Source organism: Streptomyces sp. NPDC111628, from assembly GCF_055635195.1.
Genome location: NZ_JBVKBZ010000003.1, coordinates 876,010 through 1,102,678 on the forward strand (window position 1 = coordinate 876,010; position 226,669 = coordinate 1,102,678).

Consider the following 226,669-nt stretch of genomic DNA (forward strand, 5'->3'; position numbering starts at 1 on the left):
ACGCGCGACGAAGGAACTGCGCGCCGCAGGCTGGAACGTGACCCGCTCCGCCGACCACCAGGGCCAGAACCTCACTCCGCAGGAGCGGGAGATCGCTCAGCTCGCCGCCTCCGGCCTGACCAACAAGCAGATCGCCAAGCAGCTGTTCATCTCGCACCGCACGGTCGGCGCCCACTTGTACCAGGTCTATCCCAAGCTCGGCATCACCTCACGGGCCGCACTCAGGGACGCCTTGTCGGCACGAGAAACGTCCTCTCCGCAGTCGTGACGGGTCCGGGCGGCGACAGCTTCCCGTCAAGGGCCGCCGGCGGCGGGGTCGTCGGGCCCGGGAAGCTGCCACAGCGCGAGACGGACCGGCCTTGAGCCCTTGCGGGCGGCCACGACGGCCACCACCGACTCCGCGATCTGAGCGGCATGGGTTGCGGAGGCCGGCGCCCGCTCCCCCGTTGCCGACGGAGGAGTGCCCACGGCGTCCCCGTATGCCTCTGCGGTTGCGGCGTCGTCCGGCTGGAGTGGCGCCCGGGCACCGGGTGCATCCGGGTCGACCGGCCTGTGGGTGAGGAAGGTGACGTCGATCCCGAAGGGTGCCAGTTCGGCCGCGTAGCTCTCCGCGAGTTGCTGTTGTGCCGCTCGCACGGCGCGCCCCGGTCCAGAGAAGGGCTCCGGCCCCGCCCCGGCATCGGCAACCGCCCAAAGCAGCAGTCCCGCCCTGCGCTCGCGCATCAGCGGCAGAACGGCGCGGACTACGCGCTGCGTCGTCAGGACGGCGTGGTCGTAGACCTGCCCGAGCTGATAGGGCGTGAAGGATTCGGCGGGCCCGAGCGTCGTGGGGGCCACAGTGTGGATCACCACGTCGATCGAGCCCGACTCGGCCACGATGTGTCGCACGGCGGCGGCCGTCGAGTGCTGGTCGACGGCTTCGTACCCGACCGTCCGCAATCCCGTGGTATCCACGAACAGGGCATCGTCCGTGACCACGCCGACCGGTCCGGGCCAGGTGTCACTCTGGTCCACACCCACGTACACGGTGTGTCCCGCATCGGCCAGCGCCCGGGCGATGGAGACGCCGCAGACGTCGGTCCCCCCGGTCACGAAGATGGTCTTGGTCATCGGCTTCCCTGGCTGAGGTATGTGGTGCTGTCGGTCCCCACCGCCGAAGGCAGGAGCGGACGTCACCCGGTGCAGCGTGCGGTGTGGGCGGTGCCCATACCAACAGCTCCGAGGGATCCGCACATCGGTTATATGACCTACTAGCGTTCCGCTCCCTCGCCTAGGTCGCCTCCCTGGCCGCCACACCGGCCGCGGAATGCGCGACACGGGCGCGCTCGTACCGAACAGCCGCCCGGCAGCGGAGTCCGCTTTGGACGGGCCGGGCGCGCTGACGGGCCTTCACCGGCCTCGACGGGCTGCCCACCCCGGGGTGCGACCACTACCGGTGGCGGTAGCGAGGGCCGGAATGACAGTAGGGCCTCTAGGCCGTTCGGCAGATGCCCGTCCGAGCCGACTCGCCGGACACTGGCGCACCACACCACCTCGGATCAGGAGGCACCGACATGTCCACCACACGTACGACCACGGCCGGTATCGGCATCCCGGACACCCGACTCGCCCACGAAGCGACCGAACTCATCCGGGACACGACGCCTGATCTCGTCTACCACCACTCCCGCCGCGTCTTCCTGTTCGGTGCCCTGCAGGGGCACCGGCGGGGGCTGAGCTTCGACCCGGAGCTCCTCTACATCGGTGCGATGTTCCACGACGTCGGGCTGGGCGAGTCCTTCCGCGGCAGCGGCCGACGCTTCGAGGTCGACGGCGCGGACGAGGCCCGCCGCTTCCTGCAGAGCCATCACGTGCCCGAGGACAGCGTCCGGCGGGTCTGGACGGCCATCGCGCTGCACACGACACCTGGCATCCCCGAGTTCATGGAGCCGGAGGTCGCGCTGGTCACCGCCGGTGTCGAGTACGACGTGCTCGGCATCGGATACGACGACATCAGCGAGGCGGACCGGGCGGAGATCACCCGACTGCACCCGCGGCCGGACTTCAAGAAGAACATCCTGCGGGCTTTCACCGAAGGAATCGCCACCAAGCCCGAGACGACGTTCGGCAACGTCAAGGCCGACGTCCTGGACCGCTTCTCGCCGGGATACCGACGCGAGAACTTCGTCGACGTCATCGAGAACTCCGCCTGGCCGGAGTGACGGCCCCCGCACCACCGGCCCCGTACCCGAACCACCCAGCGTCCCACAGGAGATACCTCCCTTGAGTGCCGATCCGACCGCCTCAGAGCTTGACTGGACCGAGCTGGACCAGCGGGCCGTGGACACCGCCCGTGTCCTGGCCGCCGATGTCGTACAGAAGGTTGGCAACGGTCATCCGGGTACGGCGATGAGCCTGGAGCCGGCGGACCTGAAGTCCGCCCGGATCTGGGGATCCAAGACCCCCGGTCACCCGGAGTACGGGCACACCAAAGGTGTGGAAACCACCACCGGGCCGCTGGGCCAGGGGGTGGCCAATGCGGTGGGCATGGCGACGCCGGCCCGCTACGAGCGCGGCCTGTTCGACCCGGACGCCGCCGAGGGCCGGGCGGCGGCCATGCGCTCGCCATGAACGCGGCCAAGCACGGCGTAGGCATATTCGTCACGGGCCGGAACGCGACGGCCGGAAGCTTCGACACTGGCGTCGAGATCGGCACCGCAACCGTCGCCTACTCGATCCCTGATCCGGGCACTAGGAGTGCCGGCACACGGCGCGGCCGCCGTCCAGGCGGACGACTGCGCCGCTCACGCCTGCCCCCCCCCCCACGCCGGGAACGGGGCCGCGGCGCCCGTACCCGGTGCAGCGGGGCGGTGCCGCACGCCCGTACTCGGATCAGCCGGTCTCACCCCGGGAGGCGCGGCGCCGGTACCCACGGTCGGGGTGCTCGGACGTCAGACCGGCGCGCAGCTCGCGCAGGAGTTCCGAACCGTTGGTCGCGCGGTCGCGGTCCTGCGCCGCGACCCCCAGCAACAGACAGTCCGTCACCAGCAGCGAGCTGAATCCCTCCGCCGTGTACCCGGTGCCGGAGTGCACGGCGGGCAGCACGACGGTGACCCGGCCCGCGAGAACGGAACCGAGTGAATCCGTGATGAGGATCGTCTTCGCGCCGACCGAGCGGGCGTGGTCGAGGACGACGTCGAGCTCCGTGGTCAGGCGGGCGGGCGCGTACAGGACGACGGCGTCCTCTGCGCGCAGGCCGAGCAGGCCGTCGGCGAGAAGGAATCCGGCCGCGCCGACCAGACGCGCCGGACGCCCGAGGCGGGGCAGTTTCATAGCGAGGAACCGAGCCGGGATCTCGGCCAGACCGAGACCGAAGGCGACCACTTCCCGCGCACCGGCCAGGATCTCGACCGCCGTGGCGAAATGATCCTGCGGCATCAGCCGGAAGGTCTCGGCGAGGCGCTCACCGGCCTCGGAGGAGACGTGGTTGAGCAGACTGGCGGTCTCCTGCCCCGCGCTGTCGATGCGCTGGTTGAGCCGCACGGACGGCCTGGTGCCGTGGATCATCTGCTGTCCGATACTGCGTTTCAGGTCGGGCAGACCCGAGTAGCCGAGATTCTTGGACGTCCGGACCACAGTCGCATCGCTGGTCCCGACGGCCTGGCCGATCTCCTCCGCCGTTGCGAAGATGATGGACTGGGCGTGGTCGCGCAGGTATTCGGCGACGCGCCGCTCGGCCGGGGGCATCGCGGACAGTCTGCTGTCGACACGCCGTCGCAGCGAGTCCTCCGGGCCCGTGTCCGCGCCTGCCTCGACGTCCGTTCCCGGTTTGGTGGACATGGCTCTCTCCCTTGCACTCACTGTGCAGTCCCTGCGAGGTGTGTAGTCCACACTACCGACTTGGCGACGACGCCGGTCGCGGACCGCTCCCTTCGCCTGCGCGGCATGTAGCAGCCACTACTCACCCGTGTCCGCGTGCACTCCGGCCCCTAGTGATCCATTTCGTTTCCAGGCGTTGACTTTTACGTAGCAGCTACTACTCTCATGCCCATCCCGTAACGCACACTACGAACTCCTCTCGCTCCGTACACCGGTGTTCGGACGGCCGTGCGGCCCGGCCCCTCCGCCGACCGGTTCCCCGTCCTCCCACGGACCCCTCCCCCGGCCCCCGCCCCGTCGGCTTCCGGCCGCAGGCGCTCCCCGCAGTGCAGGACGTCCGCAACACCCTCACCCATCAGGCTTGACAGGAGACATTTCATGATCTTGCACCCGTCCCGGGCCTCGGCCAGACGCGCAGCAGGTGCCGTCTCACTCACCGCGGCGCTCCTGCTCGTCGCCGGTTGCGGCGGCGCCGACCAGAAGGGCGCGGGAAACGGCGCCGGCGCAGCACCGTTGCACCTGGTGCAGACCACTGCGAAGGCCACGGGCGGCGTGGACCGGATCAACTGGCTGCTGGAGAAGGAACCCGACTCCTTCGACCTCGACCTCCAAGCGAGCAACCAGGCGCGCACCGTCATGGCCAACGTGTGCGAGCGCCTGTTCCAGATCGGACCCGACCTCTCCAGCGCACCGCATCTCGCGGAGAAGGCCGAGTGGAAGAACGACAGAACCGTGGTGCTGACGTTGCGGCATGACGTGACGTTCCACGACGGGTCGCCGATGACCGCGGACGACGTCGTGTACAGCCTGAAGCGGCACAGCGCCGACGGGGCCGAGGAGTCGGACAAGTTCAGCAACGTCGAGAGCATCACCAAGACCGGCGAGTTCGAGGTCACGGTCGGCCTCAGTGCCCCTGACGCGCTCTTCGTCCAGTCCCTGGCGGGCGACGCCGGCATCGTGCTCAATCGCGCCGTCGTCGACAAGCAGGGCGAGGACTACGGCACCCCCGGCCACACGGACGCCTGTTCCGGGCCTTTCGTGCTCGACAGCTGGCAGTCGGGCACGTCCGTCACCATCGCGCGTGCCGCGGACTACTGGGACACGGACAACCGTGCCCTGTCCAAGACGGTGGTCTTCCGATGGGCGACGGACAGCACGCTCGTCAACAGCTTCACCGCGGGCGAGGCCGACGGTTCCTACGTCACCTCCTCCACCGGTCCGGTCGTGGCCCTGCAGAAGCAGAAGGGCGTCGACGTCTACTTCGGTCCAAGCAGCCGGGCCTGGTCGCTCATCCCCACCGACCGCGGCCCGATGACGGACAAGAACATCCGCAAGGCCCTCTCCCTCGCCCTCGACCGGCAGGGCGTCGCCAAGTCCGGTTTCAGCGGCGTCGTCCAACCGTGGGCCTCACCCGTCGGCCCCGGCGCGTGGGGTTACGAGAAGGAGAAGTTCGAGGCGGCGCAGAAGGGCCTGGAGCAGGCCGCTCCGGCCAGTCCCTCGGACGAGGACCTGGCGAAGGCGAAGGAACTGGTGAAGCAGGCAGGCAGCAAGGCCGCCGAGACCATCCGGATGGTCAGCGACGGCACGCAGGGCCGCTCCGTGATCGCCAACGCCGTTCGTGCGGCGGGGCAGAGCATCGGCCTCAAGGTGGACATCACGACCGTCCCGCCGGCCCGCTTCCAGGAGTACTACAGCGACGAGAAGGTCCGCTCCACCATCGACATCATCGCGGACGACTGGTACATCTCCACCGCCGATCCCCTGGGCTTCTACGACAACGCGCTCTCGGACAGCAGCGACAACTGGGTCGGCTTCTCCGATCCCCGGTACGACGCCCAGGTCACCAAGGCGCTCGGCACGCGTGACGCCGCCGCCCGCGCCGACCTCGCCATCGACGTGCAGAAGCGCTTCATCGACAACATGGTGTGGATCCCCATCGTCCAGGTGCCCTCCACGCTGATCCTCAGCGACCGGCTGACCGGTGCTCCCGCGTCCGGGATCGCCCCGTACAGCCCTTGGGCGGCCAAGCTCGGCAAGAAGGGCCAGTAGCGTGCCCGCACTCATAGCCCGCCGCGTCGCCAGTCTGCTGGCGACGCTGCTGGCCACCTCGTTCGTCATCTTCGTCGCGGTGTACGCCGCCCCGGGCGACCCGGCCGTGTTCCTCGCGGGCGGCAAGGAAGGCCTCACCCCCGAGAAGCTGGAGGCGGTGCGGGAGCAGTACCACCTGAACGAGCCGCTCGTCTCCCAGTACGGCCGCTGGCTGTGGGACTGCCTCCAGGGTGACCTGGGCCGTTCGTTCCAGTACCACGACGAGGTCGTCGACCTGCTGTCGTCCCGGCTGCAGACCACACTGACCCTGGTCGCCTTCGCCGCGGCCTTCCTGTTCGTCCTCGGCGTGGGTGCCGGAGTGCTGGCCGCGGTGCGCCGCGGCTGGGTGGACTCCGTCGTGGTCGGCGGCACCACCCTCGCGGCTTCCGTGCCCTCGTTCGTCGCGGCGATCGCGATGATCTCGGTGCTCGGCGTGAAGCTGGGCTGGTTCCCGGTCACGGGCAGCGGGGACGGCTTCTGGGGCACCTTGCACCACCTGACCCTGCCTGCGTTCTCCATGGCGGTCGGTTCGATCGCCCTCATCAGCAGGGTCACCCGGCAGGCGATGCTGGACGCGTTCTCCTCCGAGCACGTGGAGGTGGCACGCGCCAGCGGACTGCCGGAGCGGCAGATCGTCGTGCGCCACGTACTGCGGAACTCGCTGGGACCGATCCTCACCATGTGCGGGCTCGTCATGGCGGGCATGCTCGCCGGAACCGTCGTGGTGGAGACCGTGTTCGGGCTGGCGGGCATCGGATCGCTGCTCGTCGGAGCCATCAACGTGCACGACTTCCCCGTGGCACAGGCCGTCCTGCTGCTGATGGTCGTCGGCTACATCGTCGTCACCACGGTCGTCGACCTCGTACACCCGCTGATCGACCCGCGGGTCGGGCTGAAGAGGAGCGGAGCATGAACGCCGGCCAGCAGGCGGCCACGCCACCACGGTCCCTGGCGAAACTCGCCCCGCGCCCACGCCCCGGGCGGAGCAAGGGCGGCAGGGCGGTCCCCCTCCCCGTACTCGTCTGTTCCGTCTTCCTGGGCCTAGTGGTGCTCGCCGCTCTCGTCGCACCTCTCCTCGCCCCGTACGCACCGGACACCGTCGACCTGGGCAACTCCCTGACGGGCATGAGCTCGCAGTACCCGCTCGGCACGAACGCCTCCGGGCAGGACCTGCTGTCGCGAGTCCTGTACGGCGCCCGCTCCAGCCTCGTCGCCCCGTTGCTCCTGCTGTCGCTCGCCACGGTGCTCGGCGTGACCCTCGGGACCGTCGCCGCCTGGCGCGGCGGCTGGGTCGACGGCCTCCTGTCGAAGGTCACCGACGTCATGTACGCCTTTCCCGGGCTGCTGTTCGTCGTCATGATCGTGGCCGTCTTCGGACAGGGCATCACCACAGCGGTCCTGGGCATGGCCCTGGCCTTCACCCCCACCATCGCCAAGTACACCCGCAGTCTCGCGCTGTCGGAGCGGGCCAAGCCCTACATCGACGCCTACCGCGTGCAGGGCATGGGAGGGGCCCGCATCTGCGTGCAGCGGCTGGTGCCCAATCTCGGCCGCTCGCTCGTCGGATACCTCGTGGTCCTCTTCGGAGAGTCGCTGATGAGCCTGGCGACGCTCAACTTCCTGGGCTTCGGCGCACAACCGCCGAGCTCCGACTGGGGACTGATGGTCCAGGAGGGACAGGCGTCGATCGTGCAGGGCGCGCTGCTCCCCGCTCTCGTACCGGGCATCGCGATCGCCGCCGTCGTGGTGGCGTTCAACATCGTCGGAGTCTGGATCTCCGACCGACTCGGCAGCAGAAAGTAGACGGCCATGCTTCTCGACATCGACAACTTGACCCTCAGGCTCGCCGACCGCGAGGCACGCCCTCTGCTCACGGAGGTCTCCCTCCAGGTCGCCGCCGGTGAGGTGGTCGGCCTGGTGGGTGAATCGGGTTCGGGCAAGTCGACCACGGCGCGCGCCGCGCTGCGCATGCTGCCTGCCGCCGCCGACGTCACCGGCACCGTGCGTCTGAACGACCGGGACGTGCTCGGCATGAGCCCGGCGGAACTGCGTACGCACCGTGCGCGCAGCGTCTCCATGATCTACCAGGACCCGAGGGCGTCCCTGAACCCGGTCCGCAGGATCGGCGACTTCCTCACGGAACGACTGGTCCGTGTCCTCGGGCAGACCAGACGCGAGGCGGACGACAACGCCGTACGGCTCCTCGCGGACGTGGGCCTCAGCGACCCCGGACGCAGGCTGCGCCAGTATCCCCACGAGCTGTCGGGCGGCATGCTCCAGCGTGTGGTCATCGCCGCCGGGCTGGCCACGAACCCCGGGCTACTGCTCGCCGACGAGGCGACCAGCGCGCTCGACGTCACCACCCAGGCCGAGATCCTCGTGTTGCTGAAGGCACTGCAGACCGAACGAGGGATGGGTCTGCTCTTCATCACGCACGACCTGCACCTGGCCGCCGCGTACTGCGACCGCGTCTACGTCATGTACGCCGGACGGGTCGCGGAACACCAGAGCGCCCGGGGCCTGTTCACCCACCCCCGGCATCCCTATACCCGCGGCCTCCTCGACTGCTCCCCCGCGCTCGGCGAGTCCAGGGAGCTGCGGCCCATCCCGGGGCGGCCCCCGTCCTTGTCCGACAGCCCGCCGGGATGTCCCTTCGCACCGCGGTGCGCCCACACCGAGGAGGCCTGCACGTCCTGGACGCCGGAGCTCCGGGCCATGGCCGACGGTGTCGACGTGTCCTGCCGTCGCGCCACCGTACTCGACAGGAGCCTGGTATGACCGGCACGGACGAGCTCCTCACCGTGACGTCGCTGCGCAAGACCTTCGCCCTTCCCGGTGGAGGACGTACGACAGCCGTCGACGACGTGTCCTTCGACCTGCCCAGGGGTGGGTCCCTGGGCATCGTGGGCGAGTCCGGATCCGGCAAGACGACCGTGGCCAGGATGCTCGTCGGCCTGGTCCGGCCCGACTCCGGAGCCATCTCGGTGGCGGGTGAGCGGCGGTTCCCGGAGCCGGCCGGGCACAGGGGCGGTCCGCGGACGCGGACCGCTGCCCGGCTGCGCAGGGCACAGCAGATCCAGATCGTCTTCCAGGACCCCTACGTCTCGCTCGACCCGCGGCTGACCGCCGCGCAGTGTCTGCACGGTGCGCTGAGGCTGCACGGGCAACGAGACAGAACCGCGGCCGCCCGGCGGGTCACCGAGCTGCTCACCCGGGTGGGGCTCGGCGAGGCCGAGGCGGACGCCCGGCCGCACACGATGTCCGGCGGGCAGCGTCAGCGGCTCGCCATCGCCCGCGCCCTGGCGGTGGACCCCGCCGTGCTGGTACTCGACGAAGCCGTGGCGGCACTGGACGTCTCCATCCAGGCGCAGATCCTGCTGCTGCTGGAGGAGATCCGCCGGGACACGGGGGTGGCTCTGGTCTTCGTGAGCCACGACCTGGCGGTCGTCCAGCACGTCACCGACGAGGCGGTCGTCATGCGCAAGGGCCGCGTCGTCGAGCACGGGCCGACCCGTCAGGTCCTCGACAGCCCCGAGGACCCGTACACGCAGCGGCTGCTCGCCTCCGTCCCCCACCTCGGCTGGGACCCGGCGGCGACCGACACGCCTCATCCGCACCCCACGAACACGAGGAACCTCCTGTGAAGCCCACGGCAGACATCTACGACGACTACGGCGACAGACTGCGGTCGTGCAGCATCCAGTTCCGCGACCTCGGTGCCCGAACGGCGTTCGAGGGCGTCGTCGCGACCGTACGCTGCCGCGACGACAACGTGCTCCTCAGAGCGGCTCTCGGCGAACGGGGGGCCGGCCGGGTCCTGGTCGTCGACGGGGGCGGCTCACTGCGCACCGCACTGCTCGGCGACACCATCGCGGAACTGGCCGCGGGCAACGGCTGGGAGGGCATCGTCCTGCACGGCGCGGTCCGTGACGCCGAGGCGCTGGCCCGGGTGCCCGTCGGGGTGAAAGCCCTGGGCACCAACCCTCGCAGGAGCCGGAAGGACGGCGCGGGAGAGACCGGCGTGGCCGTGTCCTTCGGTGACGTCACCTTCAGGCCCGGCAGCCGTGCCTTCTGCGACGCGGACGGCATCCTCGTCCTGGACGGGGACTGAGGTGGACGCAGCCCACGGGATGTCCTCGAACAGCTACGGAAGCCATGCCCGTCTCGACCTGGGAGGCCACTCCTTCCACGTCCACCGGCTGGACGCGGTGCCCGGCTCCGGCCGTCTGCCCGTGAGCCTGCGGATCCTGCTGGAGAACCTGCTCCGCAGGGAGGACGGCCGAACGGTGACGGCCGATCACATCGCCTCCCTCGTCGCCGGATCGGCCGGCCGGAAGGGGAGTTCCGTGCCCTTCCACCCCTCCCGGGTGTTCCTCCACGACACCAACGGGGTCCCGGTGCTCACCGACATAGCCGCGCTGCGCGACGCGGTGGCCGGGGCCGGCGCGGATCCGCGCAAGGTCAGTCCGCGGATACCGGGTGACCTGACGGTGGATCACTCGATCTCCACCGAGGTGTCCGGCCGTGCGGACGCGTGGCGCATCAACGCCGAACTGGAGTACGCCCGTCACACGGAACGCTTCCGCTTCCTCAGATGGGGCGAGCGCCTGGGCGGTCTGCGGGTCGTACCGCCGGGCACGGGCATCATGCACCAGATCAACCTGGAGTTCCTCGCCCGGGTGGTGGAGCGGCGCGACGGATGGGCCTTCCCCGACACCTGTGTGGGCACGGATTCGCACACCACCATGGTGAACGCGCTGGGGGTGCTCGCCTGGGGCGTGGGCGGTGTGGAGGCCGAGGTCGCGATGCTCGGGCTGCCGCTCGACATCGTCGTGCCGCCGGTGCTGGGCGTTGAACTGGTGGGTGCGCTCTCCCCCGGTGTGACCGCCACCGACCTGGTGCTGACCGTGGTGGAGACATTGCGGGCACGCGGTGTGGTGGGCTGGTTCGTGGAGTTCACGGGACCGGCCGTCGCGGGTCTTCCCCCGTCCCATCGAGCGACCGTCGCCAACATGTGTCCGGAGTTCGGCGCGACCGCGGCCGTCTTCCCGATCGACCGCGCCACGCTCGACTACCTGCGGCTGACCGGGCGGCCGGCCGAACACGTGGCGGCCGTGGAGGTGTACGCGAAGGAACAGGGCCTGTGGCACGAGCCCGGCAGCCGGCCGCGCTACGACGACGTGCTGACCGTCGACCTGTCCTCGGTCACCACGTCGCTGTCCGGTCCCCGCCGACCGCAGGACCGGGTGCCGCTGGCGGAGGTCGCGGCGGGCGCGGCGGCCGCAGTCGCGGGGATCCGGGGAAACCGGCGGGACGGCAGGCCAGTTACTCCGGCTGCGTCACCGCACGGGGAAAGCCGTCCGCGTCTGCCGGAGGACGGCGGCGGGGCCGTCCGCGACGGCGCGGTGGCGGTCGCCGCGATCACCTCGTGCACCAACACGTCCAACCCCCACGCCATGATCGCGGCGGGCCTGCTGGCACGGAACGCCCGCGCTCGCGGCCTCACCTCCAAACCCTGGGTGAAGACCAGCCTGGCCCCCGGGTCCAGGACCGTCACCCAGTACCTGAGCGACGCCGGGCTGACCGGCCCGCTGGACGAACTCGGCTTCCACCTCGTCGGGTACGGATGCATGACCTGCATCGGCAACTCAGGTCCGCTGCTGCCGAGCGCGGCGGCGGCCGTCGACGGATCCGGCACGGTCCTGGCCTCCGTGCTGTCGGGCAACCGGAACTTCGACGGGCGGATCAACAACGACGTATCACTCAACTACCTGGCCTCGCCGCCGCTCGTCGTGGCCTACGCCCTGGCCGGATCGATCCTGCACGACCTGACCAACGAGCCGCTGGGAACCGACGCGGACGGTGTGCCTGTGATGCTCGCCGACCTGTGGCCGGGCGACGCCGAGATCGAGGCGATCGCCGACGCCTGCCTCCGACCGGGACTGTTCGCCGACGCCTACGCACAAGCCGAACAGGGTGACGAGCGCTGGGAGGCCGTGCCTGCTGCCGAGGGCGAGCTGTTCGACTGGCCGGTGGATTCGACCTATCTGCGCCGCCCGCCGTTCCTCGACGGCGTCGACGCCATCCCAACCCCAGCACGTGACCTCACCGGTGCCCGGGCGCTCGTCCTCCTCGGCGACTCGGTCACCACGGACCACATCAGTCCGGCCGGCCGCATCCCCGCGCACAGCAGCGCAGGCCGCTACCTGTCCTCGCTCGGCGAGTCGGAGCTGAACACCTATGCCTCCCGCCGGGGGAACTTCGAGGTCATGGTGCGCGGCGCGTTCTCCAATCCACGGCTGCGCAACCTGCTGGCGCCCGCGCACCGCGGGGGCCACACGCCCTGCTTCGCGCAGGACGGCGCCGTTCTGACCGTCCACGAGGCGGCACGGTCCTACGCCCGCGCCGGAACACCTCTGCTGGTGGTCGCGGGTGAGGAGTACGGGACGGGTTCGTCCCGGGACTGGGCGGCGAAGGCCACCTCCCTGCTGGGCGTGAACGCCGTTCTCGCCCAGTCGTTCGAGCGCATCCATCGCTCGAACCTGGTCATGCTGGGCGTTCTGCCGCTGCAGTTCCTCGACGGGCAGGGCGCCGAGTCCCTCGGCCTGGACGGCACCGAGGAGTTCGACGTCCTCGGCCTGGCGGAGGCCGTCCGGTCACCGGGCGCGAAGGCCGTCGTGAGGGTGCGGCCCCCCGACCGACGGGAGGCATTCTCCTTCCCCGTCCTGGTCCGGATCGACACCGGGCAGGAGGCCGTCTACTACGCCAACGGCGGCGTCCTGCCCTACGTCTACCGTCAGTTCGTGCGAGAAGACGTTGGCTGAGCAGTCCGCCCCTGTGCACGCGCCGGCTCCCACCGTCGACACCCTCCTGAAGGGGTACGGCCTCTTCTCCGACCAGGGCAGCGCCGGCCTGTCCGGTGTGTACCTGGTCGAGCACGGCCGAAGACGGATCCTCTTCGACTGCGGCCACGCGGGACGCGGACGCGCTCTGCACCGGGCGCTGGCACGCAGGGGGCTGAACGCCCAGGACATCGACACCCTGGTGCTCTCGCACGCACACTGGGACCACATCCAGAACGCCGACATGTTCCGGGACGCCGAAATCCTGATGCACCCCGAGGAACTCGGCCGCCTCGACACGGCACCGCCACGTGATCCGGTCGCACCGCCCTGGTCGGAGGCGATCCTGCGGGGACGAGCCGTCCGCCCGGTGACGGACGGCTGCGAAGTCGCTCCGGGGGTGCGGGTCGTCGGCCTGCCGGGACACACCGCGGGGTCGATCGGTCTCGTGGTCGACACCCGAGCGGGCACGTCCTTGCTGTCCGGTGATGCCGTCTCGTCGGCGAAGGCGCTGCGTGCGGGACGCTGCACGGTGGTGACCGCCGGAGCGGACACGGCGGCGCGGACCGTGGAGCGGGTGCGATCGGTCGCGGCCTTCGTGTATCCGGGCCACGACCGACCGTTCACGGTGGTGGACGGAAATCCGGGTCGCTATCTGCTGCCCCGCGCCGACATGGTGTCGACGCCCCCCGATCCGCTGACCGCGGAACCGTCATGACTTCGACCGGCGGTGTCCGGCCGTCGGCCGCGGTGCGGCCCGGACGGCCTCGCCGCCCCATGGGCCACAACGGTAGAAGGAGGACCTGGTGACACTCATCATGCTCTACGGCGACAGTATGCTCGCCCGCTTCACCAAGGCGCGGATCGACCGTCTGGAGGACCAGGTCGGTGCCGGCGCGATGGTTCTGAACTGCGCCGCAGGCGGCTGGACGAGCGTGGACGGGGCGCGCCGGGCGGGGGCGGTCGCCGGACTGGCACCCGATGTCGTCGTCCTGTCGTTCGGGACGAACGACAGCGTGCCGGAGCGGCGGGTCGGGCTCGACGCCTTCGCCGTGAACGTCCGACGGATCGTCGCCGCCTTCCCTCGCGCGCGCGTACTGGGCTTTCTCCCGCCGTCCGTGGTGGAGAGGGCGGGCGTCGGCCCGCGAGGGCGGACGAACGGTTCGCTCGCCAGGTACCGGGCGGTTCTCCGGGACGCCGTGGGTCACGACCGCTGTGTGGAGACGGATCGCATCCTGGCTCCCCTCGTCGCGTCCGGCATGCCCGTACACGTCGACGACCTGCACCTCACCGACGATGCCTACGAACCCGTGATCGCGGCCGTCGCCCGGCGGATCAGGCCGGACAGCCGTTGACAGTTTCGTAGCAGATATTACGATCATTGCTTGACACGTAGTATCGACTACGAACATTCTTCGTCAGCGGCCTCTCCCGTACCGATACGGCCTCGCTCCCTTACTCCCCACTCCCACTGAACGGAGACTCCGTGCCGAACGCGCAGAGTGACAGCGCCCTCCCCGACCGACACAGCGCGCACAACTACCACCCGTTGCCCGTGGTCGTCGCCTCGGCCGACGGCGCCTGGATGACGGACGTCGAGGGACGGCGCCACCTCGACATGCTCGCCGGCTACTCGGCGCTGAACTTCGGCCACGGCCACCCACGTCTCATCAAGGCCGCCCAGGACCAGTTGGAGCGCGTCACGCTCACGTCGCGGGCGTTCCACCACGATCGCTTCGGCGAGTTCTGCGCCCAGCTCGCCGACCTGTGCGGCATGGAGATGGTGCTGCCGATGAACACGGGCGCTGAGGCGGTGGAGACCGCGGTGAAGACCGCCCGAAAGTGGGGCTACCGCGTCAAGGGAGTGGCCCCGGACAGGGCCAGGATCATCGTCGCGGCCGGCAACTTCCACGGCCGCACGACGACGGTGGTCGGCTTCTCCACCGACGAGACCGCCCGCGCCGATCACGGCCCCTACGCCCCCGGCTTCGACATCGTCCCCTTCGGGGATCTGGCGGCACTGGAGGCGGCGATGACGGACGAGACCGTGGCCGTGCTTCTGGAGCCCGTCCAGGGCGAGGCCGGCGTGGTGGTGCCGCCGGACGGCTACCTCACGGGCGTGCGCGAACTGACCCGTTCCCGTGACGTGCTGTTCGTCTGCGACGAGATCCAGTCGGGGCTGGGCCGGACCGGCCGCACGTTCGCCTGCGAGCACGAAGGTGTCGTGCCGGACATGTACGTGCTGGGCAAGGCACTGGGCGGCGGCGTCGTCCCGGTGTCGGCCGTCGTGTCGTCGGCCGCGGTCCTGAGTGTGCACCGCCCCGGGGAACACGGCTCCACGTTCGGCGGGAACCCCCTGGCGTGTGCGGTCGCCCTCGAGGTGATCGCGCTCCTGCGCACCGGCGAGTATCAGCAACGGGCGGCGGAGCTCGGTGAACACCTCCACCGCGAACTGGCCTCGCTCACCGCGGGCGGCGCCGTGCGGGAGGTACGCGGCCGTGGCCTGTGGGCCGGTGTGGACGTAGCGCCGGACCGCGGTACGGGACGCGACATCTCCGAACGGCTGCTGGCACGCCGGGTGCTGGTCAAGGACACCCACGGCAGCACGATCCGACTCGCGCCACCGCTGGTGATCTCCAAGGAGGACCTGGACTGGGGCCTGGAGCAGCTGCGCTCCGTACTAGCCGGCTGAGGCCCAAGGCCGACGGCCCTGCATCCACCGGACATTCCCTCGTGGCGGCGGGCCCCCTCGGCGCAGCAGAAGCCCCGCCCCCACTTCGACAGCACGACAACGAACCGAGGAGCTTCCACCATGCCCCTACTGCGGAACCTCGACGCCCAGGGCGCGCACTTCGCCGGCAAGACACCCTTCTTCGCCTCGCGGCACGACCAGCGGCTGTCCTACGCCCTTTACGTGCCCAAGGAACACACCGCGCAGGCGGAGCCGCTTCCGCTGGTCGTCATTCAGCACGGGACCGGCCGGTCGGCGGAGCTCTACCGCGACCAATGGGCCCAGTTCGCGATCGACAACCGGTGCGTCATCCTCACGCCGCTCTTCCCGGCCGGCCTGGTCGAACCCGGTGAACTGCACAGCTTCAAGTTCCTGGAGTACAAGGGGACCCGTTTCGACGAAGAGCTCCTGCACATCGTCGAGGAGGTCGGCGAGCGGTGGAACACGGAGTCGGAGCAGTTCCTCCTGCACGGGTTCTCCGGAGGAGGCCAGTTCGCCCAGCGGTTCGCCTACGCCCACCCGCGCCGGCTGGCCGCCGTCTCGATCGGAGCGCCGGGCCGGATCACGCAGCTCGACGACTCGCTCCCCTGGTGGCTGGGTACCGGAGGGTTCGAGGAACGCTTCGGCATCAGAATCGACACAGCGGCTCTGCGGGAACTTCCGGTGCAGATGGTCGTCGGCGCCGACGACATCGAGACCTGGGAGATCAACAACGTCGGCGGCCCCAACTGGATGGACGGCGTCGAGAAGACCGGGCGTACGCGCATCGAGCGGCTGCAGGTACTGAAGGAGAACTTCGAGGCCCAGGGCATAAACGTACGTTTCGATCTGGTGCCGGGCGTGGGACACAAGGGCACCGGAGTCATCCCCGCGGTGCAGGAGTTCATGGCCGACGTCCTGAGTCGTCGTGCCTGATGCCGCCCCTCACGGGGCATCTTCCTCCGACCGGACGGACCGGAAGCCCACGAACACGACCAGAACGGTGACCATGGCGAACGAGTTGCCGCCCCTCGGCATGCGCCCGATCCACACGCTGCTCAACGACCTGGCGGACCGCGGCATGCGTCTGCACTCCCTGCTCGTCCACCGTCACGGACGGACCGTGCTGGATCTGTGGCAGTGGCCGCACGATCCTTGCCTGAAGCACAAGATGCACTCGGCCACCAAGTCCTTCACGGGGACCGCCGTCGGCTTCGCCGAGGCGGAGGGCCTGCTGCGGCTGGACGACCCCGTGGTGGAGCACCTGGGTGGCAGACTGACGACGCCGCCGGGCGAGCACCTCAGCCGGATGCGGATCCGTGATCTGCTCACCATGCAGACGGGCCAACGCAGGGGACTCTCCGGCGCGACGACGAGACTGCGCACGACCGGCTGGGTCGACGAGTTCCTGGAGGAGCCCGTGGTCGAACCGCCCGGCCGCAACTTCCTCTACAGCAGCACCACCAGCCATGTGCTCTCCGCCGTCGTGCAGGAGGTTTCCGGCGAACCGGTGGACGTCTACCTGCGGCCGCGGCTCTTCGAGCCGCTGGGTATCACCGATTTCACCTGGGGCCACGATCCCGAAGGGGTGGCCAGCGGCGGCAACGGTCTGTCGCTGCGACCGCACGACCTGCTGTCCTTCGGGATCCTGCACCTTCAGGACGGTGTCTGGGAGGGACGGCGCGTGCTGCCGGCGGGCTGGGTGCAGAAGGCCTCGGCGCTCCATGTCCGACGAGCGGTCAGCGGCGAATGGAACGGCAGGGAACTCGTCCCGCCGCCCCCGGACGTCGTGGCCGACTCCGGCTACGGCTACCAGTTCTGGACCGCGGAGAACGGCGTGTACAACGCGTCGGGCATCTTCGGCCAGGAGTGCATGGTCTTCCCGGAGCACGGCGGCGTGGTGGTGGTCACCGGCGCCATGGGCGGGGGCACCTACCACGACCTGCCGGGCATGCTCCGGCGGACCTTCCTCGCCGCCTTCGAGCCCGACGCCGACCGTGCCGCCGAACCGGCTGAGCACGAGGCCGTACGTCTGTGGGCCGGCGCGGCGCGGAAACCGCAGCGGCTGAGCGACACGGTCCGACGACGGGGATTCACCGCGGCGTACGACTTCGACGCCAACGAGCAAGGGCTGAGGTCTCTCGCCCTGCGGGTGGAGGACGACCGCGTGCGGGTCGTACTGGAGGACGAGCGTGGCCGACACACCGTCGACCACGGCGTGGGCCACTGGCTGCGGCAGGAGACGCAGGCCAGTTCCTGGCGGCTGCACCACGCCTACCAGGACCCCTCCGCTCCGATCCTCGCGGGCGCCGAATGGCCGGCGGACAGCGACACGGAGCTCCGGCTCACCTGGCACTTCCTCGAGTCACCGTTCATCGACCTGATCACGCTCTCGCTCGGACCGGACGGCATCACGGTCCGGCACCAGGTCAACGTCAACTCGGGTGCCACCGAGCTTCCGGCGGCGACCGGGCGGCTCCGCGGCACGGTGCCGCTGGACGGTGACGTCGTCCTTGCCGCCGACCGGCGCACCTGACGTCCGGGGCCGGCACGGCCGGACCGCGTGCCGGCGGGGCCGGACACCTTTGCCCTGTCCGGCCCACCTGACCACGGCAGTCGTGGATCACTGCTTTCGTGAAACGGGGTCCTGCGACGGGACCGAGGCGGTCGCGGTGACCGGGGCCTGCCACGGAACGCCCGGAACGACGAGCGGGCTGCCCGTGATCGGGTCCGGGACGACGACCGACCTCAGACCGAACACCGCCTGGACCAGATCCGCGGTGATGATGTCGGACGGTGCCCCCTCGGCGATGATGCACCCGTCCTTCATGGCGATGAGGTGATCGGCGTAGCGGGCGGCCTGGTTGAGGTCGTGCAGGACGGCGACGACGGTGCGGCCACGCTCGTGATTGAGCCGGCGCACGAGGTCGAGCACCTCCACCTGGTGAGCGATGTCGAGGTAGGTCGTGGGCTCGTCCAGCAGGAGCAGTTCGGTCTCCTGCGCCAGCGCCATCGCGATCCACACCCGCTGCCGCTGCCCCCCGGAGAGTTCGTCCACCGGGCGGTCGGCGAGGGGAGCGGTGCCGGTGTGCTCCAGAGCCTCCGAGACTGCCCGTTCGTCGGCTTGCGACCACTGCTGCCACCACTTCTGGTACGGCTGGCGGCCGCGCGCCACGAGGTCCGTGACGGTGATGCCGTCCGGCGGTGTCGGGCTCTGCGGCAGGACGCCGATGGCCCGGGCGATCCGGCGGCCGGGCAGACCGGCGAGCTCCGCGCCGTCGAGCAGCACCGAGCCCTTGCTCGGCTTGAGCAGGCGGCCGAGCGCACGCAGCAGCGTGGACTTGCCGCATGCGTTGGGACCGACGATGACCGTGACCCGTCCGTCGGGGATCTCCAGGTCCAGCCCGTCGACGACGGTGCGGTCCTCGTATGCCAGAGTCAGGGACTGGGCGGCAAGTCGGCTGTGGCTCATGAGGTGCCGCCTCCAGAACGGCTGCGGTTGCGGGCGATCAGCCACATCAGGTAGGGGGCGCCCACCACTGCGGTCAGCACACCGACGGGAAGTTCCACGGGCGAGAACAGACGCCGGGCCAGCAGGTCCGCGACGACCACCACCAGTGCTCCGGTGAGCGCCGAGGACAGCAGCGGTATCTGTGCGGTGCGGGACAGACGGCGGGCGATCTGCGGGGCGAGGAGGGCCACGAAGTCGACCGGGCCGCAGGCACCCGTCGCCACCGACGCCAGCACGATGCCGAGCGCGGTCAGACCGAGCCGTACCCGGTTCAGGCGGATGCCGAGCGCCGTGGCCGTGTCGTCGTCGAGGGACGCCCCGCGCTGAGCCCTGGCGGCCCACAGCGTCGCGGGCATCGCGACGAGCAGGACCGTCGCCAACGGCGCGGCCTCCTCGTAGCCGCGGCTGTTGAGCGAGCCGGTCAGCCAGACCTTCGCCTGCTGAGCGACGAGGAAGTCTCCCTTGGTCAGGAGCAGCTGGGTCACCGAGCCGAGGGCGACGGAGACACCGATGCCGATGAGGACGAACCGCGAGGCGTGCATGCCGCGGCGCCAGGCGAAGAGGTACACGAGCAGCGCCGCCGCGAGACCGCCCGCGATCGAGACGTACGGGAGGGTCGTGTGGGCGACGAGGCCGAAGCTCATGGCCGCGACCGTCGCCGCTCCCGCGCCGTGCGTCACTCCGATGATGTCCGGGCTGGCCAGCGGGTTGCGTGCAACGGTCTGGACCAGCGCGCCCGCGACCCCGAAGGCGGCTCCCGCGAGCAGACCGACGGTCAGACGGGGCAGTCGCAGGGTGCCGACGACGAACTGGTCGGGGCTCGGCCTGCCGAGCAGGACGTTGACGGCCTCGGCCGGGGACACGAAGGACTCCCCGACGCACAGGTACACCACGACGGCAGCCAGCAGCAGCACGGCGAGCAGGGCCGCGACGAGCGTCGCCCTGCGGTGGACGAGGAAGCTGGTGCGACCTGGGCGCAGCACGATGTGCCCGGCGGGGCGTACGCCGGTGGTCGCGGTGACGGCCGGCCGGTTCACGAGGCCACCACCGTCCTGCGCCGCACCAGCGCGATGAGGAACGGAACCCCCAGCAGGGCGGTCATGACAGCCACCGGCACCTCCGCGGGCGGGAAGACGCTACGGCCGAGCACGTCCGAGACGAGTATCATGACCGGCCCGAGCAGGGCCGCCACGAGCAGGACCCACCGGTGTCCCGTACCGACCAGGGCGCGGGCGATGTGCGGAACGGCCAGGCCGGTGAAGGCGATCGGGCCGGCGGCCGCCACCGCGGCTCCCGTCAGCACCGTCGCCGCCACCGCTCCCGAGGCCCGCACCAGGGCCACGTTGTGTCCGAGTCCCTTGGCGGCCTCGTCGCCAAGGGCGAGGGCGTCCAGGCCGCGGGCCAGCATCACGCTCAACACCAGCCCCGCGAGGACGAACGGCCAGATCCGGCCGATGACGTCGCTGCCCTGGCCGTCGATGGAACCCACCTGCCAGAAGCGGAACTCGTCCAGGGCTCGGGCGTTGGTGGTGACGATCGCGGAGACCACTGCGGCGAGGAAGGCGTTCATCGCGGCACCGGACAGTGCCAGCTTCACGGGGGAGGCACCGCCCCGGCCGCCCGCGGCGACGGCGTAGACCGCGACGGCGGCCAGGGCCGCGCCGGCGAGGGCGAACCAGACGTACCCCGTGAGCGTGTGCACGCCGAACAAGGCGATCGCGCACACCACCCCCACGGACGCACCCTGGCTGACGCCGAGGATGCCGGGTTCGGCGATCGGGTTGCGGGTGACGCCCTGCATCACGGTCCCCGCCACGGCGAGGGCCGCGCCGGCGAGCACGCCGACGACCGTGCGCGGCACGCGCATCGCCCGCACCACCTGGGCGTCGTCACTGGCACCTCCGTGCACCAGCGCCCGTACCACCTCACCGGGTGCGACCGGGCGGCTGCCGACGGCCAGGCTCAGCAGGAGGGCGATCAGCAGCATCACCAGGCATCCCGCCAGCCAGACGATACGGCGACGGGTCGGTCGCGCCATGGGCCGAGCTCACTTTCTTCCTTCTTCGCGCTTCAGGTGTCCTGGCGTCTCACGCCGTGAGGTACTTCTGCAGATCCCCGAGGACCACGTCGGCCGCGGTGACTCCGAGCCCGAGGTACCAGGTCTCGTCCGGGACGTCGAAGGCGTGGCCGTTCTTGACCGCCGTCAGGTTCTTCCACAGCGGGTTGCCCTGGACTTGGCTCTTCTGCGTGGCCTTCGGGTCGCCGTACACCCCGGTGAAGATGTAGTCGGCGTCGGCCTGGTCGATGTTCTCGGCGCTGATCTCCGTCGCCAGGTCGGCGATGTCCTGGTTCTTCGGCCGCGGAATCCCGATGTCCTTGAGGATGGTGCCGATGAAGGAGTAGTTCGCGTAGAGGCGAATCCTGCCCTTGGTCATGTAGCGCAGCATCGACACGGTCGGCTTGTCGTCGCCCAGCTCGGCTGCGAGTTCCTTCACCCTCTTCTCGTAAGCTGCGAGGTTCTTCTCGGCCTGCGCGGTCTTGTCGAGGGCGGACGCGTTGAGGAGGTAGTTCTCCTTCCACGTGAAGCCCGGACGAATGGAGAAGACGGTCGGCGCGATCTGTGACAGTTCGTCGTAGGAGTTCGCGGCGCGCAGTTGGCTGCCGAGGATGAGGTCCGGCTTGAGCCGGGCGATGGCCTCGAGGTTGAGGCTGTTGATGGTGCCGACGTCGGCCGGCTTGCCCGCTTCGTCCTTGAGGTAGGACGGAAGTTCCGGTGAGCCCTCGCTCGTCGCGAGGCCGACGGGCTTCAGCCCCAGCGAGACAACGTTATCGAGCTCGCCCACATCCAGGACCACCACTCGTTCGGGCTGGTGCTCGATCACCGTGCTGCCCATGGCGTGACGAAGGGTGCGCGGCCACTGGCCGGGCTCGGCGTCCGTCCCTAGCGCGGCGGTCTTCTCGGCGGCGTCGCCGAAGTCCTCGCCCCCCTGCGCGACGGACTTGGCGTCCTTGCCGCCGGCCGCCGCGGCGCCGGTGCCTCCCTTGCCGGTGTCACCGGCTCCGGCACACGCCGAGAGGGACAGCAGAGCCGCGAAGGCGACAGAGACCGCGGCCATGCCGCGCCGTCGGAGAAGCATGGGCACTCCCAGCAGTGGTTTAGCACTAAACAAAGGTGAGGCACACCTTATTCGCAAGGACCAGAATCTCGCCAACTCGGGGGCCGAAAGCCGTACCATCGCCTCCTGTCCCCCGACGAACGTCGGCGTTCAGTCGCCCGTTCGGCGTGTCTTCTCCTGACCGACGGATGACAAGTGGGTGCGCAGGCAGGCCGACGCCTCCTCGCGCCGTCCACCCAGGAGGAGGTCGGCGATCCGCACGTGCTCGGCGCAGCGGACGGCGGCGCGGTCGCGCTGGAGTGTGCGCCGGTACTCGATGAGGCGGCGCAGACGGTCCACGCGGCGCAGGGAGTCGATGAAGAAGGAGTTGCGGCTGCACGCCATGACGACTTCGTGGAAGCGGCTGTTGAGGTCGTACAGCTGGGCGTTGCCGATGGTCCGGATCTCACCGTCCACCAGGCGCTGTTGCTCGGCACGGACGGTTTCGAGGGCCTCGCGGTCCAGGACGAATCCGGGTTCGAGGATGGCGGCGGTTTCGATGGTCAGCCGGAAGCGGTAACTGTCCCGGTAGGACTCCATCGAGGTGAGCATGGGCTGGAACTCCCAGCCGTACCCGGGCAGCCGTTCGATCCAGCCCTCCACCGCGATGCGGCGCAGCACGTGCGTGAGCTCTCCGGGCGTGAGGTCGTAACGCCGGGCCAGGGCGTTCTCGGTTACCCGGTCGGGCAGTCGGCCGTCGAGGCGGTCGGCGGCGATCAGCAGGTAGGCTTCCTCGGCGTCGTGCCCCGCCCCCGCGCCCGCGGACGCCTCGGTGAGGGGCGGTCCGGTGAGGGCGACGGTGTAGCCGCCACGTGCGGCCGGGGCCACGACACCGTCGTCCGCCAGCAGGCGCAGGGCCTGGCGGACCGGGGAGCGGGAAACCTTGAGACGGTCGGCCAGCGACCGTTCGACGAGGCGGGTGCCGGTGGTGAGGCCGTTCGCCGCGATGTGCTCCACGATACGTGCCGCCGTCCGGCGCGTGAGTGGGGTGGGCCCCTGGGCCGCCGTGGGTGCGGGCTCGGACGGCCCGTCCTGAGCCGAGGGCGCGGTCATCGTCTGGTGCCTCCGCGAGGACAAGGGCCGGCCGGGACCGGCGCGACGGTCCCGGTCGTCGGCGTCATGATGCAAGGACGGAGTATACGTGTTCGACCTGCGGCGCAGCGGCGAAGTGCGGTCCGGCAAGGGCACGCCAGCGAGCGAAGCCCTCGGAGCCGCGGAACGTGACGGTGTGGTGCTCGACCGTCTCCCACCGGACCATGAGCCGGTACCGCGTGGGGTGCTCGACGCTACGGTGCAGTTCGACCCCGTCGCAGCCGTCGGCCGCGAGGAAGAAGGGCAGAGCCTTGGCGACGGCGCTCTCGAACGCCTCCTCCTGCCCCGGGCGGATCTCGATCTGGGCCAGTTCGGTGATCACGGGTGCGTCCCTGCTCCTGTTCCGTGTCGGTGTCCGTCGTGGGTCCCGCGGGCGGCCTTGTCGTGCTCGGCATCGACGCGCGCGGTGACGCCGGTCCCGACGACGGTGCGGGTGGCGTCCACGGTGGCGTAGATCCACAGGATGCGCATCGGCTCGGTGGCGGACGCGTTGCGGAACCGGTGGGGGGTGCCCGCGGGGACATACGTGGTGTCGAAGCGGGTCACGCGGTGTTCGGTGCCGTCGATCTCCACGACGGCGTCGCCTTCGAGGACGGTGACGCTCTCCGGGCAGTTGTGCGTGTGCACGGCGATGCCCGCGCCACCGTCGAAGAGGGTCTGGCCGGTGAGGAAGACCTCCGCGCCGACCGCCTTGGTGACCAGGGGGATGGTGCGGGCGCCGCCGCCGCGGCTGAAGGCGGTCAGTTCGGCGGGCCGCAGCACGGCGGGCGGGAAGGAGGCGAAGCAGGGCTCGTCGGTGGGGCGGTGGTGCACGGGGTCCTCCATCTCAGGCGGCGGGGCCGATCCAGACGGTCTTGGTGTTGACGAACTCGCGGATGCCTTCGGCGCCGAGCTCCCGGCCGTAGCCGGACTTCTTGATGCCGCCGAAAGGCAGGCGCGGATCGGAGGCGACCATGCCGTTGACGAACACGGCACCGGCGTCGAGGACACGGGCCAGTCGGCGGGCACGGTCCAGATCGCCGGTCCACAGGGCGGCGCCGAGGCCGTACTCGGTGCGGTTGGCCAGGGCGATGGCCTCGTCGGCGTCGGTGACGCGGGTGACGGCCGCGACGGGGCCGAAGGTCTCCTCGTCGAAGGCGGCCATGCCGGGGCGGACGTGGTCGAGGACGGTGGGCGGGTAGTAGCAGCCCGGGCCGTCGGGGACCTCGCCGCCGAGGGCGAGGACGGCGCCGGCGTCGACGGTGCGGCGGACCTGGTCGTGCAGGGTGTCGCGGAGGTTGGCCCGGGCCATGGGTCCGATCTCGGTGTCCGGATCGGTCGGATCACCGACCCTCAGGGCCGCCGCGGCGGCGATGAAGGCCGCCACGAACGCGTCGGCGACGCTCTCCTCGACGATGAACCGCTTGGCGTTGACGCAGGACTGACCGACGTTGACGTAGCGGGCCCTGACGGCGGTGGCGGCGGCCTGCGCGATGTCGGCGTCGGCGAGGACGATGTACGGGTCGGAGCCGCCGAGTTCGAGGACCTGCTTCTTCAGTACGGCCGCGGCCTGGGCGGCGACGATGGCGCCGACCTCGGTGGAACCGGTGAGGGTCACCGCGGCGACGCGCGGGTCGGCGATGATTCCGGCGACCTGGTCGACCTCGATCAGCAGGGTGCGGCACAGTCCTTCCGGGGCGCCGGCTTCGTGGACGACCTCTTCGACTGCGAGGGCACACTGCGGGACGTTGTTGGCGTGCTTGAGCAGGGTGCCGTTGCCCGCGGCGAGCGCGGGGGCGGCGAAGCGGAAGAACTGCCAGAAGGGGTAGTTCCAGGGCATGACGGCGAGGACGACGCCGAGGGGGTCGTGCACCACGGCGCTCTCGGTGGCATTGGAGGCCACGGGCCGGTCGGCGAGCTGGGCCGGGGCGTGCTCGGCGTAGTAGTCGCAGGTCATGGCGCACTTCTCGATCTCGGCGCGTGCCTCGGTGATGGGCTTGCCCATCTCGGCGGTGATCAGTGCGGCGTAGTCGTCCTGGCCCTCGCGCAGGACGCGTGCCATCTCTCGCAGCAGAGGGGTGCGGTCGCTGATGGTCCTGCGGCGCCAGGCGGCCTGCGCGGTGGCCGCCGCGTCGAGGATGCCGTCGACCTCTTGTGGTGACCGCGGAGCGTGGCGGGTGATTTCGGCGCCGTTGGCAGGGTTGGTGGAAACGAACATCAGGCGGTCTCTCCGGTGTGCTCGATGGTGCGGCTGATCTCAGTGGCGAAGTCGGCGGTGCCGAGGCTGCCGCCGATGTCGCGGGTGCGGGTGGCGGGGTTGTCGAGCACGGCGCCGACGGCGCCGGTGATCAGGGCCGCGGCCCGCTGGAGGCGGTCGTCGCCGTCGCGTCGGCCGCGCCAGCCCAGCAGCATCGCGGCGGACAGGATCAGGGACGTGGGGTTGGCCATGCCTTGGCCGGCGATGTCGGGGGCGGATCCGTGCTGGGCCTGGGCCACGCACAGGGTGTCGGAGACGTTGACGGAACCGCCGAGGCCCAGGCTGCCGGAGAGTTCGGACGCCTCGTCGGAGAGGATGTCGCCGAACATGTTGGTGGTGACGACGACGTCGAACCGCTGCGGGCTGCGGATGAGCAGCGCGGCGGTCGCGTCGACGATCAGCTCTTCGAGCTCGACGTCGGGGAACTCCTCGGCCACCTTGCGCACCTCGCGCAGGAACAAGCCGTCGGACAGCTTGACCACGTTGGCCTTGTGAACGGCCGTCACCTTCTTGCGGCGGCCGCGGGCCAGCTCGAACGCGGTCCGGGCGACCCGCCGGCTGGCCGTCGCTGTGACCTTGCGGATCGAGAACGCCGAGCCCTCGTCGGGCATGAACTCGCCGGTGCCCGCGAACATGTTGCGGTCCGAGTAGAAGCCCTCGGTGTTCTCCCGGACGATGACCAGGTCCATCGGCTCGCGCAGGATGCTCAGGTCGGGGTGGGAGCGGCAGGGGCGGATGTTGGCGTAGAGCTTGAACGCGGTGCGCAGTTCGGCCGAAGGGTTGATGCCGCCCTCGGCGCGCGGCGGGTAGTCGAGGTGCGAGACCGGCCCGAGCAGCACGCCGTCGGCCTCAGGAACGCGCTCCAGCACCGCGTCCGGCAGCGTCGAACCCGATGCGCCGAGGGACGCGAAGCCGATGTCGTGAGTCTCGTAGGTGAGGTTCAGGCCGAGTTGCTTGTCGGCGGTGCGGAGCACGTCGAGAGTGGCTGCGGTGATCTCGGGGCCGATGCCGTCGCCGGGCAGGACCAGGATGTTCACGGGGTGCCTTTCATCGAGGAGCGCGGGGGATCGGTCACAGGCCGATGGTGTGGGGCCACGGGGGCCGGGCTCACGGTGACGCCGTCGCCGATGCGGGTGGCGACCCGGGCGAACGGCACGCGCCGCATCCGTCGGCCCCCGTGAGGAAGGCCAGGGCAGCGAGCACGACGAACGCGGATGCGGCGGAGCTTGCGAGGGCGGGCACAGGGCATCCTCAAGGCGGCTCAGAGGGGGAGGCGGAGTCGGTCGGGTGGCGCGGCGCCCCCGGCACATCACCGCTGCGGATACGCTAACCGCCGCGCTGGTTTTTTGGAAGGGTGTTGTACCAAAAGGCGACTGGAGCACGTGGAGGTGCTGTCCCACCGCGTCACATCCGCCATCCCTCCCCCAGGGCTGCTGCCAGCCTCAGTTGCACAGCCGAACAGGCGGCGCGCGGCATGCTGCTCGACCTCTCGCGTCCTTCCCGGGCTCCGTTCCGGGCCGGGCAGTACGGCCTGACCCGCAGTGAGGCGACCCTCCTCAGGGGGGGGCGACGGACGTCCACCACGCGGGCTTCGACGCGCATGTGCAGGCCGCCAGGTTCCAGGGTGCCGCGCAACACACGGGTCACCTTCGTCACCACATCCCCGTACTCCGGTAGGGAGGACAGGAACGACAGGGGGTCACGCAGCAGGGGAAGCACGTGCCCGAGAAGGGGAAGGCCGCCGGGGACTCGGCCGGTGTCGGTGGCGCGCGCGGTGGTGCCGGAGGTCATGGTGCGCTCCTATCGGGGGTGTGCATTCCGTCTAGGCGAGCGTGTGCGGGGAGCGGTGGTGGCACGGCGGGCCCGCACAGGGTCATCGGGTGAGCAGGTCGTCGACGTGGCGGAGCGGCCGGTCGTCGGCGGAGGGGCTAGTGACGTGATGGCGCACAGTGTCCAGACGGTCCCAACGCTCCATCCCGGACGCCCAGGAGCCCTGGTCGCGCACGACTCTGCGCAGGGCCTCCGTCGCAGGGTCCGTGGGGTCCAACGAGCCCATGAAGTCCTCGGCCGCGGCCTGATGCGCCGTGACTCGCTCGTCGATCATGCGGACGACCTCGGCGACGGCCGCGTCCCGACTGAGGCCGTGGTGCTCGCGCAGGACCACGACCAGGTTGATCGAGTCGTCACCCGCGTCCTCAGCGGGGAGCGAGTGAATGTCGTTGATCCAGCACATGATGTCGGCGGTTGAGGTGACCAGTGTCTGGTAAGCGCTGCCGTAGTAGACCGGTGCGGGGATCTCGACGTGTTCCGCGACCTCCATGAGGTCGATCGTGGGGAAGACCGTGGAGGCGTCGCGACGCAGCTGCGTGTACTGCTCGGGGTCGGGCGTGATGCCCGCGGACCGGTAGGCGTTCTCCCGCGCGTGTCCGGTCAGCCACCGCTCCAGGTCTAGGGTGAAGCGGCGGGCCCACTGCGGGGAGGGCCCGGGAAAGGTGCGTCGGCACAGGTCTCCGAGCGCGGCGAGCACCGGGTGGGCGTCCGCCCCACACTCGCCCCGGCCGTTGATCACCTGCAGGGCGGTGTACCGCAGGCCCTCGTACTCAGCTGTGCGTTGGGTGGCCACGGCGTCGCTCTGGATGTCGTCCGCCAGCCGCACCTCGAAGAGCGGGCCTTCGGCGCGGCACGCCGCCAGCCATGCCGCGGGGCACGCATCAGGGCCGGGGCGTGTCCGAGGACGGGGACGGCTCGTGGCGCCAATGGCACCGCGCCTTCTTCACTGGGTGTGCAAGGGAGCTGTGAGGTGGACATCGCCTTTTCCTGGGCGAGAGGACTGTCGGCACATTCTGTCGTTTCGGGCTTTTGATGCTCGAACTCGGCAATTCACTTCCGTTTTACGTTCCCGCCGTCGGTCGACATTTCTGGACGTATATTTCCGCGCGTCGGAGGCCCATAGGTCACATGACTACTGAATTCGCTTGGTGGTGATCTGCCTCGACTTACTGCGTACTCTGTGAAATAGGATCGGCAGCCATTCGGGCCGCCGCCACGATCCGCATCAATCGGAACACTTCGCCACTTATCGCATGAAAAATCATTACAGCCACTAGGTGTAATGTATTAGGCGTGACGACTTGGGAGCCCCCTCAAGGCCGCTGCACACCGCGATCGACCGCCTCGGTTGAATGGAGCAAGGCTCGATGACTTCCCCCCACCCCCTCCGCCTCGGCGCCGAACCTGTCGTGGGACGGGACCGGGACGTCGAACGCATCACCGCGTTTCTGAGCAGCCCGGACGCAGGGCGGGCTCTGCTGCTGTCCGGCGAGGCGGGCGTGGGCAAGACCGCGATCCTGGACGTGGTGACCAGGGTTGTCTCCGAGGCCGGGACGCGCGTGCTGCGTGCGGACGGTGTCCAGTTCGAGGCGAACGTCGGCTACTCCGGGCTGAACCAGGCGCTCCTGCCCCTCCGGGACGCGATCGACGGTCTCGGCGGTCTGCACCGGGATGCCCTCCAGGTTGCCCTGGGTCTCGGTGCCGGCAGTCCTCCGGAACGGCTGGTCGTCTCCAACGCCGCGTTGGCGCTGCTCCAATCGGTAGCCGAGAGCAGTCCGTTGCTGCTCGTGGTCGACGACCTCCCGTGGATCGACCGGGCCAGTGCCGGGGTCTTCGGCTTCATCGCCCGGCGTCTCTCCGGCAGCCGGGTCAGCTTCCTGGCGGCCTCCCGTACGGGGGCGGACGGATACTTCGAGAGCAGCGGCCTCCCGACGTACCCCATGCAGCCACTCGACGAGTCGTCTGCCACCAGCCTGGTCGACCTCCGCTTCCCGGGCCTCGCCCACCCGGTGCGCCGGCGCGTCCTCGAAACCGCGCGGGGCAACCCGTTGGCCCTGTTGGAGCTGCCCAGCGCCCTGCGATCGAGCCAGCGCACGGCCTTGGAGGGTCTGCCGACGGTCCTGCCGCTCGGTCGACGTCTGCAGTCCCTCTTCCTCGCTCGCATTCAGAGCCTGCCCGCACCGACGCGGCATCTGCTGCTGCTTGCCACGCTGAGCGGAAGCGGGGACCTGGGAACCCTGTACGCCGCCGCGCGGGAGCTGAACCGCGACGCCGACCTGCAGGGCCTCGCTCCCGCGGAACACGATCAGCTCGTACGCGTGGAGGAACAGTCCCGGCGACTGGTGTTCCGTCACCCCCTGATCAGCTCGGCCGTCGTCGAGGCGTCCACCGGCGGCGAACGCCGTGCGGCACACCAGGCACTGGCCCGGGCACTGACCAACGAACCGGAACGCCGGGCCTGGCATCTCGGGTCGGCGACCATCGAACCGGAGGAGCGAGTGGCCGCCCTTCTCGAAGAGGCCGCCCACCGCATCCTCGACCGGGGAGACGCCGTGGCCGCCGTCGAGGCCCTCACCCGTGCCGCGGATCTCAGTCCGCTGGGGCGGGACCGAGCACGTCGGCTGGCGGAGGCCGCCTACATCGGCGCCGACGCCACCGGAGCGCTGAGCAGCGCATCCGAGCTGCTGGCGGACGCACGCCGGGCAGATCCGCAGCACGGCAGGTCGTTGCACTCGGCCGCCGCCGCCGTGCAGCTCGTGCTGAACGGCGACGGCGACGTGGCCACGGCACACCGCCTGCTGGTCGGCGCGATCCAGGAGGGAGTGCATGGCTACGACGCCGACGACGTGTCCCTGATCGACGCGCTGCACCTGCTTCTCCTGCTGTGCTTCTACGGGGGCGAGGAAAGACTGTGGGCGCCCTTCCACACGGCGCTCTCCCGCCTGCGGCCCGAGGCCCCGACGCTGTTGTCCGTCGCGAGCCGCACGTTCGGTGACCCCGCCCGCGCCGGGTCTGCGGCGCTGGAGCAGTTGGACCACATCCTCGACGCCGGCTTGGAGGAGACCGATCCCGCACGGATCGTGCGCATCGGAACGGCGTCGATCTACGCCGACCGCTTGGCTGCGCTGCGCGAGCCATCCTGGCGCGTCGTGCGGCAGGGACGAGACGGTGGCCCGGTACGCAGGCATCTCGGCGGTCTGATGCACCTGTGCCTGGACGGCTACCACTCGGGAAGATGGACGGAAGTCGCGCAGCTCGCCGAGGAGGGACTCGAACTGTGCGACGCGTCCGGCTACAGCTTCTTCACCTGGTACTTCCAGTACAACAAGGCAATCGTCGCCGCGTCCCGCGGAGAGACGGAGACCGCCCGGGCGCTGGCTGGGCGGATGACGGACTGGGCATCGCCGCGTGGCGTGCGCTCGGCCGTCCACTACGCCCACCAGGTGCACGCGGTCGCGAGCATCGCGAGCGGCGGCTTCGACGACGCGTTCCTCCACGCGAGCGCCGTCAGCCCCGCGGGCACCCTGCCCGCGCACACTCCGCATGCCCTGTGGCTGGCCCTCGACCTGGTGGAGTCGGCCGTGCGCACCCATCGCCGGGCGCAGGCGAGCGCACACGTGGGAGCCCTTCGAGCAGTCCGCGCCGAGGGCCTCTCGCCCCGACTCGCGCTGCTCGTCGGTGGATGCGAGGCGCTCACCACCGAGGACGACGACGTGGCCGCGCGGCTCTTCGCCGAAACGTTGAGCGCGCCGCACGTGGACCGGTGGCCGTTCGACACGGCGCGCGTGCGACTCGCCCAAGGAGAACGGCTCCGTCGTGCCCGCGCCACCACGGATGCCAAGACGCCCCTGTTGGCGGCCCTGAAGAGCTTCGAGGAACTGGGCGCGCGTCCGTGGGCGCAACGAGCGGCACACGAGTTGCGTGCGGCAGGCTGGAACGCACCGCAGGCCGGCGGCGCCCGCTCCGGTCAGGAACTCACGCCGCAGGAACGCGAGGTGGCACAACTCGCCGCGGCCGGCCTCACCAACAAGCAGATAGCCGAGCGCCTGTTCATCTCCCACCGCACCGTCGGCGCCCATCTGTACCAGGTATATCCGAAACTCGGCATCGCCTCCCGTGCCGCGCTCAGAGACGCCCTGACCTCGTTGGACGCGCCCCGGAACGACACCTGACGTCGTGGCCCGTGGCCCGCCGCCGACCTCCGGCCGGTGCAGAGAGGCTTCAACCGACCGCTTGACGCATCACCGGACGTACCGGGCGCAGAAGGTTCGGACCAGTTGGTCGCAGGCGCCGCGGGTCCGCCGTTCGTGCTCGGCGACCTCACCGCGCAGGACGTCGACGTCCAGGGCCCCTTCACCGACCGTCGGCACCCCGCCCGTCGCGGCCCACCTCTCCGTCCAGCTCGCGAAGCTGTCGACGGTGGTCTCCGGATGGAACTGCACGCCCAGCGCGTTCCCCCGGACGAACGCCTGGGATCCGCTCGCGTTGCGGGCGATCTCCATGGCGTCGGGTGGCACGGTGAAGGAGTCGCTGTGCAGTTGCATCCAGGGACCGGGCGGGACCAGGTCCGGATCGTCCGACGCCACGAGGGTGAAGCCGCGCTCCGGGCGGCGGGCGGGGGCGACGCTCCCGCCCAGTGCCTGGGCCAGCAACTGCGCGCCGAAACAGATGCCCAGTGTGGGCAGTCCGCTGCCCACCCCAGCCGTCACGAAGGCCCGCTCGTTCGCGAGCCAGGGCACACTCATGTCGTTCACCGACTCGTGGGAGCCCATGACGACGAGCAGGTCGTAGGCGTCGAGGTCGGGGACCGTGTGTTCCGGTCCGGCGAAGGAGAAGACGTGGGCCTCCACACCGCGTTCGGCGAGTGCGGGAGTCAGCGCCCCGGGCACGCGCTCGCGTCGGCTCGGCGCGGCGTCGTGCACGAGCACCAAGGCTGTTGAGGTCATGTGTGTCCCACCTTTCTGGAGCGGGGAGTCGGCCGGAGACCACGTACGTCCGACACGCACGGGGTGGTCAGAGGTCGAGCACGAGCCGATCCGAGGCGGCACGGCTGACGCAGATCATCATGGTGCTTCCGCTTGCGTGCTCGGCGGCGCCCAGCACCTCGTCCCGGTGGTCGGGGGTGCCGGCGACGACCCGGGTCTCGCAACTCCCGCAGTAGCCCTCCTCACAGGAGTAGGGGACTTCGGGGCGCACGTCCCGGACCGCGTCCAGGACCGAACGGTCGGCGGGCACGGTGATCACCGTGCCCGAGCGGTCGAGTTCGACCTCGAAGGAACGATCACCGTCCGTGACAGGCGGCGTCGCCCCGGAGTCCTTCGAGAAGCGCTCGACACGGACGTCGAGGCCGCCCCCTGCCACGGCGCAGGCGCCCGAGACGTCCGCGACCAGCGAGGGCGGGCCGCAGCAGTAGACCGCACTCCCCGCCGGGAGCCGGCCGACCAGGGGCGCGAGGTCTGGCCGGCCGTCCCGATCGGTCCGGACGACGGTGACCCGATGCGTGTCGAGATCCAGAAGTTCGTCCACGAAGGGCATGGCTCCGTGACGTCCGCAGTACAGCAGGCGCCAGTCCTGTCCGGAGCGCGCGAGAGCGCGTGCCATGGGAAGCAGGGGGGTTACGCCGATGCCTCCCGCCACGAGGAGGTGGTGCCTTGCCCGGGCCAGGGGGAAGTGGTTGCGCGGGCCTCGGACGGTCAGCTCCCGGCCCACGAGAGCCGTGGTGTGGATCTCCCGCGAACCTCCCCGGCCCTCGATCTCGTGCCGGACGGCCACCGTGTAGCTGGTCTTGTCCAGGTCGTCCCCGCACAAGGAGTACTGCCGGACGGTCCCGGAGGGCAGCACCAGTTCGAGGTGGGCTCCCGGCTCCCAGGCGGGCAGAGCCCCTCCCTCCGGGTCGACCAGGGTCAGCGTGACCACCCGGGGTGCCTCGGCGCGTATCTGCTTGACCAGGAGAGTCCTCGTCTCGCCTGGCCGGGATGGAGTGTCAGACATGGTCGATCCGTTCCTTCTCCGACCTGTGTTCGGGGCTGCGACTCAGAAAAGCTCGAAGTACTCGCTGTGCTCCCAGTCCATGACGGCAGCGTTGAAGCGAGCCAGTTCATGGCGTTTGATGCCGACGTAGTACTCGACGAACTGCTTGCCGAAGGACTCCGTGAACTCGCTGTCGTCGACGAGCGCCTGGAGCGCCTCCGCGAGTGTGCCCGGCAGCCTCGGGGCCTCCGTCTCGTAGGGCTCGTCGGCCGCCGGTCCGAGGTCCCATCCCTGCTCCATGCCGTTGAGCCCGGCGGTGAGCTGGGAGGCGACGTAGAGGTAGGGGTTGGCGGCGGGCTCGCCGACACGGTTCTCCACGTGTGTGGAGCCGTCGGCCGCCGATCCGCAGACACGGAGCATGGCCGCTCGGTTGTCGTGCGCCCACAGAACCCGGTCGGGGGCCATGGAGTAGGACTGGAACCGCTTGTACCCGTTGATGGTGGGCACGGCGAACGCCGAAGCCGCCGCGGCGTGCCGCAGTTGCCCGGCGAGGTAGTGACGTCCCGCCTCGGACAGGAGGGCGCCCGGGTCGTCCGGCACGAAGGCGTTCTCGCCCTCGCGCTCGCCCCGGAACAGCAGCGACTGGTGCAGGTGCCATCCGCTGGAGAAGACGCGGGGCATCTTCGGCCGGCACATGAAGGTCGCGTGGTAGCCGTGCCGGCGTGCGGTCTGTCTCAGGGCGCTGCGCAGCAGCATCACCGTGTCGGCGGCGCGCACGCCGGTCTGCGGACTGAGCGTCACCTCCAGCTGGCTGGGGCCCAGCTCCACCTCGAAGGTCCGCAGCGGTATGCCGAGCCGCCGCAGGGTGTCGCCGAAGACCGTGATCATCGGTTCGAGGGAGTCCGCCCGGTCCTCCGAGAGCAGCTGGTAGCCGGGGTTGAGCAGTTCGACGCCGTCCGGGCCGGAACCCCCGGTGCCGTCGGACACCGTGCGGAAGAGGTGGAACTCCAGCTCGGCGCCGACCATGACGTCGTAGCCCATGTCGGCGGCCCTCTGGACGGTGCGGCGCAACAGACCACGGGTGCACAGCGGGACTGGTTGGCCGTTGCTGAAGTAGAGGTCGCACAGCAGCCAGCCCGTCCCGTCCGCCCAGTCGAGCACGTGGAAGGTGCCGGGGTCGGGCACCATGACCACATCCCCGGCACCGGCCATCTCGGCGATGCCGCATCCGCCGTCGGGCGAGAACGCCTGGTAGACGGTGGTCCCCGAGGTGTCCTTCGACAGGAGGGTGGAGACCACGGTCAGGCCCCCGCGCAGGACGGACGCCAGTTCCGAGGCGGCCACCGTCTTGCCGCGCAGCAATCCGTGCTGGTCGGCGAAGACGATGCGCACGGAATGCAGACGTTCCGCCGCCACCCGTTCGAGGATGTCGCCGGCCGCCCGTGTCTGGTCGTCGGAGTACAGGCCGTGCCGTTCGATGAATCCCATGGATGCACTCACTCCGCGTGGTGGGGCAGGGGCGGCAGCAATGCGTCGTCGGGCTCGGGCTGCGACGACCTGACTCCGGCGGGACCACTGTCCCGGGCGGCGTCGGAGTCCTGGGCCCACGGACTGTCGCGCCGCAGCGAGTCGATGGCCCCGGTCCAGAAGGTCTCCCACTCCCCCGTCGGACCGATGCCGTCGAGCGGGATGGGGCCCCTGCTCTCCACGTCGGCGGTGTCCCGCAGGAGCAGGTCCGGACTCCTGCCCTCGGCGACCGCGTCGATGGCGGCCAGCAGCATACGGCGGTAGGTCACGATGGCCCTGTCGGAGCGGCTCAGATGTTCACGGGTGCGGTCGTGGATCAGGCCCTGCCCCTCGACGGCCATCTGGTCGTGCACATTGATGTCCGGGCCCAGGCCGGTGTACGTGGCCGTACGCTGTTCCTCGGGATCGAACATGTACTGGTTGCCGCGGTTCCGGACCGGCTTGTAGTCGGGGAGGGTGATGCCGTCCAGCCGCTGCTCGCGCATCTTCTCCCGGTCCACCGGCTCGTCGAGGCTGGTGAACATCGCGTACCAGTAGCAGGAGGTGTCGTCGACCGGCACGTGCCACTGAGTGATCGCCATGGAAGCGCTCAGCGGGATGGTGATGCCGTGCGGGAAGACCTGGTGCGTAATGCGCACGTGGGTGGCGCTGCCGTCGTGCCCCTCCCCGTCGATCCTCCGCAGCGCGACGATGCGCTGGCCGTACTCGGTGCGGGCGTTGAGGATCTCGGGCCTGCCGTACTCCCGCAGGATCCGCGTCATGGGCAGGTCGGTCCCGAGCGAGACGTTGCGGAACTGCTTGCCGTAGGAGTCGCCCGAGTCGTCGTCCTCCTCGAAGCGGTGCAGGTAGGAGGCATGGGCAGGATCGATGCCGACCTCGAGGGCCTGAAGCCAGTTGCAGTCGAGGTAGCCCTTGAAGGCGAAGGTGTACTCCTCGGGGGCGAGGAAGCAGTCGAGCGCGGGCAGGTGCGGCGGCTCGCCGGGGCCGAGGTAACCCCACACGATGCCGTTGCACTCGCGGACGGGATAGGACGCGATGCGGACCCGGGAGGCCAGTTTGCTGCCCTCGGGTTCCGCGGGAGTCTGAAGACAGCCGCCGGCCTTGTCGAACAGCCAGCCGTGGAAGTAGCAGCGCAGCCCGCCGTCCTCCAGCCGGCCCAGGGAGAGGTCCGCCCCCCGATGGGGGCAACGCCGCTCGATCAGGCCCAAGGTGCCGTCCTCGTTGCGGAACAGGACCAGGTCCTCACCGAGGAGCTTCACCGTGACGACAGGCCGCGCGCCCGCCAACTCCTCGCTCAGGGCGACGGGTTGCCAGTAGCGACGCATCCACTCACCGGCGGGGGTGCCGGCTCCCGTCTCGGTCATCCGCCGGTTTTCGTGTGCTAGCATCCAGACTCCAACGTTCGATTACCGCACATAAGTTCGCTTTTCTGGTGCGTGGACAGTACGACTGGACAGGGGAAGAACGCAATGGCTCGACTGAACGACGACGACTCGGCGGCCCGGCGACGGCGGGAGCTGGCCGGTACGGCCAACCCGGCGGACTTCTCCGAAGCGCTGGCGCGCGGCCTCGCCGTACTGTCGGTCTTCGGCAAGGAGCGCAGACGTCTGACCCAGGCCGACCTGGCACGCGAACTCGGCCTGTCCCGGGCCACGGTGAGGCGGGCCGTCCTCACCCTGGAGCACCTCGGCTACCTCACCGCCGACGGGCGCGCATACGAACCGACCCCCCGCGTCCTCGGACTCGCCGAGGCATACCTCGCGTCGAACACCGTCAGCACCGTCGTACAGCCCGTCTGCGACCGCGTGTGCGAGGAGTTCAAGGCGTCGTGCTCGGTGGCCGTCCTGGAGGGCGACGAGGCCGTCATGATCGCCCGCGCCATCCGCCAGTCCATGCTCATCGTGGGAAGCGGGGTCGGTTACCGCGTCCCCGCCCGCACCTCGGCCCTGGGCAAGGTGCTGCTGGCTCACCTCGGTTCCCCCGCGAAGACCTCGTCCGCGGAAGGGCCCGACGAGGAGACCCTTCGGGAGATCCGGGAAGCCGGCTACTGCTACGTCGCCAACGACGTCGAGCCGGGGTTCCACTCGATAGCAGTGCCGATCACCCGCTGGGACGGCCGCGTGGTGGCGGCGCTCAACGTGGGCTCTTCCCTCGAGCAGTTGTCGCCGCAGGACATGTTCGGAAGCGTTCTCGACGCCCTGCGGTTGCATGCCGAGGCACTGCGCGGGCAACTCGTGTGAGGCGGCGCCGCCTACGGCGAGCCCACGGTGTCAGCCCGGCGCCACGGAGGAGACCGGCGCGTCCTGCGCCGCGTCACGGCCGGGATCGACGACCAGGGCGGCGATCAGGCCTCCGACGGCGATCAGCACGCCCATCACCATGAAGGCCGTGTTGTAGCCGTCGACCTGGTTGTCCGCGGCATCGATCAGGGCCCCCGTCGCCCAGGGCGCGAAGATGCCGGATGTGCTCTGCAACCCGATGAAGAGGCTCAGGACACTCGTCCGCTGGGACGGGGCCGCGGAGGTCCCGATCGCGGCGTAGACGATCGGAAGGGCGAGGAGCGTGAGGCAGTAGCCGACGACGAGCAGCCCGTACGCGAGATAGCGCTGCCCTCCGGCCAGCGGCAGAACGGCCAGGAACACGCCGCCCACGGCCAGGGAGACCGTGGGCACCAGGCCGCGGGCCACCCGGGGCGCAACTCCCGAGGCGAGGAGACGGTCGGTGAACCAGCCGGCACCGAGCATGAACGCCATGCCGATGATGCTGGGCAGGCCGAACAAGAAGCCCGAGGTGAGCGGCGAGAACCCCAGACCGGCCTCCAGATACGAGGGGAGCCAGCTGAGGATCACCGCGATCAACGCGTACAGCGGGTAGGTCGCGAGGAGCAGCAGGATGAACGTCCGGCTGGTGACGACCGCGAGGAAGGTGCGTCGTCGTGCCGCCCGGTCCGCGGCGGCGTCTGCCGCGGAAGCCGAGTCCGCGAGGCGCTGCGGGGCGGCGTAGGGGCCGATGCGTCCGACGGCCAGCCACAGACCGCACCAGACAAGCCCGGCCACGGCCACGGCCAAGAAGCCGGTGCGCCAGCCCTGATGGACGATCAGCAGGGTCAGAACCGGTGCCGCCACCAGCTTGGCGAGCGAAGGTCCCGAGGTGAGCACCGAAGTCGGCAGCCCCCTGCGATGCGGAGGGAACCAGCTGTAGGCGGCGGAGTTCGCCACGGCGGTCGCCGGTCCTTCGGCGGCGCCGAGAACGATCCGCGTTCCCAGCAGCACGCCGCTGCCGGCGAACAGGAAGACGGGCAACTGGGTCGCCGCCCACAGCAGGGACATGATGAACAACAGCCATTTCAACGATATGTGCCGGGTGGCGAGGAAGCCGATCCCGATCGCGCTGACGCTGTACACGAAGTAGAACGAGCTGCTGATGAGCCCGAACTGCGACGCCGACAGCCCCAGTTCCCGCATGACGGGCTGCGCCGCCAGGGCCAGGATGGTGCGATCGGCGAAGTTGACGATCATGAAGACAGCCAGCAGGACGAGCACACACCATGCTCTCAAGGGCCGGTAGTCACGGTCCCGTTCGTCCGCCCCCACGGGCTGCAGTCTCGGTTTCCAGGCTGTTGTCACGGCATTTCCTTCCCGGGCACCGGATGACCCGGCACCATGAGGGCGGCTCGGCGGGCGGCGGAACGGGCCGCCGACGTGCGTGGGTGCGGGCAGCGGCAACGCACGGTACGTGCGGACGACGAGGCGAGGAGGGCGGCCGAAGCGGCGGACCGCTCACTCGGCGGTGGGCGCCCACAACGGCTCCGAGACGGTCGCGCCGATGTGCCGGCCCCACCCGTTTCGGCTGGTCACCTCGTGAATGGGCCGCCGGTTCGCAGCCACGCCCCAGCGGCCGAGCGGATAGCCGAGAGCGAGCATGACGTTCATCCTCCAGCCGTCCCCGGTCGGCACACCGAGGAGCTTGTGCACGGTCTCCTCCTCGTAGCGCAGAACCGTCGTGATGACACCGCCCACGCCCTCGGCACGGGCGGCGAGCAGGGTGCTCCAGATGGCCGGATAGATGTTCGCGCCGCCGTGGTCGTCGATGGAGAAGACGAACAGCAGGAGGGGGATCTCGGCGAAGTGCTCCGTGAAGTAGTCGCCGGACGCCTTGATCTTGCGCATGGTGGCGGCATGCGCCTCGGGATCGTGGATCGTCTTGCCCAGTGCGCCTCGCGCCATGTCCGCGTACTCCTGCACGCGGCACTGCACGTAGAGCTCGGCCAGCTGGGTCTTGATGGCCGGATCGTCAACGGCCAGGAAGTGCCACCGCTGGGCGTTACCACCGTTGGGCGCACGGATCGCGGCGTCGAGAATGCGGCACTGCGACTCCAGCGGGATGGGGTCCTTGCGCATTCGGCGCATCATCCTGGTGGTGTACAAAGCCTCGTAAACGTCCATCCAGTATCTCCTGGGACTGCCGAGACGGAGAGATCGCGGGACTCCGCGGTATGGTCGACAGAGAATGTTCGACTACCGCACGTAAGTTCGCGGTCGAGCGATGCGACGGATGCTAGAGCCGCGCCGTCGATGGACGCAATAGGTTCGGTCGTGCTCCGTCGCCGCGGTCAAGCCCCGCGGAGGCGCTCAGCCCTCTTCGCCGGCGGCGACGGCCGGCCAGATCGTTGCCACGACGCGCTCGGCGAACCCCTCGGGAACGTCTCCGCCGGTTCGGAGATAGTCGGCGAAGTAGCTTCCGAAGCAGAGGCTCACGACCATCTCCAGGTCGGCGTCCTCGCGCACCGCGCCGCGCCGCTGCAGGGACACGAGCGCCAGGAGCAGCTCCTCGCAGCGAGGCTGTATGCCCAGCTCACGCAGTTGCTCCATCAGACCGGGCGCTCGCTCCACCTCCGCCATGAAGTTGCCGTGCAGGGCCATCGCCCGCTCATTGTGATAGCGGGGGTCGAGGCGTCGCACGGCCTCGGTCAGCGCCTCGCGCGGCGCCAGGTCGTCCAGGTCCAGCGGCGGATAGGCCTCGCGCTGCATCCGTAGCCCGTACTGGATGGCGTCGATGACGAGGTCGTACTTGTTGGCCCACCGCCGGTAGAGGGTGGGCCGGGTGACGCCGGCGTCCGCGACGATGTCACCGATCGTCAACGACGAGTATCCTTCCGTCGCCAGCCGACGGCGGGTGGCCTGAATGATCGACTCCTCGATCGCCGGATCCCGCGGGCGTCCGGCGGAAGGCCCCTGCGACGCCTCCGCACGGCGTCCGCGCTTGGCACCCCGTGCGTCCGGTCGGGTCGTCTCCGCGCTCGCCATCCCATGTCCTTCCCGAGTCTCGGGCCCGTCGGAGCCCGGTTCCATCCTGCCTTCTTTTTCGTTACAGCTCCTCACCGTGCCTCGACCCTCGCATTTCATTACACATCTTGACCGTAATGAAATACATCCCTACCGTGTCCCGCACCAAGGCCGACAGGCCCGGTCCACCACGAGGAGATCACCATGTCCACGGCGCAGGAGCTGATCGACCGGAGCATTCCCTTCGTGGAAGAGCTGAGGAACCGCACGGCCGGGGCTGCCTTGGAGACATGGCTCAACGAGACACATGGACCAGGCACATCCGTCTACGACGACCTGGCGCGCCTGGCCTCCGAGGGAGTGCGGGACGGCTGGGCGGCCAACGTCGAGGTCGACGGCCCCAGGTACCGGCGCAGCCGGATCGCCGAGCCTCTTCCCGAACTGCACTACTTCAGCATCACGGCGGTGTACATGGACAGCGTCGAGCGCTACCGCGGGCAGTACCACCAGCATCCCTACGGCGAACTCAACCTCGTCGTGCCCCTCACCCCGGGGGCCCGCCTCATGGGCCCCAGGGGCTGGTGCGGCGCGGGCTGGACCGCCCCCGACCCCGGCAGTCATCACTACCCCGAGGTCGAGGGCGGCGCCCTGATCGCACTGTTCTACCTGCCGGCCGGGCGCATCTCGTACGACATCTCCCCGCCTCGGGCCTGACCGAGTCTCGCGGCCAGGTCTTCCGGATCGACGGACATGATTCCGGCACCGGCGTTCACCGGTACGAAGATCCCGTCCGAAGGGTCGTCCAGCAGGCCCGGGTCGTGCATGCCGTCGTCGATCCAGGCCCACGGCCGCCCGTCGGCGAGGGCACGGATGGCGGGCAGTTTGCGGAACTGGACGGGCAGGAAGGGCCAGGGACGTTCCGGCAAGTCGAGCACGTGCCGCAACGCCGGATGGGCGTTGTGCGACCAGGCGCCGGCCCACACGATGTCGAAGTTCTCGACGAGTCGCCCCAGGACCGCGTCGGCGCCCACAGGGATCTCGACCCTCCTGGCCCACCGGTTGCCGTCGGAGTGGACCACGACGTTGTGGACCGGCACCGTCGGGCGGTCCAGGACGATGACGCCGTCCACGTCGATGACTGCGAGGGGCCGTTGCGTCACGGCGGTCACGGTGTCTCCTACAGGTCGAGGACGAGACGAGCGGAACGACAGCGGGAGACACAGACGAGCATGGTGTCCCCGGCCTGTCGTTCCGCCTCGGACAGCAGCGAGTCACGGTGCTCCACGTCCCCGGCGATCACGGGCGTCTCGCAGGTGCCGCAGACACCGTCCTCGCAGGAGTAGGCGACGGGCAGGCCGGCCGATCGCAGGACGTCGAGCACACTCTGGTCGGGGCCGACCGGGGCGCGCACGCCGGAACGCCGGCACACCACCTCGAAGGTCGTCGCGGGTCCGCCGGCGGTCTGCGGTCGGGCGGCGAATCTCTCCAGCAGCAGAGGTCGCCCGTGCCCGGCGCAGCTCGTCTCCGTCGCGCTCAGCAGCGGCTCGGGCCCGCAGCAGTACACCACGGTGCCGGGACCGGTCGTGCCGATCGCCTCTTCCAGGTCGAGGAGGCCGAACTCGTCCTCCGGCCGGACGAGGACGCACTCGCCGTAGCGTGCCAGCCGGTCCAGATAGGCCATGGAAGCCCGGCGCCGGCCGCCGTACACGAGCCGCCACCGCGCCCCGCGCTCATGCACGGCCGCGATCATCGGAAGCAGCGGCGTGATGCCTATCCCCCCGGCGATGAACAGGTAGTCCGGTGCGTCCACCAACGGGAAGTCGTTGCGCGGGGCCGAGACCGGAAGCAACGCACCGGGCCTGAGCCGGCTGTGGATGTGGTCGGAGCCTCCCCGGCCGCCGGGTTCGTGCAGCACCGCTATGGTCAGCGACCGATCGTCGTGGGGATCGCCGCAGAGCGAGTAGCTGCGGCGCAGACCTGGCCCCAGATCGACGTCGATGTGCGCGCCCGGCTCCCATACGGGCACCGTCCCGCCCCCGGGGTCGGCGAGTTCGAGCGAGAGGACTCCCTCCGCCTCCCGGGTCATGGACCGTACGCACAACTGCCGTTCACGCCGACCGTGATCCGCCGCCGACGCCGACCCGGGCCCGGGCCCGGGCCCGGGCCCGGGCAGCAGCATCCCGGCGGTCACCGGGACGCTCGTTCCTCGCGCACGGCCCCTGCGGTACCGGCCGCGCCCGTGAAGTAGCTGCCCGCCTCGACGTGGTAAGTGGCGCTGTCCCCGCCCCGCGTCACTCCGACCGGGTCGTCGCCCCGGGCGACCGCCTTGGCCTGCTTGCTCATCATGCGCCGCAGCATGGCCACACCCTGGTCGGTGGTGGTCAGGAACTCGCGGGAGTGGGTGGCCACGCTGCCCTGGGACTTCTGGGCCTCGTAATCGCCCGGGTAGCGCTGGTGCTCCGCTTCGGTCAGCTGGTCCCACCACTTGTCGTCGCCCATCCTGCTGCGCTCGCCGAGCAGATAGCCGGGATGGTCGGCCCGGAACAGGGTGAAGACCTTGAAGTGGGTGTCGTCGAAGGGCACGGCCCAGCCGACGATCGGCGTGGGCCCCAACGCGGTCAGTTTCGGCCCCGGGATCAGGCGGACGTTGGGGAAGACGCAGTCCGTAACCCTGGTGAGGACGCGGCCGTCGGGGAACTCCCGGACCGATGTGACGCGCACGCCCTGCTCGGTGAAGGCGAACGTGCACTCCGGCAGGATGGCCATCTCCGGGATGAACTGGTTGCCGGAGAAGCGCGCGTGCAGGATCGGCACGTGAAAGGGGTCCATCACGTTCTCCCAGTGCTGGAGCCAGTTGAAGTCCAGCTCGGCGGGTCCGCCGGCCCCGAAACTCCTGTCGTCGGCGTACACGGACTCGCCCTCGCCGAGGTCCTCCAGCACGTCGTAGCGCGGGAAGGCGGGTTTGCGGTCCGACGGCCCCATGTAGGCGAAGATCAGCCCGTGGTACTCACGCAGCGGGTACCAGGGCTGGCGGACCTTGTCGCGGTGCTTGCCCAGCTCCGGCTCGCAGGGCTGCTCCAGGCAGTGGCCCTCGGTGTCGAACACCCACCCGTGGTAGCAGCAACGAATGCCGTCGTCCTCGACTCCGCCGTAGAACAGCGACGCGCCCCGGTGGGCACAGTCGGGTGCCAGCAGGCCGGGCCGTCCGCCGCGGGTGCGGAACAGGACGAGGTCCTCCCCCAGGATGCGCAGCCGTTTCGGTGTCGTCGTGGCGTCGCCGGAGAGTGCCACCGGCTGCCAGTACCGGCGCAGTACCTCACCGTACGGAGTGCCCGGTCCAACCTGTGCCAGTTCCAGCAGCGACGTTCCGGGGCGGCGCCCGTAGGCGGTGCCGACGTCCATGAGTACTCCTCGCTCAGGAGGTCCCCGCGGCCGGACGCGCCGGCCGACGAACGGGGACACCAGGGGGTTGTGGCTGAACGCCGTCCACTTAACGAGGCCGGGGCCGGTCACCTCTACGCCGGCTCCATTGATTGAGAGATCACAGCACTGTGCCCCGCTGACGCAGGGCCCGTCCAATGCCGCGGGCGGCAGCCAGCAAGACCGGCACGAGCATGATCGGACGCATCTCACCGGCGGGGACGACGACACCGATGGCCGCGCCGGTTCTTCCGTCCCCGCCGGTCACCGGGACGGCGACACTGACGGCCCGGGTGTTGACGAAGCCGTCGCACACGGCGTAGCCCTTGCACCGGGCGTCGGCCCACAGTCGGCGCAGTTCGTGCGGGTCGGACGGAGTGCGGTCGTTGAAGCGGGGCAACGGGCCCGACAGCACCTCCTCCTGAAGCCGGGTGTCCGCATGCGCCAGGAGAACGGCCCCACCCGCGGCCGCGTGGGCCGGCACGCGCCGCCCGGCGTGGAGGAGGAGACCCTGCAGTTCTTCCCTTGCCTTCAGCCACTCCAGCACGAGGACGTCCCTGCCCTCGAGCACGGTGAGCTGGGTGTGCTGCCGAGTCGCGGCGTGGACGTCTTCCAGGTAGGGCATGGCGGCCTCGCGGAGGTCGAGCGCCCGCGCGCCGAGTGCACCGATCTCCCAAAGGTGCAGACCGATGCGCACGCGGTGGCCCTCCTCGCGTTCGAGGAACCCCGCTTCCAGCAGTTGCGTCACCAGACGGTGCGCGGTGGGCACCGGAAGCCCGGTCCTTCGGGCGATCTCCGCGACGGTCAGGAACCGGCGGTCGTGCGCGAACGCCTCCAGTACCCGGACCGCGCGGGCGAGCACCGACTCTCCGGTCGTCCAGCGTGCCATCTCCGCCCCCGTCGCACAGGGCCGGACGGCCGGCCGCAGGGTTCCGCATCACGGTGACTCGGGGCCGTCGGCCGGTGACGCGGCGGCCAGGTCCGGGAACCATGGAGGCGGCGGTGCCATGGTGTCGTCCCGCCCGCTTCCCGGGCAAGTGGTCCGCATCCCCCTTCCGAGGACTTCGACTCCCTGTCATACGACTGATGCCCCGCCGCGCAGCCCGCGACAGCATGCGAGGACCGCATCGGTCGGCCCGGCGGGGTTGTGCGGGCCGACCGGCGCACTTGACGTCATCCCACCCCACCGAGGAGTTCCCATGTCCCGGACCATTCTGGTCAGTGGCGCGTCCAGCGGCTTCGGCGCCTTGACGGCACGAGCTCTGGCCGATGCCGGCCACACCGTCTACGCCGGTATGCGACAGACCACCGGACGCAACGCGCAGGCCGTCGCCGAGGCCCACGCGTACGCCGAAGAGCGGGCCGTGCGGCTGAGAACGGTCGAACTCGACGTCTCCAGTCAGTCGTCCGTCGACCGGGCCGTGGCCGCCGTCACGCGCGAGGCGGGCCGTATCGACGTCGTCGTCCACAACGCCGGCCACATGGTCACCGGTCCCACCGAGGCCTTCACCCCGGAACAGATCGCCCGGATCTACGACACCAACGTGGTGTCCACGCAGCGAGTGAACCGCGCCGTGCTCCCGCAGATGCGCGACCGCCGGGACGGGCTGCTGGTGTGGGTGGGCTCGTCCAGCACCTACGGCGGCACGCCCCCGTACCTCGCGCCCTACTTCGGTGCCAAGGCGGCGATGGACCACTTGGCCAAGAGCTACGCCGTCGAGCTCTCCCGCTTCGGAATCGACACGGCCGTAGTCGTGCCCGGGTCCTTCACCTCCGGCACGCATCACTTCGCCCATGCCATGCTTCCGCAGGACACCGATACGGCGAAGGCCTACGAGCCGGTGTACGGAAACCTGGCGCAGGAGGTGGGCGAACGCCTGGCGGCCCTGGCACCGGCCGACGCCGACGTCCGGGAGGTGGCTCGCTCCATCGTCGACCTCGTGGACATGCCCAAGGGCCGACGGCCGTTCCGGACCACTGTCGACCCCGCCGACGACGGTTCCGAGCGCGTCAGTGACATCGCCGACCGGGTTCGGGCCGACTTCTACGACCGAATCGGCCTCACCGACCTGCTGACCGTGCGGGCCGACAGCTGACCCGCCCCCGACGGGTCCCCCGGTGCGGGTACCCGTCGGGCCGTCCATGCCGGCCGGCGATGCCGCCCGTCCGCCTGGAGGCGAGGCGTGCACATCCCGCCCCGGAACAGGGGAACAGGCCGCTCACGTCAATCGGAGACCGACGGGCGGTTCCTCCCCGGCGCGGACGATCGCTCCGTCGACACGCAGCCCGGTGACGGGACAGAGATACGCGCGGTAGCGCATGTGCCGCCCCGCTCGCCCCGTGGCGGGTGTGAACTCCGGCCCGAGTTCGGAGACCGGGCGCTCCAGTACCGCACAGTGCCGGGTGAAGTCGCCGTCGGCGGGCCCGAGTTGTGCTCGGCCGGTGAGGGAGACGAAGGTGAGAACGCCTTCGTGCTCCTGAAGACCGAGCTCTCCGCCGATGACGCGCACCGGTGCCTTCGGGTCGGCGACACCCAGGAGTACCCGCGGGGGTGCCGCCTGCCGCAGCCGCTCGGCGAGGGCCGAGGCACGGGCCGCGGCGGTCGACGGCTCGTCCACGGCCCGGCCCCCCGCGTCGACGACGACCGCGTACACCCGCAGCGCCACGTCCCTTCTCAGGGCCCCGGCGCGGACGTCGCGCAGGACGGCGGCGGGGTCTCGCTTCAGCGGATCCCCCCAGCCTGCGCCGTTGGCGCCGGTCCACTCCCAGACGTCGGTCGCGCCGACGGCGAGCAGGGGGCCCTTGGCCTGCACGGAAGCCCAGTCACCGTCGAGCTCGTGCAGGTTCTGCGGCACCCGGCCACCGCTCAGCCGGTCCAGGACGTCACTGCTCCGCCGCAGGCGGAACCTTGCCATGGTGCCCGGACTGCCGCCGAACGGCCCGGCCAGGGCCGGGAACGACTCGTCCATGTAGAGGGCAATGCCGAGGCGGGGTTCGGACCACGGGACCGTCGCCTGGACGAACCCCCGGCCACCGCGGTACTCGCCCGCACCGTCCGCCCGGACGGGCAACGCCCTCCGGTACAGGAACAACATCGGCCAGAGCTGTTCCAGCTCCTCCACGTTGCCGGCCGTACCCTCGGGGATCCAGAAATGCCCGCCGAAGTCGACGCCGTCGTCGTGGGGCGTGGCGCTCAGTCCGCCGATCATGTTGGTGACGTCCGGCGCGATGAAGGGCCGGCCGGCCTGCTCGCCACCGGTGATCACCGCGTAGAACGCTGGGTTGGCCGGTCCGATCGCCATGCGTTGCAGCTCCGGCGACGCGCAGGAGAGCATCTTGGCCACGACGCTTCCCGAAAGGCTGATGAGCGTCTCCATGGTGTAGGCGCCGGCCGGGCTGATGGCTGCGGGGAAGTCCGCGCAGGACAGGGTTCCGGGTACCGGTTCGAGCGTCACCCGGCGGTGCACGCCGCCGTATGCGCCGCCGAGGTCGGCGGCCGTCGCGGCGGTCAGGGCACAGAGGAAGGCGCCGAGCAGACCCGCGTAGGCGACGTTGATGGCACCCGCCTGCGGGTCGGTTCCCCGGTTGTCGACCCAGAGGCGTTCTCCCTCTTTGCGTACGGTGAGCTGGTAGGCGTAGATCCCGTCGTCGCCCGGGCCCTTGCCCTCGGTGAAGATCCGGTGCGACCACTGACCATCGGGTATGTGGCGCAGGCGTTCCACGAAGGTGCGTTCCGATGCGTCCAGTACGGCTGTCATGACGCCCTTGACGACGTCTGCGCCGTACCGGTCCACCAGTGCGAGGATGCGGTCCGCAGCCACGGAGTTCGCGGAGATCGCCGCCCGCAGATCCAGGTGCGCGTGGTCGGGGAGCCGGGACTGGCGCAGGAACAGTTCCTCGACGTCCGCCTGTACCCGGCCGCCGCTGACAATCTTGACCGGTGGGAGCGCCGGCGGGTCGCTGAACATGTCCGGCGCGTCCATGCAGAAGCTGCCCATGCTGGTGCCGCCCACGTCAGCGTGGTTCAGGACGTTGGCCACCCAGCAGAACAGTGCGTCCCCCACGAAGACGGGCGCTGCGACCACCACGTCCGGCTGGTGCGGGGACCCGACGTAGGGGTCGTTCGAGAGGAACATGTCACCGGGGCGGATGCCCGGGTTCTCGCTGCGGTTCTCCAGGATCCACTTGATCGTCAGAGACTGGGAGGTGGAAAAGTACTGGATGTAGGGTCCCAGATACACCAACTCGCCGTCCTGCAGGGCGATCGACGGCTGGAAATCGCGGGTGAGCATGGTGATGGGCGAGACACACAGCCGCTGGAGCGTCTGTCCGTGCTCCACGTTGACGTTGAGCAGCGCGTACCGGACGACTTCGAAGGTGATCGGATCGATGTCGGTGTGCGACCGGTCGTGCAGTTCCAGGGTGGGCGACATGGCGAGCCGCGGGCCGGGTACATAGCCCCGGGCCCGGCCGTCCCAGACGACTGCGTCGTCATCGGTCATCGTGTGTCTCCTCCGCTCGCTACGCCGGGAACGAGGTCCTCCGGAAGGCGCAGGCTCAGATGGCCGTGCTTCCCGGTGGCCAGTACCGCTCCGGGCGGTACGCAGACCGTGGTGTGGGCGAGTTCGACCAGCGCGGGGCCCCGTATCTCACCCGTCCGGGCGACCGCGTGCCGGTCGTGGACGTCGGTGGCGAGCCACTGGTGGTGTGTGGGCCAGTAGACCTCACAGGTCTCCCTGACGCCGTCGCCGCTCGGCTCTACCGTCGGCGGTTGGGCCGGGTACCGTGACGGCTCCCGGGCCTCGGCGCGCAGCGCGAAGACCTCCGCCGTGCCACGCACTCCCGAGCCGCCTGCGCCGTACCGGCGGGCGTACTCAGCGGTGAACCGCTCCAGCACGAGTCGGCCGGTCTCCGGTCCCACGGGGAGCGGAACGGGGACCTCCACGCTGTTGGCCAGTTGCTGTTCGAAGCGCATCAGCGCGTGCACGCTGATGTCGAACTCACCGGTCGTCGTGCCGACCTGTTCGCCCGCGGACCGAACGCGCCGCACCGCTTCGTGGACGGCGGGGGCCAGGTCGTCACCGAACGGCGCCTTGACGACGCGTTCGACCTCGACGCACCGCAAGGTGTCGGCGGTGGCGATGCCGTAGGCCGAGAGGGTCGACGCTCCGTCGCCCAGTGGTACAAGCACCTCGCGTACACCGGACTCGGCCGCGAAGCCGAAGGCGTGCACGGGGCCGGCCCCGCCGTAGGCGTAGAGGACGAAGTCCCTTGGATCCAGGCCGCGTTCGATGGTCTGGCGACGGACGAGAGTGGCGGCGTGCACGTTGTTGACGTTGACGATGCCTGCTGCCGTCTCCTCCACCGACAGGCCCAGCTCTGCGGCGAGCCGGGTCACCGCCGCCCTGGAGCGGTCCGGGTCGAGCCGCATTCGCCCGTCGAGGAAGGCGCCGGGACGGATCAGTCCGAGGACCACGTCCGCGTCCGTCACGGTCGGTTCCGTTCCGCCGCGGCCGTAGCAGGCGGGCCCGGGCTCGGAGCCCGCGCTGTCCGGCCCGACGCCGAGGGCGCCCGTCATGGGGTCGGCCCGGGCGATGGTCCCGCCTCCGCAGGCGACGCTGCGCACGTCGAGGTGGGTCATCCGGTAGGTGTGCTGTTCGATCACCTTCTCCTCGGCCGTCACCGGTCTGCCGTCCTCGACCAGCCCGATGTCGAAGGAGGTGCCGCCCATGTCCGTGGCGATCACCCGGTCGTGGCCCGCGGCCCGGGCCAGGGCCGCCACGCCCGCCAGCCCTCCGGCCGGGCCGGAGTCGATAGTGCCGAGAGGAGCGCCTGCGGCCTCCGCCGAAGGCAGGACTCCGCCGTTGGCCTGCATGAAGGCCACTGGTGTCGCGAGCCCGCCCTGTTCAAGCCGTTCGGCGAGGCGGCCGAGGTAGTGCAGGAACACGGGGCCCACATAGGCGTTGATCACTGTGGCGACCATGCGCTCGTACTCCCCCAGGCGGGGGGACACGCGTACCGACTGGGACACATAGGTCGCCGGGGACACCTCGGTCACCAGTTCGGCCACCAGCTGTTCGTGAGCCGGATGGGCGAACGACCACAGCAGGACCACCGCCACGGCGTCCAGTTCGTGGCGCGCGATGAACCGGCTCACCTCGGTGCGGACGTGCGAGGGGTCCGGCGCCACGACGACGGCGCCGGTACGGTCCACCCGTTCCTGCAGTTCCAGTACGGCTCCGGGCACGATCATCGGCCGGGGCAAGGCCCCGTGGACGCGGAACACGTCCTCGATCGGGCGACCCGCCACTCGCCCACGCCCGCGCATCATCGCCAGCGCGTCGCCGTGGCCCACCGTCGTGACCAGGCCGACCCTGGCACCTCTGCGCTCCAGGACGGTGTTGGTGCCGATGGTCGTTCCATGCCCGAGACGGCGCGTGTGTGACAGAAGGGACCGCACATCGCTGCCCACCGCCTCGCCGAGCCGGGTCAGCGCCTCGTGGACGCCGCGGACCGGATCGTCGTTCGTCGTGAGCGCCTTGACGGAGAGGGACCGTCCTCGCGCGTCCGTAAGGACGCAGTCGGTGAACGTGCCTCCGATGTCGATGCCTATCGAGTAGTCGTCCGTGTTTGTCGTCAGCAAATGCTTCCCCCATCCCAGCAGAACCGAGTGTCAATTGATTTCATGAGTCAACTTCTGGTGCAACGGCCTCGTCCGTCCAGGACCCGGCGGTGGTAACCACCGGCCGCACATCGGTCACATGACTGCCGGCCGCTCCGCCCGGCGCGCGGCCTCGTGGTGAACCGAGGGCGCCGCGGCTCCGTCGCCCTCCACCATGGCCGTGCCGACCGACCTATACCCGGCGCTCGAAGCATGGTCATTCGTCAGATGGTGCCTGCACGGACACGCCCATAGCTTTTCCAACGTAACGCGGCACCGACGCCGTCGACTTGGGCCGCCTCTCATGTCAGCGCACCTTGCGACGGCCTCGTCACCCGCCCACCGGATCTGTTCAGAAGGGCCCCTTTCATGACGCACGCCGCTCCCCTGCCGGACCTGCCCGACACCGCCGTCAACAGCCTGTTCACCGCCGAGGACACCGCTCTCCTCCTCATCGACCACCAGCCGCAGATGGTGTTCGGCGCGCGCAGCGCGGACCCTCAGCTCCTGGTCAACAACGTCACGGCCCTCGCTCGGACGGCCAAGACGTTCGGCATCCCCACCGTGCTGACCTCCATCGCCGCGGATACCTTCGCCGGCCCCCTGGTCCCCGAGATCACCCGCACGCTGCCGGACATCGAGGTGATCGACCGGACCTTCATCAACGCCTGGCAGGACGGAGCCTTCCGTGCCGCCGTCGAGGCCACCGGACGGCGTCGCCTGCTCATCGCCGGTCTGTGGACCGAGGTGTGCCTGACCTTCCCCGCGCTGTCGGCGGTGGAGGCCGGGTACGAGGTCTTTGCCGTGATCGACGCCTCCGCGGGTTCCAGCACCGCTGCCCACGACGCCGCAATCGTGCGCATGTCGCAGAAGGGCGTGGTACCCGTCAGCGTCGCGAGTGTCCTGTCGGAGCTGCAGCGCGACTGGGCACGTGCCGAGACCTACGATGCTGTCAACGACATCGTCCGTGACCACCTCGGCGCGTGGGGACAGGGTGTCAACTACGTCCTCGCCGGGTTCTCCAAGAAGTAACCGAATGCCGTGACCGGAACTCCCGCCTCGCTGCTGTGACGCCCGGTCGCCGTGCGGGTGCTGTGCCGCTCGGCGTCCCAGGACGGCGAGCGGCCTCCCGCCGGGGGCATCACCGCTGGTCATCGACCCGGCCCGTCGGGTCCGGGCGAGCGATGCCGACCGCGCCGAACTCGTGCCGGCGAACCAGGCCGCCGCCCCACGTGTCCTCTCCCGTGCCGACGACCGGGGAGAGGTGGGCAGGGGTGTCGCGAGCCCCGTCAATGATCTCGCCCCAGTCACCAAGGAGGGACCATGGAAGTCCACGAAGCGCTCTACACCACGAGGAGCATGCGGAGGGTCTACCCGGACCCCATTCCGCTCGAGACACAGGCCAGGATCGTCGATGCAGCGATCCGGGCGCCCAACGGGGCGAACACGCAGCGCTGGCACTTCCTGGCCGTCGACGACCCCGAGATCATCGCCGAGGTCGGAGAGATCTATCGCCGGTGCAGGGCCAGGGAGTGGGTGGATCTCAAGGCGGGGCTGCTGGGCAAGGCGTCCTACAGCGCGGAGGCGCACGCGGAGACGATGCGCAAGATCAAGGCCTCCGGGGAATACTTCTCCGAGCACTTCGCCGAGATTCCGCTGCTGCTGTTCGTCTTCGCGATCGACGACCACGGCGGCGCCAACATCTACCCCGCGGTCTGGAGTGCCCTGCTCGCCGCTCGCGCAGAAGGTGTGGGCGGCGTCCTGACCACGGTGCTGCGCTACGAGCCCGACTCGGTGATGTCGCTGCTGAAGGTACCCACCGAGGAGGGGTGGCGCATGAGCGCGATGCTCACCCTGGGCTACCCGCGCGGCAGGTGGGGGGTGGCCGTCGACCGACGGCCCGCACATGAGGTCAGCAGCCGGAACGCCTGGGGACAGGACTTCGGGATCGCCGTCCCGGAGCCCCTGTGGCCCGCCGCTCCCGGCACCACCCCAGCCACCCCCGGCCCCTCCGCCGGCTGACGGGCGGCCGGCCGGGTTCGCCCGGCCGGCTACGGCGCGAGGAGCGGCAACCGGCCCAACGGGCCGGGCCGGCATCAGCGCCACCATCCGGGCCGTCCCGGGTTCTCCGGCCCTCGCATCGAACCTTTCGCGGGGATGGCTCCGTGTCCTCGGTACAGCCGGCGCACGGCGGACGACGCGAGGAGGACGCGATGGGTACCCCGTGGCACAGGACATCCTCAACCCACCGCCGTGGAGCCCGGCGACACGCCCCGGGCCCGCAACGCCTGCAAGGCATAGTGCTGACGCGATTTGACCGTCCCGGCGGGCACGCCGAGTACGCGGGCCGTCTCCTTGATGGTCCGGCCGCGCAGGTAGATGTGCAGCAGCACCTCCCGATGGTCATGGGAGAGCCGGCGCAGCAGGGAGGTCGCCTCGACCGAACTCAGCACCTGCTCGGAATGGTCGGGCAGGACGACGTCGCGGTCGTCCGTTCCGATGCACTCCCGGCGCACGGAGGCACTGCGCATGCGGTCGACGATCAGATTGCGCGTCACGGTCAGCAGCCAGCCGCGTACGGAGCCCTCGGTGCTGTAGAGCCGTTCGGCATGGGGCCAAGCCCTGATGAACGCCTCCTGGACTATGTCCTGCGCCGTGTACCGGTCTCTGAGCAGGTTCTCTGCGTAAGCGAGGAGCGCCGCCTCGTGGTCGGACATCAGACGGCCCAACCATTTGTCATGTGCAGGCAAAGGGCGGCGCGTGGCGATGGTGGTGGTCATTTTCCAGTTCCTGAAATGCGTTCCGGTGCGCCCTTCTCCCTCGCGTCGGCATCCGTGGGTCGCGCGCGCGTGCGCGGCGGGCGGAGCCCAGCGGTCGACCGGGACGCGGGGAGGGGCGGGTGTGCCCCCGACGAGGCGGCGCGGTCAGCGTAAGCGGGAGCCACTTCCGAAACAGTGACGATTCTCTGACGCCGGAAACGGTGACAGGAGGCACCGGCCCGCCGCACGCGTAGCGTCTCGTCAGCCTCGTCAGCGGCGGGCGAGCCCAGCCTCGGCAGCAGGAGGCACGGCGCCCCTCAGGCTCTCGCGTACGGTGTCGGCGTCCGGATGGCCGATCTCGTCGAGAATGACCAGCGCCTGGCGTTCGGTCTCCAAGGCCCGCCCGTCCTCGCCGGCCGCCCGCAGGGTCGCCCCGATGTGCGCGAGGGTGTCGGCCTCCAGGTACCGGTCGCGGATCGCTCGATAAAGGCGCAGGGCGTGCTCGTAGCACCGCAATGCCTGGTCGAACTCGTGGAGGTGATGGTGCGCGTAGCCGAGGCTGTCCCACGCCGCGGCCTCACCGTTGAGGTCCCCGATGTCGCGGTGGACGGCCAGCGCCCGACCGCACTCCCCCAGTGCCTCGCGGTATTCGCCCATCAGGATGCGGGTCCAGCCGACCTCGTTGGCGACGCTGGCCTCACCGCTGCGCCGCCCGGCCTCACGGTAGAGAGCCGCGGCCCGCGCGTAGTGACCGAGCGCCTCCTCGTGGCGTCGGCGCGCATTGGCCAGGAAGGCCGAATACCGATGGACGCGGGCCTGCCCGGGCCGGTCCGCGATGCCGTCGAACAGCCGCAGGGCCCGGTCGAGATGACGGGCCGCCTCGTCCCAGCGTCCCTGCCGTCCCTGGACGAATCCGAGCGCACGATGGGAATGGGCCTGCCCACGCAGGTCTCCCAGGCGTTCCGCGGCCTTGACCGCCGTCGTCTGTGCGGCGACCTGTTCCTGGCGGCGTCCGCTGCGGTCGAGGTCCAGCTCGATCGCGGCGGCCAGTTGCCAGCTGTGCTCGAGGCAGCCGCGTCTGGCGCTCTGCTCGATCGCGGCGAGCAGTACGGACCGGCTGACGTCCATCCACTGTGCCGCTCCCGTCGCGTCGGCGAAGTCGGTGACGGTCACTCCGGGCAACGGCGGCCCAGGCGTGATCCGTTCCCGGCTCGGAGCGAGGGCGCTGTCCGCCGCGTGCGCGCTGTGCAGGTAGTGCTCGAACATGCGCCGCTGAGCCGCCTCGAGTTCGGCGGGAGGGTCCAGCGCCTCGCCCAGTTCGGTGCCGTAGGCGCGCAAAAGCTCGTGGCAGTTGAAGCGTCCCGGCGCGACCTCCGACACCAGGTGGGCCCGGCCGAGTTCCGCGAGCAGGGGACGGACCCGGGCGGGGCTCCGGCCGGCCAGGCTCGCGGCGGCGGCGACGCAGCAGTCGTTGCCCGGGTGCAGCGCAAGCAACCGGAAGAGGTGCGCTGCCTCGGTACTCAGGAGCCGGTAGGACCACGAGAAGGCACTGCGGGCGTCCGCGGTGGGCGCCTCACCGGTGAACGCCTGCAGACCCGAGCCGCTCTCCGCCAGTTCCTCGGCGATCGTGGAGAGCGGGAAGGATCGGTGAATGGCCGCGCGGGCGCTGACCACGGCCAGAGCGAGCGGCAGACCACCGCACATGGCGACCGTCCGCCGGGCGGCTGACGGCTCGCGCGCGATCCGGTCCTCGCCCAGCCGGGCCCCGAGGAAGCGCAGAGCGTCCTCCTCACCTAGCACGTCCAGAGTCACGGAGTGCGCGCCCTCCTGGGCCACCAGCCCCTGGAGCTGATGACGACTGGTGACGACGACCAGGCTCCCGGGCGAACCGGGCAGCAGTGGACGTACGTGCTCGGTGTCGCGCGCGTTGTCCAGGAGGATCAGCAACCGGCGCCGGGCCAGCAGACTGCGGTACAGGGCCGACTGCGCGTCCAGCCCCACGGGGACACGCTCGACGGGCACCCCCAGTGCGTCGAGGAAGGACCGTACGGCCTCGGCGGAGCTCACCACCGTGCCACTGGGGTGGAATCCTCGCAGGTCGACGTACAGCTGCCCGTCCGGAAAGCGGTCGGCCACGTGGTGTGCCCATTGCACTGCGAGTGCGGTCTTGCCGACGCCGGCCATGCCGCCGATCGCGCTGATGGCGACGGTGGAGGCGGACTCGTCCGGCAAAAGCTCGTGGAGAAGGGCCAGCTCGTCGAGTCGCCCGGTGAAGGAGGGAGGCGGCGCCGGCAGCTGGGCCGGCCGGACCACGGGGGCGGTCCGGGCGGTCTCATCCGGCTCGGCGCGTACCTTCGTACCGGAGGACTGCTCCACCCGGTGCCGGGCGCCCTTCGTGGAGGCCGACCCGCCGACGTACGCCTGCGACAGGACCCGCTGCTGCGCGGCCTGGAGTTCCGACCCGGGCTGGACTCCCAGGTCGTCGGCGAGCCGGACCCGAACGCTTCGGTAGACCTCCAGGGCTTCGGCCTGATGGCCGGTGGCGGCCAGCAGCGTCATCAGCCGTGCTTGCAGGGCCTCGTCGAGTTCATGCTGTGCGGCGGCCTGCCGCACGATCGCCAGCACCCGGGCGCGCGGTTCCCGCCCGGCGTCCACGGCCGCCTCGGCCGCGTCCTTGACCGCAGTCAGGTACTCACCGTCGACGGCGCGGAAGACCGGGTGGGCCCGTACCTCGAGCGGTATGCCGGAGGCCGTGGGACCGCGCCACATGTCCAGCCCCTCGATCAGAAGACGCGCGACCTCGGAGGGCTCACGGGCTCCTGCGGCACGCTCCCGCAGCCGGCGGAAACGGAGAAGATCGAGCGACTCGTCGTCCGCCTCGAAGCGGTAGCCACCGGCCCCTCTCACCAGCCACCGCGACGCGCCTCTGGACGGCAGGTCAGGTTCGAAGCGACGACGCAGTGCCCCGATGTGGCGGTGTACGACGTTCACGGCGCTGTCGGGCGGGCTCTGCTCCCACAGGGCGTCGATCATGTCGTGCAGAGCGACCGGGTGGCCGGGCTGCGCCAGGAGCAGCGCGAGCAGCGCGCGTTGCTTGGGCGGCCCCAGCTCGATCTCGATCTCGCCCCGCCAGACCCTGAGCGGGCCCAGGACGGTGAAACGCGTACGCACAGTGTCCCTCGGAGCGACGGCGACGTGGAGGAGGGCCGATGTCCGACCCCGGATGAGAGTCGGTGGGCCAGGCCCGCTCCGCTCGGCGGAATCGGGCAGCAGTGAGCCTACCTCCATCCGCGTGGCACGCCGCGGGTACGACGAATTCGTCAGAATCGGGGGTGGTCGCGCTCGGCTCCGGCACGCCCCGGACACCTCGTCGCGCGGCGGGCGCGTGCCGGAGTGAACCCTGCGGCCCCGCTACGACGTGTGCCTCGCAGCACCTCATGGCCGAAGCCCGTGTCGTGGGAGTTCGCCCCCCGTGCCGATCGTCCACGGGGCACGTTCGCGCAACTGAGCACCGTTCACGAGGAGTACGCAGTGTCATCCGTCATCGTGGGACGCACCGGTCCGTTCACTGGTCAGAGTGCGCCGATCGACGGCACGCCGCTGACCATCGGCCGCCGGAGCGACAACGACATCGTCATCGTGAGTCCCAACGCCTCGCGTCTGCACGCCGAGATCGTCACGGAGGACGGTGCCCACGTCCTCTACGACCGCGACAGCCGAAACGGAACGCACGTCAACGGCCGACGCGTCACGCGACACGTACTGTGCCCCGACGACTGCATCGGGATCGGTGACGAGACCTTCCGCTACGAAGCGCAGGACTCGGCCGAGACGATGATCGACCTTTCGCTGTTCGACGCCCCGAGCGTCTCGGCCGTGGCGCCCGGGACCCTCCGGGTCACCGTCACCGGAGGCGGACCGGTCGGCCTCGCGTTCGCCCTGGCCCTCGTGGAAGAGCTGCCTGGGCGGGTGTCCGTCACCGTCTACGACGGCCGCTGGGTGGGGCGGGGATCCGAGGTCGTGTGGAAGGACGAGAGCCTCGGCAACACCCGTCGTCAGCAGGTGGTCACCGTCCAGAGCAGGCAGTACACGGCTTTGCCGGACGACGTACGGGCGGCGCTGTTCGATGCGGGTGACTACTCGGAGATGTGGCCGGTCGGTCCGGACTCCGTGGACGGCCGTCCGCCGCGCAACATCCGGATCGCCCACGCCGAGGACGAGCTGTTGGCTCTGGCGAACCGGAAGGCGGACATCACTCTGGTTCCGAAGTGGTTCGACGCCGCGGAGGAACGGGACCGGATCCTGCACCAGCACATCCTCGTCATCGCCGAGGGCGGGCGATCACGTACCCGGGACCACTACGCCCACCTCTTCGGTGCGGCCGACCCCTCGATCTACTCCCTGAACGGTGAGCATCTGCAAGACGTCGTGCTCGGGCTGCGGGTCAGTTCCGGGCTGCCGGACCCGATGAGCGTCCTCGTCACGGTTTCGCAGAACAGGTTCCTGCTCAACTCCCTGCACGGCGAAGGCTTCCTCAACATGCGGCTCACGCGTGCGGAGGCCGAGGAGGTGATCGGCATCGATCCCGTTCGCAAGACCTTCGAGGAGTGCGTCGCCGCCCGCCCCTGCGTCATGGGCCGAACCGCGGAGCACGAGTTCTCCTGCCCCACACACGGAACCCTCTTCCTGCCCGCCCTGCTGCGCGGCTCGCCCCTGTGGGGGCGTGTCCGGGAGGCACTCAAGCTCTTCGCCGTGGCCGAGGACGACCTCACGGCGATCACTTCGTTCCGCCTGGACATGGTCCAACGGCCACGCTTCACGGCCCAGCTGACCCGCCCGACGGAGACCTCTGAGGGAACCTTCGGATTCCTGCTGGGTGACGCGGCGAACGCCATCCACTTCTGGCCCGGGCGCGGCCTCAACAGCGGCCTCGCGTCCGCGACGTCACTCGCCCGCACGCTCGGCCGAGCCTGGCGGGGACGGCCTCTGCGCGACGCCGACTTCCTCCGGCACGAGGCGGCGATGTCGATGCTCCAGTACCGGCACAAGAGCCGGGCCTGGAACGCCATGGTGACCACCGACGAGCAGGGCGCCATCCACGCCGTCAAGGACGTCATCGCCCGCAGCATGGAACCCGGCCCGGACCAGGAGACGCAGCGCCCTGTTCTCGACCTGCTCTTGGCTCGCATGGGCGCAGTGCGGGAGCGGCTCACGGACCGGCTCCCCGGGATGCCCACCGACGAGGCGCTGCGCGAACACCTGTCGGCGCTCGCTCCCGACACACTGCGCACCCTCTGGGAGAGCGGAGCGTGGGACACCCTGAGCGTCGGCGGAGAGGAGGCCGACATCGACATCTTCTACCGGTCCGACGCTCCCGTGTACGTCCCACGGCCCGACCCACGCGTCAGCCTGCCGGCACACGTGCCTCAGGAGGCCGGCTTCCTCAACCCGTACGACGCCCGAGAGATCGCTGGAGCCGGCTGAGGGCGGAACCGGGGCGGTGGGTGCCGTCCGCGACATCCCCGGCAGGTCCTGCCTTCTACCCGGCCGCCTTGACGACCGGCAGCGCGTACTCCCACAGCCTGTCCGCGGCAGCCGGGTCGAGCGACCACTTGGCGACGAGCCCGAGGAGGTTACCGACTCCGCGGGCCATCAGCTGAGGGCCGCCGTCGACGACACTCGCCTCCTGGTTGTCCTCGAAGTATCGGCCGGTAACGCCGTCGAGCAGCGGGGACGCGGCGAGCAGGGCAGTGGTGGCGGCGCCCTGTTCGGGCGTCTTGAAGTAGTCCGGAGTGAGCAGGTTGCCCTCCTCGTCCATGGCCTGCAGCGCCTGCATGGCGGCCCGATCCAGGTGGCGGGACAGGCGGGTGTGGATGGTTCCCGGGGCACAGGCGTTGGCGGCGATGCCGTCCTCGGCCCAACGGCGACTGAGTCCGACCGCGAGCAGCACGTCGGCCGTCTTCGACTGCGCGTAGGCGAGGAAGGGATCGTAGGGCCGCCGTTCGAACTGGGGGTCGTCGAAGTCGAAGTCCGCGATCAGCTGCGCACCGGAGCTGACGACGACCACACGGGGCTTCTCGGCGGCCTTCAGGGCCTCGTGCATCCCCAGGACGAGGGCGAAGTGGCCGAGGTAGTTCGTGGCCAGTTGCATCTCCCAGCCCTGCGCGTTGACCTGCCGGGTGGGCAGCATCATCACACCGGCGTTCGCGACGACGGCGTCCACCGGCCCGTCCCAGCCGCGGCAGAAGGCGCGAACTGAGTCCAGGTCGCTGAGATCGAGCGCGGCAGCCCGTGTCCCCGGCCATTCTCTGAGGAGCGGCTCGGCGGCCGATGGGTCCCGCGTGGCGATGGTCACCGTGGCACCGGCGGCGGCCAGGGAACGGACCGTTTCGGTCCCCAGGCCGGACGCCCCGCCCGTGACCACGATCCGCCGCCCGGTCAGGTCGACCCCTGCCAAGACCTCGGCGGCCGTGGCACGGATGCCGAAGGGGGTGGAGAAGGACGTCATGGTCTTCCAATCTGTAGGCGCGAAAGGGCTTCCCGCGAAGCATCCGGTGCGGGGCGGTGATCCTCACCGTGGCACACAGGCACACAGGCACACAGGCACACCGTGCCGAAGCCGCCGCTATTGCTCGCTCACGTTCCCGTGGTCGGGGCGGAGCGCGTCCGTGATGTCTCGTAGGTGATTCATCTGTTCAGCCGTCAGCCGTTCGGCGAAGTGCCGCTTCACCGCACGCACGTGCAGAGTGGTCGCCTCACGGAACCGGGCGGCGCCCTCTGCCGTCATCCGGATGTCGGTGCCGCGGTTGTCCAACGCACACATGGAGCGCGTCAGGAGACCGCCGCGTTCCATACGGCCGACCTGGTAGGTCAGCCTGCTGCGCTGCCAGCCGACGACCCTGGCCAACTGGGACGGGCGGAGGCTGCCGCCCGCCGCCTGACTCAGCGCGCGCAGGATCTCGTACTCCACCGGCGAAAGGTCGGACTGCGCCTGGAGGACGGCGTCGAGCCGGCTCTGCAACTCCCTGGCCCCTCGAAGGTAACGCTGCAACGCGCCCACTGCCGCGGTGCCGACACCGCTGTCGGCCACGTGCGTATCGCGCCCGTCACGACCTCCGATCGCTGCGCCCACCGCACCACTCACTTCCGCCGGCACGTCCATCACCTTCCGTTCCGTCCTGACGGGGTCGACCGGGTTGCGCACGGACGGCTCAGTGAAGAACCTGACGCACCCGCGGGAGGCAGCCGAAATGATCCGGCCAGATATACTTTACAGCACTTACTCGTAAACCAAGCATGCGGACGACGCGTGACATGACAGCCGACCGAAAAGGACGCACACCATGACCGAGATCGTCGCGGGAGTGGCGGTTCCCGAGACCGCGACCGCTGTCGAGGCCACCCGACTGATCCGGGAGACCGCGAGTCCTCTCCTCTTGCATCACTCTCGACGGGTCTTCTTCTTCGGCGCCCTGCACGCTCGCGAACGTGGGCTCCAGCCCGATGTCGAGCAGCGATTCGAGCTGGACGGCGCCGCCCGCGCCCGCACACTCCTGCTGGAGCGGGCTTGCCCACCGAGGCTGCCGAGGTGGTCTGGATGGCCGTCGCCCTGCGCACGACACCGGGCATCCCGGGCCGGCTGGGTCCGGAGATCGCCGCGACGCACCACGGCGTCCTCACCGACGCGGTCGGCCGAGGGCTGGACCGGCTGGACCCCGCCGCGGTGGAGGAGATCACCGCAGTCCACCCTCGGGGTGACTTCAAGAGCAAATTCTTCGAGCCCTTCGTGGAGGGGCTCAGGAACCGGCCCGACACCGCCTACGGGACCGTGAACCAGGACGTACTCGAGCACTTCGTGCCCGGATTCCGCCGCACGAGCATGGTCGAACGCGTCGTCCACGCGCCGTGGGCGTCATGACGGACCACCCGGGGGCGTGTCCGCTTTCGAGGCACTGATGGCCATCCAGTAGCGGACGCAGGTGGCCTGCTCCACGCAAGGTGGAGGGAAACACTACGGACACCGTTCTCCGGGAGGCAGTCATGGCAGAGGAAATCGCCGGCATCGAGATTCCCGACAGCAAGCTGGCGCGGCAGGCCACCGACCTCATCCGCGACACCACCCCACCGCTGATCTTCCACCACTCGCGCCGGGTCTACCTCTTCGGCAGCCTCCAGGCCGCCGCCCGGGGCATCCGGCCCGACCCAGAGCTGCTGTACGTCGCCGCGCTCTTCCACGACACCGGGCTGGTGCCGCCCTACCGTGGCGACGACCAGCGCTTCGAGATGGACGGCGCCGACCAGGCACGGGCGTTCCTGCTGACCCACGGCTTGGACGAGGCCGACGCGGACACCGTGTGGACGGCCATCGCCCTGCACACCACACCCGAGGTCCCGTACAAGATGGCGCCCGAGATCGCGGCCACCACGGCCGGCGTCGAGACGGACGTACTCGGCCTTCACCTGGCCAACATCACCCAGGCGCAGATCGACGCCGTCACCGCCGCCCATCCCCGGCCCGACTTCAAGAAGCAAATCCTCAAAGCATTCACCGACGGCTTCAAGCACCGCCCGCAATCCACCTTCGGCACGGTCAACGCGGACGTACTGGAGCACTTCGTGCCCGACTTCCGGCGCACCGACTTCGTCGACGTCATCGAGAACTCCGCCTGGCCGGAATAGCCCCCCTCCGGGCCCGCCGGTCCATGCGTGCGAGAACGCACACCGCACCGCCCGGCGGCCTCTCTCCCCGTCCCACCGTTCCAAGGGAGACCACCATGACCGCAGTCGAGATCCCCGCCGCCATCGGCGCGTTCATCGACGCCACCAACCGCGGTGACCGGGACGCCTTCGCCGCCGCCTTCACGGGGGATGCCCACCTGTACGACTGGGGACGCGAGTTCCAGGGCCGCGACGCCGTGCGCGGCTGGGACCGTACCGACAACATCGGTGTCCACGCCCACTTCGAACTGCTCGAAGCGACGGCCGGTCCGGCGGCCGACACTCACGTCGTCACCCTGAAGGTGACCAGCAACCGGTACAACGGCACCGGCCCCATGACCTTCCGCATACGGGACGGTCTCATCGCCGACCTCCGCATCGGCTGACATCCACGTCAGGGAAGGACGCACCCCTGGTCAGCGGATCCATCCGCGCGGTTTCAGGGGCACAGCCGGTAGCCCGGGGGCGGACAGTGGGGCCCCGTCGTAGCCCTTGACCTCCCCGAACCGTGTCCCTTCCGTCCAGTCCCGCCGGGCCTGTTCGATCTGCTGCTGCGACCGTCCGATCCAGTTCCAGAACCACTGCGTCGGCCGATGTTTCCGCAGGTCAAAGACTTCGGGTCCTGTAAAGTCAGCAAAAGTCAGCATCAGAGCACTCAGACACAGGCGTGATCTCGACCGCTTCATGCGTCCCAGGACTCGCAGGGGATCTGCGAGCAGCTCTCCGACGCACGTCGCAATCGAGAAGACGCGCTCACGGTCCTCAAGCGGAGGCCGCGCCTGCCCCGGCCCATAGGTTCTTCGGCCCCCGCCTTGTTGGTCAGCGCACACGACTGAGCGTGCAGACGGCGCTTCTGCCAACGCAGGCAGTTCAGCAAGCGCAACCGTGCCGGATCTAAACGTCGGCTGCGCGTGCGACGCCGGAAGCCTGCAGAGAGCCCACACACGGGCTCAAGTCAGACCTGCCCCTACCGCCAGCGAAGCGGTCCTGGATCGGCTGTCCCCGATTCGCTCCGCTCCCCGAGTCCATGGCCGACCGCTGAAGTACGGGAGTTCGCCGCATTGAGATGACCACTCACCGCTTACCGTCCGCCATCGAGGAGCCCGGCGATATCTCGGGCCGCGTCGCGGGACGGCCGTCCGACGCCAATGAGCGTGGCGGAGGCGGGGCCCGTCCAGTCGCCGTAGCCGAGTAGGTGCAGCCGGGGCTCCATCACTGCGCGCGTGCCCTGAGTGGCGATGTGGCCGCGCGGACCGCGCAGGCCGAGGGGTGCCAGGTGCGAGAGGGCCGGGCGGAAGCCAGTGCACCAGATGACCGCGTCGGCGGGTGCCCGCGTGCCGTCGGCCCAGACGACGCCGTCCCGGTCCAGGCGTACGAACATGGGCGACGCCTTGAGCCGCCCTGCGTCCCGGGCCTCGCGCACCGGTGGTACGGCGACGATGTCGCCGAGCGAGGCGACTCCTCCCGTGTCGGTGCGGCCGGCGTCGAGGGCGCGGCGGCGGGCGGTTGCCGCGTCGAACAGGGCTCGGCCGTCGATGTCGTCGGCGAGGTAGCGGGGTGGGCGCTGGGTGACCCAGGTCAGCTCGGTGTCGTACGCGAGGTCGGCGGCGATCTGGGCGCCCGAGTTGCCGCCCCCGACGACGATCACTCGCTGCCCCGCGAAGTCCTGCGATCTGCGGTAGGACACGGTGTGGAGTTGACGGCCCGTGAAGTCTCCTCGGCCCGGGACCGCAGGGAGGAAGGGGCGCCACCAGGTGCCGGTCGCGCTGATCACCGCGCGGGCGTGCCAGGTGCCGGAGTCGGTCTCTACCCTCAGCAGCCGTCCCTCGTCGTGGACGCCGGTGACCTGGACCGGCCGCCGCACGGGGAGGTCGTACCGTTTCTCGTAGTCGCTCAGGTAGGCGACCACGTGCCCGGCCTCGGGGTACTCCTCGCCCGGCTGCGGCGGCATGAGGCGACCGGGGAGGGAGGAGAAGGCGGCAGGGGAGAACAGGTGGAGCGAGTCCCAAGTGTGCTGCCAAGCTCCGCCCGGGGTGGCCTGGGCGTCGAGGACGACGAAGTCCAGGTTCTGGCGTCGCATGTAGTAGCCGGCGGCGAGCCCTGCCTGGCCACCGCCGATCACCACCACGTCGGTGTGCTGTGTCATGCCGCCTGTGCCGCCGCGCACGTAGTGCACTGGACAGTGCGGGCCGTGACCTCGCCGGGTCGTCCGAGGAGCGGTCCCTCACGCACGACGCGGTGGGCGACGAGCGTGTGCTCGGGGCAGACGGCGGCTCCGCAGTCGCGGCAGACGCCGACAGCCGTGCTGGTCGTTCCCCGTGCGCGGCAGTCCAGGCAGTGCATCAGTAGTCCCTGCCCTCAGTGGTCAGAGCGGACGGGGTGAACTTCCTGCGCCAGGCCAGGGACACGTAGACCAGGCCGATCAGGACGGGCACCTCGATCAGCGGTCCCACGACGCCGGACAGGGCCTGGCCGGAGGTGACGCCGAAGGTGGCGATGGCGACGGCGATGGCCAGCTCGAAGTTGTTGCCGGCGGCGGTGAAGGCGAGGGTGGCCGTGCGGTCGTAGGCGAGGCCGATCGCCTTGCCCAGCAGGAAGGTCCCGGCCCACATCACGGCGAAGTACACCAGCAGCGGCAGTGCGATGCGGGCGACGTCGAGCGGCTGGGAGGTGATGGTCTTCCCCTGCAGGGCGAAGAGGATGACGATCGTGAAGAGCAGGCCGTAGAGCGCCCACGGGCCGATTTTCGGCAGGAAGTTGGACTCGTACGTCTCGCGGCCGAGCTTCTTCTCGCCGATGCGGCGGGTGAGGAAGCCGGCCAGCAGCGGGACGCCGAGGAAGATGACGACGTTCAGGGCGATCTTCCACATGGAGATGTCCAGGTGTTCGCCGTCGCCCAGGCCGAGCCAGCCGGGCAGCAGGTCGAGATAGAACCAGCCGAGCAGGCCGAAAGCCAGAACCTGGAAGACCGAGTTCAGCGCGACCAGGACTGCCGCCGCTTCGCGGTCACCGCAGGCCAGGTCGTTCCAGATGATGACCATGGCGATACAGCGGGCCAGGCCGACGATGATCAGGCCGGTGCGGTACTCGGGCAGGTCCGGCAAGAAGATCCACGCGAGCGCGAACATCACCGCCGGGCCGACGATCCAGTTGATCACCAGCGACGAGGCCATGAGCCTGCGGTCGCCGGTGACGGCGTCGAGCTTGTCGTAGCGGACCTTGGCCAGGACCGGATACATCATGATCAGCAGGCCGAGGGCGATGGGCAGGGAGATGCCGCCGATCTCGACCTTGGCGAGGGCGTCGTTCAGGCCCGGGACGGCTCGGCCCAGGCCGAGTCCCACCGCCATGGCGATGAGAATCCAGACGGCGAGGAAGCGGTCGAGCGTCGACAGCTTCGCGACGACGGAAGACTCCTCGGCGGTCGTTGCGGGGGCTTCGGTGCGAGTCACGGACAGGCTCTCTTGTTCTCGGCGGCGGTGCGGGCGGACTCGGCCAGGTCGGCGAACTGGCCGGCGAGCGAGGCGATGACGTCGGGGCGAAGCTTGTAGTACGTGTAGCGGCCACACGGCTCGGTCTCGACGACCCCGGCCTCACGCAGCACTTTCAGGTGGTTGGAGAGGTTGGTCTGCCGGGCACCGGTCTCCTCCACTAGGTGGGTGGTGCACAGCGTCTCCTGGGCGAGCAGGGTCACGATCCGAAGCCTGAGCGGGTCCGCCAGAACCCGAATCAGGTCAGTGTCGACTGACGTCATCATGTACTGATACTCTCACATCAGTGGTGACTGACACCACCGTGTGCTGAAGTCATTCGCGCCTGATGTCGTTGCGAGACAAGTGAGACGCCCTGATGTCCGACAACCCCTCCGTGCTGTTCGTCTGTGTCCACAACGCCGGCCGATCCCAGATGGCTGCCGCGTGGCTGACCCACCTGGCCGGGGACCGCGTCGAGGTCCGTTCCGCCGGATCCAACCCGGGCGAGAGCGTCAACCCGGCCGCCGTCGAGGCCATGCGTGAGGTCGGCATCGACATCTCCGCCGAGGTGCCCAAGATGCTGACCGTGGACGCGGTCCAGGAGTCCGACGTCTGTATCACCATGGGATGCGGCGACACCTGCCCGGTCTTCCCCGGCAAGCGCTACCTCGACTGGACGCTGGACGACCCCGCCGGCCAGGGCGTCGAGGCCGTCCGCCCGATCCGCGACGAGATCAAGGTGCTGGTCGAGGGCCTGATCAAGGAGATCGCCCCGGAGCCGCGGTCATGAGCACCACCACAAACGTGCGCGACGTCATCATCATCGGCTCGGGCCCGGCCGGCTACACCGCCGCGCTCTACACTGCCCGCGCCAGCCTCAAGCCCCTCGTCTTCGGTGGTGCGATTTTCGTCGGCGGCTCGCTCACGACCACGACCGAGGTCGAGAACTTCCCCGGATTCCCCGACGGTGTCCAAGGCCCCGAGCTCATGGAGAACATGCGGGCCCAAGCCGAAAGGTTCGGCGCCGACATGCTCGACGACGACATCGTCGCCGTCGACCTTGCCGGTGACATCAAGTCCGTTACCGACACCGCCGGTACCGTCCACCGTGCAAGGACGGTGATCGTCGCCACGGGCTCCGGATACCGCAAGCTCGGCCTACCCAAGGAGGACGAGCTGTCCGGGCGGGGCGTCTCCTGGTGCGCGACCTGTGATGGCTTCTTCTTCCGGGACCGCGACATCGTGGTCGTCGGCGGCGGCGACACCGCCATGGAAGAGGCCGCCTTCCTCACCCGCTTCGCCCGCTCGGTCACCGTCGTACACCGGCGCTCCGTCCTGCGCGCCTCCCAGGTCATGCAGAACCGCGCGTTCTCCGACGACAAGATCTCCTTCGCCTTCGACAGCGAGGTCGCTGCGCTCCACGAGGAAAACGGCATGCTGTCCGGCATGACCCTGCGCGACACCCTTACCGATGAGAAGCGTGAGCTGACCGCGACCGGCCTCTTCATCGCCATCGGCCACGACCCGCGCACCGATATCTTCCGCGGACATTTGGAGCTGGACCCCTCGGGCTACCTGAGGGTCGCCTCTCCCTCCACCAGGACGAACATCCCCGGTGTGTTCGGTGCCGGAGATGTGGTTGATCACACGTACCGTCAGGCAATCACCGCCGCCGGCTCCGGCTGCGCGGCGGCCCTGGACGCCGAGCGCCATCTTGCCGCGCAAGGGCGCGCCGAGCGGGCCGAACCGGACAGGGCTCTCGCAGTCGTCAGTAGCTGAACTCCTGCATCCAGCAAGCTTCGCCGGCCCCTCCGCTGGAAGAGGGGCCTCAGCAAGCCCGGCCTACCCGCCGGCGGGAACAGGTGGCGTCAAACCCGGTCGGCTCGAAGTCTGCCCGCGCCCACATGATTCGTCACCCAGTCCACGACCGTCGCCATCGAAGTCCCCGGCGTAAACAGCGCCGCGACGCCCCCTCCGAGGAGGCTCGCAACATCGTCCTCGGGAATGATGCCGCCCCCGAAGACGACAATGTTCGATGCCTCCTCCTTCCGGAGCAGCTTCACGACTTCCGGAAACGCGGTCATGTGTGCTCCGGACAGTCCGATGCCATCAGCGTCTTCCTGGACTGCCGTGGCGACGATCTGCGCCGGCGTCTGGTGCAAACCCGTGTAGATGACTTCCACACCGGCATCGCGCAAAGCTCGTGCCACAACCTTCGCCCCCCCGATCGTGACCGTCGAGACCGGGTTTGGCCACGACGACCCGCAGCGGTAACAACCGCATCAATGAACTCCTCACACACAGGCACTGATTGGGCCGCCCGTCCTAAACATCGGAAGGCGTGTAGGTTCCCCAGACCTCCCGAAGTGCGTTGCACACCTCGCCGACCGTCGCGCGGGCGCGCAGCGCGTCCTTCATCGGGTACAGGACGTTGTCCTCGCCCTCGGCCGCCTTCTTCAGGGCGGCCAGTGCCGAGTCCACCGCCGGCTGGTCGCGTTCCGCGCGGAGCCGGGCCAGGCGTTCGGCCTGCTGGGCCTCGATGGCCGGGTCGACGCGCAGCGGCTCGTAGGGCTCCTCCGCGTCGAGCTGGTAGCGGTTGACGCCGACCACGACCCGCTCGCCGGAGTCGGTCTCCTGGGCGATGCGGTAGGCGGAGCGCTCGATCTCGCTCTTCTGGAAGCCGTGCTCGATGGCGTTGACCGCGCCGCCGAGGTCCTCGACCTTGCCCATCAGCTCCAGCGCCGCCGCCTCGACGTCGTCGGTCATCCTCTCCACGACGTAGGAGCCGGCGAAGGGGTCGACGGTCGCCGTCACGTCCGTCTCGTAGGCGAGCACCTGCTGGGTGCGCAGGGCCAGGCGCGCGGACTTGTCGGTCGGCAGCGCGATGGCCTCGTCGAAGGAGTTGGTGTGCAGGGACTGCGTGCCGCCCAGGACCGCGCCCAGGCCCTGCACGGCGACGCGGACCAGGTTCACCTCGGGCTGCTGGGCGGTCAGCTGCACGCCCGCGGTCTGGGTGTGGAAGCGCAGCATCAGCGACTTGGGGTTCTTCGCGCCGAACTCCTCCTTCATCACCCGGGCCCAGATCCGGCGGGCCGCGCGGAACTTGGCGACCTCCTCCAGGATCGTCGTGCGGGCCACGAAGAAGAAGGAGAGGCGGGGCGCGAAGTCGTCCACGTCCATGCCGGCCGCGACCGCGGTGCGCACGTACTCGATGCCGTCCGCGAGGGTGAAGGCGATCTCCTGCGCGGGAGACGCGCCCGCCTCGGCCATGTGGTAGCCGGAGATCGAGATGGTGTTCCACTTCGGGATCTCGGCCCGGCAGTACTTGAAGATGTCCGCGATCAGACGGAGGGAGGGCTTGGGCGGGAAGATGTACGTCCCGCGCGCGATGTACTCCTTCAGCACGTCGTTCTGGATCGTGCCGGTGAGCTGGTCCGCGCTCACGCCCTGCTCCTCGGCGACGAGTTGGTAGAGCAGGAGCAGCAGCGAGGCCGGGGCGTTGATCGTCATCGACGTGGAGACCTTGTCCAGCGGGATCCCGCCGAACAGCACGCGCATGTCGTCGAGGGAGTCGATGGCGACGCCGACCTTGCCGACCTCACCGCTCGCGATCGGCGCGTCGGAGTCGTGGCCCATCTGGGTGGGCAGGTCGAAGGCGACCGACAGGCCCATGGTGCCGTTGGCGATCAGCTGCTTGTAGCGGGCGTTTGACTCCGTCGCCGTGCCGAAACCGGCGTACTGGCGCATCGTCCACGGCCGGCCGGTGTACATCGACGGGTAGACGCCCCGGGTGAACGGGTACTTCCCGGGCTCGCCCAGCTTCTCGGCCGCCTCCCAGTCCGCCAGGGCGTCGGGCCCGTAGACCGGTTCGATGGGCAGCCCGGACTCGCTGGTCCGAGCACTGGCCGACTCGCGCGCCATTCTGAGGGGATCCTTCCTGGAAGACATTCGCCCCGCCCTTCACGTGACTGGCCTGCTACTCGGCCACGTACGTCCGATAGATCCAGCCGTAGACACGCAGGGAACGCCCGTCGACCTCTCGCACTTCTGACGTCGCCTCGAAGTGCTCGTAGCGGTTCTCGACGTTGAGTTTCACCCGGTCCGTGAGCGGTTCCACCTCGTGCATCCGCTGGTCCTCGGGAATGTCTTTCCCTCCTGCCAGGAAGATGTTGGGCTCCGCAGCACGGTCGCCGTCGCTTCGCAGGATGTTGTTGGAGTGGGCCTGAGCAGTCGTGAGGATGGTGCTGGTCATGTGCGAGTCCTCTCATGCAAGGGCACTGTGAACAGCCGTACCGGCGGGGGGGAGCGGGCAGCCCGACGGGTGGCGCTGCCGAATTGGAGGGCGCGGAGGTCCCCGGCGCATCAGTGCGCCAGGGAACGTGGTGGCCACGAGGGCGCCGCATGGAGCCGGCCGCGACTAGGCTATATCGACTGTTGCCGAATCAAGGATTAGCTTGGCGTCGATCTATGGCGGGTGTCAACCACTTGCCGGGACCCAAGTGCAGCGAGTTCTTGGGGGACTACTGGTGGTGCCTTCAGGAGATTCAAGGCACACCAAGACGCCCCGAAGCGCGGCCGGGGCAAACACAGGAACAGGCAGCACGAAGAGTGAGCCACCACCCTCGACGGACCGCCAGCCGCAGGGGCGCCACCTCGGGCCGGGGCATGCGCAGCACGCAGAAATCACATGGCGCGGCAGACCTCAGCCGCACAGACCAGGCGCGACGGACACGCCACGACGCGGATCAGTCGCGGACGGTAAGAATTCCGGACAGGGCAGCGAGCACCGACGGAGCGAGCCGGTAGTAGACCCAGGTGCCGCGCCGCTCGGACAGCAGTAGGCCGGCCTCGCGGAGCTTCTTCAGGTGATGGCTGACCGTGGGCTGGGAAACGCCGACGTCGGCGATGTCGCACACACAGGCCTCCCCGTCAGGGTGGGAAGCAACCTTGGAGAACAGCCGCAGCCTCACCGGATCACCCAGCGCCTTGAACATGGCGGCGGTGACCTCGGCCTCCTCGTCGGTGAGCTCCCGGTCCGTGAGGGACGGGCAGCACGGTGGAGCGGAGGCGGTGGCCGCCAACTGCGCTAGCTTCGACATGCATCTATGTTGACACTCGTTTCCTCTCCTGCCAAGATCGATTGATTTGATGAGCGTCTAATCAGCACTGGGGGCACGACAAGCATGCGTACCGCCGATATACGGGCAGCTCGCACAAGGACGGCCGTCGTCACCGGAGCCAGTAGCGGCATCGGGGCGGCAACGGCGCGGGCGCTGGCTCGCGAGGGATTCGAGGTCGTCCTGACAGCCCGCCGGGCCGACCGCCTGGAGGCCGTCGCCAAGGAGATCAGAAACGACGGGGGAACGGTCCAGGTGTCTCCCCTGGACGTGACCGACCGGGAGGCCGTCCTCGCCTTCGCCGCCCAGTTTCCGGCGTGTGACGTGCTGGTCAACAACGCGGGTGGTGCCTACGGAACGGAGCACATCGAGAACGCCGATCCTGGTGACTGGCGGTCGATGTACGAGGTGAATGTCGTCGGCGCCCTGCACATGACCCAGGCCCTGCTGCCGGCCCTGAGAGCCTCTGGTGACGGGGTGGTGGTCGTGATCTCGTCCACCGCGTCGTTCACCTGCTACGAAGGAGGGGGCGGTTACAGCGCCGCCAAGCACGGCGCTCACGTACTGGCCGAGACTCTGCGTCTGGAGGTGTGCGGGGAGGCCTTGCGGGTGGTCGAGATCGCTCCGGGGATGGTCCACACCGAGGAGTTCTCCCTGAATCGCTACCGCGGTGACCTGAACAGGGCAGACGCCGTCTACGCGGGTGTTCCGGACCCGCTGGTCGCCGATGATGTCGCCGACGTGGTGACGTGGGCGGTGACCCGACCGCCTCACGTGAACATCGACCTCCTTGTGGTCCGCCCCAGAGCACAGGCAGCGCAGCACAAGGTGCACCGCACCACCTGACCGACTCTGCCGACGGGTCGCCTCCCCCCAAGACCGGGAGAGGCGACCCGTCGGGGCGGTTCAGCAGCCTTGGGCGCCGGGCGCGTCGAACATGTCGGCCGCGTAGGCGGCCAGCTGCAGGGCCGCGGTGTGGTCGATGCCGAGTTCCGTCGCGGCGGACAGCACGGCGTCCGACGCCGTCGCCGACGTGCCCAGGTGCTTCGCGGTGACGTGGAGAAGCTGCTCGTGCTGATCCTTGGTCAACCCGAGACGCAGGGCGAGCGCCTCTCCCCCGGCAGTCACCGAGCACACTCCGGTCTCGGGCAGCTGCAGTTCGACCGACTGAGCCGCTTCGAAGTCACCGGCCAGCGCGGCGGCGATGGAGCGAACCTGCTCGTAACCGGTGAGCATGAGGAAGGTCGGAGCCCGGCCGTAGCTCTTCATGCCGACGGTGTAGTAGCCCGGTTCGGGGTGGGCCAGTTCGCGGTAGCCGTGCGGGGTGACGGTTCCGCAGGAGTGCTGGTTGGGGTCGATGAGCGGGGCGAGGGCGCGGGGCGCGGACATGATCGGGTCGAGCTCCAGGCGCAGCTCGTCGACGATGCGGTAGTCGGGCCTGAAGCCGGTGGCCGCGACGACCCGGTCGGCGGTAAGGCTTCGCTCGGTGCCGTCCAGGTCCCGGGAGACGAGCTCCACCTGGTCGCGCGAGGGGTCGTCGCCCAGGCGGCGGACGGCGTGGGTGCGGAAGTTGGCGGCAAGAGTCACGCGGCCGGTTTCCACGAGCATCTTCAGGCCGGAGCCGATGGCGCCACGTGCGGGCAGCTCGTCGTCACTGCCACCGCCGAAGGAGCCGGCCGGGTCGGCGCCGCGGATGGCCCAGGTGATGGTGATGCCCGGTGCGGTGTCGGCCAGCTCGGCCAGGGCCAGCAGAGTGTTGGCTGCCGAGTGGCCGGCGCCGACCACGACGGTGTGACGGCCGGCGTGCTGGTCGCGGTCCCCTCCGAAGACATCGGGCAGGCCGTGGTTGATCCAGGCGGCGGCGTCCTGCTCTCCGTGGGCGGGCAGGCCGTTCGCGCCGACGTGGTTCGGCTGACGCCAGGTGCCCGAGGCGTCGATGACGGCGCGCGCCAGCACTTCCTCGCCGTCGGCCAGGCGCAGGACGAACGGGGCCGTGTCCCGGTCGGCGGTGCGCAGACGGTCGATGCCCAGCCTGCTGATGGCGGTGACCTCGGCGCCGTAGCGGATGTGGGAAGCCAGCGCGGGAAGTTCGGCCAGCGGTTGGAGATACTGCTTGACGAGATCCCCGCCCGTGGGCAGGGCGGACGCGTCGGGCTCCTCCCAGCCGACGGCCGCGAGCAGTCGGCGGGCAGCGGGATCGGTGTTGAACTCCCATGGGCTGAAGAGCTGGATGTGGGACCAGGCCTGCACGGCTGTCGCCGCAGCGTCTCCGGCTTCCAGGACGACGAAGGGGACGCTGCGTTCGGCCAGGTGCGCGGCAGCAGCCAGCCCGACGGGGCCGGCGCCGATCACGGCGACTGGGAGGCGGTCGGAGCCGAGGTCAACCACTGTGCGGTGTCCTTTCACGAAGGGAAGGGCGGCAGTCAGGCATCTCGCGTGGGATCGGACGAGGAAGCCGCGAGATCCTCTGCGGTGTCCGCCTGCTTGTCTTGTTCGATGCGCTCCGCAGCCCGCCGCCGGAATTCAGCGATCGCGGCACAGCAAGAGCCGGTCTGCTCAGCGTCGAGGCCGATGGAATCACTCATCGCAAGCGGCTCCTGTCGCGGCGGCTCGGAGGGCGACGCGAAGCAAGCGCATCACAACCGCCTATATAGATAAACAACGAATTAGAGTTCCACTTTCACTCCTGCTTCGATGAATGTCAACCTCACGCCACAGTCTGCCGCAGTGTGACGAGCGTCACCTCGCGCCGCGTTGCGCGGGCGACCCACGCCGGGTCAATCTCGATACATGTCGAAACAGCGGGGGTAGTGGCACCAGGGCAACCGCCCAGTGCCACAGCGACATCGGGAAGCAGCGGCTGTGCCGATAGCCGCGCCCGGCCCGTGAACGGTCAAGTGCGCTCGCCCCGCACATGACCGCTCAGCCGGGACCGGATCCTTCCCGCCTCACTCTCGTTCTGTCCTCGGTGCGATCGCCCGCCACCGGGCCGGCCCAGCTGCCGGTCTGCCGCGCCCGCACCGCAGTTCCTTCCGTGCTGCTTCACCAGTGAACGGCTTCGTCATGCCCGGAAGGACATTCATGCCTCACGATTCCACCCGCGCGGCTGGGTCTGCCAGTGAACCGATCGCCATCATCGGCATGGCCGGACGGTTCGCCGACGCCACCAGCCCTGAACAACTCTGGGACATGCTGCTCCAGGGCCGCGACGCCATCACGGACATCCCGCCGGACCGCTACGACGTCGACGCCGTCTACGACCCCACGCCCCGCACGCCCGGCCGCACGGTGAGCCGGTGGGGCGGCTTGCTCCACGACATCGACGCCTTCGACGCGGAATTCTTCGGCATCTCCCCCCGAGAGGCCGACCGCATGGACCCCCAGCAGCGGCTCCTCCTGGAGGTCGCCCACGAAGCCCTCGAAGACGCGGGTCAGCGCCTGCCCCGCATCGCGGGCACCGACACGGGCGTCTTCATCGGCCAGCTGGGTGGGGACTACTGGCATCTGCAGTACGACGACCGCGATCAGCTCGACCTGTACGCCATGACCGGTGCGGCCGCCCGCGCCATCACCTCCGGCCGGCTGTCCTACGCATTCGACCTGCGGGGACCCAGCTTCACCGTCGACACCGCCTGTTCCTCCGCGCTCGTGGCCGTCCACAACGCCGTCCAGGCCATCCGGCTCGGCGAGTGCCCCCTGGCGATCGCCGGCGGGGTCAACCTCGTACTCCTGCCGGAAGAGGGGGTCGTCTACTCGGGCGCCGGCATGCTCGCCTCCGACGGCCGCTGCAAGTTCGCCGACGCCTCGGGCGACGGCTTCGTCCGCAGCGACGGCATCGGGGCCGTCATCCTCAAGCCGCTGTCGGCCGCTCTCGCCGACGGCGACCGCATCCGGGCGGTCATCCGCGGATCCGCCGTCGGCAACGACGGCCAGAGCAGTGGCTACCTGGTCACGCCCGCCGTCGAGGGCCAGCGTGACGTGCTGCGCCGCGCCTACGCCAACGCCGCCGTGGACCCGGCCGACATCGACTACATCGAGGCCCACGGCACCGGCACCAGCGTCGGCGACCCGGTCGAACTGCAGGCCCTGGCCGACATCGTCGGCGCCCGGGCCTCGGACGATCGCTGTCTGGTCGGCTCAGTGAAGACCAACATCGGCCACGCCGAGGCAGCCGCCGGAATCGCCGGTCTCATCAAGGCCGTGCTCTGCCTGGAGAACAAGACGATCCCGCCCAACCTGCACCTGAAGAACCCCAACCCCGCCGTCGACTGGGCCAACCTGCCACTCGCCGTACCCACCCACGCCACCCCTCTGCCGCAGCGGGACCGGCCCGCCATCGCCGGAGTCTCCAGCTTCGGCTTCTCCGGAACCAACGCCCACCTCGTCCTCGAAGCCGCCCCCGAGCCGCGCACCACCGCCCGGGACACAGCGCCGGACGCGCGCAGCGAGCTGCTGGTGTTGTCCGCGCTCAGCCCCGAAGCCCTGTCCGAAGCAGCCCGCAGCATGGCCGACCACCTCGAAGGCCCCGGCGCACAGCAGAAGCTGCGGGACATCGCCCACTCCGCGGCGCTGCGCCGTACGGCTCACGAGGCCCGCCTCGCCCTTCCCGTCGAGAGCCACGCCGAGGCCGCCGCCGCGTTGCGAGGGTTCGCCGACGGCGACAACGAGCCCGGCCTGTCCTTCAGCGACTACACCGACTCCGAGGCGACGCCACGGGTCGCGTTCGTATTCCCCGGACAGGGCTCGCAGTGGCCAGGCATGGGCCGCGAGCTCCTGGACACCGAGCCGGTCTTCCGCCAGGCCATGCGGGACTGCGACGAAGCCATCAGGACGGAGAGCGGCTGGTCGGTCATCGAGCTGCTGCGCTCGGCGGACGAAAAGCGGCTCAAGGAACTCGACGTCATCCAGCCCACCCTCTGGGCCATGGAGATCGCCCTGGCCGAACTCTGGCGCTCCTGGGGCATCGAACCGGACGTGGTCATCGGCCACAGCATGGGTGAGTCCGCCGCCGCTTACATCGCCGGCGCTCTCTCGCTCTCTGACGCCGCCGCGGTGATCTGCCGCCGCAGCCGACTGGCCAAGCGCCTTTCCGGCCGGGGCACCATGGCCTGGGTCGCTCTTCCCGCCGACGAGGCAGCGGCAGCGCTGGTCGGTCACGAGGACACGCTGGCCGTAGCCGCCATCAACAGCCCCACCTCCACCCTCCTGTCCGGTGATGGTGAGGCCCTCGACCAGGTACTGGCCGGCCTCGACGCGCGCGGTGTCGACAACCGGCGGGTCAACGTGGACTTCGCGTCACACTGCCCGCAGATGGACGCTCTTCAGGAGGACCTGCTCTCCGAGCTGTCCCACCTCACACCGCGGCCAGGCATCATCCCCCTGCACTCCACCCTGCTGAACAAAGTCATCGACGGCTCCGGCATGAACGCCGAGTACTGGGTGCGCAACATCCGCCAACCGGTCGACTTCGTGGGCGCGGTACAGGGCCAGCTCGACCTCGGCGACACCGTGTTCGTCGAAGTCAGTCCTCATCCGCTGCTCGTGTCAGGAATCCGCGAGACCAGCCGTTTGGCCACCGGCGCCGACACCACCGCCGTCGGCAGCCTGCGCCGGCACTCGGACGAACGCGGCTCCCTGTTCACCTCCGCCGCCGCCCTGCACACAGCCGGTGCCCGTCTCGACCTCGGCAAGCTGACCGCCGACGGGAGCTACGTGGCCCTGCCCACGTATCCGTGGCAGCGCACCCGCCACTGGATCAGCCCCGCCCCAGCCCGTCCCACGGCCGCCACCGCGGCGCCTGCCGAGCCTGCAGCGGGTGGGGAGCAGGCGACGCACCCGCTGCTCGGCAACCCGTCACCCGCCGAGGGCGCGACCCGCATCTGGCGGGGTCCACTGCGGCTCGCTGACCACCCCTACCTGCGCGACCACTGCATCCAGGACACCATCATCCTGCCTGGCACCGCCCACCTGGAGCTCGTCAGCGCTGCCGCACGCACCGAACTGGGATCCGGAGCGCTGTCGGTGAGCGAGGTGCACTACCACCGGGCCCTCTTCCTCGACGAGGACGGGCCCGCACCAGAGGTCCAGGTCACTGTCACTCCGCGCCCGGACTCCTCACTGCACTGCCGCATCCTCAGCCGGGAATCCGCCGACGACGACTGGGTGCTGCACACCGAAGCAACTGCTCACGCGGTGGTCGGCGACACCCCCCGACCGGGCGAGTCGCTCCAGTCCATTCGTGCCCGCCTGCCCCAACACCAGGACGCCGTCGACTTCTACACGTGGAACGCCGCCCGCGGAAACCAGTGGAACGGCACCTTCCAAGGCATCACCGAACTGTGGCGCGCCGACGGCGAGGTCCTCGCCCAGCTGTCCTGCCCGGCCGCGCTCCTCGACGGACTCGCCCACCACCACTTCCACCCGGCTCTCCTGGACGCGAGCGGGCACGCCATGGCCGCCACCCGTGAGCTGACTGCGCCCGGTGACGAAGGCGTCTTCGTCCTCGGCGGCATCGACGAGGTCCGCTTCTACCAGCAGCCGCCTGCCTCCTTGTTCAGCCACGCCAGGCTGCTGCCGTCCCTGCGCGAGGACTCGTTCACCGCCGACATCGACATCCGCGCCGACGACGGTCGTCTGATCGCCCAGATGCGCGGACTGCGCCTGCAGTACCTGGCCGGCCACGCTCCCGCCCTGCTCAACCCCCGTACCGAGGATTCCGTGACGCCATCCCGCACCCCCGGCTCCCCGGCCGCCCCAGCCGGCGGCGACCGTGACACCTGGCTGCACACACTCACTTGGGACGAAGCCCCCCTTCCCGCCCCGGCCACGGGCACCACTGACCCCGACGGCTTCTGGTTGCTGTTGACCGACAGCGGGCCCACCGGGCGCGCCCTGGTGCGTGAACTGAACGGCCGCGGCCAGCGCGTCGTCGCCGTCACCGCCGGCGCGGGCCAGCTGGCAGGGGGCGGCGACCGCTACCGCATCGACCCCGCCAAGGAAGAGCACTACCGCGAGGTCCTGGCCGATGTCGCCCGCTACGGTGCCTGCCGCGGCATCATCCACCTGTGGGCCCTGGACGCCCAGACCGGCCTGGACGCCAAAACCACCGAAATCCACCGCACCCAGGTGCTCGCCGCGCACAGCATCCTGCACCTGACCCGGTCCCTGGAGAAGGAACCGCTCGGCAACCCCCCGCTGTGGCTGGTCACCCAACTCGCCCAGGCCACCGGCACCGGGGAGCGGGTACGCCACCCCTTCCAGGCCATGCCGTGGGGGCTGGGCCGCACGCTGGCTGCCGAGGCACCCGCACTGAACCCTCGCCTGGTCGACCTCGACCGTTCCCCGGCCAGTGTCCCCGCCCTGGTGGAGCAACTGCTCCACCCCGACCAGGAGAATCAGGTCGCGTGGCGCAACGGCCGGCGCCTGGCAGCCCGGCTGCGCCCCGCGGCGGCCGCCACCCCTGCGCCGCAGGCGCTGTCACTGCCCACACCCGGCGTCATCGACGACCTGCAGCTGACCGCCGCCCCCTCGCGCGGCCTCGCCGCGGACGAAGTCCGTATCCAGGTCAGCCACGCCGGGGTCAATTACCGCGACGTGCTCCTGAGCCTGGGCATGTATCCCGGACAGGACGACAGGCCGCCCGTGATGGGCTGGGAGTGCGCCGGCACGGTCAGCGAGACCGGCTCCGGCGTGACCGACGTCGCGGTGGGCGACCAGGTCATCGCCTTCGCCGAAGGGGCATTGGCCTCCGAGGTCGTCACCCGCGCCTGCCTCACGGCACCCAAGCCGGCCAGGCTGACCGCGGCCGAGGCCGCGACCCTGCCGGCCGCCTACCTCACCGCCTACCACGCCCTGCACGACATGGCCCGCCTCGAACGGGGCCAGAAGATACTCATCCACACCGCGACCGGGGGCACCGGCCGGGCCGCGCTGAACGTCGCCCGCTGGAAGGGGGCCCGCGTCTTCGCCACCGCCGGCAGTGACGCAAAGCGGCAGCTGCTGACCGAGCTCGGTGTCGAGCAGGTCGCCGACTCCCGAAGCCTTGCCTTCGCCGACGTCTTCAAGCCGGCTGTCGCAGAGGGCTTCGACGTCATCTGCAATACCCTGGCCGGGGACGCCATCGAGGCGAACCTGTCCCTGATGGCCCCGTACGGGCACTACCTGGAACTCAGCAAACGCGACATCCTCGACAACAACGCGTTGCCGCTGGGTGCCTTCGCCCGCAACCTTTCCTTCCACGCCATCGACGTCGTGCACATGATCCAGCACGCGCCTGAACGCGCTGGCCGTGTGCTGCGGGCCGCTGCCGCCCTGGTCGACGAGGGCGCGCTGGAGGCACTGCCGCACACGGTGTATCCGGTCGCGAAGGCCGCCGACGCCTTCCGGTTGATCGCCCAGGCCCGGCACACCGGCAAGATCGTGCTGTCCTTCGGCCAGTCATCCGTCACGGCCGGCGGCCCACGCGGCCGCTCGGTCACCGTTCACGCCGACGGTACTTACCTGGTCACCGGAGGTGCGGGCGGCATCGGCGGACAGCTGGCTCTGTGGCTGGCCGACCAGGGCGCCCGCCACCTGCTGCTCACCGGCCGCAGTGCGCTGCCCGAGCAGGACGCGGTAGTAAGCGGGACTCATCCGCAGGCCGCCGCCGTCGCCGTGCTCCGGCAATTGCGCGAGCGCGGGGTGAACGTGGCGTACAAGGCTGTGGACGTCGCCGACGCCCAGGCCATGCGGGCGATGCTGGAGTCGCGACGCCGCGCGGGGATGCCGCCTGTGCGTGGGGTGTTCCACGCGGCCGGGGTCATCGACTACACCCTGCTCAGTGACATGAGCGGCGCCGAGATGGATCGAGTCCTGGCGGCGAAGGTCTCTGGGGCGTGGAATCTGCACCGGCTGCTGCGCGAGGAGTCGGTCGAGGCGTTCGTCCTGTTCTCTTCCGGCTCCGCGCTCCTCAGCTCCCCCATGCTGGGCGGGTACGCGGCAGGGAACGCGTTCCTCGATGCGCTGGCGCACCACCGGCACGCCCAGGGCCTCTCCGGCACCGTCGTCAACTGGGGGTTCTGGGACAGCGTCGGGATGGTGGCGCGCAAGGAGCAGGAGGAAGAGCGCACGCTGCTGCCGCACGGCATGAACTCGTTCAGCCCGGACGACGGTCTGTCGGTGCTGGGCAGGATCCTGGCCGAAGGCAGGCTCCACACGGCGGTGTTGCCGGCGGACTGGCAGGCTTGGGCCCGCGCCTACCCGAGCGCCGCTGCTGCCCCTCTGGTGCAGCACCTCACCAACAGCGATCAGTCGGCGTACCCGGCTCCCGCTTCTGAGAAGCAGGCCGCCGAACCCCGCCCGTTGTCCCAGGTCGCCGATCCTGACGTGTCCCGTCGTGTCGCATCCGCGCCAGCCGGGGCTCCGCCCGCCTCTGCGGCGGTCGCCGAGCCCACGGCTACTGCCCGGATCGCACCGCAGGCCACTGCTCCTGTACAAGCAGCGCCCAGCAGCGAACTGCTCGACTTCCTCAAGCAGGAGGTTGCGGTCGTGATGGGGCTGCGGCCCGAACGGGTCAACGTCAACCGGCCGCTGAGCCGGCTCGGCATGGATTCCCTCATGGCTGTCGAACTCCGCAACCGCGTCGAACGCCGCTACCAGGTCAAACTCCCCATGGTGCAACTCCTCAAGGACGGCACCATCACCACCGTCGCCCAAGCCCTGGCCAACGAACTGAACTCCGCAGACGCCTCGGCCTGACCGAGCGAGGGACGAGGACCGACTTCATGAAGACCACTGACATTCGCATCGCCGGGCTGGGCACGTACATCCCCGAGATCGTCGACGCCCGGAAGGCCGTCGCGCTGGGTCTGTACGACGCCGACGACTACGAGTTCTACGGATGGACCGGCGCCGCCGTCGCCGACGACATGCCCGCTCCGGACATGGCGGTCGCCGCTGCCCGGCAGGCCATGGAACGCTCCGCGCTGCACCCGCACGACATCGACTTCCACATCCACGCCTGCGGGCACGAACAGGGCCCCGAAGGCTGGTCGCCGCAGCACTACATCCTGCGTCACCTGACCGACCGCGACGTGCCCTCCTTCCGTGTCTGGCAGGCCTGCAGCGGACTGATCGGCTCACTGGAGCTGGCCGCCTGCTACCTCAAGGCCGTACCCGAACGCAGCGCCGCTCTGCTCACCGGCGCCGACAACGTCGGAACCCCCAACTTCAACCGGTGGGCCTTCGGTATCCAGAACGGGGTGCTCGGTGACGGGGGCAGTGCGATCCTGCTGTCGAAGTCCGAGGGCTTTGCGAGCCTCCTGTCCATCAACACCGGCTCCACGGCGGAGGTCGAGGAGCAGTACCGCGGTACGGAACCGCTCTTCCCCCCGTCGCTGACGGTCGGCCGCGGCATGGACTTCAAGGAGCGTCTGGCTGCCGCCGGCGGGCTGGAGGAGACCGTCGCCGAGGTCGTGCGCCGTCAGGGCGAGCTGCGCACGGAGATCGCCCTGCGCACCCTGGCCGAAGCCAACCTGGAACCGAGTGACGTCACCAGGGTCTGCCACGTGTTCACCGGCCAGGAGAGCTACCTGAAGGTCATCCTCGACCCCATGGGCCTCTCCCCCGACCAGGGCCTGCTCGACTTCGGCCGCAACCTGGGCCACATGACGGTCAACGACCAGATCGTCGGCCTGACGCACCTGGTGGAAACCGGGCAGGTCGGCCCAGGTGACCACGTACTGATCGTCGCCCATGGCGGCGGGGTGTCCATCACTTGCGCCGTCGTACGCATCGACCAGCGGCCCGACTGGGCCGCCGGCTGATCAACCCCGCCCGCCTGCCGGTCCCGCGACGGGGCCGGCAGGCGGCATGTCCGCTCATTCGCACCACCGTCCTGGGGGGCACGCGTGCAAAACCTCGCCTCATCACCCTTGCTCGACGCCGAGGCCCTGATCTCCGGCTTCGGTCTGCTGGGCATCATGGCCACTGTCTTCGCCGAATCCGGCCTGATCGTCTGCTTCTTCCTGCCCGGCGACTCGCTGCTGTTCACGGCGGGGCTGCTTGTGGCCAACGACCAGTTCCTCCACCAGCCCCTGTGGCTGGTCATGCTCGCCATCGCCGCAGCCGCCGTCCTGGGCGACCAGTTCGGCTACGCCTTCGGCCGCAAAGTGGGCGGGGCTCTCTTCCGCCGCCCCAACTCCCGCTTCTTCAAACAGGAAAATGCCGAGCGGGCCCAGCAGTTCATGCTCAAGCACGGTCCCAAGGCCCTGGTGATGGCCCGCTTCATACCGGTGTTCCGTACCTTCATCCCCATCACCGCCGGCATCGGGCGCATGACGTACCGCACGTTCTTCCTGTTCAACGTGATCGGCGCGGTGCTGTGGTCGGTCAGCCTGACTCTTGTCGGCTACTACCTGGGCCAAGTCGCCTTCGTCCGCGACAACATCGAAGGCATCGTCATCGGCATCGTGCTCATCTCCGGCATTCCCATCATCATCGAGGGCATCAAGATGCGACGCCGCGCCCGCAGCGCGCCCGCAGCGGGCCAGGAGATGCCCGTCACGCCGTCCACCACCCCCGAAACGGAGCTGCCCCGTCCATGATCACGGCACAAGAATTCTGCGACCTCCTGGCCGACCGCGGCTTCACCCTCGCCAGCGGCGTTCCCTGCTCCCACTTCGGTGGACCGATCGCGCACCTGAGCACCGAGCCCGGTCGCTACGTACCCGCCCCGAACGAGGGCAGCGCGCTCGCCGTGGCCGCCGGCGCCGCCCTGGGCGGGCAGCGCGCCTACGTGATGCTGCAGAACTCCGGTCTGGGCAACCTCATCAATCCGCTCACTTCCCTGGTGATGACCTACCAGCTGCCGATCCTGACCTTCACCAGCCTCCGGGGCTGGCCCGACCCCGCAACGGACGAACCCCAGCACGCCGTGATGGGGCCGGCGACTCCCGGCCTTCTCGACAGCGTCGACACCCCGCACCACACCTTGTACGCGCGGGACGGGGTCGAGGAGTTCACCGCGATCCTGGAGAAGGCGGAAAAGGACCTCGCCGAGCAGCGGGCGCCGTTCGTTCTGGTTGAACGCGGCGCCATCGGCAAGGCCGCGGCGGCCAACTCCCCTCACACCGAGGGACTGCCCGCCGCGGAAGCCATCCGCCTCGTCACCTCTGCCGCGCCGCAGGCGGCCGTCGTCGCCACCACCGGATTCACCGGCCGTGACACCTTCGCCGTGGCCGACACGCCCAGCACCTTCTACATGCAGGGCTCCATGGGCCACGCCTCCTCCATCGGCCTCGGCGTGGCGCTGACCCAACCGGAGCGGACCGTGGTGGTCCTGGACGGGGACGGAGCCCTCCTGATGCACCTGGGCGCCCTGTCGATGATCGGCGGCGAGGCGCCTGCCAACCTGATCCACGTCGTGCTCGACAACCGGGTGCACGAGTCGACGGGCGGACAGGCGACAACCTCGGCGACGACCTCGTTCCCCGAGATGGCGAAGGCCGCCGGATACGCCGACGCGGTCGTCTGTGACCGGGAGGAGGACGTGCGGGCAGCGATGCTGCGGGCCCAGGCCGCTCCCGGCCCGCACCTGATCTGTATCAAGACGCTGCCTCGCACGGGCGCGATCCCGCCCCGCGCGACCAATGCCCTCAGCACGCTCGACATCCGGGACCGCTTCCAGAACGATCTGCGGCAGTAGCAGGGGCGGCACGCCACAGGGGCCGTGTTCCACTCGTCTGCGTGGAACACGGCCCCTGTGGCGAGTGGCGGGCTCAGGCGCCCTGCACCGCGGCCGGCTGTCCGGCCCCCGTCTGGAGGCAAGCCGCAACCGTCTCAGGGTCCATGGCGGCAAGGCTGGCGAACATGCGCAACGGCTCGGCCAGCGTCTGACAGCACATCACGTACTGATTGCTGCGGCCCTTGGGAATCGCCTCTACGAGGTTCTGTTCACGCAGCGGGGCCAGGTGATGGCTGACCAGGGTCTGACTCAGGCCGGTGGCCTCCTGCAGTTCCTTGACGGTGCGGGGACGTTGCGCGATGAGCAGGATCAGCGTCAGTCGCGTCTCGTCCGCCAAGGCCCGCAACTTGGGTGCCAGCATCTGTGCCCGCTCGCGTTCGCTGAGCCACTGGTCAGGATCGCTGACCGCCACCCTGAGCTTCGACGGCCGGGCCATCGCCACCTCCCTCTCACCCGCGGGCCGGGCTGTGGAGTCGATCCTACGCACTGTCCGCTCCCCGGTCTTCAGGACGTAGCGGCGGCGTCGGCGCTGTCGCTGCGGGCGGCGGCTTCGGACTGGGCTGTGCCGTCCTCGTCGGCAACACGAGCTCGGGGCAGAATAAAGGCGGCGGCCAGGGCGCCGACCGCCGCGACACCCACGGCGATCAGCAGCGTGCCGGTGAACCCGCCCACGAAGGACTGCTGCGCCGCGTCCAGCACGCGCCGGCCCGTGTCGCCGCCGAGCTGCTGGGCCACCGCGGAAGCGCCCGCCAGGGACTCGTGTACCGCTTCTCCGGCCTCGCCAGGCAGCTGAGCCGCCTGGGGCAAATCGTCACGGTACAGCGTGGCGATCACGCTGCCGCTGATCGCGATGCCGAGCGCACCGCCCACCTGCATACCGACATCGGCGACGGCCGACCCGGCGCCCGCCTGACGGGCGGCGGAGACCACCAGGATGGCATCCACGGCGGCGGGCAGCGCGATACCCATGCCCAGGCCGAACACGGCCAGGCCGATCAGTGCCTGCGTCTCGTCGTCGACGCTGAGCCCGGCCAGAACACCGAGTCCCGCAGCACACAGCAACAGGCCGACCACCACCGTCGTCTTCAACCCCGTGCGCTCCACCAGCTTCGCGGACAGCGGCGCGCCGACCATCATCGTGCCGATGGCGAGCATGCGCAGGCCCGCGCCCAGGGGGTCGAGCTCGAGCACCGACTGCAGGTACTGGGTGAGCAGGTACAGGCCGCTGTAGAGGCCGAAGGAGGTGCAGGCGATGGCCAGCGCGCCACCGCCGTAGCGAGCGTTCAGGAACAGGCCGACGTCGAGCATCGGATGGGCCGTCTTCCGCTCCCACAGAACGAAGGCGACCATCAGCACCACGCCGACGAACAGGGAGCCGAGGGTGATGATGTCGCCCCAGCCGTTGTGCGGGGCTTCGACCAGGCCGTAGACGATGGCCACCAGTCCCGCCACCGAGAGGAGGGCTCCGACCAGGTCCAGTCCGGGGTGGCCTTCGGCCTTGGACTCGGGGATGAGCTTGGCTCCGCCGATCAGGGCGATGGCCGCGAGGGGGACGTTGATGAGGAACATCGATCCCCACCAAAAGTGTTCGAGCAGCAGACCACTGACGAGCGGGCCGAGCGGCACGCCGACCGCGGCGGCGCCCGACCAGATGCCGATCGCCTTGCCCTGCTCCTCGCGCGGGAAGACGTCCTTGATGATGGCAAGAGTGGCGGGCATCATCAGCGCTGCCGAGATGCCCATGAGGGCCCGGAAAGTGATCAGCATCTCGGCGTTGGTAGCGAACGCGGCGCCCAGGCTGGTCAGGGCGAAGGCCCCCAGACCGACGGAGAGAAGCCGCTTGCGGCCGAACCGGTCCGACAAGCCGCCGGCCATGAGCAGCAGTCCGCCGAATGCCAGGGCGTAGGAGTCCACCATCCACTGCAGTTGGCTGCTCGTGGCATCCAGGTCCTTCTGAATGCTGGGCAGCGCCAGGTTCAGGATCAGGGTGTCCAGGCCGATCAACACGAGACTCAGGCACAGGATGTTCAGGATCTGCCATCGGCGCGGATGGCCGGCGGAGCTGGTCACTTGCTTCTCCTCAAACGCAACAGGTTGGAGTCCCGGGGAGCGGCTGTGGCCGGCCGTCGCACGGGGGTATGACGAGCAGGCCGGCCATCAGCCAAGCCCAAACTAAACAGCACTCATCGCTATCAACAGTCATCACTGTTAATAACGGCCTGGTTTGTGCGCCGGATCCGGCCAACTCGCGCGGCCTCCCACGACCCGGCAGGGCAGGTTCCGTTTACCGCACTGGCGTGCACGGAAGCACTCACGGTGACGGATCACCGCCGAGCGGGACTCCTGCCGCCCCCTCCGGTCCGCTGGCACCGGAGCGCCACCGTGACGGCTGGTCAGAGCACCTCCTTACCGCCCCTGGCAGCCGACGCAGCGGCAGTCCCGTCACATGACAGAGATGGCGTGATCGTTTCCAGGCCGACCCGGAAACCCTCGAATACTTTGACCGCCATCGATAAATTGAGCGAGAAGCAGCACGGGGGGCCTGCAGAGGGCTCCCACACGGGGCACACCAGGGGGCTGGCAGACATGCGTACATCCGGTAGGCAACAACTCGCAGCCCAGCCGCCCACACGGCGGTAGTTCCCCGCTTTCCTTCCTCACGGGACCCGTGCGTGGCGGCACGGTCCTGACATCACCTCAGGCACGACCACACCCGCGCAGCAGAACGCACGGCACGCGCTCTGCCGCGCCCCTTGGGCTGGAACCGTCACTGGCGAGACGGATTCGCCCTCCTGAACCGTTGAAGGGGAAAACGATGTCAGCCTCTGCACAGCCACGCCTTGCCCTGGTGGGAGACCGCGGCAATCACGACGAGCCGTCCCACCCCAAGATCGACGCGATGCGTGAGCAGTGGGACCTGACCACCGAGTGGATACCGACCACCGACATACACGACGCCTCGGTTCTCAACGGCTTCGACGGCATATGGGTCGTGCCGGGAGCCCCGTACTTCAACCAGAAGGGCGTGCACGTCGCCGTGCGCCACGCCCGTGAGAACGGGCTGCCCTTCCTGGGCACCTGCGGTGGCTTCTTCAGCGCCCTGATCGAACACGCCCAGAACGTGCTCCACCTCCCCGAGGCGGCCGGCGTCGACGAGGACCCCGAAAAGCTGATGCCTCTCGTCACCCCGCTGAAGTGCTCCTTCCGCGGAGAGAAGGCTCCCTTGACCGTGATGGAGAACTCCCGGCTGGCCGGCATCTACGGCACGACCGAGGTCGAGGAGATCTTCCACTGCGACTACGGCCTGACCGACACCTTCATGAACGCGGCCAACCAGGGCTCACTGAGGCTGAGTGCCTGGGACAGCGACGGCGCACCGCGTGCCCTGGAGATCACCGGCCACCCCTTCTTCCTCGGCAGCCTCTTCCAGCCCGAGCTCTCCTCCGCTCCGGGAAGCGAACACAAGATCCTCAAGGCGTTTCTGGCCGCCGTAAGCGCGAAGGCCGACACCGACGCTCTGCCGATGCCCACGACCTGACCACCACGGCACATCCGCATCCGACAAGGCCGTGCGGCACGCCCGCACGGCCCGGGCACCGCCATGCCCGCCTCGTACCCCACACCAGGCGGAAGGATCCCCACGTCTTCATGAAGCACGATCAGCACGGCCTGTCCCGGCGCGGTTTCGTCCGCGGGAGCGTCGTCGGCGGTGCAGGCCTTGGAACGCCCGTCCTGCTTCCGGTGGTCTCTGCACGAGCCGCCGACGCCTCAGGCTCCCTGGGAGAGCCGTCCGGTACGGGCGGAGGGTCCGGCGCGGATTTCACCGACCAGTCCGCCGCCTTGACCCCCGACAAGACAGTCGCCACCGCCTGTCAGTTCTGCAATTCCAACTGCCGACTCAACATCGATCTCAAAGCGGGCCGCGTACTGGCCGTGCGAGGCGAGGACAGCGACCCGGTCCAGCAAGGGCAGGTATGTGTCAAAGCCGAGCTGATGTCGCAGCTCGTCTACAACACCGAGCGGCTGACCCGTCCACTTCGCCGCGTCTCCGGCGCGAAGGGCTCTCCCCACTCCAAGTTCGAGGCCGTGAGCTGGGAGGAGGCCCTGCACACCATCGCCAAGAAGTTCCTGGCGCTACGGGATGCAGGCCAGGCCCACACCATCGCCAACCGCACCACCGGCCGGATGCCCCGAGGCACCGGATCTCTCGTGGCCCGCATGTTCGCCATGCTGGGCAGCCCCAACAACACGGATGTCGGCCCGGTCTGCAACGACGCCGGCGGCAACGCCCTCGCGATGACCTTCGGACTCGGCAACTTCACCAACGGCTACGGAACCGACGGCGCGACCGGCAAGGACGACCTCGGCTCAGCGCGCCACTACCTGTTCCTGGGGACCAACCAGGCCGAGACACACCCGGTCACCTTCGACTACCTCCTGCGCGGCCGCAAGGAGAACAACGCGACCCTGACGGTCGTGGACCCGCGCCTGACGCCCACCGGAGCCGCCGCCGACCGCTGGGTGGCGCCGAAGCCGCACACAGACCTCGCACTCCTACTCGCCATGCTCCACCACATCGTGCAGGAGAAGCTGTACGACAAGGCGTTCGTCAAACGCTGGGTAGCAGGGTTCGACGAGCTGCGCCGACACCTCGCGAAGCACCAGTACACCCCCGAGTGGGCGGCAAAGGTAACCGGAGTCAAGGCCGATGTCATCACCAAGATGGCGGTGGAATACGCGACGGCGAAACCGGCAGCACTCTTCTGCAACGCGGGAATCTCCCACCAGCTCGGCGCCTTCGACACCTACCGGGTGGCCACGTTCCTTGCTGCGGTGACCGGCAACATCGGGCAACCCGGCGGCGGCTGCAACTTCATGCACAACACCTGGCCCGGCGACCTGCAGTTGCCACCCCTGGACGCCGACCTGCCCGAGCGGCGCGAGGCGCTGCCGGTCGGCCCGGACTACTTCGCCGAGTCCATCCTCACGGACAATCCCTACCGACTGCGCGCGGTGGTGACCCAGGGCAATCCGCTGGTGTCCTCGGCCAACACCACCAAGGTCAAGAAGGCATTCGAGCAACTCGACTTCTACGTCTACACCGGCCTGTTCATGGAAGAGGCCGCTTACTACGCCGACATCATCCTGCCGGTCTGCAGTGGCCTGGAGATGGAAGGCGTCTACATGCGCCGCGACGACCGAGCCATTCGCTGGCAGGACCAGGCCGTCGACCGAGTGGGCGAATCCCGGCCGGACTGGGAGATCTGGGTCGGGCTCGCGCACACGCTGGCCGAACTCGACAGCCGTCGGCCAGCCGCCGAGTGGCGTGCGGCGTTCCCAAAGCGGTGGATGAACTACCGGGAACTGTGGGACGACTTCGTCACCCACACCCCCGGCGTGGGCGGAATGACCCGCATAAGGATGCGACAGCGCACCGAGCCGCTGCGCTGGCCGTGCCCCACCGAGGACCACCCCGGCGTGAGCACCCTCTACCTGGACCACCCCAGCTGGTACCAGGCGGCCGAGTCACTCGACCCGGCCAACCGAGGCAAACGCTTCCTCACCCCCAGCGGCAAGGTCGAGATCTCGACACCGGCCCTGGAGAAGAAGCTGGCGGTCACCGGGCACAGCGCCCTGCCAATCTTCTACACACATCCCGAGGTCACCGGCAGGAACCCCACCCTGTCCTACAGTCGCAAGTTCGTCACCAACCCCATCAACCCGCAGGCAGTCACCCATCCCGTACGCCTGGGAGTCCCCGGAAGCGACGCGGTGCACCGTGACTTCCCGCTCATGGGCATGACGGGCCGGCCCAGCGTCGTCCACTTCGCCGAGGTGACCCACTGGACACCCACGGGCAAGCAGCTCAACGGCATCCGCTTCATCCAGATCCACCCCGACACGGCACGGCGTTCCGGTATCGCCGACGGTGACGAGGTGACCGTCGAGAGCCCTCGCGGATCGGTTACCGGTACCGCACTCCTCTGGGAGGGGATCCGAGCGGACACCGTGTTCGTCCCCAACACCTTCGGGCCGGCCCAAAAGCAGGGTGACCTCTTCGACGACCCCCGCTACGAGGCGGCCAACACACTGCCCGACGACCGCTTCTACGACAACCTGTCCGGCCAGCAGGCCTTCAAGTGCTTCGCCTGCCGGGTCGTCAAAGCCTGACGCATCACCGAGCACAGGCATCACCTCACCCGTCCCCACTGCAGGAGGTATCGCATGTCCGCAACGCCCGACCCACGGCTCAAGGCCGAGACCCTCACGATCCGAACCCTCACCGGTTTCGACGAGACAGTCCGCGTCCTGGGGTCCAAGAGCTACACCAACCGATACCTCGCCATCGCTTCGCTGTCCGGGCAGGAAACGGTCATCGACAACGCGCTGTTGTCCGACGACACCGTCTACTTCTCCCGCGCCATCGAGACCTTCGGTCACGTCACCTGCGACATCGACCACGCCGCCGCCCGCATCCGCGTCACCCCCACGGGCAAGCCGATGCGCGCCCCGAGCGAGGACATCTTCGTCGGTGGCGCGGGCACGCCGCTGCGGTTCCTGATCTCCATGGCCGGCCACGCCGACGGCACGACGATCATCACCGGTAATGCCCGCATGCAGGAGCGCCCCATGGGCGACCTGCTCAAGGCACTGCCGGCACTGGGCGTGGACGCCACGGCGGTCCGCGGCAACGGCAGCCCGCCCGTCCGCGTCGTCGGCGGCTCCTTCAAGGGCGGCGCCACCTCCATCAGCGGAGCCGTCTCCAGCCAGTTCACCTCAAGCCTCATCATCAACGCCCTGCGCGCCCAGACCGACACCGAGATCACCATCAGCGATGACCTGGTCTCCAAGCCCTACGTGGAGATGACGCTCGCCGCACTGGCGGAGATGGGCGTGAGCGTCGACCGGGACGGCTACCGACGTTTCACCGTCCCGTCCGGTCAGCAGGCCCGCGGCGGCCAAGTCACCGTCGAGCCGGACGCCTCCGGCATGTCCTACTTCCTGGCGGCCGCCGCCATCCTCCAGTCGCGCGTCGTCATTCCGGGCATCGGTGCCGGCTCCCACCAGGGAGACGTCCACCTCGTCCAGGCCCTGGAGCGAATGGGCTGTCGCACCGAGGTAGGCGACGACTCGATCACGGTCACCGGAGGCCCCCTGCGCGGCATCGACATCGACATGGAGGCCATGCCCGACGTCGTGCCCTCACTGGCCATCGTCGCCGCGTACGCCGAAGGCACCACCCGGATCACCAACATCGCGTCCCTGCGCGTCAAGGAGTGCGACCGCATCGCCGCCGTCACCACCGAATTGCGCAAGATGGGCATCGACGTGGAGGAACACGCTGACGCGATGTACATCACCGGCGGCAATCCGCACGGCGCGGTCATCGACACCTACGACGACCACCGCATCGCCATGACCTTCGCCATCGGCGGTCTGCGCACCGAGGGCGTGGTCATCAAGGACCCGGGATGCGTCGCCAAGTCCTTCCCCGCCTTCTGGCAGACCCTCGACACCCTGCACCCGGACCTGGAGAGCACCAAGTGAGCACACCCGAACCGGTGCTCGCCGGCCCGGGCATCCTCCTGGTCCTCGACGGCTGGGGCTCCGCCGACGCGGCCGACGACAACGCCCTGAGCCTCGCACGCACCCCGGTGCTGGACGAACTCGTGGCCCAGCACCCGAGCACGCTGGCCGAAGCTTCCGGCGAAGCGGTCGGTCTGCTCCCCGGTACGGTCGGCAACTCGGAGATCGGCCACATGGTCATCGGAGCCGGAAGGCCCCTCCCCTACGACAGCCTCCTGGTCCAGCAGGCCATCGACAGCGGCACCCTGCGCAGCCATCCGCGGCTGGACACTGTGCTGAACGAGGTCGCCGGCTCCTCAGGCGCGCTGCATCTGATCGGTCTGTGTTCGGACGGGCAGATCCACGCCCACGTCGAGCACCTGAGCGAGCTGCTGGCCGCCGCAGCCACGCACCAGGTGGAGCGCGTCTTCATCCATGCGATCACCGACGGCCGGGATGTCGCCGATCACACGGGCGAGGCGTATCTGACACGGGTGGCCGAGTTGGCCGCTGCGGCCGGAACTGGGCAGATCGCCACAGTCATCGGCCGCGGCTACGCGATGGACAAGGCCGGCGATCTCGACCTGACCGAGCATGCGGTCGCCCTGGTCGCCGACGGGCGCGGCTCCCCGGCCGACAGCGCCCACTCGGCGGTCCACTCGAGCGAACGCGGCGACGAGTGGGTCCCCGCCTCCGTGCTCACGGAAGCGGGTGACGCGAGGGTCACCGACGGGGACGCGGTGCTGTGGTTCAACTTCCGGAGCGACCGTATCCAGCAGTTCGCGGACAGGCTCCAGGAGCACCTCGCATCCACCGGCCGCACGGTGAGCATGGTGAGCCTGGCCCAGTACGACACCCGCACCGCGATACCCGCCCTCGTGAACCGCGCGGACGCCTCCGGCGGTCTGGCCGATGAGCTCCAGGAAGCCGGGATGCGCAGTGTCCGCATCGCGGAGACCGAGAAGTTCGAACACGTCACGTACTACATCAACGGCCGGGACGCGACCGTACGCGACGGCGAGGAGCATCTGCGGATCACAGGTGAGGGCAAGGCCGACTACGTCGCCCGTCCCCACATGAACCTCGACCGTGTCACGGAGGCGGTGGTCGAGGCGGCCGGACGCGTCGATGTCGACCTGGTCATCGCCAACCTGGCCAACATCGACGTGGTCGGGCACACGGGCAACCTCGCCGCCACCGTCACGGCCTGCGAGGCGACCGACGCCGCCGTGGACCAGATCTTGCAAGCGGCCAGGAACAGCGGCCGATGGGTAGTGGCCGTGGGAGACCACGGCAACGCCGAAGCAATGACCAAGCAGGCTCCGGACGGCAGCGTACGGCCCTACGGCGGCCACACGACGAACCCGGTCCCGCTGGTGATCGTCCCCAACCGGACCAACACGCCGGCACCCACGCTGCCGAGAACGGCCACGCTGGCCGACGTGGCCCCCACCATCCTGCACCTACTGGGACACAAACCCGGAGCCGTCATGACAGGAAGGCCCATGCTGTGAGTCCACTCACCCCCATACCCGACCACGCCCTGTGGCATCGAACTCCGGCCCTGTCCGACTGCCTGACGCAGCCCCACATCGCGGCCGCCTTCGATCAGGACGCTCTCGTCCGCGAGCTGGAGGCCGACGGCATCGAAGGAGTACTGCACGAGCCCGCCGACCGCTCGCGAGCGGTGCTGGGCCTGCACAACCCGTCCACGACCGAGAGCCGCGTCAATCTCCGCGCCCTGCTGCCCGAACACGCCCACTGCACCTGGCACTTCCTCAGCGGCTCCATGCACACCAGCGAAGCGGCCGACGGCCTGCACCTCCACCTGGCCGCATCCGACACCGTCTGGCTGACCACCACCACATAGCGAGGGCCTCGCCACCAGATCCCCCCCGCAGCCTGCGCGAGCAACCCTCCCAGGGGAGATTCCTCGCGTTCTCTTTCAGGGCACCGCCAACCCCGAAGGATCTGACATGCACGCCTGCACGCACTCAGCGTTCGTCCACGCCCCACCCAGCACTCGGGACACCCCTCCGTCTGCCATTGGCATGACTGACGGGGGCAGTCCGCCTACCAGCCCAGTCCTTCCTCGTCTGTCACACCGGTGACCGTCCTGAGGGCGTCGCATCGCGCCCTGTTCCCCTGCACCCCGAGTACCACGGTCACGCGCAAAGGAAGGGCCTCAGAAATGTTCAGCAAGAAGCGCCGCCTCGCATGCCTCGCAACTTCGGCACTGGCGGTCATGTCGTTGGCCGGTTGCGCCGACGGCGGATCCGGAAAGAGTGGCGCCCTGCAGGTCAGCGGGTCCACCACCGTGGCTCCGGTCGCCGCCGACGCGGCCGAGGCACTCAAGGCCGACGGACTCGACATCACCGTCGCCACCCAGGGCGGTTCGGCCGGCGGCATCTCGCAGCTCGCCTCTGGGCAGATCACCATCGCCCTGAGCTCGAAGCCCCTGTCCGAAGAGGACAAGGCCGCCAACCCCGACACCGACTTCGTCTCCACACAGATCGGCGCCGACGCCGTCGGCATCATCGTCACCAAGCAGGTCGCCGACGCCGGGGTCAAGAACCTCACCGCCGACCAGGTGCGTGACCTGTTCGAAGGCAAGATCAAGAACTGGTCCGAAGTCGGCGGTCCGGATCTCGACGTCTTCGTCTACGACAAGGAGCCGGGGCGAGGCACGCGGGAGGTCCTCGACAAGTACATCTACGTGGACGAGAAGGCCCCGCCGCCGCCCGAGTCCGGCAACTTCGCCATCGTCGGCGGCAACCTGGAAACCCGCAACAAGCTGGAGTCCACGCCTGGGGCCGTGGCACCGCTGTCCACCAGCTTCGTCGAAGGACGCGACCGCCTGGCCGCGGTCACGCTGGACGGGATAGAGGCGTCCCCCGAGAACATCGCCACGGGCAAGTACCCCATGTCCCGTCCCCTGTACATGATCACCGACGGCAAACCGGAGGGGACCGCCAAGAAGTTCATCGACTACGTACTCTCCGCCAAGGGCCAGGCCTTGATGACCAAGCACGACTACCTGACCCTCAAGGAAATCGGGAAGTAGTCGATGACCACCAAGACCCTGACACGGCCGCCCGTCGCACCCGACGTCGGCAGCCGCCCGCGCGCCTCCAAATGGATCTGGAGTTGGCTCTACGGCGGGGCCGTCGCCGTGGCGGCCCTGCTCCTGACCGTCATCGGATACCTCGGCGCAGGACTGGCCAGCGGACACGTCAACTGGCTTGAAGTGCTGACCGAAAAGGCGTGGAGCCCGACAAGCTCTGTGTACGGCGGCCTGGCAATGATCTACGGAACCGCCGTGGTGTCCGCCCTCGCGCTGGTCATCGCCGTGCCGATCAGTTGGGCCGCAGCCGTCGCACTGTCGGAGTACCTCCCGCCCCGTCTGTCCCGGCCACTACGCATGTGCGTGGAGCTACTCGCAGCCGTACCGTCCATCGTCTACGGCCTCATCGGCATCATGGTCGTCCGCCCTGTCATTGCGCAGATCGCCGACGTACCCGGCGGCGACAGTCTCGCTGCCGCCGGCATCGTCCTCGCCGTCATGATCACTCCGACGATCGTGGCGGTCAGCGTCGACTCACTCGCTGCTGTACCGGACCGTGTCCGCGAGTCCGCGTACTCCCTCGGCCTGACCCGCCGGGAAGTGGTCCGCTCAGCAGTACTGCCGCTTGCCCGGTCCGGCATGCGAGCGGCTGTGCTGCTCGGACTGGCCCGAGCACTGGGCGAAGCCATCGCCGTCTTCCTGGTCGTCGGCCGGGCAGATGGACGACTGCCCACCAGTTTCGGGGGGTTCCTCGACTCGCTGTCCCACCCCGGCCAGACTCTGACGACGAAACTCGCCGGTCCGGAGCCCGTCCTCGCCGGGACCTCAGGCCCCCACTTCGCCGCGCTGTGCGCACTCGGTCTCATCCTCCTGGCGCTGGTGGCCGCCGCGACCATCTGGGGCACACGAAGTCGCACCCGCAAGAACGCGGCGGAACGCACTCCGCGTTTCCGGGGGACATCTCGGATGCGGTTGCAGCGGGACCGGCTGGTCATGACGCTGCGGCTGGGCGCCCTGCTCCTACCCAGTGCCCTCCTCCTCGGCATGCTCGGTCTACTGGTGACGCGAGGGAGCTCGGCGTTCAATCCGTCTTTCTGGTTCTCATCAGCGACGGGCGCGGCAGGAGGAGGCGTCCGCGACCAGATCGTCGGCACCGTGCTCCTTATCATCACCACCGGCATCCTGGCCCTGCCCCTCGGATTCGGTGCGGGCATCCTGATCGGCGTCCACGCATCCGAGCGCACCGCGCGAGTGCTGCAGACCTTCACGGTCGTCCTCGGAGGGGCTCCGACCATCCTGCTGGGCCTGGCCGGATTCGTGATCCTCTCCACCACCATGGGCTGGGGCCGGTCGTGGCTGGCCGGCGCGATCGTACTCGTTCCCGTCGTGGTGCCGGTGATAGCCCTGACGACATCCGCCCGCGTCAGGAGCATCCCCCCGGAACTCAAGGAAAGCGCCATGTCCCTCGGCCTGACGCGCGCGCAGTTCGTCCGCTCCGTCGTCGTTCCGTACACCTGGCCCGCAACGATCACCGGACTGCTGCTCGGACTGGCCCGCGCCGCCGGCGAGACCGCCCCGTTGATCTTCACTGCGACGGTCTTCTTCGGCGCACCCGCCCTACCGAGCGGCATCGTGGAAGCGCCGGTGCAGGCACTACCGACCCACATCTTCACGCTCTCCCAGGATTCGGGAGACCCACAGGCCGTCACCCAGGCATGGGGAAGTGCCATGGTGCTGGTCATCATCACAGCCGTACTTCTCAGCGCGGCGGTCGCGCTGCGCAACCGCTTTGAGGGGGAACGATGGACAACGTGATCACCGTGCGCGAACTCCGCGTGCGCAGCAGGGACAAAAGCCTTGTCGGCCCCGTCTCCTTCAGCCTCAAGCACGGATCGACCACGGGCCTGTGCGGACCGTCCGGGGTCGGCAAATCCACGGTTCTGCGCGCCCTGGTGGAACTGCTCCCCAACGGACTGACCCGCGATGGGGAACTGCGGGTGCTGGACCGCACGATCGCCCCCGGCAAGGGAGACGCCGACCTGAGGTCGAAGATCGTCCTTGTGCCCCAGACGCCTGTCGTCTTCGGGGGCAGCATCCTCGACAACGCCCTGTTCGGGCTCCGCCATCTTCTCCGCGCCTCCCAAGAGATCCTGCGCGAGCGAGCGGAGAAGGCGCTGGAGGAAGCCGGTCTGTGGAAGGAGGTCGCCGACCGGCTCGACTCACCCGCGCAGAATCTTTCCGCAGGTCAGCGCCAACGACTCTGCCTTGCCCGGGCTCTGGCCCTGGAGCCGGCCGGACTGCTGCTCGACGAGCCCACCAGCGCCCTTGACGAACGCAGCAGGGACAAGGTCGAACAGTCCATTTCGGCGCTGCGCGGAAGCCGTGCCGTCCTCCTGGTCTCCCACGACCCGGCGCAGGTGGAACGCCTGTGCGATACGACCGTCCACCTGGACCAACCCGTGACGGCATCCACACCTGCTGCCGTGGGCTGATCGCCAGTAGGTGGACGGAAGTCTGCCAACGCCCACAGTGTCTCGATCGCCCCTCACCTCGCGTCGTTGCACCGCACCGCACCGCTTGGAGAGGAGCCTCGGTCCCGACGGCGGATCCTTACGCGCCGACCTGGCTGCGCTGATGCAGGATCTGCATCAGCGCAGCGCGCACACCCGCACCCAGCTTGTAGTAGACGAGCCGACCGTCACGTCTGCTCTCGATCAAGCCGATACAGCGCAATCGTTTCAGGTGATGGCTGACGGTGGCCGGGGACACCCCGACGTCCGCCAACTCATGCACTGGGGCTTCACCCCCGGACTGCTCGGCGAGCTTCATCAACAGCTGCAGACGAACGGGATCTCCCAGGGCCTTGAAGACATTGGACCACCAGACCATGTCGGCCGCAGTCAGCTCCAGACACGTCCCGTCACAAGCGGAGCCCGCCCCTTTCTGACACATGACATCTCCCTCCCAGCGTCCCTTCTGGGATCCGTTACCGGTGGGCATGTCCTGGCACCCAGGGGCCGCAGCACACCGTCCGAGCGCGCACCTGCGGACGGGCAGAGCCGACCGGTTCAGGTGGTCTGCGACAGCAGTCCCGCCATGGCCGACAAAACGCCGGGCGCAACTCGGTAGTACACCCAACTGGCACGGCGCTCCGACTCAAGAAGTCCGGCCTCTCTCAGCTTGCGCAGGTGGTGGCTGACCGTAGGCTGAGAGACTCCGACATCCTGAATGTCACAGACACAGGCCTCGCCGCCCGGCCGAGCAGCGATCTTCGAAAACAGCCGCAGCCGGACGGGATCGGACAGCGCCTTGAACATCACGGCGATCTTTTCCGAGTCCGCAGCGGACAGCTCTTCCTTGCCCAGCGGCTGGCAGCACCAGGACGCGGTGGCGTTCACGTTGGTGGAGTCCAGAGCCAGATTCGACATGCCTCTATGTTGACAGGCATCTAATCATTTGCCAAGCAGCAAGCGGAACCCCTCTGTGCCCGATCGGGCGCAGGATAGATGAACTTCTATGTTGACGGATGTCGATCCCGGATGCATCCTTGCGGCATCGACAAACATCGAAGCCGAGGAGTCATCGTGACTGCGCTCGCCGTCCTCACCCCGCCCGTAGTCGTCATCGGCGCCGGACCCATTGGGCTGGCTGCCGCAGCTCATCTGCTGGAACGGGGTCTGCGCCCGCTCGTGCTGGAAGCAGGCCCCACCGCCGGCAGTGCCGTCAGCGAGTGGGCACACGTCCGCCTGTTCTCCACCTGGGGCGAGGTCGTGGACCCCGCCGCCGAAAAGCTCCTCACCCCCACCGGGTGGAGCAGGCCCGACAGCAGCACCTACCCCAGCGGCGGTGACTGGGTGAAGCACTATCTGCAGCCGCTTGCCGACACCCTCGGCGACCAGATCCGCTACGGAGCCCGAGTCGCCGGCGTCTCGAAGGCCGGTCGGGACCGCGTCGTGGACGCCGACCGCGACGCACAGCCGTACGTCGTCCAGGTGAGGCACACTGACGGCCGGGAAGAAAGGATCACCGCCTCTGGGGTGATCGACGCCTCCGGCACCTGGTCCCTGCCCTCCCCCGCCGGCAGCAGCGGTCTGCCCGCCCTCGGCGAGCACATGGCCTCCGACCATGTCACCTACCGCGTCCCCGACCTCACCGACCCGGCGGTGCGCGCACGCTACGCGGGGAAGCGCACCGCGGTCATCGGCTCGGGCGCCTCGGCATTCACCGCGCTCGCCTCACTGGCCGAACTCGCGCGATCGCAGAACAGCGCGACGACAAAGGCGGTATGGGTACTGCGCCGCGGCCTCTCGGGCTCCACCTACGGCGGCGGTGAAGCGGACCAGCTGCCCGCACGCGGTGCCCTCGGTCTGGCTGCCAAGGCCGCCGTCGATGAGGGCCACGCCGAGGCGGTCGCCGGCTTTCGCACCGAGGCCGTAGAACTCGGTGCTGAGGGCCGACTGATCCTCGTCGCGGAGGACGGACGACGGCTCCAGGCAGTGGACGAGATCATTGTCCTGACCGGTTTCCGCCCCGACCTGTCCTTCCTCTCCGAGGTCCGCCTGCGCCTGGACGAGCGCCTGCAGGCACCGGTCGAGCTCGCTCCGCTGATCGACCCCAACCAGCACTCGTGCGGCACCGTCTACCCGCACGGCCATCGGGAACTGTCCCACCCGGACTCCGGTGTCTACCTGGTCGGCATGAAGAGCTACGGGCGAGCTCCCACGTTCCTGGCGATGACCGGCTACGAGCAGGTCCGCTCGATCGCGGCCGCCCTTGCCGGCGAAACCGAAGCTGCCGACCGCGTCGAACTGGTCCTGCCGGAAACCGGCGTGTGTGGAGGCTCCGGACTCTTTAACACGGACGGCGCCGCCGAGCCCGAAACGGAAGGCTGCTGCGCTCCGTCCGCTCCGCAGCTGGTCCAGTTGTCCACCATCTCCCCCGGACCGGCCACTACCCCCGGCAGCAGTTGCAACGCCTGATCGTCCCCACCCGCAGCCGTTGCGGCCGCGGGAGCGCGCACCATTGCACCGGCAGGAGGAATGTCCCATGTCACGGATACAACTCGCCCTGCGAGTTCCCGACTTGCAGTCAGCCATCGCCTTCTACAGCAAGCTCTTCGACACCGAGCCGGCCAAGCTCCGTGATGGCTATGCGAACTTCGCCGTCACCGAGCCGCCGCTCAAGCTCGTTCTGATCGAGGGAGAAGAGGGCGCGGACACCCGCCTGGACCACCTCGGTGTCGAGGTGGCATCCACCGAGGACGTTGCGGCAGCCACCGCCCGGCTGAGCCAGGCAGGGCTGAGCACTCGCGAAGAGAACGACACCGCCTGCTGCTACGCCCTGCAGGACAAGGTGTGGGTGCACGGCCCCGGTCAGGAGGCGTGGGAGGTGTACGTCGTGAAGGCGGACGCGGACACCCTGGCCAAGCAACCCGGCAGCACGTGTTGCGCACCCACCCACGCCGTCCAACCGGGACCGCAGGCCACCACAACCAGTTGTTGCTGACCGGCGCATGAGCTACCGCTCCATGGCCTCCCCCGCGGCCGCCCTCGACCAGCCGGCGCGGCCGCGGTCGGCCCTCCCCGCCCTGTGTCTGACGCAGATCACCAGCTGGGGCATCGTCTATTACGCCTTTCCCGTCCTCAACCCACAGATCACCATGGCCACCGGCTGGAGCGCCACCGCGACCACGGCCGCGTTCTCCGCAGCCTTGCTGATGTCCGCCGTTGCCGGCATCCGCATCGGCCGCATCCTCGATGCCCGAGGCCCTCGCACAGTTATGACCGTCGGTTCGGTGGTCGGCACAGTCAGCTTGGTCATCATCGCCAGCGCCCCCAATCTGACCCTGTTCACCGCGGGATGGCTACTGTCCGGCTTCGCCATGGCTTCCACCTTCTACCAGCCCGCCTTCGCGGCACTGACCCGCTGGTGGGCCCCCAACCACGTACGTGCGCTGACGATCGTCACTCTCGCCGGCGGCCTGGCATCGACCGTCTTCGCACCCCTCACCGCCCAGTTGGCCAACCACTTCAGTTGGCGGCACACCTACCTGCTGCTGGCTCTCGTCCTAGCCACGGTGACGGTGCCCGTCCACGCCTACGCCCTGCGCGGCCCATGGCCTCCCGCCCCACCTCCGAGCACAACAGGTGAGACCGCGTCCACGGCCGTCGTCACGCGTAGCCGTCCCTTCCTCCTTCTGGCAACGGCTCTGACCCTTTCGGCGTTCGCAACGTACGCCGTCGTCATCACCCTCGTCCCCCTGCTGCTCGACCGCGGCTACACCGCTGCCGAAGCCGCCTGGGCCCTGGGGCTGGGCGGAGCCGGCCAGACCCTCGGACGCACCCTCTACGCCGCGCTGGCCCGCCGCAGCTCCCCCGCTCTACGCGCAGCAGTGCTGATCGGCATGGGTGGAGTGACCACCGCAGCCTTCGCGCTCATTCCCGGCCCGTACGGGCTGCTTGCGGCGCTGGCCGTCATCGCCGGCACAGTCCGCGGCAACCTGACCCTGCTGCAGGCCACCGCCATCACAGACCGATGGGGCGCCAATCGCTACGGCCGCCTCTCCGGCCTCCTCGCCGCCCCCACGACGACCGCCTCCGCACTCGCTCCGTTCGCCAGCACCGCCCTGGCCGCCCCTCTCGGCGGCTACCCCCACCTGTTCGCCGTTCTCGCGTTGACCTCGGCCGCCGCTGCGCTCATCGCCTGGTACACGGCACCAACTACGGCTGCCACAAAGCCATAGCCACCAAGGACCGAAACGGAGAGGCCTGCATTAGCAGCTGCCCAACATGAGGTGAACTCGCAGTCCGGCCATATTCGATCGTGTCAAGGTGATCACACTGCGTCTATGGTTGACGGGTGACTGTCATAGATCTGCAGATGTCGGATGACGGGTTCCTCGAAGGTGGCTCGTGCGGGCCCGGGCTGAACTGCCAGCCCCTGGAGCGATCAGAAGCCGAACAACTGTCCACGATACTGAGATCCATCGCCGACCCCACCCGCCTGCAATTGTTCCGACTCCTGGAACGGGCCCCCGATGGCGAGGCCTGCGTGTGCGATCTGGCGGACAGCCTGGGGCTGCGCCAGTCCACAGTCAGTCACCACTTGAAGATCATGACTGAGGCAGGGCTCCTGGACCGCGAACGGCGCGGTACTTGGGCCTGGTTCTCCGTCAATCACGAAGGACTGCGTCGGATCCGCTCCATCCTGGACCCGGCTCCCCATGCCACGACAGGGCCGTGATTCACGGGGATCTCTCTCAGAGGCTCACGTACGCGGTACGACCAGCCGCCGAGAAGCCTGCTACGAGCGCTCCGATACGGCTCTCCTCCAGGAAGGCAGCACCATAAGCCTCACCATCACAGCCATTGACACCGCTTGTAGAACCCCCACAATACGATGGGCCAAGCAGCGAGTCCGTGCGGCAGAGCGTGTGCCGGTCACCCACAGGCTCGCTATCCACCCGGTGGTCATCCAGCCACGCTGACGACGCCACCGCGCCCAGAGGTCAGCCACAAATGCCACCGGAACATGATGACGCGTCAGTAGAGTGAGCAAAGGGTTAGCAAATGTCCTGCCACAGCCACCCACAGATGGCCACACCCTCGACAGGCATGGCGCAGCGCATCGAGCTAACAGCACGCCCTGCCGCCCCTCGCCCGCAAGGTACCCATGAGGGACGACGGAGGACGGCCGGCCGACTGGCCGGCATCAGCTCATCGGCCATTCCCGCAGGTCAGCGTTCCCTTCCGCGCGGCTTCAGTGGCACCGTCGGCAGCGCAGGGGCAGGCAGCGGGACGCCGTCATACCCCTTGACCTCACCGAACCGTGTCCCTTCCATCCAGTCCCGGCGCGCATGTACGATCTCCTGCTGCGACCGTCCGATCCAGTTCCAGAACATGATCAGCTCCTCCTCGAACGGCTCGCCGCCCAGCAGCATCAGGCCCGCGTCCGCGTCGGCCCGCAGCGGCAGTTCGGCGCGGCCGCAGCCGAGGTAGAGCATCGAGCCCGGCACCAGGGGCACACCGTCGACGTGTGCCTCGCCGCTCATGGCCAGTACGGCGTATTCGAAGTCCCGTTCCAGCGGCAGGCGTACGTCCGTGCCGCCGGTGAGGGCCAGGTCGGCGCCGACGAGGGGGGTGTACGTGGTGCCGGGCGAGGTGGCGGTGTCGAGGGTGCCGAGGAGCACGGTGGCGGCCAGGCCCGGGGCGGTGACCCGGGGCAGCTCGGCGTGGAACTCGAAGTGGGGGTCGGTGTGGCGGTGGGCGTCCGGGAGGGCCACCCACAGCTGCGCGCCGTGCAGGAGGCGGGCGTGCGGGCGCGGGCTCTCCTCCGAGTGGCTGATCGCGTGGCCGGAGGTCATCAGGCCCAGCTGGCGCGGGCGGATGGTCTGCAGGCTGCCGGTGGAGTCGCGGTGCAGCACCTCGCCCTCGTGCAGCCAGCTCACCGTCTGCAGCCCCATGTGCGGGTGCGGCGGCACCTGCATGCCGGGCTCGTCGGCGATGTCGTCGGGGCCGTAGTGGTCGACGAAGCACCAGGCGCCGACCATGCGCCGGCCCAGGTTGGGCAGCAGTCGGCGGACCTCGGTGGACTCGCCGAGCTTGACGTGGCGAGGGCTGAGAAGTTCCCGTACGGGCTCCGTCACCACGAAGCCGCGGCCGCCGCAGAGACTGGGTACGGCCTCGCGATCAAGGTTGCTCATGCCGCCCAACCTAGACCCGGCGGGGCCTTCCCGTCAGACGGACCGCGGGCCGTCACCGTGGCGGGCGACGGCGCCCCCACGAGTACCTCCACGCGCGCCTCCATCAGTAGTGGAATGTTCAACCGTGTGGCGTGGTTACAGGGGCCGAAGGAGGTCTCAGTGGACATGACGTACTACGACCACGGAACGCCGGCGGAGCGCTGGGAGCGCGCGCGGATGTTCTTCGACGCCAAGGACTACGCCGCCGCGGCGCGCGTCCTGGACGGACTGGTCGCGCAGGTGCCCGAGCAGACCGGCCCGCGGCTGCTGCTGGCGCGCTCCTACTACCACTCGGCCCAGCTGCGGCGGGCGGAGGCCGAGCTGCGGATCCTCGTCGAGCGCGATCCCGTCGAGCACTACGCCCGGCTGATGCTGGGCCGCACCCTCGAACGGCAGGGGCGGCAGGAGGAGGCCGACGCGCAGTTGCGGATCGCCTCGGCCCTCGCGGGCGACTTCGCCGAACTCTGAGCGCGGACTCGGAGCGCGCACGCGGAGCACAAACGCGGGGCGCGGACTCGGAGCGTGGCATCCTGACGCGATGGGAACTGCGAGTGAACGTGCCCCGCTTGCCGAGCGGGTCGAGGAACTGCTCGCCGTCGGCGGCCCGTTGCCCGTCGTCGCGGCCGGTGATCCGGTGCTGCGGCGCGCGGCGGAGCCGTTCGACGGGCAGTTGGCCCCCGCGCTCCTCGCGAGGTTCGTCGAGGCGCTGCGGCTGACCATGCACGCGGCGCCGGGTGTCGGACTGGCCGCGCCGCAGGTCGGGGTGGGGCTGCGGATCGCGGTGATCGAGGATCCGGCGCCGGTGCCGGAGGAGGTGCGGGTGGCTCGGGGGCGGGTGCCGCAGCCCTTCCGGGTGCTGGTCAATCCCTCGTACGAACCGGCCGGCGCCGGGCGGGCCGCGTTCTTCGAGGGCTGTCTGAGCGTGCCGGGCTGGCAGGCGGTGGTGGCGCGCCACGCCGAGGTGCGGCTGCGGGCGCGGGACGAGCACGGACGGCCGGTGGACGAGGTGTTCGCGGGCTGGCCGGCCCGGATCGTGCAGCACGAGACGGACCACCTCGACGGCACGCTGTACCTGGACCGGGCCGAGCTGCGCTCGCTGGCCTCGAACGCGGCGATGGCGGAGCTCTGGTCCCAGCCGACGCCGCAGCACGCGGCGTCGGCCCTGGGCTTCGAACTGCCCGGCCCGGCGGCCTGACCGCCCGCCCGCACGGGCTTGCGGCACCGCCCGCCGGGACTGGGGCCGGCCCGGCCGGACCGTCAGTTGTCCCGATAGGTCTCCAGGAGTCGCAGCCACACCTCGCTGATCGTCGGGTACGACGGGACCGCGTGCCACAGGCGGCTGATCGGTACCCGGCCGGCGACGGCGATCGTCGCGGAGTGGATCATCTCGCCGACGCCCGGGCCGACGAAGGTGACGCCGCGCACGATCTCGTCCTCCAGGTCGACCACCATGCGGGCGCGGCCCTTGTAGCCGTCGCCGTACAGGCTCGACCCCGCCACCGCGATCGGGACGTCGACGGCGCGGACGCGGTGTCCCGCCTGCTCGGCCTCGGCCAGGGTCAGGCCGACGGACGCGGCCTCGGGGTCGGTGAACACCACCTGGGGCACGGCGTCGTGGTCGGCGGTCGCGGCGTGCGCGCCCCAGGGGTCGGACTCCAGGATCGGCACCCCGGAGGCGCGGGCGGCGATGGCGGCACCCGCGATGCGTGCCTGGTACTTGCCCTGGTGGGTGAGGAGAGCGCGGTGGTTGACGTCGCCGACGGCGTAGAGCCAGTCACTGCCCTCCACACGGAGGCTGTCGTCGACCGGGAGCCAGGAACCCGGCTTCAGGCCGACGGTGTCCAGCCCGAGGTCGCCGGTGCGCGGCGTCCGGCCGGTGGCGAAGAGGATCTCGTCCGCCTCCAGGCGGTCGCCGGTGTCGGTGACGGCGAGGACGGTGCCGTTCTCGCGGGTGACGGACTCGACGGAGACGCCGGTGCGGATGTCCACGCCGACCTCGGTGAGCGCCTCGGCGACCAGTTCCCCGGCGAACGGCTCCATGCGGGCGAGCAGGCCGCCGTCGCCGCGCACCAGCATCGTCACCCGGGAGCCGAGGGCCTGCCAGGCGGTGGCCATCTCGACGGCGACGACTCCGCCGCCGACGACGATCAGCCGGCCGGGCGCGCTCTTGGCGCTGGTGGCCTCGCGGCTGGTCCAGGGGCGTACCTCGGCGATTCCGGGCAGCGGGGGCAGCGCGGCGGCGCTGCCGGTGCAGACGGCGACGGCGTGCCGGGCGGTCAGGGTGCGGCGGGTGCCGTCGGAGGCGGTCACCTCCACGGCGCGCGGTCCGGCGAGCCGCCCCTGTCCGCGGTACAGGTCGGCGCCGATGCCCTCGACCCACTGGACCTGGCCGTCGTCCTTCCAGTGCGAGGTGAACTCGTCCCGGCGGGAGAGGACGTGCTGCGGGTCGAGGGGTTCCTGGAGCGCCTGGGCGAGGCCGGGCAGGCGGCGGGCGTCCGCACGGGCGAGGACCGGACGCAGCAGGGCCTTGCTGGGCATGCACGCCCAGTAGGAGCATTCGCCGCCGACCAGTTCGCTCTCCACGATCGCGGTGGACAGCCCGGCCGCGCGGGTGCGGTCGGCGACGTTCTCTCCGACGGGACCCGCGCCGATCACCACGACGTCGTACGTGAGGGAATCCGATTGCGTCATGGGGTCAGTCTGGTGGGTGGTGTGCGCCGTGGCCACATGGGTACGTGCGCGGAATACCCACCACGTCGGCAGTGTTGTGCCGACGGCTTCTCCCCCGAAACCAGGAAGAGGGATCACCTCATGACCAGCACCGTGGAACTCACCAAGGAGAACTTCGACCAGACGGTCACGGACAACGAGTTCGTACTGATCGACTTCTGGGCGGAGTGGTGCGGTCCGTGCAAGCAGTTCGGGCCGGTCTACGAGAAGGCGGCGGAAGCCAACCCGGACCTGGTGTTCGGCAAGGTGGACACCGAGGCGCAGCCCGAGCTGGCGCAGGCCTTCGGCATCCAGTCGATTCCGACGCTGATGATCGTGCGGGACCAGGTGGCCGTGTTCGCGCAGCCCGGCGCGCTGCCGGAGGCGGCCCTCACCGACGTGATCGGCCAGGCGCGGAAGCTGGACATGGACGAGGTCCGCAAGTCGGTCGCCGAGCAGCAGGCGCAGGCCGGGCAGAACGGCCAGGAAGGCCAGTAGGGCCCGTAGCGGGCGGTTCGGCCGCCGGTCAGCTCGACTCCCGGTGCACGACTGTCGCGCCCAGCACCTTGTGGCGTTCGGGCGCGGCGCCGGGGTCGTGCACCGCGCGGTCGACGAGTGCGGCCAGGTCGCGGCCGGCGGGCAGTTCCAGGTGGACGGTGCTGAGCCGGGGCCTCAGCAGCCGGCCCAGCATGAGGTCGTCGGCGCCGATCACGGCGGCGTGGCCGGGGATGTCGAGGCCCTCGTCCTGGAGGGCCCGCATCAGCAGCATCGCGTACTCGTCGTTGTACGCGAACACCGCGTCGAGCCCCAGGGGGCGCCAGCGTGCCGCGAGGCGGGCGGCGTCCCCTTCGTCGTAGGCGAGGGGCAGCTCGGTGACGGTGGCGTCGGTGCCGGACACGGCCTCGCGGGCGCCCGCGAGGCGGGGCGCCGAGAAGACGTCCAGGCCGCCTTCCGCGGGCACGACGACGCCGATTCTGCGGCGTCCGCGGTCGTAGAGGTGGCGGGTCGCGCCGCGGCCGACGCCCACCTGGTCGGTGAGCAGCGCGTGCGCTCCGTCGACGGCCTCGGGGCCGAGGGTGACGACCGCCCGTGCGCCGGAGCGTTTGAGGACCTCCACGCCCTGCGGGCCGAGGTCGGAACCGGGTGCGAGGACGGCGACCGGACGGAGTTCGGCCCAGGCGCGGGCGGCCTCGTCGCCGTGCAGGCCGACGGAGCCGTACTGCACGACGGTGTAGTCGAGGCGGCCGAGCGCCCACTGGAGTTCGCTGAGGAACCGGCTGTAGAGCGGGCCGGCGGGGAAGGACGGCGCCGGCATCAGGACCATGCGGCTGTGCCCGGCGCGCAGGGAGCGGGCCGCGGCGTGCGGGACGTAGCCCAGTTCCCGGGCGGCCTCGCGAACGCGGCGGCGGGTGGGCTCGCTGATCCGTACGGTGCCGGTGTTGTTGAGGACGTAGGAGACGGTCGCGCGCGACACGCCGGCCAGGCGGGCCACATCGGCGCTCGTGGGCACCGAGCGCGGTGCGGAGGGATCGGAGGGCGGTGGATTCGGTATCTGCACCATGACGTACGGCATCCTGGCAGAAGCCGGACGCGGGGCGGCGGGCGGGGCAACGCCGTCCACGGCGTACGGAGTTCAGGCCGACGGCGCGACGGCCGGGGGCTCGGCCCCGGGGGCCGGGGTGTCGGTGCGGGTGAGCCGCGCGACCAGGTCGAGCCAGCCCGCCCGCACGCGTTCGGCGGGCAGCCCGCACTGCTGGGTGAGGTGGTGGATCAGGGCGGCGTCGAGGTAGGCCATGAGGGTGTGCGAGAGCAGTTCGCTGTCGGCGTCCGGCACGGCCTCCCGCAGCAGCAGGGCCACATGGTGGCGCAGGAAACGGCGCGGCGGGAAGGTGTGGCGGCGTTCGGCGCTGGGTTCCCCGGCGAGGAGGAGATCCAGTTCGTCGATGGAGCGGCGCAGCAGCGCGCAGCCGAAGGCCCGCAGCCGCTCGACCGGGGGTGCGCCCGGGCCCAGGGGCGGCGGACCGCTCAGCAGGGCGGCCTGGAACTTGCGCTCCGAGTGGTCGAGCAGTGCCGCGAGGAGCCCGGTGCGGTCGCCGAAGCGGCGGAAGACCGTGCCCTTGCCCACACAGGCCGCGGCGGCCACCGCCTCCATGGTGAGGGCGCCCGCGCCGTGCTCGGCCACCAGCCGCTCGGCGGCCTCCAGGAGCCGGGCGCGGTTGCGCGCGGCGTCGGCGCGCAGGCAGGGCTCGTCCTCGTCGATCCCGGTGCCGAGTTGCAGCAGCTCGGGCGGACCGGCGTTCTCCTGGGGCTGCGGGAAGGGCGGCGGGGCAGCGGGCATGAAGCCAGCGTAAAGCATCGGGAAGAGAACTGGACCGCGGTCCGTTTGAGATGTTAGAAATTAAACGGACCCCGGTCCGGATTGTTACCGCAGTGTTTCGGCACGCCCGCCGACACGTGTTCCACCAGTGGGAGTACTCATGTCTGTCCGCATCCTTGCGCTCGTCGGCAGCCTTCGCGCCGGTTCGCACAACCGCCAGCTCGCCGAGGCGGCCGTCAAGTTCGCGCCGGAGGGCGCCGAGGTGCACCTGTTCGAGGGGCTCGCCGACGTCCCCTTCTACAACGAGGACATCGACGTCGAGGGCAGCGTCCCGGCCGCCGCCGCGAAGCTGCGCGAGGCCGCCCAGGGCGCACAGGCCTTCCTGCTCTTCTCGCCCGAGTACAACGGCACCATCCCGGCCGTCCTGAAGAACGCCATCGACTGGCTGTCCCGCCCGTACGGCGCCGGCGCCTTCACCGGCAAGCCCGTCGCCGTGGTCGGCACCGCCTTCGGCCAGTACGGCGGCGTGTGGGCGCAGGACGAGGCCCGCAAGGCCGTGGGCATCGCGGGCGGCAAGGTGATCGAGGACCTCAAGCTGTCCATCCCCGGCTCGCTCACCCGCTTCGCCGAGACCCACCCGGCCGACGACGCCGAGGTGGCCGCCCAGCTGACCGAGGTCGTGGCCCGGCTGCACGGCCACGCGGACGACGCCATCGCCGCCTGACCGGCGCGAGAGCACGTCGTACGGGACCGGAGCTCGGCCGAGCTCCGGTCCCGCCGTGTGTCAGGCCACCGCCGCGGCGGCCAGCGTGCGCAGCTCCTCCAGCGCCGCCGCGACCGCCGCGCGACGGTGGCCACCGCTGCGCGTGCAGGTCAGCAGTTTGCGGTGCGGCCGGCCGGCGCAGGGCACGCGGACGATCGGCAGCTCGGGGGTGAGCCGGGCGAGCCGCGGCACCAGCGCGACGCCGAGCCCGTGCGCGACCAGGTGGGCCGTGACGTTCCAGTCCACCGCGAGATGCACCACGTCGGGGGTGAACCCGGCCGCACCGCAGGCCGCCACCATGTGCGTCCGGCAGGGACTCTGCGGCAGCGGCGCGATCCAGGCCTCGTGGGCCACGTCGGCGAGGTCCGCCTCCTCCCGTCCGGCCAGCGGATGGTCCACGGGGACGACCAGGTCGAACGGCTCGTCCAGGAGCGGCCGCTGCTCGAAGCGCGTGTCGCCCGAAGGCGGACTGACCGGAGTCGCCTCCACCACCGCCAGATCGCTCTCCCCCTCGAAGAGCAGGTCGAAGCTCTCCGCCACCTCGACCTCCCGGATCCGCACCGACAGCCGGGGGTGCCGCTCGCGCAGCCGCGCCGCCATCGGGGCCAGCAGGACGGCGACGGCCACCGGGAACCCCGTCACCCGCAGCGGTCCGGCCGGGGCCCCCTCCCCCGCCCGCAGATCCTGTTCGGCCTCGTCCCAGCGGGCCTCGATCGCGTCGGCGTGTTCCAGCAGGCTCTCCGCGGCGGCGGTGAGCCGCACCCCGCGCCCCTGCGGCTCCAGCAGGTCGACGCCCAGGTCCCGGGCGAGCTGCCGGATCTGCTGCGAGGCGGCCGAGGTGGTGAAATGCAGGGCGCGGGCCGCCGCGGTGACCGTGCCGTAGTGGGAGACCGCCCGGAGCACGTGCAACCTGCGCAGATCAATCATGAAGTGCACGCTTCACGGTGGAGTCCGTAAAGTCAACCTGGACGTGAACGGATCCGTGGCCGCACCCTGTCAGTGGCGCCACGGTGGGACCGAAGTCCCACACCGGCATCCCGACGTACCACTGACACCCACTGACGCCCACTGACGCACGAGGAGTCGCCATGCCCAGCACGACCGGTCTCGTCTGCCCGCACTGCGGGTGGCCCGACGGTGCCGAGCCCTTCCAGGTGCTGTCCGCGCACCCCACCGGGGCGGGCGGCACCCTGTGGACCCGGTGCGCCTGCGGTTCGCTCCAGGCCCGTGTCGTCGACGGCCACGGCACCCGCGTGGTCTCGCGCGGCCGGCCCACGCCCGCGGGCTGCTGAGCGGCTCCGGCAACTGCGGCGACTACCAGGGCAGCGGGCCCGCCGCGTCGAAGTAGCCCCCGGTGGGTCCGTCCAGGCCCAGCCGGGCCATCCGGACGATCACCTCGGCGCCCTGCGCCACGGTCTGCGTACCGGTGTTCCCGTTCAGGTCGGTCGCGGTGAAACCGGGCTCGACCGCGTTGATCCGCATCCCGGGGAACGCCTTCGCGTACTGCACGGTCAGCGCGTTGACCGCGGTCTTGGACGCCGGGTAGGCGAGGCCCGGGTAGCCGTACCCCGGGCTCTGGGGCGAGGTGAGTCCCGTCAGGGAGGCCAGGCCGCTGCTCACGTTGACCACGACGGGCGCGGCGGAGCGGTGCAGCAGCGGCAGGAACGCGTGGGTGACACGCACCACACCGAAGACGTTGGTCTCGAAGACGGTGCGCAGCAGGTCCGCGGTCGTGCCGTCGGCCCCGGTCACGGAGTTGAGCTCGCCGCGCTGCTCGATGCCGGCGTTGTTGACCAGTACGTCGAGGCCGCCGTCGGCCGTCACGGTCCGCACGGCGGCGGCGACGGAGGCGTCGTCGGTGACGTCGAGGACGAGGGGCCGCGCGCCCAGTTCCGCGGCGGCGCGGCGGCCGCGCTCGGGGTCGCGGGCGGCGGCGTAGACGGTGTGGCCCGCGGCGAGGAGGCGGCGGGCCGTCTCGAAGCCGAGGCCCTTGTTGGCTCCGGTGATCAGTGTGGTCGTCATGAGGAAAGCCTGCGGCGCGCCGGGGCGGACAGCCAGGCGTCCGGTCTTCCTGGGACCACGGGTACCAGGAAGACCGGACGCCCGCGGTGTTCACTGGGGGCATGACGGCTACGGAGTTCGGGCGGGCGCTGCGGCTGCGCAGGGACCGGGTCTCCCCCGAGGCGGCGGGGCTGCCCGCGGGCGGGCACCGGCGGGCGACGGGGCTGCGGCGCGAGGAGCTGGCCCTGCTGGCCGGCATCTCCGTCGACTACGTCACCCGCCTCGAACAGGGCCGGGCGGCCAACCCGTCAGCCCAGGTCGTCGAGGCGCTCGTACGGGCACTGCGGCTGCCGGCCGAGGAGCGCGCGCATCTGTTCCGGCTCGCCGGGCTGGCGCCGCCGGGTCCCGAGACCGTTCCGGCGTACATCCCGCCGAGCGTCCACCGGCTCCTCGACCGGCTGGCCGGCACCCCGGTGGCCGTGTACGACGCGATGTGGACGCTGCTGCTGGCCAACCCACCCTATGCGGCGCTGATGGGTGATCCGTCCGAGTGGCACGGCGCGGAGCGCAACGGCGTGTGGCGCAACTTCGTCGGGCCGGGCAGCCGGGCCCGGTACACGCCCGGGGAACGCCGGTCCTTCGAGTCGGCGCTCGTCGCGGACCTGCGGGCCACCGCCGCCCGCTATCCCGCCGACCGGCGGCTCGGCCGGCTGGTCGCGGAGCTTCGCGCCCGCAGCGAGCGGTTCGCCGAGCTGTGGCGGGCGGACGCGGTCGGCCGGCACGAGGCGGCGCGCAAGACCATCGACCATCCCCGGGTGGGACCGGTCGTCCTGGACTGCGACGTGCTCGGTGTGGCGGGCAGCGATCTGCGGATCATGGTCTACACGGCCGAACCGGACACCGCCGACGCGGAGCGGCTCGCCCTGCTCACGGTCCTGGGCACCCAGGATCTGGTGGAGTAGCCCGCTCGAGTGGCCGCCGTCATGCCCGCTCCTGCCGCCGCGTGGCCCACAGGCTGGTCGCCGTGGTCACCGCGAGGACCAGCACGATGAAGCCGAGCGAGAAGGGGATGCCGATCTCGGGCACGTGGACGCCGGACTCGTGCAGGGCGTGCAGCACCAGCTTGACGCCGATGAAGCCGAGGATGACCGACAGGCCGTAGGAGAGGTGCACCAGCTTCTTCAGCAGACCTCCGATGAGGAAGTACAGCTGCCTGAGGCCCATCAGGGCGAAGGCGTTGGCCGTGAACACGATGTACGGGTCCTGGGTCAGCCCGTAGATGGCGGGGATGGAGTCCAGGGCGAAGAGGATGTCGGTGAATCCGATGGCGAGCATCACGACCAGCATCGGGGTCATGACCCGCCTGCCGTTCTCCTCCACCCACAGCCGGGTGCCGTGGTAGCGGTCGGCGACGCCGAAGCGGCGCTCGATCGACTTCAGCAGCTTGTTCTCCTCGTACTCCTCCTGCTCGTGCCCGCCCTTGCGGGCGTCCTGGATGAGCTTCCAGGCGGTCCAGATCAGGAAGGCGCCGAAGACGTAGAAGACCCAGGAGAAGGCGGAGATGATCGCCGCGCCGGCCGCGATGAAGGCGGCACGCAGCACCAGCGCCACCAGGACGCCGACCATCAGCACCCGCTGCTGGTACTGCGAGGGCACCGCGAACTTCGCCATGATCAGGACGAAGACGAAGAGGTTGTCGACGCTCAGCGACTTCTCGGTGAGGTAACCGGCGAAGAACTCCCCGCCCGGCCCGCCACCGCCGAACACGAGCAGCCCCACGCCGAACAGGCAGGCCAGGACCACCCAGACGGCCGTCCAGATCCCGGCCTCCCGGAGAGACACGTCGTGCGGCTTGCGCCCGATGAAGAAGTCGGCGGCGACGAGGACGCACAGGCCCGCGACGGTCAGCAGCCAGACGCTGAGGGTGACGTTCACCGGTGCTCCTCGTGCGGTACGGGTCGCGTACGGACGGTCCTTGGTCAGGGTGTTTCCGGGATGCGGCGCAGGCAACCCGACACGGTGCGCGGCTCCACGCGCCGAAGTCGGCGCGCGCCGGCCGATTCCGACGTGACGGGAGCCCCGGATGACCCATCGGCCCTCGCCTCCCCACCCCGACCGCCGGGGCCCGCGCATCGGCGTACTGGGTTCCTACGGCGGCTTCAACACCGGCGACGAGGCGATCCTGACCTGTGTGCTGGGCTGTCTGCGCGTCCGGCGGCCGGACGCGCACCTCGTCGTGCTGAGCCGGAACGCGGAGCACACCCGCGCCCATCACCCCGACGCCGACGAGGTGGTGCCCTGGGAGGGGGTGAGCCGCAACCACGTCCTCGACGTGCTGCCCGGCCTGGACCTGCTGGTACTGGGCGGCGGCGGCATCCTCTACGACGGCGAGGCGCGGCGCTATCTGCGGCTGGTGCGGGCCGCGCAGACCCGGCACGTACCCACGTTCGCCTACGCCGTCGGGGCGGGGCCGCTCACGGACCCGGAGGACCGGGACGCGGTGCGCACGGTGCTGGCGGAGATGGACGACGTCGTGGTGCGGGACGAGGAGTCGCGGCTGGTGCTGGAGGAGGTCGGCCTGGAGCGGGAGGTGGCGGTGACCGCCGACCCGGCGCTCCTGCTGGCCCCGGAGCCGTTCACCGAGGCGATGATGCGCGACGAGGGCATCCCGACCGGCACCCGGCTGGTGGGGATGTCGGTGCGCGAGCCGGGGCGGGCCGCCGAGAAGCTCGACGAGGGCGACTACCACGCGCTGCTCGCCGACGTCGCGGACTTCCTGGTCCGCCGGCTGGACGCGCGCGTGGTGTTCCTGCCGATGGAACGGCACGACGTACGGCACGCACACGCCGTGCTGTCCCACATGACCGCCCCCGACCAGGGCCGCATCCTGCACGGCGACTACAGCCCGGGGCAGGTTCTCGGCTTCATGCGCCATCTCGACGTGGCCGTGGGCATGCGCCTGCACTTCGTGATCTTCGCCGCGCTCACCGGCGTACCGGTGCTGCCGCTGCCGTACTCCGGCAAGGTCTTCGACTTCGCGCGCCGGCTGGGCGCCCCGGCGCTGGTGGGGGTGGCGCGGGAGCAGGTCGGGCTGCTGCTGGCGGAGGTGGACCGGCTGTGGGACGAGTACCCGCGGCGCCGGGACGACCTGCGGGACCGGATGGGCGAACTGTCCGCGTCGGCGCGGGAGACCTGCGCGCGGTGCGGGTCCCTGCTCGACGAGGTCGGTGCCGCACGCGGGTCGGGCGGCACCCCCGCGGCGGATGAAGGGCCCCACCACGCAGAGCCGCGGCCGCTGAACGCCTGACCGGAGGGTGCGCGATGCCGATCCTGGAAGAGCCCCACGAGTCCCGCACCGTCACCCTGCCGCCGCGGCCCGCCCGGCACGGGGGCCGCTGCGACGTCCTGGTGGTGGGCGGCGGCCCCGCCGGGTTCGCGGCCGCGGTCGGCGCGGCCGACGCCGGGGCGGACGTCGTGCTGGTGGAGCGGTACGGCTTCCTCGGCGGCAACGCGACCGCGGCGCTGGTGATGCCGCTGATGTCGTTCCACAACGAGCACAAGCAGGCCGCGTTCACCGAGGCCGGGGACACCTCGCGGCTGCTGCCCACCGACCACGGCGAGGGCGAGCCGGTGGTCGCGGGCGTCCTGTGGCGGTTGCTCGACCGGCTCCTGGGCCGGGGCGGCTGTCTGCCGCCCTCCCCGAGGACCGGGTACACGGTGCCCTTCGATCCGGAGCTGTTCAAGTTCTCGCTGCTCGAGATGGCGGACGAGTCGGGGGTGCGGATGCTGTTCCACTCCTTCGCCTCCGGCGCGCTGCCGCTGGACGACGGCTCGGGCCGGCGGGTGGTGTTCGAGACCAAGTCGGGGCCGGTGGTGATCGACGCCGGGGTGGTCGTGGACGGCACGGGCGACGGCGACGTGGCGACGGCCTGCGGGGCGCCGTACGAGATCGGACGGCCGGAGGACGGGCTGGTGCAGCCCATGACGCTGATGTTCCGCGTCGCCGACTTCGCCCGGCCGGACTTCGCCGCGTACGTGCGCGAGCACCCCGACCAGTGGCGTGGTGTGCACGGACTGTGGGACCTGATCGAGGAGGCCAGGAAGAACGGCGAACTGCGGCTGCCGCGCGAGGACATCCTCTTCTTCGCGACCCCGCACCCGCACGAGGTCGCCGTCAACAGCACGCGGGTGAACCGGGTTCTCGGCACCAGCGTCTGGGACCTCACCCGCGCCGAGTACACGGCACGGCACCAACTGGCGGAGATCGACCGCTTCCTGCGCACCCGCGTGCCGGGCTTCGAGGAGTCGTACGTGGTGCAGAGCGGCACGCACATCGGTGTGCGGGAGAGCCGGCGGGTGGTCGGCGACTACCGGCTGACCGGCCACGACATCCTGGCGGCGCGCACCTTCCCGGACGTGATCGCGCACGGCGCCTATCCGGTCGACATCCACAACCCGCGCGGCTCCGGCACCGTCCTCAAGCGGGTCCCGCGGGGCAGTTTCTACGACATTCCGCTGCGTTGTCTGCTGCCCCGGGACACCGACCGGCTGCTGGTCGCGGGCCGCTGCATCTCCGGGACGCACGTGGCGCACTCGTCGTACCGGGTGATGCCCATCGCCATGGCGACCGGGCACGCGGCCGGGGTGTGCGCGGCGCTGACCGTACGGCACGGGCGCGGGCCGCGCGGTCTGCCCTACCGGCTGGTCCAGCGCGAACTGCTGCGGCAGGGGGCCCGGCTGCGGACGGAGCCGGACTAGGGCCTGTCTGACAATTCGCGTCGTCGCCCGAAGGGCGGCCGCGCGGCGTCAGGTGCGTGCTCTGGGGGGTCCCCCGGCCGGAGGCTGGGGGAGTGCCGGCCCCTGACCCGCGTACTGGCCGTACTCGGGTCTGGGGCCGGTGCGGCGAGAGTGCGTGCATGGCGTCGCGCGGCAGACGGGAATTGTCAGACAGGCCCTAGCGCCGGGCCGGGTCAGCTCGCCCAGTCCAGCAGGCGTTCCCGGTGCTCGGGTGCGCGCAGGTGGGTGAGGGACTCCTTCTCCAGCTGGCGGACGCGTTCGCGGGTGAGGCCCACGTGCTGGGCGACCTGTTGCAGCGTGCGGGGGCGGCCGTCGTGCAGTCCGTAGCGCAGGCTGAGGATCAGGGACTCGCGGGGTGCGAGGGTGCCGACGGCCTCCCGCAGCTCCGCCGCGAGCGCCTGGAACTCGGCGACCTCCGGGGCACGCAGCACCTCGGTGTCGGGGATGAGGTCGCCGACGACGGTGTCGCCGGTCTCGTCCACGGGGGTGTCCAGGCTGACCGCGTCCCGGCCCACCCTGCGCAGCCATTCGATCTTGTCCGCGTCGATGCCGCTCTCGGCGGCGACCTCCTCGGTGGTCGGCTCCCGGTCGAGGCCCGCGCGGAGCTTACGTTCGACCTTGGCGAGCTTCTGGAGCTGCTCCACGACGTGGACCGGCAGCCGTACCGTGCGCGCGTGGGTGGCCAGGCCCCGTTCGATGGCCTGGCGGATCCACCAGGTGGCGTACGTGGAGAACTTGAAGCCCTTGGTGTGGTCGAACTTCTCCACGGCCCGGATCAGTCCGAGGTTGCCCTCCTGGATGACGTCGAGGAGCGGCAGCCCGCGGTGGGCGTGGCGCTTGGCCATCGACACGACGAGCCGCAGATTGGCCCGCACCATGTGGTCCTTGGCCTCCTGGCCGTCGTGGACGGTCTCCTCCAGCGTGCGGCGCCGCCCGGGCGTGGGGGCGGGCTCGCCGGTGTCGGCCGTCTCCAGTTCCTCCCTGGCCCGGACTCCCGCCTCGATACGGGTGGCGAGCCGGACCTCGTCCTCGGCGGTCAGCAGGGGGGTGGCCCCGATCTGGGTCAGGTACTGGCCGAGCAGGTCGGGTTCCTCGTCGGGTTCGGGGATCCGGGTGCGCAGCCGCGCGGTGCGGGTGGTGGCGCGGCGGTCCTCCCGGGTGCGTGCCGTCGGTGTGCGTGCCGTGGGCGCCATGTCGTTTCCTCCGTCCCCTTCCGGATCACGGGCTTGCGGGCCCGCGTCCGTTTCTCATCCGGCGGATCACCACCAGCAGGTCGACGGCCGCCAGCAGGGTGAGCGCCGCACACACCACGGCGACGACCACGAGCATGCCGCGGCCGGGGCTGTCGCCGGGAGCGGTGTCCGCGGCCCACACGCCGAAGAACACGGCCCCCGCGAGGAACAGCGGCAGGAAGACCGCCGACAGCAGCAGTCTCAGCCGCAGGGCGCTCCGTGCGTGGACCGGTTCGCTCATGACGGCCTCGTGTCAGTGGCCGGGTGCGGCCCGGCTGATGTCCGCGAGCGCGGAGTGCGGGTCGTCGGTGGCGGCGAGGTCGCCCAGGGTGACCACGCCGACCGGGACACCGCCGTGTTCGACGACCGGGAGCCGGCGCACGGCGTGGCGGGCCATCAGCTCGGCGGCGCGGTCGGTGGTGTCGTCGGGTTCGAGGGTGACGACCGGCGAGGGCGTGCACACCGCGCCGACCGTGGTGGCGTCGGGGTCCCGCCCGTCGGCGACGCTGCGCAGCACGATGTCGCGGTCGGTGAGGACGCCGAACAGGTCGCAGTCGTAGGTCACCAGGACGTCGCCGACGTCCTCCTCGCGCATCAGCCGGGCCGCCCGGGCCACCGTCGTCATGGGCTCGACGGCCACCGCGGCCGGTGACATCACGTCTCGGATGCGCCGTGTCATCTCGCGCCTCCCGGGTTCGGTATGTGTCGGTACGGGACTGCCTGCGGGCCGCGTAGCCCGCGCCAGGGCCGGTAAACCGTTCCGCGACGCCGGGCTCAGCCGGGGTCGATCAGGGCCAGCCCGATGTCGGGACGGTGGGTCTTGGCCAGCTCCGCCGGGCTGTCCCGGACGACGACCTCCAGGGTCGGCCAGACCCGGCCGGACAGCAGGTGGCCGCCGCGGGTGGAGCCGTCGGACAGGCCCAGTACGGCGTGCAGGTGCGGGGTGGGTCCGTCGTCGGCGACGGCGATGTCCCCGATGAGGGACAGCACCTCGCACTGCTCCCGCACCGGGATGTGCCGGTAGTCCCTGGTCTGCCGGTCGAACCAGCCGACGACCGCCTCGGAGAAGGCGCCCACGGCGGTCACCTGGGAGGCCCCCAGGGACCGGTCGCGGGCGAAGGCGGTCAGCTCGGCGACCGCGTCCTCGCCCTGGTCGAGCACCACCACGTACACGGCGGACGGACCCTCCTGCACCTGCTGCCACTTCATGGCCCGGCGGGTACCCGGCGCGGGCCGGGGCAACCCCGGTCAGCGTCCCGGCCCGGGGCCCGGCGCGAGGTCCGCCTCCAGGGCCCGTGCGGCCGCGTTGAGCGTCGCCACCAGGGACGGCAGGCGGTGCGGGTCGTAGCGCACGCTCGGCATCGACACCGACAGGCCCGCCACCGCCCGGCCGCCCTCGTCGCGCACGGGGACGCCGACCGCGACCAGCCCGCGCTCGGAGCGCTCCTGGTTCACCGCGAAGCCGCTGCGGCCCACCCGCTCCAGCTCGGCCCGCAGCGCGCCGAGGTCCGGGAGGTCGCCGGGTCGGTCGCGGTGGCGCTCGGGCGCGTACACGTCGGCCAGTTCGTCGTCGGTCAGCTCGGCGAGCAGCAGCAGTCCGGTCGTGGTGCGGTGGGCGGGGAAGACCATGCCCTCGCGGGAGCCGACCCGCAGCGCCTGGGTGCACTCCTCGCTGGCGATGAAGCGGGCGGTGTCGCGGGTGCGGATGGTCAGGTTCGCCGTCTCGTTCAGGAGGCCGACGACCCGGTGCAGGTGGGGCAGGGCGGCGGCGCGCAGCAGGGAGACCTGGGAGCGGGAGTGCGCGGCCAGTTCCAGGACGGGTCCGGCGTGGTAGCGGCGGTCGTCGTCGCGCACGGCGAAGTCGCGGTAGACCAGCATGGCCAGCAGGCGGTGCGCGGTGGAGCGGGCGACGCCGAGGCGTTCGGCGATCTCGGAGACGGTCAGCGCGCCCTCCAGCTGGAGCATCGTGGCGGCGCGCAGGGCGTGGTCGACGCTGGCGATGGCGTAGGCGGGCCGGTTCTTGAGCGGCTTGTCCACGGGGACCCCCGGGCGGTGAACGGTGCGATTCTGCTGTCCAGAATCTACCTGTCCTCCCTGCGGACTCGGCGCACGCTGAGCCGGTGACTTCCACCAACGCTTCCCAGACCGTCTCCCCGGACGCCGTCGCGGGCGTCCCGGACGACTCCTCCCCCGTCCGACTGCGGGCCGTGTCCGCGGCGGACCAGCCCGAGGTCACCCCGGCGCTCGAGGAGCTGTACCGGGGCTTCGAGCAGGAGCTGCTCGTCCCGCTGTGGACCGAGATCGGCGACCTCATGCCCGCCCACCCGCGCTCCCGCGCCGTGCCGCACCTGTGGCGGTGGGAACGGCTGCGCCGGCTGGCCGCGCGGGCCGGCGACATCGTGCCCGTCGGGCGCGGCGGCGAGCGCCGGGCCATCGCGCTGGCCAACCCTTCGCTGGGCGGGCGGCCGTTCGCCACGCCGACGCTGTGGGCGGCGATCCAGTACCTGATGCCGGGCGAGGACGCCCCCGAGCACCGGCACACCCAGCACGCCTTCCGTTTCGTCGTCGAGGGCGAGGGTGTGTGGACGGTCGTCGGCGGCGACCCGGTCGCGATGCGGCGCGGCGACTTCCTGCCGCAGGCCGGCTGGAACTGGCACGCCCACCACAACGCCACCGCCGAGCCGATGGCCTGGATCGACGGCCTGGACATTCCCTTCCAGTACGTCACCGAGGCGCAGTTCTTCGAATTCGGCCGCGACGCGATCGGTGACGCCGAGCGCACCACCCCCGCGCGCTCCCGGTCCGAACGCCTGTGGGGACACCCCGGGCTGCGCCCCGTCTCCGCCGCAGCGACGGGCCCCGGCTCCCCGCTGCTCGCCTACCGCTGGGAGCACACCGACCGGGCGCTGGCCGACCAGCTCGCCCTGGCGGCCGAAGGCTACGGCGGGACCGTCGGGCCGGGGCACGCGGCCGTCCGGTTCAGCGATCCGGCGTCGGGCGCGGACGTGCTGCCCACGATCCGCGCCGAGATGCACCGCGTGGCGCGCGGCGCCGAGACCGCACCGGTCCGCGAGACCGGCTCGTCCGTCTACCAGGTCTTCGACGGCTCCGGGACCGTCACCGTCGGCGACGCCTCGTGGTCGGTGACCCGCGGCGACCTCTTCGTCGTCCCGTCCTGGCAGCCGTTCTCGGTGCGTTCCGAGGCCGGTGCCACCGACTCCGACTCCGGCGCCCTGGACCTGTTCCGTTTCAGCGACTCCCCGGTCTTCGAGGCACTGCGCCTGGACCGCACCCACGTGGAAGGACCCACCCGATGAAGCTCGCCACCCTCCGTGTCGACGGCACCACCCGGGCCGTGAAGCTGGACGGCGACGTCCTGGTCGACCTCGGTGTCCCGGACGTCGGCGCCCTGCTGGACCGGGACGGCTGGGCCGAGCGGGCCGCCGCGGCCACCGGGACGGCGTACGCCGTCGAGGGCGCCGACCTCGCACCCGTGGTCCCCCGGCCGTCCAAGGTGGTGTGCGTCGGGCTCAACTACCGCAACCACATCCAGGAGATGGGCCGCGACCTGCCCGAACACCCCACCCTGTTCGCCAAGTTCGCCGACGCCCTGATCGGTGCCCGCGACGACATCGCCCGGCCCGCGGAAACGGAGAAGTTCGACTGGGAGGTCGAGCTGGCGGTGGTCGTCGGTGCTCCCGTGCGCCGCGCGAAGGGGGCAAAGGCGGAGGCGGCGATCGCCGGGTTCACCGTGCTGAACGACATCACCTGCCGGGACTGGCAGTTCCGCACCCGGGAGTGGCTCCAGGGCAAGACCTGGGACTCCAGCACGCCGGTCGGCCCGTACCTGGTCACCCCGGACGAGCTGCCCGGCGGCGTCCGACCCGCGCTCGACGTCCGGCTGAGCGTGGACGGCGAGGTGATGCAGTCCGACTCCACGGCCGACCTGCTCTTCGACCCGGTGCACCTGGTGGAGTACGTCTCGACGGTGGTGCGTCTGAACCCGGGCGACATCATCGCCACCGGCACCCCCGGCGGTGTCGGTCACGCCCGTAGGCCCGAGCGGTACCTGCTGGGCGGCGAGACGGTCGTCGCCGAGATCGACGGCATCGGGCGGCTGGAGAACCGGGTGGTCAAGGAGAAGTCGGCCTGATGCCCCGTACGTTCGAGGAAGCGCGCCGGTGGGCCCTGCTCGGCACCCGCCTGCTGACCGGGGCCGCCGACGCCCCGCTGGAGGCGCCCAGTGCCCTGCCGGGCTGGACCCGGGGGCACGTGGTCGCGCACGTCGCCGCCAACGCCGACGCGCTGGGCAACCTCGTCCACTGGGCGGCCACCGGCGAGGAGACGCCGATGTACGCCTCGCCGGAGGAGCGGCGGGCCGGGATCGACAAGGGCGCGCTGCTGCCCGCCGCCGAGTTGCGGGCGTGGCTGCGCGACTCCGCCCGGCGCCTGGAGTCCGCGATGTCCGCGCTGACCGCGGAGCGGTGGCGGGCACCGGTCGTCACCGCCCAGGGCCGGACGGTGCCCGCGACCGAGCTGCCCTGGATGCGCTCCCGCGAGGTCTGCGTGCACGCCGTCGATCTGGAGGAGGGCGTCGCCTTCGCCGACCTGCCGGCCGGTTTCCTCACCGCGCTCTGCGAGGACGTCGTCGCCAAGCGGGCCGCGGGCCCCGGCCCGGCGCTGGTCCTGACCGCCACGGACACCGGCGCCCGCTGGGAACTGCCCGGCCCGCACGGGGCGGTGGAGGTCACCGGCCCGCTGCCCGGGCTGACCGCCTACCTCACCGGCCGGGCGCACACCCTCACCACCGGCCGCGGCGAACCGGCCCCCGCCCTGGGCCCCTGGCTCTGAGCGCGGCGGCCCACACCTGCGCGGCCCACGACCTACGGAAGTGACGATGAACCCTGCGACACCAGCCACCCCGGGCACCCCCGACGCCCTCGTCGTCGGCGGCGGCATCGGCGGCCTCAGCACCGCGTTCGCACTGACCCGGCAAGGGCTGCGGGTCCGCGTGCTGGAGCGTGCCAAGGAGTTCGGCGAGGTCGGCGCCGGCATCCAGCTCGCGCCCAACTGCACCCGCATCCTGGACGAGTACGGGCTCCTCGGCGAGGCGAAGAACCTCGGCGTGCTGCCCCGGAACATGGTGATGCGCGACGCGCTCGACGCCCGGGAGCTGACCCGGCTCGACCTGCGGGACCTGGAGCGGCACTACGGCTTCCCGTACCTGGTCATCCACCGCAGCGACCTGCACGGCATCTTCCTGCGCGCCTGCCGCGCCGCCGGTGTGGAGCTGCTGACCGACCGCACGGTGACCGCCTACGAGCACACCGACGGCGGCGCCCGGGTGCGTCTGGCGGACGGCCGCACCGAGGAGGCACCGCTCGTCGTCGCCGCCGACGGGCTGCACTCGGTGGCCCGACGGCAGCTGGTCGGCGACAACGTGGTCAGCTCCGACTACGTCGCCTACCGTGCGGCGGTCCCGATCGAGCGGGTCCGGGACAACGGTGTCGCGGAGGACGACGTCACCGTGTACGTGGGTCCGCGCTGCCACTTCGTGCAGTACGCACTGCGCGGCGGGGACATGTTCAACCAGGTCGCCGTGTTCCGGTCGCCGAAGGCCGTGGCGGGCCGGGAGGACTGGGGCACGCCGGACGAGCTGGACGCGGCGTTCGACGCCACCTGCGACACGGTCCGCAAGGGCATCCCGCTGATGTGGCGCGACCGCTGGTGGCAGATGCTCGACCGGGACCCGATCGAGACGTGGGTGCACGGCCGGATCGCGCTGCTCGGCGACGCCGCGCACCCGCCGCTGCAGTACATGGCGCAGGGCGCGATCATGGCGATCGAGGACGGCTGGGTGCTCGCCCGGCACCTGGCCCGCCACGGCGCGGGCACGGCCGGCGGTCCGGACTGGGACGCCGTGCTCACCTCGTACGAGGGGGTCCGCGTCGAGCACTGCCGCCGGGTGCAGTCGACCGCCCGCGCCTGGGGCGAGCTGTGGCACCTGGAGGGTGACCAGCGGCTGAGGCGCAACGCGATCATGCGGGAACGGGACGCCTACGACTACGGCTTCACGGACTGGGTGTACGGCCCCACCGCGCTGAGCCCCGACGAGGAGCCCGCGCCGTTCACGCCGATCCCGCTGGCCTCGGCACGCCTGTGACGACCACGGCCCCGCCGGGCCGCTCCGGTGCCGTCACGCCTCCAGGGCACGGCGGATCGCGTCGAGCCAGCCGTCGACCGGCCCGAAGGTGAGCAGCCCGCTGCCCGCGCCCGCGAGTTCACCGGACGCGGGCAGCAGCCTGTCGTGGGTCCGCCGCAGGGCCGGGCGGTCGTCGAGGGCGAGGGCGAGCGCGGCCTCGGCGCAGCACAGCGCCTCGTAGAGGAGGTCGGGCGGCGGTTCGGTCAGGGCCCGCAGGGCGTTTCGGGCCTCGGTGCCGCGGCCCTCGGCCAGCAGGGCGAAGGGCTCGGCCCAGGGCCGGTACGGTCCCCAGTCCGCGCGCGGGTCCACCTCCGCGGGCCGGCCGTGGGCCAGGCGCAGGCCGAGCAGGGCCAGCGGCAGGAGTCCGCGTTCCAGGCCGGGCATCCCCGCGCCGTCGAGTCGCGCGGCGGCCGACCGGTAGGCGGCCTCGGCGCTGTCGTGGGCACCGTCGGACGGGCCACCGGTGGCGGCCCTGCGCAGGGCCAGGTACCAGGCGGTGAAGACGGCCACGAGGGGCCGTTCGTGCCGTTCGGCGAGACGGTCCACGGCGCTCGCGTGCTCGTCGGCGGCCGTGAAGTCGGCGCGGGCCGAGCGGGCCTGGAGCCGGATCAGACGGCCGAGCACCTCGTAGTTGACCAGGCCGTGCCGGGAGCCGAGGGCGACGAGTTCGGCGCCGATCGCGTCCCGGCGCGGCGCCAGTCCGGCGCGGGTGCAGGACTGCATGAAGACGCCGTCGAGGGCGAACGCGAGCAGGGCGGGGTCGTCCAGGCGGCGGGCGATGTCCTCGGCCTCGGCGGCGGCCCGCGGCCCGCGCGGGGAGCGCACGCCCCGCGACTCCAGGGCGACGGTGGCCAGCAGACGGCAGCGTGCCGCCTCGGTGGTGGGGCCCTTGGGCAGGGCGCCGAGGGTGCGTTCGGCGGCGTCGACGAGGCGCCGCGCCAGTGCGGGGTCGTCGCTGCGGGTCCAGTTGGCCGGGACGTCGTAGGCGCCGATCACCCGGGCCGTCAGTTCCGCGTCGCCCGTCTCCTCCGCCGCCTGGACCGCCGTCATCCGGTGCTCCCGGGCCGCCTCCAGGCCACCGCCGCCGGTGACGGCGAGGCTCCGCAGCAGACCGACGGTGGATTCCAGGCGGGCCCGGGAACCGGCGGCGACCGTGCGGTCGTACGCCTCGGTCGCCCGGGCCCACAGCCGGGCCGCCGCGTCCGCCGGTTCGCCGGGCGGGTCCAGGTCCGGGTCCTGGGCGAGGATACCGGCCTCCAGGCGGCGCAGCCGCGGGCCGGGGTCGATGCCGAGCCGCCCGGCCAGCAGGGCGCGGGCCCGGCGCAGCACGGCGAGGGCGTCCGCCTGCCGTCCGGTCCGGTACAGGGCGAGCGCGAGCAGGCGCCAGGACTCCTCGCGCCAGGGGTGCTCGGTGAGGTGCGCGTCCAGGTCGGGGACCGCCTCGGCGGCGCGGCCGAGCTCCACGAGCAGCTCCGCGCGCCGTTCGACGGCGCGCAGCCGCAGCTCGGTGAGCCGGGAGCGTTCGCCGCGGGTCCAGTCCGCCGCGCCGAACTCGGCGTAGGCGGGTCCCCGCCACTCCCCCAGCGCCGCCCGCAGCCGCTCGGGGGCCCGAGCGGCCGGCAGCCGGTCCGCCTCGGCGACGGCGGCCTCGAAGCGCCAGGCGTCCACGGTGTCCGGCCCGGTGCGAAGGGCGTACCCGGGGCCCTCGGTGACCAGCAGCGTGGCCGGGGCGCGCGGCGGGCGGTCGGGTTCCAGGGCGCGGCGCAGATCTCCGACGAAGGTGCGCACCGCGCCGACGGCCCGCGGCGGCGGGGCGTCCCACAGGTCCTCGACCAGGCGGGCGACCGGGACGACCCGCCGCCGGGCCAGGATCAGCCGGGCGAGCACGGCCCGGTGCCGGGGGCCCCTGAGGGCGAGGGCGTGGGGGCCGCGTCGGGCGGTGACCGCTCCGAGCACACCGAACGTGACCGCTTCCATGTTCCGTGTTCCGTCCGCTCCGATCCGCCACCGCGCGTGCGATCACCACGGTACGCGTGCGGGCCGGTCCCCGGCCGGTTGCTGATCGGCTGCCGGTCGGTTGCTGATCGGTTGCTGATTCGGGCGCGGCAGCCTCGAAGGCGTCACCAGGACGGGTGACAGGACGTGTGACAAGAGCAGGTACAGAGAGGCGCTGACCACCATGACCACCCTGACCACCGGGGAACCGGCCATTCCCGGCTTCACCCACGAACGCGTGACGGTCGCCGACGGCGTCGGCCTGCACGTGGCCGTCGGCGGCACCGGCAGCCCGGTCGTGCTGCTGCACGGCTTTCCCCAGACCCACCTGATGTGGCGGCACGTCGCCGCCGACCTGGCGGCCGACCACACGGTCATCTGCCCCGACCTGCGCGGCTACGGCGACAGCGACAAGCCCGCCGACCCGGACGGCACCGCGTACGCCAAGCGGGCCATGGCCGCCGACGTGGTCGCCCTGGCCCGGGAGCTGGGGCACGAACGGTTCGCGCTGGCCGGTCACGACCGGGGCGCGCTGGTCGCGGTGCGCGCCGGGCTCGACCACCCCGACGCGGTGACGCACCTGGCCGCGCTGGACGTGCTGCCGACGCTCGACATGTGGGACGTCCTGCACGGCACGACGGCGGCGGTGGGCTTCCACCTGTATCTGATGGCGCAGCCGCCGGGGCTGCCGGAGCAGCTGATCGGCGCCGCGTCGGACGCGTTCTTCGGTCACTTCCTCGACGTCTGGACCCGGGACCCTGAGGCCCTGCCCGCCGACGTCCGCGCCGCCTACCTCAAGGCGTCCCGCGAGGCGGTGCCGTCCATCGTGGCCGACTACCGGGCCTCGGCCGGTATCGACGTGGACCACGACCGGGCGGACCGGGAGCACGGCAACCGGCTGCGGATGCCGGTGACCGTGCTCCAGCAGGACTGGGGTGCCGCTCTGGGGTACGACGCCGCCGCGGTGTGGCGGGCGTGGGCCCCGGACCTGCGGCACGAGACCGTCGGCTGCGGGCACTTCATGGCGGAGGAGGCGCCGGACGAGGTCGCCGGGGCGCTGCGCGAGCTGCTCACCCGGTAGCGCCCACCTCGGGAGGTGTGCACAACGATCGGTTGTACGTGCCGCCCGGCCGGTTGTTTGATCCGCCCGGCCCCGGCTCGCTTGGATGTCGGGCGTGACGGAGTCGGGTGTGGTCGAGTCGGACGTGGTGGGCGGCGGGTCGTTGGGGCGGGGGTTCGGATGGCTGTGGGGTGCGTACGCGGTCAGCGCCTTGGGCACGCGGCTCGCCTTCGACGCCTTTCCGTTGATCGCGGTCATGGTGCTGGACGCCGGTCCGGCACAGGTGGCGGCGCTCTCGGCGGCCGGTCTCGCGGTGGGCGCGGTGGTGGCCGTGCCGCTCGGGCCGTGGGTGGAGTTCCGGCGCAAGCGGCCGGTGATGATCGCGACCGACCTGCTGCGGTGCGCGGTGCTGCTGAGCGTGCCGCTCGCGTACGCCTTCGGCCGGCTCGGCTTCGCCCAGCTGCTGGTCGTGTCGGTCGTCGTCGCCGCGGCCGACATCACGTTCAGGGCCGCGGCCGGTTCCTGTCTCAAGGCGCTGGTGCGAGGGCCGGACCTGCTGCGGGCCAACGGCCGCCTCGAGGCGACGACCTGGACCGCGGCCATGCTCGGCCCCCCGGTCGGCGGGGCGGCGATCGGGCTCTTCGGCCCGGTGGTGACGGTGGCGGCCGACGCGGTCAGCTATCTCCTCTCGGCGCTGGGCATCCGCGCGATCGGGGGCGGGGAGCCGCACCCGCGGCGCGCGGCGGCGAGCCGGCTGCGCGCCGGTGACCTGCTGGACGGCTGGCGGTACGTGCTCGCCTCACCGGCTCTGCGGCCGCTGTTCCTCAACACGGTCCTGGTCAACGGGCTGATCATGGCGACGGCACCACTGCTGGCCGTGCTCATGCTGGGCGACCTGGGCTTCGCGCCCTGGCGGTACTCGCTCGCCTTCGCCGTGCCGTGTGTCGGCGGTCTGGTCGGCTCGCGGCTGGCCGGACCGCTCGTGGCCCGCTACGGAGAGCACCGGGTGCTGGTGACCAGCGGCGTGCTGCGCGTGTGCTGGCCCATCGGGCTGACCTTCGTCGGTCCGGGGGCCGGAGGGCTGGTGCTGGTGATGGCCGTCGAGTTCGGACTGATCACGTCCGTGGGCGTGTACAACCCGGTGTACGCCACCCGGCGGCTGGAGTTGACGCCCGCGGACCGGGTGGCGCGCACGCTGTCGGCCTGGACGGTCAGCGGGAAGCTGACGACCGCGGCGCTGACCGCGCTGTGGGGCCTGCTGGCCGGCCTGACCGGGACGCGTACGGCGGTCGCGCTCGCGGGCCTGCTGCTCCTGGCGACCCCGCTGCTGCTGCCGCGCCGGCCCCACACGCCCGCTCCCTCCGCGGCCCGGCCCACCGCCGACGGCTGAGGCTCCACGGTCCCGCCCACGACACCGCACCCCTGCCCCCGTCGCCCAAGCGCGGACGGACCTGGCGAACCGGACCCGACGGCCGCTGCGCCCCACGCACGCTCCGGCCCGTGTCCGCCCGGCCCCGAACCTGGCCGCCCGGACACGAACGGCCATCGGGCACCCGGCGTCCCCCCGCACACACCCCCGGCGAGACGCCCGCACCCAGACCGGGCAAGCACCGCAGGCCCCGCGTCCCCGGCCCGACAGCCCAGGCCCCACACCCACCAGGTCCGGCCCCGAACCAGCCCACCGACCGCGAACGCGCATCCGCCCGCCCCCGGACCAGCACGCCGGACACGCAGGGCCGTCGGGCGCCCCACCCCTCACACCGTCGGAGACACGCCCACCCCTCACATCCCCGCCGACGCGTCCGCGCCCAGGTCCGGGAAGCGCCGGCGGGCCTCGGCGAACAGGGCCGGGTAGTCGGTGCCGTGGGTGACCGCGGCGGCGAAGAGGGCACCGAGCGCGGCACGCAGGGGGTCCGGATCCGCGGCGGCGCGCAGGGCGGGCAGCGCCAGGGCGCGGCACAGCGGGGCGCCCCGGCCCGCGCCGGGCGGGTCGGGCGCGGTGAGGGCGGTGCGGGCGTCGGTGAAGAAGCGGTCCCAGGCCCCCCGGGGATCGTCGAACGGGGCCGGCAGGGGCGCACCCCGGTCCAGCGCGGTCAGCGCGGGCGCGATCCAGTCGACGCCGTCCAAGCCGGCGGTGGTGAGGGCCCGGCGGGCGGCCCAGCGGGCGAGGCCGCGCTGGGTGGCCGGGCACGCCGCGTCGACGGCGTCGAGCAGCTCCCGGTCCAGTGGTACGAGCCCGCGCGCGTCGGCACCGGCCTCCCGCACCCGTCGGCTGGGCAGCCGGCCGCCCCAGGACCGGATCTCGGCGCGCTCCCGCTCGGTGCGCGCCCCGGAGACGGGCGGCTCCAGGGCGCGCGCGTAGCGGTGCCGGTGTGCCGCGCTGCGCGAGGTCTGCCGGACGACCCGGTCCGCGGTGGGCGGGGCCGGCCAGAACTGCAGCAGGTACTGGCCGACCGGTCCCGCGTCCCGGGCCGTGGCGGACCCGGCCCCCGCACCGCCGTCCATGCCGCGCCCGCAGTAGCGGACCCGGTGGTCGGCGGGCGGCAGGGCCCATTCGCACAGTGCGCCGCGGCCGCAGGGCAGGACGGCGGTCGAGGCGGTCAGCGGGCGGAAGGACGCCTCCACCACGTCCTCCCAGCGGTCGTCGAGGGGCGGCGCGGCGCCGTGCACCTCGACGGTCAGGGCGACTTTCCCGCTGCTCAGGCCCGTACAGAGGAAGAGACAGCCCGGGACGGCCGCGCCGCACAGACCGTTGGTCTGCCCGGCGCAGGCCTCCGACGGCACCGGCGCCCACGGCTCGCGACGGCTGTCCACGTGGAACCGCCCGTGGGCGACCGGTAGTTCACCCCTGTACACCGTCCGCATCCGCACGGCCAGTCCCCCTCGCATCCGGCACTTCGTGGCCACCAGTATGCGGAGGGGGTCTGACAACGGTCCCGGCCGTTGGCCGGTGACGGCCTCGGGGACGCCGGTCAGCAGGCCCCGGGCACGTCCTCGGTGACGCCGTTCAGCGGCGAGGCCGGGTCACTGCCGTAGGGGCGGGTGAAGGCCTCCATGCCGTGTCCGGAGGGGTCGGTGAAGTACACGCCCCGGCCGCCGTCGTTGCGGTTGATCCGGCGCGGGTGCCGGCCGGGCGGGTCGGCCTGGATGGGGATCCGGCCGTCGACGAGGCGGGCGAGGATGCCGTCGAACTCTTCCTCGGAGACGAGGAACGCGTAGTGCTGCACGGGGATGTCGATGTCGACGGATGCGAAATCGAGGGTGACGCCGTTGGCGGTCGTCACGGGCAGGAACATTCCGGCCGGTTCGCCGACCTCGAGACCGAGGATGTCGGCGAGGAAGTGGGCGGACTTCTCCCTGTCGTGGGAGAGAACGATGGTGTGGTTGAACTCGACTGACACGGGTCAATGCCTCCACGGGCATCTTCGCGGCGCCTCCATGCCTCACCCGGACGGTGACCGACACGCGATGCCGCGTGATGATCATACGCCCCGGGTCCGCCTCCACGTCCACCCCCGATCTGTCCCTGCCTCCACCCCGACCCGCCCCTGATCCGCCCCTGATCCGTCCCTGAGATGTGTCAGAAATCTTTGACAGGTACCTCCGGCCCCTGTCAGCGTTTCCTGACAGGTACGACGGAAAGGGGTGCGATGCCCGAGGCCCCACCTCCGGCACCGACCGGTGACGAGTTGCTCAAGGTGCTCTCCGCGCTCGGCAACCCGCACCGCATGCGGATCGTCGCGGCGCTCCTGGAGAGCCGGAACTACGTCAGCGCACTGGCCCGCCTGATCGGCATGGGCCGTCCGCTGCTGCACATGCACCTGCAGCGACTGGAGGCCGCGGGCCTGGTCGCCGGCACGCTCGAGGTCGCGGAGGACGGCAAGACGGTGAAGTACTACGACGTCACCCCGTTCTTCTACGAGCTCACCCCGCGGGTCGTCGCGCAGGCGGCCGCGACGATCACCGACACCACCGAGACCGACCGGACCGCCGGCCGGAGTGCGAAAGAGGAAGCGAAGTGAACGAGGACGTGGTGACTCTCGCCGCAGGGGCCGAGGAGCTGGGGGTCCTGGTCGGCGCCGTGGGCGCGGCCGGGTTCTTCGGCCTGATGATCGTGATCGTCTGGCAGGTCGCCGCCACCTGGCGGGCCCGGATGCTGGCGGCGCGCGAGGAGCAGTACAAGGAGCTGGCCACGCGGTACGCGCGACTCCTGGAGGACACGGTGGAGTTGCAGCGCCGCACGGCGGAGGAGCAGCGGCAGACCCTCGACGAGCTGACCCAGACCCGGCTCGCGGTCGGCTCGATGGAGAAGATGATGCGCGAGATCGAATAGACACCGCCACCGGACACCGCCGCACACGTACGGCCGGGAGCGGCAACTCCCGGCCGTACCGCGGCGGAACACACCCGACATCGCCAGATGTCACACCGGAGACACACATTCGTCCCGTACACCGCGGCAGGTCGGCACACCTGAGCGCCGCGGTGCGGGTCCCGTGCGCCCTCGTGCCGGTCGACGACCGGCGGGCGCGTTCCCCATGAAGGAGATTACTCATGCGTGCGCTGTTGCGGCGTGTGGCCCGTGCGCCCGGTGGGCGGCGCGGCAAGTGGTACGTCCTGGCGGCCTGGCTGATCGTGGCCGTCGCGCTGGGTCCGCTGGCGGGCCGGCTGGGCGACGTCGAGGACACGAGCGCCAACGCCTTCCTGCCGCGTGGCGCGGAGTCCGCGCGGGTCAACACGGAGCTGGAGAGGTTCCGCACGGACCCGCTGATGCCCGCCGTCGTCCTGTACACCGGTGCGGGGGCGAAGGAGCAGGCGGCCGCCGACCGTACCGTGCTCGCCCGGTACGCCGCCGCGGGCGAGGAGGTGTCGCCGCCGATCCCGTCCGAGGACGGGAAGGCGCTGATGACGGTGGTTCCGCTGGACAGCGAGGACGACGTCACCGCGACGATCGACGAACTGCGGGCGTCCGTGGGCGCGAACGCGCCGCCCGGCGTGGACGTCGCCGTCGGCGGACCGGCCGGTTCGCTCACCGACCAGGTCGCCGTCTTCGACAGCCTGGACTCCACCCTGATGCTCGCCACCGGCCTGGTCGTGGCTCTCCTGCTGCTGATCACGTACCGCAGCCCCGTGCTGTGGCTGCTGCCGCTGCTGTCCGTGGGCTTCGCGGCCGTCCTCACCCAGGTCGGCACCTATCTCCTGGCCCGGTACGCCGGGCTGCCGGTGGACCCGCAGAGTTCGGGCGTGCTGATGGTGCTCGTGTTCGGTGTCGGCACCGACTACGCGCTGCTCCTCATCGCCCGTTACCGCGAGGAGTTGCACCGCCGCACCGACCGGCACGAGGCGATGCGGATCGCGATGGTCCGCTCGGGACCGGCGGTCCTCGCCTCGGCCGGCACCATCGCGGCGGGCCTGGCCTGTCTGGGCTTCGCCGACATCAACTCCTCGCGCTCGCTGGGACTGGTGGGTGCCGTGGGCGTGGTCTGCGCCTTCCTCGCGATGGTCACCGTGCTCCCGGCCCTCCTCGTCGTCACCGGCCGCTGGGTGTTCTGGCCCTTCGTGCCGAGGGCCGGTACGCCCGCCCGGGCGTCGCGCACGGTGTGGTCCCGCATCGGGTCCGCGGTCGCCCGGCGTCCCCGCTGGTCGTGGCTGATGTCGGTGGCCGTCACCGGTGTCCTCGCGCTCAGCACGGCCGGCCTCTCCATGGGGCTGACCCAGGAGGAGATGTTCCAGGACAAGCCGGAGTCGGTCGTCGCCCAGGAGCGGATCTCGGCCCACTACGCGTCGGGCGCCTCCGATCCGGTGAAGATCGTCACCGCCACGGCGCACGCCGACGCGGTACGGCGGGCCGCGGCGGACGTCGAGGGCGTGGCCCGGGTGGAGGCCGGCGGCGACCGCACGCCCGACGGCGGCCGCACCCAGCTGTCGGTCGTCCTGGCGGACACCCCGGACAGCGAGCGTGCCAAGGACACGGTCGGCGACCTCCGGGACGCCGTGCACCGGGTGGCCGGCGCCGAAGCCCTCGTGGGCGGCACCACCGCGCAGTACCTGGACACCGAGCGGGCCGCGGGCCGCGACCTGACCACGGTCGTTCCGATCGTGCTCCTGGTGGTCCTGGCCGTGCTGGTCGGGTTGCTGCGCGCCCTGGTCGCCCCGCTGCTGCTCCTGGCCACCGTGGTGCTGTCGTACCTGGCGGCGCTGGGCGCGTCGAACCTGCTCTTCGAGCACGTACTGGGCTTCGCGGGTGTCGACTGGTCGATTCCGCTGATGGGCTTCGTGTTCCTGGTCGCCCTGGGCATCGACTACAACATCTTCCTCATGCACCGGGTGCGCGAGGAGACCACCCGGCTCGGGCACGCCCGGGGTGTGCTGGAGGGCCTGACCAGTACCGGCGGTGTGATCACCTCCGCCGGCGTCGTGCTCGCCGCGACCTTCGCCGTCTTCGCGGGGCTGCCGCTGGTGACCATGGCGCAGCTGGGCGTCCTGGTCGGGATCGGCGTGCTGCTGGACACCTTCCTGGTGCGTACGGTGCTGGTGCCCGCCCTCGCGCTCGACCTGGGCCGCCGGTTCTGGTGGCCGGGCGCGCTGTTCCGGCGCCCGGCGCGGCAGGAGGCGCCGTCCGTCAGCCCGACTGGGAGCTGTCCTTCAGCGCCCCCCAGCCGTGCCAGCGCTCCACCTCGATCCAGGCGCTGACCCGGGGACGCTCCCGGTTCGGGTACGGGTTGCCCGTGTAGTGCCGGGAGAGACGGTCGATGCCGGCGAGGTCCTCGTCGTCGCGCGTCTCGGCGACGCGGCCGATGAGGGTGACGTGGGTGTACCAGTCGTCGCCCGAGAGGACGGTGAGGGTGACGCGCGGGTCGCGGCGCAGGTGTCCCAGGCGCACGCGGCCCGCGTCGAGGTTGATCAGCACCCGGCCGTCGTCGTCCCACGCGTACCAGGTGGGCGTGGAGACGGGGGCGCCGTCCTGGCGGAGGGTGGCCATGACGCACGGGTTGGGGCGGCGCAGCAGTTCGACGGCCTCGGGCGGCAGCGGCGGCTTGGACATGCGGACTCCTCGCGGTGTGGTCTGGTCCGGCACCGGGGCCGGACGCCGGTGTCGGTGTCGGTGCGGGTGCCGGGGTGTCTCGTGCACCCGGTACCCAGGGTGGGCTCAGTCGGTCGCCTTCTCCTCGAAACTGGCGAAGTAGGCCGCCGCCATGTCCTCGTCGCCGTGTCCCTGGGCGGCGGCCCGGGCGAAGCGTTCCGCACCGGCCGCGGCGAGGTCCAGCCGGACTCCGTTCGCCTCGCCGGCCTCGACGATCAGGCGGGCGTCCTTCTCGGCGGTGGCGACGGCGAACTGGGCCGGCGTCAGGGCGCCGTCGCGGATCAGCCCGGCCTTGGCCCGCAGATAGCCCATGTCGAGCGGACCACCGGCGATGGCGTCGAAGAAGCCGTCCGGGTCCACACCCAGCGCCTTGGCGAGCGCCAGGACCTCGCCGACCGCGTTGGTGGCGGCGAGGACCCAGCTGTTGGCCACCAGTTTCAGCCGGGTGGCGCTGCCGGCCGCACCGTCCTCGCCGGTCCACACGGTGCGCGAGCCGACGGCGTCGAACACGGGGGCCACGGTGTCCCGCGCCTCGCTCGGCCCCGCCGCCAGCACCAGCAGTTGACCGGCCTCGGCGGGCTGCCGGGTGCCGAGGACGGGGGCGTCGAAGAAGACGAGGCCCTGGTCGTGGGCGTAGGCGGCCAGGTCGGCGACCGCGTCGACGCCCGCGGTGGTGGACTGCGCCCACACGGTGCCGGGACGCAGGCCGGGCTCGGCCCGCCGCATGACGTCGAGGGCGGCCGGGCCGTCGTAGAGCATCGTGAGGACGACGTCGGCGCCGCTCACGGCCTCGTCCGGGCTGCCGGCGACGTGCGCGCCGTCGGCGGCCAGCGGCTCGGCCTTGTCCCGGCTGCGGTTCCAGACGCGGACGGCGTGTCCGGCGCGGGCGAGGTTGCGGGCCATCGCGGCACCCATGATGCCGGTGCCCAGGACGCTCACGGTGAGCTGGTCGGTCATGACGCCGCCTTCTGACTCGTACTGTCTCGTGTCGCCGGTGGCCGGGCTCCTGCGAGCCGGGCCCGGGGGCCAGCCTGCCACCGGACGCGGGTCCCCGCGCGTCCGCGCGGACCCGTCCCGTACGGTACGGCCGTGAACGCCTTCACCGACGACATCGACAGCAACGGCGAGACCGCCCCGGGCCGTTACGGACCCGCCGCCACCACCGAGGCCGACCCGCGGGAGGTGGGCCGGGTGCGGACCGAGTACTCCCCCGCGCACGACGGCGATCCCGATCCCGGCGAGATCGTCTGGACGTGGGTGCCCTACGAGGAGGCGGACGGCCGCGGCAAGGACCGGCCCGTGCTCGTGGTGGCCCGGGAGGCGGCCGGGACGGTGCTGGCCGTGCAGCTTTCCAGCAGGCGGCACGACGGGGACCGGGAGTGGGTGCCGATCGGCAGCGGGCCGTGGGACCGCTCCGGGCGGGACTCCTGGGTCGACGTGGACCGGGTCCTGCGGCTGCACGACGCCGGGATGCGCCGCGAGGCGTGCGCCCTGGACCGGATGCGCTTCGACCTCGTACGGCAGCGGCTGCGGGAGCGCTACGGCTGGAGCTGACCGGGACCGCCGGTGCCCTCCGGGAAGGCGCGCTCGAAGGCGGCCCGCACGGTGGCGCCGGGGGTGCGGTCCAGGATGCCGAACACCACCTGTTCGAAGGCACCGGCGAACCGTCCGCCGGGCCCGAGCAGTGTCCGGAACGCGCCCGCCACCCGGGCGGGGTCGTTGCGGAACACGCCGCAGCCCCAGGCGCCCAGGACCAGCCGCCGGTATCCGTGGGCCGCGGCCGTCTCCAGCACCCGCTCGGCGCGCCCGGTGAGGGCGGCGGGCAGGCCAGCGGCGCGCTCCGGGGCCGTGCGCAGCACCACGCCCGCGTTGGGTGCGGCGGAGGTGAGGAATCCGGCCGTGAACGGCTCGTCCAGCAGGCGGCCCCGGTCGTCGCGGAAGACGGGCACGCCGGGCGAGTGGACGACGCGGTCCGTGTAGAACGGGTCGCGGTGGGCGCGGTGGTGGTCGTAGAACTCGCGCGCCCGCAGCAGGCAGGTGTACAGGGCGGAGGCCCGGCACAGGGCCTCCTCCTGCGCCTGGGCGCCGTTGAGGTAGCCACCACCGGGGTTGCGCGCGGAGGCGAAGTTCAGCACGGCGACGTCGCCGCCGCCGAGCCGCCGGGCGGCCTCCAGGCTGCTCTCGCCGGTGACCTCGAAGACCGTGCGCGCCCCGGCCGGAACGGACACCTCGACGGTCCCCGGCCCGTACATCCGGGTACCGTCCCGGGCCGCCCCGATCGCCGCCGCGAGGGGCACCTCTCGCCCGTCGGACGTGCGGTAGGACCCGGCCGCGACGATCTGCTCCGTCTGCTGTGCGATGCCCCGCAGGCGCGCGCTCACGGCGCCACCCCCGTGGACGCCGTGACCGCGCGCGGCGCGGTCTCCCCCGTCGTGCTCATGCGGGAATCCTGGGTGATGCTGAGGGGGCGGTGCAACGGAGTTTCCCGACCGGCGAACGACGTGGAAAGCGCTCGGCAACGGGCGGTTCACGGAGATTACCGAGCGGGAACGTCCCGAAATGCATCCTTGTGCGGAGCGGCACGAGGGTCTTGGGTGGGACGAGTGTGCCGGCCCGGCCCACCGCAGAGGGGCCGGCGGCATGGTGGAATCTCAGGAGGATCCCGACATGTCCGATTCGGTTGGTGGCTGTATCCGGCCACGTACCGCGGTCAGTGAGGCCGAGGTCGAGGCGCTGGTCCGCGGCATCTGCTTCAAGACCGGTCCGCCCAGGCTCCTCGGTGTCGAGGTGGAATGGCTCGTCCACGAGCTGCGCGCGCCGCGGCTCCCCGTGTCACCCGAACGGCTCCGTGCGGTGTACACCGCGCTGCGGGCCGTGCCCCTGAGGTCGGCGCTGACCGTCGAACCCGGCGGCCAGCTGGAGCTGAGTTCGCTCCCCGCCGCCTCGCTGACGGAGTGCGTCCGCTCCGTCGCCGCCGACCTCGACGCCGTCCGCGCGGTACTGCGCGAGGACGGTCTCGCCCTGGTCGGCCTCGGCCACGATCCCTGGCACCCGCCGCGCCGCTACCTGCGGCAGCCGCGTTACGACGCCATGGAGTCCTTTCTCGACCGCACCGGCCCCGGTGGCCGCTTCATGATGTGCGCCTCCGCCTCGGTGCAGGTGTGCGTGGACGCCGGGCACGAGGAGCCGGGGCCACTGGGTCACGTACGCCGGTGGTGGCTGGCCCATCATCTGGGCGCGGTCCTGCTGGCCGCGTTCGCCAACTCCCCGCTGTCCGGCGGGCGCCCCACCGGCTGGCGGTCCACCCGGCAGCTGCGGTGGACGCAGATCGGCGCCGGACGCGCGGGCGGTCCCCCGCTGGACAGCGACCCGCGCGGCACCTGGGCGCGGCACGTGCTGGACGCCCCGGTGATGTGCGTGCGCCGCGAGGGCGGCCCCTGGGACGTGCCGGAGGGCCTGACGCTGCGGGAGTGGACCCGCGAGCTGGTGCCCCGGCCGCCGACCCGGGAGGACCTCGACTACCACCTCACCACGCTCTTCCCACCGGTGCGTCCGCGCGGCCATCTGGAGCTGCGGATGATCGACGCGCAGCCCGGGGACGACGGCTGGATCGTGCCGCTGGCGGTGACCGCCGCGCTGTTCGACGATCCCGAGGCCACCGAGACCGCCTACCGGGCCGTCAAACCCCTGGCCGAGCGCACCCTCGGCCTGCCCGCGCCGCACAACCCGCTGTACGAGGACGCGGCCCGGGACGCCCTCACCGATCCCGAGCTGCGCGAGGCGGCCGTCACGTGTTTCACCGCGGCACTCGCCGCGCTGCCCCGGCTCGGCGCGGGCACCGAGGTGATCGACGCCGTCGCCGGGTACCTGGAGCGCTACGTCCTGAGGGGCCGCTGCCCCGCCGACGATCTGCTGGACATGCCGGGCGGCGCGGACCGTGGCCCGCACGGGAGGGAGACCCGCTCATGACCGACCCCACCGACGTGACCACGACCACAACGCCGGAGGCCCTGCGTGAGCGGGCCCTGACCACGCTGGTCACCGCCCGCGAGCGCACCACGCTGCTCACCAGCTGCGTGGAGGGCCCCGACCTGACCGCCCAGGTGTCGCCGCTGATGTCCCCGCTGGTGTGGGACCTGGCGCACATCGGCAACCAGGAGGAGCAGTGGCTGCTGCGCGCGGTCGCCGGGCAGGAGGCGATACGCCCGGAGATCGACAGCCTGTACGACGCCTTCGAGCACCCGCGCTCCGAGCGGCCGAGCCTGCCCCTGCTGTCGCCCGCCGAGGCCCGCAGGTACGCGGCGGACGTGCGCGGCCGGGCCCTGGACGTGCTGGAGCGCACCGCTTTCGACGGGACGCGGCTGACGGAGGCGGGCTTCGCCTTCGGGATGATCGCCCAGCACGAGCAGCAGCACGACGAGACCATGCTGATCACGCACCAGCTGCGCACGGGGCCGCAGGCGCTGACCGCGCCCGACCCGGACCCGGCGGGGCTGTTCACCGGACCGGCCGAAGTCCTGGTGCCGGGCGGCCCGTTCAGCATGGGCACCTCGACCGAGCCGTGGGCCCTGGACAACGAACGCCCCGCGCACCGGCGCGAGGTGGCCCCGTATTTCATCGACACCGTCCCGGTGACCAACGGCGCCTACCGGGCCTTCATCGACGACGGCGGCTACGACGACCCGCGTTGGTGGACCCCCGAGGGCTGGGACCACATCCGCCGGCACACCATCACCGCCCCGCTGTTCTGGCGCCGGGACGGCGGGCAGTGGCTGCGGCGCCGCTTCGGGGTGACCGAGGCGGTCCCGGCCGACGAGCCGGTGCTGCACGTGTGCTGGTACGAGGCCGACGCGTACGCCCGCTGGGCGGGGCGCCGGCTGCCCACCGAGGCCGAGTGGGAGAAGGCGGCACGGTACGACCCGGCCGGCGACCGCGCCATGCGCTATCCGTGGGGCGACGCCGATCCGGGCCCGGAGCACGCCAACCTCGGACAGCGGCACCTGCGCCCGGCGCCCGCGGGCAGCTACCCGGCCGGCGAGTCGCCGCTCGGTGTACGGCAGTTGATCGGTGACGTGTGGGAGTGGACGTCGAGCGACTTCGCCCCGTACCCGGGCTTTGGGGCGTTCCCGTACCGGGAGTACTCGGAGGTGTTCTTCGGCCCCGAGTACAAGGTGCTGCGCGGCGGTTCCTTCGCCGTGGACGCGGTGGCCTGCCGGGGCACGTTCCGCAACTGGGACTATCCGATCCGGCGGCAGATCTTCTCCGGGTTCCGCACGGCCCGCTCGGCGGAGGCCGTCTGATGTGCCGTCACCTGGCCTACGTGGGCCCCGCGGAGCCGCTCGGCGGCCTCCTCGTGACGCCGCCGCACGGTCTGTACCGCCAGTCCTGGGCGCCCCGGCACCAGCGGTACGGCACGGTCAACGCCGACGGGTTCGGCGTCGGCTGGTACGCCGAGGGCGACCCGGTGCCCGCCCGGTACCGGCGGGCCGGCCCGATCTGGGCGGACCAGTCCTTCGCCGACCTCGCGCGGGTGGTACGGACCGGCGCGCTGCTCGCGGCCGTCCGGGACGCGACGCTGGCCGGCGCCGACGCGGAGGCGGCCGCGGCCCCGTTCGCCGCCGGTGCCTGGCTGTTCAGCCACAACGGCGCCGTGGCGGGCTGGCCCGCCTCGCTGGCTCCGGTGGCCGCGACGCTGCCGCCCGGGGAGCTGCTGTCGCTGGAGGCGCGCAACGACTCGGCGCTCGTGTGGGCGCTGGTCCTGGCCCGGCTGCGGGCCGGGGACGACGAGGGCCGGGCGCTGGCCGAGACGGTGCTGGAGGTCGCCGCGGCGGCCCCGGCCTCCCGGCTCAACCTGCTCCTCACCAACGGCTCCACCGTCGCCGCCACCACCTGGGGCGACACCCTGTGGTACCTGTCCCGCCCGGGTGGCGGCACGGTCGTCGCCTCCGAGCCGTACGACGACGACCCCCACTGGCAGGAGGTCCCCGACCGCACCCTGCTCACGGCGAGCCGCACGGACGTGCGACTCACCCCGCTCAAGGACCCGGGCGGGACCGCCGCCCCCGCCCTCGGCCCGACCGACGCTTTCGTCTCTGCGAAGGAGCCCCGTACGTGAGCCAGTTCCGTCTGACCCGGACGCTGCCCGAGGACGCCACGGACGCCGCCCTGCGCGCCGACGTCCTGGCGGGCCTGACGAGCACACCCAAGTGGCTGCCGCCGAAGTGGTTCTACGACGCGCGGGGCAGCGAGCTGTTCGAGGCGATCACCGCGCTGCCCGAGTACTACCCGACCCGGGCCGAGCGGGAGATCCTCGTCGACCGGGCCGGGGAGATCGCGTCGGCGACCGGCGCCCGCACCCTGGTGGAGCTGGGCTCCGGCTCCTCGGAGAAAACGCGCGTGCTGCTCGACGCGCTCACCGAGAAGAACGGGCTGCGCGGCTACGTGCCGGTCGACGTGAGCGAGAGCGCCCTCACCCAGGCCGGGCAGGCGCTCGTCGCCGAGCGTCCCGGCCTCCAGGTGCACGCGCTGATCGCCGACTTCACGGGCGGGCTGACGCTGCCCGACACACCGGGCCCCCGGCTGGTGGCGTTCCTCGGCGGCACCATCGGCAACCTGCTGCCCGAGGAGCGCGCCGAGTTCCTGGCCTCCGTGCGCTCCCTGCTCGCCCCGGGCGACACCCTGTTGCTGGGCACGGACCTGGTCAAGGACGAAGGGGTGCTGGTCCGCGCCTACGACGACGCGGCCGGGGTGACGGCCGAGTTCAACAAGAACGTGCTGTCCGTGGTCAACCGCGAGCTGGAGGCCGACTTCGCGCCCGCGGCCTTCGGTCACGTGGCGCTCTGGAACGCCGAACGGGAGTGGATCGAGATGCGGTTGCGCTCGCGCACCGCGCAGACCGTGAAGATCCAGGCGCTCGACCTGGCCGTGGACTTCGCGGACGGGGAGGAGTTGCGCACCGAGGTGTCCGCGAAGTTCCGCCGGGAGGGCGTGCGGGCCGAGCTGGCGGCGGCCGGGCTCGACCTGGCCCACTGGTGGACGGACGGCGAGGGCCGTTTCGCCCTGTCGCTGAGCGTGGCGCGCTGAGTCAGGGGCGCCGGCCCGCGCCCCGTCGCCCGTCGGTCAGCGCGTGTTGACGTCCAGCAGTTCGGTGATGCGGTCGGAGGCCTTCCGGGCCTCCGACTTCGCCTTCGCCCCCTTGAGCACGTTCGTCATGTACTCCTTGATCGGGTTGTCCGCCTCGACCGCGCCCCACCGCGGCGTACCGGGGGTCGCCCGGCCCTGTGCGGCACCGGCCGCCATGGCCTCGATCCCCTCCTCGCCGGAGACGTCCTCGGCGAGCGACTTCTTGTTGGGGACGTAGTTCATGGTGCGGGCCAGGTCGGTGTTCCACTTGGTGCTCACGAGCGCCTCGACCACGGCACGGGCGCCGTCCTCCTGGTCGGTGTTCTTCGGGACGACGAGGTCGGAACCGCCGGTGAAGACGGCGCCGGGCTTGTCGGCGCTCTTGCCGGGCACGGGGAAGAAGCCGATCCGGCCCTTGAGTTCGGGGTTCTCGCGCAGGATGGACTGGGCCTGGCCCGGCACCGCGATGATCTGCGCGACCTGTCCGTTCGCGAAGACCCCGGCCTGCGGCGGGTGTTCCTCGTCGGCGTCGACCGGGCCGTCGCCCAGAGCCTGCAGTTCGCGGTAGAAGTCCATGCCGCGCAGGGCCGCCGCGGAGTCCAGGGCGCCCGTCCAGACGCCGCCCTCGCCGTCCTGGGTGGCGAGTTCGCCGCCCTCGTCCCAGATGAATCCGGAGAGCGTGTACCAGTCCTGCCCGGCCAGGTAGATGCCCTGGCCGCCGTTCTTGTCGAGCTTCTCCGTGGCGGTGAGCCACTCCTCGCGGGTGCGGGGCGGCTCGCCCACGCCGGCCTGCTCGAAGAGGTCCTTGCGGTAGATGACGACGCGGTTGGCGGCGTACCAGGGGATGCCGAACTGCTGGGACATCCACTGCCCGGGTTCGGCGAGGCCCGGCAGCCAGTCGCGGATGCCCCAGTCGCGCATCGACTCCAGGGTCAGGTCCTGCAGCCGGCCGCCCTCCGCGTACTGCGGGACCTGGGTGTTGCCGACCTCGACGACGTCGGGGCCGTCCGTGCCGTCGGCCTTCAGCGCGGCCTGCACCTTGTCGCCGATCCCGGTCCACTCCTGGATGCGGACGTCCAGGTCGAGGTCGGGGTGGTCGGCCTCGAAGCCCTCGGTGAACCGCTTCAGGAAGTCCTGCGAGGCGCTGTCCTTCATCAGCCACACGGTGACGGTGCGCCGCTCGCTCCCGCCGTCCTGCGAGATCAGGCCGCAGCCGCTGAGCACGGTGGCGGACACACAGACAAGGGCGAGGAGGCGACGTCTCACGAGGGGTCCTTCTGACTGACGAACAGAGGGCGCAGGCAGGTGTGTCCTGCACACGCGAAGGGAGACCCGACGTGGGGGACGAGCCCGAGGCTCGAACGGGTGTCTGGGATTTTGGTATGGACCATTACAAAGGTCAAGGGGAGGTACCGGAGGGTTTCCACCCCGAACGCCGATGCCTCGCGCTCCGTCCCGTCTTGGGGCACGGTGGAGTGACGCAGGGCACACCGCTGCCCCGTGGAAGGGAGCATCGCATGTCGAACCACACCTACCGGGTCACCGAGGTCGTCGGCACCTCGCCCGACGGCGTCGACCAGGCCGTCCGCAACGCCGTCACGCGTGCCTCGCAGACCCTGCGCAAGCTGGACTGGTTCGAGGTGACGCAGGTGCGCGGCCAGATCGAGGACGGGCAGGTCGCGCACTGGCAGGTCGGGCTCAAGCTCGGCTTCCGCCTGGAGGAGTCCGACTGACGGCCCCGGAGCCTCTTCCGGCCACCACGTCCCTCAGGTGCGGCCCTCACGCTCCTGTGCCACGCGCAGCTCGGCCGACCGGGCCGCCCAGCGCGCCCGGACCACGGGGAATCCGGACCGTTCGGCGTCGTCGCAGACCAACTCGTCGTCGTCCACCAGGACCCGGACCTCACGGGTCCGAGCGAGCCGCCGCAGGATCTCCAGCTTGGTGCGCCGGGCGGGCCTGCGGTCGGCGTTGCCGCGCATGTGCACGGCGCCGTCCGGCAGGCCGTGTGCGGCCAGCCAGTCGAGCGTGTCGCGCCGGCAGCGCTCGGGCCGTCCGGTGAGGTAGACGATCTCGCACTCCTTCGCGCTCTCCCGCACCAGCGCGATGCCCTCCGCGAGCGGCGGATCGTGCGGCGCGGCGGCGAAGAAAGCGTCCCAGTCACGGGGCCTGCGCTCCAGGAACCGCTGCCGGTGCGCGGTGTCGGCGAGGGTGTTGTCCAGGTCGAACACGGCCACCGGGGGCCCACTGCTGTCGCTCACCCGCCCACCCTAGAGCGCGCCGCCGGGAATCTGTGCGGCGCGCGGGCGTTGAAGACGGTGTGACCTCTGCACTCGCCAACACCCGCTTCTCCGTCCTCGACCGCTCCCGCATCCGGGCCGGCCGCAGTGCCGGGGAGGCACTGCGCGACACCGTGGAGCTGGCCCGGGAGGCGGAGCGGCTCGGCTACCACCGGTTCTGGGTGGCGGAGCACCACGGCGTGCCCGGAGTGGCCGGATCGGCGCCGACCGTGCTCGCGGCCGCCGTGGCCGGGGCCACGAGCCGTATCCGCGTCGGCACCGGGGGCGTGATGCTGCCCAACCACCGGCCGCTGGTGGTCGCCGAGCAGTTCGGCGTGCTGGAGTCGCTCTTCCCGGGCCGGATCGACATGGGGCTCGGCCGCTCGGTGGGCTTCACCGACGGCGTCCGCAGGGCGCTGGGCCGGGAGAAGGACGACGCCGAGGACTTCGACGCGCAACTGGCCGAGCTGCTCGGCTGGTTCCGGGGCACCTCGTCCACGGGCGTGCACGCGCGCCCCGCGGAGGGGCTGACCCTACCGCCGTTCGTGCTCGCCATGGGCGAGGGCGCGGCCGTCGCCGCCCGTGCGGGCCTGCCGATGGTCATCGGGGACCTGCGCGACCGGGACCGGATGCGCCGCGGCATCGACCGCTACCGCGCCGCGTTCCGCCCCTCCGAGTGGAGCCCGGAGCCGTACGTCGTCGTCTCCGGCACCGTAGCGGTGGCCGCCACGCCCGAGGCGGCCCGGGAGCTCCTGGTCCCGGAGGCGTGGTCCATGGCCGAGGCCCGCACGCGCGGCTCCTTCCCGCCGCTGCCGCCGGCCGAGGAGGTCGAGGCCCGGTCCATGACCGGCAAGGAGCGCGACCTGTACGAGGCGGGTCTCGCCGGCCACATCACCGGCACCGAGGAACAGGTCGCCGACGAGCTGGAGACGCTCGTGAAGGAGACGGGCGCGCAGGAGGTGCTGGTCACCACCAGCACGTACGACCGTGCCGCGCTGCTCGACTCCTACCGGCGGCTCGCCCGTGTCACCGGTACGGGGCCGCTCGGCGCCCCGGCGTAGAATCGCGGGGTTTGTCCCACCCACCGTACGGAGCGCCCGCGATGCACAGCCCCCACGACCCGTACGTGCGCGTGCGCGACGCCCGCGAGCACAACCTCAAGGGCGTCGACGTGGATGTCCCCCGGGACGTGGTGGCGGTGTTCACGGGCGTCTCCGGATCGGGGAAGTCGTCGCTGGCCTTCGGAACGGTCTACGCGGAGGCGCAGCGCCGTTACTTCGAGTCGGTCGCGCCCTACGCCCGGCGACTGATCCACCAGGTCGGCGCGCCCAAGGTCGGCGGGATCACCGGGCTGCCGCCCGCCGTGTCGCTCCAGCAGCGGCGGGCGACGCCGACGTCCCGCTCCTCGGTGGGGACGGTCACCAACCTCTCCAACTCCCTGCGGATGCTCTTCTCCCGCGCCGGCACGTACCCGCCGGGCGCCGAGCGGCTGGACTCCGACGCGTTCTCGCCGAACACGGCGGCCGGGGCCTGCCCGGAGTGTCACGGGCTCGGCCGGGTGCACCGCACGACCGAGGAGCTGCTGGTCCCGGATCCGTCGCTGTCCGTCCGGGACGGGGCGATCGCCGCGTGGCCGGGCGCGTGGCAGGGCAAGAACCTGCGGGACGTCCTGGACGCGCTCGGGTACGACGTGGACCGGCCCTGGCGGGAGCTGCCCGCCGAAGCGCGGGAGTGGATCCTGTTCACCGACGAGCAGCCGGTGGTCACGGTCCACCCGGTGCGGGACGCGGGCCGCATCCAGCGGCCGTACCAGGGCACGTACATGAGCGCCCGGCGCTACGTACTGAAGACGTTCGCGGACTCGAAGAGCGCCACGCTGCGGGCGAAGGCGGAGCGCTTCCTGACCAGCGAGCCCTGCCCGGTGTGCGGCGGCGGCAGGCTGCGGGCCGAGGCGCTCGCGGTGACGGTCGGCGGCCGCAGCGTCGCCGAACTGGCCGCGCTGCCGCTCGCCGAGCTGCCCGGCCTGCTGCCGACCGAGGGCGAGACGGCCAAGGTGCTGACCGAGGACCTCACGTCCCGGATCGCGCCCGTCGTGGAGCTGGGGCTCGGCTATCTGAGCCTGGACCGGACCACTCCCACCCTGTCGGCGGGCGAGTTGCAGCGGCTGCGCCTGGCGACCCAGCTGCGCTCCGGGCTGTTCGGCGTCGTGTACGTCCTCGACGAGCCCTCCGCGGGTCTGCACCCGGCCGACACGGAGGCGCTCCTGACGGTCCTTGAACGGCTGAAGGCGGCCGGCAACTCGGTGTTCGTGGTGGAGCACCACCTCGGTGTGATGCGCGGCGCCGACTGGATCGTGGACGTCGGCCCGCTGGCCGGTGAGCACGGCGGGCAGGTGCTGTACAGCGGCCCGGTCGACGGACTGGCCGGGGTCGCCGGGTCCGCCACCGCCCGTCACCTCTTCGACCGCTCCCCCGCGCCCGCCCGCGAGCCGCGCACCCCGCGCGGCGCGGTGACGGTCGGTCCGGTGACCCGGCACAACCTGCGCGGGGTGACCGCGCGGTTCCCGCTCGGGGCGCTGACCGCGGTGACGGGCGTGTCCGGCTCGGGGAAGTCGACGCTGGTCGGCGAGGTCACGGAGGACCTCGCGGGGGTGGACCGGCTGGTCTCGGTCGACCAGCGGCCGATCGGCCGCACCCCGCGCTCCAATTTGGCCACCTACACGGGCCTGTTCGACGTCGTGCGCAAGGTCTTCGCCGCCACCGACCGCGCGCGGGAGCGGGGTTACGGCGTGGGCCGGTTCTCCTTCAACGTGCCGGGCGGGCGCTGCGAGACCTGCCAGGGCGAGGGTTTCGTCAGCGTCGAGCTGCTGTTCCTGCCGAGTACGTACGCGCCGTGCCCGGACTGCGGCGGGGCCCGCTACAACCCTCAGACGCTCGAAGTGGCCCACCGGGGACGGAACATCGCCGAGGTGCTGGACCTGACGGTGGAGGGCGCGGCGGAGTTCTTCGCGGACACGCCGTTGGTGGCCCGCGCCCTGGCCGCCCTGCTGGACGTCGGTCTGGGCTACCTCCGGCTCGGCCAGCCCGCGACCGAACTGTCCGGCGGCGAGGCGCAGCGCATCAAGCTGGCCGGCGAGCTGCAGCGGGGCCGTCGCGGCCACACCCTGTACCTGCTCGACGAGCCCACGACCGGTCTGCACCCGGCCGATGTCGCGGTGCTGATGCGTCAGTTGCACGGTCTGGTGGACGCCGGGCACACGGTGGTCGTGGTCGAGCACGACATGAGCGTGGTGGCAGGGGCCGACCACGTGATCGACCTGGGACCGGGCGGCGGGGACGCGGGCGGCCGGATCGTCGCGGCGGGGTCGCCGGCAGAGGTGGCGCGCGTTCCGGAGAGCGCCACCGCGCCCTATCTGGCGCGGGCTCTGGACGGCGGGAAGCGCCGGTGAAGTCCGTTCACCGGCGCACGGTCCCGCGTTGACGACGGGGGACGGTCACTCGCGGCCCCGCCGCTTGCCGCCCCGGCCCGTCTCCTCCTCCGTGAAGGACTCGGTCTCGGCCTCGATGCGCTCCTTGCGGACCTGGCCGCGCACCGTCTCGTTCTCCGTGAGCTCCTCCGTGGTCATCCGGACGCGCTCCACCGGCACCGTCTCCGTCTCCACGACGGGGCGTTCCGCGTGCAGCGTGACCTCGTGCTCGGCCTCGCTGATCTCCGGCCCGGCCAGGGCGTCGCCACGGTTGGCGTCCGTGATGGGCTCGCGCACCACGCGCACTTCCTCGTGGGTCACCGGAACGGTCTGCTGGACCTCTTCCGTGACCACGTACTTGCGCAGCCTGGCCCGGCCCGACTCGTGCCGTTCGACGCCGACGTGCAGCTGCTCCTCGGAGCGGGTCATGGCCTCGTCGCCGCGCATGCCCTCGCGTGCCATGGCGTCCTTGCGGCCGGTCATGCCGCCCGCGGTCCCGGCGGTGCCGCCGGTACCGGCCGCAGCGCGCATGTCCTTCCCGCCCGCCTCGCCGGTCCGGCCGGCCATGCCCGCCGCACCCGCCGCTCCGGCGGCTCCGGCGGCTCCGGCCGCGCCCGCGGTGCCCGGTCCCGCGGCCGTGCGGCCGTCGTCGGTGCGCTCGGCCTCGGACAGCACGCTGTCCCAGTTGATGCCGTAGTAGTCGTAGAGCCGGTGCTCCTCGGTCTCCGACAGATGGCCGCCCGAGTCGACGTCGACAGAGGGCGCGCCCTTGACCTGGTCCTTGCCGTAGGGAACCTCGAGGTGGTCCTGCACCAGTGCGGCGTCCCGGATGGGCACGAAGGACTCGGTGGAGCCGAACATGCCCGTCTTGACGCTCACCCACTCGGGGCGCCCGGTCATGTCGTCGAAGAAGACATGCTTCGCGTCGCCGATCTTGTTGCCGTCACCGTCGTAGACCGGTTGGTCCAGGACGTTGGCGATCTCTTCACGGGTGATCATCTGCCATCACCCTCCTTTCGAGTGCCTGCCTTCCGGTTGTCCGCATCCAGCGGTACGGAAACGGCACAAACCTCACAAAGCACACATACTTTTCGAAGGTGCTTTCCCCTGGTCACCGTGGACCGCGTGCTCGGTGGCCCGGGCCAGGGCACGGCGGTCACCGTGGCGGCCGGGCGGTACGAGCGGCCGCACCTCCACCTCGGCGGTCAGTCCGCGCGCCGACGCCACCCGCCACAGGGAGGCGAGCAGCGTGTCCACGCCGACGAACGCGGGCGTCGTGCTCAGCTCCCGCTCCCCGGCCCGGTAGCGGATCCGGACCGGCTGGACCGGCACCCCGGCGTCCAGGGCGGCCTGGAACACCGCCCGGCGGAAGGTTCCGTGGGCCCGTCCGCACCACGTGCTGCCCTCGGGGAAGGCGGCCACCGCGGCGCCCCCGCGCAGGGCCCGCGCGATCGCGTCGACCGTGCCCGGCAGGGCGCGCGGCCGGTCCCGTTCGATGAACAGCACTCCGGCGCGCGCCGTCGGCCCGCCCGCCACGGGCCAGCGCCGGATGTCGCTCTTGGCCAGCATCCTCGCGGGGCGTACGGCGGCCAGCAGCGGGATGTCGAGCCAGGAGACGTGGTTGGCGACGAGGAGCAGCCCGCCCCCGGGGACGGCGGCCCCCGTGACGCGGACCCGGACCCCCGCGGCCCGCACCACCCACCGGCACCAGCGCCGCACCAGGACCGCGGGCAGCCTGCGCCGCAGGCCGGAGGGGGCCAGCACGACGGCGATCCCGGCGAGGAGCAGCACGGCGACCGCGGTGAGCCGCAGCACGGCGCGCGGTACGGCCGCCGCGGCCGGGGACCGTTCCACGCACGCGGCGGGGGTGCAGGGTGCGAGGGGCAGCCAGCCGCTCATCAGGCCGGGGCCAGCGAGAGGAAGTGCCGCAGGTAGCGCGGGTCGACCCGGTTCATCGGCAGCAGCACGTACAGGTCCGCGACGCCGAAGTCCACGTCGTGCGCGGGTTCCCCGCAGACCCAGGCGCCGAGCCGGAGGTAGCCGCGCAGCAGCGCCGGCAGCTCGGTACGGGCGGCGGGCGCCGCCGGGCGCGGAACCCACGGCAGCAGCGGCCGTACCCGGTACTCCTCGGGCGCCAGGTGCTTGGTCCGCACCCGGTCCCAGGCTCCGGCGGCGAGGGCACCGCCGTCGGCGAGCGGGAGGGAGCAGCAGCCCGCCAGCCAGGCGTGGCCGCGGTCGGTCATGTAGCGGGCTATGCCGGCCCAGACGAGTCCGATGACGGCGCCGTCGCGGTGGTCGGGGTGCACACAGGACCGGCCGACCTCGACCAGGGAGGGCCGGATCGTGTCCAGGGACGTGAGGTCGAACTCGCTCTCCGCGTACAGCCGTCCGGCGACCGCCGCGCGCTCCGGCGGCAGCAGCCGGTAGGTCCCGACGACCTGCCCGGTCGTCTCCTCGCGCACGAGCAGGTGGTCGCAGTAGGCGTCGAAGGGGTCGACGTCGTACCCGGGCTGCGGGCTCGCCAGCAGCGCGCCCATCTCCCCGGCGAACACGTCGTGCCGCAGCCGCTGGGCGGCCCGGACGTCGTCCTCGTCGCGGGCGAGGGCGACGGTGTAGCGGCGGGGCGCGGCGGGCTTCGGGGGACGGTCAGCGGTCAGTACGCCGGTCATGGGTGCTCTCCTGGTCGTGAGAACGGGGTCGTGGGGACGGCTCGTCCCAGTTCTTCCGACGCCGGCTGTACTGCACATGACGACTGCCGGGAGCGCGGATGTGCGCTTCCTGAATGCCGGGCGCGAAAGCGAGACGGGGCCGGGGGGAGCACCTCCCCCGGCCCCGCCCGTCCGCACTTTGTCGGCGAACGTCGTGAGGGCTACTTCTTGGCCACCTTGCGCGTGGCCCGCAGCCATTCCTTGTTCATGCTGGTGATGGACACCAGGGGAATGCCCTTCGGGCACGCCGTCGCGCACTCGCCGGTGAGCGTGCAGCCGCCGAAGCCCTCGTCGTCCATCTGCGCCACCATGTCCAGCACCCGTGTCTCCCGCTCGGGCGCGCCCTGCGGCAGGACGTTCAGGTGGTTCACCTTCGCGGACGTGAACAGCATCGCCGCCCCGTTCGGGCAGGCCGCCACGCAGGCGCCGCAGCCGATGCACTCCGCGTGCTCGAAGGCGAGGTCGGCGTCCGGCTTCGGCACCGGCGTGGCGTGCGCCTCCGGTGCGGCCCCGGTGGGCGCGGTGATGTAGCCGCCGGCCTGGATGATCCGGTCGAAGGCCGAGCGGTCGACGACGAGGTCCTTGACGACCGGGAAGGCGGAGGCCCGCCACGGCTCGATGTCGATGGTGTCGCCGTCCTGGAAGGACCGCATGTGCAGCTGGCAGGTGGTGGTGCGTTCGGGGCCGTGGGCGTCGCCGTTGATGACCAGCGAACAGGCGCCGCAGATGCCCTCGCGGCAGTCGTGGTCGAAGGCGACCGGGTCCTCGCCCTTGAGGATGAGCTCCTCGTTGAGGGTGTCGAGCATCTCCAGGAAGGACATGTCGCTGGAGATTTTGTCCACCTCGTACGTGGACATGGTGCCGTCGGCGTCGGCGTTCTTCTGCCGCCAGACGCGCAGGGTGAGCTTCATGCGTAGCTCCGCTGGGTGGGGTGGACGTACTCGAAGACCAGGTCTTCCTTGTGCAGGGTGGGGGCGTCGCCGGTGCCGGTGAACTCCCAGGCGGCGGCGTACCCGAACTCGTCGTCCCTGCGGGCCGCCTCGCCGTCGGGGGTCTGGGACTCCTCGCGGAAGTGGCCGCCGCAGGACTCGGCGCGGTGCAGCGCGTCGAGGCACATCAGCTCGGCGAGTTCCAGGTAGTCGACGATGCGGTTGGCCTTCTCCAGCGACTGGTTGAACTCCTCGCCGGTGCCGGGGACCTTGATGCGCCGCCAGAACTCCTCGCGGATCTGCGGGATGCGCTCCAGGGCCTTGCGCAGGCCGGAGTCGGTGCGGGCCATGCCGCAGAACTCCCACATCAGCTCGCCCAGTTCGCGGTGGAAGGAGTCCGGGGTGCGGTCGCCGTCGACGGACAGCAGCAGGTTCAGCCGGTCCTCGGTCTCGGCCAGCACCTCCTGCACCACCGGGTGGTCGTCGTCCACGTCGTCCTTGTGCGGGGTGCGGGCGAGGTAGTCGTTGATGGTGGCCGGCAGCACGAAGTAGCCGTCGGCCAGGCCCTGCATCAGCGCCGAGGCGCCGAGGCGGTTGGCGCCGTGGTCGGAGAAGTTGGCCTCGCCGACGGCGAACAGGCCGGGGATCGTGGTCTGGAGGTCGTAGTCGACCCACAGGCCGCCCATCGTGTAGTGCACGGCGGGGTAGATCCGCATGGGCACCCGGTACGGGTCCTCGTCGGTGATCCGCTGGTACATGTCGAAGAGGTTGCCGTACTTGGCCTCGACGGCCTTGCGCCCCATGCGCTTGATCGCGTCGGCGAAGTCCAGGTACACACCCTGGCCGCCGGGGCCCACTCCCCTGCCCTCGTCGCAGACGTTCTTCGCGGCGCGGGAGGCGATGTCGCGCGGGACCAGGTTGCCGAAGGACGGGTAGATGCGCTCCAGGTAGTAGTCGCGCTCGTCCTCGGGGATCTTGTTCGCGGGCCGGTCGTCGCCCTTGGCCTTCGGCACCCAGATCCGGCCGTCGTTGCGCAGCGACTCGCTCATCAGGGTCAGCTTGGACTGGTGGTCGCCGGTGCGCGGGATGCAGGTCGGGTGGATCTGCGTGAAGCAGGGGTTGGCGAAGTAGGCCCCGCGCCGGTGCGCCCGCCAGATCGCGGTCGCGTTGGAGTTCATCGCGTTGGTGGAGAGGTAGAAGACGTTGCCGTAGCCGCCGCTGGCCAGGACGACGGCGTCAGCGTAGTAGGTGTCGATCTTCCCGGTGATCAGATCCCGGGCGACGATGCCGCGGGCCCGGCCGTCCACCACGATCAGGTCGAGCATCTCGGTGCGCGGGTGCATCTCGATGGTGCCGGCCGCGATCTGCCGGCTGAGCGCCTGGTAGGCGCCGAGCAGCAGCTGCTGTCCCGTCTGGCCGCGAGCGTAGAAGGTGCGGGAGACCTGGACGCCGCCGAAGGAGCGGGTGTCGAGCAGACCGCCGTACTCGCGGGCGAAGGGCACGCCCTGCGCCACGCACTGGTCGATGATCTCGACCGAGATCTGCGCCAGCCGGTGCACGTTGGACTCGCGGGAGCGGAAGTCGCCGCCCTTGACGGTGTCGTAGAACAGGCGGTGGATCGAGTCGCCGTCGTTGCGGTAGTTCTTCGCGGCGTTGATGCCGCCCTGGGCGGCGATGGAGTGGGCGCGGCGCGGGGAGTCCTGGTAGCAGAACTGGACGACGTGGTAGCCCTGTTCGGCCAGCGTCGCGCCCGCGGAGCCGCCCGCGAGGCCGGTGCCGACGACGATGACGGTCTTCCCGCGCCGGTTGGCGGGGTTGACCAGCTTCGCCTCGAAACGGCGCGTGTCCCAGCGCTCGTTGACGGGTCCGGCCGGGGCCTTGGTGTCGGCGACCGGCTCACCGGTCGTGTAGTCGGCGTAGGTTGTCATGTCAGCTCACCACTCCGGTCATGACGCCCACGGGTACGGCGACGAAGCCGATCGTGAGCAGCAGCGCGAGGACGTTCGCGGTCGTCTTCAGGGCGCGGTCGCGGGTACGGCTGCCGGCGCCGAGGGTCTGGGCGGCGCTCCAGAAGCCGTGCTGGATGTGCAGGCCGAGGGCGAGCATCGCGACGATGTAGATGACGTTGCCGTACCAGGTGGAGAAGGTGTCCACGACGTTCTGGTAGGGCTTGCCCGTCTCGAAGCCGCCGGAGTGCACGGTGCCGGTGGTCAGATCGAGGATGTGCCAGACGATGAACAGAGCGAGGATGATCCCGCCCCAGCGCATGGTGCGCGTCGCGTAGCTGGAACGGGCCTTCTTGTGCACGTACTTGCTGGGCCGCGCCTTGATGTCGCGGCGGCTGAGCTGGTACGCGGAGACGGCGTGGGCGACGACGGCGACCACCAGCACGACGCGGATCAGCCAGAGCGTCCACTCGTAGTGCATGAACGGCTCGCCGACCGTGCGCAGCCAGTGGGCGTAGTGGTTGAACTCCTCGACCCCGAAGTAGATCTTCAGGTTCCCGATCATGTGGGCGACCAGGTAGAGCAGCATGACGAGACCGCTGACCGCCATCACTGTCTTCTTGCCGACGGTCGAGTCCCACACGGTGCGCGCCATGGACGGCCGTCGGTCCGTCCGCGTTGCCAGAGCCATGTCACCGGACGTTACGGGCCCGGCACCTCATCGGTCCAAGACATGGAACGCCTGGATTCCATAGGGCTTGCCTATCGACGTCGTATGCTCGCGGTATGCAGTTGCAACAGCTCCAGTACTTCGTGGCGGTCGCCGAGACCCGGCACTTCACCCGGGCCGCCGAGGTGGTCCACGTGGCGCAGCCCTCGCTGTCGCAGCAGATCAAGGCGCTGGAGCGGGAGCTGGGCGCCGACCTGTTCCTGCGGGCCCGCGGGAACATCACGCTCACCGACGCCGGCGAGGCGCTGCTGCCGCTGGCCCGGCGCATCCTGGCGGACGCGGACACCGCCCGGCACGAGGTGCTGGAGCTGGCGCAGCTGCGCCGGGGCCGGGTCAGGCTGGGCGCGACCCCGAGCCTGTGCACCGGCCTGCTCCCGGACGTGCTGCGCGCCTTCCACGACCGCTATCCCGGCATCCAGCTCCTGATCGAGGAGGGCGGCTCGCACGACCTGGTGCGGGAGCTGGCGCGCGGGGCGCTGGACCTCGCCCTGGTCGTGCTGCCGCTGCCCACCGCCTCACCGGCGCTGACCACGGTGGAGCTGCTGCGCGAGGACCTGGTGGTGGTGTCCTCCCCGGAGTCGCCCCGGCCGGGCGGCGGGCGCCGTGCCGTGCGCATCACCGACCTGGAGGGCGAGCGTCTGGTGATGTTCCGGCACGGTTACGACCTGCGGGAGCTGACCGTGGCCGCGTGCCGCTCGGCCGGGTTCGAACCGGACTTCGCCGTGGAGGGCGGGGAGATGGACGCGGTGCTGGGCTTCGTACGGGCCGGGCTCGGCATGGCGGTCGTCCCGCGGATGGTGGCCGCCCGCTCCGGACGCGGACTGCGGGTGACCCCGCTGGCCCGGCCCGGCCTGTACCGGACGATCGCCCTGGCCCACCGCAGCGACGTGGCTCCGCCGCGGGCGGCGCGGGAGTTGCAGCGGATGCTGCTGGAGCGGTGAGGGACCGCCCCCGTTCAGTGGCCCGGAGCCGCTGTCAGGCGAGCGTGGCCGGCCTCAGGACCTCCTCGCACCAGCGGCGGAAGCCCGTGGGCGCGGTGTCCGGGGTGCTGGGCTCGGCCGCGCCGTAGAAGCCCTGGGCATCCATCGCCGAGGCCATGTCGGCCAGACCCTGGGCCCCGCTCTCGCTCGCCCCGAACCGCAGGGCGGAGGCCTTGTACGCCTCCGGGGTGGTCTCCCGTACCCGTACCGGACGGCCCAGTACGTCGGACAGCACCTTGGCCATGCCCTCCGGGGTGAGGTCGTCGGGGCCGACGAGCGGTACGTCCGCGCGGCCGGTCCAGGTGTCGTCGAGGAGCAGACGGGCGGCGGTGGCGGCGATGTCGGCGGTCGCGCAGGTCCGCAGCACGCGGTCGGCGGCGTACGCCATGCGGAACTCGCCGGTGTCGCGCAGGGCGGCCGCCTGCCCGAGCAGGTTCTCCATCAGGAAGGGCGGGCACAGCGCCCGGTAGTGCACGCCGGTGGCCGCGATCCGGTCATCCATGGCGAGCGAGGCGGAGACCGGTCCGGCGTCCTTGGCCACGCCGCGGCCGAGGGTGGAGACGGCGACGACCCGTGGCACGCCCTGCCGCGCGATCACCTCGCACAGCGGCAGTGTGAAGTCCCGGAAGTGGCCCTCGACGCTGTCGGCGCCGGGCGCAGGCGGCACCAGCCAGAACACCTGGTCGGCACCCTCGCAGGCCGCGCCCAGGACCTCGGGGTCGGCGTGCGAGCCCTGGAACACCCGGGCCCGCTTCCGGGCCCGTGCGGTGAGCCGGCCGGGATCGCGGGCGATGACGCGCAGGGCGGTCCCGTCGTTCCGGGCGTCGAGGCCGTCCAGAACGTTGTCGAGGACCTGTCGGCCGATTCCGCCGGTCGGGGTGGTGATGACGATCACGAGCACAACTCCGGTTCAGGGAGGGAGAAGAGAGGGGTGCGCGCCGGGCGGGAGGCCTGCTGCCGTTCACTCTCCGGCGCTTTCCCATCCTGTGCGCCGGGCGGCCGGAACTGAAGGATCGATCGGGTCCCGCTTGTTACCCTGAGGGCAATACCGAGCGGCGCCGGAGGGAGGCGGAACATGGAGTCGCGTCCCCTGCGCTACTTCGTGGCGGTCGCCGAGGAGCTCAACTTCGCGCGCGCCGCCGAGCGGCTGGGCATCTCTCCGCCGCCCCTGTCCAGGGCGATCCGCCGCCTGGAGTCGGAGCTGGGCGTCACCCTGTTCGAGCGGACCACCCACAGTGTCACCCTGACCCCGGCCGGGGACGTGCTGCTCGCCGAGGCGCGCGTCGCGCTGGACGCCCTGGAGGCCGCCGGGCGGCGGGCCGGCCGGGCGGCAGAGGGGCCGAAGCTGGTGCTGGCCGTGAAGGCCGACGGGGACGCGGGCCTGCTGGAGCCGATCCTCGCCCGCTACGCGTCGGAGCCCGGGTCCGTGCCGGTCGCCGTCCGGCTGTGCGGGTGGCAGGAGCAGCCGCGGCTGCTGCGCGCCGGCGAGGCGGACGTCGCCCTGGTCCACGCGCCGTTCGACGGCACCGGCCTCGACACCGAGACACTGGCCGCCGAACCGCGCGTCGCCGTCCTCGCCGCGGACCACCCGCTCGCCGCCCGCGACCGGCTGGAGCTGGCCGACCTGGGCCTCGACGCGGGCAGCGTGGAACGGCACATCGACGCGGCCCGGCGCGGCCACGACGACCTGGCCCAGGTGCTCACGGCCGTCTCCCTCGGCAAGATCGTCACCCTGCTTCCCGCGTCGGTGACCGCCCGCTACCCGAGGCCGGGAGTCGCCTACCGCCCGGTCCTGGACGCCCCGCCGGTCGTCCTGGCCCTCGCCTGGCCCCAGCAGTCCCGCTCGACGGCGACCGCGGCCCTGGTCCGCGTGGCGACGGAAGCCGCCGAGGCCGCCCGCGCCGGGACGTGAACCGGGTCGTCGGTACCGGGGCAGAAGACGGGGCGTCCGCGCCGGGAGGAGAACGGAGACGCCCGCGCCGGGAGGGGAGCCGACGCACCCGCGCCGGGGCGTGAACCGAGCCGTCCGCGCCGGGGCAGGAGCCAAGCCAGCCACGCCGGCCGCCCTGCGGCAAGGCGCAGGCTGGGCCGCCCCGGGGCCGGGATGCCGCACGGGCACATACGGCGCCGCATGGCCCGATCCGCCCGGGACGAAGCCTGAGCCGGCCGTGACGGGTCCCGGACGGACCGGCGGCCCCGCTCAGCCCGTCGCGTCCACCAGGGCCAGTTCGTGCAGCCGCTCGGGTGGGCCGGGGCGGGCGTAGTACCAGCCCTGGGCCGTGTCGCAGCCCAGTATGCGCAGTTGCTCGGCCTGGGCGCCGGTCTCCACGCCCTCCACGGTGACCGCGAGGTCCAGGCTGTGGGCCAGGGCGACGATCCCCTCGACGATCTTCAGGTCGACGGGGTCGGCCGGGAACTGCTGCATGCTCTGCGTGAACGAGCGGTCCAGCTTGAGGACGCTCACCGGCAGCCGGCGCAGGTTGGCGAGGTTGGAGTAGCCGGTGCCGAAGTCGTCCAGGGCGATGTCGACGCCCATCTCGGCCAGCCGGCGCAGCGGCTTCAGCAGGTCGTCGTCCGCGCCGATCAGTGCCGACTCGGTGACCTCCAGGCACAGCGCGTCGGGCGCGACGCCGGTCCGCTCCAGGATCTCCACGGTGTCCTGGACCAGGCCGGGGTGGGTGAGCTGGCAGGGCGAGAGGTTGACGTTGATGCGCAGCGGGCCCGCGGCCCCGCTCTCGCCGTACCGCTCCCGCCAGACGCGGGCCTGCCGCACGGACTGCTCCAGGACCCAGCGGCCCAGCGGCACGATCAGCCCCGTGTGCTCCGCGAGCGGGATGAACCGGTCCGGGCCGAGCACCCCGTGCTGCGGGTGCAGCCAGCGCACCAGCGCCTCGGCGCCGCGCACACTGCCGTCGCCGAGGTGGACCAGCGGCTGGTACTCGATGAAGAACTCGCCGCGCTCCAGCGCCGCGGGCAGCGCCGTGGTCAGCCCGTGCCGGGTGATGACGCGGGCGTCGGCCTCCGGGTCGGCCAGCTCGAATCGGTTGCCGCCCGCCGACTTGGCCCGGTACATGGTGATGTCGGCGCTGCGCAGCACCTCGGCCGGGCTGCGCTCCCCCGCCGGGCCCTCGACGATGCCGATACTGCCGCGCACGGTCAGCTCGCGGCCGTCGACGCTGACCGGGGCGAGCAGCGCGTTCATGATGCGGCCGGCCAGCTCGTCGACCTCGTGCCGGGTGTCCGGACCGGTGGTCAGCGCCACGAACTCGTCGCCGCCCAGCCGGGCCACCATCTCGCCGGGCGCGGTGGCACAGGCCTGGAGGCGGTCGGCGACCTCGACGAGCAGCCGGTCGCCGGCCGCGTGGCCGAGGCTGTCGTTGACGGTCTTGAAGCCGTCGAGGTCGAGGTAGCACAGGCCGAAGCGCTGGCCCGGGCCCGCGTTCAGGGCCTTCTCCAGGCGTTCGAAGAAGAAGCTGCGGTTGGGCAGGCCGGTGAGCGCGTCGTGCGTGGCCTCGTAGCGCAGCCGCAGGTTGAGCAGCCGCCGCTCGGTGGTGTCCTCCATCAGCGCGAGCTGGTACTGCGGGATGCCGTCGGCGTCGCGCAGCAGGGAGACGGTGAGGTTGGTCCACAGGACCGTCCCGTCGGGCCGGTAGAAGGCCTTCTCCACGTGGTAGTGCTCGCGCTCGCCGCGCACCAGCTCGTCGTAGAGCCGCCAGGTCTGCGGCGCGTCGTCGGGGTGCGTCCACTCGGTGGCCCGGCGGCCGCCCAGCATGGGGTCGGCGATGCCGAACATGCGCATCAACGCCTCGTTGACCTGGAGGACGTTGCCGTCCAGGTCGGCGATGCCGATGCCTATGGCGGCGCCCTCGAAGACCGCGCGGAAGCGGGCCTCGCTGGCGTGCAGGGCCTCGGCCACCACGCCCTGCGCCTTCAGGGCGGCCTGCGCGATGGCCTCCTGCTCGGCGAGGGTACGGGCCCGCAGCGCCCCGGCGAACCCGGCCGCCATCGCGTGCTGGAGCCGCGCCGAACGGGCCCGCAGGTCCTCCGGGTCGCCGTCCTCTCCGCAGTAGAGCACCAGGTAGGCGTCGACGCAGTCCAGCGTCCGGGAGAGCGCCTCCGGGTCGGTGCAGTGCGCGTCGACGAGGGCGGCGCCGACCGCCCTGGCCTCCCCCGCGTCGAAGCTCCGGGCGCGCAGCACGTCGCTCAGCCGGCGGGCCAGCGGCAGCAGTTCCGCCTCGAACTCGGGCCGGGTGGACGACGTCGAGGTCACCGGGAACACGGCCCGGCTCCAGATCGTCGCGAACCGCCGCAGCCTGTCCTCCGGCCCGTCCGGCTCGGCGCTCACGCCGTACGCCCCACGCCGGCGAACCCGGAGAACGCGTACGGGTCCTCTTCCTCCGGCTCCCCCTCCGGCTTCCAGCGCGGCATCGGAACCAGTCCGGGTTCCACCATGTCGTACCCCTTGAAGAACCGCGCGATTTCCTCGCGCGAACGCATGATCAGCGGATTGCGGATGTCCTTGTACACGTCCACCGCGCCCCCGGCCCGCTCGGCGGGCAGCGGGATGTTCTCGTACGAGGCGTGCGTGAGGACGAGCAGGCTGCCGGGCGCGAGCGCGTCGCTCAGCTCGGCCACCGCAGCGTACGGGTCGTCCTCGTCTTCCACGAAGTGCAGTATGGCAACCAGCAGCAGGGCGACCGGTCGATTCAGGTCGATCAGCCGCTCCACCTGGGGACTGGCCAGGATCTCCCGCGGCTTGAGCAGGTCGCCGGCCACGACGTCCGCGTGGTCGTGGCCCGCCAGGACGGCCTCGCTGTGCGCGACCGCCACCGGGTCGTGGTCCACGTAGACCACACGGGAGCCGGGGCGGCTGCGGCCGGCCACCTCGTGGACGTTGCCGAAGGTCGGGATGCCGGAGCCGATGTCGAGGAACTGGTCGATGCCCTCGTCGGCCGCGAAGCGCACGGCCCGGCGCATGAACGCCCGGTTCGCCTGCATGATCTTGGGGAGCCCCGGCATGAACTCCATGGCCCTGCGGGCCGCTTCGCGGTCCACCTCGAAGTTGTGCGAACCGCCCAGGTAGAAGTCGTAGATCCGGGACACGCTGGGCACCGAGATGTCGATGCTGCGAGGGGCCCAGGCGGGACGCTCCATCTAGCTCTCCAAGGCATAGGCGATCCGGTGTTCGAGCTGAGGCTACTGATCGCCCGCCAAAGGGGCGAGCCCAAACGGAAATTGACCGTCCGTTCCCGGTCACTGCCCGAGGCACGTGCCGTGGGCGAAGGCATGCCAAAGCACACGAACGGGACCGTCCCCTCCGCTGGGCACGGAGGGGACGGTCCGCTGGTCGGACGCCGAAGGGCGGCGGGCGGGAGGTCGCTACTTCTTCGGCGCGCCGACCGGCTTTCCGTCGGGCTTGACGGCGTACCAGGTGCCGCCGACGCCCTGGCCGTTGGTGTCCCCGGCCTTCTTGTCGCCGGCGAAGGTGTAGATGGGCCAGCAGTCGATCGTCTGCTGGGCGGCGCCGTCGGGCCGGGTGAAGCTCATCAGCCCCTTCTTCTCGACGCCCTTGGTGTCGTTGGCCTCGACGGGCGCCACGACCGGCCACTTCTCCAGACAGGCGCCGGTGCAGGCGGACACCGGCTTCGGCCAGGCCTCGTCCTTCATGAAGCGGTAGACGGTCATGCCGTTCTTGTCGACGACGATCTCGCCGAGCTTCGGGTCCTCGCGGGTGGACAGCCCGGCGGCCGGCTCGGCCTTGGCCTTCTTGCCGTCGGCGGCCAGCGCGTACCACTTCTTGCCGACGCCCTGGCCCTTGACGTCTCCGGCGGCGGTGTCCTTGGCGTAGCGGTACGCGGGCCACCCGCCGATCGTCAGCTGCTTGGTGCCGTCGGGGCGGGCGACCTCGCCGAGCAGGTCCTTGTCGATGCCCTCGCCGGCGAGGGCATCGTCCGCGGCGACCGGCGGCCAGGTGGTGGCGCAGTCGTTCTCGCAGGTGGTCTTGGGCGGTTCGGCGGTGTCGGCGTCGAAGCGGTAGAGGGTACGGCCCGCTCCGTCGGTCACCAGATCGCCGATCTCGGCGTTCGCCGCGACGGACAGCTTGCCCGCCGGCTCCGGCGCGCTCGCCGAGGCCGGTCCTGCGCCCGGGCCGGTGCCGAGTCCGTCACCGGCGCCGGTACCGAGGTCGCCGACGTCGCCGGGAGCGGCCGTGGCACCCACGTTCTGGCTGCCGGTGGGGGCGCCGCCGTCCTGGCCGCACGCCGTCGTCAGCGCCAGCAGCGCCGCGGCGCCCGCCACGAGTGAGGCGCTCCGCCAGGAGGTCTTCATCGTCAATCCCCGATCGTCACGAAGGTGTTGGGGCGCCCTGGTGGGCCGCCGCACGACACTGGGTACGCACGGCGGAGCCCGTTGTGTTCAACCGGTCGCGGGTTTTCTTCCGGTCCGCCACCGGCGCGCGGTGCCTCGTACAGGTTTCCGGGCCCCGGCGCGGGCCCCTCCGCCGCCGTCAAACCCCTGGTGGGGCCATGTCCCTCCTTCGGGGCAATCGCCGGGCACTCGGGCGTGGGACGGTGCGCCAGGCTTCATGATCTGCGTCGTGCATGGACCCGAACCGACCCGATCCGCCGCTGCCGGACGGGTGTTGGCCCTGGTGACGTTGACGTTCACCCTCGTCGGCATACCGGCCGGCGCGGCCCGGGCCGACGCGTGTGCGTACGCGTCGACCGGACCGGACGGCACCGACGCGGTGGCGGTCGCCGGGAGTGCCTCCTGGCCCACCTTTCCGCCCTGCCCCAAGCCGACACCGACACCGCCGCCGACGCCGACGCCCCCACCGGAGCCCGAACCGACGCCTCCCCCGCCCGAGCCCACTCCTCCGCCCGCCCCGAAGCCGCCCCCGCCGAAGCCACCGGCGCCGGAGCCCGAACCGCCGCCGCCTCCCGCCCCGCGGCCGGCGCCGCCACGGCCCGCCCCTGAGCCGAGCCCGACGCCGACGCCCGCTCCCGCCCCGCCGCCGGTCCGTTCCGCGGCGCCCGCCCCCGCGCCCTCGGTCACGCCCACGCCCCGTCCGTCGCTCAGCCCGGTGCACTATCCGCGCCACCGCGCCGCCCGGGCGCCGCAGCGTTCCTCGCGCGGGACCACGTCGCCGCTCGTCTTCGTCCTGCTCATCACGGTGCCCGCGGTGGTCGCCGTCGCCGCGCTCCGTGCGCGCTGATCCCTGGAGCCTCTCTTGCCGGAATGGCTTGTTCTCACCCTCGCGATGCTGGCCGCCTGCGTCGTGGTGGTCATCATCACCCTCCTACGGCACCGCACCGCGTCCGACGACGAGGACATCACCGAGACCCCGGACGTCATCGAGTACATGACGATGTGGATCGGCGTGGTGTACGCCATCGTCCTGGGCCTGGCCATCGCCGGTGTCTGGGAGGCACGCAGCGCCGCCGAGGCCGACGTACAGACGGAGGCCGTCGCACTGCACGAGGTCTCGGAACGGGCCCGGGTCTACCCGCCCGACGTCCGTGACCGCATCCGGGCGGATGTCAACGCCTATGTCGGACACGTCGTCACCACCGAGTGGAAGGCCATGGCCGACCACGGAGAGGTGACCGACCGCGGCACCGAGCTGCTCGACCGGGTACGCGCGGACGTCACGGACTACGAACCGAGGTCGGACTTCGAGGCGCAGGCGTACCAGCCCCTCGTGGACCAGGTGGCCCTCGCGGACCAGGCCCGCAACGCCCGTGCGCAGTCGACCGGTGCGACCATGCCGGGGGTGGTGTGGTTCGGGCTGATCGCCGGCGCCGTCATCACCATCGGGATGGTCTTCGCCCTGCAGATCCGGCGCACGACCCGCGAACTGGTCCTCGCGGGTCTGTTCTCCGCGCTGATCGCCTTCCTGCTCTTCCTGATCTGGGACTTCGACGCACCCTTCAGCAGGGGCGTCGCGGCGTCGACCGACCCGTTCCTGAGTCTGTTCCCCGGCGCGGGGGACTGACCGGACACCGAGGAGCCACCCGCCTGCGGGGAGCGACCCGCCGTTGACACGACACCGGGGACGGTGACGGCCGACACGCCGTCACCGTCCCCTGAGCGGCCCACACTCTTGCCCCATTCGCGCGACTGCGATCGCGGTGACGTGCACGGCTTCCTAGCGTTTCGGACATCGAGGTGCATTCCTGGCGCGAGCGGAACAGGTCCGCCGCTGCTCCTCGGGGACCCGGAGGATTCACCATGCGCGCGATACCCGTCGCCTCGGTCGCACTGCTGGGCGCCGCCGCCCTCTCCGCCTGCGTGCCGGCCGGGGCCGTGGGCTCGAACACGTTCGGCTTCACCGTCAGTCCCGCCACCGTGGCGCCCGGCGGTCAGGTCACGCTGAGGGTGGGTCGTACCGAGGCGGGCTGCCGGGGGCGGGTCACCGTGACCTCGCCGGTCTTCGACACGGTGACCATCCCCCGGGACGAGTCGTCCGCCACGGCGCGGGTCGACCGGGACGCCCGGCGCGGGGCGGTGTACCGGGTGACGTTCGCCTGCCGGGACAAGACCGGCACGGTGGACCTGACGATCGCGGGCGGCGGCTCGCACCACCCGACCGACGAGCCCTGGCACGACAAGGGCGTGCACGCCGGTCGGGGCGGCAGCGTCGCGGGGTTCGACCTGAAGCAGACCGGGCTCGGCGCGGCGCTCATCGCGGGGGCGGTGGGCACCGCCTACCACCTCTCGCGCCGCCGTTCCGGCGAGGACCGGGCCTGACCCGTCCGCATCACGCACGGCACTTCGCCCCGGATCCCACCGGATCCGGGGCGAAGTGCCGCTGCCGTCCTGCGCCGTGCGCTCAGATCCGCCGCTCGGACCGGCGGCGCATCCAGAAGAGTCCGCCGCCGGCGACGGCCGCGGCGACAAGCCCGCCGCCGATCGCGATGTCGGTCGAGGTCGCCCCGCTGGAGCTGCTGCCGCCGAGGCCGCCGCGGACACCGCCGATGACGGTGAAGGCGGCCGGCCGGGTCAGCCGGCGGCCCGAGCAGTTGACGGTGATGTCGTACGAGCCCGGCCTGGCGTCCTGCTTGATGGTGGCGGTGCCTTTGGACGTCTCGTTGGCTCCTCTGACCGGGGTCAGGTGGGTGGTCCGGAAGGCGTCCGAGGTCATGGTGCCGCCCTGGGGGCAGCCGTCGACCGTGACGGTCATCTGGCCGCCGCGGGCGATCACGCTGGGCAGCGCGACGATGTTGCTCGGCTGGTTGTGGTCGCCGCCCGCGGTGGCCGTGGGGGCCGCCAGTCCGAGGACAGCGACGGCGGCGCCGGCTGCCGCGAGGGCACGAGTGTTGCGCATGTGATCCTCCGCGGAAGACGCCCCGGGTCCCGTCCCCGGTCGATCGGCGAGAAAGCGCCTCCCAGAAAGACCCTCAGTTGCCCTGCCCGCAGCCGCATTTCGGGAATGGTCCGTCCTGGTGAGCGGCTTGCCGGGCCGAAACCGCGCGAGTGGATATCGCCGCAGGTCACGCCCCGTCAGAAAATCTTGCCGGTCGCCTCCCGGATGGCGCACGCAAGGACGCGCCCGCCACCCGTTCGCCGCCGCCCCGTCGCCGGTCCCCCGCACGGCGCTTAGCGTGCTCGTATGCGCGGATGATCCGGCGACGGCCGGGTCGAGAGGGGATGGCGAATGTACGACTCCGAGTTGGCCGATGAGGAGGAGCGGCGGCGGAAGCGCGCTCCCTGGGGCGTGATAGCGCTTGTTCTGCTGACCGGTCTCGCGCTCATCCGCAACGGCTCCGGGGAATTCGACGTGGGCCCCCCGCAGCCCGCGTCGGCCGCCGCGTCGGACACCCGCTCGGCGACCGGCGACGGTGCCGCGGCCGGAGTGAGTCCGCTGCCGTACTCGGTGCCCGACCAGGTCTCCATCCCCGCCATCCAGGTCGACGCGCCGGTCATGGGGGTCGGTCTCGACGCGGACGGCTGGGTCGACGCGCCGCCGCCCGAGGACCCGAACCTGGCCGGCTGGTTCACCGGCGCGGTCTCACCGGGGGAAAAGGGCACCGCGGTCGTGGTCGGCCATGTCGACAACCAGCAGGGCCCCGCCGTCTTCTACGGACTCGGGGCCCTGAAAAAGGGAAACAGGGTGGAAGTGCACCGCCAGGACGGAAAGACGGCGGTTTTCGAGATCTACGGCATCGAAGTGTTCGAGAAGAACAATTTCCCCGGCGACCGGGTCTACGGCTCGAAAGGCAGCCCCGAACTGCGGGTCATCACCTGCGGCGGCGGTTTCACCAAGCAGAACGGCTACGACGGGAACGTCGTCGCCTTCGCCCGCCTGGTCGAGGTCCGCTGAGCGTGCCCCGGCCGGGCGGGCCCGGCAGCGGTCAGATCAGGCGCCGCCGGGGGACGGTGAGGTGGTAGCCGGAGTCGAGCAGTTCGGGCAGATAACGCCGCAGGGCCCGGACACTCTGCGAACGGTCGCCCCCGGCGTCGTGCGAGAGCACCACGACACCGGGGGCCGCGCCTTCCTCGACCCGGTCGACGATGGCCCCGGTGCCGGGTGTCGTCCAGTCCAGGGTGTCCACGGTCCAGGCGAGCGGCTCCATTCCGAGTTCCGCGCCGAGCTGGAAGGCGGCCCGGTTCCACGCGCCGTACGGGGCCCGGAACCAGCGGGGCGCCTCGCCGTAGGCCTGCTCGACGACCTCGCTGGTGCGCTCCATCTCGGAGCGGATGCGGCGCCGGGAGAGTTTCGTCAGCAGCGGGTGGGACCAGGTGTGGTTGCCGACCACGTGCCCCTCGTCGGCCATCCGGGTCAGCAGGTCCCGGTTGTAGTCCGCCATCTCCCCGCACACGAAGAACGTCGCCCGCACCTCGTACTTCGCCAGGGTGTCCAGGATCCGCGGGGTGTACTCGGGGTGGGGTCCGTCGTCGAAGGTGAGCAGCATGGTGCGGCCCCGGCCCGTCATGCGCAGGATCGGCTCGCTGCGCACCGGGGGCCGGCCGGGCGCGGCACGCGGTGCGCCGTATCCGGTCAGGGGCTGGAGCCGGTAGGCCGAGGCCCTGAGCGGGCTGCGCTGCGGGGGGCCCGGGGCGGGTACGGGGGCGGGCGGCCGGGACGGTCCGTGTCCCAGGCCCGCCGCGAGTGCGCCGCCGGCGCCGGCCGCGCCCAGGGCCGCGACGCCGGTGAGCAGGGTGCGGCGGGTGAGCAACTGGTCCTTCTTCATGACTCATCAGTCGCCCGGTCACGGTGCGCCGCACCTGAGCAACACCGGTGCGGCGGCATGAAACCACCCGCCCGGCTCAAGATCACCGGGGACTCCGATAACCTCGCCGCGTGACGGAACAGCACTCCCATCAGTTCGAACGCGGCACGGACGGACCGAAGGTCATCGTCGTCGGTGTGGACGGCTCCGACTCCTCGCTGCGGGCCGCGGCCTACGCCGGGGGGATGGCCAGGCGGCAGGGCGCCCTGCTCGCCGTGGTGTACGTGCAGCCGGTGCTGGCGGGTGGTGCGGCGCTCGGGGCGTCGGTGGCGGAGACGACCGACGAGATCGCCGAGGAGCTGGTGGCCCAGATCCGGGAGGCGACCGAGCGGGTGAAGGGGATATTCGACATCCGCTGGGAGTTCCACACGTTCCGCGGCGACCCGTACAGCGGTCTGAAGCAGACGGCCGACGAGCTGAAGGCGGACGCGGTGGTGGTCGGCGCCTCCGAGCAGGCCGGTCACCGGTTCGTCGGCTCGGTCGCGGTGCGGCTGGTGAAGGCGGGGCGCTGGCCGGTGACGGTGGTGCCCTAGGGGGTGTCGTCTGGATCTTGCCGGGGTCGGCCACAAGGCACCGTAGGCCGCGGCCGGCCTGATCCAGACGACACCCCCTAGCACCGGCCGGGTCGGTGTGTGCGTCTTGGGACCTTTGTGCGTCGTGACTTCCGTCACGGACGCGTGTGCGTCATCATGATCCACCGTCAGCCGTTTGCCGTTCACGAAGAGGTGAGGCGCATGGCCCGGTTCCGCATGGGTGAGGGTGTTCTCCGCCGCAAACCCATCGAACACATCGAGGAGACGGAGAGCGGCGGGGGCCTGGTGCGCTCGCTGGGGCTGTGGCAGCTCACCGCGATCGGTGTCGGCGGCATCATCGGGGCCGGCATCTTCACGCTGGCCGGCACGGTCGCCAACGGCACGGCGGGGCCGGCGGTCCTGATCTCCTTCCTCATCGCCGGTGTCGCGAGCGCGGCGGCCGCCCTGTCGTACGCCGAGTTCGCCGGGCTGATCCCGAAGGCGGGTTCCGCCTACACCTACGGCTACGCGGTCCTGGGCGAGCTGGTGGGCTGGTTCATCGGGTGGGACCTGCTCCTGGAGTACACGGCGATCGTGGCGGTGGTCGCGATCGGCATCTCGGGCTACTTCAGCTTTCTGGTCGGCGAGATGGGTGCCGACCTGCCGAACTGGATGCTGGGGGCGCCGGGCACCGGGGACGGGCACAAGGTCGACCTGTTCGCGGCCGTGCTGTGCCTGCTGATCGCGTACCTGCTGACGCTGGGCATCAGGAACGCCGCCCGCTTCGAGATGGTCGTTGTGGTGCTGAAGGTGCTGGTGGTGCTGCTGGTGATCGGGGTCGGCGTCTTCCACATCAACAGCTCGAACTACCACCCCTTCTTCCCGTTCGGCGTCGGCGGGGCGTTCACCGGTGCGGCGACGGTGTTCTTCGCGGTCTTCGGCTACGACGCCATGTCGACGGCGGCCGAGGAGTCGAAGGACGCCCAGCGGCACATGCCGAAGGCGATCATCTACTCGCTGATCATCTCGATGGTGCTGTACGTGGCGGCCTGTCTGGTGCTGACGGGTATGCAGAACTACAAGGAGATCGACCCGGAGAGCGGCTTCTCGACGGCGTTCAAGTCGGTGGGGCTCAGCTCGCTGGCCGACATCATCGCGGTGGGCGCCATCATCGGCATCCTCACGGTGATGTTCACGTTCATGCTGGGCGTGACCCGGGTGTGGTTCTCCATGTCGCGCGACGGGCTGCTGCCCAAGTGGTTCGCCAAGACGCACCCGACGCGGCACGTGCCGACCCGGGTCACCTGGATCGTGGGGTGCGCGTCCGCCGTGATCGCCGGGTTCCTGCCGATCGGCGAGGCGGCGGAGCTGACCAACATCGGCATCCTGCTGGCGTTCGTGGTGGTGTGCGCGGCGGTGATCGTGCTGCGCTACCGGCAGCCGGAGCTGCCGCGCACCTTCCGTACCCCGTGGATGCCGTTCGTGCCGGCGCTGGGCATCGTCTTCTCGATCTGGCTGATCACGTTCCTGCAGTGGCAGACCTGGGTGCGGTTCGCCGTGTGGTTCGTGGTCGGCCTGGTGATCTACTTCGCGTACTCGTACCGGAAGTCGGAGCTGGCCCGCCGTTAGAGGGTGCGCAGGAACTCGGCGACGATGCCCGTGAACGCCTCGGGCCGCTCCATGTTCGGGTAGTGCGCGACCCCCTCGACGGTGACGGAACGGCCGTCCGGGACCGTACGGGCGAGCCGTTCCGCCTCGGCGACCAGCTCGGGCGCGTCCAGTGCGCCGTTGACGGTGAGGACCGGGACGTCGATCTTCGGGACCCGGGGCCAGGTGTCGGTCAGGGGCACGTGGTGGTTCTCCTCGTCCGGGGTGTGCTTGGAGAGGGTGCCGAGGGCCATCTCGCGCACCCTGCGCAGCACGTCCGGGTCGACGTCGTCGAGGCCGCGGCGCTCCCCCGGAACGAAGCGCAGGAACGCCGTGAGCCAGCCCTCGACGTCCCCGGCGCCCAGTGCGGCGGCCTGCTCCGCCTGCACCCCTCGCACCCAGGGGTTGGTGTACTCGAACTCGCTCGTGGACGCCCCGCAGGCGACCACCGCACGGACCAGCTCCGGGTACTCGAGGACCGTGTCGGTGGCGATGGCCCCGCCCATGGACACGCCGACGAGTACCGCGGGACCGGTGTCGAGGTGGCGCAGCAGCGCGGCGAGGTCGTCCGCCCAGCGGAACGGCCTGCTCGCGTTGGCCGAGGCGCCGTGTCCGCGGACGTCGGGGGCGATCACACGGTACTCGCGGGCCAGGGCCGGGATCTGGGCGTCGAACACCCGGTGGTCGGTGAACCCGGAGTGCAGCAGGACGACCGGGTCTCCTGTGCCGGTGTCGCGGTAGGCGAGGTCGCCGTCGGCGGAGGTGAAGAAGCGGAGGTCCGAAACAACAGTCATGACAACCAAGGTGTCATGTGAGGTCGACTTTGGCAACCTGGGTGTCATGATGGCGGGGTGAACGACATCGACGCACCCCTCCCCCCGGACGCGCTCGCCCAGCGCCTCACCGAGGTCTACGACCTGGTCGGTCCCCTCTACCGGCGCGCTCAGCGCGGCGTCGAGCAGGGCCTGGCCGCCGACGGTCTGTCCGTGGGCGTCCGCGCCGTGCTGACGATGCTGCGGCGCGGCGGCCCGATGACCGTGCCCCAGATGGGCCGGGCGCAGGCGATCAGCCGTCAGTTCGTCCAGCGGATGGTCAACGACGCAGTTGCCCAGGACCTGGTGGAGAGCACCCCGAACCCGGCGCACCGCCGGTCGTCGCTGATCCGGCTGACCGCCCGGGGCCGGGACACGATCGACGCGGTCCTCGACCGGGAACACCAACTGCTGCGCGCGGTCGGCTCGGACCTCTCGGACGCCGACGTCGCCACCTGTCTGCGGGTGCTGGGCGCCATGCTGACGGCCCTGGACCACGTGGCGGACGCCTGACCTACTCGCCCATCACCAGTCCGTCCTCGGCGGCGCCCCGGCTGAGCACCACGTCGCGGATGCGGTCACGTACGGCGCGTACGTCGGCACCCTCGTCGATCGCCCGGTTGAGGTTGACCACCCGGCCGGCGTCGACGTCGAACAACTGCGGGACGAACTCGGCCTTCGTCACCTTCCAGCGTTCGCCGGCCCGGTCGGGCGGGGCGAAGGTGAAGCGGCCGACGGCCGACTGGTTGCCGCGCGGATCGCGGACGCCCTCGTTGTTGACCATCTCGCCCGCGATCTGGTCCCCCATGCCGTACACCACCCAGGTGCCGTTGACCTTCTCGTAGGCCTGCGGGACGTGGGCGTGGGTGCCGAGGATCAGGTCGATGTCCGGACGGTCGCCGGTGCGGGACGCGGTCAGGCTCCGGGCGAGGGCCAACTGGTCCTGGTCGGGCTCGTCCTGCCATTCGGTGCCCCAGTGCATCGACACGACGACGACGTCGGCGCCGGCCTTCCGGGCGGCCCGCGCGTCCTCGACGATGCGCGCCTCGTCGATCAGACCGACCGCCCAGGGCTGGTCCGCGGGCAGCGGGTGGCCGTTGGTGTGGAGGGTGTAGGCGAGGTGGGCCACCTGGGCCCGGCCCGCGCGCAGCACCGTCGCGATGTCCGCCTCGGCCTCGGTGCGCGCCGTCCCGGCGTGCCGTACGCCTGCCCGGTCGAGGGCGTCCAGGGTGCGGCGGATGCCGTCCGCGCCGTCGTCGACGCTGTGGTTGGACGCGGTGGAGCAGCCGTCGTAGCCGGTGGCGGCCAGCGCCCTGGCCACCTCGGGCGGGGACTTGAAGAGCGGGTAGCCGCTGTAGTCGCCGTTCGCGCCGTAGATGGTCTCCATGTGGCACAGGGCGAGGTCGGCCCGCGCGACGACGGGCCGGGCGCCGGCGAGCATGGGGCGGAAGTCGTAGCCGGTGCCGCCGGCGTCGAAGCGGGCCCGCTCGATGATCGAGTCGTGCGGGAGCACGTCTCCGGAGGCGACCAGGGTGAAGGCACCTTCGACGGCGGCGGGCGGAGCCGGAGCCGGCGGTTTCGGCGGTTCGTGGTCGCGGGCCTGACAGGCCGCGCCCGCGGTGAGGAGGGCGGTCAGGGCCAGGGCCACCTGCCGGCTGCGTGTGATCATCCGTTCACTCCGCTGGGTCGCACACACCGATGAAAAGTCACATTTACGTATGAACAGGTAAAGAGTCACGGCCCGTCACACGCGGCTCCGACACGCCCATTAGCCCGTCCGGCGTGCGCGAACGGGGTGCCCGGACCACACGCCCACCGCACGCCGACCGTTCGTCGAACCGTTCGTCGACGCGATCGACCGTCCGCCGCACACCCGTGCGTACGCCCTGTCCCCGCACGGTCCCCTGCGGTGCCATACGGCCATGACGGCCGGAATCACCCTCACGGACACTGCGAACGGGACGACCGCCGAGCACGAGCTCGCCGCACTGCAACGCGAGCACGGCCGGCCGCTCTTCGCGCTGCTGCTGCGGCTCAGCGACGGCGACCGGCAGCGCGCCGAGGACCTGGTGCAGGAGACCCTGGTCCGCGCCTGGCAGCATCCCGAGGCCCTGCGCGCCGACGACTTCGACTCCGTACGGCCGTGGCTGCTCACCGTGGCCCGGCGGCTCGCGATCGACGCCCGCCGCGCTCGCCAGGCGCGCCCCGCGGAGGTCGGCGACGCCGTGCTGGAGAACGCGCGCGTCTGCGCGGATCACGCCGAACGGGCCGCCGCCGCCCTCGATGTGCGGGAGGCTGTGAAGACACTCACTCCGGAGCACCGTGAAGTCCTGGTGCTGGTGTACTTCCAGGGGGCGAGTGTGGCGGAAGCCGCGGCCGCCCTCGGCATCCCACCCGGTACCGTGAAGTCCCGCGCGTACTACGCGCTGCGCGCCATGCGCAGGGTGCTACCGGGATACGCCGCCGACCTGCGGTGAAACCGACCTTTTGGTCAAGCCTCCGTAAAGCGCCTTGCCCAGGACCCCGGTTGAGCAGTCGGCTGTCCTCATCCGTGTTCCGGACGGGGGTCCATGACCCGGTCGGGCGACGCGCACGCACCGGAGGAAGGCAGGAAGGGATGCTGCACAGAGGTCAAGAGAGCACGGACGGCGCCGGCGGGGGCGAACTGAGCGTTCCCATGGCCTGGTTGTACGCCGAGTACATCGCCGACGAGCTGCTGCGGACCGGCGATCTGATGCCGCCGACGTCCTTCGAGTTCCGCGCCGGACGCGACGCGCTGGCGCTCACCGTCTTCCTGTCCGACACGGAGAACGAACTGAGCGGCATCCGGGTCGTCACCCACCTGGAGACCTGGCTGTCCCTGACGGCCTACGACCAGCCCTGGCACGAGTGGGTGCACGGGCGGCTGGCCGAGGTCACGGCCGACGCCGTCGCCGCCGGACGCCACTCGCCGGACCTGGAGCTGGCCCGGGCGGCCTGGCGCTGGCTCCAGGACACGGAACTGCTCGCCCCGGACCTGAACGCGGTGCCCGGTGGTGCGCCGGTGACCGGAGAGGACGAGGGGCCGAAGGTGTGGACGCCCGCGTGGCAGCTCGGGCTGCCGCTGGGGCACCTCGCCATCCACTTGTTCTAGCCTCCCCGGCCGGCCTCATCCAGCCTCCCCGGCCGGCCCCACGAACTTTCCCGCGGGACGGACCAATCCACGCCCCGGACCGCTCCGAACACCTTGGTTGCGATTCCGGGGTGGCTTGAGTGATTCGGCTGTCGGGTGCGTACGGGTGGGAGCAAGGAGTAACCCCACCCGCACCCAACGGTACGAGGATTCGGCATGAGGTCCCTGGAGAGGCATCGTGACGTCGGCGCCTACGCGCTCGGCGTACTGGACGAAGCGGAGGCCTTCCGCTTCGAGGACCACCTCATGGAATGCCCCCGGTGCGCGGCCCAGGTGACCGAATTCGGTCCCGCCACCCGTCAGTTGATGCTGTACCGGCAGGCGACACCCCGTATCGTCCACCCCCTGACCAGGCCGGGACCGCGACTGCTCGACCGGCTGCTGTCCGAGGTGACCTCGCGCCGGCGGACCGGCCGGCGGCGGGTGCTGTACGCCGTGGCCGCCGCCGTCGTGTGCGCCGCGGCCGGGCCGGGCGCCGTGCTCTACGCGAGCCAGGGCGACCCGGCGGCGCCGGTCACCGCGACCGACGCCCGGTCCGGGGTGTGGGCGCGGATCACGGCCGAGGACGAGACCTGGGGCACGGACGTGCGGCTCGAGGTCAAGGACGGGGGCGGCCCGCGCTCCTGCCGGCTCGTCGCCGTGGGCCGCGACGGGTCCGAACAGACGATCACCAGCTGGATGGTCCCCGGGCACGGCACCCGGCCGCACACCATGCACGGCGGGGCGGCCCTGCATCCCGGCCAGATCGACCGCTACGAGGTGCGTACGGCGGACGGCGAGCACCTGGTGACGTTGCCGTCCGGCTGACCGCGGCCCCCGGCGACCGCCGTCACCGGGTCGGACACCGCTACTTCAGCAGCCGGGACATCCTGCGGTCCGCGAGCGGTTTGCCGCCGGTCTGGCAGGTCGGGCAGTACTGGAGCGAGGAGTCGCTGAAGGAGACCTCGCGGATGGTGTCGCCGCACACCGGACAGGGCTCTCCGGTGCGGCCGTGGACCCGCAGCCCGCTCTTCTTCTCGGCCTTCAGGCGTCCGGCGGCCATGCCCCGGGAGCGTTCCACGGCCTCGGTGAGCGTGCCGCGCAGGGCGGCGTACAGCCGGGCGGTCTCCTCGTCGGTCAGGGAGGCGGCCAGTTTGAACGGGGACATCTTCGCGGCGTGCAGGATCTCGTCGCTGTACGCGTTCCCCACGCCCGCGATCAGGCTCTGGTCGCGCAGGGCGCCCTTGAGCTGCCGCCGCTCACTGGTGAGGAGAGCGGCGAAGCGTGCCTCGTCGAAGTCGTCGGCGAGCGGGTCGGGGCCGAGCCGGGCCACGCCCGGCACCTGCCGCGGGTCGGCCACGACGTGGACCGCGAGCCGCTTCTGCGTGCCCGCCTCCGTCAGGTCGAAGCCGGCGCCGGTCTCCAGGGCGACCCGCAGCGCGAGCGGGCCCTTTCCGGGTTTGGGCAGGCCGCTGGGGAGGCTGTCCTTCCAGTGCAGCCAGCCGGCCCGGGCCAGATGGGTCACCAGGTGCGGGCCGCCGGCCGTCTCCACGTCGAGGAACTTGCCGTGGCGGTGCACGGCCGCCACGCGGTGCCCCTCCAGCGCCGTGAGCGGGGGGTCGTACGTCTTCAGGACGCTGATCGCCACGGGCAGGACCCGGACGATCTCGCGGCCGGTGAGGTGCTCGGTCAGGAAGTCGCGGAGCGCCTCGACCTCGGGCAGTTCTGGCATACGTCCAGAGTGCCACCGGCCACCGGCGGCGCCAGCGGGTTCAGCCCGCCCCGTGCGCCACCACGAACTCCGCCCAGACGACCTTGCCGCCGCCGCGCGCCTCCACGCCCCACGCGTCGGCGAGCGTGTCGACCAGGAGCAGCCCCCGTCCGGACACGCCGTCGTCCCCGGCCTCCCGGCGGCGCGGCAGGGCGCTGGAGGAGTCCTCGACCTCGACCCGCAGCCGCCGGTCGGTTCCGGTGAGCAGCCGCAGGGTGACGACGGCGGAGCCCTCGGTGTGCATGAGGGCGTTGGTCATCAGCTCGTCGGCGACCAGTTCGATCTCGTCGCTCTGGCCCCGCGCGCCCCAGGACCGGACCGCGGCGCGGATCATGTGCCGGGCCTCGGTGAGGCCCTCCGGGTCGCCCGGGGAGACGTGCTGCTGGACCCGGCCGAAGGTCCGCGGAGCGCCCAGGCCGTGCCGGCGCAGTACCAGGAGCGCGACGTCGTCGTCGCCGCGCCGCTCGTCGACCACGTCGATCAGCCGGTCGGCCAGGTCCCGCACGTCCTGCGGCCCGGAGGTGATCAGCGCGGTGAGGACGTCCATGCCCTCGTCGAGGTCGGCGCCGGGCTGCTCGACCAGACCGTCGGTGCACAGCAGCAGGGTGTTGCCCGGGTCCAGCTCCAGGGTGGCGACCGGGTAGGCGAGGCGCCCGAACTCGGCGGACAGGCCGAGTGGCAGCCCGCCCTCGACGCGCACGAGCCGGCAGGTGCCGTCCCCGAAGCGCAGCAGCGGGTCGATGTGCCCGGCACGGACCACCTGGACCACTCCGGTGCCCAGGTCGGCCTCCGCGTACAGGCAGGTCGCGAAGCGGTCGGTGTCCAGCTCGTGCAGGAAGACGGAGGCCCGCGCCATGACCGTGGCCGGGGGGTGCCCCTCGGCGGCGTAGGCGCGCAGCACGATGCGCAGCTGGCCCATGACGGCGGCGGCGTGCGTGTCGTGGCCCTGGACGTCGCCGATCACGGCGCCGACCCGGCCGCCGGGCAGCGGGATCAGGTCGTACCAGTCGCCGCCGATGTCCCGGCCGAGCGCGCCGCCGATGGAGGCCGCGCGGTAGCGGACGGCGACGTCGCAGCCGGGCACGCTGGGAATGGTGCGCGGCAGCATGGCCTGCTGGAGGCCCTCGGCGAGGTCCATCTCCTGCTCGTAGAGCATGGCCCGCTGGAGGCTCTGCGCGATGCCGCTGCCCAGCGCGACCAGGACGTTGCGGTCCTCCGGGGAGAAGCCGTGCCGGTCGCTGTAGAGCAGCCCGATGGCACCGATGGGCCGGGCCTGCGCGATCAGCGGCAGATAGGCGGCGGCGGTGATGTCGAGGTGGGTGATGTCCTTCCACAGCCCGGGGTAGCGCTCCGCGAACTCCTCGGGCGACTCGATGAAGCGGGGGCTGAGGGTCCGTACGGCCTCGCTCATCGGGTAGGGCTCGTCGATCCGGGTGACCCGGGTCCCGGGGATGAAGCTGTTCTCGGGGCCGTCGGCGACCAGCCGGATGCGGCCGGCCTCGACCAGGCCCATCACCAGGCTGGTGGCGCCCAGCCGGGTGAGGCCGTGGGTGTCGCGCAGCACGTCGATGACGTCGTCCACGGTGCGGGCGTGCGCGAGGGCGGCCGTGGCGAGCTGGACGACGTTGGTGAGTCGGCGGCGGGCCTCGTCCTGCACGGCCTGGTCGCGGCTGGCCGCGGTCTCGGCCATCTCCTGGGTGGCGTCGCGGACGATGCCGATGATCCGGCGCGGGCGGCCGGTCTCGTCGCGGCGGATGTACCCCTGGGTGCGGGTCCAGCGCAGGGTGCCGTCACGCCGGCGCAGGCGGAAGTAGGTGCCGTAGTTCTCGCTGCCGTCCTTCATGGCCTGGGCGACGATCGCGTCCATGCGGCGGCTCTCCGCCGTGGGCACGCGCAGCGCCAGCGACTCGGGGCGCCCGTCGTACTCCTCCGGGCGCAGGTCGAACACCTCGTGGGCCTGGGCGTCCATGTGGAACAGCCCGGCGTCCAGGTCCCAGTCGAAGCTGCCCATGCGGTTGAGCGCCAGAATCGGGTCCGGGTGGGCGGGCCAGTCGTCCGGGAGTGACGGGGCGCTCGCTCCCCGATCAGACATGGACCCCACCTTGCCAGGATTTGTCGGAATCTTCGACTCCTGGTCGCCGGACAGGCGTGAAAGGGTCCGGAGGGGGCCGGCGGCCGAGCGGGGGTACCCGGAGCCGGGAGCGGGGGGAGCGGGTACGAGAGGAGCCCGGCCGTGGAGTGGTTCACCGCACCCGACTACTGGCTGGCCCGGCTGGTCTTCCAGCGGGCGCTGGCCGTCGTCTACCTGGTCGCGTTCCTGACGGCCGCCCTGCAGTTCCGGGCGCTGCTCGGCGAGCGCGGTCTGACACCGGTGCCCCGCTTCGTCGAGCGGGTGCCGTTCCGGCGGGCGCCGAGCCTGTTCCAGTGGCGCTACTCCGACCGGCTCCTCGCGGGCTGCGCCTGGGCGGGCTGCGCGGTGTCGGCGGCGCTGGTGGCCGGGCTGGACTCACTGCTGCCGCTGTGGGGCGCGATGCTGCTGTGGCTGGTGCCGTGGGCGCTGTATCTCTCGATCGTCAACGTCGGACAGACCTGGTACTCCTTCGGCTGGGAGTCGCTGCTGCTGGAGACCGGCTTCGTCGCCGTGTTCCTGGGCAACGAGGAGGTGGCGCCGCCGGTCGTGGTGCTGTTCCTGCTGCGCTGGCTGCTGTTCCGGGTGGAGTTCGGGGCGGGGCTGATCAAAATGCGCGGTGACGAGTGCTGGCGGAAGCTGACCTGCCTGGACCACCACCACGAGACCCAGCCGATGCCGGGCCCGCTGAGCTGGTTCTTCCACCACCTCCCTGGGCCCCTGCACCGGGTCGAGGTCGCCGCGAACCACGTCACGCAGCTGGTGGTGCCCTTCCTCCTGTTCGCCCCGCACCCCGTGTCGACGGCCGCCGCGGCGCTGATGATCGCCACCCAGCTGTGGCTGGTGCTCTCGGGCAACTTCTCCTGGCTCAACTGGGTCACCATCGTGCTGGCCCTGTCGGTGGTCCGCTTCCCGGCCGACGCCCCGGCCGTGGCCGCCGCACCGCTCTGGTACGAGGCCGTGGTCCTGGCGGTGGCGGCGCTGCTGGTGTTCTTGAGCCACCGGCCGGTGCGCAACATGATCTCCCGCCGCCAGGTGATGAACCGCTCCTTCGACTCGCTCCACCTGGTCAACACCTACGGCGCCTTCGGCTCCGTCAGCCGGGTCCGCTACGAGGTGGTGATCGAGGGCACCGCCGACGAGGTCGCCAGGAAGGACGGCGACTGGCGGGAGTACGAGTTCAGGGGCAAACCCGGCGACCCGCGACGCTGGCCGCGCCAGTTCGCGCCGTACCATCTGCGTCTGGACTGGCTGATGTGGTTCGCCGCGCTGTCGCCCTCGTACGCCGGGTCGTGGTTCGGCACCCTCGTGGAACGGCTGCTGGAGAACGACCGCGCCACGCTGCGGCTGCTGCGCCGGTCCCCGTTCCCGCCGGACGCGCCGCCGCGCTTCGTGCGCGCCCGGCTGTTCCGCTACCGGTACACGACCTGGCGGGAGCTGCGGGAGACAGGCGCGTGCTGGGAGCGGACCTATGTGCGGGAGTACCTGCCGCCGACCCGGCTCACCCCTTCTCGGTGAGCCGGGCCCGGCGGAGGCGGCGGCGCTAGGCGCGCTTGAGCCGCAGGGTCATCAGCTGGAACGGACGCAGGCTTACGGCGATCCGGTCGCCGTCCGCCCGGGGGGCCTCCGTGTCCGCGAGCGGGCGTTCCAGCAGGTCGGTCACCTGCACGTCCGTGACCGCGAACCCGACCGTCAGCGTGGCGCGGGCCCGGCCGCCGTGGGCCTCGTGGAAGCGGACCACGACGTCGCCGCTGCCGTCGTCGGCGAGCTTGACGGCGGTGACGACGACCGCGTCCCGGTCGACCGTGACGAGCGGGGCGACCTCGGAGGCGGCGCCCGTGAGGCGCCGCTCGGGCAGGTTGATCCGCCAGCCCTCGCGCACGGCGTCGCCGATGCCCGCGCCGGGCACCAGCGCGTGCCGGAAGCGGTGCACGCCCTGGTCGGTCTCGGGGTCGGGGAAGCGCGGGGCGCGCAGCAGGGAGAGCCGGACCGTGGTGGTCGTACCGGCGTCGGCGTCGCCGCGGACGGTGCGGGTGACGTCGTGGCCGTACGTCGAGTCGTTGACGAGTGCGACGCCCCAGCCGGGCTCCTCCAGGTGCACGAAGCGGTGGTTGCAGGCCTCGAACTTGGCCGCCTCCCAGCTGGTGTTGGTGTGGGTGGGCCGGTGGAAGTGCCCGAACTGGGTCTCCGACGCGTACCGTTCGGCGTGCACGTCGAGCGGGAAGGCCAGCTTGAGGAACTTCTCCGTCTCGTGCCAGTCGACCTCGGTGTCCACCTCCAGCCGTCGCTCCCCCGGCGCCAGGGTCAGCACCTGGGTGACACGGGAGGAGCCGAAGGAGCGGACGATCCGCACCGAGGCGCCGTCGTCGCCGGGGGCGACCTCGTCGGCTTCGGTGAGGTCGGTGACCGTGTTGCGGTAGAACTCGTCGACGTCCCAGGCGTCCCACATGTTCGGGAAGTCGGGGTGGAGCTGGAGCAGGTTGCCCGCCCCGCCCGGCGCGATCGTCTCGCGGTCGGCGGCGAGGTCGTACGCCGACACCACCAGGCCCCGGTCGTCGATCTCGACCCGCAGCAGGCCGTTGTCCAGGACATGGCCGCCGCCGGGGCGGGAGCCGAGGTCGGTGTGTCCTTCGGTCGCGGGGGACGTGGCGGCGCCCGCCGGGACCCCGGCCCGCGCGTGCGGTGCGGAGTTGAAGACCAGCGGGGTGTCGCCCTCGCCGGCCAGGGCGCGCTGGGCGGCGTCGATGATGCCGTTCAGTTCGGCGGCGACCCGGTCGTAGGTGGCGCGGGCCTCGCGGTGCACCCAGGCGATGGAGGAGCCGGGCAGGATGTCGTGGAACTGGTGCAGCAGGACCGTCTTCCAGATGCGGTCCAGGTCGTCGTACGGGTAGGGGAAACCGGCGCGCACGGCCGCCGTGGCCGCCCACAGCTCGGCCTCGCCCAGCAGGTGCTCGCTGCGGCGGTTGCCCTGCTTGGTCTTGGCCTGGCTGGTGAGGGTGGCGCGGTGCAGTTCGAGGTACAGCTCGCCGACCCAGACCGGTGGGGCGGGGTTCTCGGCCTCGGCCTTCTCGAAGAAGGCGTGTGGGGTCTCCCACTCGACGGTCGCGGAGCCTTCGAGGTCGCGCATCCTGGCCGCCTTGGCGACCATCTCGCGGGTGGTGCCGCCGCCCCCGTCGCCCCAGCCGGTGGGGGCGAGGGAGTGCCGGGCGACGCCCTTGTCCTTGAAGTTCTTCGCCGCGTGGGCGATCTCGCTGCCCTTCATCGAGCAGTTGTAGGTGTCGACGGGCGGGAAGTGGGTGAAGATCCGGGTGCCGTCGATGCCCTCCCAGCGGAAGGTGTGGTGCGGGAACTTGTTCGTCTGGGACCAGGAGATCTTCTGCGTCAGCAGGTACTTGGCCCCCGCCGCCTTGATGATCTGCGGGAGGCCCGCCGCGAAGCCGAAGGTGTCCGGCAGCCACGCCTCGTCGTTCTCGACGCCGAACTCGTCGAGGAAGAAGCGCTTGCCGTGCACGAACTGCCGGGCCATCGCCTCGGAGCCGGGCATGTTGGTGTCCGACTCCACCCACATGCCGCCGGCCGGCACGAACCGCCCGTCCGCCACGGCCTTCTTGACCCGCGCCCACACCTCGGGCCGGTGGTCGCGCACCCACGCCCACTGCTGCGCCTGGGACATGGCGAAGACGAAGTCCGGCTCGTCCTCCAGGAGGGCGGTCATGTTGGAGGTGGTCCGGGCCACCTTGCGCACGGTCTCCCGCAGCGGCCACAGCCACGCCGAGTCGATGTGCGCGTGCCCGACGGCGCTGATGCGGTGCGCGGAGGGGACGGCGGGGGCGGCCAGCACCTCGGTGAGGCGGGAACGCGCCTGCTCGGCCGTGCCGTTGACGTCCTGGAGGTCGATGGCGTCCAGCGCCTTGTCGACGGCGCGCAGGATCTCCCAGCGGCGCGGCGACTCCACCGGCAGCTCGGCCATCAGCTCGCCGAGGACCTCCAGGTCGAGCACCAGGTTCCACACCGTCTCGTCCAGGACGGCGAGGTCCATGCGGGTGAGGGTGTACTGCGGTTCGCTGCCCGCGGTGTCCTTGTCGCCCAGCTGGGTCGGCACGAAGGGGTGGTAGTCGAGGATGACGGGGTTGGAGGCCGCCTCGACGTGCAGGCGCACCTCCTCGCCGCCCTCGACGGGGGCGCCGATCCGCACCCACTGGTTGCGCGGGTTGAGGCCCTTCACCGGGGTGCCGTCGGGGCGGTAGACCAGGCCCTCGCACTGGAAGCCGGGCATGTTCTCGTCGAAGCCCAGGTCGAGGATCGCCTCGACGGTCCTGCCGGCCCACTCCTTCGGCACGGTGCCGGTAACGCGGAACCAGCTGGTGCCCCAGGGCGCGCCCCAGCGGGCGCCGACCTCGATGGGCCGCGGTTCGGCCGCGAGCCCCTCCTCGACGGGGACGGGCTCGCCGGGCGCGTTCCAGACCGCCACGTCCAGCGGTACGGACTCGGGGTAGAGGGCGGGGCGGACACGCTCGTCGAGGACGCGCTTGAGGCGGGCTTCGACCAGGCTGCGGTCGTCATGCATGCGGGTGCTCCGGGGTCGGGGGGCGGGTGGTTGCCCGGGGTTGGGTGGGCGGTGGCGGGGGCCGACGTCAGGTACAGCTCCCCAGCGGGACGCGCTTCGAATCGTGCGGCGCGCTCGTCGTACCGGGCGGGGCTGGGGTCACGGGGCGGTCACCTGGTCGGGGACGACGACCTCGGTGATGCCGCGGGCCGCGAGGTGCCCGGGGTCCGCGGCGCGGGTGTCGAGGACGGTGGTGGGACGGGCGCCGTCGGCGACCAGCCGGAAGAAGGCGTCGAAGACGGCGCCGCCGGGGGCGCAGGCCGAGCGGGCGGCGGGGTCGGCCGGCACGGCGAGGGCCGTGGTGCGCGGGGCGGGGGCGGGGCGGGCTCCGTCCCGGGCGGCGCGCGCCGCGCTCGCCAGGACCCGTGCCGTGTCCTTGGGGCGCCGGTCGTTGGTGAGGAGCCCGAGTCCGTACTCCAGCTCCGGGAAGTCGGCCAGCGCCCGGGACACGTCGTGGGAGCACCACCAGGTGACGCCCCACAGGTCCGGGCAGTCCAGGGCGTTCTCGACGGTCGCCTCGGTGAAGGCGGCGGCGTGCTCGGCGGGGACCAGGGGCGCGGGGGCGCCCACCTCCTGGAGCCAGACCGGGCGGTGCGGGTCGTCGGCCCATGCCTTGCTCAGCTCGATCAGATAGGCGCCGTGGTGCTCGCTGGGCACGGAGGTGCGGCCGTGGCGCTGGGCGGTGCCGTTGAAGACCCAGGAGTGCACCGCCGTGACGGCGCCCTGCCGGGCGGCCTGGGTGGGGGTGAAGGGCTGGTCGTCCTGGTACCAGGTGGCGTCGTACTCGGCGTGCAGGTGCATGCGGCCCGGGGCGCCCTCCTCGCAGGCGGCCAGCATCCGCTCCAGCCAGGCGTCGATCTGGGCGCTGGTGGCGCGGTCCGGGTCGGGGTGCGGCCCGGCGGAGAACTGGTTGACCTCGTTGCCGAGCGTCATGCCGAGGAAGTTGGACCGTCCGGCCAGGGCGGCGGCGAGGGTGCGCAGGTAGGCGGCCTGGCCCTCGACGACGTCGGGGTCGGTGAACAGGTTGCGCCGGTGCCAGGTGCGGGTCCAGGCCGGCACGTAGTCGAAGCTGCTCAGATGGCCCTGGAGGCCGTCCACGTTGACGTCGAGGCCGCGTTCACCGGCCGCGTCCACCAGCGCCACCAGGTGCTCGACCGCGCGCTCGCGGATCAGGGTGCGGTTGGGCTGGAAGTAGGGCCACAGCGGGAAGACGCGGACGTGGTCCACGTCCAGCGCGGCGATGGAGTCCAGGTCGGCGCGTACGGAGTCGAGGTCGAAGTCGAGCCAGTGGTGGAACCACCCCACGCTCGGGGTGTAGTTGACGCCGAAGCGCACGGCAGAAGGCATGCGGTGTCCTTGAGAGGGGGGAAGCGGGTGGTTCAGCCCTTGACGGCGCCCTCGCCCACGCCGCGGAAGAAGTACCGCTGGAGGCAGGCGAAGAGGATGATGAGCGGCGCCACGGCGATGATCGTGCCGGCGGCGACGAGGCGTTCGTCGTTGGCGAAGGTGCCGTGCAGGTAGTTCAGGCCGATGGTCAGGGTGAACTTGGACGGGTCGCTCAGCACGATCAGGGGCCACAGGAAGTCGTCCCAGGCGCCCATGAAGGCGAAGATCGCGACGACGGCGAGGGTGCCCTTCACCGCGGGCAGCGCGATCCGGTAGAACCGCTGCCAGACGTTGGCGCCGTCGACGAAGGCGGCCTCCTCGATCTCGTAGGGGAGGTTGAGGAAGGCGTTGCGCATCAGCAGCACGTTCAGGGCGCTGACGCAGCCCGGCAGCACCACGCCGACCAGGGTGTTGTTGAGGCCCAGCTCCCGCATGGTGGTGAACTGGGCGATGATGATGCCCTCCACCGGCACGAGCATGGCCAGGATGAACACCAGGGTGGCGACGCGCCGGCCGCGGTAGCGCAGGCGGGCCAGGGCGTATCCGGCGAGGGCGGCGCCGACGCAGTTGGTGACGACGTTGGCGGCGGCGACCTTCAGCGAGTTCAGGGCGTAGTCCCACACCGGGATGGTGTCGGCGACCCGCTCGTAGTTGTGCAGGGTGGGGTCGGAGGGCAGGAACTTCGGCGGGGAGCTGAAGATGTCCTCGGTGGGGCCCTTGAGCGAGGTCGACAGCTGCCACAGGAACGGGCCGATGGTCAGGGCGAGGACGCCGAGCAGCAGCAGGTAGCGCAGGGCCAGTTCCCACCCGCGTACCCGGCGGCCGTGCTCGTCGGTGATGCGCGGTTCCCGCTTCCGTTCCCGGTCGGTGGCCCGGGTCCGCCCGGCGGGCCGGGTCTTCTCGGCGATGCTCACGCATCCTCCTTCCGGTCGGCGCGCAGGACGAGCAGCATCAGGACGACGGTGACGACGAAGACGACCACGGAGATGGCCGAGGCGTAGCCGACCCGGCCGGTGAGGCCGGTGCCGGTGCGCTGGACCAGCATCACGAGGGTGGTGTCCTCGCCGGCCGGTCCGCCGCTGGGGCCCGCCATCAGGTACACCTCGGAGAAGACCTTGAAGGCGGCGACCGAGGAGAGCGCCGCGACCAGGACCATGGTGGAACGGACCGCGGGCACCGTGACGGTGAGGAAGCGGCGGACCGCGCCCGCGCCGTCCACGGCGGCGGCCTCGTGCAGCTCGCGGGGCACGTTGGCCAGCGCCGCCAGGTAAATGATCATGTAGTAGCCGAGGCCCTTCCAGACCGTGACACCCATCGCGCTGAGCAGGATCAGCCACTGGTCGCTGAGGAAGCCGACCGGACTGGCACCGAGCGTCTCCAGCAGGGAGTTGACCAGTCCACGCTCGTCGAGGAGCCAGACCCAGATCAGCCCGACGACGACGATCGAGGCGACGACCGGGGTGTAGAAGGCCGAGCGGAAGAAGGTGATGCCGGGGATGTTCTTCTGCACCAGCATCGCGAGCAGCAGCGGCAGCAGGACCAGCGCGGGGACGACCCCGAGGACGTACAGGGAGCTGTTGCGCAGGCCGATCCAGAACATGTCGTCGTGGAGCAGCTCGCGGAAGTTGGCGAGCCCCACGAACTCGCCCGGGACCAGCGTGCGGCGGTCGGTGAAGGAGTTGATGAGCGTGGAGACGAACGGGTACAGGATGAACGCGCCGGTGATCAGCAGACCGGGTGCGGCGAACAGCCAGGGGCTGGCGGGCAGCTGCCGTCGCACGCGCCGGGCGCCGCCGCCCTTGCGGGCGTCCGGTGTGCCGGTGGTGAGGGTGGGACTCGCCATGATGTCTCAGCCCTGCTGCTGGAGGAGCCGGTCGCACGCCTTGACAGCGTTGTCGAGGGCTTCCTTCGGGCTCTGCTTGCCCTGGAGCGCCTTGGCGACCTCGTTGCGCAGCTCGGTCTTCATCTGCTCGCTGAACAGTACGGGCGTGTAGTTGACGGCCGTCTTCAGCGACTTGGCGGCGGCGACCCGGACGCGGGTCTCGTCGGTGCCGTCCTCCTTGGTGAAGTACGGGTCGTCCAGCGAACCGGCGGTGCTCGGGAAGATGGCGACCTGCTTGGCGAACGACATCTGGTGCGCCGCGTCGGTGACGTAGTGCGCGAAGGCGACCGCGGCCGGCTTGCGCTGGCTCTGCGCGTTGACCATCAGGCCCATCACGTACATGTTGACGTGGCCGGTGCTGGTGATCTGGTCGGTGATGCCGATGTTCTTGTACAGGTTCGGCGCCTGCTTCTTGAAGTTGGCGAGGTCGAGCGCGCTGCCCGGGTTCATGGCGACGGCGCCGGTGAGGAACTTCTTCCCGGAGGACTCGGGGGTGGCGGTCAGCGCCTGCGGGTCCAGGGCCTTGGCGTCGTACAGCTCCTTGTAGCGGGTGAGGAGTTGGACGCCCTTGGCGTCGTTGAACGCGAAGGCGGTGCCCTCCTTGTTCATGAGCGGGACGCCGTAGCGGCCGAAGTCCTCGATGGTGGGCACGTTGGCGAGCGTGGCCACCTCGCCGTCGGTCTTGTCGGCGATCTTCAGGGCGGCGTCGAAGACCTCGTCGTAGGTCTTCGGCGGCTGCTCGGGGTCGAGTCCGGCCTTCTCGAAGAGGGACTTGTTGTAGAAGAGCGGGCCGGTGTTGAGGTACCAGGGGAAGGCGTACGTGCCGTCCATGCCCGGTATGCGGTGGCTGGCCCAGGCACCTTCCAGGTACTCCTTCTCGTACTGCCCGGCGGCCTTGTCCAGGTCGAGGGCGAGGCCCGCCTTGGCGAGCGGTGCGACGAGGTCCGGGGAGACGTTGACGACGTCGGGCAGGGTGCCGCCGGCGGCGTCGGCGCTGATCTTGTCGGCGTAGCCCTCGCCGGGCTGGTCCACCCACTTGACGTGGGTGTCGGGGTACTTCTTCTCGAAGTCGGCGATCAGACCCTCGAAGTAGTCCTTGAAGTTGGCCCGCAGGTTCCAGGTCTGGAAGGTGATGTCGCCCTCGACCTTGCCCGAGGCGTCGGTCGAAGAGCCGCCGTCGCCTCCGGAACCGCAGGCGCTGAGCGGCAGGACGAGGGCGGCGACGGCGGCGACGGCGAATGTTCTGCGCGAGGTGGGCACGGTGACACGTCTCCCTGAAGGACGTCGGCGGTGGGATGCCAGCGACCATGCACGGCGATTCCGCGGAAAGTCAATGGATTCACGCAAACTAAAGCAGAAGGAACAGCATTAGTCCAGGTCAGAGCGGTATGGACGGGCACTTGCCAGGAACTACTAATGCGCTTTAGGATCTTCGCACTCAAGCGCTTTAGCTGAGACAGCTCTCACCACTCGCACCGAGGAAAGGAGCGCGCATGCCGGCCAAGCGGCCCGCCGCGCGCCGGCCGACGATGAAGGACATCGCGCGCCGGGCCGGGGTCTCCGAGAGCGCGGTGTCGTTCGCGCTGAACGACCGGCCGGGAGTCTCCGAGATCACCCGGGACCGGGTGCGCCGGGTGGCCGAGCAGCTCGGCTGGCGGCCCAGTACTGCGGCACGCGCGCTGTCCGGGGAGGGTGCGGCGACGGTCGGCTTCGTGCTGGCGCGGCCCGCGCACACCCTCGGCGTGGACTCCTTCTTCCTGCAACTGGTCTCGGGCATCCAGGAGGTGCTGGCGGAGCGGCACCTGGGGCTGTTGTTCCAGGTGGCGCAGGACGTCACGGACGAGAGTGCGGTGTACCGGCGCTGGTGGGCCGAACACCGGGTGGACGGTGTCCTCGTGGTGGACCCGCGCACCGACGATCCGCGCCCGGACCTGCTCGACGAACTCGGCCTGCCCGCCGTGGTGATCGGCGGGGCCCCGGACGAGCGTCATCCGGGGCTGTCGACGGTGTGGGCGGACGACGCGGGTGCGATGGCCGCGCTGGTGGACGCGCTGCACGCGCTCGGACACCGGCGGATCGTGCACATCGCCGGGCTGCCGGGCCTCGCCCACACCGAACGCCGTATCCGCGCCCTGCGCGCGGAGGCCGGGCGGCGCGGTCTGGGCGAGGTCGAGTCGGTGACCACCGACTACTCGGACGCCGAGGGCGCGGCCGTCACCCGCCGCGTCCTGGAGGCGCCCACTCCCCCGACCGCCCTGATCTACGACAACGACGTGATGGCCGTCGCCGGGGTCGCCGCCGCGGCCGAACTCGGCTTCTCGGTACCGGCGGACGTGTCCGTGGTGGCCTGGGAGGACTCGGCACTGTGCCGCATGGTCAAGCCGTGGCTGTCCGCCCTGTCCCGGGACAGCGTGGAGTTCGGCCGCACGGCGGCCACGGAACTGACCGCCCTCCTCGACGGCGGTCCGGCCCGGACGGTGCGGGTACCGGTGCCCAGGCTGATCGAGCGGGACAGCACGGGAGTGGTGCGGCCCTCGGTCTGACGGCCGCGGCCGGGTGCCCCGGGCTCCGGCGAGCGGGCCCCCGACGGGCGGCTGCCGGACCTCCGGTCGCTCAAGGGCGGGGCCGGTCCGAGCCGCGGGCACGTGCACGCCCCTGCGGCGCGGACGCGGGTGACGGCCGATCACCGGTGGGACGACGGTCACGGCTGGCGGTGCTCTCGAGGCACGCGCCCGGTGCGGGCGGAGTGCTGTCCTGCCCAATGCTGTCCTGCCCAATGCTGTCCTGCCTAATGCTGTCCTGCCTACTCATCGGTAAGGTCGCGTTCCCGTTCCCACACCCTAGGAGCCCTCCGTGACCGACTGGGCCGGCCGGACCGCCGTCGAGATCGCCGCCGCCGTACGAGAGAAGCGGGCCACCCCGCGCGAGGTGGTGGCGGAGCACCTGGCCCGCGTCGAGCGGCTGGACGGCCGCGTCGGCGCCTTCCGCGCGGTGCGGGCCGAGGCCGCGCTCGCCGAGGCCGAGGAGGTGGGAGCCCGGGGCGACCTGGGCGAACTGCCGCTGGCCGGGGTGCCGGTGGCGGTCAAGGACAATCTGGCGGTGCGCGGGGAGTCCACCCGCGTCGGCTCGGCCGCCACGCCGCACACGCCCGCGGACGCCGACCATGTCACTGTGGCCCGGCTGCGGGCGGCCGGCGCGGTGGTGGTGGGGCTGACGAACGTGCCGGAGCTGTGCGTGTTCGGCACCACCGAGGGGGTGCTCGGCACGACCCGCAACCCGTGGGACCCGGCCCGCTCGGCGGGCGGTTCCTCGGGCGGCAGCGCGGCCGCGGTCGCCGCCGGGATGGTGCCTCTCGCGCTCGGCAACGACGGGATGGGCTCACTGCGCATACCCGCGGCCAACTGCGGCCTGGTCACCCTCAAACCGGGCCGTGGCGTCGTGCCGGCCGGTATCGGCGAGGGCGACTGGTTCGGCATGTCCGAGAACGGGCCGCTGGCCACGACGGTCGCCGACGCCCGCCTCATGCTCGACGTCCTCGCGGACGGGCCCCTGCCGGACCGCGAGAACTCCGGCGCCCTCCGCGTCGCCGCCTCCCTGCGCAGCCCCCTGGCGGGCGTCCCCGTCTCCCGACCGTACGCGCGGGCCGTTCGCGAGGCCGCCGGGGTCCTGACGAAGGCGGGGCACCAGGTACGGCGGGCGGACCCGCCCTATCCGGCGTCGCTGGGCGTGACCGCGCTGACCCACTGGACAGCCGGTACGTCGGTGGACGCACGGGACCTGGACCGGCGGCTGCTGACCAGGCGCACCCGGGTGCACACGGCCCTCGGGCGACGCTTCGCCGGCCGGGTGGCGTCCGGCGCGGGCCGGGAGCGGCTGCGCGGACGGCTGGAGCCGTTCTTCGCCGAGTACGACGTCCTGCTCACCCCGGCGCTGGCCCGCCGTTCCCCCGCGGCGGGACCCTGGCACGAGCGGGGCTGGCTGCGCAACGTGGTGGCGAACTCCGCGTACTCGCCGTTCACGCCACCGTGGAACCTGACCGGCTGGCCCGCGATGTCGGTGCCGTTCGGCACACTGGAGTCGGGCGCGCCCTGCGCCGTACAGCTGGTGGGGCGCCCGGGGTCGGAGTCGGCGCTGCTGGAGCTGGCGGAACGGATCGAGGCGTCGCGGCCCTGGCGGCGGACGGCGCCGCTCGGCTGAGCGGGGCTACAGGGCGCGGTGCATGATGTGCAGGCCGACCCGCCCGTACCGCGGGTGGTCGAAGGCGTCCGGCACCGTGCCGAGGATCGTGAAGCCGAGGGAGGTCCACAGCCCGACGGCGGGGTTGGTCTCGACGACGGCGTTGAAGACCATGCCCCGGTATCCGTCGGCCCGGGCGGCATCCAGGACGTACTCGGCGAGGGCCCGGCCGGTGCCGCGGCCCGCCCGGTCGGGGTCGACCATGAAGCCGGCGTTGGCGATGCGGGCGGCGGGGCCGCCGTAGTTGGGGGTGACGTACGCCGAGGCGACGACCGTGCCGGTGTCGTCCTCGGTGACGTAGACGCGTTTGGCGGGGCTCATCCACAGGGCCCGGGCGTCCTCCTCGGAGGTGTCCGGGTCCCAGGCGTAGGTCTCACCGGCGGCGACGATGCGGTGCCAGAAGGGCCAGATGTGCGGCCAGTCGCCGGCCGTGGCTTCCCTGATCAGCATGGGCGCGAGTGTGGCACGCCCATGCGTGCGGCGGCCTCGGTGGGTGGCGTGCGGGTCAGTCCACGCTCGGCAGGATGTGCGGCTCGGCGAGGTCCTCCTCGTAGCCCGCGAGGCGGATGGGGGCGGAGCGCGCCCACACGTCGAGGCTGCCGATCTCGCCGGGCCGGCGGCCTGCCCGCCCGGTGCGTTCCTCGGTGCGTTGCTCTGGGGTCGTCGTCGTTTCCGGTGTCACCGCGCACTCCTTATGTGTCGGATCACCCTCGGGGCCTGCCGACGCCAGTCTCCTGTCCGGCACCCGGCGCCCGCTCGAGTGTGGGTCGAAATGCAGTTCGGACGCGGTGGCGCCGGAAACTCGTGCGGAAGCAGGCCGTTGTGAACCGGCTTGTCCCATGACGGACCTGGGTGTGGGTAGTGCCCTGTACTGCCGTCCGTCCGGACCAGATTAACCAAATGAGCGGGGGTGCGCTCTATGGGGCTCAAAAGATGGGACAACCATTGCCCTTCGCTCCGCCCGCAGTTGACCCGAGTCTGCCCCGATTCCTCCTCTTCCGCACGGTGCGCAACTCACCCGTTCGGCCTACATCGATGTCCGCGCCTTCGAATGTCGGCGGCGCCGGGTCGCGCAGTTAAGTTGCCGTTGGCTGCGGCGCAAGCTCGCCATGGTCTGCTGCTCGTCGGCAACGGCTGTCTCGTGGGAGGACCGAGGCATGGAACTGCGCAGCGTCGAGGAGCTGATGGACCTGCTGTACGCCTGCCGGGGCGAACGGCCCGCCGACGGGGCCGGCGGCGGGCCCGGGGATCCGCACGGGCACGCGCTGCGCACGGCCGCGCTGCTGCGTCGGCGCCGCCCGGCGGACAAGGAGCTCCAGGTCGCGGGGCTGGTGTCGCCGGTTGGCCGGCTGCTGTGGCCCGGCAGCCCGGCCGCCAGGACCGCCGACGCGGTACGGCCGCTGCTCGGCGCCCGCGTCGCCCGCCTGCTGCGCCGCCAGGCCCACCCGGAGGCCTGGGACCACGACGACGACCTGGTCAGCCTGCGTCAGGCCGACGAGGAGGCGCGCACCGCCGTCTTCGACGCCGGGGTCCTGGAGGACTGGCGCACGGTGCTGGAGCTGACGGCGGCGCGGAACTCGCGGCTGGGCGCGGTCGACTGAGGCACCGTCCGGTACGGACCGGCCGGCCCCGGCCGCCCTGAGGGCCCGGTCACCACTTGCCGGGCGCGTAGTCCTTGAGGAAGACGCCGTACAGGTCCTCGCCCGCCTCGCCGCGCACGATGGGGTCGTAGACGCGGGCAGCGCCGTCGATCAGGTCGAGCGGGGCGTGGAAGCCCTCGTCGGCGAGGCGCAGCTTGTCGTAGTGCGGGCGCTCGTCGGTGATCCAGCCGGTGTCGACGGAGGTCATCAGGATCCGGTCGGCGTCGAACATCTCCTGGGCACTGGTCCGGGTCACCATGTTCATGGCGGCCTTGGCCGCGTTGGTGTTCGGGTGACCGGCACCCTTGTAGCCGCGGGCGAACACGCCCTCCATCGCCGAGACGTTGACGACGTAGGCACGGCCCGCGGGCGCCTTGCGCGCGGCCTCGGCCATCGACGCGCGCAGCGCGCTGATGAGGATGAACGGCGAGGTGTAGTTGCACAGCTGGGTCTCCAGCAGTTCCACCGGGGAGATCTGCTCGATGGTCTGCACCCAGGTGTTGGAGTCGACGACGTCGGGCACCAGGCCGCCCGCGTCGATGGCGGTGCCCTCGCGGTGCCGGACCACGCTGGCGTTGCCGGCCACCAGGGCGAGGTCGGCCACCTTCTGCGCGTCGAGCCCCGAGGTGCCCAGCGGCAGCGCGGCCAGGCCGTCCACCGCACCGGAGTTGAAGGCGCCGATGACCTGGTGCGCGGGCAGTTCACCGGCGGGCAGCGGGGCGCTCTCGCCCTCGACCAGCGCGGCGTACGCGGAGGGCAGGCGGCGCACGGTCTGGGTGGCGTTGTTGATCAGGATGTCGAGCGGGCCCTGCTCCGTGACCTGCTCGGCGAGGGCCACGGCCTGGGCGGGGTCGCGCAGGTCGATGCCGACGACCTCCAGGCGGTGCAGCCAGTCCGCGGAGTCGTCCATCGCCTTGAAGCGGCGGATGGCGTCCTTGGGGAAGCGGGTGGTGATCGTGGTGTGGGCGCCGTCGCGCAGCAGCCTGAGCGCGATGTACATGCCGATCTTGGCGCGGCCACCGGTGAGCAGCGCGCGCTTGCCGGTGAGGTCGGCGCGGGCGTCGCGGCGGGTCCGGTTCTCGGCGGCGCAGTCCTGGCAGAGCTGGTGGTAGAAGTAGTCGACCTCGACGTAGCGCTGCTTGCAGATGTAGCACGAGCGGGGGCGCTGGAGTATCCCCGCGATCGCACCCTGCTCGGTGCGCGAGGAGGGCAGCAGGCCCTCGGTCTCGTCGTCGATGCGCTCGGCGGACCCGGTGGCGGTGGCCTCGGTGACCGCCTTGTCGTGGGCGGTCTTGGCGGCGCGGCGCTCCTGGCGGCGGCGCTGCTTGACCATGCGGTAGATGTGCGAGGTGGCCCGGCGGACCGCGATCGCGTCGGGGTGGTCGACGTCCAGCTCGTCGAGTTCCTTCAGTACGTCGAGGCAGACCGCGAGCCGTTCGGGGTCGATGCCGGGGCCGTACCCGGATGCCGCCACCTCGTCCGTGGTCGCCGCACCGTCCTGTGTCACCGTCATCGCCGCTGCCGTTCCCTGGTCACCGTTGCGGCGCTCCGGGGGCGACCGCTGTCGAACAGCGGATTTTATTCAGCGCGCGGCGTGGATCCAAACCCGCCGGGGTCAGGGACGGCACGCCGTGAGCAACGTCTCCACCTCCTCGGCCACCGCCAGGGCGAACCGGTCGAGGTCCGGCACCGCCTTCGCGTCCGCGACCAGGCCGTAGTGGACCCGTCCGCGGTACGTCGAGACGGCCACCGCCAGGGAGTGGCCGCGGGCCAGCGGCGCCAGTGGATAGACCTCGGTGAGCGGGTGCCCGGCCAGCCGCAGCCCGAGACTGGGCAGGGGCACGCTGGTGACCAGGAGGTCGAACCAGAGCCGGGCGGCCCCGGAGACCAGCGGCCCGCCGAGCCGGTGGCCGAGCGCCGGCACGTGGTCGGCGAGCAGGGCGACGGCTCCGGCGCCGCGGCCGGGCCCGGCGTCCTTGTTGCGGTCCATGGCGGCGCGGACCGTGCCGAGGCGGGAGAGCGGGTCGGGGTCGCCGACCGGAAGCCGTATCAGGTACCCGGAGAGCCGGTTGCCCTGTGGGTGGGCGCTGCGCGGGCGGCGCTTGGAGACGGGGATCAGGGCCCGGGGCGCGACGCCCTCGCTGCCGTCGCCGCGCTCGTCCAGCCAGCGGCGCAGGGCGCCCGCGACGACCGCGATCAGTACGTCGTTGACGGTGCCGCCGGTGGTCTTGCGAACGTGGTGCACGTCGTCGAGGTCGACGGCCACGCCCGCGGTCCGGCGGGTGCCGGAGGAGTCCGCGGTGAGCGCGGGCGAGGAGCGCACGTCGAGGGTGGACAGCGCCGCGGCGGCGCCGATGTCCAGGGCGCGCCCGGCGTCGGACAGGGCGCCGCGCAGCCGGTCGGGCAGGGCGCGCACGTCCGGCAGGAGTCCGCGCGGCGACTGCTCGGGGCGGGGCCGGGGCGCCGGCAGGTCCATCGGGTCGAGGACGCCCGCGGCAAGGGTCAGGGCACGCAGGCCGTCGGCCAGGGCGTGGTGGAACTTGAAGAGCACGGCGAAGGACCCGCCGTCCGCGCCCGGCAGCACGTGCGCCTCCCACGGGGGCCGTCCGCGCTCCAGGGGGCGTTCCATCAGGCGCCCGGCCCGGGCGTGGAAGTCCGTGGTCGGGGCGTGCAGCCGCACATGGTCGAGCGGGTCGAAGCGGGGGTCTGGCTCGCGGGTCGCGCCGCCGAACGCGAACGGCCGGCGCAGGGCCAGCGGCGGCTGCCAGGTGTCCCGGATCCTCATCCGCAGTCCGGGCACCGCGGGGGCGCGGGCCGCGAGCAGGTCCGCCGCGAGGGCGCCCGCGGTGGGCGAGTCGGCCTCGAAGACGCCGAGAGCGCCCAGGTGCATGGGGTGCTCGGCGGACTCGATGTTCCAGAACGCCAGGTCGAGGGGAGCGAGCGGATCGGGAGTCACGGGCTGGCCTCGCAAGGACGACGCATGGGTGGCGGATGGACAACGGGTGGACAAGCAGTCAATCGCTCTCCGACGATTACGGTCAAGTACGATCAAGCTACGCACAGTTAACAGGAGATTAAAGTCCCGCCCCTTTCGGCAGGGGCGGGACTGCTGTGTCGCATGGGGCGCCTGTGCTCGCGTCGGCTCAGGTCAGCGGCGGCGGCACCGCCTCTGCCCCGGTACCCCACCCGGACGGCTGCGGGCCGACCGTGAACGCGAGCGACCGCACGGAGCGCAGGGCGTCCGTCGTCAGCCACGTACGGGCGTAGGCCGAACCGTCGGTGCGGGCCGACTGGACGTACCGGTCGGTGTCCGAGGTGCCGGGGGCGGTGATCGTCAGGCCGCCGCGGGGGTAGTAGCGGCGGTCGAGGGTGAGGTCGACGCGGTCGAAGACCGGGGTGGACAGGCCCCAGGTGTCGTAGCCGGGCTGGATCGGGAAGATCCCGATCGAGGACAGGACGTTCCAGGCGGACATGGTCCCGAGGTCGTCGTTGCCGGTCATACCGGTCGGCGTGTCGGTGAACAGGGTGAGCGCAGCGTGCACCACGTCGGTCGTCTTCCAGGGCTGCCCGGTCGACAGGTAGGTGTACGGGGCGATCAGGTCGGGCTCGTTCTGCGGGTTGTACTTGTCGGCGTTGTAGTAGTCGTACGGCCCGTTCACCCACACCTCGCGGGCGGTCTTCGCCGGGTCGGCGAGGAGCTGGTCGTAGGCGAAGAAGGAGTCGAGCCGCTCGTTCGCCGCCCCGGTGCCGCCGATGAGGTCGATCATGCCGGGCAGGTCCTGCGGCACCAGCCACTGGTACTGCCAGGACGTGCCCTCGTGGAAGCCCTCGCTCTGCGCCGGGTCGGCCGGACCGGTGAAGGCGCCCTCGGCGTCGCGGGCCCGGAAGAAGCCGGTCGAGGGGTCGAAGACGTTGCGGTAGTTCTGGGCGCGCTCGGCGTACCGCTTCGCGTCCGCGTCGTGGCCGAGGTCGCGGGCCATGCGGGAGAGCATGGCGTCGGACAGGGCGTACTCCAGGGTGGCGGAGGCGCCGTGGTCGTAGTCGGAGTCGCCCGGCTTGGCGTGCGGGCGGCCCTTGACGTACGGCGCGAAGCCGTCGGCGAGGTATTCGCGGTTGGCCTCCCGGCCGACGGCCGGCGAGTCGGCGGGCGGGACGCCGTCGGCGTTCTTCCTCAGCGCCCGGTAGGCCTTCTCCTCCCAGCCGTGCAGCAGGCCCTGCTGGTAGGCGTTGGTGAGGAAGGGGGTCACCGGGTCACCCGTCATGATGTTGGTCTCGACGGTGCCGTAGCCCCACTTGGGCAGCCAGCCGCTCTCCTCGTCGATCTTGATGACGGAGATCGCCATGTCGCGCGCCTCGCGGGGCGCGAGCAGGGCGAGGAGCTGGGACTGGGTGCGGTAGGTGTCCCACAGGGACCAGTTCTGGTAGTACGTGAAGCCCTTGGCGCGGTGGATCTCCTGGTCCCAGCCGGTGTACCGCCCGTCCACGTCGCTGCCGATGTTCGGCGCGAGGAAGGACCGGTACAGGGACGAGTAGAAGGTGCGGCGCAGGGTGTCGTCGCCGCCGCGGACCCTGACGTCGTCCAGCCGCTGCTCCCAGGTGCGCTCGGCACCGCGGCGCACGGCGGCGAAGGAGTGCCCGCCCTCGGCGCGCAGGTTGCGCGCGGCGCCGTGCGCGTCGACGTAGGACAGGGCGGTGGTGGCCTCGACGGTGCGGTCCTTCGTGGTGTCGAACCGGACGTAGGCGCCGTCGCCGCCGCTCTTCGCGCCCGCCGTCACGGTGCCGTCGTCCCAGGTGCCGTAGGAGGCGAAGGGACGGTCGAAGCGGGTGATGGTGTAGACGGTGTAGGGCTTGGTGTCCTGGCAGAAGCCGCTGCCGGTGATCGCGGTGCGCACGGTGCGGGTGTCGAGCACCTCGACCTTGGTGCTGATGTTCTTGTGCAGCGACTGGCCGGCGTTGAGCAGGACGTTGGCCTTGTCGGTGGCCGGGAAGGTGTAGCGCTGCACGCCGGTGCGTTCGGTGGCGGTCAGCTCCGCCTCGATACCGGAGTCGAGGCCGACGCGGTAGTAGCCGGGGCTCGCCTCCTCGTCGTCGTGGCTGAAGGAGGCGGCGTACTTCGCGTAGTCCGTCTCGGTGACGTCGCCGGTGGTCGGCAGCACCGGCAGGTCGCCGCCGAGTCCGCAGCCGACGCCGGAGAGGTGGACCAGGGAGAAGCCGCGGATGCGGGTGTCGGAGTGGTCGTAGCCGGTGTTGTGGCCGGTGTCCGGCGAGAACTGCACCATGCCGAAGGGCACGGCGGCGCCGGGATAGGTGTTGCCCTCGTTCTCCGTCCCGATGAACGGGTTCACGAGGTCGGTCAGGTTCTGGTCGGTCGTCGGGGCGGCCTGCGCCGCCGGGGCGGTGAGCAGCGCGGACGCTGCCACCACCCCGGCCACGCACAGCCGCAGACGCCGGGTGCCGATCATGTGCGGTGACCTCCGGAAGGTCTGCTGTGTCGTGCGGTTCTGCTTCGGGTGCGGGTGATCAGGCGGTGCAGCCCGCCGGGGTGGGCTGGGACGCGTCGTGGATGAGGGCCTCCTGGGCGGCCTTCACCCGCTCGACGTCCGGCTTGAGCACCTTGCGGTCGTACGTGGTCAGGCCGTTCAGCTCGCCTTCGACGTCCGAGATCTGGGTGTACACGGCGCCGTTGCTGCCCCGGCAGACCAGGGCGCGTACCTCGTCGAGCTTGGTGAGGTAGTCGTCCGTGTACGTCTGCGGGTCGACGTCGACGTACGACTGCTGCACGGACCAGGCATGTCCGGGCACCGCGAGGCCGAGGCCGCCGTACTCACCGGTGACCAGGGCGCGTTCGCCGTCCGGGGACGGCGGCAGGGCGGGGCTCGGATAGCCGTGCTCGTCCATGATGTCGCCGGCGCCGCCGTCGGCCCCGAGGTTCAGGCCCGACTGGTTGTTGACGAGCCGGGTCGGGTCCCAGGCCTTGGCCTGCGCGGCGACGCGGCCGATGTCGTACTGGCCCCAGCCCTCGTTGAAGGTGACCCACATGATGATCGACGGGTGGCTGACATGTTCGTCGATCATCTCCTTCATCTCCCGCTCGTACTCGGCGCGGGCCGCGGTGGACGGGTTCTTCCCGGCGGTCATCGCGGGCATGTCCTGCCACACCATCAGGCCCAGTTTGTCGGCCCAGTAGAACCAGCGGTCGGGCTCGACCTTGATGTGCTTGCGCACCGAGTTGAAGCCGAGCTGCTTGTGCAGCCTGAGGTCGTACGCGAGGGCCTCGTCGGTCGGCGCGGTGTGCAGTCCGTCCGGCCAGAAGCCCTGGTCGAGGGTGGCCATCAGGAACGTGGGCTTCCCGTTGAGCATGGTGCGCGGAACGCCGTTGACCTTCTCGACGGCGATGGAACGCATGCCGAAGTAGCTCTCGACGTGGTCGTGTCCGACGGTGACCTTCAGGTCGTACAGGAACGGGTCGTCGGGCGACCACAGGCGCGGGTCGCGGATCTTCAGCGTCAGCGGCTCGCCGGTGCGGCCGCTGACCGTGGCGACCTTGCGGTGCCCGGCGTACGCCGTGGCCCTGACGCGCACGCCGTCGCGCACGCCCTTCGGCTCGACGGTGAGGGTGCTAGCCGCGCCGTCGACGTGCGGGGTGAGCTTGAGGGAGTCCACGTGGTCCCGGGCGACCGGCTCCATCCAGACGGTCTGCCAGATGCCGGAGCTGGGCGTGTACCAGATGCCGCTCGGGTCCAGGCGCTGCTTGCCGAGCGGCGGGTTCTCGCCGTTCGCCGCGTCGGTCGGGTCGTAGACGCCGACGATCAGTTCCTGGGTGCGGCCGGGCTTGAGGGCATCGGTGACGTCGGCGCTGAACTTGTCGTAACCGCCCTTGTGGTCGGCGACCTTGGTGCCGTTGACGTACACCTCGGACTGCCAGTCGACGGCGCCGAAGTTCAGCTTCAGCCGCTGGGCGGAGCCGATGTGCCAGTCGCGGGGCACGGTGAAGGTGCGGCGGTACCACATGCGGTCCTCGTGCCGCTGGATGCCGGAGAGCTGGGACTCCACCGGGTACGGGACGAGGATGCGCTCCTTGAGGTTCTTGCCGACCGGCGGCTGCTCGCCCGCCTCGGCGGGGGCGAACTGCCAGCGGCCGTTGAGGTTCTGCCAGTCGTCGCGGGTCAGCTGCGGGCGCGGGTACTCCGGGAGGGCGTTGTCCGGCCCGACCTCGTCGGCCCAGTCGGTGCGCAGCTCGTAGGTGGACTCGTTGCCGCCGCTGCTCCAGAAGGCGTTGACAACGTTGCCTTCGGTGTCGTTGAGCCCGCCTTCGCCGTCGTAGCGGACGTCGGCGGTGCCGGGGGCGTCGCCGTTCTTGTTGCCGACGACGGGCTGGTCGAGGGCGACGAGCAGGGCGCTGGGGTCGGCGGGGTCCAGCCTGGTCTCGCCGAGCGGCCACGTGGCGCCGCCGATCACCGCTTCGAGGTGGTCGGTGAGACCGGCCGGGGGCGCGGCGAGCGGGCTCGCGAAGTCCAGCTTGAGGGTGCGGCCGGTGGACTGGACGGTGGTCGCCGTCGCACCGTTGTAGTCGAAGCCGTCGGGCAGACGGAACGCCGACTGCGGAACGGCCTCCTTGCTGCCGCCGGGCTCGGTCCAGCGCAGGTGGAGGTTGGAGCCGCCGTAGTGCTCGAAGTACTCCAGCTTGATGTCGTAGGACTGGCCGGCCGTCAGCTCGATCGGCTGGGCGGTCTGTTCGCGGTCCCAGTCGTCGACCCAGTGGTCGATGGCGAGCTGTCCGCCGATCCAGAGGCGGAAGCCGTTGTCGCCGGTGATCGAGAAGGTGTGGGCGCCGGTCTTCTCCGGGACGAGCTTGCCGGTCCAGCGGACGCTCACGTCGTCCGACTGCCCGGTGGCGAAGGCGAGTCGCGGCTCCAGGGTGTTGAAGTCGACCTGCTGGTCGAAGCCGGTGGCCTTCAGCTCGTGGAAGTCGAAGGCGCCGGGGGCGGACTGGGTGTAGTACTCGCCCTTCAGGCCGTGGACCTCCGCGGTGCCGTCGTCGTCGGCCGCGTTGGCCGCCGGTACGGCGGCGAGTCCCGCGACGCCGAGCGCGGCTGCCAGCAACAGGGCGAGTTTGTCTCTGAGTCGTTTGGTGCGCACTGACCCTCTCCTCGAGAACGGGTGGTGGCTGATGGCTCAGGACATCGATGTCATACATCGATGTAACAGCAGCGGTGCAGAGGCATGACAACACGGATTCCGCTTGACGTCCAGGGACATGACAACGGCCCCGGGCTCAACGCGCGTATCACGGGTGTCGCGCGCTCCCGGGGCCGCCGGCCGCCCGGTCGTCCGTGCCTCACGGCACCCGTTGCCCCTTGCCCAGCGCGATCACGCCGCCCTTGGAGACGGTGTACAACTCGCCGTCCCGCTGCGGGTTGACGCCGATCGTCGCGCCCGGCGGCACCTGCACGTTCTTGTCCAGCACCGCTCCGCGCACCACCGCGCCCCGGCCGATGTGCACGTTGTCGTGCAGCACCGAGCCCTGCACGACCGCACCCGGGTCGACCACCACCCCCGGGGAGAGCACGGACCGGGTGACCTGCCCCCGGATCAGACAGCCCGCGCTGATGATCGACTCGCCGGCGATGCCACCGCCGTTGAAGCGGGCGGGCGAGAGCTGGGTGGAGTGGGTGTAGACCGGCCAGTCGCGGTTGTAGAGGTTGAACGCGGGCCGCTCGGCGATGAGGTCCATGTGGGCGTCGTAGTACGCGTCCAGCGTGCCCACGTCCCGCCAGTACCCCTGGTCGCGGGTGGTCTCCCCGGGGACGTGGTTGGCGCTGAAGTCGTACAGGGCGGCCTCGCCCCGGTCGGTGAGCTGGGGCAGGATCGAACCGCCCATGTCGTGCACGGAGTTCGGGTCCTCGGCGTCCCGGTGCAGGGCCTCGACGAGGGCCTTGGTGGTGAAGACGTAGTTGCCCATCGAGGCGAAGACGCACCCGGGGTCGTCGGCCAGGCCGGGAGGGTCGGCGGGCTTCTCCAGGAAGCCGGTGACGGTCTGCCCGTCCGAGCCCGGCGTGATCACGCCGAAGGACGGCGACTCGGCGCGCGGGACGCGTATCCCGGCGACCGTGACCCCCGCCCCGGACTCGATGTGCTGGGCGAGCATCTGGCGCGGGTCCATCCGGTACACGTGGTCGGCGCCGAACACCGCGACGTACTCGGGCTGTTCGTCGTGCACCAGGTTCAGGGACTGGAGGATCGCGTCGGCGCTGCCGAGGAACCAGCGCGGGCCGAGGCGCTGCTGGGCGGGGACCGGGGTGACGTAGTTGCCGAGCAGGCTGGACATCCGCCAGGTGGTGGTGATGTGCCGGTCCAGGGAGTGCGACTTGTACTGCGTGAGGACGCAGATCCGCAGGATGTCGCCGTTGACCAGGTTGGACAGCACGAAGTCGACCAGGCGGTACGTGCCACCGAAGGTGACCGCCGGTTTGGCGCGGTCCGCGGTCAGGGGCATCAGGCGTTTGCCCTCTCCGCCCGCCAGCACGATGCCGAGCACCGAAGGACCTCCACGACGCATGGCCGCTCCCCTCACCCTCGTTCACCCTCGGCCGCCCCGGGCGGGGCGGCTCAAGCCCGCTTGAGGATCTCCTCGTAGAGCCGGACCGTGCGGCGCGCGACCGCGTCCCAGCCGAACTCCTCCACCGCGCGCTCCCGGCCCGCCTCGCCCATCCGCCGGGCGGCCGCCGGATCGCCGAGGACGGAGTCCAGAGCGCGCGCGAGACCCGTCTCGAAGTCGTCGTCCGCACCCTCCTCCCTCGGGACGAGTACCCCCGTCACGCCGTCGGCCACGACCTCGGGGATGCCGCCCACCCGGGAGGCCACCACCGGGGTCCCGCAGGCCATCGCCTCCAGGTTGACGATGCCGAGGGGCTCGTAGACGGAGGGGCAGACGAAGACGGCGGCGTGCGTCAGGAGCTGGATCACCTCCGTGCGCGGCAGCATGCGCGGGATCCAGTGCACGCCCTCGCGGGCGCGGCCGAGTTCGGCGAAGAGGTCGCGGAACTCCTGGTCGATCTCGGGGGTGTCCGGGGCGCCCGCGCACAGCACGACCTGCGCGGCGGGGTCGATGCCCCGGACCGCGCGCAGCAGATGGGGCACGCCCTTCTGACGGGTGATGCGACCGACGAACAGGACGTACGGGCGGGAGCGGTCCAGGCCGGCCCTCTCCAGCACGTCGGTGCCGTGGTCGGGCCGGTAGAGCCGGGTGTCGATGCCGTTGTGCACGACGTGGACCCGGGAGGCGTCGAGGTCCGGGTAGCAGCCGAGGATGTCCTCGCGCATGGCGCCGGAGACGGCGATCACCGCGTCGGCCGCCTCGAACGCGGTGCGTTCGGCCCAGCCGGACAGCGCGTAGCCTCCGCCGAGCTGCTCGGCCTTCCAGGGGCGCAGGGGCTCCAGGGAGTGGGCGGTCACCACGTGCGGGACGCCGTGCAGGAGCTTGGCGAGGTGGCCGCCGAGGTTGGCGTACCAGGTGTGGGAGTGCACCAGTTCGCGCCCTTCGAGGGCGGCGGTCATGGCGAGGTCCACGGAGAAGGTGCGCAGCGCGTCGTTGGCGCCGTCGAGCGCGGACCAGGGGCGGTGGCGCAGCACGCCGTCGCTGCGGCCCTCGCCCCAGCTGTGCACGTCCAGGTCCACGAGGCGGGCGAGCTCCCGGGCGAGGAACTCGACATGGACTCCGGCGCCTCCGTAGACGTCCGGCGGGAACTCACGGGTCAGCAGTCCCACGCGCACCCGGAACCTCCCGTCTCGGCGGCTGGTTCCCTCATGGTCACCCAGAGCGGGCGCCTGGGGAAGAGCGCGGAGGCCTCGGAGGGGGTGGGGAGCTGCCGGGCTCCGGCGGGCGCGGGAGGCTGCCGGGCTCCGGCGGGCGCGGCGAACGGGCGGGTCCCGGCGGACTCGGGAAGCAGCAGTCGCCGCAGACGCCCCCGCCCGGCACCCGGTAGTACAGGCAGCAGCTGCGGCGCCGGAAGGACGTGCCGGTGAGCGTCCCGGTGCCGGCGAGCAGGGGGTGGGCCAGCAGGTTGGCGGTGAGCGCCCGGGCACGGGCAGCGGTGTCCGTACGGCCGTGTCGGCGGGCCCAGCGGTCCAGTTCCCGGCCGGCGCCGGCCAGGGCGGAGGCCGCGTTGCCGCACAGCAGTCCCCTCGCGACGCCGTAGCGGGCGTGCACGGCCTCGGTGAGGGGGGCCAGGTGGGTGGTGAGGACGACGTCCGCGACGGTGCCGCCGTCCCCCGGCCGGGCGCGCACCTCGGTGAGCCACAGGTCGTCGGGTGCGGTGGCCTCGGGGTCCCAGTGCAGCAGGCGGGGGTCGAGGTCCGGGACATGTCCGTACAGGACGGCGCAGGCCAGGGTCACCGACCAGAGGCGGGCCGCGAACCCCTGCTGGGCCACGGAGGCGGCGACCCGGGGCTCGGAAGCGCCGAGCGCGGCGGCGACCTTGCGGACCCGGCGGCCCAGCGGATCGGCGCGGTGAACCGGGACTTCAACGTCCGCCGCCGCGCTCACGTATCCGGGTGCGTAGGCGTGCGCGAGGGGCGCAGCCTCGGCGGTCCGCACCGACGGCAACGGACGCGAGGCGTGCAGGACGAAGAAGCCGCCGAGCGGGCGGAGGGCGGAGAGTGCGGGGTCGAGGTCCACGGAGAGCAGTAGTACCAGTTCCCTGATGGTTCCTGGCCAAGCCGTTGGACGTGGCGGCGTCTGCCGGTCAGCGCCAGTCAGCGCAGTTGGCGGAAGAACTTGGTGATGTCGTCGGCGAGCAGTTCGGGCTCCTCGTGGGCGGCGAAGTGCCCGCCGCGCGGCATCGACGTGTACCGGGTGATGTTGTAGGTGCGCTCGGCCCAGGAGCGCGGGGGCTGGGTGAGGTCGGCGGGGAAGACGGCGAGGGCGGTGGGTACTTCGACCTTTTCGACGCGCCGGGTCAGGCCGCGGACGTACTCGTGGTAGGGCCGGAACGACGTCGAGATCGTGCCTGTGAACCAGTACAGGGACGCCTGGGTGAGGACGAAGTCGTCGGTGAACCGGGACGACAGGTCGCCGCCCGAGTCGCTCCAGGCGCGGTACTTCTCGACGATCCAGGCCAGCAGGCCGGTCGGAGAGTCGGACAGGGCGTGGGCCAGGGTGAGCGGGCGGGTGCTCTGCTGGTGCTGGTAGCCGCCTTCCTCCGCGCTCCAGGTGGCGACCTGGTCGAGGTATGCCTGTTCGTCCAGGGTGAGGCTGGTGGCGTCGTACTCCTGGGGTGCGGCGACGGCGAGCAGATGGATGCCGGCCACCGACTCCGCGTAGGCCTCCCCCAGGCGCGAGGTGATCCCCGCGCCCAGGTCACCGCCGTGGGCGGCGTACCGGTCGAAGCCCAGCTCGTCCCGCATGAGCCGGTGCCAGATCTGGTGAGTCTGGAGCGTCGGCGGGAGGGCCGGGCGTTGTGGCGAGAACGCGTAGCCGGGCAGAGAGGGGACGACGACCGTGAACGCGTCGGACGCGTCGCCGCCGTGCTTCGACGGCTCCGCGAGACGCCGGGCGAGGTCGGTGAGCTCCAGGAAGGTGCTGGGCCAACCGTGGGTCAGGACGATCGGCAGGGCGCCGGGCTGCTCGCCGTCGAACCGGAGGTAGTGGACGGGCGTGCCGCCGATGACGGCCGTGTGGTGCGGCAGGGCGTTGATCCGCGCCTCGTGGGTGCGCCAGTCGTAGCCGCCGGCCCAGTACTCCGCCAGGCGGCGCACCTCGGTGGTGTCGGCGCCCGCCTCCCAGCCATCGACGGGCCACCGGGTGGGCCACCGGGTGGCCCGTAGCCGCGCGCGCAGGTCTTCGAGTTCTGCATCGGTCACCGCGATCATCGGCGATGGGGCGGTCATGTGCCTCTCCCGGTCGTGCTCACGTGCTGGTCGTTGTGCCGTCTTCGTGCGATTGTCGCGTAGCGGTGGCCAGTGCCGCGCGGATGGCGCCCGCGCCGGCCGGCCGGCCCGTCTCGTTCGAGGGCGGCCCGTACGGGATTCCCCACACCGGTGTGCCCGTCGCCTGCCGCCAGCTGTCGGCCAGGAGTCCCGCGTCCACCACGCCGTACCCGATGGAATCGATGAACTCGGCGGCTGCCGCCTTCGCCGGCGCGGAGTCCCCGGCGATCGGCAGGTAGGAGCGGTCGGTCGCCCCCGCCGGGCGGGCGAGCGACAGCAGATGCTTGAAGTAGATGTTGTTGAAAGCTTTCACGAGCATGGCGTCCGGGACGTATCGCAGCAGCAGCTCGCTCGATGTGAGCGACGTGCCGTCGAGCTCGGGGATGTGCCCGTCACGCTCGGGGCCGTAGTTGCACGTGTCGATGACCGTCTTCCCGGCCAGCGGTGCGGCGGGCACGTCGGGGAAGGCCGTGACCGGCACCGTGACCACGACGATGTCACCAGCCGCCGCGGCGTCCTCGGGCACCGCCGCCGACGCCCGGGGCCCCAGTTCCGCGACCGTGTCCGCGAGCGACCCGGGACCGCGCGAGTTGCTGAGCACGACCTGGTGTCCGGCCGCGACGGCGAGCCGCGCGATCGTGCCGCCGATGGACCCGCTTCCGATGAGGCCCACAGTTGTCATGTTGAGGTCCCTGCCCATTGGACGTGCCCTCAGATTGCGGGGACGTCGGTCGACGCGAAGTAGTGGCCGTTGTCCAGGCCGGCGAGGAGGCCGGGCCGGGCGGGTTCCCAGCCGAGGGTCTCGCGGGTGATGAGGTTGGACGTCGGGTAGCTCTGCGTGACGATGTTGGTGAGGAACCCGAAGTACCCCGGCAGCATCAGTTCGTCCAGGGGCACGCTCACTGCGGGCAGGCCCAGGCGGTTGCCGATGGCCTCGGCGATCTCGCGGACCGGGATGCCCCCGTCCTCGACCGCGTGCCAGTAGCTGCCGGCCGGGCCCTTCTCCAGCGCCAGGCGGAACAGGGAAGCGGCATCGCGGATGTGTACGGCGTTCCACAGGTTCGAGCCGTCCCCGGGGTACCCGGCGAAGCCTCTCTCCTTCGCCAGGGCGATCAGGGTGGGCAGGAAACCGGCACGATCGGCCGTGCTGTGCGCGATGTTGGCAATCCGTACGACGGAAGACCGGACTCCCCGCCCGGCGAGGCCGATGACCGTGGTCTCGACGACGTTACGGGCCCGGAGGGTGCCCTTGTGCTCATCGCCGACGGGGAGGGCAGGGTCCTCCTCGGTGGAGGGCCGGCCCAGATCCCGCCCGGTCCCGGGCGAGCCGATGCTCCCTGCCGCGACCAGCGGCTTTCCGGTTCCCGCAAGTGCCTCGCCGTAGGCGAGCATGATCGGGACCTCGGCGGCGGCCACGGCTTCGATCCCGCCGGACGGGAGCAGGTCCTGCCTGTGCGCGACGTGGATGACGCCGTCGGAGTCCGCAGCCGCCTCCTTGAGCCCGTCGAGGTCCTGGAGGTCACCGCGGTGGACCTTCGCACCGAGCGCGGACAGGGCAGCCGCGGCCGCGTCCGACCGGGCCAGGCCGGTGACCTCGTGCCCTGCGGCGGCGAGTTCGGAAATGATGTGCGAACCGGAGTGGCCGGTCCCGCCGGTGACGAAGACGTGCATGTTCTCCTCCTGGTGAGTGATGTGGCGTCAGTGGTACGGCGGAAGAAGGGGTGGTGTGGGGTCCGCTCAGCCGGGAAAGTCGACGCCGAGGGCGAGGTCGAAGGTGCCCGCGCCGTTGCGGGCCAGGCCCATCAGCAGCGGCCCGACCCCTTCCAGCCAGCGAGCCATCTCCAGGCCGCCGACATCGAGCGGGCGCAGTCCGAGGCTCTCGATGAACACCGCCACGTTCGCCTTGGCGCCCGCGTCGTCTCCGGCGAACAAGACGTCCAACGGTCGCTCCTGGACCAGGACGTGGCCGAAGACGGTGTTGAACGCCTTCACGACGTGCGCGCTCGCCGGGGCCGCCTTGGCGATCTCCTGCGCACCGGATGTGCCGTCGGGGGTGACGAGCCCGGTGGCGTCGGCGTTGAAGGTGTTGGAGATGTCGATGACGACCTTGCCGGCCAGGGCGTCTCCGTACCGGGCGACGACGGGCGCAGCGCTGGTGTACGGCACGGCGAGGACGACGATGTCGCCCGCGGGGACCGTGCCGAACGTCCCCGCCGTGGTACCGCCGCCGAGTTCGGCGGCCAGGCCCTTCGCCTTGGCCGGGTCGCGGCCGATGAGCTCGACGGAGTGGCCGCCCGAGACCGCGCGTGCGGCGATGGCGTGGGCCATGCCCCCGAGGCCGATGATGCTGATGCTGCTCATGGTGAGTGCTCTCTTTCTTGGGTGGTCGTCGCTTGGGTGGTCGTCTCTTGGGTGGTCGCTTCTTGGGTGATCGTTCTTCGGGTGGTCACAACCGGCCGGTGCGCTCGATCACCTGGGCGGCGAAGTCGAGCAGCTGGTCCAGGCCGGTGAACATCGCGAAGGCATCGAAATACGCCTCGTCAACACCGGAGTCGGCGTACCGCTTCAGCTGGTCCGCGACCGACTCGACGGACGTGCCCGGCTCGAGGTTGATCCGCATGGCCGTCTTGAGCGCGTCGGGATCGCGGCCGGCGTCTTCCGCCGCTCGACGCGCGATCGACCACAGGCGGCCTGCGCCCTCGTCCTGACTGCTGATCGACGCGGTCGGCGCCGGCCCTTCGACCCCGAGCCAGCCGACCCCACTGCGGCCGACTCGGCGCATCGCGGCCTCGCTGGCACCACCGATCCAGATGGGCGGCCCGCCCGCCTGGACCGGCCGGAGGCCGGCGTGGACCGGTGGCATGGTGAAGAACTCGCTGTCCCAGGACACGGGACTGGTCGTCCACCACGCATGCAAGAACGCCAGCGTGTCATCGAGCATCCTGCCGCGCCGCTGCCAGTCCGCGTTGCGGGCGACGTCGTACTCCTGCTTCATCCACCCCAGCCCCACACCGACGCCGAGGCGGCCGTCGCTGAGCACGTCGAGCGTGGTCAGCTGCCGGGCCAGGTGCGGCGGCTCGTAGTAGAACGTGCTGAGCGTGCTGGTGTTCAGGCGCACCCGGCTGGTCGCCGCCGCGGCGACGGTCAACAGCAGCACGGGGTCGAAGGAGCGGGCCATCTGCGGCCCTCGGGCCAGATAGTCGCTGCCCACATCGACGGGCGTGACCAGCCGATCGCCGACCCACAGAGCGTCGTAGCCAAGGTCCTCGAGTCCGCGGACGAAGGCGCTCAGGGCGGAGGCGTCGCTGACCGAGGGCCCGACAAGGGGAATCATGAAACCGAGCTGCATGGCGATGAGCCTCCTCAGGCGACGCTTCTGCTCAGCCGTTGACTTCGTTGACGCCGAGGGCGAAGTTTCCGTGGCCGACTCCGTTGCCCGCGAGGCCTACCGTGAGCACGCCCGCGCCTTCCAGCCAGTGCGCCATCTTCAGGCCGCCGACATGCATCGGGCGCAGTCCGAGACTCTCGATGAATGCCGCCACGTCCGCCTGGGCCTGCGGGTCGTCGCCGGCGAAGAAGACGTCGGGCCGGCCGTTCTCCAGCACGCCGCGGAAGATGGTGTTGAAGGCCTTGAAGACCTTGGCGTCGGCCGGGGCGACCTTGGCGACCTCCTGCGCGATCGATGTCGGCTCGCTGTGGGCCAGGCCGTCGAACGCGGCGTTGAAGGGGTTACTGATGTCGACGATGGTCTTGCCCGCGAGTGCGTCTCCGTACTCGGCGACGGCGGAGACGACACCGGCGTACAACACGGCCGTGATGACGATGTCCCCGGCCGGGACAGCGCCCCACTTGCCTGTCGTGGTGCCGCCGCCCAGAGCCTTGGCCAGGGCGTCGGCCTTGGACTGATCGCGTGCCATGATCTCGACGGTGTTGCCGCCCGCCACCGCGCGCGTGCCGATCGTGCGGGCCATGTTCCCCGCCCCGATGAAGGTGATGCTGCTCATGAGCTGTGCCTCTTTCTGTTCTTGAGGCGCCTGTTCCTGAGACGCCGCTACGACGCGTTCGTGGGTGGTTCAGATGGCGGTCGTGCCGCCGTCTGCGACCAGTTCCAGGCCGTTGACATAGCTGGAGTCGTCGGAGGCGAGGAACAGGGCGATGCTGGCGATCTCTTCGGGACGGCCCATCGTTCCGCGGGGAATGAGGGACTCGAACGAAGCCCTGGTCGCCTCGTCGAACAGCTCTTCCTGCTTGGCGGTGGCGACCTGTCCGGGGGTCAGGACGTTGACCCGGATCTTGCGGTCGCGCAGCTCGTTGAGCCACACGCGGGCCCATGCCTGCTGGACGGCTTTGCTGCCCGCGTAGAGGCTCCAGCCGGGGAAGGCGCCGAGTGAGGCGTTGGAACCGGTCATGAGGATCGAGCCATGGTCGTTGATCAGCGGCAGGGCCTTCTGCACGGTGAACAGGGTGCCGCGGGCGTTGAGCGAGAAGGAGCGTTCGAACTGTTCCTCGGTGATCTCGCCGAGCACGGCGGGTTCGCCGAACCCGGCGCTGGCCCACAGCACGTCGATCGAGCCCTTCTCCTGCTTGACGGTGTCGTACAGGCGCTCCAGGTCGTCCAGATCGGACGCGTCACCCTGGACGGCGGTGACGTTGCGGCCGATCAACTTGACGGCCTCATCCAGGGCTTCCTGCCGTCGGGCCTGGATGAAGACGTACGCTCCTTCCTCGACGAACAGCTTGGCCCCGGCCAGTGCCAGGCCGGTGGATCCACCGGTGATCACCGCTACCTTGCCATCGAGCTTTCCCACGGCCACTCCTTTGAATTAATTGATTTCCGAAACGGGAGCGCAAGGGGCCCAATTCTTGATGCACTCATCGTGGTTTGAACCCTGCTGTCAAATGCCGATCCGGAATTCCTGTACCGGGTTTTCCCGGCCCAATTAACGATGGCACCGGCCTGATCGTGTGTCCAAGACCTGTTTCAACCGTGGTGATACCGTTAAGGCATTGCCGGACCGGGAGGCCCCATGGATCTGGACCTGCGCAAGCTGCGCTACTTCGTCGCCGTCGCCGACCGGTTGCACTTCGGCCGCGCCGCCGATGAGCTGCACATCGCGCAACCGGCGCTCAGCCGGCAGATCCGCGCACTGGAACAGGATCTCGGTGCCTCGCTGTTCACCAGGGACAGTCACGGCGTCACACTGACCGACGCGGGCCGGCAACTGCTGGACGACGCGGGTCCGCTGCTCGCCTCCGCGCACGCGGTCCGGCGCCGAGTCTCCGTGGCAGAACGCGGCGGCCAGCGGCTGGTGGTCGGCTTCCGGGCAGGTATCCCGGTCATCCCGGCGACGCGGGTGTTCGAGGCGCAGCATCCGGACGTGGTCGTGGACGTGCAGCGCATGGAATGGGACGACCAGGCCTCGATGCTGCTCGACGGCCGCGTCGACGTCGCCTATGTACGGCTGCCCGTCGCCGAGACGGGCCTGCGCCTGACTCCGCTCTACACCGAACCCCTCATGGTGGCGCTGCCAGCCGGTCACCGGCTGGCCGGCAAAGATGAGGTCACCGAGGCCGACCTGGCCGGTGAGCCGCTGATCTGGCATGCCGACGCGAGTACGCAGCCCACCCGGCGCCCACACCCGGACTCCGGACTCCGGGTGCGCGGCGTGGACGAGAAGCTCGAGCACGTCGCGGCCGGTCGCGGCATCTCGTTCGTGGGGCGTTCGGAGGCCGTGTTCTTCTCACGTCCGGACATCAGCTACGTGCCCGTCCCGGACCTGGCGCCCGACCAGGTATGTGTCGCAATGGCGGCATCGCGCACCTCGCCGCTGGCCGACAGTTTCTTCGCCGCGGCGCAGACCACGGCTGAGATCACGGCGGAATGCGGGAACTACGAAATGTGGCGGCTGGCGAGCGACGCCGCTTCGCAGCGCGACTGAGCAGCTCGGCCGAGAACAGCCGGACCCGACCTCCAGTACCCACCGGGGACTCCAGGAGGCCGGGCCGGGGGTCGGGGACCCAAGTCGCCCACCCTGGGGAGGACGGCGGCGCCGTCGTACTCCATCGGTAGTAGGACCCAAAGAATGCTCAGGGACGACGACGGGAAGACCCTGAGACGGCATCGTGTTGTCCATGGATGACGACCGTTCGCCGCGCCGGGCCCAGCGCCCCCGCCTCACGCAGAGGAGCAGCCGATGAGCGCCCTCGCGTTGTCCGTGCTGCTGTCGCTCGTCTCCGCCGTGGCCTACGCGGGCGGCGCGATCGTGCAGGAGCAGGTCGCGGCGTCGTCCCCGGATGCTCAGTACGCTCCCTTGCGCCGGCCCGCCTGGTGGGCGGCGGTCTCGCTCAACGGCCTGGGCGGTCTGCTGCACGTGGTCGCCCTCGCGCTCGGTCCGCTGAGTCTGGTGCAGCCGCTGGGAGCGCTCACCATCGTCTTCGCGCTGCCCATGGCGGCGCTCTTCGTGGGCCGCAGGGCCGGTGCGACGGCCTGGCGGGGCGCGCTGATGGCCACGGTGGGCCTCGCCGGTCTGCTGTCCCTGGTCGGTGCCTCCGACGCGCAGTCGCTGGACACGGCGCAGCGGGTCGGGGCGGCGCTGGTCACCGGTGGCGCGATCGTCGCGCTGATGATCGCCGGCCGGGCCGCGCACCGTCATCCGGCGGTCCGCAGCATCCTGCTGGCGACCGCGTCCGGCATAGCGTTCGGAATGTCCTCGGTCTTCACCAAGACGGTCGCGGTCGACTGGAACGGCGGGGTGTCGGCCGGTGATCTGCCGTCGCTGGCCGTGATCGGCGTACTCGCCACGGCCGGCATGGTGCTGTCGCAGGCCTCCTACCGGGGCGCCGGTCTCGCCGCCCCACTGGCCACGCTGACGGTCGTGAACCCGGTGGTGGCCGCCGTCGTCGGCATCACGATGTTCGGCGAGACGTTCCGTTACGGCACGACCGGCACCGTCCTCGCCCTGGGCTGCGGTGTGGTGGCCGCCGGTGGACTGATCATGCTGACGACGGAGCGCATCGCCCGGGAGGGCGCCGGTACCGACGAGCCCCCGGCCCTGGCCGGGGAGACGGTGGCCCTCTCAGAGGCGGCGGCAGCGGTCGCGACCGCGGCACCCGAGCCCGTGCCCGTGCAGGCGGCCGGGCCGGTCGAGGGCGTCCCGGTCCGGGAGCCGGTGGCGCCGGTACCGCAGGTGGCCCGGCTGTCCGACAAGGTCTTCGTGCCGTCACCGGTGGCACCGCCGGTCCCGGACGCCGCCCCCGCCGAGGAGGCGTACGAGGCCCGGATACCGGAGGAGAGCGACGACACGACGCTCTCCTACGGCCCCTTCTACGGCGGCCCGTTCGTCCCGCCGCCCATGCTCAGCCGCCGACGGGTCCGGATCAGATCCTGACGCCGCCGGCCCGCAGGTACGCCAGCGGGTCGACATCCGAACCGAAGCCGGGCCCGGTCCGCACCTCGAAGTGCAGATGCGGGCCCGTGACATTGCCCGTGGAGCCGGAGCGGCCGAGGCGCTGACCGACGCCCACGGACTGACCGTTCTTCACGGAGATCGCCGAGAGGTGCGCGTACTGCGAGTAGCGGCCGTCCCCGTGCCTGACCACCACCTGGTAGCCGTACGAACCACCCCACCCCGCGCTGACCACCCGGCCGTCCGCGACCGACTTGACGGAGGTGCCGGTGGGGACGGGGAAGTCGACGCCGGTGTGGTAGCCCTTGGACCAGGAGGAGCCCGCCTGGTGGTAGGGCGTGCCGGTGGCGGCGTCGACGGGGGCCACTACGGCCCGGTGGGTGGTGGCCTTGCCGGACTTGGCCTTGCCGTTGTCGGAGGAGGAGGACTTCCGCTGCTCCTGCCGCTGCTCCTGCCGCTTCTGTTCCTTCGGCTCGGACTTCGGCTCCCGCTTCTGTTCCTTCTTCTGCGGCGTCTGCTGCTTCGGCTGCTGCTTCTGCTTCTGCTGCTTGTCCTGTTTGCGCGTCTCGGTGCCGGCTGCCGCGGTGGCCCCCGAGCCGCGCAGCGACAGGTGCTGGCCGGGCAGGATCAGGTCGGGGTCGGAGCCGATCGCGCCGCGGTTGGCCTCGTACAGGCGCTGCCAGCCGCCGCGGACCTCATGGGTGTCGGCGATGCCGGAGAGGGTGTCGCCGGTGACCACCGTGTACATCCTGGCCTTGCCCGCCCGGGACTGCGGGGTGGTCTGCGGCTGGACGTCCTTCACCGAGCGCGACTTCTGCTGCGCCGGCGCCGCGGACCCGGCCGGCCGGATGTCGGGCGGGTCGCCGCCACGGGTCAGTCCGGCCCGCTCCGAGCACACCGGCCAGGCACCGGGGCCCTGCGTGTCCAGCACCTTCTCGGCGACGGCGATCTGCTGTTCCTTGGTGGCCAGGTCTGCGCGCGGGGCGTACCGCGTGCCGCCGAAGGCCTCCCAGGTGGACTGGGTGAACTGCAACCCGCCGTAGTAGCCGTTGCCGGTGTTGATGGCCCAGTCGTCGGTGGACTCGCAGGCGGCGACCTTGTCCCAGGTCTCCACGTCGGCCGCGTGGGCCGTGCCGGTGCCGACGAGGGGGAGGGCCAGTCCCGCACCCCCCGCGGTGACGGTCAGTGAGGCGCGGTTGATCCTGTTCGGCTGATACCGGCGGTGCCGGCCGCGTACGGACATGGAGGTCCCCCTCGACATTGCGTCAGGAGGGGCAAAAGTAAGCGCCGCGAACAGGCCATGACAAGACGGCAACCGGCCGGTTGGTCACCCCGAGTGGCCGGGAACGGGCGGCCGTTGGCCGGATGAGAGGTCGCGCCGCTGAGGCACCCGGCCCCTTCCGCCCGTACTGAGGTTCCGTGGGAGAACGGGAAGCAGAAAGTGCGACGTGCGTCCCGGCACGTCAGCATGGTCGAGCAGCGAAACCGGCGATACTGGCGGGCACCGGCACCACCTACACAAGGCACCACGGACACCAAGGTCACTAGGAGCCAACCCAATGAGCACTACAGCGCAGATCGGCGTCACGGGTCTCGCGGTCATGGGCCGCAACCTCGCCCGCAACTTCGCCCGCAACGGCTACACGGTCGCGGTGCACAACCGGACCGCGTCGCGCACGCACGCGCTGGTGGAGGAGTTCGGGAGCGAGGGCGACTTCGTCGCGACCGAGACCGCCAAGGAGTTCGTGGCCGCGCTGGAGCGCCCGCGACGCCTGGTCATCATGGTGAAGGCCGGTGACCCGACCGACGCGGTGATCCGGGAGTTCGCCCCGCTCCTCGAGCCCGGGGACATGATCATCGACGGCGGCAACGCGCACTTCGCGGACACCCGGCGCCGGGAGCGCGAACTGCGCGAGCAGGGCATCCATTTCGTGGGCACCGGCATCTCGGGCGGCGAGGAGGGCGCGCTCAACGGCCCGAGCATCATGCCGGGCGGCTCGAAGGAGTCGTACGAGTCGCTCGGCCCGATGCTGGAGAAGATCTCGGCGAAGGCCGCGGACGAGGCGCCCTGTGTGACGCACGTCGGTCCCGACGGCGCCGGGCACTTCGTGAAGATGGTGCACAACGGTATCGAGTACGCCGACATGCAGTTGATCGGCGAGGCGTACCAACTGCTGCGCGACGTCGCCGGGTACTCCCCCGCGCAGATCGCGGAGATCTTCCGGACCTGGAACACCGGCCGCCTGGACTCGTACCTGATCGAGATCACGGCGGAGGTGCTGTCGCACGTGGACGGGGCGACGGGCAAGCCGTTCGTGGACGTGGTGGTCGACCAGGCGGAGCAGAAGGGCACCGGCCGCTGGACGGTACAGATCGCGCTGGACCTGGGCGTGCCGGTGTCGGGCATCGCGGAGGCCGTCTTCGCGCGCTCCCTGTCCGGGCACGCGGCGCTGCGTGACGCCTCGCGCGGCCTGGCCGGCCCGAAGGCGTCCCCGCTCGGCGAGTCGGAAGCGGCCGCCTTCGCCGACCGCGTCGAGCAGGCGCTGTACGCCTCGAAGATCGTGTCGTACACCCAGGGCTTCCACGAGATCGCTGCGGGCAGCGAGGAGTACGGCTGGGACATCGATCTGGGCGCGGTCTCCGCGATCTGGCGCGGCGGCTGCATCATCCGGGCGGCCTTCCTGGACCGCATCCGGGCCGCGTACGACGCCCGGCCGGACCTGCCGAGCCTGCTGTCGGACGAGACGTTCGCCCAGGAGATCGCCGCCGCGCAGGACGACTGGCGCGAGGTCCTGGTCGCCGCGACCCGGCAGGGCGTGCCGACGCCGGGCTTCGCCGCCGCCCTCGCCTACTACGACGCTCTGCGCGCCGAGCGGCTCCCCGCCGCGCTGACCCAGGGACAGCGGGACTTCTTCGGGGCGCACACGTACCGCAGGACGGACCGGGACGGCGCGTTCCACACGCTGTGGGGCGGTGACCGGTCGGAGGTCACCGCGTAACCCCTCTCCTCATGCCCTCCCCCGGCGTGTGTCGCCCCTCGCTCAGGTGAGGGGTGGCCCCGGCTCGGGGTTGGGCACGGGCTCGGGCCCCGGCGGGATCGGGGACGGCGAGGGCCCGGGAGGGCCGGGCGGGTCGGGCGGCGGCTGCGGGCCGGGGCCGGGGGGCGGAGGGGTCGGCTGCGGGCCGGGGCCCGGGGGCTGGGGCGTGGGTTGCGGACCGGGGCCCGGGGGCGGCGGCGGAGGGGTCGGTTCCGGACCGGGGGCCGGTGGTGAGGCCGGGTCCGGGTGCGGATGCGGGGGCTCCGGGTCCGGACCGGGAGCGGGCCCTGGGGTGGGCCCGGGCGGGACGGGATCCGGATACGGGTTCGTCATGGCGCTGTCCTCCGGCCAGTCGGTCGACGTCGGCTCTCTGGACTTGTCCCCCGCCTACCCGACGGCCGCCTCCCCACTCACTCCCCGGTAGGAACCCCGGGGTCCGGGTGGCCCAGCGTGCTCGGCCGGACCTTGCGTGCCGCCGCCGCCCCGGCGGCCAGTCCGGGCGCGGGGCTGGCCAGCACGGGAACGCGGGCCGTCGTCGACTCCCTGGCGGGCGCCATGGACGCCTGGGCCAGGACGATCACGTCGGCACCGGTCACGGCGTCGGCCGCCTCGACCACCCGTCGCAGATAGCCCTCGGTGTCGCCGGCCTCGAACCGCGCCCAGGCCCCGTCCACCAGCCGGGTCCTCGCCGCCACGGGGCGGTCCGCGCGCCGCGCCTCCTCCTCGATCAGTGCAACCGTCGGAGCGAGCGTGCTCTCCAGGGCGGCGAGGACGAGGACACGCGGCCCGACGGCCACCGCGGCGGCGGCCATGGGCCGGTCCACGCGCAGCACCGGCACTCCGGCCGCGGCGGCTGCCGCCTCGGCGACACCACCGATGGTCGAGCAGGTGCACAGCACGGCGCGCGCCCCTTCCGCCACCGCCCGCGTCAGCACGGCCGCGACGGATGCGGCCACCGCCTCGGGCCCGTCCCGCCGGGCCCGCTCCAGCAGCCCGGCGTCGACGTGATGCCGCAGTTCGAGGCCCGGATGCGCCGCGTCACGCAACGCGTCGAAGACCGGAACATGAACGGCCGAGGTGTGCAAGAGCGCCAGCACGCACGTCCCCCGTCTCTCTTGGCCGGCGGTCAGAACAGCTCGGGATGCGCCACGAGCCACTCCTTGGCGGCGCGCAGCAGCTCCGGGTCGGCGGCGGGTGCCTCGTCCGGGTGGCGCTCGGCCCACTTCACGACGTACGGGCACAGCGGGGCGACGGTGACGCCCTCCCGTCGCGCGATCCCGTACAGCTCACGCGCCAGGGAACCGGCGATGCCGTGGCCCTCGTGGGCCGGTTCGACGATCGTGTGGACGGGGACGAGGGCCCGCTCGGGGGCGTCGAGCTCGAAGTACTCGATGTGGCCGACGACCTCTCCGGCCGCGACCGCCTCCAGCCGCCCCGCCGTCCGGTCGTCACGGATCTCGATGTCGCTCACGGCCACACGCTCCTTGTCCCCGCGGGGTCAGCAGGTCAGTACACCGGTACGTCAGGCCGACACGGCCTGAGGGCTGCGTTCCTGGTCCGAGCCCGGTACCGGCTCGGACGCGTCGGCACCCAGGGCGACGATACGGTTGTCGCCGTCCACGTGCACGACCCGGGGCCGCAACGACCGCGCCTCGGCATCGTCGACCTGGGCATAGCTGATGAGGATCACCAGGTCACCGGGGTGCACGAGGTGCGCCGCGGCCCCGTTGATCCCGATCACCCCGGACCCGCGCTCCCCCTCGATGACGTACGTCTCGAGCCGGGCCCCGTTGGTGACGTCCACGATGTGCACGAGCTCACCGGGCAGCAGATCCGCGGCATCCAGCAGATCGGCGTCGATGGTCACCGAGCCGACGTAGTGCAGGTCGGCCTGGGTGACGGTGGCGCGGTGGATCTTGGACTTGAACAGAGTACGCAGCACTTGGACTCCTCTAAGACGGCTCCCTGCCTGCTTTGTGCAGGTCAAGGGCTGTCCTCACTTTACACGGGCAAGCTGTCCATCGTCCTGCGCGAACTGGGTGTACCCGCCCTGGTGGACCGGCAGGCGTACGACCGGTTGCGCGCCGACGACCACGTGCTCCTGGACACGGCCGACCGCACCGTGGCACAGGTGCCGCAGGCGGAGGCGGAGAGCGCACCGTGATCCTCTCGGACGAGGGCATCCGCACGTCGCTGGCGGAAGGGGCACTGGTCATCAGGCCCTTCGACGACCGGCTCGTCAAACGCAACAGCTATCTGCTGCGCCTGCACACGGCCTTCCGCCGCATCGACACGGACGCCGTGCTGGACACCGCGGACGCCCATGCGCTGGCCGCGGCGGCGGGCCGTGTGACGGAGGCGGACAGCATTGTCCTGTCGACCGTCGGCGGTCGAAAGATCCGACTGCACTCGGGGACGCCGATCTGTCACCTCGTCCTGATCACCCTGTGCTCACCGACCAGCTATGCGCAGCAGAGCGGGAGTACGGGACAGGACGGCCCAGAACCGAGCCGTCCGCTACAGCAGTTCGGCCATTTCTATGCCCGCTGACAGGACGAGGGCGGAACCCTGTCGAGCAGCAGGGCTCCGGTGGTGCAGGACTCGGGCCCCCTCACGGACGGCCCGCTCCGGAGTGGGCCGCCTCGGCGGCGGCCGGGGGTGTCTCGTCCGGAAGACCGCCCTGCGCGAGCTGATCCCGCACGTCGCGAGGCACACGCATGCCGTGACCGCGCAGATCGCCGATGAAACGTGCGACGAGCGGATCCGGCTCCGTGGACGTCACCGCCACCAGTTGTCTGACCCACCGCGGAGAGAACGACCGCACTGCTCCCGGAAAGCCCGGGCTGACCGCGCTCACGGGACACACGGCGACTCCCAGTCCGGCAGCCGCGAGCTGCGGTGCCGTCGCCGTCACCGAGGTCCGCATCACCGTCTCCGGGTGGACGCCCACGCGGGCCAGGGACTGGTCGAGCCAGGCACTGAGGCCGTTGTCCGGTGTGAAGTGGACGAGCGGCGCCCCATCGAGGTCCTCGAGACGTACGGCCGGCTGCTCGGCCAGCGGATGGCCGACGGGCGCCGCCCATACGATCTCCTCCTCCGTGAGGGGGGTGATCGTGAAGCGGGCGGCGGAGGGCGCGGTCAGCACCGCTACGTCGACTTCGTCGGAGTCGACGAGGCCGAGCGCCTCGTCCATCGCCGTGGACTCGCGCAGCGTGATCGCGACCTCCGGGTACCGGCGATGCCACTGCCGGATGACGTCAGCGAGCAGCGGCACTGTGAGGCTCTGCGCGCAGAGCACCCGCAGGACACCGCCGGCCGCCCGGCCCGCCGCGCGTGCGGACCGGACCGCGGAAGCGGCTGCTTCGATCGCTCGTCTGGCGTCCGCCACGGCGGCACGCCCCGCAGAAGTGAGCTTGACCCCCCGAGGCTCGCGGCGCAGCAGGACCGTCCCGGTCTCGCGTTCCAACGAAGCCAGCTGATGAGAGACGGCGGGTTGCGACGAATGCAGCAGCAGAGCTGCCTGCGTGATCGATCCGGAGTCCGCGACAGCGACAAGGCACTCCAGTGCCCGCAGAGAAGCCATTCGTAAATTTTATCGCAGACCTCCAAAGCATGATTGTGATCGAGGGAAGCCATCCGGATCCCCGGTTGCTCCAATCCACGAGACCGTCCCGCCAAGGCCGGCGAGGGGCTCACACAGGGCGAAGGAGAGGTCCATGGCACACGTGTTCGTCACCGGCGGTTCCGGGTTCATCGGCCAGGTACTGGTACGGCGACTCCTCGGCGCGGGGCACACGGTTGGGGTCCTGGTTCGAAGTGAGGCTTCGGCTGCGAAGGTCTCGGCGCTGGGCGCGGAGCCCGTGCGGGGCGAGTTGACCGACCCGCTCACGTGGCGGAACGATCTGACGGGCCACGACGTGGTGTTCCACCTCGCCGCCGAGACGGATGTCACCGCAGATCGTGAACGGCATGAGCTGGTGACCGTTCGCGGCACCCGGGCAGCGGTCGACGCCGCTCGCTACGCGCGCGTGCCGCGCTTCGTCCACTGCGGGAGCGAGGCCGCGCTCCTCGCCGGTGCCCCGCTCGTGGACGTCGACGAGACCGCGCCGCTGCGGCCCGACTCGGAAGCCGCTTACAGTGCCACGAAGGCCGTGGCCGAGAAGATCGTGCTCGACGCCAACACCCCGGGGTTCGCGACGGTGTCGATTCGCCCACGGTTCGTCTGGGGGCCCGACAGCATCCTCGTCGAGGGCCTGGTCGCGGCTGCGAGGGCGGGGCGGTTCGCCTGGATCGACGGAGGCCGTCACACGACCGACGTCACGTTCGTCGAGAACGCCGTCGAGGGGCTCGTGCTCGGATGGCGGCACGGCAGACCGGGTCAGGCCTACTTCGTCACCGACCGGCACCGCGTCACTCTCCGCGAATTCCTGGAAACCCAGTTCGAGATCTACGGCGTCGACGCCGCGATCCCCGACGTGGACGCCGAGACCGCTGCCGGCCAAGTCCCCGTTCCCGCTCGGTGGTTCCTCGGGCAGGAGTGCACCCTGCGCACGGACAAGGCCGTGACCGAACTCGGATACGAGCCCGTTGTCGCGTACGCCGCCGGCCTGGACGCGGTCAGAAACTCGGTGGCCGTCGGCCGCGCCTGAAGACCGAGGAAACACAGCAGGGCGCGGTCCGGCGGCCGGACTACAGTTGACGCACCATGCCCGATCTCTTCGGAATCAACCATCTGACGCTGTCCACGACCGACCTCGACCGGCTCGTGAAGTACTACACGGAGTTGCTCGGCGCAACGCTCGCGTTCGAGCGCGCCGCGTCCGGTGCCGATCCTCGGATCGCAGTCGTCGACGTCGGCGGGGACGACCACCTGATGATCGTCGAAGCCGCTGCCGCCCCCACGGCTGACCTCGATCCCCTCGGCAATGCGGGATGGGGGCTTCGCGTGGGCACCTACGCGCAGCTGTGTGAGGTTCGCGATCGAATCCTGAGTGCAGGGCGGCCGGTCGGGCCGATCGCGACCCTGCCCACGCAGTGGACGATGACAGCTCGCGATCCCGATGGACGCCCCGTGGACGTCCGGGCCCATCGCCCACGCACCGCGCCGCCTGTCGCGAACTCCTGACTGTCGGTTGCCCCGGGTTGCGGAACACGCCCCGACTCGGGTCAACTTCCGGGTGGTCTTCTCGACTCCCGGTACGGACGAGGCGTACGCCCGCGAACGCCGTCGCCGTCACCGACCGGCTCTCGCGCACCCACGGCGTTCACCCCTCGCTGCAGCAGGCGTGCCGTGCCTCCTCCACGTACTCGTGTCCGTGCCACCAGAACTCGCCGTTGGCCGGATGCTCGGGCACGCGAGGCAGTACGGTGCTGCTCCCCTCCGGCTTTTTGAAACCGGCGGCCGGGGCGCCGGAGAACGGCTGCATGAGGGAGTCGACGGTGTGTGCGATGCCCGACACGAGGTCGGCGTACATGCCGGGTGCGATTCTGCCGAGGTCACAGCACATCCCTCCAGCCGTACGGGGCGTCCGCGGCCGGGCACCTCCGCTCCTTCCTGAGTTGCTATGCCCGGTCGAGGGGTTTACCAGGTTCCGTCGGCGTCTGTTCTGGGTCGTCAGGTCCGGGTCGGTGGCGCACTCATCGCTGCCGTGAGGAACGTGATCGCCCATCGCTGGGCCGCCTCGCCCGCCACCGGGGACGTGCAGCCCGGGGAGGGCTGCTGGTGGACCTCGAGGCGGTCGACGGCCGTCACGGCAAGGATCCCCCGTATCCGGAACCGCAGCTCCTCCGGGGAAAGGCCAGGCAGTACGCGCGCGAAGGCTGCGAGGTAGCGCTCGCGGACCGTGTCCTCGCCCGGGCCGGTCCAGCTGCGCGCCTCCTCGGCCGGGTCGCTGAGGACCGTCACGATCAGCCGGGACGTCCGGGCGCCGCCCGCGTCGCCGGCCGACATCTCGTCGAACAGCGGCCCCGCGAATGCCTCCACCAGTTCGCTGACCGATGGGTCGGGGGTCCGGGCGAGCAATGTGTCGAGCCCTGCGCACTGGGCAGCGTTGATGGGCTCGATCACGCGGCGGGCGACCGCGGCCATCAGCTCCGCCTTCGACCCGAAGTGGTAGCCGACGGCGGCGAGGTTCGCTCCGGCGAGTTTGGTGATCGCGCGGACCGAGGTGCCGCGGTATCCGTGCTCGGCGAAGAGGTGCTCGGCCGCGTCGAGGAGCTGGGTGCGAGTGTCTGGGGTCGCCACACGAAGGACTCTACATATGTTTGAATGAAACGAACGTATGATTCAATCGAACGTGTGAAGGAAGGCTGTCATGAAGCTGCTCGTGTACGGCGCCGGGGTCTGCGGCAGCCTGTTCGCCGCCCGCATGCATGAGGCCGGCCACGACGTCTCGCTCCTCGCCCGGGGTAGGCGCCTGACCGCTCTGCGCCGGCACGGCGTGCAGCTCGCCGAGGGAGACAGCCCAGCTGTCAGACGGGTACCGGTACCGGTGATCGAGCACCCGGACAGCGAGTACGACCTGATCACCGTCTTCGTCCGTACCCACCAGGTGGACGCGGTGCTGGAATCACTCGCCGGCGTCCAGGGTGACGTGCTGTTCCTGCTCAACTGGGCAGCCGGCCCGGAGACGCTGGGCTCGGCGATCGGCCACGAACGGGTGCTGCTCGGCTTCCCCATGACGGGCGGCACGACGGACGGCGACGTGATCCGCTACCGCAAGAGCAGTTTCCTCACCCGTCGGGTCGCGATGCCGATCGGCGAGCCCGACGGCCGCACCACCCCGCGACTGGAACGGATCGTGGAGACGTTCCGTACCGCCGGGATCAACGCCAAGGCCGAGCCGCAGACGGACGCCTGGCTCAGGACGCACGCCGCCTTCGAGGTGCCGCTCGGACAGGCGGTACACGCGGCGGGCGGCCCGGTAGCGCTGGCCGACGACCCGGACGCGGTCCGCGGCATGCTCCACCTCATGCGGCACAACCTCGCCGCGATGGAGACACCGCCCGTACCGCGCGCGTTCGCCGCGTTGCGGGCTCTGCCGCAAGGGCTCCTCGTGGCCGTGCTCCGGCGCTTCCTGAAGAGCCCGACGGCCGTGCACAGCGGACTCAACGACCCTTCGCCTGCCACGGCGGCCGAACTCGAGCGGCTCACCGAACAGCTCCGCGCCCCTGCGAGAGCCCACTAAAGACGTTGTTTCACTTGGCGAGTACGACCGGGGACCGGAATGCCCCATGAGATGGCGCTGCCAGTCGGATGGCGCTGATCTCATTCTGATCGGACCGGGTGCACTCGCCGCCTCTACCCTCGACGCGGGCACGACGTCCTGGGCGCCTGCCCGGTTACGGCAACACCACCTCAACACGCACTATCGCGAGATCTCATGAACACGTACTATCGCGTCCATCCTCCCGCTGAGTACGACAACCCACCCCGTTGAGGAGCCCTTCATGCCCGCCATCCTGGACCCAGTCCTCGATCTTCTGACCGTACGCGGCACCGTCACCGAGGCCGAGCAGGTCACCGCCCGGATGCGTCGGCTGCGCATCGATGGCGGACAACTGGCCGGTCTGGAGGTCCAGCCGGGCCAGCAGGTGCGAGTCCTCGTCGGCGGGCTCACCCTCCGTACGTACTCGATCTGGCACTACGACCCGTCCGGCGGCGTCGAGTTGTGCGTACTGGACCACGAAGCGGGCGGACCGGGCGCCCAGTGGGGCCGCACCGTCGCACCGGGCGAACAGGTGCGTCTGCGGCGGCCCGAGGGCACCTTCACGCTGCGTCCCGACGCCGCCCACCACCTCTTCGTCGGCGACGAGACGGCTTCGGTCGCGTTCGGTGCGATGCTCGCGGCACTGCCCGGGGAAGCCGTCGTCTCCGGGTGCGTCGAGACGGCGACAGCTGCGGACCGGCTGCCCCTGGCGGGCGGCGACCGGCTCGACTGGGTACTCCGGGGCGAGACGTCACTGCCGGAAGCGGTACGACGCCTGACCCCCGAACCCGGCGGAATCGCGTATGTCGCTGGGGAGGCACGGGACGTGCAAGCAGTGCGACGGGTGCTCCAGGAAGCGGGGTGGGACCGGCGCGCGGTCCTGACCAAGCCGTTCTGGACGCCGGGCAGGAAGGGCATGGACTGACGGCCTGCCCAGCACTTGTCCGTCGCAGGTTCACCGGGGAGGCAGTCCTGCAGAGAGCCTCGGGCAGCGAGGTCTCGTCACTCACGAGCACGTGGGGCGGCCACGAGGGCCGTTGTCAGAGGCGATTGGCAAGATTGCGGCCATGAATGTCACTCCTGTCACTCCGCCACGGCCGATCGACGTGGCCGCGGTCTTTCCCCAACTGGCCCCGCTGGCCCGCACGGCGACCCGCCTGCACCCGCGCCCCGGGGCGCCGACGTGGCACGACAGCTCAATCGGCGGGCCGCTGTTGTGGCCCGCTGAGGAGCCGTGGCCGCACTGCGAGGAACCGCATGTGGTGGACGGCATCAACCCAGCCCAGTCCCCGGCGGATCTGCGGCTGGAACGGCGGATCTTCGCCGCCTCGCACGGCCGGGGCCTGACTCCGGCGGAACGGGAGACTCTCGAGCGGATCCGGCCCCCTCGGACGTATCCGGTATGGCCGGCGGTCCAGTCGTACGACGGCCCCATAGCGATGCTGCCCGTCGCGCAGCTGTACGTACGGGATGTGCCCGATCTGAGCCCGCCGGAGGGCAAGGACCTGCTGCAGGTTCTGTGGTGCCCCTTCGATCATCCGATCATGCCCAGGACCCTGCTCTTCTGGCGTTCGGCAGCCGCCGTCACCGACATCCTCGACACACCCCCCGAGCCGCCCGCAGTGCAGTTCGACGGCTATCTACCGGACCCGTGCATGCTCGAACCGGAGCAGATCACCGAGTACCCCGACCATCTGGAGCTGAGCGAAGAACTGCGGGAGCAGCTCAGGCAATGGAATGTGCCCCAGGCGGCAGAAGGAGACATGGCCCCGGACACGTACTACGACTGCGTGCTGTCCAACGCACCCGGCTGGAAGGTCGGCGGCTGGCCCGCTTGGGACTCCACCGACCCCAGTCCGCAGCCCTGCTCCGAGTGCGGCACCGGCATGAAGGTCCTGATGACCGTCGCCACGTTCGAGGAAGGGGACGACGCCGGTAACAGCTGGTCTCCGCACCCCCACCCAGGTGCTGGACCGTACCCCGGCCACCGCGGCTACAACGCGACCGGCGTCCAGATAGGCAGCGGCTACCGGCAGCACCTGTTCGTCTGCCCGGCTGAGCCCGAGCATCCGCACATCGAGTTGATGACGTAGCCCGTCCGCAGTGTGGAGCCGGGGCGTCACCGCGACGCATGGCCCCAGGTTGAGCGCGTCCCGCTGAGCTCGCCGGCCCAGGACGGGCGCGATCCACCGGTTGGCGTCAGCCGTCGGGACGCCTCTCCGGCTTGGCCGCTCAAGGAGGGAGCGGCCCGTCCACGTCGAGGAACATCAGCGGTCGGTTCACGGTTTCCCGCGGTCTTGCTCACAGAGGGCTGCCCGGATCAGCCCAACGGCGGGACTGTCCCGGCATCGGAGCCGTCCTGGATAACCCCGTTCGCGGGGCTGAGCCCGCGCTACTTCTCGGAGGAGAGCTTGGGCGTCGCCATTCGCGTCGCCCCTTCCTTGCGCTTCACTGACTGGCGCGATCACGCGGAAACGCTTTCGACGGGACCAAGAACAGGTGCCAGGCACGCACAGGCCGGCCATTCCGTTCGCCGCAGGTCCCGGTCATCGGGTTCTCCGGCCCCAGCTCCATGCTGGACCAGGCGGCAGAGCTGTCCGATCGACCCCAGGGACGGACTTCAACGCAGCTCAGTCAGCACCAAGTCAGCACGGGAGGGGCGAAGACGGCCTTCCCCAGGCATCTACCCCCTCCCCTGAGCAGGCATGGTGGCCGCGCGCATACCCGGCCCCCGAACTATGTTGTCCCGCCACATGTGCGCCTGACCTGCGGATTCCTACGGTGTGGCGACACGCAAACGTCCCCGTCACACCCCAGGAAGTGGTGCCGATGTCGTCGCCCGCAACCGCTCCACCAGCTCCGAACAACCTCAAGCGCATCGTCGCCGCCAGCCTCATCGGCACCACCATCGAGTGGTACGACTTCTTCCTCTACGGTTCCGCCGCCGCGCTCGTGTTCAACGAGTTGTTCTTCCCGGACTCCGACCCGCTGGTCGGGACGCTGCTGTCGTTCCTGACCTATGCTGTCGGGTTCGCCGCGCGGCCGGTCGGGGCCCTGGTGTTCGGGCACTACGGTGACCGGCTCGGGCGTAAGAAGTTGCTGGTGCTGAGCCTGTTGATGATGGGCGGGGCGACGTTCGCGATCGGGCTGCTCCCCACCCACGCGACCGTCGGCACGGCCGCTCCCGTACTGCTGACCGTGTTGCGGCTCGTCCAGGGTTTCGCCCTCGGCGGTGAGTGGGGCGGGGCCGTGCTCCTGGTGTCGGAGCACGGGGACGCGCGGCGGCGCGGGTTCTGGGCGTCGTGGCCGCAGACCGGCGCACCGGCGGGGCAACTGCTCGCGACCGGTGTGCTGTCGCTGCTCACGGCCCTGCTGTCGGACGCCGCGTTCAACAGCTGGGGCTGGCGGATTCCGTTCCTGCTCTCCGGGGTCCTGGTCATGGTCGGTCTGTGGATTCGTCTCTCTGTCGACGAATCGCCGGTCTTCAAGCAGGCCCTGGCGCAGGCGGAGTCGCGGAAGGCGAAGGCCGAGCCGCTTCCGTTGGTCGCCGTGATGCGGCACCACTGGCGCGACGTGCTGATCGCCATGGGCGCGCGGATGGCCGAGAACATCAGCTACTACGTCATCACGGCCTTCATCCTCGTCTACGCCACGACCGCGGCCGACGTCTCCAAACAGACCGCGCTCAACGCGGTGCTGATCGCGTCGGCCGTGCACTTCGCGGTCATCCCGGCCTGGGGCGCGCTGTCGGACCGGATCGGCCGGCGCCCCGTGTACCTGCTGGGCGCGGCCGGTGTCGGGCTCTGGATGTTCCCGTTCTTCATGCTGATCGACTCCGGTCACTTCGGGAGTCTGCTGCTCGCGGTGACCGTGGGGCTGGTGCTGCACGGCGCCATGTACGCGCCCCAGGCGGCCTTCTTCTCCGAGATGTTCGCGACCCGGATGCGCTATTCGGGGGCTTCGATCGGCGCCCAGTTCGCCTCCGTCGCGGCGGGTGCTCCGGCGCCGCTGATCGCCACCGCGCTGCTGTCCGAGTACGACAGCTCGACGCCGATCTCCCTCTATGTCATCGCGGCGTCCGTGCTGACGCTGTTCGCCGTGGGGGTGGCCCGGGAGACCCGGCACCGGGATCTCGCGGAGGTCGGCCCCGTCCCCGGTGACGGAGACGGGAGCGGTTCGGTGTCCGACTCCCGTGCGCAGCAGGCGCGCACCGTCTGAGCCGCCGCGTCACCGGCCCCCGTACGCCCGTGCGTGCGGGGGTCAGGGCCGTGCCGGTGCCGACAACCGGTGGAGCCTGAGGGCCAGTTGTATCTCCAGCACGCGGTCGGGGCTCTGCCAGTCGTCGCCCAGGAGCCGGCCGACGCGCTCCAGGCGCTGGGCAACGGTGTTCACATGGACGTGCAGGGCCTCCTTGGTGCGGGCCGGGCTCATTCCGCAGGCGAAGTACGCGTCGAGGGTGCGCACGAGTTCCGTGCCGCGCCGCGCGTCGTAGGCGACGACCTGACCGATGGTGCGCTCGACGAACCCGGGCACGTTCTGGTCGCCGGCCAGCAGCAGGCCCAGGAAGCCGAAGTCCTCGGCCGCCGCTCCGTCTCCGCCCCGGCCCAGCAGGCGCAGGGCGTCCAGACAGCGTCCGGCCTCGGTGTAGGCGGCGGCCACGGCTTCGGGACGGGCGGCGAGATCCCGCACGGGCGCGGAGGCGCCGACGGTGACGGCCTCGTGGACCGCGCGGCCCAGGTGCCGGGCGGTGCGTCGGGCCAGATCGCTGGCACTGTCGCCGTCCGTCAGCGGCAGCAGCAGTACGGTGCCGCCGTCCCGGGCGGCGGCCAGGCCGTGCCGGGTCGCGGCGAGGTGGGAGGCCGCGGCCCACAGGCGTCGGCGCGCGTCCGCCTCCTGGTCGGCGTCGGCCTCGGTGGCGTCGAGGCGGGCGGCCAGGACGACGTGGGCGGCGGACAGATCGGCGTGCAGCCGCCGGGCCCGGTCGTCCAGCAGGCGCGGATCGCGGTCGCGGGCGTCGAGCAGGTCGTCCAGGAGCTCGCCGCGGACCCGCTGTTCGGCCTCGGCGGCGGAGCGGCGGGCGAGCAGCAGCAGGGAGGTGACCATCGCGGCGCGTTCGAGGGTGAGCTGGTCGACGGGGTCGAGGCCGGGGTGGCCGCGCAGGACGAGGGCGCCGAACAGCTCGTCACCGGCGGCGACGGCGGCGATCCAGTCGTCCTTGTGCCGCACCACGTGTCCGTCGGCGCGGGACGCCTCCAGCGCGTACTCCGGTGCGGCGGCGGCCTCGGTGAACTCCACGGTGCCGTCCAGGACCTGCGAGACGGCGGCGGCGACGTCGTGCACCCCGCCGCCGCGCAGGACGAGCTCGGCGAGCCGGTCGTGGACGTCGGAGGCGCGCTCGATGACGCCGCTGCGGTCCTGGATGATCTCGTTGGCCCGCTCCAGGCCCGCGAGGGCCGAGCGGGTCTCGGCGAGCAGGTTGGCGGTGTCGATGGCGGCGGCCGCGAGGGCGGCGAAGGAGCCGAGCAGGGCGATCTGCTCGCGTTCGAAGACTCTGGCCCGCCGGTCCGCGGCGAAGAGCACGCCGATGACGTGGTGGCCGAGCATGAGGGGTACGCCGAGGATGGCGACCAGGCCCTCGTCGCGCACACCGGCGTCGATGGTGCCGGTGTGCTGGAAGCGGGCGTCCTTGAAGTAGTCGTCGGTGACGTAGGGGCGGGCGGTCTGGGCGACGAGGCCGCCGAGGCCCTCCCCCATGCCGAGCCGCAGTTGCTGGAAGCGGGCGGCGACCGAGCCCTCGGTGACCCGCATGTAGGTGTCGCCGCGGTCGGGGTCGTTGAGGCTGAGGTAGGTGACGTCGGTGCCGAGCAGGGAGCGGGCGCGCTGCACGATCGCGCGCAGTACCGCGTCCAGGTCCCGCAGTCCGGCGAGGTCGTGGGCGGTCTCGAACAGCGCGGAGAGCTCGGCCTCGCGCCTGCGCCGGCCCTCCAGCTCCGAGCGCACCCGCAGCGCGAGGTGCTTGGCCCGTTCGAGCGCGTCGGTCCGCTCGGCCGGTCCGCCCTCGGCGCGGGCGAGCAGCACCGGCTGCTCGTAGGCGTCGGCGGAGGCGCCGCGGGCCAGCAGCTCAAGGAACGGCGTCTCGGCGGACTGCGCATGATCGCGGGACATGCTCACAGGATTCCCCATCACCCGCCCCTCCCGGCAGCCCTGTGGAAAACCCCGGCTCAGTGCGCGGTCCAGCCGCCGTCCAGGACGAGTGAGGTGCCCGTGAGGGCGGCCGTGTACGGGCCGCACAGGTACGCCACCGCTTCGGCGACCTCGTCGGGTTCGATCAGCCGCCGCAGGGCGCTGTCCCGCAGCAGTACGTCGGAGAGCACCTGCTCCTCGGGGACCCCGTGGGCCCGGGCCTGGTCGGCGATCTGCCGCTCCACCAGCGGGGTGCGGACGTAGGCGGGGTTCACGCAGTTGGAGGTGACGCCGTGGGCGGCGCCTTCGAGGGCGGCGGTCTTGGACAGGCCCTCCAGCCCGTGCTTGGCGGACACGTAGGCGGCCTTGTAGGCGGAGGCCCGCAGGCCGTGGACGGAGGAGATGTTGACGATGCGGCCCCAGCCCTGCCCGTACATGTGGGGCAGGGCGCCGCGGATCAGCCGGAAGGGGGCCTCCAGCATCACGGTGAGCACGGTGTGGAAGACGTCCGGCGGGAACTCCTCCAGCGGTCGCACCAGTTGCAGCCCGGCGTTGTTGACGAGGACGTCGGTGCCGGCCGCGGCGCGTTCGGCGGCGTCCAGGTCGGTCAGGTCCAGGACCTGCGGCTCGACACTGCCCGCGAGGTCCCCACAGCTCCCGGCGAGCGCCTCGAGACCGGCGGCGTCCCGGTCGACCGCTCTGACCTCGGCGCCGGCCGCGGCCAGCCGCAGCGCGCAGGCACGGCCGATGCCGCCGGCGGCGCCGGTGACGAGGGCGGTGCGGCCGTGCAGGTCGAGCGAGGAGGCGTGGGGGGCCTGGAGGACGCTGGGCGAGGTCATGCCCCGACCCTAGGCAGCGTCCACCCCGTCCCCCATGTGGGCACGCCCCATACTTCAGAAGGAACCAGTGGGTTCGAACCATGTGGGGGCGTCGGACAGGGCCTGCTTGACCCTGGTCTGCCCGAACTCCTTGATGTCCGGCAGCGCGTCCACCGCGAACCAGCCCACCTCGAGCGACTCGTCGTCGTTGACCCGGGCCTCGCCGCCCACGGCCCGGCAGCGGAAGGTGATGTCCATGAACTGGCAGACGTCACCGTTGTCGTAGGTGACCGGCTTCAGCGCCTGCACGAGGACCAGCCGCTCGACGACGCACTGGACGGCGGTCTCCTCCTCGACCTCGCGCACGGCGCAGGCGGCGGGCTGCTCCCCCGGCTCCGGGATGCCTCCGATCAACGACCAGCGCCCGTTGTCGGACCGTCGGCCGAGCAGCACTCTGCCCTCGTCGTCGAAGACGACGGCGGTGACTCCGGGGAGCCACAGGAGCTGGTGTCCGGCCGAGGCGCGCAGGTCGCGGATGAAATCGGGAGTAGTCATGCGTCCGACCCTAACGGGGCGGCCGGACCGCTCCCGCCGCCGTCACGGGGCGTGCACCGGGCGTACGGCTACACGTCGCGGGCGCGTCGACCGCGCACACCGGCGCCGACGGCCCAGCCGAGTCCACCGGCGGCGACCAGCACCAGGGCGATCTCGGGTGCGATGCCGAACCGGGTGGCGGGCGTCTCGGAGGAGCGCAGGGGCACCTCCTGCACCAGGGAGTCGGCCACGAACATTCCGGTCTTCTGGGTGATCCGGCCGTCCGGCATGATGATCGCGCTGACGCCGCTGGTCACCGGGACGGTGACGGTCCGGCTGTGCTCGACCGCGCGGATCCGGGACATGGCGAGCTGCTGGTAGGTCATCTCACTGCGGTCGAAGGTCGCGTTGTTGCTGGGCACGGAGATCATCTGGGCGCCGTCGGTGACCTCGGAGCGCACGGCCCAGTCGAAGGCCGCCTCGTAGCAGGTCACCAGGCCCACCTTGGTGCCGGCCATGGTGAACACGCCGGGTTCGGTGCCGCGGCTGAAGTCCCGGCTGACCATGCTGGTCCAGGTGTCGTTGATCGCCCCGATGAGCGAGCGCAGCGGCAGGTACTCGCCGAAGGGCTGGATCTGCCGCTTGTCGTAGGTGTCGACGGGGCCCTTGTCCGGGTCCCACAGGATCTGCTCGTTGAGCAGCTTGCCGTCGCGTTCCACGACGCCGCCGACCGAGATGGGCGCGCCGATGGCCTTGGCGGCCCGGTCGATGACGAGGCGGGCGTCGGCGTTGGCGAAGGGGTCGATGTCCGAGGAGTTCTCCGGCCAGAGCACGAAGTCGGGGCGGGCCACCTTGCCCGCCTTCACCTCGTCGGCCAGGCGCAGTGTCTCGCG

Annotated in this window: 203 protein-coding genes and 4 pseudogenes (2 of these 207 running past the window's edge); 95 read left to right on the forward strand and 112 right to left on the reverse strand. The window is 71.2% G+C overall.

What is annotated here, in order from left to right:
- On the forward strand, positions 1-268 hold the 3' portion of the coding sequence (locus ACZ7MF_RS18915) for an ATP-binding protein (RefSeq protein ID WP_471477932.1). The gene continues 2,534 nt to the left of window position 1, outside the view; only the last 268 of its 2,802 coding nucleotides appear in the window; its start codon lies beyond the left edge, outside the window; it ends in the stop codon at positions 266-268.
- 26 nt (positions 269-294) lie between these two features.
- Here the strand turns inward: ACZ7MF_RS18915 and ACZ7MF_RS18920 are convergent, their stop codons facing one another.
- On the reverse strand, positions 295-1,110 hold the full coding sequence (locus ACZ7MF_RS18920) for an SDR family NAD(P)-dependent oxidoreductase (protein ID WP_471477934.1): 816 nt from the start codon (positions 1,108-1,110) through the stop codon (positions 295-297).
- 443 nt (positions 1,111-1,553) lie between these two features.
- Between ACZ7MF_RS18920 and ACZ7MF_RS18925 the strand changes: the two genes are divergently transcribed.
- A complete protein-coding gene (locus tag ACZ7MF_RS18925; RefSeq protein ID WP_471477935.1) occupies positions 1,554-2,201 on the forward strand; it encodes an HD domain-containing protein in 648 nt (215 codons plus the stop codon).
- Between the two features lie 61 nt (positions 2,202-2,262).
- Positions 2,263-2,583, forward strand: a pseudogene (locus ACZ7MF_RS18930) (transketolase); the annotation flags it as partial.
- Between the two features lie 288 nt (positions 2,584-2,871).
- Here ACZ7MF_RS18930 and ACZ7MF_RS18935 read toward each other — a convergent pair.
- On the reverse strand, positions 2,872-3,819 hold the full coding sequence (locus tag ACZ7MF_RS18935) for a MurR/RpiR family transcriptional regulator (RefSeq protein WP_471477936.1): 948 nt from the start codon (positions 3,817-3,819) through the stop codon (positions 2,872-2,874).
- A gap of 417 nt (positions 3,820-4,236) precedes the next feature.
- On the opposite strand from ACZ7MF_RS18935, the gene ACZ7MF_RS18940 reads away from it, so the two are divergent.
- From ACZ7MF_RS18940 to ACZ7MF_RS18995, 12 genes are all read left to right on the forward strand, one after another.
- On the forward strand, positions 4,237-5,907 hold the full coding sequence (locus ACZ7MF_RS18940; protein WP_471477937.1) for an ABC transporter substrate-binding protein: 1,671 nt from the start codon (positions 4,237-4,239) through the stop codon (positions 5,905-5,907).
- A 1-nt stretch (position 5,908) separates the two neighbouring features.
- Entirely contained in the window at positions 5,909-6,859 is a 951-nt protein-coding gene (locus ACZ7MF_RS18945; protein ID WP_471477938.1) for an ABC transporter permease, read from the forward strand.
- The gene (locus ACZ7MF_RS18950) at positions 6,856-7,749 is read left to right on the forward strand and encodes an ABC transporter permease (protein WP_471477939.1); all 894 of its coding nucleotides are present in this window, start codon (positions 6,856-6,858) and stop codon (positions 7,747-7,749) included. Before ACZ7MF_RS18945 ends, ACZ7MF_RS18950 begins: the two co-directional genes overlap by 4 nt.
- 6 nt (positions 7,750-7,755) lie before the next feature.
- On the forward strand, positions 7,756-8,724 hold the full coding sequence (locus ACZ7MF_RS18955; RefSeq protein ID WP_471477940.1) for an ABC transporter ATP-binding protein: 969 nt from the start codon (positions 7,756-7,758) through the stop codon (positions 8,722-8,724).
- Complete coding sequence (locus ACZ7MF_RS18960; RefSeq protein WP_471477941.1) at positions 8,721-9,590, forward strand: ABC transporter ATP-binding protein; 870 nt, start codon at positions 8,721-8,723, stop codon at positions 9,588-9,590. Before ACZ7MF_RS18955 ends, ACZ7MF_RS18960 begins: the two co-directional genes overlap by 4 nt.
- Positions 9,587-10,057 (forward strand): ribonuclease E activity regulator RraA, encoded by a 471-nt coding sequence (gene rraA / locus ACZ7MF_RS18965; RefSeq protein WP_471477942.1) that lies wholly within the window; start codon positions 9,587-9,589, stop codon positions 10,055-10,057. Before ACZ7MF_RS18960 ends, rraA begins: the two co-directional genes overlap by 4 nt.
- A gap of 19 nt (positions 10,058-10,076) precedes the next feature.
- On the forward strand, positions 10,077-12,770 hold the full coding sequence (gene acnA, locus ACZ7MF_RS18970; protein WP_471477943.1) for an aconitate hydratase AcnA: 2,694 nt from the start codon (positions 10,077-10,079) through the stop codon (positions 12,768-12,770).
- On the forward strand, positions 12,763-13,506 hold the full coding sequence (locus tag ACZ7MF_RS18975) for an MBL fold metallo-hydrolase (protein WP_471477945.1): 744 nt from the start codon (positions 12,763-12,765) through the stop codon (positions 13,504-13,506). Before acnA ends, ACZ7MF_RS18975 begins: the two co-directional genes overlap by 8 nt.
- Before the next feature lie 88 nt (positions 13,507-13,594).
- On the forward strand, positions 13,595-14,143 hold the full coding sequence (locus tag ACZ7MF_RS18980) for an SGNH/GDSL hydrolase family protein (RefSeq protein WP_471477947.1): 549 nt from the start codon (positions 13,595-13,597) through the stop codon (positions 14,141-14,143).
- Positions 14,144-14,274: 131 nt separating this feature from the next.
- Positions 14,275-15,480, forward strand: coding sequence for an ornithine--oxo-acid transaminase (gene rocD, locus ACZ7MF_RS18985; protein ID WP_471477948.1), 1,206 nt, complete (start codon positions 14,275-14,277; stop codon positions 15,478-15,480).
- Positions 15,481-15,600: 120 nt separating this feature from the next.
- Positions 15,601-16,434, forward strand: coding sequence for an alpha/beta hydrolase (locus tag ACZ7MF_RS18990; protein ID WP_471477949.1), 834 nt, complete (start codon positions 15,601-15,603; stop codon positions 16,432-16,434).
- 73 nt (positions 16,435-16,507) lie between these two features.
- Entirely contained in the window at positions 16,508-18,034 is a 1,527-nt protein-coding gene (locus tag ACZ7MF_RS18995; RefSeq protein WP_471477950.1) for a serine hydrolase domain-containing protein, read from the forward strand.
- 87 nt (positions 18,035-18,121) lie between these two features.
- Here the strand turns inward: ACZ7MF_RS18995 and ACZ7MF_RS19000 are convergent, their stop codons facing one another.
- From ACZ7MF_RS19000 to ACZ7MF_RS19045, 10 genes are all read right to left on the reverse strand, one after another.
- A complete protein-coding gene (locus tag ACZ7MF_RS19000; RefSeq protein ID WP_471477951.1) occupies positions 18,122-18,970 on the reverse strand; it encodes an ABC transporter ATP-binding protein in 849 nt (282 codons plus the stop codon).
- A complete protein-coding gene (locus ACZ7MF_RS19005; RefSeq protein WP_471477952.1) occupies positions 18,967-20,046 on the reverse strand; it encodes a FecCD family ABC transporter permease in 1,080 nt (359 codons plus the stop codon). The genes ACZ7MF_RS19000 and ACZ7MF_RS19005 overlap by 4 nt, the downstream gene beginning before the upstream one ends.
- Positions 20,043-21,047 carry a FecCD family ABC transporter permease gene (locus tag ACZ7MF_RS19010; RefSeq protein ID WP_471477953.1) on the reverse strand — a complete coding sequence of 335 codons (1,005 nt, stop codon included), beginning with the start codon at positions 21,045-21,047 and terminating at the stop codon, positions 20,043-20,045. Before ACZ7MF_RS19010 ends, ACZ7MF_RS19005 begins: the two co-directional genes overlap by 4 nt.
- A gap of 49 nt (positions 21,048-21,096) precedes the next feature.
- Positions 21,097-22,146 carry an ABC transporter substrate-binding protein gene (locus tag ACZ7MF_RS19015; RefSeq protein ID WP_471477955.1) on the reverse strand — a complete coding sequence of 350 codons (1,050 nt, stop codon included), beginning with the start codon at positions 22,144-22,146 and terminating at the stop codon, positions 21,097-21,099.
- A gap of 129 nt (positions 22,147-22,275) precedes the next feature.
- Positions 22,276-23,217 (reverse strand): GntR family transcriptional regulator, encoded by a 942-nt coding sequence (locus tag ACZ7MF_RS19020; RefSeq protein ID WP_471477957.1) that lies wholly within the window; start codon positions 23,215-23,217, stop codon positions 22,276-22,278.
- Positions 23,218-23,281: 64 nt separating this feature from the next.
- Positions 23,282-23,578, reverse strand: a complete 297-nt coding sequence (locus ACZ7MF_RS19025; protein WP_471477958.1) for an antibiotic biosynthesis monooxygenase family protein — start codon at positions 23,576-23,578, stop codon at positions 23,282-23,284.
- Positions 23,575-24,069: a cupin domain-containing protein gene (locus ACZ7MF_RS19030; RefSeq protein ID WP_471477959.1), complete on the reverse strand. Its 495-nt coding sequence runs from the start codon at positions 24,067-24,069 to the stop codon at positions 23,575-23,577. The genes ACZ7MF_RS19025 and ACZ7MF_RS19030 overlap by 4 nt, the downstream gene beginning before the upstream one ends.
- 13 nt (positions 24,070-24,082) lie before the next feature.
- On the reverse strand, positions 24,083-25,453 hold the full coding sequence (locus ACZ7MF_RS19035; RefSeq protein WP_471477960.1) for an NAD-dependent succinate-semialdehyde dehydrogenase: 1,371 nt from the start codon (positions 25,451-25,453) through the stop codon (positions 24,083-24,085).
- Positions 25,453-26,529 (reverse strand): isocitrate/isopropylmalate dehydrogenase family protein, encoded by a 1,077-nt coding sequence (locus ACZ7MF_RS19040; protein ID WP_471477961.1) that lies wholly within the window; start codon positions 26,527-26,529, stop codon positions 25,453-25,455. Before ACZ7MF_RS19040 ends, ACZ7MF_RS19035 begins: the two co-directional genes overlap by 1 nt.
- A gap of 836 nt (positions 26,530-27,365) precedes the next feature.
- Positions 27,366-28,148 (reverse strand): terpene synthase family protein, encoded by a 783-nt coding sequence (locus ACZ7MF_RS19045; RefSeq protein WP_471477962.1) that lies wholly within the window; start codon positions 28,146-28,148, stop codon positions 27,366-27,368.
- Positions 28,149-28,689: 541 nt separating this feature from the next.
- Here ACZ7MF_RS19045 and ACZ7MF_RS19050 point away from each other — a divergent pair.
- Positions 28,690-31,494, forward strand: coding sequence for an ATP-binding protein (locus ACZ7MF_RS19050; protein WP_471477964.1), 2,805 nt, complete (start codon positions 28,690-28,692; stop codon positions 31,492-31,494).
- A gap of 69 nt (positions 31,495-31,563) precedes the next feature.
- On the opposite strand, the gene ACZ7MF_RS19055 is transcribed toward ACZ7MF_RS19050, so the two are convergent.
- The 4 genes from ACZ7MF_RS19055 to ACZ7MF_RS19070 form a co-directional block, all read right to left on the reverse strand.
- Positions 31,564-32,268 (reverse strand): type 1 glutamine amidotransferase, encoded by a 705-nt coding sequence (locus ACZ7MF_RS19055; protein ID WP_471477965.1) that lies wholly within the window; start codon positions 32,266-32,268, stop codon positions 31,564-31,566.
- Between the two features lie 67 nt (positions 32,269-32,335).
- Positions 32,336-33,313, reverse strand: coding sequence for a PDR/VanB family oxidoreductase (locus ACZ7MF_RS19060; protein ID WP_471477966.1), 978 nt, complete (start codon positions 33,311-33,313; stop codon positions 32,336-32,338).
- A 42-nt stretch (positions 33,314-33,355) separates the two neighbouring features.
- A complete protein-coding gene (locus ACZ7MF_RS19065; RefSeq protein ID WP_471477967.1) occupies positions 33,356-34,780 on the reverse strand; it encodes a glutamine synthetase family protein in 1,425 nt (474 codons plus the stop codon).
- An 8-nt stretch (positions 34,781-34,788) separates the two neighbouring features.
- Positions 34,789-36,183 carry a Rieske 2Fe-2S domain-containing protein gene (locus ACZ7MF_RS19070; RefSeq protein ID WP_471477968.1) on the reverse strand — a complete coding sequence of 465 codons (1,395 nt, stop codon included), beginning with the start codon at positions 36,181-36,183 and terminating at the stop codon, positions 34,789-34,791.
- Positions 36,184-36,288: 105 nt separating this feature from the next.
- On the opposite strand from ACZ7MF_RS19070, the gene ACZ7MF_RS19075 reads away from it, so the two are divergent.
- Positions 36,289-37,059, forward strand: a complete 771-nt coding sequence (locus tag ACZ7MF_RS19075; protein WP_471477969.1) for an IclR family transcriptional regulator domain-containing protein — start codon at positions 36,289-36,291, stop codon at positions 37,057-37,059.
- Positions 37,060-37,089: 30 nt separating this feature from the next.
- On the opposite strand, the gene ACZ7MF_RS19080 is transcribed toward ACZ7MF_RS19075, so the two are convergent.
- The 3 genes from ACZ7MF_RS19080 to ACZ7MF_RS19090 form a co-directional block, all read right to left on the reverse strand.
- The gene (locus ACZ7MF_RS19080) at positions 37,090-38,361 is read right to left on the reverse strand and encodes an MFS transporter (protein WP_471477970.1); all 1,272 of its coding nucleotides are present in this window, start codon (positions 38,359-38,361) and stop codon (positions 37,090-37,092) included.
- Positions 38,362-38,598: 237 nt separating this feature from the next.
- Positions 38,599-39,264: a nitroreductase family protein gene (locus ACZ7MF_RS19085; RefSeq protein ID WP_471477971.1), complete on the reverse strand. Its 666-nt coding sequence runs from the start codon at positions 39,262-39,264 to the stop codon at positions 38,599-38,601.
- Positions 39,265-39,450: 186 nt separating this feature from the next.
- A complete protein-coding gene (locus ACZ7MF_RS19090) occupies positions 39,451-40,224 on the reverse strand; it encodes a TetR/AcrR family transcriptional regulator (protein ID WP_471477972.1) in 774 nt (257 codons plus the stop codon).
- Positions 40,225-40,308: 84 nt separating this feature from the next.
- Between ACZ7MF_RS19090 and ACZ7MF_RS19095 the strand changes: the two genes are divergently transcribed.
- The gene (locus ACZ7MF_RS19095) at positions 40,309-40,818 is read left to right on the forward strand and encodes a DUF4863 family protein (RefSeq protein WP_471477973.1); all 510 of its coding nucleotides are present in this window, start codon (positions 40,309-40,311) and stop codon (positions 40,816-40,818) included.
- On the opposite strand, the gene ACZ7MF_RS19100 is transcribed toward ACZ7MF_RS19095, so the two are convergent.
- The 4 genes from ACZ7MF_RS19100 to ACZ7MF_RS19115 all read right to left on the reverse strand — a co-directional run bounded on the left by ACZ7MF_RS19100 (position 40,767) and on the right by ACZ7MF_RS19115 (position 44,413).
- The gene (locus ACZ7MF_RS19100) at positions 40,767-41,273 is read right to left on the reverse strand and encodes a hypothetical protein (RefSeq protein WP_471477974.1); all 507 of its coding nucleotides are present in this window, start codon (positions 41,271-41,273) and stop codon (positions 40,767-40,769) included. The two genes, ACZ7MF_RS19095 and ACZ7MF_RS19100, sit on opposite strands and share 52 nt — an antisense overlap.
- A gap of 8 nt (positions 41,274-41,281) precedes the next feature.
- Positions 41,282-42,190: a PDR/VanB family oxidoreductase gene (locus ACZ7MF_RS19105; protein WP_471477975.1), complete on the reverse strand. Its 909-nt coding sequence runs from the start codon at positions 42,188-42,190 to the stop codon at positions 41,282-41,284.
- A 101-nt stretch (positions 42,191-42,291) separates the two neighbouring features.
- Positions 42,292-43,506, reverse strand: a complete 1,215-nt coding sequence (locus ACZ7MF_RS19110) for a Rieske 2Fe-2S domain-containing protein (RefSeq protein WP_471477976.1) — start codon at positions 43,504-43,506, stop codon at positions 42,292-42,294.
- Positions 43,507-43,645: 139 nt separating this feature from the next.
- The gene (locus ACZ7MF_RS19115) at positions 43,646-44,413 is read right to left on the reverse strand and encodes an IclR family transcriptional regulator (RefSeq protein WP_471477977.1); all 768 of its coding nucleotides are present in this window, start codon (positions 44,411-44,413) and stop codon (positions 43,646-43,648) included.
- A gap of 310 nt (positions 44,414-44,723) precedes the next feature.
- Here ACZ7MF_RS19115 and ACZ7MF_RS19120 point away from each other — a divergent pair, with 310 nt between their 5' ends.
- On the forward strand, positions 44,724-45,620 hold the full coding sequence (locus ACZ7MF_RS19120) for an SDR family oxidoreductase (protein WP_471477978.1): 897 nt from the start codon (positions 44,724-44,726) through the stop codon (positions 45,618-45,620).
- 123 nt (positions 45,621-45,743) lie between these two features.
- Here ACZ7MF_RS19120 and ACZ7MF_RS19125 read toward each other — a convergent pair whose 3' ends face one another.
- Both ACZ7MF_RS19125 and ACZ7MF_RS19130 read right to left on the reverse strand, forming a co-directional pair.
- Positions 45,744-48,026 (reverse strand): hydantoinase B/oxoprolinase family protein, encoded by a 2,283-nt coding sequence (locus tag ACZ7MF_RS19125; protein WP_471477979.1) that lies wholly within the window; start codon positions 48,024-48,026, stop codon positions 45,744-45,746.
- Positions 48,023-50,167, reverse strand: a complete 2,145-nt coding sequence (locus ACZ7MF_RS19130) for a hydantoinase/oxoprolinase family protein (protein WP_471477980.1) — start codon at positions 50,165-50,167, stop codon at positions 48,023-48,025. The genes ACZ7MF_RS19125 and ACZ7MF_RS19130 overlap by 4 nt, the downstream gene beginning before the upstream one ends.
- A 387-nt stretch (positions 50,168-50,554) precedes the next feature.
- On the opposite strand from ACZ7MF_RS19130, the gene ACZ7MF_RS19135 reads away from it, so the two are divergent.
- Positions 50,555-51,217 carry a hydrolase gene (locus tag ACZ7MF_RS19135; RefSeq protein ID WP_471477981.1) on the forward strand — a complete coding sequence of 221 codons (663 nt, stop codon included), beginning with the start codon at positions 50,555-50,557 and terminating at the stop codon, positions 51,215-51,217.
- 291 nt (positions 51,218-51,508) lie between these two features.
- A complete protein-coding gene (locus ACZ7MF_RS19140) occupies positions 51,509-52,207 on the forward strand; it encodes a nitroreductase family protein (RefSeq protein ID WP_471477982.1) in 699 nt (232 codons plus the stop codon).
- Between the two features lie 218 nt (positions 52,208-52,425).
- Here ACZ7MF_RS19140 and ACZ7MF_RS19145 read toward each other — a convergent pair whose 3' ends face one another.
- Both ACZ7MF_RS19145 and ACZ7MF_RS19150 read right to left on the reverse strand, forming a co-directional pair.
- Positions 52,426-52,965 (reverse strand): sigma-70 family RNA polymerase sigma factor, encoded by a 540-nt coding sequence (locus ACZ7MF_RS19145; RefSeq protein ID WP_471477983.1) that lies wholly within the window; start codon positions 52,963-52,965, stop codon positions 52,426-52,428.
- Positions 52,966-53,214: 249 nt separating this feature from the next.
- Positions 53,215-56,115, reverse strand: coding sequence for an AfsR/SARP family transcriptional regulator (locus tag ACZ7MF_RS19150; protein WP_471477984.1), 2,901 nt, complete (start codon positions 56,113-56,115; stop codon positions 53,215-53,217).
- A 360-nt stretch (positions 56,116-56,475) separates the two neighbouring features.
- Between ACZ7MF_RS19150 and ACZ7MF_RS19155 the strand changes: the two genes are divergently transcribed.
- Positions 56,476-58,428, forward strand: coding sequence for an FHA domain-containing protein (locus ACZ7MF_RS19155; protein ID WP_471477985.1), 1,953 nt, complete (start codon positions 56,476-56,478; stop codon positions 58,426-58,428).
- A gap of 55 nt (positions 58,429-58,483) precedes the next feature.
- Here ACZ7MF_RS19155 and ACZ7MF_RS19160 read toward each other — a convergent pair whose 3' ends face one another.
- Positions 58,484-59,452, reverse strand: a complete 969-nt coding sequence (locus ACZ7MF_RS19160; RefSeq protein WP_471477986.1) for an SDR family NAD(P)-dependent oxidoreductase — start codon at positions 59,450-59,452, stop codon at positions 58,484-58,486.
- Positions 59,453-59,569: 117 nt separating this feature from the next.
- Positions 59,570-60,148 carry a MarR family winged helix-turn-helix transcriptional regulator gene (locus ACZ7MF_RS19165; protein ID WP_471477987.1) on the reverse strand — a complete coding sequence of 193 codons (579 nt, stop codon included), beginning with the start codon at positions 60,146-60,148 and terminating at the stop codon, positions 59,570-59,572.
- A gap of 363 nt (positions 60,149-60,511) precedes the next feature.
- On the opposite strand from ACZ7MF_RS19165, the gene ACZ7MF_RS19170 reads away from it, so the two are divergent.
- The 3 genes from ACZ7MF_RS19170 (at position 60,512) to ACZ7MF_RS19180 (ending at position 62,048) form a co-directional block, all read left to right on the forward strand.
- A complete protein-coding gene (locus ACZ7MF_RS19170; protein ID WP_471477988.1) occupies positions 60,512-60,862 on the forward strand; it encodes a hypothetical protein in 351 nt (116 codons plus the stop codon).
- Positions 60,863-60,984: 122 nt separating this feature from the next.
- Positions 60,985-61,623, forward strand: a complete 639-nt coding sequence (locus ACZ7MF_RS19175) for an HD domain-containing protein (RefSeq protein ID WP_471477989.1) — start codon at positions 60,985-60,987, stop codon at positions 61,621-61,623.
- A 95-nt stretch (positions 61,624-61,718) separates the two neighbouring features.
- On the forward strand, positions 61,719-62,048 hold the full coding sequence (locus tag ACZ7MF_RS19180; RefSeq protein ID WP_471477990.1) for a nuclear transport factor 2 family protein: 330 nt from the start codon (positions 61,719-61,721) through the stop codon (positions 62,046-62,048).
- A gap of 30 nt (positions 62,049-62,078) precedes the next feature.
- Here the strand turns inward: ACZ7MF_RS19180 and ACZ7MF_RS19185 are convergent.
- The 5 genes and pseudogenes from ACZ7MF_RS19185 to ACZ7MF_RS19205 all read right to left on the reverse strand — a co-directional run.
- Positions 62,079-62,240, reverse strand: a pseudogene (locus ACZ7MF_RS19185) (pirin family protein); the annotation flags it as partial.
- Positions 62,241-62,743: 503 nt separating this feature from the next.
- Complete coding sequence (locus ACZ7MF_RS19190) at positions 62,744-63,808, reverse strand: ArsO family NAD(P)H-dependent flavin-containing monooxygenase (RefSeq protein ID WP_471477991.1); 1,065 nt, start codon at positions 63,806-63,808, stop codon at positions 62,744-62,746.
- Positions 63,805-64,005: a DUF2180 family protein gene (locus ACZ7MF_RS19195; RefSeq protein ID WP_471477992.1), complete on the reverse strand. Its 201-nt coding sequence runs from the start codon at positions 64,003-64,005 to the stop codon at positions 63,805-63,807. The genes ACZ7MF_RS19190 and ACZ7MF_RS19195 overlap by 4 nt, the downstream gene beginning before the upstream one ends.
- The gene (arsB, locus tag ACZ7MF_RS19200; RefSeq protein ID WP_471477993.1) at positions 64,005-65,114 is read right to left on the reverse strand and encodes an ACR3 family arsenite efflux transporter; all 1,110 of its coding nucleotides are present in this window, start codon (positions 65,112-65,114) and stop codon (positions 64,005-64,007) included. The genes ACZ7MF_RS19195 and arsB overlap by 1 nt, the downstream gene beginning before the upstream one ends.
- Positions 65,111-65,419: an ArsR/SmtB family transcription factor gene (locus ACZ7MF_RS19205; protein WP_402550755.1), complete on the reverse strand. Its 309-nt coding sequence runs from the start codon at positions 65,417-65,419 to the stop codon at positions 65,111-65,113. The genes arsB and ACZ7MF_RS19205 overlap by 4 nt, the downstream gene beginning before the upstream one ends.
- A gap of 92 nt (positions 65,420-65,511) precedes the next feature.
- On the opposite strand from ACZ7MF_RS19205, the gene ACZ7MF_RS19210 reads away from it, so the two are divergent.
- Positions 65,512-65,925 (forward strand): arsenate reductase ArsC, encoded by a 414-nt coding sequence (locus tag ACZ7MF_RS19210; protein ID WP_471477994.1) that lies wholly within the window; start codon positions 65,512-65,514, stop codon positions 65,923-65,925.
- Positions 65,922-66,914, forward strand: a complete 993-nt coding sequence (gene trxB, locus ACZ7MF_RS19215; protein WP_471477995.1) for a thioredoxin-disulfide reductase — start codon at positions 65,922-65,924, stop codon at positions 66,912-66,914. Before ACZ7MF_RS19210 ends, trxB begins: the two co-directional genes overlap by 4 nt.
- A gap of 89 nt (positions 66,915-67,003) precedes the next feature.
- On the opposite strand, the pseudogene ACZ7MF_RS19220 reads toward trxB, so the two are convergent.
- The 4 genes and pseudogenes from ACZ7MF_RS19220 to ACZ7MF_RS19235 form a co-directional block, all read right to left on the reverse strand.
- Positions 67,004-67,418, reverse strand: a pseudogene (locus tag ACZ7MF_RS19220) (cobalamin B12-binding domain-containing protein).
- Between the two features lie 42 nt (positions 67,419-67,460).
- Positions 67,461-69,056 carry an acyl-CoA mutase large subunit family protein gene (locus ACZ7MF_RS19225; protein ID WP_471477996.1) on the reverse strand — a complete coding sequence of 532 codons (1,596 nt, stop codon included), beginning with the start codon at positions 69,054-69,056 and terminating at the stop codon, positions 67,461-67,463.
- A gap of 55 nt (positions 69,057-69,111) precedes the next feature.
- Complete coding sequence (locus tag ACZ7MF_RS19230) at positions 69,112-69,387, reverse strand: DUF5988 family protein (protein ID WP_016325497.1); 276 nt, start codon at positions 69,385-69,387, stop codon at positions 69,112-69,114.
- A gap of 493 nt (positions 69,388-69,880) precedes the next feature.
- On the reverse strand, positions 69,881-70,234 hold the full coding sequence (locus tag ACZ7MF_RS19235) for an ArsR/SmtB family transcription factor (RefSeq protein ID WP_471477997.1): 354 nt from the start codon (positions 70,232-70,234) through the stop codon (positions 69,881-69,883).
- Positions 70,235-70,318: 84 nt separating this feature from the next.
- Here ACZ7MF_RS19235 and ACZ7MF_RS19240 point away from each other — a divergent pair, with 84 nt between their 5' ends.
- Complete coding sequence (locus tag ACZ7MF_RS19240) at positions 70,319-71,098, forward strand: SDR family NAD(P)-dependent oxidoreductase (RefSeq protein ID WP_471477998.1); 780 nt, start codon at positions 70,319-70,321, stop codon at positions 71,096-71,098.
- Positions 71,099-71,158: 60 nt separating this feature from the next.
- On the opposite strand, the gene ACZ7MF_RS19245 is transcribed toward ACZ7MF_RS19240, so the two are convergent.
- Together ACZ7MF_RS19245 and ACZ7MF_RS19250 are read right to left on the reverse strand one after the other, a co-directional pair.
- Positions 71,159-72,640: an NAD(P)-binding domain-containing protein gene (locus ACZ7MF_RS19245; protein WP_471477999.1), complete on the reverse strand. Its 1,482-nt coding sequence runs from the start codon at positions 72,638-72,640 to the stop codon at positions 71,159-71,161.
- 35 nt (positions 72,641-72,675) lie between these two features.
- Positions 72,676-72,837, reverse strand: a complete 162-nt coding sequence (locus ACZ7MF_RS19250; protein WP_471478000.1) for a hypothetical protein — start codon at positions 72,835-72,837, stop codon at positions 72,676-72,678.
- Between the two features lie 496 nt (positions 72,838-73,333).
- On the opposite strand from ACZ7MF_RS19250, the gene ACZ7MF_RS19255 reads away from it, so the two are divergent.
- The 4 genes from ACZ7MF_RS19255 to aepY all read left to right on the forward strand — a co-directional run bounded on the left by ACZ7MF_RS19255 (position 73,334) and on the right by aepY (position 82,934).
- Positions 73,334-79,987 carry a type I polyketide synthase gene (locus ACZ7MF_RS19255; protein ID WP_471478001.1) on the forward strand — a complete coding sequence of 2,218 codons (6,654 nt, stop codon included), beginning with the start codon at positions 73,334-73,336 and terminating at the stop codon, positions 79,985-79,987.
- A gap of 26 nt (positions 79,988-80,013) precedes the next feature.
- Positions 80,014-81,054 (forward strand): ketoacyl-ACP synthase III family protein, encoded by a 1,041-nt coding sequence (locus ACZ7MF_RS19260; protein WP_471478002.1) that lies wholly within the window; start codon positions 80,014-80,016, stop codon positions 81,052-81,054.
- A gap of 84 nt (positions 81,055-81,138) precedes the next feature.
- On the forward strand, positions 81,139-81,834 hold the full coding sequence (locus tag ACZ7MF_RS19265; RefSeq protein ID WP_153176562.1) for a DedA family protein: 696 nt from the start codon (positions 81,139-81,141) through the stop codon (positions 81,832-81,834).
- Complete coding sequence (aepY, locus tag ACZ7MF_RS19270) at positions 81,831-82,934, forward strand: phosphonopyruvate decarboxylase (protein ID WP_471478003.1); 1,104 nt, start codon at positions 81,831-81,833, stop codon at positions 82,932-82,934. Before ACZ7MF_RS19265 ends, aepY begins: the two co-directional genes overlap by 4 nt.
- A 73-nt stretch (positions 82,935-83,007) precedes the next feature.
- Here the strand turns inward: aepY and ACZ7MF_RS19275 are convergent, their stop codons facing one another.
- Both ACZ7MF_RS19275 and ACZ7MF_RS19280 read right to left on the reverse strand, forming a co-directional pair.
- Entirely contained in the window at positions 83,008-83,409 is a 402-nt protein-coding gene (locus tag ACZ7MF_RS19275) for an ArsR/SmtB family transcription factor (RefSeq protein WP_016325505.1), read from the reverse strand.
- Between the two features lie 68 nt (positions 83,410-83,477).
- Complete coding sequence (locus ACZ7MF_RS19280) at positions 83,478-85,043, reverse strand: MFS transporter (protein WP_471478004.1); 1,566 nt, start codon at positions 85,041-85,043, stop codon at positions 83,478-83,480.
- Between the two features lie 745 nt (positions 85,044-85,788).
- Here ACZ7MF_RS19280 and ACZ7MF_RS19285 point away from each other — a divergent pair.
- The 8 genes from ACZ7MF_RS19285 to ACZ7MF_RS19320 all read left to right on the forward strand — a co-directional run bounded on the left by ACZ7MF_RS19285 (position 85,789) and on the right by ACZ7MF_RS19320 (position 96,095).
- On the forward strand, positions 85,789-86,511 hold the full coding sequence (locus ACZ7MF_RS19285; RefSeq protein WP_471478005.1) for a CTP synthase: 723 nt from the start codon (positions 85,789-85,791) through the stop codon (positions 86,509-86,511).
- A 110-nt stretch (positions 86,512-86,621) separates the two neighbouring features.
- Entirely contained in the window at positions 86,622-89,144 is a 2,523-nt protein-coding gene (locus tag ACZ7MF_RS19290) for a molybdopterin-containing oxidoreductase family protein (RefSeq protein ID WP_471478006.1), read from the forward strand.
- A gap of 54 nt (positions 89,145-89,198) precedes the next feature.
- Positions 89,199-90,521, forward strand: a complete 1,323-nt coding sequence (aroA, locus tag ACZ7MF_RS19295) for a 3-phosphoshikimate 1-carboxyvinyltransferase (protein WP_471478007.1) — start codon at positions 89,199-89,201, stop codon at positions 90,519-90,521.
- Positions 90,518-92,053 (forward strand): 2,3-bisphosphoglycerate-independent phosphoglycerate mutase, encoded by a 1,536-nt coding sequence (gene gpmI / locus ACZ7MF_RS19300; protein WP_471478008.1) that lies wholly within the window; start codon positions 90,518-90,520, stop codon positions 92,051-92,053. The genes aroA and gpmI overlap by 4 nt, the downstream gene beginning before the upstream one ends.
- Positions 92,050-92,409, forward strand: coding sequence for a hypothetical protein (locus ACZ7MF_RS19305; protein WP_471478009.1), 360 nt, complete (start codon positions 92,050-92,052; stop codon positions 92,407-92,409). Before gpmI ends, ACZ7MF_RS19305 begins: the two co-directional genes overlap by 4 nt.
- A gap of 321 nt (positions 92,410-92,730) precedes the next feature.
- On the forward strand, positions 92,731-93,603 hold the full coding sequence (locus tag ACZ7MF_RS19310; protein WP_471478010.1) for a phosphate ABC transporter substrate-binding protein: 873 nt from the start codon (positions 92,731-92,733) through the stop codon (positions 93,601-93,603).
- 3 nt (positions 93,604-93,606) lie between these two features.
- Positions 93,607-95,418, forward strand: a complete 1,812-nt coding sequence (gene pstC / locus ACZ7MF_RS19315) for a phosphate ABC transporter permease subunit PstC (RefSeq protein ID WP_471478011.1) — start codon at positions 93,607-93,609, stop codon at positions 95,416-95,418.
- Positions 95,406-96,095, forward strand: a complete 690-nt coding sequence (locus ACZ7MF_RS19320; protein ID WP_471478012.1) for a phosphate ABC transporter ATP-binding protein — start codon at positions 95,406-95,408, stop codon at positions 96,093-96,095. The genes pstC and ACZ7MF_RS19320 overlap by 13 nt, the downstream gene beginning before the upstream one ends.
- A gap of 118 nt (positions 96,096-96,213) precedes the next feature.
- Here the strand turns inward: ACZ7MF_RS19320 and ACZ7MF_RS19325 are convergent, their stop codons facing one another.
- Both ACZ7MF_RS19325 and ACZ7MF_RS19330 read right to left on the reverse strand, forming a co-directional pair.
- Entirely contained in the window at positions 96,214-96,603 is a 390-nt protein-coding gene (locus ACZ7MF_RS19325; protein ID WP_471478013.1) for an ArsR/SmtB family transcription factor, read from the reverse strand.
- A 68-nt stretch (positions 96,604-96,671) separates the two neighbouring features.
- Positions 96,672-97,031: an ArsR/SmtB family transcription factor gene (locus tag ACZ7MF_RS19330; RefSeq protein WP_007445854.1), complete on the reverse strand. Its 360-nt coding sequence runs from the start codon at positions 97,029-97,031 to the stop codon at positions 96,672-96,674.
- A gap of 156 nt (positions 97,032-97,187) precedes the next feature.
- On the opposite strand from ACZ7MF_RS19330, the gene ACZ7MF_RS19335 reads away from it, so the two are divergent.
- From ACZ7MF_RS19335 to ACZ7MF_RS19350, 4 genes are all read left to right on the forward strand, one after another.
- A complete protein-coding gene (locus ACZ7MF_RS19335; protein ID WP_471478014.1) occupies positions 97,188-98,582 on the forward strand; it encodes an FAD-dependent oxidoreductase in 1,395 nt (464 codons plus the stop codon).
- Between the two features lie 67 nt (positions 98,583-98,649).
- Complete coding sequence (locus ACZ7MF_RS19340; protein WP_471478015.1) at positions 98,650-99,108, forward strand: ArsI/CadI family heavy metal resistance metalloenzyme; 459 nt, start codon at positions 98,650-98,652, stop codon at positions 99,106-99,108.
- A gap of 7 nt (positions 99,109-99,115) precedes the next feature.
- Positions 99,116-100,345: an MFS transporter gene (locus tag ACZ7MF_RS19345; protein WP_471478016.1), complete on the forward strand. Its 1,230-nt coding sequence runs from the start codon at positions 99,116-99,118 to the stop codon at positions 100,343-100,345.
- 137 nt (positions 100,346-100,482) lie between these two features.
- On the forward strand, positions 100,483-100,845 hold the full coding sequence (locus ACZ7MF_RS19350) for an ArsR/SmtB family transcription factor (protein ID WP_153181633.1): 363 nt from the start codon (positions 100,483-100,485) through the stop codon (positions 100,843-100,845).
- 493 nt (positions 100,846-101,338) lie between these two features.
- Here the strand turns inward: ACZ7MF_RS19350 and ACZ7MF_RS19355 are convergent, their stop codons facing one another.
- Positions 101,339-102,304, reverse strand: a complete 966-nt coding sequence (locus ACZ7MF_RS19355) for a pirin family protein (RefSeq protein WP_471478017.1) — start codon at positions 102,302-102,304, stop codon at positions 101,339-101,341.
- Between the two features lie 159 nt (positions 102,305-102,463).
- Here ACZ7MF_RS19355 and ACZ7MF_RS19360 point away from each other — a divergent pair, with 159 nt between their 5' ends.
- On the forward strand, positions 102,464-102,811 hold the full coding sequence (locus ACZ7MF_RS19360; protein WP_471478018.1) for a tetratricopeptide repeat protein: 348 nt from the start codon (positions 102,464-102,466) through the stop codon (positions 102,809-102,811).
- Between the two features lie 70 nt (positions 102,812-102,881).
- Positions 102,882-103,538, forward strand: coding sequence for a peptide deformylase (locus ACZ7MF_RS19365; RefSeq protein ID WP_471478019.1), 657 nt, complete (start codon positions 102,882-102,884; stop codon positions 103,536-103,538).
- Positions 103,539-103,600: 62 nt separating this feature from the next.
- On the opposite strand, the gene ACZ7MF_RS19370 is transcribed toward ACZ7MF_RS19365, so the two are convergent.
- A complete protein-coding gene (locus ACZ7MF_RS19370) occupies positions 103,601-105,034 on the reverse strand; it encodes a dihydrolipoyl dehydrogenase family protein (protein WP_471478020.1) in 1,434 nt (477 codons plus the stop codon).
- Between the two features lie 120 nt (positions 105,035-105,154).
- On the opposite strand from ACZ7MF_RS19370, the gene trxA reads away from it, so the two are divergent.
- Positions 105,155-105,550 carry a thioredoxin gene (trxA, locus tag ACZ7MF_RS19375; protein WP_393639997.1) on the forward strand — a complete coding sequence of 132 codons (396 nt, stop codon included), beginning with the start codon at positions 105,155-105,157 and terminating at the stop codon, positions 105,548-105,550.
- A gap of 28 nt (positions 105,551-105,578) precedes the next feature.
- Here the strand turns inward: trxA and ACZ7MF_RS19380 are convergent, their stop codons facing one another.
- On the reverse strand, positions 105,579-106,613 hold the full coding sequence (locus ACZ7MF_RS19380) for a LacI family DNA-binding transcriptional regulator (protein WP_471478021.1): 1,035 nt from the start codon (positions 106,611-106,613) through the stop codon (positions 105,579-105,581).
- Between the two features lie 72 nt (positions 106,614-106,685).
- Positions 106,686-107,390, reverse strand: a complete 705-nt coding sequence (locus ACZ7MF_RS19385) for a TetR/AcrR family transcriptional regulator (protein WP_471478022.1) — start codon at positions 107,388-107,390, stop codon at positions 106,686-106,688.
- 139 nt (positions 107,391-107,529) lie between these two features.
- Between ACZ7MF_RS19385 and ACZ7MF_RS19390 the strand changes: the two genes are divergently transcribed.
- Complete coding sequence (locus ACZ7MF_RS19390; RefSeq protein ID WP_471478023.1) at positions 107,530-108,093, forward strand: NAD(P)H-dependent oxidoreductase; 564 nt, start codon at positions 107,530-107,532, stop codon at positions 108,091-108,093.
- Between the two features lie 60 nt (positions 108,094-108,153).
- On the opposite strand, the gene ACZ7MF_RS19395 is transcribed toward ACZ7MF_RS19390, so the two are convergent.
- Entirely contained in the window at positions 108,154-109,059 is a 906-nt protein-coding gene (locus tag ACZ7MF_RS19395; protein ID WP_471478024.1) for a LysR family transcriptional regulator, read from the reverse strand.
- 161 nt (positions 109,060-109,220) lie between these two features.
- Between ACZ7MF_RS19395 and ACZ7MF_RS19400 the strand changes: the two genes are divergently transcribed.
- Positions 109,221-109,424: a hypothetical protein gene (locus ACZ7MF_RS19400; RefSeq protein ID WP_016325524.1), complete on the forward strand. Its 204-nt coding sequence runs from the start codon at positions 109,221-109,223 to the stop codon at positions 109,422-109,424.
- Positions 109,425-109,446: 22 nt separating this feature from the next.
- Here ACZ7MF_RS19400 and ACZ7MF_RS19405 read toward each other — a convergent pair whose 3' ends face one another.
- Positions 109,447-110,154 (reverse strand): SDR family NAD(P)-dependent oxidoreductase, encoded by a 708-nt coding sequence (locus tag ACZ7MF_RS19405; RefSeq protein ID WP_471478025.1) that lies wholly within the window; start codon positions 110,152-110,154, stop codon positions 109,447-109,449.
- Between the two features lie 101 nt (positions 110,155-110,255).
- On the opposite strand from ACZ7MF_RS19405, the gene ACZ7MF_RS19410 reads away from it, so the two are divergent.
- Positions 110,256-111,095, forward strand: a complete 840-nt coding sequence (locus tag ACZ7MF_RS19410; protein WP_471478026.1) for a helix-turn-helix transcriptional regulator — start codon at positions 110,256-110,258, stop codon at positions 111,093-111,095.
- A gap of 19 nt (positions 111,096-111,114) precedes the next feature.
- Here ACZ7MF_RS19410 and ACZ7MF_RS19415 read toward each other — a convergent pair whose 3' ends face one another.
- The gene (locus ACZ7MF_RS19415; protein WP_356863761.1) at positions 111,115-112,068 is read right to left on the reverse strand and encodes a TerC/Alx family metal homeostasis membrane protein; all 954 of its coding nucleotides are present in this window, start codon (positions 112,066-112,068) and stop codon (positions 111,115-111,117) included.
- Positions 112,069-112,216: 148 nt separating this feature from the next.
- On the opposite strand from ACZ7MF_RS19415, the gene ACZ7MF_RS19420 reads away from it, so the two are divergent.
- Together ACZ7MF_RS19420 and ACZ7MF_RS19425 are read left to right on the forward strand one after the other, a co-directional pair.
- Positions 112,217-113,440, forward strand: coding sequence for a polysaccharide pyruvyl transferase family protein (locus ACZ7MF_RS19420; protein ID WP_471478027.1), 1,224 nt, complete (start codon positions 112,217-112,219; stop codon positions 113,438-113,440).
- 14 nt (positions 113,441-113,454) lie between these two features.
- Complete coding sequence (locus ACZ7MF_RS19425; RefSeq protein WP_471478028.1) at positions 113,455-114,891, forward strand: FAD-dependent oxidoreductase; 1,437 nt, start codon at positions 113,455-113,457, stop codon at positions 114,889-114,891.
- A gap of 212 nt (positions 114,892-115,103) precedes the next feature.
- Here ACZ7MF_RS19425 and ACZ7MF_RS19430 read toward each other — a convergent pair whose 3' ends face one another.
- The 5 genes from ACZ7MF_RS19430 to ACZ7MF_RS19450 all read right to left on the reverse strand — a co-directional run bounded on the left by ACZ7MF_RS19430 (position 115,104) and on the right by ACZ7MF_RS19450 (position 118,199).
- Positions 115,104-116,123, reverse strand: a complete 1,020-nt coding sequence (locus ACZ7MF_RS19430; protein ID WP_471478029.1) for a sigma-70 family RNA polymerase sigma factor — start codon at positions 116,121-116,123, stop codon at positions 115,104-115,106.
- A 25-nt stretch (positions 116,124-116,148) separates the two neighbouring features.
- A complete protein-coding gene (locus ACZ7MF_RS19435) occupies positions 116,149-116,403 on the reverse strand; it encodes a DUF6343 family protein (RefSeq protein WP_356863769.1) in 255 nt (84 codons plus the stop codon).
- A 12-nt stretch (positions 116,404-116,415) separates the two neighbouring features.
- A complete protein-coding gene (locus ACZ7MF_RS19440; RefSeq protein ID WP_471478030.1) occupies positions 116,416-116,841 on the reverse strand; it encodes a CBS domain-containing protein in 426 nt (141 codons plus the stop codon).
- Between the two features lie 95 nt (positions 116,842-116,936).
- Complete coding sequence (locus tag ACZ7MF_RS19445; RefSeq protein ID WP_471478031.1) at positions 116,937-117,371, reverse strand: PPC domain-containing DNA-binding protein; 435 nt, start codon at positions 117,369-117,371, stop codon at positions 116,937-116,939.
- 39 nt (positions 117,372-117,410) lie between these two features.
- Positions 117,411-118,199 carry an IclR family transcriptional regulator gene (locus ACZ7MF_RS19450; protein ID WP_471478032.1) on the reverse strand — a complete coding sequence of 263 codons (789 nt, stop codon included), beginning with the start codon at positions 118,197-118,199 and terminating at the stop codon, positions 117,411-117,413.
- A 161-nt stretch (positions 118,200-118,360) separates the two neighbouring features.
- Between ACZ7MF_RS19450 and ACZ7MF_RS19455 the strand changes: the two genes are divergently transcribed.
- The 4 genes from ACZ7MF_RS19455 to ACZ7MF_RS19470 are packed head-to-tail and all read left to right on the forward strand — an operon-like array spanning position 118,361 to position 122,325.
- A complete protein-coding gene (locus ACZ7MF_RS19455) occupies positions 118,361-119,479 on the forward strand; it encodes a cupin domain-containing protein (RefSeq protein WP_471478883.1) in 1,119 nt (372 codons plus the stop codon).
- The gene (locus tag ACZ7MF_RS19460) at positions 119,476-120,315 is read left to right on the forward strand and encodes a fumarylacetoacetate hydrolase family protein (RefSeq protein WP_471478033.1); all 840 of its coding nucleotides are present in this window, start codon (positions 119,476-119,478) and stop codon (positions 120,313-120,315) included. Before ACZ7MF_RS19455 ends, ACZ7MF_RS19460 begins: the two co-directional genes overlap by 4 nt.
- On the forward strand, positions 120,315-121,013 hold the full coding sequence (locus ACZ7MF_RS19465) for a maleylpyruvate isomerase family mycothiol-dependent enzyme (RefSeq protein ID WP_471478034.1): 699 nt from the start codon (positions 120,315-120,317) through the stop codon (positions 121,011-121,013). Before ACZ7MF_RS19460 ends, ACZ7MF_RS19465 begins: the two co-directional genes overlap by 1 nt.
- A 46-nt stretch (positions 121,014-121,059) precedes the next feature.
- Complete coding sequence (locus tag ACZ7MF_RS19470) at positions 121,060-122,325, forward strand: FAD-dependent monooxygenase (protein WP_471478035.1); 1,266 nt, start codon at positions 121,060-121,062, stop codon at positions 122,323-122,325.
- A gap of 33 nt (positions 122,326-122,358) precedes the next feature.
- On the opposite strand, the gene ACZ7MF_RS19475 is transcribed toward ACZ7MF_RS19470, so the two are convergent.
- Entirely contained in the window at positions 122,359-124,341 is a 1,983-nt protein-coding gene (locus ACZ7MF_RS19475; protein WP_471478036.1) for an AfsR/SARP family transcriptional regulator, read from the reverse strand.
- Between the two features lie 202 nt (positions 124,342-124,543).
- Between ACZ7MF_RS19475 and ACZ7MF_RS19480 the strand changes: the two genes are divergently transcribed.
- Positions 124,544-125,440 (forward strand): alpha/beta fold hydrolase, encoded by an 897-nt coding sequence (locus ACZ7MF_RS19480; RefSeq protein ID WP_471478037.1) that lies wholly within the window; start codon positions 124,544-124,546, stop codon positions 125,438-125,440.
- 85 nt (positions 125,441-125,525) lie between these two features.
- Positions 125,526-126,809, forward strand: coding sequence for an MFS transporter (locus tag ACZ7MF_RS19485; protein ID WP_471478038.1), 1,284 nt, complete (start codon positions 125,526-125,528; stop codon positions 126,807-126,809).
- A gap of 392 nt (positions 126,810-127,201) precedes the next feature.
- Here the strand turns inward: ACZ7MF_RS19485 and ACZ7MF_RS19490 are convergent, their stop codons facing one another.
- Together ACZ7MF_RS19490 and ACZ7MF_RS19495 are read right to left on the reverse strand one after the other, a co-directional pair.
- On the reverse strand, positions 127,202-128,233 hold the full coding sequence (locus ACZ7MF_RS19490) for a hypothetical protein (RefSeq protein WP_471478039.1): 1,032 nt from the start codon (positions 128,231-128,233) through the stop codon (positions 127,202-127,204).
- Between the two features lie 158 nt (positions 128,234-128,391).
- Positions 128,392-128,820: a VOC family protein gene (locus tag ACZ7MF_RS19495; RefSeq protein ID WP_471478040.1), complete on the reverse strand. Its 429-nt coding sequence runs from the start codon at positions 128,818-128,820 to the stop codon at positions 128,392-128,394.
- Between the two features lie 249 nt (positions 128,821-129,069).
- On the opposite strand from ACZ7MF_RS19495, the gene ACZ7MF_RS19500 reads away from it, so the two are divergent.
- The 3 genes from ACZ7MF_RS19500 to ACZ7MF_RS19510 all read left to right on the forward strand — a co-directional run bounded on the left by ACZ7MF_RS19500 (position 129,070) and on the right by ACZ7MF_RS19510 (position 132,112).
- Positions 129,070-129,441 carry an ArsR/SmtB family transcription factor gene (locus ACZ7MF_RS19500; protein ID WP_388515065.1) on the forward strand — a complete coding sequence of 124 codons (372 nt, stop codon included), beginning with the start codon at positions 129,070-129,072 and terminating at the stop codon, positions 129,439-129,441.
- Positions 129,438-129,752: a hypothetical protein gene (locus tag ACZ7MF_RS19505; RefSeq protein WP_163015692.1), complete on the forward strand. Its 315-nt coding sequence runs from the start codon at positions 129,438-129,440 to the stop codon at positions 129,750-129,752. Before ACZ7MF_RS19500 ends, ACZ7MF_RS19505 begins: the two co-directional genes overlap by 4 nt.
- Positions 129,753-129,973: 221 nt before the next feature.
- A complete protein-coding gene (locus tag ACZ7MF_RS19510; RefSeq protein WP_471478041.1) occupies positions 129,974-132,112 on the forward strand; it encodes an MMPL family transporter in 2,139 nt (712 codons plus the stop codon).
- Here the strand turns inward: ACZ7MF_RS19510 and ACZ7MF_RS19515 are convergent.
- Positions 132,042-132,464, reverse strand: coding sequence for a PPOX class F420-dependent oxidoreductase (locus ACZ7MF_RS19515; RefSeq protein ID WP_471478042.1), 423 nt, complete (start codon positions 132,462-132,464; stop codon positions 132,042-132,044). The two genes, ACZ7MF_RS19510 and ACZ7MF_RS19515, sit on opposite strands and share 71 nt — an antisense overlap.
- A gap of 105 nt (positions 132,465-132,569) precedes the next feature.
- Positions 132,570-133,478 (reverse strand): annotated as a pseudogene (locus ACZ7MF_RS19520) (NAD(P)-dependent oxidoreductase); the annotation flags it as partial.
- A 114-nt stretch (positions 133,479-133,592) separates the two neighbouring features.
- Here ACZ7MF_RS19520 and ACZ7MF_RS19525 point away from each other — a divergent pair.
- On the forward strand, positions 133,593-134,057 hold the full coding sequence (locus ACZ7MF_RS19525) for a type II toxin-antitoxin system PemK/MazF family toxin (RefSeq protein ID WP_003977950.1): 465 nt from the start codon (positions 133,593-133,595) through the stop codon (positions 134,055-134,057).
- On the opposite strand, the gene ACZ7MF_RS19530 is transcribed toward ACZ7MF_RS19525, so the two are convergent.
- Positions 134,042-134,884, reverse strand: coding sequence for a TIGR02452 family protein (locus ACZ7MF_RS19530; RefSeq protein WP_471478043.1), 843 nt, complete (start codon positions 134,882-134,884; stop codon positions 134,042-134,044). The two genes, ACZ7MF_RS19525 and ACZ7MF_RS19530, sit on opposite strands and share 16 nt — an antisense overlap.
- Before the next feature lie 286 nt (positions 134,885-135,170).
- Between ACZ7MF_RS19530 and egtA the strand changes: the two genes are divergently transcribed.
- The 4 genes from egtA to egtD are packed head-to-tail and all read left to right on the forward strand — an operon-like array spanning position 135,171 to position 139,586.
- On the forward strand, positions 135,171-136,472 hold the full coding sequence (gene egtA / locus ACZ7MF_RS19535) for an ergothioneine biosynthesis glutamate--cysteine ligase EgtA (RefSeq protein ID WP_471478044.1): 1,302 nt from the start codon (positions 135,171-135,173) through the stop codon (positions 136,470-136,472).
- Entirely contained in the window at positions 136,469-137,803 is a 1,335-nt protein-coding gene (gene egtB / locus ACZ7MF_RS19540; RefSeq protein ID WP_471478045.1) for an ergothioneine biosynthesis protein EgtB, read from the forward strand. The genes egtA and egtB overlap by 4 nt, the downstream gene beginning before the upstream one ends.
- A complete protein-coding gene (egtC, locus tag ACZ7MF_RS19545) occupies positions 137,803-138,618 on the forward strand; it encodes an ergothioneine biosynthesis protein EgtC (protein ID WP_471478046.1) in 816 nt (271 codons plus the stop codon). The genes egtB and egtC overlap by 1 nt, the downstream gene beginning before the upstream one ends.
- Complete coding sequence (gene egtD, locus ACZ7MF_RS19550) at positions 138,615-139,586, forward strand: L-histidine N(alpha)-methyltransferase (RefSeq protein WP_471478047.1); 972 nt, start codon at positions 138,615-138,617, stop codon at positions 139,584-139,586. Before egtC ends, egtD begins: the two co-directional genes overlap by 4 nt.
- A 36-nt stretch (positions 139,587-139,622) precedes the next feature.
- Here egtD and ACZ7MF_RS19555 read toward each other — a convergent pair whose 3' ends face one another.
- Positions 139,623-140,891, reverse strand: coding sequence for an extracellular solute-binding protein (locus tag ACZ7MF_RS19555; RefSeq protein ID WP_471478048.1), 1,269 nt, complete (start codon positions 140,889-140,891; stop codon positions 139,623-139,625).
- A gap of 251 nt (positions 140,892-141,142) precedes the next feature.
- On the opposite strand from ACZ7MF_RS19555, the gene ACZ7MF_RS19560 reads away from it, so the two are divergent.
- Positions 141,143-141,358, forward strand: a complete 216-nt coding sequence (locus tag ACZ7MF_RS19560; protein WP_016325534.1) for a dodecin — start codon at positions 141,143-141,145, stop codon at positions 141,356-141,358.
- A gap of 33 nt (positions 141,359-141,391) precedes the next feature.
- On the opposite strand, the gene ACZ7MF_RS19565 is transcribed toward ACZ7MF_RS19560, so the two are convergent.
- On the reverse strand, positions 141,392-141,883 hold the full coding sequence (locus ACZ7MF_RS19565) for a phosphatase domain-containing protein (RefSeq protein WP_471478049.1): 492 nt from the start codon (positions 141,881-141,883) through the stop codon (positions 141,392-141,394).
- A 59-nt stretch (positions 141,884-141,942) separates the two neighbouring features.
- On the opposite strand from ACZ7MF_RS19565, the gene ACZ7MF_RS19570 reads away from it, so the two are divergent.
- Entirely contained in the window at positions 141,943-142,962 is a 1,020-nt protein-coding gene (locus ACZ7MF_RS19570) for an LLM class flavin-dependent oxidoreductase (RefSeq protein WP_471478050.1), read from the forward strand.
- Positions 142,963-143,003: 41 nt separating this feature from the next.
- Entirely contained in the window at positions 143,004-145,349 is a 2,346-nt protein-coding gene (locus ACZ7MF_RS19575; RefSeq protein WP_471478051.1) for an ATP-binding cassette domain-containing protein, read from the forward strand.
- Between the two features lie 45 nt (positions 145,350-145,394).
- Here ACZ7MF_RS19575 and ACZ7MF_RS19580 read toward each other — a convergent pair whose 3' ends face one another.
- The 6 genes from ACZ7MF_RS19580 to ACZ7MF_RS19605 all read right to left on the reverse strand — a co-directional run bounded on the left by ACZ7MF_RS19580 (position 145,395) and on the right by ACZ7MF_RS19605 (position 151,605).
- Complete coding sequence (locus tag ACZ7MF_RS19580; protein ID WP_471478052.1) at positions 145,395-146,366, reverse strand: PRC and DUF2382 domain-containing protein; 972 nt, start codon at positions 146,364-146,366, stop codon at positions 145,395-145,397.
- A gap of 72 nt (positions 146,367-146,438) precedes the next feature.
- Positions 146,439-147,266 carry a lysophospholipid acyltransferase family protein gene (locus tag ACZ7MF_RS19585; RefSeq protein WP_471478053.1) on the reverse strand — a complete coding sequence of 276 codons (828 nt, stop codon included), beginning with the start codon at positions 147,264-147,266 and terminating at the stop codon, positions 146,439-146,441.
- Entirely contained in the window at positions 147,266-148,036 is a 771-nt protein-coding gene (locus ACZ7MF_RS19590; RefSeq protein WP_471478054.1) for a GNAT family N-acetyltransferase, read from the reverse strand. The genes ACZ7MF_RS19585 and ACZ7MF_RS19590 overlap by 1 nt, the downstream gene beginning before the upstream one ends.
- Before the next feature lie 200 nt (positions 148,037-148,236).
- Positions 148,237-148,986 carry a succinate dehydrogenase/fumarate reductase iron-sulfur subunit gene (locus ACZ7MF_RS19595; RefSeq protein WP_471478055.1) on the reverse strand — a complete coding sequence of 250 codons (750 nt, stop codon included), beginning with the start codon at positions 148,984-148,986 and terminating at the stop codon, positions 148,237-148,239.
- Positions 148,983-150,932: a fumarate reductase/succinate dehydrogenase flavoprotein subunit gene (locus ACZ7MF_RS19600; RefSeq protein WP_471478056.1), complete on the reverse strand. Its 1,950-nt coding sequence runs from the start codon at positions 150,930-150,932 to the stop codon at positions 148,983-148,985. Before ACZ7MF_RS19600 ends, ACZ7MF_RS19595 begins: the two co-directional genes overlap by 4 nt.
- A 1-nt stretch (position 150,933) precedes the next feature.
- Positions 150,934-151,605, reverse strand: coding sequence for a succinate dehydrogenase (locus ACZ7MF_RS19605; RefSeq protein WP_471478885.1), 672 nt, complete (start codon positions 151,603-151,605; stop codon positions 150,934-150,936).
- A gap of 131 nt (positions 151,606-151,736) precedes the next feature.
- Between ACZ7MF_RS19605 and ACZ7MF_RS19610 the strand changes: the two genes are divergently transcribed.
- On the forward strand, positions 151,737-152,621 hold the full coding sequence (locus ACZ7MF_RS19610; protein ID WP_003977934.1) for a LysR family transcriptional regulator: 885 nt from the start codon (positions 151,737-151,739) through the stop codon (positions 152,619-152,621).
- A 34-nt stretch (positions 152,622-152,655) separates the two neighbouring features.
- Here the strand turns inward: ACZ7MF_RS19610 and ACZ7MF_RS19615 are convergent, their stop codons facing one another.
- Positions 152,656-153,555 carry an NAD(P)H-binding protein gene (locus tag ACZ7MF_RS19615; protein ID WP_471478057.1) on the reverse strand — a complete coding sequence of 300 codons (900 nt, stop codon included), beginning with the start codon at positions 153,553-153,555 and terminating at the stop codon, positions 152,656-152,658.
- 180 nt (positions 153,556-153,735) lie between these two features.
- Here ACZ7MF_RS19615 and ACZ7MF_RS19620 point away from each other — a divergent pair, with 180 nt between their 5' ends.
- Entirely contained in the window at positions 153,736-154,572 is an 837-nt protein-coding gene (locus tag ACZ7MF_RS19620) for a LysR family transcriptional regulator (RefSeq protein WP_471478058.1), read from the forward strand.
- A gap of 288 nt (positions 154,573-154,860) precedes the next feature.
- On the opposite strand, the gene rmdA is transcribed toward ACZ7MF_RS19620, so the two are convergent.
- From rmdA to ACZ7MF_RS19635, 3 genes are all read right to left on the reverse strand, one after another.
- The gene (gene rmdA / locus ACZ7MF_RS19625; protein WP_471478059.1) at positions 154,861-157,005 is read right to left on the reverse strand and encodes a cyclic Di-GMP phosphodiesterase RmdA; all 2,145 of its coding nucleotides are present in this window, start codon (positions 157,003-157,005) and stop codon (positions 154,861-154,863) included.
- Positions 157,002-157,814 (reverse strand): SAM-dependent methyltransferase, encoded by an 813-nt coding sequence (locus tag ACZ7MF_RS19630; RefSeq protein ID WP_356863832.1) that lies wholly within the window; start codon positions 157,812-157,814, stop codon positions 157,002-157,004. The genes rmdA and ACZ7MF_RS19630 overlap by 4 nt, the downstream gene beginning before the upstream one ends.
- 225 nt (positions 157,815-158,039) lie before the next feature.
- Entirely contained in the window at positions 158,040-158,987 is a 948-nt protein-coding gene (locus ACZ7MF_RS19635) for an SCO0930 family lipoprotein (protein ID WP_471478887.1), read from the reverse strand.
- A 754-nt stretch (positions 158,988-159,741) separates the two neighbouring features.
- Between ACZ7MF_RS19635 and ACZ7MF_RS19640 the strand changes: the two genes are divergently transcribed.
- The 3 genes from ACZ7MF_RS19640 to ACZ7MF_RS19650 all read left to right on the forward strand — a co-directional run bounded on the left by ACZ7MF_RS19640 (position 159,742) and on the right by ACZ7MF_RS19650 (position 161,408).
- Entirely contained in the window at positions 159,742-159,873 is a 132-nt protein-coding gene (locus ACZ7MF_RS19640; protein WP_016325543.1) for a hypothetical protein, read from the forward strand.
- A 15-nt stretch (positions 159,874-159,888) separates the two neighbouring features.
- Positions 159,889-160,653, forward strand: coding sequence for a bestrophin-like domain (locus ACZ7MF_RS19645; protein ID WP_356863838.1), 765 nt, complete (start codon positions 159,889-159,891; stop codon positions 160,651-160,653).
- A 236-nt stretch (positions 160,654-160,889) separates the two neighbouring features.
- Positions 160,890-161,408, forward strand: coding sequence for a hypothetical protein (locus tag ACZ7MF_RS19650; RefSeq protein WP_471478060.1), 519 nt, complete (start codon positions 160,890-160,892; stop codon positions 161,406-161,408).
- 82 nt (positions 161,409-161,490) lie between these two features.
- On the opposite strand, the gene ACZ7MF_RS19655 is transcribed toward ACZ7MF_RS19650, so the two are convergent.
- Positions 161,491-161,985 carry a hypothetical protein gene (locus ACZ7MF_RS19655; RefSeq protein ID WP_356863842.1) on the reverse strand — a complete coding sequence of 165 codons (495 nt, stop codon included), beginning with the start codon at positions 161,983-161,985 and terminating at the stop codon, positions 161,491-161,493.
- A gap of 330 nt (positions 161,986-162,315) precedes the next feature.
- Between ACZ7MF_RS19655 and ACZ7MF_RS19660 the strand changes: the two genes are divergently transcribed.
- Positions 162,316-162,981 (forward strand): class F sortase, encoded by a 666-nt coding sequence (locus ACZ7MF_RS19660; protein ID WP_471478061.1) that lies wholly within the window; start codon positions 162,316-162,318, stop codon positions 162,979-162,981.
- A 31-nt stretch (positions 162,982-163,012) separates the two neighbouring features.
- On the opposite strand, the gene ACZ7MF_RS19665 is transcribed toward ACZ7MF_RS19660, so the two are convergent.
- Entirely contained in the window at positions 163,013-163,852 is an 840-nt protein-coding gene (locus tag ACZ7MF_RS19665) for a polysaccharide deacetylase family protein (RefSeq protein ID WP_471478062.1), read from the reverse strand.
- Positions 163,853-163,962: 110 nt separating this feature from the next.
- Between ACZ7MF_RS19665 and ACZ7MF_RS19670 the strand changes: the two genes are divergently transcribed.
- A complete protein-coding gene (locus tag ACZ7MF_RS19670; protein WP_356863849.1) occupies positions 163,963-164,424 on the forward strand; it encodes a universal stress protein in 462 nt (153 codons plus the stop codon).
- A 201-nt stretch (positions 164,425-164,625) separates the two neighbouring features.
- Positions 164,626-166,032 (forward strand): amino acid permease, encoded by a 1,407-nt coding sequence (locus ACZ7MF_RS19675; RefSeq protein WP_471478063.1) that lies wholly within the window; start codon positions 164,626-164,628, stop codon positions 166,030-166,032.
- On the opposite strand, the gene ACZ7MF_RS19680 is transcribed toward ACZ7MF_RS19675, so the two are convergent.
- Positions 166,029-166,844: an alpha/beta fold hydrolase gene (locus ACZ7MF_RS19680; protein WP_471478064.1), complete on the reverse strand. Its 816-nt coding sequence runs from the start codon at positions 166,842-166,844 to the stop codon at positions 166,029-166,031. The genes ACZ7MF_RS19675 and ACZ7MF_RS19680 overlap by 4 nt on opposite strands.
- Before the next feature lie 57 nt (positions 166,845-166,901).
- Here ACZ7MF_RS19680 and ACZ7MF_RS19685 point away from each other — a divergent pair, with 57 nt between their 5' ends.
- Entirely contained in the window at positions 166,902-167,375 is a 474-nt protein-coding gene (locus tag ACZ7MF_RS19685; RefSeq protein WP_471478065.1) for a MarR family winged helix-turn-helix transcriptional regulator, read from the forward strand.
- Between the two features lies 1 nt (position 167,376).
- Here ACZ7MF_RS19685 and ACZ7MF_RS19690 read toward each other — a convergent pair whose 3' ends face one another.
- Positions 167,377-168,531: a CapA family protein gene (locus ACZ7MF_RS19690; RefSeq protein ID WP_471478066.1), complete on the reverse strand. Its 1,155-nt coding sequence runs from the start codon at positions 168,529-168,531 to the stop codon at positions 167,377-167,379.
- Positions 168,532-168,784: 253 nt separating this feature from the next.
- Between ACZ7MF_RS19690 and ACZ7MF_RS19695 the strand changes: the two genes are divergently transcribed.
- The 3 genes from ACZ7MF_RS19695 to ACZ7MF_RS19705 all read left to right on the forward strand — a co-directional run bounded on the left by ACZ7MF_RS19695 (position 168,785) and on the right by ACZ7MF_RS19705 (position 170,841).
- Entirely contained in the window at positions 168,785-169,339 is a 555-nt protein-coding gene (locus ACZ7MF_RS19695; RefSeq protein ID WP_087805250.1) for a sigma-70 family RNA polymerase sigma factor, read from the forward strand.
- Between the two features lie 140 nt (positions 169,340-169,479).
- Positions 169,480-169,995 (forward strand): hypothetical protein, encoded by a 516-nt coding sequence (locus ACZ7MF_RS19700; protein ID WP_471478067.1) that lies wholly within the window; start codon positions 169,480-169,482, stop codon positions 169,993-169,995.
- Between the two features lie 195 nt (positions 169,996-170,190).
- Positions 170,191-170,841, forward strand: coding sequence for a zf-HC2 domain-containing protein (locus ACZ7MF_RS19705; RefSeq protein ID WP_471478068.1), 651 nt, complete (start codon positions 170,191-170,193; stop codon positions 170,839-170,841).
- A 40-nt stretch (positions 170,842-170,881) separates the two neighbouring features.
- Here ACZ7MF_RS19705 and ACZ7MF_RS19710 read toward each other — a convergent pair whose 3' ends face one another.
- Both ACZ7MF_RS19710 and ACZ7MF_RS19715 read right to left on the reverse strand, forming a co-directional pair.
- Entirely contained in the window at positions 170,882-171,745 is an 864-nt protein-coding gene (locus tag ACZ7MF_RS19710) for an Fpg/Nei family DNA glycosylase (protein WP_471478069.1), read from the reverse strand.
- 40 nt (positions 171,746-171,785) lie between these two features.
- Positions 171,786-173,876 carry a SpoIIE family protein phosphatase gene (locus ACZ7MF_RS19715; RefSeq protein ID WP_471478070.1) on the reverse strand — a complete coding sequence of 697 codons (2,091 nt, stop codon included), beginning with the start codon at positions 173,874-173,876 and terminating at the stop codon, positions 171,786-171,788.
- Positions 173,877-174,017: 141 nt separating this feature from the next.
- On the opposite strand from ACZ7MF_RS19715, the gene ACZ7MF_RS19720 reads away from it, so the two are divergent.
- Positions 174,018-175,430 (forward strand): lipase maturation factor family protein, encoded by a 1,413-nt coding sequence (locus ACZ7MF_RS19720; protein WP_471478071.1) that lies wholly within the window; start codon positions 174,018-174,020, stop codon positions 175,428-175,430.
- A gap of 25 nt (positions 175,431-175,455) precedes the next feature.
- Here ACZ7MF_RS19720 and ACZ7MF_RS19725 read toward each other — a convergent pair whose 3' ends face one another.
- The 5 genes from ACZ7MF_RS19725 to ACZ7MF_RS19745 all read right to left on the reverse strand — a co-directional run bounded on the left by ACZ7MF_RS19725 (position 175,456) and on the right by ACZ7MF_RS19745 (position 183,046).
- Positions 175,456-178,479: an alpha-mannosidase gene (locus ACZ7MF_RS19725; RefSeq protein ID WP_471478072.1), complete on the reverse strand. Its 3,024-nt coding sequence runs from the start codon at positions 178,477-178,479 to the stop codon at positions 175,456-175,458.
- Between the two features lie 138 nt (positions 178,480-178,617).
- A complete protein-coding gene (locus ACZ7MF_RS19730) occupies positions 178,618-179,865 on the reverse strand; it encodes a glycoside hydrolase 5 family protein (protein WP_471478073.1) in 1,248 nt (415 codons plus the stop codon).
- Between the two features lie 32 nt (positions 179,866-179,897).
- A complete protein-coding gene (locus tag ACZ7MF_RS19735; protein WP_356863874.1) occupies positions 179,898-180,818 on the reverse strand; it encodes a carbohydrate ABC transporter permease in 921 nt (306 codons plus the stop codon).
- Positions 180,815-181,747 carry a carbohydrate ABC transporter permease gene (locus ACZ7MF_RS19740; RefSeq protein WP_471478074.1) on the reverse strand — a complete coding sequence of 311 codons (933 nt, stop codon included), beginning with the start codon at positions 181,745-181,747 and terminating at the stop codon, positions 180,815-180,817. Before ACZ7MF_RS19740 ends, ACZ7MF_RS19735 begins: the two co-directional genes overlap by 4 nt.
- A gap of 6 nt (positions 181,748-181,753) precedes the next feature.
- Positions 181,754-183,046, reverse strand: a complete 1,293-nt coding sequence (locus ACZ7MF_RS19745; protein ID WP_471478075.1) for an ABC transporter substrate-binding protein — start codon at positions 183,044-183,046, stop codon at positions 181,754-181,756.
- A 233-nt stretch (positions 183,047-183,279) separates the two neighbouring features.
- Here ACZ7MF_RS19745 and ACZ7MF_RS19750 point away from each other — a divergent pair, with 233 nt between their 5' ends.
- Complete coding sequence (locus ACZ7MF_RS19750) at positions 183,280-184,329, forward strand: LacI family DNA-binding transcriptional regulator (RefSeq protein ID WP_471478076.1); 1,050 nt, start codon at positions 183,280-183,282, stop codon at positions 184,327-184,329.
- Between the two features lie 310 nt (positions 184,330-184,639).
- Positions 184,640-185,983: an amidase gene (locus tag ACZ7MF_RS19755; protein ID WP_471478077.1), complete on the forward strand. Its 1,344-nt coding sequence runs from the start codon at positions 184,640-184,642 to the stop codon at positions 185,981-185,983.
- A gap of 6 nt (positions 185,984-185,989) precedes the next feature.
- Here ACZ7MF_RS19755 and ACZ7MF_RS19760 read toward each other — a convergent pair whose 3' ends face one another.
- Both ACZ7MF_RS19760 and ACZ7MF_RS19765 read right to left on the reverse strand, forming a co-directional pair.
- Positions 185,990-186,472, reverse strand: coding sequence for a GNAT family N-acetyltransferase (locus ACZ7MF_RS19760; protein ID WP_471478078.1), 483 nt, complete (start codon positions 186,470-186,472; stop codon positions 185,990-185,992).
- Between the two features lie 55 nt (positions 186,473-186,527).
- On the reverse strand, positions 186,528-186,704 hold the full coding sequence (locus tag ACZ7MF_RS19765; RefSeq protein ID WP_087805276.1) for a hypothetical protein: 177 nt from the start codon (positions 186,702-186,704) through the stop codon (positions 186,528-186,530).
- A 475-nt stretch (positions 186,705-187,179) separates the two neighbouring features.
- On the opposite strand from ACZ7MF_RS19765, the gene ACZ7MF_RS19770 reads away from it, so the two are divergent.
- A complete protein-coding gene (locus ACZ7MF_RS19770) occupies positions 187,180-187,623 on the forward strand; it encodes a hypothetical protein (protein ID WP_471478079.1) in 444 nt (147 codons plus the stop codon).
- Between the two features lie 49 nt (positions 187,624-187,672).
- Here the strand turns inward: ACZ7MF_RS19770 and ACZ7MF_RS19775 are convergent, their stop codons facing one another.
- The 14 genes from ACZ7MF_RS19775 to ACZ7MF_RS19840 all read right to left on the reverse strand — a co-directional run bounded on the left by ACZ7MF_RS19775 (position 187,673) and on the right by ACZ7MF_RS19840 (position 205,397).
- Entirely contained in the window at positions 187,673-189,175 is a 1,503-nt protein-coding gene (locus ACZ7MF_RS19775) for an SDR family NAD(P)-dependent oxidoreductase (protein ID WP_471478080.1), read from the reverse strand.
- Positions 189,176-189,277: 102 nt separating this feature from the next.
- A complete protein-coding gene (locus ACZ7MF_RS19780) occupies positions 189,278-190,618 on the reverse strand; it encodes a WS/DGAT/MGAT family O-acyltransferase (protein ID WP_471478081.1) in 1,341 nt (446 codons plus the stop codon).
- A gap of 187 nt (positions 190,619-190,805) precedes the next feature.
- Positions 190,806-193,124: a GH92 family glycosyl hydrolase gene (locus ACZ7MF_RS19785; protein WP_471478082.1), complete on the reverse strand. Its 2,319-nt coding sequence runs from the start codon at positions 193,122-193,124 to the stop codon at positions 190,806-190,808.
- A 58-nt stretch (positions 193,125-193,182) separates the two neighbouring features.
- Entirely contained in the window at positions 193,183-195,801 is a 2,619-nt protein-coding gene (locus ACZ7MF_RS19790; RefSeq protein WP_471478083.1) for a PA14 domain-containing protein, read from the reverse strand.
- A gap of 199 nt (positions 195,802-196,000) precedes the next feature.
- Positions 196,001-197,221, reverse strand: coding sequence for a glucose-1-phosphate adenylyltransferase (gene glgC / locus ACZ7MF_RS19795; RefSeq protein ID WP_471478084.1), 1,221 nt, complete (start codon positions 197,219-197,221; stop codon positions 196,001-196,003).
- Between the two features lie 50 nt (positions 197,222-197,271).
- Positions 197,272-198,435, reverse strand: a complete 1,164-nt coding sequence (glgA, locus tag ACZ7MF_RS19800) for a glycogen synthase (RefSeq protein ID WP_471478085.1) — start codon at positions 198,433-198,435, stop codon at positions 197,272-197,274.
- A 37-nt stretch (positions 198,436-198,472) separates the two neighbouring features.
- Positions 198,473-199,339, reverse strand: coding sequence for a (2Fe-2S)-binding protein (locus ACZ7MF_RS19805; RefSeq protein WP_471478086.1), 867 nt, complete (start codon positions 199,337-199,339; stop codon positions 198,473-198,475).
- 77 nt (positions 199,340-199,416) lie between these two features.
- Positions 199,417-200,550 carry an epoxide hydrolase family protein gene (locus ACZ7MF_RS19810; protein ID WP_471478087.1) on the reverse strand — a complete coding sequence of 378 codons (1,134 nt, stop codon included), beginning with the start codon at positions 200,548-200,550 and terminating at the stop codon, positions 199,417-199,419.
- 19 nt (positions 200,551-200,569) lie between these two features.
- A complete protein-coding gene (locus ACZ7MF_RS19815; protein ID WP_471478088.1) occupies positions 200,570-201,289 on the reverse strand; it encodes an NADPH-dependent F420 reductase in 720 nt (239 codons plus the stop codon).
- A gap of 11 nt (positions 201,290-201,300) precedes the next feature.
- On the reverse strand, positions 201,301-202,260 hold the full coding sequence (locus ACZ7MF_RS19820) for an SDR family oxidoreductase (protein ID WP_471478089.1): 960 nt from the start codon (positions 202,258-202,260) through the stop codon (positions 201,301-201,303).
- 66 nt (positions 202,261-202,326) lie between these two features.
- Complete coding sequence (locus ACZ7MF_RS19825; protein ID WP_471478090.1) at positions 202,327-202,950, reverse strand: NADPH-dependent F420 reductase; 624 nt, start codon at positions 202,948-202,950, stop codon at positions 202,327-202,329.
- Positions 202,951-203,035: 85 nt separating this feature from the next.
- Entirely contained in the window at positions 203,036-203,938 is a 903-nt protein-coding gene (locus ACZ7MF_RS19830) for a TIGR03619 family F420-dependent LLM class oxidoreductase (protein WP_471478091.1), read from the reverse strand.
- Positions 203,939-203,969: 31 nt separating this feature from the next.
- The gene (locus ACZ7MF_RS19835; protein WP_471478092.1) at positions 203,970-204,593 is read right to left on the reverse strand and encodes an NADPH-dependent F420 reductase; all 624 of its coding nucleotides are present in this window, start codon (positions 204,591-204,593) and stop codon (positions 203,970-203,972) included.
- Between the two features lie 69 nt (positions 204,594-204,662).
- Complete coding sequence (locus ACZ7MF_RS19840) at positions 204,663-205,397, reverse strand: SDR family NAD(P)-dependent oxidoreductase (RefSeq protein WP_471478093.1); 735 nt, start codon at positions 205,395-205,397, stop codon at positions 204,663-204,665.
- Between the two features lie 219 nt (positions 205,398-205,616).
- Here ACZ7MF_RS19840 and ACZ7MF_RS19845 point away from each other — a divergent pair, with 219 nt between their 5' ends.
- The gene (locus ACZ7MF_RS19845; protein ID WP_471478094.1) at positions 205,617-206,528 is read left to right on the forward strand and encodes a LysR family transcriptional regulator; all 912 of its coding nucleotides are present in this window, start codon (positions 205,617-205,619) and stop codon (positions 206,526-206,528) included.
- A gap of 255 nt (positions 206,529-206,783) precedes the next feature.
- Positions 206,784-207,977: a DMT family transporter gene (locus ACZ7MF_RS19850; RefSeq protein ID WP_471478095.1), complete on the forward strand. Its 1,194-nt coding sequence runs from the start codon at positions 206,784-206,786 to the stop codon at positions 207,975-207,977.
- Here the strand turns inward: ACZ7MF_RS19850 and ACZ7MF_RS19855 are convergent.
- Positions 207,967-209,238 (reverse strand): transglycosylase family protein, encoded by a 1,272-nt coding sequence (locus ACZ7MF_RS19855; RefSeq protein ID WP_471478096.1) that lies wholly within the window; start codon positions 209,236-209,238, stop codon positions 207,967-207,969. The two genes, ACZ7MF_RS19850 and ACZ7MF_RS19855, sit on opposite strands and share 11 nt — an antisense overlap.
- A gap of 316 nt (positions 209,239-209,554) precedes the next feature.
- On the opposite strand from ACZ7MF_RS19855, the gene gndA reads away from it, so the two are divergent.
- A complete protein-coding gene (gene gndA, locus ACZ7MF_RS19860; RefSeq protein ID WP_471478097.1) occupies positions 209,555-210,994 on the forward strand; it encodes an NADP-dependent phosphogluconate dehydrogenase in 1,440 nt (479 codons plus the stop codon).
- A gap of 449 nt (positions 210,995-211,443) precedes the next feature.
- Here the strand turns inward: gndA and ACZ7MF_RS19865 are convergent, their stop codons facing one another.
- Genes ACZ7MF_RS19865 through panD form a run of 3 tightly spaced genes read right to left on the reverse strand, consistent with a single transcriptional unit; the run spans position 211,444 to position 212,975 of the window.
- A complete protein-coding gene (locus tag ACZ7MF_RS19865) occupies positions 211,444-212,130 on the reverse strand; it encodes an aspartate/glutamate racemase family protein (protein ID WP_471478098.1) in 687 nt (228 codons plus the stop codon).
- Positions 212,131-212,159: 29 nt separating this feature from the next.
- Complete coding sequence (locus tag ACZ7MF_RS19870) at positions 212,160-212,504, reverse strand: GNAT family N-acetyltransferase (protein WP_471478099.1); 345 nt, start codon at positions 212,502-212,504, stop codon at positions 212,160-212,162.
- Between the two features lie 51 nt (positions 212,505-212,555).
- On the reverse strand, positions 212,556-212,975 hold the full coding sequence (gene panD / locus ACZ7MF_RS19875) for an aspartate 1-decarboxylase (RefSeq protein ID WP_471478100.1): 420 nt from the start codon (positions 212,973-212,975) through the stop codon (positions 212,556-212,558).
- 218 nt (positions 212,976-213,193) lie between these two features.
- Between panD and ACZ7MF_RS19880 the strand changes: the two genes are divergently transcribed.
- A complete protein-coding gene (locus tag ACZ7MF_RS19880; RefSeq protein ID WP_471478101.1) occupies positions 213,194-213,583 on the forward strand; it encodes a hypothetical protein in 390 nt (129 codons plus the stop codon).
- A 61-nt stretch (positions 213,584-213,644) separates the two neighbouring features.
- Here the strand turns inward: ACZ7MF_RS19880 and ACZ7MF_RS19885 are convergent, their stop codons facing one another.
- A complete protein-coding gene (locus ACZ7MF_RS19885) occupies positions 213,645-214,616 on the reverse strand; it encodes a LysR family transcriptional regulator (RefSeq protein ID WP_471478102.1) in 972 nt (323 codons plus the stop codon).
- Positions 214,617-214,749: 133 nt separating this feature from the next.
- Between ACZ7MF_RS19885 and ACZ7MF_RS19890 the strand changes: the two genes are divergently transcribed.
- Entirely contained in the window at positions 214,750-215,682 is a 933-nt protein-coding gene (locus ACZ7MF_RS19890; protein ID WP_471478103.1) for an NAD-dependent epimerase/dehydratase family protein, read from the forward strand.
- A 56-nt stretch (positions 215,683-215,738) separates the two neighbouring features.
- On the forward strand, positions 215,739-216,158 hold the full coding sequence (locus ACZ7MF_RS19895) for a VOC family protein (RefSeq protein ID WP_471478104.1): 420 nt from the start codon (positions 215,739-215,741) through the stop codon (positions 216,156-216,158).
- A gap of 139 nt (positions 216,159-216,297) precedes the next feature.
- On the opposite strand, the gene ACZ7MF_RS19900 is transcribed toward ACZ7MF_RS19895, so the two are convergent.
- Positions 216,298-216,507, reverse strand: coding sequence for a hypothetical protein (locus ACZ7MF_RS19900; RefSeq protein ID WP_471478105.1), 210 nt, complete (start codon positions 216,505-216,507; stop codon positions 216,298-216,300).
- A gap of 140 nt (positions 216,508-216,647) precedes the next feature.
- Positions 216,648-217,277, reverse strand: a complete 630-nt coding sequence (locus ACZ7MF_RS19905; protein WP_471478106.1) for a TetR/AcrR family transcriptional regulator — start codon at positions 217,275-217,277, stop codon at positions 216,648-216,650.
- 70 nt (positions 217,278-217,347) lie between these two features.
- Here ACZ7MF_RS19905 and ACZ7MF_RS19910 point away from each other — a divergent pair, with 70 nt between their 5' ends.
- The 4 genes from ACZ7MF_RS19910 (at position 217,348) to ACZ7MF_RS19925 (ending at position 222,459) form a co-directional block, all read left to right on the forward strand.
- On the forward strand, positions 217,348-218,220 hold the full coding sequence (locus tag ACZ7MF_RS19910; RefSeq protein WP_471478107.1) for a ketopantoate reductase family protein: 873 nt from the start codon (positions 217,348-217,350) through the stop codon (positions 218,218-218,220).
- Between the two features lie 262 nt (positions 218,221-218,482).
- Complete coding sequence (locus ACZ7MF_RS19915) at positions 218,483-219,166, forward strand: siderophore-interacting protein (protein ID WP_471478108.1); 684 nt, start codon at positions 218,483-218,485, stop codon at positions 219,164-219,166.
- A 142-nt stretch (positions 219,167-219,308) separates the two neighbouring features.
- On the forward strand, positions 219,309-220,334 hold the full coding sequence (locus ACZ7MF_RS19920; protein WP_471478109.1) for a hypothetical protein: 1,026 nt from the start codon (positions 219,309-219,311) through the stop codon (positions 220,332-220,334).
- 736 nt (positions 220,335-221,070) lie between these two features.
- The gene (locus ACZ7MF_RS19925) at positions 221,071-222,459 is read left to right on the forward strand and encodes an MFS transporter (RefSeq protein WP_471478110.1); all 1,389 of its coding nucleotides are present in this window, start codon (positions 221,071-221,073) and stop codon (positions 222,457-222,459) included.
- Positions 222,460-222,501: 42 nt separating this feature from the next.
- On the opposite strand, the gene ACZ7MF_RS19930 is transcribed toward ACZ7MF_RS19925, so the two are convergent.
- The 4 genes from ACZ7MF_RS19930 to lnt form a co-directional block, all read right to left on the reverse strand.
- Positions 222,502-224,406 carry a helix-turn-helix domain-containing protein gene (locus ACZ7MF_RS19930; RefSeq protein ID WP_471478111.1) on the reverse strand — a complete coding sequence of 635 codons (1,905 nt, stop codon included), beginning with the start codon at positions 224,404-224,406 and terminating at the stop codon, positions 222,502-222,504.
- Between the two features lie 56 nt (positions 224,407-224,462).
- Entirely contained in the window at positions 224,463-225,263 is an 801-nt protein-coding gene (locus tag ACZ7MF_RS19935; protein WP_471478112.1) for a 3-hydroxybutyrate dehydrogenase, read from the reverse strand.
- Positions 225,264-225,317: 54 nt separating this feature from the next.
- On the reverse strand, positions 225,318-225,797 hold the full coding sequence (locus tag ACZ7MF_RS19940) for an NUDIX hydrolase (RefSeq protein WP_109030470.1): 480 nt from the start codon (positions 225,795-225,797) through the stop codon (positions 225,318-225,320).
- Positions 225,798-225,865: 68 nt separating this feature from the next.
- Positions 225,866-226,669, reverse strand: partial view of an apolipoprotein N-acyltransferase gene (gene lnt / locus ACZ7MF_RS19945; protein WP_471478113.1) — the final stretch only. 810 nt of this gene lie beyond the right edge of the window; the window shows 804 of its 1,614 coding nt (coding positions 811-1,614); its start codon lies off the right edge, out of view; its stop codon occupies positions 225,866-225,868.

Bases quoted from the DNA above. Each gene is read 5' to 3' on its own strand.
- ACZ7MF_RS18940 (WP_471477937.1), top strand. From the start codon at position 4,237: ATGATCTTGCACCCGTCCCGGGCCTCGGCCAGACGCGCAGCAGGTGCC.
- ACZ7MF_RS19680 (WP_471478064.1), bottom strand. From the start codon at position 166,844: ATGACTGTTGTTTCGGACCTCCGCTTCTTCACCTCCGCCGACGGCGAC.
- ACZ7MF_RS19810 (WP_471478087.1), bottom strand. From the start codon at position 200,550: ATGACCGCCCCATCGCCGATGATCGCGGTGACCGATGCAGAACTCGAA.
- ACZ7MF_RS19855 (WP_471478096.1), bottom strand. From the start codon at position 209,238: ATGTCCGTACGCGGCCGGCACCGCCGGTATCAGCCGAACAGGATCAAC.
- ACZ7MF_RS19700 (WP_471478067.1), top strand. From the start codon at position 169,480: ATGCTGCACAGAGGTCAAGAGAGCACGGACGGCGCCGGCGGGGGCGAA.
- ACZ7MF_RS19600 (WP_471478056.1), bottom strand. From the start codon at position 150,932: ATGACAACCTACGCCGACTACACGACCGGTGAGCCGGTCGCCGACACC.
- ACZ7MF_RS19635 (WP_471478887.1), bottom strand. From the start codon at position 158,987: ATGAAGACCTCCTGGCGGAGCGCCTCACTCGTGGCGGGCGCCGCGGCG.
- ACZ7MF_RS19400 (WP_016325524.1), top strand. From the start codon at position 109,221: ATGCCCAGCACGACCGGTCTCGTCTGCCCGCACTGCGGGTGGCCCGAC.
- ACZ7MF_RS18920 (WP_471477934.1), bottom strand. From the start codon at position 1,110: ATGACCAAGACCATCTTCGTGACCGGGGGGACCGACGTCTGCGGCGTC.
- ACZ7MF_RS19310 (WP_471478010.1), top strand. From the start codon at position 92,731: ATGTTCAGCAAGAAGCGCCGCCTCGCATGCCTCGCAACTTCGGCACTG.
- ACZ7MF_RS19665 (WP_471478062.1), bottom strand. From the start codon at position 163,852: ATGAAGAAGGACCAGTTGCTCACCCGCCGCACCCTGCTCACCGGCGTC.
- ACZ7MF_RS19285 (WP_471478005.1), top strand. From the start codon at position 85,789: ATGTCAGCCTCTGCACAGCCACGCCTTGCCCTGGTGGGAGACCGCGGC.
- ACZ7MF_RS19675 (WP_471478063.1), top strand. From the start codon at position 164,626: ATGGCCCGGTTCCGCATGGGTGAGGGTGTTCTCCGCCGCAAACCCATC.
- ACZ7MF_RS19050 (WP_471477964.1), top strand. From the start codon at position 28,690: ATGACTTCCCCCCACCCCCTCCGCCTCGGCGCCGAACCTGTCGTGGGA.
- ACZ7MF_RS19095 (WP_471477973.1), top strand. From the start codon at position 40,309: ATGTCCACGGCGCAGGAGCTGATCGACCGGAGCATTCCCTTCGTGGAA.
- ACZ7MF_RS19885 (WP_471478102.1), bottom strand. From the start codon at position 214,616: ATGGCTTCTCTGCGGGCACTGGAGTGCCTTGTCGCTGTCGCGGACTCC.
- ACZ7MF_RS19330 (WP_007445854.1), bottom strand. From the start codon at position 97,031: ATGTCGAATCTGGCTCTGGACTCCACCAACGTGAACGCCACCGCGTCC.
- ACZ7MF_RS19180 (WP_471477990.1), top strand. From the start codon at position 61,719: ATGACCGCAGTCGAGATCCCCGCCGCCATCGGCGCGTTCATCGACGCC.
- ACZ7MF_RS19230 (WP_016325497.1), bottom strand. From the start codon at position 69,387: ATGACCAGCACCATCCTCACGACTGCTCAGGCCCACTCCAACAACATC.
- ACZ7MF_RS19660 (WP_471478061.1), top strand. From the start codon at position 162,316: ATGTACGACTCCGAGTTGGCCGATGAGGAGGAGCGGCGGCGGAAGCGC.
- ACZ7MF_RS19390 (WP_471478023.1), top strand. From the start codon at position 107,530: ATGTCTGTCCGCATCCTTGCGCTCGTCGGCAGCCTTCGCGCCGGTTCG.
- ACZ7MF_RS19320 (WP_471478012.1), top strand. From the start codon at position 95,406: ATGGACAACGTGATCACCGTGCGCGAACTCCGCGTGCGCAGCAGGGAC.
- ACZ7MF_RS19075 (WP_471477969.1), top strand. From the start codon at position 36,289: ATGGCTCGACTGAACGACGACGACTCGGCGGCCCGGCGACGGCGGGAG.
- ACZ7MF_RS19705 (WP_471478068.1), top strand. From the start codon at position 170,191: ATGAGGTCCCTGGAGAGGCATCGTGACGTCGGCGCCTACGCGCTCGGC.
- ACZ7MF_RS18935 (WP_471477936.1), bottom strand. From the start codon at position 3,819: ATGTCCACCAAACCGGGAACGGACGTCGAGGCAGGCGCGGACACGGGC.
- ACZ7MF_RS19695 (WP_087805250.1), top strand. From the start codon at position 168,785: ATGACGGCCGGAATCACCCTCACGGACACTGCGAACGGGACGACCGCC.
- ACZ7MF_RS19340 (WP_471478015.1), top strand. From the start codon at position 98,650: ATGTCACGGATACAACTCGCCCTGCGAGTTCCCGACTTGCAGTCAGCC.
- ACZ7MF_RS19815 (WP_471478088.1), bottom strand. From the start codon at position 201,289: ATGGGCAGGGACCTCAACATGACAACTGTGGGCCTCATCGGAAGCGGG.
- ACZ7MF_RS19440 (WP_471478030.1), bottom strand. From the start codon at position 116,841: ATGACACGGCGCATCCGAGACGTGATGTCACCGGCCGCGGTGGCCGTC.
- ACZ7MF_RS19650 (WP_471478060.1), top strand. From the start codon at position 160,890: ATGCGCGCGATACCCGTCGCCTCGGTCGCACTGCTGGGCGCCGCCGCC.
- ACZ7MF_RS19760 (WP_471478078.1), bottom strand. From the start codon at position 186,472: ATGCTGATCAGGGAAGCCACGGCCGGCGACTGGCCGCACATCTGGCCC.
- ACZ7MF_RS19465 (WP_471478034.1), top strand. From the start codon at position 120,315: ATGCCCCGTACGTTCGAGGAAGCGCGCCGGTGGGCCCTGCTCGGCACC.
- aepY (WP_471478003.1), top strand. From the start codon at position 81,831: ATGATCACGGCACAAGAATTCTGCGACCTCCTGGCCGACCGCGGCTTC.
- ACZ7MF_RS19500 (WP_388515065.1), top strand. From the start codon at position 129,070: ATGCCCGAGGCCCCACCTCCGGCACCGACCGGTGACGAGTTGCTCAAG.
- ACZ7MF_RS19035 (WP_471477960.1), bottom strand. From the start codon at position 25,453: ATGTTCGTTTCCACCAACCCTGCCAACGGCGCCGAAATCACCCGCCAC.
- ACZ7MF_RS19290 (WP_471478006.1), top strand. From the start codon at position 86,622: ATGAAGCACGATCAGCACGGCCTGTCCCGGCGCGGTTTCGTCCGCGGG.
- ACZ7MF_RS19145 (WP_471477983.1), bottom strand. From the start codon at position 52,965: ATGACCACCACCATCGCCACGCGCCGCCCTTTGCCTGCACATGACAAA.
- ACZ7MF_RS19435 (WP_356863769.1), bottom strand. From the start codon at position 116,403: ATGAGCGAACCGGTCCACGCACGGAGCGCCCTGCGGCTGAGACTGCTG.
- ACZ7MF_RS19820 (WP_471478089.1), bottom strand. From the start codon at position 202,260: ATGCACGTCTTCGTCACCGGCGGGACCGGCCACTCCGGTTCGCACATC.
- ACZ7MF_RS19385 (WP_471478022.1), bottom strand. From the start codon at position 107,390: ATGCCCGCTGCCCCGCCGCCCTTCCCGCAGCCCCAGGAGAACGCCGGT.
- ACZ7MF_RS19365 (WP_471478019.1), top strand. From the start codon at position 102,882: ATGGGAACTGCGAGTGAACGTGCCCCGCTTGCCGAGCGGGTCGAGGAA.
- ACZ7MF_RS19090 (WP_471477972.1), bottom strand. From the start codon at position 40,224: ATGAAATGCGAGGGTCGAGGCACGGTGAGGAGCTGTAACGAAAAAGAA.
- ACZ7MF_RS19930 (WP_471478111.1), bottom strand. From the start codon at position 224,406: ATGTCCCGCGATCATGCGCAGTCCGCCGAGACGCCGTTCCTTGAGCTG.
- ACZ7MF_RS19085 (WP_471477971.1), bottom strand. From the start codon at position 39,264: ATGGACGTTTACGAGGCTTTGTACACCACCAGGATGATGCGCCGAATG.
- ACZ7MF_RS19850 (WP_471478095.1), top strand. From the start codon at position 206,784: ATGAGCGCCCTCGCGTTGTCCGTGCTGCTGTCGCTCGTCTCCGCCGTG.
- ACZ7MF_RS19010 (WP_471477953.1), bottom strand. From the start codon at position 21,047: ATGGCGCGACCGACCCGTCGCCGTATCGTCTGGCTGGCGGGATGCCTG.
- gndA (WP_471478097.1), top strand. From the start codon at position 209,555: ATGAGCACTACAGCGCAGATCGGCGTCACGGGTCTCGCGGTCATGGGC.
- ACZ7MF_RS19135 (WP_471477981.1), top strand. From the start codon at position 50,555: ATGACGCACGCCGCTCCCCTGCCGGACCTGCCCGACACCGCCGTCAAC.
- acnA (WP_471477943.1), top strand. From the start codon at position 10,077: ATGTCCTCGAACAGCTACGGAAGCCATGCCCGTCTCGACCTGGGAGGC.
- ACZ7MF_RS19510 (WP_471478041.1), top strand. From the start codon at position 129,974: ATGCGTGCGCTGTTGCGGCGTGTGGCCCGTGCGCCCGGTGGGCGGCGC.
- ACZ7MF_RS19125 (WP_471477979.1), bottom strand. From the start codon at position 48,026: ATGACCGATGACGACGCAGTCGTCTGGGACGGCCGGGCCCGGGGCTAT.
- ACZ7MF_RS19460 (WP_471478033.1), top strand. From the start codon at position 119,476: ATGAAGCTCGCCACCCTCCGTGTCGACGGCACCACCCGGGCCGTGAAG.
- ACZ7MF_RS19410 (WP_471478026.1), top strand. From the start codon at position 110,256: ATGACGGCTACGGAGTTCGGGCGGGCGCTGCGGCTGCGCAGGGACCGG.
- ACZ7MF_RS19595 (WP_471478055.1), bottom strand. From the start codon at position 148,986: ATGAAGCTCACCCTGCGCGTCTGGCGGCAGAAGAACGCCGACGCCGAC.
- ACZ7MF_RS18995 (WP_471477950.1), top strand. From the start codon at position 16,508: ATGGCGAACGAGTTGCCGCCCCTCGGCATGCGCCCGATCCACACGCTG.
- ACZ7MF_RS19240 (WP_471477998.1), top strand. From the start codon at position 70,319: ATGCGTACCGCCGATATACGGGCAGCTCGCACAAGGACGGCCGTCGTC.
- ACZ7MF_RS19405 (WP_471478025.1), bottom strand. From the start codon at position 110,154: ATGACGACCACACTGATCACCGGAGCCAACAAGGGCCTCGGCTTCGAG.
- ACZ7MF_RS19925 (WP_471478110.1), top strand. From the start codon at position 221,071: ATGTCGTCGCCCGCAACCGCTCCACCAGCTCCGAACAACCTCAAGCGC.
- ACZ7MF_RS19225 (WP_471477996.1), bottom strand. From the start codon at position 69,056: ATGGCGCGCGAGTCGGCCAGTGCTCGGACCAGCGAGTCCGGGCTGCCC.
- ACZ7MF_RS19730 (WP_471478073.1), bottom strand. From the start codon at position 179,865: ATGCCTTCTGCCGTGCGCTTCGGCGTCAACTACACCCCGAGCGTGGGG.
- ACZ7MF_RS19355 (WP_471478017.1), bottom strand. From the start codon at position 102,304: ATGAGCAACCTTGATCGCGAGGCCGTACCCAGTCTCTGCGGCGGCCGC.
- ACZ7MF_RS19560 (WP_016325534.1), top strand. From the start codon at position 141,143: ATGTCGAACCACACCTACCGGGTCACCGAGGTCGTCGGCACCTCGCCC.
- ACZ7MF_RS19055 (WP_471477965.1), bottom strand. From the start codon at position 32,268: ATGACCTCAACAGCCTTGGTGCTCGTGCACGACGCCGCGCCGAGCCGA.
- ACZ7MF_RS19825 (WP_471478090.1), bottom strand. From the start codon at position 202,950: ATGAGCAGCATCAGCATCATCGGCCTCGGGGGCATGGCCCACGCCATC.
- ACZ7MF_RS19370 (WP_471478020.1), bottom strand. From the start codon at position 105,034: ATGACGCAATCGGATTCCCTCACGTACGACGTCGTGGTGATCGGCGCG.
- ACZ7MF_RS18960 (WP_471477941.1), top strand. From the start codon at position 8,721: ATGACCGGCACGGACGAGCTCCTCACCGTGACGTCGCTGCGCAAGACC.
- ACZ7MF_RS19575 (WP_471478051.1), top strand. From the start codon at position 143,004: ATGCACAGCCCCCACGACCCGTACGTGCGCGTGCGCGACGCCCGCGAG.
- egtA (WP_471478044.1), top strand. From the start codon at position 135,171: ATGTCCGATTCGGTTGGTGGCTGTATCCGGCCACGTACCGCGGTCAGT.
- ACZ7MF_RS19020 (WP_471477957.1), bottom strand. From the start codon at position 23,217: ATGACCGCGCCCTCGGCTCAGGACGGGCCGTCCGAGCCCGCACCCACG.
- ACZ7MF_RS19935 (WP_471478112.1), bottom strand. From the start codon at position 225,263: ATGACCTCGCCCAGCGTCCTCCAGGCCCCCCACGCCTCCTCGCTCGAC.
- ACZ7MF_RS19740 (WP_471478074.1), bottom strand. From the start codon at position 181,747: ATGGCGAGTCCCACCCTCACCACCGGCACACCGGACGCCCGCAAGGGC.
- ACZ7MF_RS19915 (WP_471478108.1), top strand. From the start codon at position 218,483: ATGCCCGCCATCCTGGACCCAGTCCTCGATCTTCTGACCGTACGCGGC.
- aroA (WP_471478007.1), top strand. From the start codon at position 89,199: ATGTCCGCAACGCCCGACCCACGGCTCAAGGCCGAGACCCTCACGATC.
- ACZ7MF_RS19425 (WP_471478028.1), top strand. From the start codon at position 113,455: ATGCCGATCCTGGAAGAGCCCCACGAGTCCCGCACCGTCACCCTGCCG.
- ACZ7MF_RS19785 (WP_471478082.1), bottom strand. From the start codon at position 193,124: ATGATCGGCACCCGGCGTCTGCGGCTGTGCGTGGCCGGGGTGGTGGCA.
- ACZ7MF_RS19000 (WP_471477951.1), bottom strand. From the start codon at position 18,970: ATGAGCCACAGCCGACTTGCCGCCCAGTCCCTGACTCTGGCATACGAG.
- ACZ7MF_RS19140 (WP_471477982.1), top strand. From the start codon at position 51,509: ATGGAAGTCCACGAAGCGCTCTACACCACGAGGAGCATGCGGAGGGTC.
- ACZ7MF_RS19380 (WP_471478021.1), bottom strand. From the start codon at position 106,613: ATGGTGCAGATACCGAATCCACCGCCCTCCGATCCCTCCGCACCGCGC.
- ACZ7MF_RS19120 (WP_471477978.1), top strand. From the start codon at position 44,724: ATGTCCCGGACCATTCTGGTCAGTGGCGCGTCCAGCGGCTTCGGCGCC.
- ACZ7MF_RS19480 (WP_471478037.1), top strand. From the start codon at position 124,544: ATGACCACCCTGACCACCGGGGAACCGGCCATTCCCGGCTTCACCCAC.
- ACZ7MF_RS19475 (WP_471478036.1), bottom strand. From the start codon at position 124,341: ATGGAAGCGGTCACGTTCGGTGTGCTCGGAGCGGTCACCGCCCGACGC.
- ACZ7MF_RS19920 (WP_471478109.1), top strand. From the start codon at position 219,309: ATGAATGTCACTCCTGTCACTCCGCCACGGCCGATCGACGTGGCCGCG.
- ACZ7MF_RS19710 (WP_471478069.1), bottom strand. From the start codon at position 171,745: ATGCCAGAACTGCCCGAGGTCGAGGCGCTCCGCGACTTCCTGACCGAG.
- trxB (WP_471477995.1), top strand. From the start codon at position 65,922: ATGAGCACCACCACAAACGTGCGCGACGTCATCATCATCGGCTCGGGC.
- glgC (WP_471478084.1), bottom strand. From the start codon at position 197,221: ATGCGTCGTGGAGGTCCTTCGGTGCTCGGCATCGTGCTGGCGGGCGGA.
- ACZ7MF_RS18950 (WP_471477939.1), top strand. From the start codon at position 6,856: ATGAACGCCGGCCAGCAGGCGGCCACGCCACCACGGTCCCTGGCGAAA.
- ACZ7MF_RS19715 (WP_471478070.1), bottom strand. From the start codon at position 173,876: ATGTCTGATCGGGGAGCGAGCGCCCCGTCACTCCCGGACGACTGGCCC.
- ACZ7MF_RS19175 (WP_471477989.1), top strand. From the start codon at position 60,985: ATGGCAGAGGAAATCGCCGGCATCGAGATTCCCGACAGCAAGCTGGCG.
- ACZ7MF_RS19210 (WP_471477994.1), top strand. From the start codon at position 65,512: ATGTCCGACAACCCCTCCGTGCTGTTCGTCTGTGTCCACAACGCCGGC.
- ACZ7MF_RS19900 (WP_471478105.1), bottom strand. From the start codon at position 216,507: ATGTACGCCGACCTCGTGTCGGGCATCGCACACACCGTCGACTCCCTC.
- ACZ7MF_RS19585 (WP_471478053.1), bottom strand. From the start codon at position 147,266: ATGAGCGGCTGGCTGCCCCTCGCACCCTGCACCCCCGCCGCGTGCGTG.
- ACZ7MF_RS19195 (WP_471477992.1), bottom strand. From the start codon at position 64,005: ATGCACTGCCTGGACTGCCGCGCACGGGGAACGACCAGCACGGCTGTC.
- ACZ7MF_RS19430 (WP_471478029.1), bottom strand. From the start codon at position 116,123: ATGGCGCCCACGGCACGCACACCGACGGCACGCACCCGGGAGGACCGC.
- ACZ7MF_RS19610 (WP_003977934.1), top strand. From the start codon at position 151,737: ATGCAGTTGCAACAGCTCCAGTACTTCGTGGCGGTCGCCGAGACCCGG.
- ACZ7MF_RS19015 (WP_471477955.1), bottom strand. From the start codon at position 22,146: ATGCTTCTCCGACGGCGCGGCATGGCCGCGGTCTCTGTCGCCTTCGCG.
- ACZ7MF_RS19690 (WP_471478066.1), bottom strand. From the start codon at position 168,531: ATGATCACACGCAGCCGGCAGGTGGCCCTGGCCCTGACCGCCCTCCTC.
- ACZ7MF_RS19750 (WP_471478076.1), top strand. From the start codon at position 183,280: ATGCCGGCCAAGCGGCCCGCCGCGCGCCGGCCGACGATGAAGGACATC.
- ACZ7MF_RS19835 (WP_471478092.1), bottom strand. From the start codon at position 204,593: ATGAGCAGCATCACCTTCATCGGGGCGGGGAACATGGCCCGCACGATC.
- ACZ7MF_RS19940 (WP_109030470.1), bottom strand. From the start codon at position 225,797: ATGACTACTCCCGATTTCATCCGCGACCTGCGCGCCTCGGCCGGACAC.
- ACZ7MF_RS19590 (WP_471478054.1), bottom strand. From the start codon at position 148,036: ATGACCGGCGTACTGACCGCTGACCGTCCCCCGAAGCCCGCCGCGCCC.
- ACZ7MF_RS19345 (WP_471478016.1), top strand. From the start codon at position 99,116: ATGAGCTACCGCTCCATGGCCTCCCCCGCGGCCGCCCTCGACCAGCCG.
- ACZ7MF_RS19235 (WP_471477997.1), bottom strand. From the start codon at position 70,234: ATGTCGAAGCTAGCGCAGTTGGCGGCCACCGCCTCCGCTCCACCGTGC.
- ACZ7MF_RS18990 (WP_471477949.1), top strand. From the start codon at position 15,601: ATGCCCCTACTGCGGAACCTCGACGCCCAGGGCGCGCACTTCGCCGGC.
- ACZ7MF_RS19470 (WP_471478035.1), top strand. From the start codon at position 121,060: ATGAACCCTGCGACACCAGCCACCCCGGGCACCCCCGACGCCCTCGTC.
- trxA (WP_393639997.1), top strand. From the start codon at position 105,155: ATGACCAGCACCGTGGAACTCACCAAGGAGAACTTCGACCAGACGGTC.
- ACZ7MF_RS19060 (WP_471477966.1), bottom strand. From the start codon at position 33,313: ATGTCTGACACTCCATCCCGGCCAGGCGAGACGAGGACTCTCCTGGTC.
- egtB (WP_471478045.1), top strand. From the start codon at position 136,469: ATGACCGACCCCACCGACGTGACCACGACCACAACGCCGGAGGCCCTG.
- ACZ7MF_RS19485 (WP_471478038.1), top strand. From the start codon at position 125,526: ATGTCGGGCGTGACGGAGTCGGGTGTGGTCGAGTCGGACGTGGTGGGC.
- ACZ7MF_RS19070 (WP_471477968.1), bottom strand. From the start codon at position 36,183: ATGACCGAGACGGGAGCCGGCACCCCCGCCGGTGAGTGGATGCGTCGC.
- ACZ7MF_RS18955 (WP_471477940.1), top strand. From the start codon at position 7,756: ATGCTTCTCGACATCGACAACTTGACCCTCAGGCTCGCCGACCGCGAG.
- ACZ7MF_RS19515 (WP_471478042.1), bottom strand. From the start codon at position 132,464: ATGTCCAAGCCGCCGCTGCCGCCCGAGGCCGTCGAACTGCTGCGCCGC.
- egtC (WP_471478046.1), top strand. From the start codon at position 137,803: ATGTGCCGTCACCTGGCCTACGTGGGCCCCGCGGAGCCGCTCGGCGGC.
- ACZ7MF_RS19910 (WP_471478107.1), top strand. From the start codon at position 217,348: ATGAAGCTGCTCGTGTACGGCGCCGGGGTCTGCGGCAGCCTGTTCGCC.
- ACZ7MF_RS19770 (WP_471478079.1), top strand. From the start codon at position 187,180: ATGGAACTGCGCAGCGTCGAGGAGCTGATGGACCTGCTGTACGCCTGC.
- ACZ7MF_RS19775 (WP_471478080.1), bottom strand. From the start codon at position 189,175: ATGACGGTGACACAGGACGGTGCGGCGACCACGGACGAGGTGGCGGCA.
- ACZ7MF_RS19830 (WP_471478091.1), bottom strand. From the start codon at position 203,938: ATGCAGCTCGGTTTCATGATTCCCCTTGTCGGGCCCTCGGTCAGCGAC.
- ACZ7MF_RS19250 (WP_471478000.1), bottom strand. From the start codon at position 72,837: ATGAGTGATTCCATCGGCCTCGACGCTGAGCAGACCGGCTCTTGCTGT.
- ACZ7MF_RS19620 (WP_471478058.1), top strand. From the start codon at position 153,736: ATGGAGTCGCGTCCCCTGCGCTACTTCGTGGCGGTCGCCGAGGAGCTC.
- ACZ7MF_RS19845 (WP_471478094.1), top strand. From the start codon at position 205,617: ATGGATCTGGACCTGCGCAAGCTGCGCTACTTCGTCGCCGTCGCCGAC.
- ACZ7MF_RS19205 (WP_402550755.1), bottom strand. From the start codon at position 65,419: ATGATGACGTCAGTCGACACTGACCTGATTCGGGTTCTGGCGGACCCG.
- ACZ7MF_RS19260 (WP_471478002.1), top strand. From the start codon at position 80,014: ATGAAGACCACTGACATTCGCATCGCCGGGCTGGGCACGTACATCCCC.
- ACZ7MF_RS19895 (WP_471478104.1), top strand. From the start codon at position 215,739: ATGCCCGATCTCTTCGGAATCAACCATCTGACGCTGTCCACGACCGAC.
- ACZ7MF_RS19655 (WP_356863842.1), bottom strand. From the start codon at position 161,985: ATGCGCAACACTCGTGCCCTCGCGGCAGCCGGCGCCGCCGTCGCTGTC.
- ACZ7MF_RS19420 (WP_471478027.1), top strand. From the start codon at position 112,217: ATGACCCATCGGCCCTCGCCTCCCCACCCCGACCGCCGGGGCCCGCGC.
- ACZ7MF_RS19115 (WP_471477977.1), bottom strand. From the start codon at position 44,413: ATGGCACGCTGGACGACCGGAGAGTCGGTGCTCGCCCGCGCGGTCCGG.
- ACZ7MF_RS19395 (WP_471478024.1), bottom strand. From the start codon at position 109,059: ATGATTGATCTGCGCAGGTTGCACGTGCTCCGGGCGGTCTCCCACTAC.
- ACZ7MF_RS19160 (WP_471477986.1), bottom strand. From the start codon at position 59,452: ATGACGTCCTTCTCCACCCCCTTCGGCATCCGTGCCACGGCCGCCGAG.
- ACZ7MF_RS19445 (WP_471478031.1), bottom strand. From the start codon at position 117,371: ATGAAGTGGCAGCAGGTGCAGGAGGGTCCGTCCGCCGTGTACGTGGTG.
- ACZ7MF_RS19580 (WP_471478052.1), bottom strand. From the start codon at position 146,366: ATGATCACCCGTGAAGAGATCGCCAACGTCCTGGACCAACCGGTCTAC.
- ACZ7MF_RS19630 (WP_356863832.1), bottom strand. From the start codon at position 157,814: ATGGAGCGTCCCGCCTGGGCCCCTCGCAGCATCGACATCTCGGTGCCC.
- ACZ7MF_RS19325 (WP_471478013.1), bottom strand. From the start codon at position 96,603: ATGCCCACCGGTAACGGATCCCAGAAGGGACGCTGGGAGGGAGATGTC.
- ACZ7MF_RS19065 (WP_471477967.1), bottom strand. From the start codon at position 34,780: ATGGGATTCATCGAACGGCACGGCCTGTACTCCGACGACCAGACACGG.
- pstC (WP_471478011.1), top strand. From the start codon at position 93,607: ATGACCACCAAGACCCTGACACGGCCGCCCGTCGCACCCGACGTCGGC.
- ACZ7MF_RS19275 (WP_016325505.1), bottom strand. From the start codon at position 83,409: ATGGCCCGGCCGTCGAAGCTCAGGGTGGCGGTCAGCGATCCTGACCAG.
- ACZ7MF_RS19110 (WP_471477976.1), bottom strand. From the start codon at position 43,506: ATGGACGTCGGCACCGCCTACGGGCGCCGCCCCGGAACGTCGCTGCTG.
- ACZ7MF_RS19890 (WP_471478103.1), top strand. From the start codon at position 214,750: ATGGCACACGTGTTCGTCACCGGCGGTTCCGGGTTCATCGGCCAGGTA.
- ACZ7MF_RS18925 (WP_471477935.1), top strand. From the start codon at position 1,554: ATGTCCACCACACGTACGACCACGGCCGGTATCGGCATCCCGGACACC.
- ACZ7MF_RS19725 (WP_471478072.1), bottom strand. From the start codon at position 178,479: ATGCATGACGACCGCAGCCTGGTCGAAGCCCGCCTCAAGCGCGTCCTC.
- ACZ7MF_RS19190 (WP_471477991.1), bottom strand. From the start codon at position 63,808: ATGACACAGCACACCGACGTGGTGGTGATCGGCGGTGGCCAGGCAGGG.
- ACZ7MF_RS19255 (WP_471478001.1), top strand. From the start codon at position 73,334: ATGCCTCACGATTCCACCCGCGCGGCTGGGTCTGCCAGTGAACCGATC.
- ACZ7MF_RS19605 (WP_471478885.1), bottom strand. From the start codon at position 151,605: ATGGCGCGCACCGTGTGGGACTCGACCGTCGGCAAGAAGACAGTGATG.
- ACZ7MF_RS19105 (WP_471477975.1), bottom strand. From the start codon at position 42,190: ATGACCCGGGAGGCGGAGGGAGTCCTCTCGCTCGAACTCGCCGACCCC.
- ACZ7MF_RS19350 (WP_153181633.1), top strand. From the start codon at position 100,483: ATGTCGGATGACGGGTTCCTCGAAGGTGGCTCGTGCGGGCCCGGGCTG.